Below are 227,913 nucleotides of genomic sequence, written 5' to 3' on the forward strand. Positions count from 1 at the left end.
ACGTGGTCCGTCAGCTCGCGCCGTTCACCGACATCCTGCCGCGCCAGCCCAAGATCGCCGAGCGCACCACCGGTGAGGTGATGGGCGAGTCCGCGGAGAAGATGGCCCGCATCAACGGGATCTCCCGCGCCGATCAAGACGCGTTCGCCGCCCGCTCGCACCAGCGGGCCGCGGCCGCCATCGCCTCGGGACGTTTCGATGACGAGGTCGTACCGGTCATCACGCCGTCGGGCACGCTGATCGACGTCGACGGACTCGTTCGCCCGAACACCAGCGTCGAGAAACTCGCCACCCTGAAACCGGTGTTCGAGAAGAACGGCACGGTCACCGCGGGCAACGCCAGCCCGCTCACCGACGGCGCGTCGGCGGTGCTGCTGATGAGTGAGGAGAAGGCGCGCGCTCTCGGGTTCACCCCGCAGGCCGCCTTCCGCTCCTGGAGCTTCGTCAGTGTCGACCCCGCCGACCAGGTACTCATCGGCCCGGCGATCTCGATGCCGCGCGCTCTCGACAAGGCGGGCATGACGCTGGCCGATATCGACCTCGTCGACATCCACGAAGCCTTCGCCGCGCAGACACTGTCGGTGCTGCGCATGCTGGAGAGCACCGAGTGGGCCAAGGCCCGTCTCGACCGCGACGAGCCGGTGGGCACCGTCGACATCGAAAGGTTGAACGTGCACGGCGGCTCGATCTCGCTGGGTCACCCGTTCGGCGCCACCGGCGCCCGCATGGTCACGACCATGGCCAACGAGCTGGCCCGGACCGGGAAGGAGACCGCGCTGCTGGGGATCTGCGCGGCGGGCGGCATCGGCGCGTCGGCGGTACTCGAACGCGTCTGAGGTCAGGCGGGCGCACCGGGGCGGGGACGGTGCGCCCGGATGTCCACCGGACGTCCATCGGGGTCCTCGGCCGTCATCGTCCACTGCGTGGGCAGGGTCTCGATCGGGCCGACCGGCAAGCCCGCGTCCGTGAGGCGATCGCGCACCGCACGCAAGTGGTCCAGCGTGCCCAGGCGCAGACCCCATCCCGCGCGGCCGAGTGGGTCGCGATCGGTGCGCGGCGCGGTGGTGGTCTCCACGAGCATGAGGTGGTCGGCGCCGCCTACGTCGACGATCGCGATCCGCGGCTCGGTCGCGGTAGCCGCTCGCTCGAAAGACAATGTCGCGCCGAGGAATTCGGTGTAGTACCGCGCGAGCTGATCGAGGTCGGCGGTGGTGAGCGTCAGATGATTGATTCCGAGGAGATCAGGCATGGTCGTGCCAGCCTAGCGGCGTAGCGCCGCGGAGTACCGGCTCAGAGCGGCGGCGGCGTCGAGCATGCACACGCCACGGGCGGTGATGGTGGCCTGCCAGTCGGTGAGGGCCTTCGCCAGTGCCTCGGTACTGCCCGCGGCGCGGATCTGCCCGATGACGGTGGCGATGTGGTCGAGGCGATAGTGACCTCGGCGCAGGATGTGGGCGAGTTCGGCGTCACGGAGATCGGTGGGGTCGTAGCGGCGGTAGCCGGTGGCCGGGTCCCGAACGGGAGACAGGATGTCGGCCGCTTCCCACGCCCGGAGGGTGGCCGGGGTGACTCGCAGGTGGTGAGCGAGCTCGCCGATGGTTCGTGCCGTCGCCGAACCCCCTGTGGCAGAGCTCGATTCGGTGATCAGGTGGTCGACGGCCCGGCGGACCGTGGCGAGAGTCTCACGGTCTCGCAGGAGCTGGCTGTGCCCGCGGTCGATGACCGTGAGAGCCCTGTCGAGGTCGTCCGCGTGCAGCGCCCGCATGATGTCGCCCGCCTGCGCGTGGCCGTAGGCGGGGATCAGGGTGAGGTAGGTGCGCAGCGCGACCGCGTGCAGGTCGGTGTAGATCCGGTAGCCGGCCGGGGTGCGTTCAGCCGGCGGAAGGCAACCATCCTGCTCGTAGTTGCGGACCGCCTGGGTCGAAATCGCGTGCTCGCGGGCCAGGTCGGACGGTCGTAGGGTTCTCACTGATTTGAGACTTTACGACATATCTCCTGAATCTACGCTGCTCGAGTCTCAACCGTTCTTTCAACGATACGGTTGATAGGTATGAGCCAGAAAATCAGCGACTTCGTCCGTCCGTCCTGTGAACTGCTTGCGCTCGGAGAACCGACGCACAAAGAACCCGGCTTCGCGTCGGTCCGCAACGAACTGTTCGCCGAGTTGGTGGCGAGTGGGTTCCGGTCGATCGCTCTCGAAACAGATCGGGTCGCCGCGCTCGCGGTGGATGATTACGTTCGCGGCGGCCACGGCGCCTTCGACGAGGTGATGCGGACAGGCTTCTCGCACGAGTTCGGCGAACTCGACGGCAACCGGCAACTGGTCGCCTGGCTGCGTGACTACAACGCGGGCAGGCCGGTCGAGGATCAGGTCCGCTTCCACGGATTCGACGCCGCGATGGAGACGATGAGTGCGCCGAGCCCTCGGTCCTACCTCGAATTCGCCCGCGACTACCTCGAACTCGACTTCGACATCAGTGGCCCTGCCGGCAGCGACGAGCGCTGGAGCCGCACCGAAGCGGTCCTGGACGCCGACGTCTCGCCCGGTGCCACCCCCGACGCCGAGCGATTGCGGGTGATGGCCGACGACATGCTCGCCCTGCTCTACACCCGCGCACCGGAACGGATCGCGGCCACCTCACTCGCCGAGTGGCGAAGGGCGGCAATTCATCTCACCGCCGGGCTCGGCCTGCTCCGGTATCACCGGCAGGCGGCCCAGCCGACGGAGGACGGCGTGCGATGGAACAGCCTGGCCGCCGCCCGTGACGCGCTGATGGCCCAGAACCTGCTCGACATCCGGTCCGTCGAAGCGCGCCGTGGTCCGACCCTGGTGTACTCGCACAACCTGCACCTGCGGCGCAACACCAGCGTCATGCAGATGGGGCCGATGGAGCTCGTCTGGTCCGGGGCGGGGGCGATCGTCGGATCGCTCCTGGGGGAGCACTACGGGGTGATACTCGGCAGTTTGGGACGCAGTGACGGCCTCGAACTCGCCGAACCCGAGCCGGGCACCTTCGAACACACGCTGCAGAACCGCATCGGCACCTGGGGTTTGATCCCGGCGGCAGAACTCGGACCCGGACACACCCGCACCGATGTCACCCAGGAGCAGGGGTACTTCCCGCTGGACGCGGACACCGTGAGCGTGACGGATACGATCCTGCACCTCAGCGTGGGCCGGGCGCCGACAGCGGTCAGCTAGCCGGGTCGCGCTGTGCCGAGCCGACCAATTCCTCCAGGTAGGAGGCGACACCGTCCTCGTCGTTGGCCGGGAGCACCCGGTCGGCGAGTGCGATGACCTCGGGTACCGCGTTCGCCGGAACCAGCGCGGTACCCGCCCAGGTCAGCATGGCGACATCGTTGAGCGCATCGCCCGCGGCCGCGACCTCCGACAGGTGGATGCCGTCGAGCGCGCACAATCGGGCCAGCGCGCTGGCCTTCGACACACCTTCCGCGGCCATCTCCATGTACGCGGCGCCGGAGTGGGTCAGCTCCACGCCGGTGATCCCGACCGCCACCGCCTTGCGGTACAGCTGGGAGCCCGGCAACTCGGGATGACGGGCGACGATCTTCACCATCGCCTCGACGCCCGTCGGCAAGGTGTCGGACAATTCCATCTCGTGCGGGTTCCGGTGGTGATCGGCGAATGTGCACAGGGCGGCATAGGCGGGCTCGGCGACGAACCGGGTGGCGCCGACATTGGCGAACACCACACCGGGAATCAGATCGCGGATCTGCGCCATCACCGCACCCGCCGCGCCGGTGTCGATCGAGACCGTGTCGATGATCTCCGGGGTGCCGTCGGCCAGGTCGAGCAGCACCGCGCCGTTGGCGCATACCGCCTTGCCGCGGAAACCGCACGACTGCGCCAGCTCGTGGACCGAGTGGCGAGCCCGGGCCGTCGCCCACACCACCTCGATGCCCGCGGCTTGCGCACCGGCCATCGCTTCGGCGGTACGCGGCGAGATCGTGCGATCGGAACGCAGCAAGGTGCCGTCGAGGTCGGTGGCGAACATCCGGATACCGGTCACCCGATCATGCTTTCACGCTCGGGGCCGTCCAACGGAGGGGGTTCACCCCGGTCAGGTGGCCTGGCTCACCGACGACATGTGGAAGTCGGGGATGCGCAGCGGGGGCATGGCGGTTCGGGTGAACCAGTCCTTCCATTCGCGGGGCAGGGTGATCTCGGTGGCACCCGCTTCCGAAACCCGCCGCAACAGATCGAGGGGGCTCTCGTTGAAACGGAAGTTGTTGACCGCGCCGGTGACCTTGCCGTCCTCGACGAGGTAGACGCCGTCGCGGGTGAGACCGGTGAGCAGCAGGGTGGCGGGGTCGACCTCGCGGATGTACCACAGGCAGGTGAGGAGCAGACCGCGTTCGGTGCGGGCGATCATGTCGTCCAGCGATGCCTCGCCGCCGCCGGTGAGCAGCAGGTTCTCGCCGGGAACCGTGGCGGGGGCGGCGAATTCGGCCGCCGTCGCGCGCGGATACACCAGCGATTCGATGACGCCATGGCCGATCCAGTCGACCCGCCGCGCGGACAGACCGTTGTCGAACACCGACAGCGACTCCGACGACGACGGAGTCGCCACGAACGGCCGGTATTCCAGACCGCTCGCGTTCGGGTCGGAGTACAGGGTCAACGGAATGTCGCTGAGCCGCTCACCGATTCGCGTGCCACCGGCGCGGGAGAACGCGGTGTGGCCTTCGTGCGCGCCACGGCCCTCCATGCTCCACGCCAGATAGATCATCAGATCGGCCACCGACGACGGCGGCAACAGGGTCTCGTAGCGGCCCGCGGGCAGCTCGACGCGGCGCGCGGACCAGTCCAGGCGCCGCGACAACTCGGCGAGCAGGCCCGGAGTGTCGACGTCGGTGAAATCGGCGGTGCCGACGCCCACCCACGCGCTCGCCAGATCCTTGCCCTCGCCGCGCTTGCCGTTGATCTCCACCGAACCCGTCGGCTGACTGAACCGGCGGCGAACACCGGTCGAGGTGCCGAGCCAGGTGGTGTGCACCTGGTGGTGCGCGAAACCGTAGAGCCGGTCGGTGCCGTCGAAACCGGTGGACAGGTCGCGCGCAAGCCCGGCGAACACGTCGATCTCGGTGGCGCCGGGTGCCTGATCCCACGCGGCGGTGTCGTCGTCGGTGGGTTCGAGCAGCGGCATCGCGTCGCGGGCCGGGGCGGCCGTGCGCGCGGCTTCCTCGCTGGCGCGCACCACGGCCTCGATCTCGGTGGGATCGACGCTGGTGGAGCTGATGGAACCGACCCGCGCGGTGTTCGGGCCGTCACGGAACACCGAGATCACCGCCCACTCCCGCGAAATCGACGAGCCGTTGGTGGTCATCGAGTTGCCCGCCCACCGCAGCGACGCTTCGTGCGCGTCGGTGACGATCACGATCGCCTCGTCGGCCTTCGACGCCGCCAGCGCACGCTCGACCACCGTGCCCGCCGGGAACAGACCCTCGTTCACTGACCGCCCTCCGTCCGGGTATTGAGAATGTTGACCCCGCGCACCAGCACCGACGGGCAGCCGTGGCTCACCGCCGCCACCTGACCGGGCTGTGCCTTACCGCAGTTGAAGGCGCCGCCGAGCTGCCAGGTACTCGGCCCGCCGACCGCTTCCATCGACCCCCAGAAATCGGTGGTCGTCGCCTGGTAGGCGACATCGCGCACTTGCCCGTCCAGCTCGCCGTTGCGAATCCGGAAGAACCGCTGACCGGTGAACTGGAAGTTGTAGCGCTGCATATCGATCGACCAGCTCTTGTCGCCCATGATGTAGATGCCGTCCTCGACACGGGAGATCAGCTCGGCGGTGGTCGTGTCACGCGAGGGATCCGGCTGCAACGACACGTTCGCCATCCGCTGGATCGGAACATGGTGGGGCGAATCGGCATACGAGCATCCGTTGGAGCGATCGAGCCCGAGACGCGGGGCGAACACGCGGTCGAGCTGATAGCCGACCAGGATGCCGTCACGCACCAGGTCCCACTGCTGGCCCGCCACGCCCTCGTCGTCGTAGCCGACGGTGCTCAACCCGTTGACCTGGGTACGGTCACCGGTGACGTGCATGATCGGTGTGCCGTACCGCAGCGTGCCGAGCTGATCGGGAGTCGCGAACGAGGTTCCCGCGTAGGCGGATTCGTAGCCGATCGCGCGGTCGTATTCGGTGGCGTGGCCGATGGATTCGTGGATCGTCAGCCACAGGTTCGTCGGGTCGATCACCAGGTCGGTGGGGCCCGCGACCACGCTGGGCGCCTTCACCTTCTCGGCCAGCCAGCCGGGGATCTGTGCGAGTTCGCCCGTCCAGTCCCATGTTCCGTCGGCGCCGGTGACGTACTCCCAGCCGCGGCCCGCGGGCGCGGCGAGAGTGCGCATCGTCTCGAACACCCCCGACGCGGAATCGACGGTGACGGCCTCCAACTGGGGGTGCAACCGCACCCGCTGCTGGGTGATCGACGAACCCGCGGTGTCGGCGTAGAACGTCTGCTCTTTGACCTGCAGGACCGAGGCGGTGACGTGGTCGACACCGTCGGCCGCGGACAGCCGTTCCGAATAGTCCTGCAGCAGCGCCACTTTGTCGGCCGTCGACACCGTGAACGGGTCGAGGTCGTAGGCCGAGACCCACGAGACGTCGTCATAGCGTGGTTCGCCGGCCAGTTCGACGCGCTCGCGATTCAGCGCGCGCAGCGCCTTCGCCACGGTCACCGCCCGGCGCGCGACCTCGGCGGCGATCTGGGGCGTGAGTGCGGCGTGGGAGGCGAAACCCCAGGTGCCGTCGACGATCACGCGCACTGCCAGTCCCACCTCGGTCGCGTCGGTGACCGCTTCGACGCGACCATCCCGTAACCGGATCGACTGGGTCACCAACCGTTGCACCCGCAGGTCGGCGTGCTCGGCGCCGGCCGCTCTGGCCGCCGACAGCGCGGCCTCGGCCAGGGTGGCGAGCCCGAGCGCGCGGAACTCCTCGTCCACATCTCTGGAAGTCGTGGTATCCCTCACCGCACCTACGCTAACCGGTGCCACCGACACATGTGCGCCGGAACCGCTTCCGGCGCACCGTCATGTCGGTAGCCGCCGTGACGCGCGGACTCCGGTCATCCCGCGAGCGGCGCCGAAAATGCCGTAGGGTGCCCGCCGTGCCGCCATCTGCCCTGCGCGATCGAAAAAGGGAACGAACCCGACGTGCGATCCTCGTGGCCGCCGTCGAATTGTTCGAGGCCAGAGGCTATGAGGAGACAACCGTCGCCGACATCGCGGCCGAGGCCGAGGTCGGCACCCGGACCTTCTTCAACTACTTCGCGAGCAAAGAAGAACTGCTCTTTCCCGAGCCCGACGAACGGGTGCGCGCGGCGGTCGCCGCCATCGCGACCCGCCGGCCCGGCGAGCGCCCGGTGGAGGTGTTGCTGCGGGCCTTGCGCGCGGCGGGCGACAACCCCGGCGAACACCTCGTCGACGACGTCGGTTCGCGGGTGGCCGCCCTGCGGGCGCGGGTCTCGCGGACCGTCCCCTCGGTGAGCGGTCGCGCCGCGCACGCGCAATTGGTCGCGCAGCGCGAGATCGCCCACCAGCTGCACATCGCGTTTCCGCACGAACTCGACGAGGTCGGCGCCGCGGCGCTGGTCGGCGCCGTGGTCGGCGCGGTATCGGGCGCGCTGACGGTGCTGTTCCAGCAGCCACAGCACGGCATCGACGACGGTGAACGCCTCCACCGCAAGATCCACGAGACCACCTCGCGGGTCCTGCAACCGTGGCTCGCCGCCTCCGCGGCTGCCGAACCGGCGCGCTGACCGAATCGCCGCCTAACCGAACTGCTGCCACCCCAACCGGATCACCATCACCACCACAACGACGAGCAACACGATCCGGACGAACCCCGCGCCCCTGGCCAGCGCCATCCGCGAACCGATCAGCGCGCCGAGAACATTCGCCACCGCCATGCCCGCGCCGAGACCCCACAGGATGTGGCCGGTCGAGCCGAGGAACAGCAGCGCACCCACGTTCGACCCGCAGTTGATCACCTTGGCCATCGCGGCCGCCCGCACGAACTCGGTGCCGAGCAGTGTCGCGAAGGTGATGATCAGGAAGGTGCCGGTGCCCGGTCCGAGCAGCCCGTCGTAGAGGCCGATCAGTCCGGACGCGAGGCCGACCACCAGGATCACCTTGCGCCGCGTCGGCGGATGGGTGGCCATCGTCAGGCCGACCGAGGGCCGCACGGTTACGAACACCGCCACCCCGACGAGCACCACCATCACCAGCGGGATGAACAGGTCGCGGTCGATCAGCGACACCGCCGCCGCGCCGCACGCGGCCGTGATCGCGGCGATCACCGCACCGGGCAGCAGCACCTTCCACTGCATCGGCACCTTGCGCGCGAAGGTCGCCACCGCGGTCGCCGTGCCTGCCAGGGCGGCGAGCTTGTTGGTGCCCAGCGCGGTCTGCGGTGCGATGCCGGGAACGACGAGGAACAGGGTCGGCAGAATGATCAGCCCACCGCCGCCGACCACGGCATCGACCCAGCCGGCCGCCGCGGCGGCCACCAGCAGGACCGTCCAGTCTCCGAGTTGCACGCGTCCAGGCAATCAAGATCACGGCCGGAAAGCCAGCCGGGGCTACGCTGGGCCCCGTGCGCCGGTTCAGCCTGTGGCTACGCGGACGACCCATCGTCGCCGACTCGATTCTCGCGGGATTGCTGCTGTTCCTCGATGCCCTCGGGGTGGGCGACGAACACAACAAGGTCGTCTACCTGATCTTCTCGGTGATCCTGCCGTTGCCGCTGATCCTGCGGCGGGTGTATCCGCGGGCGGTGGCGGCGGCGATGCTGGTGCTGTCGTTGCTGAACACCCTGATCGGCTACCTGATCGATGTGAAGGCCACCGACCATGTCGCCCTGATCGGGCTGGGGGTGATGCTCTACACGCTCGTCGCCTACGTCGGCCGGCGCGACGGGCTCATCTTCCTCGCGTTCCTCGCGCTCGACATGGCGCTGTCGGTCCTGTTGCTCGACGAGCCGCGCGGTGGTGATCTGGCGATGGCCGCGCTCATCTACGCGCTGTGCTGGACACTGGCCGAGTTCAACGGTGCCCGGCACGCGTACGACTCCGAGGTGGCGGCCCGGCTCGCGGTCGCCGACTACGACAAGGAGCGGCGCGCGCACGACGCGGTCGCCGCCGAACGCACCCGTATCGCCCGCGAACTCCACGATGTGGTCGCACACGCCGTCAGCGTCATCATCGTGCAGGCCGACGGCGCCAAGTACGCCCTGCGCCAGGACCCCGACACCGCCGAACGCGCGCTCGCCACCATCGCGGGTACCGGTCGCGACGCGCTGCGCGAACTGCGCCGCACCGTCGCCCTGCTGCGCACCGAGCACGCACCGGAACTGCTGCCCCAGCACGGGAGCGCGGGGATCGCGAAGCTGGCCCAGATGATGCGCGAGGCGGGTCTGGCCGTCGACCTCGAGCTGACCGGCGAACTCGACGACATCGCCCCCGAGGTGAGTCTCGGCGTGCACCGCATCGTGCAGGAGTCGCTCACCAACACCCTGCGCCACGCGGGAGCGGAGCCGAAGGCGGTGGTCCGGGTGCATCGGCGCGACGAGGACATCCTCGTCGAAGTCGTCGACAGCGGCGGTGTTCCCGCGCAGGTGAGTCCGGGCGCCGAGATTCCCGGCGCGGGGATGGGTCTGGTCGGTATGCGCGAACGGGTCGCGGTCCTGGGCGGCACTCTGTACGCGGGCAGACTCGACGACGGCCGCTGGCAGGTGCGCGCCGACCTTCCACTGCGGACCGAAACGGACTGAACCCCGCTCACCCGCGGCCGGCCGGGCGGGAAAACACGGGGAATGCCGCGAGGCGGTGACTATTAGGGTGGGGCAATGCCGATCAGCGTGCTCGTGGTGGACGATCAGGAACTCATGCGGATGGGCCTGAAAATGGTGCTCGGCGCGCACCCCGACATCGACGTGATCGGTGAAGCGGGCAACGGCGACGAAGCCGTGCGGCGCGCGAGCGAACTGCGCCCCGATGTGGTGCTGATGGATGTGCGGATGCCGGTCGTCGACGGGGTGACCGCCACCGCGCAGATCGTGGCCGCGGGGGAGGGCGTGCGGGTGCTCGTGATGACCACCTTCGACCTCGACGAACACGCGCTCGGCGCCCTGCGTGCGGGCGCCAGCGGATTCCTGCTCAAGGACACTCCGCCCGAGGATCTCGTCTCGGCCATCCGCAGCGTCGCCGCCGGTGACGCGGTGGTCTCGCCCAAGGTCACCAAGCGGCTGCTGGACCGGCTCGTGGCCGAGGACCCGACGAGCCTGCGCGACCCGAAGATCCTCGACGTCCTCACCGCGCGTGAACGCGAGGTGCTCGAACAGATCGCGGTCGGCCGCTCCAACGCCGAGATCGCCGCGGCGCTGTTCCTGTCGGAGGCGACGGTGAAGACGCATGTCGGCCGGGTGCTCACCAAACTCGGTCTGCGCGACCGGGTGCAGGCGGTGGTGCTGGCCTACGAGACCGGGCTCGTGCGGCCGGGTGGCTGAGTTCGCCCGCCCGCTCGGGAGAAAAATCGGGCGCTCGTGCGTTGAAGGGGTAGATCGTCCGAAAGGATCGCCATGACCGCTGTGCTGTTCGTCCTCTACCTCGTCGTCGAGATCGCCGCCCTCGTCGGTCTCGCCCAGTTGATCGGCATCGGCTGGGCGCTGGTCGTGCTCGTCGCGGTGTCGGGCGTGGGATTGGTGCTGCTCGGACGGCAGGGCAGGCGGGTGTTCGACCGATTCCGGCGGGCCTCCCGCGGTGAGGTGACCGCCGAGAGCGCGGTCGCCGACGGGGTGATCGTCGCCACCGGCTCGGTGCTGTTGTTCGTGCCCGGCCTGGTCACCGGGCTCGTCGGCCTGCTCGCGCTGTTCCCGCCGACCAGGGCGCTGCTGCGACCGGCGCTGGAGAAGCTCGGTACCCGGCGCTTCGGCCCGCTGCCCTCGTTCGCACCCTCGCCGTATCGCGGGATGGTCGTCGACGCGGACGGTGACGTGGTCGACGGAACCGTGGTCGGGCAGTGGTACGACGATGGTCACAGCGCGGGTCCGCGCGCACTCGGCCCGGCCTGATCCGGCAAGGCCTCGACCGACACGCCCGCGCGCGGCGGTGAAGGGTCTACAGTACCGACATGGCCACCGAGCAGATCACCGTCACGGTGAGCGAGGAACTGGCCGACGCGGTGCGCAGAGCGAGCGCCGCTGCCGGACAGTCGATGTCGGACTTCACCACCGCCGCATGGCGGCTGGAACTGATCGCCGTGGAGGCGGGCGGGCATTGTCCCGCCGGGTTCGGCGACGCCGAAGTGCGCGCCGCACTGTCGCTGCCGACCTGACGCTCGCGCCGCCGACCGGAGACTGTCCCTGCCGAGGTGCCGATCCGGCGATACGGCAGACTGGGGCACCGTGAGTACCCAGTTGCTGATCGGCGGTCGTTTCTACAGTTCGAGCTCCCCGGACGCGGCCGCGATGGCGGTCACCGACGGCACCGTGGTGTGGCTGGGCGCCGAGGCGCCCGGGCGCGCGATGCACCCCGACGCGGAGATCATCGACCTCGACGGTGCGTTCGTGGCGCCCGCGTTCGTCGACCCCCATGTCCACGTCACCGCGCTGGGACTCCAGCTGACCGGGCTCGACGTGCGTGGCGCCGGATCCCTGTCCGACCTGCTCGCGACGGTGCGGGCGCACGCCGCGAGCCGGCCGGACGGGGTGATCATCGGCGAGGGCTGGGACGACACCGGCTGGCCCGAGCAGCGTCCGCCGACGGTCGCCGAACTCGACGAGGCAGCCGGTTCGGGCAGGCTGGTCTATCTGGCCCGGGTCGACGCCCACTCGGCCGTCGCCTCCTCGGCGCTGCTCGACGCGGCCGGTGACCTCGGCGACGGGTATCAGCGTGGCGAACTGCTGCGCGCCGACGCCCACCACCGGGTGCGCACGGTCGCGCTCGCGGAACTCACTCGTACCCAGCGTGATTCGGCTCGTCGGGCGGCCCTGGACGCGGCGGCCGCCCACGGCATCGTCGCGGTCCACGAATGCGCGGGCCCGGAGATCTCCGGGCGCGACGACATCCGCGAACTGCTCGCTTTCGACCACGGCGTGGCCGTGCGGGCCTACTGGGGTCAGGCCGTGCGCACCGCGGAGCACGCGCGCGCCCTGCTCGACGAGCTCGGCGTGCACGCGCTCGGTGGCGACCTGTTCGTCGACGGCTCGCTCGGCTCGCACACGGCACTGCTGCGCGCGCCCTACGCCGACGCGGCGGGCTGCGGCAAGAGCTTCCTCGACGAGGACACGGTCACCGCGCATATTCGCGCGTGCACCGAGGCCGGGATCCAGGCCGGCTTCCACGCGATCGGCGACGCCGCCATGGACACCGTCGTCGCCGGATTCGCCCGTGTCGCCGCCGAACTCGGTGGTCCGGCGATCGCCTCGCGTGGGCACCGGGTGGAACACGCGGAGATGACCGACGCCGCCGCGATCGCACAACTCGCCGAGCTCGGCGTGATCGCGTCCGTGCAGCCCGGCTTCGACGCCGCGTGGGGCGGTCCCGACGGGATGTACGCGACCCGCCTCGGCGCCGAGCGTGCCGCTGGCCTCAACCCGTTCTCGGCGATGGCGGCGGCGGGCATCTCCCTCGCCATCGGTTCCGACGCACCCGTCACCGTCATGAACCCGTGGGAGCAGGTGCGCGCGGCCGTCCACCACCGCACCCCGGGCCACGGCTTGTCCCCGCGCGCCGCCTTCGCCGCCGCCACGCGCGGTGCCTGGCGCGCGGGCGGCGTGCGCGACGGGATGGCGGGCACGCTGGTTCCCGGCGCACCCGCCTCCTATGCCGTGTGGGACGCGGGCGACCTCGTCGTCGCGGCGGCCGCCGACACCGTGCAGCGCTGGTCCACCGACCCCCGCTCCCGCGTACCCGGCCTCCCTCGCCTCGATCCGGGCGTCGACCTGCCGACCTGCCTGCGCACCGTGCGCGACGGCATCACGATCTACGCTGCCTGACCCGCCGCCAGCAACGAATCACGGAGCGACACACCATGATCGACCCCGCGACGGGTAACCACCCCGACTCCGCAGCCGAGCCGGTATCAGCAGCGGGCGAGGTGGATCCCGGTGCGAGCCGATCCGCCGCGAGAACGCCGCACCCGACGGTGGTGCGGCTGCTCGCGGCCGTCGTGGGCGGGCTGCTGCTGTTCGGCAGCTTTCCGCCCCGCCCGTTCTGGTTCCTCGCACCCGTGGCCATCGCGTTGCTCACCCTCGCGGTGCGTGGGCCGGGCAGGCTGCGCGGCGGGTTCGGGTACGGGCTGCTCGGCGGGCTGGCCTTCTTCGTGCCGTTGCTGCCGTGGACCGGGATCTATGTGGGTCCGGTGCCGTGGCTGGCGCTGTCCACGGTCTGCGCGTTGTACTTCGGCCTGTGGGGTGCGCTCGCCCGATGGTTGAGCGCGCTGCCGGGCTGGCCGATCTGGCTCGCCGTGGCATGGACCGCGAGCGAATGGGTGCGATCGAGCTTCCCGTTCGGCGGATTCCCGTGGGGGCGTGTCGCTTTCGGTCAGGCCGATGGGTGGTATCTGCCGCTGGCGGCTTACGGTGGCGCGCCGCTGGTCGGCTTCGCGGTCGCGCTGACCGGCACCGCTCTCGCCGCACTCGTCCTGCGCATCGTCACCTGGGCCCGCACGCCCGCGCCGCGCCCGAACACTCGCGCCGTGCGCACCGGATTTGCCACCGCGGTGGTGGCCGTGGCTATCATGCCCCTGGCCGGAGTGATCCTGCGGCCGACACTGCCCGCCCCGGACGCAGGCACCAGGACGATCACGGTCGCCGCCATCCAGGGCAGTGTGCCGCGGCTCGGGCTCGACTTCAACGCCCAGCGCCGTGCCGTGCTGGACAACCACGTCCGGCGCACCGAGGAGTTGGCCGACGCCGTCACCCGCGGCCAGGCCGCGCGGCCCGACATCGTGATCTGGCCCGAGAACTCCTCCGATATCGACCCACTGCGCAATGCCGATGCCGCCGCCGAGATCACCGAAGCCTCGGTGCGGATCGGCGCCCCGATCCTGGTCGGCGCAGTCCTGGTGAACGGTGACCGCACGACCACCAACTCGGTGATCGTGTGGAACGGCACGGCGGGCCCGGGGGAGCGCCACGACAAGAAGATCATCCAGCCGTTCGGCGAATACCTGCCGATGCGCGGTTTCTTCCGTTTGTTCTCCTCCTATGCCGACCGTGCGGGCTATTTCGTGCCGGGTAACGGTGACGGAACGGTGACGGCCGCCGGTGTGCCGGTCGGCGTGGCGACCTGTTACGAGGTTGCCTTCGATCGGGCATTTCGGGATTCCCTCGCCGCAGGCGCCCAATTGCTGACGGTGCCCACCAACAACGCCACCTTCGGCGAGAGCGAGATGACCTACCAGCAACTGGCGATGTCGCGGGTGCGCGCGGTCGAACACGGGCGTGCGCTCGTGGTGTCAGCAACCACGGGTGTCAGCGGGATCATCACCGCTGACGGCGTGCTCAGACAGCACACCGAGCAAGTCGTCCCCGCCGCCCTGGTGGCCCAGCTACCGCTGCGCGACACAACAACAGTCGCTACCCGAATCGGTGCGTGGCCGGAACTCGCGTCCGTTATCCTGACCGCGATCGGTGTCGGATTGCTATTACTTCGACGCCGCCGCGCGAATCCGACGCATCTTGCGCGAAGTTCGGACAATTCTGAATAAGCGGTTTGTTTTAACCGGGGGGAAGCGGCACAAAGTTGCTGCTTCAGGGGCGTAATTCGTTGAGCTCGAAATAAATTCACATTGGTAGCCATCCGGCTGCCGTAGTACTCCGAATCATGGGCGTGGAAAAGCCACGCCCTGGGCCGTCGTGTGCCCGGGCGCTGCTCGGGGAGTTGTGACACAAGGCAGAAACGGAGTGCTTGATGAGTTCTTTGGCCACCGACCACGTCAGCTCGAGCATCACCGACGAGGACCCGGGCCAACCGTTCGCCCTCTCGCCCGGTCAGACAGCACTGTGGTACGCGCAACGGATTCGGCCCGATATTCCGCTCACCATCGCTCATTACGTCGAACTGCACGGTGATCTCGACGTCGGCCGGTTGCTGTACGCGGTCGAGCGCTACGGCGCGGAATCCCAGGTGGGACACGTCCGCCTACTCGAGATCGACGGCGTGCCCCACCAGCGAGTGGACCCCACGTGGCGGCCCGGCTGGGCTCGGATCGACCTCCGCGGCGAATCCGACCCCCGGGCCGCCGCACTGGCCTGGATGAACGCCCACGCCAGCACCCCGATCGACATGGAGCACGAGCCCCTCACCATCAATGTGGTGTTGCGGATCGGTGACCGGGACTGGTTCTGGTACGAGCGTGGCCACCACATCGTTATCGACGGTTACGGTGCGATGAACGCGCTCTCGCGCACCGCCGAGATCTACACCGCGGTCGGCGAGCAGCGCGAGCCGTCGGTTTCCCGCGCCGCCGCGCTCGTCGACCTCTACGCCGACGAATCCCGCTACCGTGAGTCGAGCCGGTTCCGTGCCGACCGCGAGTACTGGATGGAACAGCTCGCCGGCGTGGGCGAACCGATGACGCTGTCGTCGGTCACCGCCGCGGGCGATACCCACGACGCGGGACGCCACCGTGCCACCGCGGTGCTCGACGCCGACCTCGACACGCTGCTCACCGACGCGATCACCACACACGGTTCGGCCAACTCCGCGCTGATCGTCGCCGCGCTGGCCGCCTATGTCCGTTCGGTCACCGGCGACCCGGATGTCGTACTGAGCCTTCCGGTTTCGGCACGCACCACCGTCGCGCTGCGCCGCTCGGCGGGTGTGGTGTCGAACGTGGTGCCGCTGCGCCTGCGGTTCGACGAGCACACCACCGTCGCCGACGTCGTGCGCCAGACCGAACTCCAGATCACCGGCGCCCTGCGCCACCAGCGCTACCGCTCCGACGACATCCGGCGAGACTGCGGGTACTCCCGCGACGCACGCGGCTTCTTCGGGCCGATGGTCAACATCATGCTGTTCCACGACGAGCTGAAGTTCGACGACATCGCCGGTCAGCTCAATGTGCTCGCCACCGGACCCGTCGAAGACCTCTCGATCAACATCTACAACGGTGACGGCGGCCGTATCCAGCTCGACTTCGAGGCCAATCCGAAGCTCTACGGCGAGTCCGAGAACGCCGCCCACCACGCGCGCTACCTCGACTTCCTCGCGCGCTTCCTGGCCGCCGAGCCGGCCACCCCCACCTACACGCTCACCGCGATCACCACCGCCGAGAACGAGCGGGTGCTGCGCGAGTGGAACGCCACCGAGATGCCGATGCAGGCCGCGACGCTGGTCTCGCTGTTCGAGGACCAGGTGTCGCGCAGCCCGCACGCCATCGGTCTCGAATTCGGCGATCGCACACTCGGATACACCGAACTCGGTGACCGGGTGAACCAGCTGGCACGCGAACTCATCGCCCGCGGCGCGGGCCCGGAGACCACCGTCGGTGTGTGCCTGCATCGCAGTGTCGATCTGGTCGTCGGGATCTACGCGGTACTCGCGACCGGCGCGGCCTACCTGCCGCTGGATCCCGGGCATCCGGTCGATCGCATCGAAGCGGTGGTGGCACAGGCACATCCGGTGTGTGTACTCACCGCGGACCGCGACGGGGTCCGGCTGCCCGAGGGCACCGTCCGGGTCGATCTGGACACGCTCGACGTGAGCGGCAACGACGTCGCGCCGATCACCGACGCCGATCGCACCGCGCCGCTGCGCCCCGATCACCTCGCCTACGTCATCTTCACCTCCGGCTCCACGGGTAAACCCAAGGGCGTGGGTGTCACGCATGCCGCGATCGTGAACCGGTTGCGCTGGATGCAGGCCGAGTACCCGCTCGACCACACCGACGCGGTCCTGCAGAAGACCCCGGCCACCTTCGACGTGTCGGTCTGGGAGTTCTTCTGGCCGCTGCAGGTCGGTGCGCGCCTGGTCGTCGCCGCTCCCGAAGGGCATCGCGACCCGGCCTACCTCGCCCGGATCATTACCGAAAGGTCCATCACCACAGCCCATTTCGTGCCGTCGATGCTGTCGCTGTTCGTCACCGACCCGCGAGTGCGGGGTGGAGCGGGGCTGCGCCGGGTGTTCTGCAGTGGTGAGGCGCTGCCCGGCGCGACGGTCGCCGATTTCCACGCCGCGCTGCACGGCCCCGACGGCGGACCGGAGTTGCACAATCTCTACGGGCCCACCGAGGCCGCGGTCGACGTCACCTACTGGCCGTGCCCGGCCGAGGCCACCACGGTGCCGATCGGCTCGCCGGTGTGGAACACCCAGACCTATGTGCTCGACCCGCACCTGCGCCCGGTGCCGCCCGGTGTCGTCGGCGAGCTGTACCTGGCGGGCACGCAGCTGGCCCGTGGTTACCTGGGCCGTCCCGACCTGAGCGCCGACCGGTTCGTCGCCAACCCCTTCACCCCCGGGCAGCGGATGTATCGCACCGGTGACCTGGCGCGCTGGCAGATCGCCGACGGCGTTCTGGAATACCTGGGCCGCACCGACTTCCAGGTGAAGATTCGCGGACTGCGCATCGAACTCGGCGAGATCGAATCCGCGTTACTCGCGCAGGACGATATCGCCCGCGCGGTCTGCGTGGCCCGCACCAGCCGCCTCGGTGAGGACGAACTCGTCGCCTACGTGGTCGCCGCGCCCGGCGCGTCGGCACCCGATCCCACCGTCTTGCTCGCGGCACTGCGCCGCGGCCTGCCGTCCTACATGGTGCCCTCGGCACTGGTGGTGCTCGACGAACTGCCGTTGAGCGCCAACGGCAAGGTCGATCGCAAAGCACTGCCCGCGCCGGAGGTGGGTGTGCGGGTCACCACCGGCGCCGCCGCACCGCAGACCGAGCTGGAATGCGCGCTCGCGGAGATCTTCACCGAGGTTCTCGCCTTGGACGGCACCACGATCGGGATCGAGGACAGCTTCTTCGATCTCGGCGGCAACTCCCTGGTCGCGGCCCGCGCGGTCGCCCGGATCAACACCACCCTCGACGCGAACCTCACCATCCGGGAGATGTTCGAGTCGCCGACCATCGCCGCACTGGCCGGCTACATCAGCACCCACCGGCCCGAGACCTCGACACCGAAACTGGTTCCGGCACGCAGGCCGGAGCGGGTGCCGCTGTCGCTGGCCCAGCAGCGGCTGTGGATCCTCAACCGGTTCGCCGAACACGCCGCCGCTTACAACATGCCCTTGGCCCTGCGGCTCACCGGGCAGCTCGACCTCGAGGCGTTGCGTGCGGGTCTGCGCGACGTGCTCGACCGCCACGAGAGCCTGCGCACCAGTTTCCCCGAAGGCCCCGAGGGTCCGTACCAGCGCATCCACCCCGCGGCCGGGGTGGAACCCGAGCTCACGCCGATCGAGGTGGCCGCCGCCGAGATTCCCGCGCTGGCCGCGCAGGTGGCGGGGCGCGGTTTCGACCTGCGGACCGAGACACCGCTGCGGGTCGTGCTCTATCGGGTGGGCGCCGAGGATCACCTCCTGCTCGTGGTGCTGCACCACATCAGCGGTGACGGCTGGTCGGTCGCCCCGCTGGCCCGGGATCTGATGGTCGCGGTGTCGGCGCGCGCGGGCGGTGCCGCGCCCCAGTGGGCGACGCTGCCGGTGCAGTACGCCGATTTCGCGATGTGGCAGCGCGAACTGCTCGGTGAGGAAACCGACCCCGAGGCACCCATCGCGCGCCAGCTCGGGCACTGGCGCGGCGCGCTGGCCGGGCTGCCCGATCAGCTCGACCTGCCCCTCGACCGGCCGCGACCGCAACACCGTGGCACCGGCGGGGGCACCGTCGAATTCGTCATCGACGCCGAAACCCGGCGCGCGGCAGCCGAACTCGCCACCGGGCGCGGCGTGAGCATGTTCATGGTGCTGCACGCCGTCCTGGCCACTCTGCTGGCCCGGCTCTGCGCGAGCACCGACATCACCATCGGCACACCCATCGCGGGCCGCTCCGATCCGGCGCTGGACGAGCTGGTCGGCATGTTCGTCAACACCCTGGTGTTGCGCACCGAAGTGGACCTCGGTGCCGGGTTCGAGCACATGCTCGACCAGGTCCGCGAAACCGACCTCGATGCCTTCGCCAACCCCGACGTGCCGTTCGAACGGCTGGTGGAACTGGTCAATCCCGATCGCTCGACCACCCGGCATCCGCTGTTCCAGGTGATGCTGTCCTACGACCGCACCCCGGAACTGCGGGTCGAATTGCCCGGTGTCACCGCGGAACTGGTGCCGATCGAGATCGGCGTCGCCAAGTTCGACCTGCAGCTCGAGGTTCGCGACAATCACGACGACGGACCGCTGCACGCCGAATTCGGTTTCGCCACCGATGTTTTCGATCGCGCCACGGTGCAGGCCATCGCCCGGCGGTTCACCACGCTGCTGGCCGCCGCCGTCGCCACCCCCACCACGGCGATCGGCGACCTCGAGGTGCTCGACCGTCGCGAGATCGCCCGCCTGGTCCCCGTGGCCGGTGCGCCTGCCGAACCGGCGGGCACCCTGGCCCGGCTGCTCGGCGACACCGCGCAACACCTGCCCGACTCGGTGGCGGTGCGCTACCTCGGTTTCGACACCACCTACCGCGAACTCGACGAACGCTCGAACCGGTTGGCGCGCAGTCTCATCGCGCACGGCGCCGCACCCGAGACGGTGGTCGCCGTCGCGCTGCCGCGCAGCCTCGAGTCGATCATCGCCATCTGGGCGGTCGCCAAGACCGGCGCCGCGTACGTGCCCGTCGACCCCGCCTACCCGGCCGATCGCATCGCGCACATGATCGGTGACTCCGGTGCCACGCTCGGGCTCACCCTGCCCGAGCATCTCGCCGCGCTGCCCACCGCCACCGGCAAGCACCGGTCGGCACCGGAGTGGATGGTCTTCGGAACGGCCGATTTCGAGGCCGACTGCGCCGTCCGCTCGGCCACCCCGCTGTCCGACGCCGACCGCAGGCACCCGATGCGAGCCGGTCAGCCCGCCTACCTCATCTACACCTCGGGCTCGACCGGCACACCCAAGGCCGTCGTGGTCACCCACGCGGGCATCGCCTCGCTGGCCAGCGAGCAGACCCAGCTGTTCAAGGTGACCGACCACGCGCGGACCATGCACTTCTCCTCACCCAGCTTCGACGCCTCGGTGCTGGAACTGCTGCTCGGGTTCGCCGCGGGCGCCACGATCGTGGTGGCCCCCGCCGACCTGTACGGCGGCGCGGAGCTGGCCGGTTTCCTGCGCTCGGAACGCATCACCCACGCGTTCATCACCCCGGCCGCGCTGGCCACGGTGCCCGCGGGCGACTTCCCGGCTCTCAACACGGTGATCGTCGGCGGTGAGGCGTGCTCGGACGAACTCGTCGAAGCCTGGGCCACGAAGTACCGGATGCACAACATGTACGGCCCGTCCGAGGCCACCGTCGCGGTCACCGCGAGCGCGGCCATGGTTGCGGGCGAGCCTGTCCCGCTGGGCACCCCCGTGCGCGGCATGCGGCTGTTCGTGCTCGACGGCCGGATGAACCCGGTGCCGCCGGGAACACCGGGCGAGCTCTACGTCTCCGGGCCCGGCCTGGCCCGCGGGTACCTCGGCAAGTCGGCACTCACCGCGCAGCGGTTCGTCGCCAACCCACACGGCCGAGTCGGCGAAAGGATGTATCGCACCGGCGATCTCGTCGTCGCCGACATGACCGGCCTGCTGCGTTTCCTCGGCCGCGCCGACGATCAGATCAAGATCCGCGGGTTCCGGATCGAACTGCGCGAAATCGACCATGTGCTGCGTGAGCACCCGGGCGTTCGGTCCGCGCTGACCGTCGTCCACGTCGACGAGCAGGGGCAGCAGCGGCTCGCGTCCTACATCACCGCCGACGGTCCGATCGACCCGGCCGCCGTGCTCGGCACCGCCCGCGGCAGACTGCCCGGCTACATGGTGCCCGCCGCGCTGGCGGTGCTCGACGCGATGCCGGTGACCCCGGCGGGCAAGCTCGACCGAAAGGCGCTGCCCGCACCGGAATTCGTGGTCAGCGGTGGCTCGCGCGCGCCACGCACGCACCTCGAGATGCGGGTGGCCGCGGTGTTCACCGAGATCCTCGGTCGCCCGATCTCCGGCGCCGAGGACAGCTTCTTCGACATCGGCGGCAACTCGCTGCTGGCCACCCGGCTCGCCGCCGCACTGCACGCCGAATTCGAGGTCGACCTGCCGGTCCGGCAGATCTTCGAGGCACCGACCGTGGCGGGTATCGCCGGGCTGATCACGGAAGCGCCCCGGACGCAGCGGGTGGCGCTGGCGGTACACACCCCGCGCCCGGGACGCATACCACTGTCGTTGCCGCAGCAACGGCTGTGGTTCCTGAACCGATTGTCCCCCGAATCGAGCGCCTACAACATCGCATTCGTCTTGCGAATCGGCGGAGATCTGGACGTCGAGGCATTGCGGGGCGCGCTCAGCGACCTGGTGGAGCGCCACGAGGTACTGCGCACGGTCTTCCCCGAAGACCTCTCCGGTGCCCAGCAGGTGATCCTGCCGCTCGACCAGGCGACGCCGATGATCGACGCCGTCGACACCGCACCCGATCGGGCGAACGCGGCGCTGACCGCGCTGGCCCGCCAGGGCTTCGACCTCACCCGCCAGACGCCGCTGCGAGTGTCGTTGCTGCGCACCGCATCCGACGAGCACCTGCTCGGCGTCGTCGTCCATCACATCGCCGCCGACGGCTGGTCGCTCGGCCCGCTGACGCGTGATCTCGCACTGGCCTACGTGGCCCGCACCGGGGGCGCCGTCCCCGAGCGCGCTCCGCTGCCGGTGCAGTACGCCGACTTCAGCCTGTGGCAGCGGGCCGTGCTCGGCAGCGAGGACGACCCGGACAGCCTCACCGCCACCCAGCTCGCGTTCTGGCGTGACACCTTGTCCGAACTGCCCGACGAGCTGCCGCTGCCGTTCGACCGGCCACGCCCCGCCGAACCCACCGGGTCCGCGGGCACCGTGACCTGCGCGGTCTCGGCACCGCTGCAGCACGCACTCGACGAGCTGGCCGGCCACACCGGTGTCAGCCTGTTCATGGTCGTGCGCTCGGCCCTGTCGGTGCTGCTGCGCAGCGTCACCGGCGGCCGCGACATCCCCATCGGTACCCCGGTCGCCGGGCGCACCGACATCCAGCTCGACGACCTCGTCGGCATGTTCGTCAACACCCTGGTCCTGCGCTCCGATGTCGATCCCGGCCGCAGCTTCACCGAGCTGCTGCACGCCGATCGCGATGGCGAGCTCGCCGCCCTCGCGCACGCCGATGTGCCGTTCGAGCGCGTCGTCGACGCGCTGGGCCGGGAGAGCAGGGCGAGCAACCGCCACCCCCTGTTCCAGGTCGCGCTGAGCATGCAGGACAACCGCACACCCGCGCTGGAACTGCCCGGACTGCGACTGGCCGCGGAAGAGCTCGACATCGCCCTGGCCAAGTTCGACCTGGAACTACGGGTCGCGCCCGCCGAGGACAGCGGGCTGCGGTTCGACTTCGTCTACGCCACCGAACTGTTCGACGCCGCCACCATCCAGACCCTCGCCGACCGGTTCGTGCAGATCCTCACCCAGGTGACCGCCGACCCACTGCAGCTGGTGTGCGATCTGGACCCGCTCACCGTGCTCGAGCACCGTGAGCACGTCCCCGCGCAGGGACCCGCCGCGGTCACGCCGGTCATCCTGGCCGACATCCTCGACGGTGCCGCCACGAAGTATCCGCAGCGGCCCGCGCTGCGCTGGTTCGCCGAGGGCAGCGTCGCCGGGGAAGTGGGCGAGCTCGACTACGCCGAGGTCGCGAGCCGGGCGCACCGGCTGGGCCGGGCGCTGATCGCGCGCGGTATCGGCACCGGCGACCGGGTGGCCGTCGGGCTGACCCGCTCACTGGACTGCGCCCTCGCCATCTTCGGCGTCGCGGCCAGCGGTGCCGCGTTCGTGCCCGTCGACCCGCGCTACCCGGCCGACCGGGTGCGGCACATGCTCACCGACTCCGGTGCCAGCGCAGTGCTTACCGCGCGTGCCGACGCGGACTCGTTGCGCGCGGCCGCGGGCCCGATCGATACCCAGTGGTTGCTGATGGACGGCGACGAGCTGAACGCCGAACTGGCCGGCTACGACGGGGTCCGGATCAGCAACGCCGAGCGGGTCCGCCCGGTGCGCACCGCCGACCTGGCCTATCAGATCTACACGTCCGGTTCGACCGGCCTGCCCAAGGGCGTCACCGTCACCCACGGCGGTCTCACTAGTCTCGCGCTCGACCTGCGTGAACGGATGGGCCTTGACCGGTTCTCCCGCACGTTCTTCTTCTCCACACCCAGTTTCGACGTCTCGGTGCTCGACATGCTCCTCGCCGTCTACTCGGGCGCCGAGATGGTGATCGGCCCGATCGATATCTACGGCGGTGACGAACTCGGGACCCTGCTGGAACGCGAGCAGATCACCCACACCTTCCTGACGCCCGCGGTGCTGGGCTCGATCGACCCCACCCGCCACCCCCTGCCGATGCTGCGCGGTCTGATGGCCGGTGGCGAGGCGGTGCCGCCGGACCTGGTGGAGAACTGGGCGCCGGGCAGGCGGTTCGTCAACGCCTACGGGCCCACCGAGTTCACCGTCATCGCCGCGATGTCGGAGCTGCGGGTGGGTGTCCCGGTCGCCATCGGCACGCCGGTGCGCGGCTCACGGGCCCTCGTGCTCGACGAGCGGCTGCGGCCGGTCGTCAGCGGGGTGCCGGGTGAGCTCTACATCGGCGGCGCCGGCATCGCCCAGGGCTATCACGAGCGCTACGGCCTGACCGCGGGACGCTTCATCGCCGACCCGTTCGGCCCGGCAGGCAGCCGGATGTACCGCACGGGCGATGTGGTGCGCTGGACGGCGAACGGTGAGATCGACTACCTGGGTCGCAGCGACCATCAGGTGAAGGTGCGCGGTTTCCGGATCGAACTCGGCGAGATCAGCGCCGTCCTGGGCAGTCATCCCGAGGTCCGCTTCGCGCACACCGAGGTCCGCCGGATCGCGGGCGACGACCGGATCGTCGCCTGGATCCAGCTGAACGAGGGCGTCGACCCGGCCGAGGTGGCCGGGGTGAAACGGCACGCGATGGTCCGGCTGGCCGGGCACATGGTGCCCGCCTCGCTGAACCTGATCGACCGGGTGCCGCTCACTCCGGTCGGCAAGCTCGATCGCACGGCATTGCCGGAACCGGAGTTCACCGCCGCCGCGGGCCGGGCACCACAGACCCTCGCCGAGCGGACGGTCGCGCGAGTGTTCGAGGAGCTGGTCGGGGCGAGCGAGGTCCGCGCCACCGACAGCTTCTTCGACATCGGCGGCAACTCGCTGCTGGCCACCCAGCTGGTGGCCCGGCTGGCCGCGGCCAGCAATGTGCGCCTGGAAGTGCGCACCGTGTTCGCGGCGCCGACCGTCGCCGAACTCGCCGCGCTCATCGAATCCGGACCGTCCGGCGACGAACACCGGCCGGACCTGGTGCCCCAGCCACGCCCGGAGCGGATTCCGCTGTCGGCGGCGCAGCGCAGGCTGTGGTTCCTCAACCGCTTCAACGCGGGTGCCGACGGTGACAGTCAGTCCTCGGGCGCCTACAACGTCCCGGTCGTGCTGCGCCTGCACGGCACAGTCGACCTCGATGCGCTCATTGCCGCTTTGCACACGGTGCAACGTCGGCACGAGACGCTGCGCACGGTGTTCCCGGAGACCGCGGGCGAGCCCGAGCAGTTGGTGCTCGACCCGGCGATCGCCGCCGTTACGCTGTTCCACGCGACGGCCACCGCGAGCGAGGTCGACACCGCCGTGACCCGTTTCGTCACCCCGGGATTCGACCTGTCGGCCTCGGTGCCCATGCGGGCGGCGCTGATCAGCGTCGACCACACCGGGCAGTCGGCACCGGCCAAGGCCAAGTTCGCGGTCGCGCGCTCGACCGAGCATGTGCTGGTGCTGGTCGTGCACCACATCGCGATGGACGGCTGGTCGCTGGAACCGCTCGCCGCCGAAGTGGCCGCCGCCTACCGTGGCATCCAGATCGGTGAACCGTTCGGCGAACAGATCCCGCCGGTCCAGTACGCCGACTACACCCTGTGGCAGCAGGAACTCCTCGGCACCGAGGACGATCCGGACTCGCTGATCAGCAAGCAGCTCGACCACTGGCGCGGTGTGCTCGACGGCCTGCCGGAACTGCTCAGCGTGCCGGCCGACCGCTCGCGTCCGCCGGTGCCCTCCTACCAGGGCGGCACTGTCGACTGCACGGTCGACGCGGCGACCCACCGGGCGCTGCGTGGCATCGCCACGGCGAACAACGTCAGCATGTTCATGGTGCTGCACGCGGCACTGGCGGTCCTGCTGCACCGGGTCACCGGCACCGAGGACATCGCCGTCGGCACCGCCAGCGCGGGCCGTGGGCATCCGGCGCTCGACGCGATGATCGGCATGTTCGTCAACACCCTGGTGCTGCGCACCGAGGTGTCCGACGAGCGCGCGTTCGTCGACCTGCTGCGTACCGTCCGCGACGGGGACCTCGACGCGTTCGCGAACGCCGACCTGCCCTTCGAACGGCTCGTCGAGGTCGTCAATCCGGCGCGCTCCCAGGCACATCACCCGCTGTTCCAGGTGATGCTGTCGGTGCGCAACACCCCGGTGCGGATGCTGGAACTGCCCGGATTGCGGATCGAAGCCGTCGACGCCGATGCCGGTATCGCCAAGTTCGACCTGCAGTTCACCTTCACCGAGACCCAGACCGCCGATCGGGTGGGCGACGGCATCAGCCTCTCGGTGAACTTCGCGGCGGACCTGTTCGACGAGGTCACCGCACGCAGGCTCGGCGACCGCCTGGTCCGGCTGCTCACCGCCGTGGCCGCCGACCCGAACACCGCGGTGGGCGATCTGGCACTGCTCGACGCGGTCGAGTGGACCGCGCTGGCACCGGTGCACGGCGCCCGCGCCGAGCAGGCGGTGACGCTGCCCGCGGTCTTCGGTGCCGCCGTGGCTCGTTCGCGTGACGGTGTCGCGCTGTGCGCCGGGGACACGGTGGTCACCTACGACGCGCTCGACCGGTGGACCAACCGGCTCGCACGTGTCCTGATCGGACAGGGTGTGGGGCCGGAAACCCTGGTGGCCCTGGGTATTCCGCGTTCGGTGGAGTCGGTGGCGACCATGCTCGCCGTCGCGAAGGCGGGCGCCGCGTTCGTGCCGGTCGACCCGAACTACCCGCCGCAGCGGATCAGTCACATGCTCACCGATTCCGATGCGGCACTGGGTCTGACGCTGCTCGAGCACCGCGATCGACTGCCCGCCGACACCCGCTGGCTGGTCCTGGACGACCCGCAGACCAGGGCCACCGTGCTGGGGACCGACGACTCGCCGGTCACCGACGCCGATCGGATTCGCCCACTGCGCCTGCACAATCCGGCGTACGTGATCTACACGTCGGGCTCCACCGGGACCCCGAAGGGCGTCGTGGTCACCCACGGCGGTCTGTCGAACTTCGCCGCCGAGACCGCCGACCGGTTCGATGTGCGTCCCGGCAGCCGGGTGCTGCACTTCGCGACTCCGAGCTTCGACGCCGCCATGCTCGACATCCTGTTCGCGCTCGGTGGTGCGGCGACGCTGGTGATCTCCCCGGCCGGGGTGGTCGGCGGCGAGGACCTGCGGCAGGTGTTCATCCGGGAACGGATCACCCACGCGTTCATCACCACCGCCGCGCTGGGCACCGTCGACCCGACGGGGGTGAACTCGCTGGCCCACGTGCTCACCGGTGGTGAGGCGCTGCCGCCGGAACTGCTCGCCCGCTGGGCGCCGGGGCGCAACTTCTACAACGTGTACGGCCCCACCGAGACGACCATCGTCACGTTGATGCCGCAGCCGATGAGCCCGCGGGGCCCGATCACCATCGGTGGGCCGATCCGCGGCGTCGCGGCCACCGTGCTCGACCGGCGACTGCACCCGACCCCGATCGGTGTCACCGGCGAACTGCAGCTGGCGGGCTCGGCCCTGGCGCGCGGTTACCTCAACCGGCCGGGACTCACAGCCCAGCGGTTCGTGGCCGATCCCTACGGCGCACCGGGCGAACGGATGTACCGCACGGGCGACCTCGTGCGCTGGCGTGACAGCGCCAAGTCGGCGCTGGATGTGGAGTACGTCGGCCGCACCGACCATCAGGTGAAGGTCCGCGGATTCCGGATCGAACTCGGCGAGATCGACGTCGCGTTCGCCCGGCACGCCGATGTCGAGCTCGCGCTCACCATCGGTCACACCACGCAGGCCGGCGTCACCGCGCTGGTCTCGTATGTGAAGGCGCGCAACGGGAGCGCGCCGAGCGTGCCCGAACTGCTCGAGCACGTCGCGGGTCACGTGCCGAACTACATGGTCCCGCAGGCGATCATGCTGCTCGACGAGGTGCCGCTGAGTCCGGTCGGCAAGCTCGATCGGTCCCGGCTGCCCGAGCCGGTGTTCACCGCGTCCGGTGGTTACCGCGCGCCGGCGACCGTCGCCGAGATGGCGCTGTGCGCGGTGTTCACCGAGGTCCTCGGGGTCGAGCGGGTCGGCGTGGACGACGGGTTCTTCGAACTCGGCGGCAACTCCCTGCTGGCCACCAAAGTTGTCGCGGCACTGCGTGAGCAGGGCTACGACATGCCCGTCCAGATGATGTTCGGCGACGCCACTCCCGCGGGGATCGCGGCCAAGCTCGACGACGTCGACCCGGACGCGGTGATCGAGGCGGCCACCAGCCCGGTGCTGGCCATCCGCCCGTCCACCAGCCCGCACGACACCCCGCTGTTCTGCGTGCACCCGGCGATCGGTCTGGCCTGGTGCTACGCGGGACTGCTCGCTCATCTCGCCCCGCAGCGCCCGGTGTACGGCCTGCAGGCCCCGCACGTGTCCGGCGACGACAGCTTCACCTCGATTCCCGAAGCCGCCGGACACTACGTCGCCCATATCAAGTCGATCCAGCCGCACGGTCCCTATCACCTACTCGGCTGGTCGCTCGGCGGCCTGATCGCGCAGGAGATCGCCGTGCAGCTGCAGGACGCGGGCGAAGACGTCGCGCTGCTGGCGATGATGGACAGCTACCAGCTCGGCGATCGCTGGCTCGACACCTCGATGCCCAGCGTCGCCGACATCCTCGGCGAGTTCGGCGCCGACCTGGTCGACGGCGAACCGTTGCCCGCCGATCTCGACCTGAACGAAGCGGCGGATCTGCTGCGGGCCCAAGCCGGCCCGTTCGCCGCGCTCTCGGTGGAACACCTGCAACGCCTCTACACCGGGTACGCCGACGGCACCGTCATGGCCAACCGGTTCCGGCCGCGCACCTTCGACGGCGACCTCGTGTTCTTCACCGCCGCGGCGGACGAGATCAACGCCGCCGATCCGAGCCGCTGTGCCGACGCCTGGCAGCCGTTCGTCACCGGCAACATCCACAACCACGACCTGCCCTGCAGGCACGCGGCGATGACCACACCGGAATCGCTGGCGGCGATCGGCCCCGTGCTGCATCGCCACCTCGATGCCGTCCCGGAGATCACTGTGTGCGGCAGCGGCCAGAAGGAGATGCGACCGTGAGTCTCGCGGTAGAAGTGCGCGGCCTGGCCAAGAGTTACGGCAAGGTACGCGTACTCAAGGAGATCGACCTGGAGATCCCGGCGGGGACCGTGCTCGGCCTGCTGGGCCCCAACGGTGCGGGCAAGACCACCACCGTGCGGATCGTCACCACGCTGTTGCGACCCGACGCCGGTTCGGTGCGGGTCGCCGGGATCGACGTGCTGGCCGATCCGGCCACCGCGCGCACCAGGATCGGGTTGTCCGGCCAGTACGCGGCCGTCGACGCGAACCTGACCGGTTACGAGAACCTGCGCATGGTGGCTCGTCTGTACGGCATGGGACGCAAGCAGGCCGTTGGCCGCGTGGAGGAACTGCTCACCGCGTTCGGACTCGACCACGCGGCGGGTCGGCGGGCAGGCACCTATTCCGGTGGTATGGCCCGTCGCCTCGACCTGGCCGGTGCGCTGGTGGCGCGGCCGCCGGTGGTGGTGCTCGACGAGCCGACCACCGGCCTCGACCCGCGCGGGCGCCTGGACATGTGGCAGGTGATCGGTGATCTCGTCGACGACGGCACCACCGTCCTGCTCACCACCCAGTACCTCGAAGAGGCCGACCTGCTCGCCGACCGGATCACCGTCATCGACAAGGGCACGGTCATCGCCCGCGGTTCGGCCGACGAACTCAAGACCTCCATCGGCGGCGACCGGCTCACGGTCACCCTCGCCGCGGGACAGAGCCCGTGGCCCGCGGTGCAGGTCCTGCAGCAGGTGGGGGTCGGCGAGCCCATTCACGAGCCCGGCAGCGACGAGGTGTCGGTGGTGGTCGGCAACGGGTCACGCACGATGGTCGAAGCGCTGCGCCGCCTCGACGACGCCGGTGTCTGCGTGCTCGACGCGAACGTCGTGCGCCCCACTCTCGACGATGTGTTCCTTTCCCTCACCGGCACCCCAGCCGAGCCCATCCCCGAACCCGAAACCGACGACGTGCAAGAGGAGGTCCTGTCGTGAGTGCCCCCGACGTCACGGTGGACGAGTACGAAACCCGCGATCTGCCCATCCAGCCGGCCACCCCGCGGCCGTCCGCTGCCGAGGAGATGGAACCGAAAGCCCGGTTCGTGCGCGACAGCGCGATCGTGGCCTACCGCAACCTGCTGACCATCCTGCGGGTGCCGACGCTGCTGGTCACCGCCACCATCCAGCCGCTGATGTTCGTGTTCCTGTTCGCCTACATCTTCGGTGCCTCGCTCGGCGGCGACCAGTACCGGGAGTTCCTGCTGGCAGGCATCTTCACCCAGACCGTGGCGTTCAATGCCGCGTTCACCACTGTCGGCCTGGCCGGTGACCTGCAGAAGGGCATCATCGACCGGATGCGGACGCTGCCGATGTCGCGGCTGGCGGTCCTGATGGGGCGCACCCTGTCCGACCTGGTGGTCAATATCGTGAGCCTGGGTGTGATGTCGATCTGCGGGTACATCGTCGGCTGGCGTATCCACGGCAGCTTCGGCGACGCCGTGATCGCCTTCGCGATCATCTTGCTGTTCGCGTTCGCGATGTCGTGGGTCGGCGCCCTGACCGGTCTGGTCTCCCCGACGGTGGAGGTGGCGCAGAGTGCGGGTCTGATCTGGCTGTTCCCGCTGACGTTCATCTCCTCGGCGTTCATCTCCGCCGAAACCCTGCCCGGCCCCCTGCGCGCGATCGCCGAATGGAATCCGATCACCGCGGTGTCGGCGGCGGGTCGCAAGCTCTTCGAGAACGACTCGCCCCCGACCTTCGTCCCCGCGACAGGCTGGGCCGCGGAGAACTGCATCCTCTACGCGATCATCTGCTCGCTGGTCATCCTCGCCATCGCGATGCCCGCGGCACTACTGCAGTACCGCAAGGTCGCCAGCCACTGAGTACGGCCACACAACGCCGAAGGCCGCCTTCCCCGAGGGGAGGCGGCCTTCGGCGTTCACACCTTCTGTCGTTACCCGCGGCGACGGGTCTTCAGGAGGTCGAGGCGCTCCTTGAGCAGCTCCTCGAGCTCCTCCTTGCTGCGACGTTCCAGCAGCATGTCCCAGTGGGTGCGCGGCGGCTTGACCTTCTTGGTCTCCACGGAGGTGCCCTCCATGAGCTGACCCTCCTGGCCGTTGCGGCACAGCCAGGTGGGCGGGATCTCCGCGTCGTCGGCGAACGGGACGTCGAATTCCTCACCGTTGTCGGTGCGGTAGCGGGCGATCCGGCGCGGGGCCAGGTCGTGGTCGCGATCGGTCTCGTAGCTCACCGCTCCGAGCCGGCTGCCCCGGAGTACGCGATCTGCCATGTGTGCTCCTGTAATTTCGGCGGCTGGTGCCGCAACTCGTACTACCTCAACGCACGGGAAGTCTGAACTGTTCCATTGTAGTCGCCCGGCCGCATCAGCCGAGCGACCCCCGAATCGGCGTCGACGGTAGGTCGGTATCGGGAGGGTGCCCGCTCAGCGAGACCTGAACCGGCGAATTGTGTCGCGGGCCGATAGGGTTTCCGATCATGTCGCGCAGTCGCCTGCTGTCCTGCCTGTGGTGCGGGCGGGAGATCGTGGATTCGGAGTCGGGTCGGCGTCGCCGCTATTGCCGCCAGTCGTGTCGCCAACGTGCCTATGAGCACCGGAGCAGCCTCAAGGGGACCGGGATTCCCGAGGACGCGGTGGTGCTGACCGCGCAGGAGGCCGCCGATCTCGCCGATCGGTGGTTCGCCGCGCGGTGCGCGGCCGAGGACGTGGCGACGGCCGTGGGGGAGGGAGCCTCTCCGGCGGAGCTGGCAGAGCTGAGCGCGACGTTGCTACAGCTGGCGCGGGAAGCGGAACGACTCCGCTGAACATGCGAAACCCCGTGTGCCCCACCATAAGCCGATGGGGTACACGGAGTGGCGTCTGAGGGCGACTACCGCGCTAGCTCGACAGTGACTCCCGGGCGCGCAGGTACACGGCGGTGACACCCCCGGCGACGAACAGCGCGAGGGCCGCGGCGGCACCGGCTGTCGCGAGGTCGGGACTGGTGAGCGACTGTCCGCGCAGCGCCTGCCAGACCACCAGCGTGAGCAGTCCGAAGTAGCCGAGGACAGCCACCACGAGCAGCGCCGCACGGGTCGTTTCGGTGCGCAACCAGCGGTAACGAGGCGCGAGTGCCACCAGGGCGAAGGCGATCAGCAGCAGCACCTGGATGCCGTGCAGCCCGACGAAGTGCGGGATGCGCAGGTCGCCGCCGATGGTGCTCCAGTGGGTGATCGGCATGCCTGCGGCAGCGTCACGTGCTGTATCGCCGGGCCGCACCGTGTGCCCGGCCATCAACCCCACGACGGTGCCGTCGGCCTTGCGGACGAGCTGCGGCCCGGTGAACCCCATCAGATAACCGAGCGCCATCCCGGTCACCGCCAGCCACAGCCCGGCCTTCAACGCGATCCTGGTCGGCCGGTCAGCCAGTTTCTGCCAGGAGATGATCACCGCCAGGACGAGATTCGCGAGGAACAACCCGGGCACGCCGGACGCGAACACCTGCTGCCCGATCTCGTTGACCGGGTCGGTGGAGTCGTTGAAGTGGCTGAACGTCCCGCGTGCCGCCTGGACCGCGATGAATCCCACATCGGCGACCCCGGTGATCGCGAAGACAGTGCCCAGCCACCAGGTGGCACGCCGTCCGCGATGCGGCAGCCGCAGTATCCAGGCCAGGGTCACGCCGTAGAGGGCGAAGGCGAGGCCGAACTTGGCCGGTTTGAGCCACACCGACTCGCCGAGCAGCAGTCGGTCGTCGACCACCATCCCGACCATCGACACCACCACCAGTGCGGCCATGAGCGCGGAATTCACCAGCAGCGGGCCGTGCCAGGGGGCGCGGTCGGTGCCGTCGCGCGCGGTGGGGGACGTGATGCGGGACAGCGTGTGGGTGAGGTCGATCGTCGCCATGTACCGAAGGTAGAAATCCGGTGCGCCACACCACGTCCCGCTGCGGAACGGTTCGGCTCCGATACCCGGGTACGGGTCGGACTACTCGAGTTCTAGGGGTTGTCTCAGATTCCCATGCGCCAGATCGCGGCGTCGACCGCGCGGGGTGAGACGAGCGCGAGGGCCTGGAGCACGCGAGTGTAGGTCGGGTACAGCTCGACCGGGCGGGTCCGGATCGCGGTGGTGATCCAGTCGGCGGCTTCCTCGGCCGACAGTGCCGCCGCGTCGGCGTACTTGCCGGTGGGCGCGATCATCTCGGTGCGCACCAGCGGATAGCCGATGGTGGTGACGTGCACGCCACGGCGCCGGGTCTCCGCGCCGAGACTGCGTCCGAACGCGCCGAGCGCCGCCTTCGACGCGTGGTAGGCGGTGAACAGCGGCATCGACCCCGCGGCCACACCCCAGGTCGCGACATTGACGACGTGGCCGGTGCCCGCGTCGAGCATCGACGGCAGCAGCCCCATCGTGAGCCGGGTCGCTCCGAAGTAGTTCAGCGCCATGGTGCGTTCGTAGTCGTGGAACCGGTCGGTGGTGTCGGCGGCGCCGCGGCGGATCGAACGGCCCGCGTTGTTCACCAGCACGTCGACGGTCCCGAATTGCTCGAGCAGGGACTTCGCCAGCGCGTCGGTCTGCTCGGCGTCGGCGAGGTCGCAGGTGATCATCTCGGCATCTCCGCCCTCGGCGCGGACCGCGTCGCGCACCTCGGCGAGCGGCTCGGCATTTCTGGCGACCAGCACCACCCGCGCCCCTTCCCGGCCGAGCGCGTGTGCCGCGGCTTTGCCGACGCCCGACGAGGCGCCTGTCAGCACGACAGTCTTCCCGGCGATCTCGTGCTGCTCACCATGGACCAGCCGCGCGAGCATCCGGGGGAGCGCGGGCGGGTTGAGCAGGACCGATTGTGCGACTTCGGCGAACACGGAGACTCCTGTCGAGGCGTACAGCGGGGGCGAACAGGTAATTTACTGAATAGTAAATTACAAAGGGACCAATTGGGTGTCAACCGGCACGGCGGTCGATGGTTGGATGGACCGGTGAGCACAGCCGGTACCAAAGGTGTCCCGCGTCCCGAGCGCGAACAGCAGATCCTCGACGCCGCCGTCGCCGAAATCGGTCGTGTGGGTTACGCGGGGCTGTCCCTCGCCGACGTCGCGCAGCGCGCGGGCGTGTCCAAGCCGCTGGTCTACACCTACTTCCAGTCCAAGGACGGGCTCTACATCACCTGCGTGGACCGGGCGGCCACCGTCCTGTTCGACGCGATCGAATCAGCTATCGCCGGGGCCGGTGGGCTCAGCAAGGCGGAACGGACCCTCGACGCGATCTTCGTCGCGCTGGAACCGCGGCCGCACGACTGGACCGTGCTGTTCGACCGCTCCCACCCCGACGACGGCCCCGCCGCCGACGCCGTCCGCGCCGCCCGCCGCCGGATCGCCGCCCAGGCCGCGCGCGGTGTCGCCGATGCCATCGGCGCAGTCGAGCTCACCGACCCCACCGACCTGTCGGCGCTGACCGATGTCTGGATGGGCGCGGTGACCTCGCTGGTCCTGTGGTGGTTGCGCCACCCCGGCGAAACCGCCGCCCAGATGTCCGCCCGCAGCCACCGCCTGATCGGCGCACTCCTCACCGCCCCGCGGTGAGCGCGATCCGCACCCCGGCTGGGGTGCGGATGCGGTCGTCCGAGGTGTTCTACGAGGTGACTTCGGTGGTCGATCCGGCAGGCGGCAGCAATTCTGCGAGCAGTGGGGCCCACTCGTATCGACGTTCGGGGAAGCAGCGCTCGAGCAGGTCGCTCATGATCGACGGTGCGATGGAGGCGCCGGGGGAAGCACCGAGAAGGCCGGCGATGGTGCCGTCCGCGCCGGTGACCAGTTCGGTGCCGAATTCGAGGACGCCGCCGCGCTCGCGATCGGGTTTGACCAGTTGGGCGCGTTGCCCGGCGTGGACCAGGGTCCAATCGGCGGCGTCGGCGGTGGGGTAGAAGCGTTGCAGCTGGGCGAACTTGCGCCGGGGCGAGGCCAGCAGCTCGGTGACGAGGTAGCGGACCAGATCGAAATTCCGCAGACCGACCGCGATTAGCGGAACGATATTGTGCGGGCGCAGAGTGGTGAACAGATCGGTGAGCTTGCCGTGGCGCAACAGGCGAGTGCTGAAGGTGGCGTAGGGGCCGAACAGCAGCGCGCCGGCGCCGTCGACCTCGCGACGATCCAGATGCGGGACCGACATCGGCGGTGCGCCCAGCGCGGCCTGGCTGTAGACCTTGGCGTGATGCTCGGCGACGACCTCGGGGTTGTCGGTGCGCAGGAATTGCGCACCGAGCGGGAACACCCCGTATCCCCGCACCTCGGGCAGACCGGCGCGCTGCAGCAGCCGCAACGCGTAGCCGCCGGCGCCGACGAACACGAACCGGGCCCGAACCCGGAACTGCCGCCCACTGTCGAGATCGCGTCCGCGCACCGTCCACACACCGTCTTTGCCGCGCGTGAGCCCGGTGATCTCGCGATGCATCCGGACCGCGTTGCCCGCCGCGCTCATCGACGACAACAACGACCTGGTCAGCGCACCGAAGTCGACATCGGTGCCCGCGGAGTGCCGGGTGGCGGCCATCGCCTCGCCGTCGGCCCGGCCGCGCACGAGCAGCGGTGCCCAGTCGGCGATCACCGCACGGTCCTCGGTGTACTCCATCTCCGCGAACGCGGGCAGCTTCCGCAGCGTCGCGTACCGCTGGCGCAGGTAGGCGATGTCGCGCTCGCCGAAGACGGCCGTGACATGCGGTGTCGAGGTGAGGAACGTGTCGGGCGCGAGCTCACCACGGCGGGCGAGGGCCGACCAGAACCGGCGCGAGAGCGCGAACTGATCGGCGATCCCCGCCGCCTTGGCGCCGTCGCCCGCGTCGGGCATGTAGTTGAGCTCGCACAATCCGGAGTGTCCGGTGCCCGCGTTGTTCCAGGGATGGCTGCTCTCGGCCGCCGGTTCGCCGAGTCGTTCGAACAGCGCGATCGACCAGTCGGGCGCGAGGGTGCTCAGCAGGGCGCCGAGCGTGGCCGACATGATGCCGCCGCCGATGAGTACCGCGTCGAGAATGTCGTCGCCGCTGCCGGTGCCGGGCTGTGTGGGTGTGGTGTCGTTCATCGTCGAACCTCCCGTGAGCTGTGTACCGCCATCGTCGCGCCCGGAACAGCGATCCGTCCAACACGGAATCGCCGAAGATATGATCCGGATATGGATGATTCATCGGAGACGGGAGCGCAGGCACTGGCTCCGCTGCTGGCCGCCTTCGACGCGGCGGCCGAAGAAGGCCACTTCACGCGCGCGGCCCAGCGACTCGGTGTGCCGCAGTCCTCACTCAGCCGCCGTATCAGAACGATGGAGCAGCTCCTCGGCGTAGCGTTGTTCCAGCCGGTCGGGCGCGGGGTCGCCCTCACCCCGCAGGGGCGTGATCTCTACGCACGCACCAGGGGACTGGTGCGCGCTCTCGACGACGCGGTGCGGCAGGTGCGCGCCGACGCCGACCCCGACAGCGGGCTGGTGCGCTTCGGGTTCCCGCTCACGCTCGGCCCGGTCAGCATCCCGTCGTTGCTCGCGCAGTTCCATACCCGCGCGCCGCGGATCCGGCTGCACCTGGTGCAGGCGCACGGCGAGGCGCTGGCCGAGCAGGTGCGCGAGGGCAGGCTCGACCTCGCGGTGATGATTCCGCCCCCGTCCGACCTGCCGACCGTCGATCTCGGCCGTCAGCGCATCGACCTGCACGTGTCGCGCACGCATCCGCTGGCCCGGCGCGCCCGCATCGACCTCGCCGAACTTGCCGACGAGGCGTTCATCGCGAACCCGCCCAGCTACCAGCTGCGCACCCTGCTCGACAGCTGGTGTGCCGCAGCGGGTTTCACACCGCGAGTGGTATTCGAGATCACCGAGTTCGAAACCCTGCGCGCACTGGTCGCACTCGGGCAGGGCGTCGCGCTCCTGCCTGCCGCCGAGGTCGTGAACCCCGACCTGGCGGTGATACCCATCGATGGCGAACGCGACCGCGAGGTCGGCCTGGTCTCGGGAGACCATGACTCGACGCTCGCGGTCGCGCGGCTTCGGGAATTCCTGATCGCGCGCCGGGCGGCGATCAGTGGGTGAGCGGTATCAGTCCTGGGCGACGCCGGCATCGACGCCACGCGCGGCGAGCCACGGGTGCGGGTCGATCGGGGCGCCGTAGAGCGAGCCGTCCGGCACGTGCACCTCGTAGTGCAGGTGGGGGCCGGTGGAGTTGCCACGGTTACCGACGGTGGCGATGGTGTCACCGGCGTTGACGTGCTGACCGACCTGAACCAGGATGTCGTTCACGTGGCCGAACACACCGATGGTGCCGTCATCCTGCTGGACGCGGACCCACAGGCCGAAGCCCGAAGCCGGACCGGCCTCGATCACGGTACCGTCGGTGACGGCGAAGATCGGTGCGCCGATCGGGTCACCGAAGTCGATGCCGTTGTGCGCGGTGCCCCAGCGGGCGCCGTAGTAGGAGGTCAGCCTGCCGCTGACGGGGCGAACGGTCTGCGGGCGCGGCGGCGGCGGGGGAGCGATGAACGGCAGCGGCGGCAGTTCCAGGCCGACTGCTTCGCGGTGCTCCTCCCACGGGATCGGGGCGGACGCGGGGGTTTCGCCCTGCGGGCCCTGGGCCTCGGCGGGGGTGTACGCGGTGAAGCGGTACGGCGACTGGCCGGAGTTGATGGCCTCGGTGGCGTCCGCGGCGATCGTGGTAGTGGGAACAGGGCTCTCGGGCTCACTGAAAGTGGCGACGGAGGTACCCACGAGTGCGGACAAAGCCACCGCACCCGCGACCACGCCTCCCCAACGACCTGCGAAGGCGTCGGAGACTCGAGCAGATAACGGGTTGGTCACGAACATGGTTATGAACGTAGCTAAACCGTAACCTTCGCGGCGAATCATGTGGCTGCGATCACGAAGCGCTATAACCCCAGTTGATCTATAACGATACTCTAACGAATAGCCAACATCCTGTTACTCACCGGGTGAAATGTCCCTGGTCAAGATCGTTGCCGAAATTCCGCATCCCGGGGACACTGATTCAGTGGACGCTAACGGAGTTCGCGCGATCACGGCGTTATCCGACCCCACCCGGCGCGCGATCTTCGAATTGCTGCCGCAGGGTCCCCGCTCGGTGTCCGACCTCGCCGCCGCCACCGGAATCACCAGTTCAGCCGCGTCGCAGCACCTACGCGTCCTGCGTGAGGCCCACCTGGTCCGCATGCGCCGCGCCGGGAACAGGCACCTCTACTCGCTCGACCCCCGCGGCCTCAACGACGCGCGCGACTACCTCGACAAGTACTGGCCCAGCGCGCTGGCCGCCCATGCCGCCGCCCTGCGGGAGGCGGCCGACGCCGACCCGTCTCAGCCCACCCGGCGGTAACGCGACCTGCCGGATTCGGCCCACGCCTGCTTGTCCAGCTGCATATCGACCGCCGCGATCACCTCGGGCACGCCGATCCGCAGCAGTCCGGGGTCGGTGCTCAGGCCGTCCGGATCGCCGACGTGTCCGGCCCAGAGCACCGCATGCCTGCCCAGCAGATGCGCGGGCGGGCCGCCGCGACGCGGCGGCGTGGGGCCGAACAGCAGGACCGTGCGAGTGCCGAACGCTGTCGCCAGGTGTGCGACGCCCGTATCGCCGCTGATCACGAGGGCGGCCTCGGCCACCGTCGCCGCCAGGTCGGTGAGGTTCTGGCGACCGGCGAGGACCCGGTCGTCGGGCAGGCCGGCCTGGGCGGCCACCTGCCGGGCGATATCGTGCTCGAACGGGTCGCCGGTGAGCACCACATCGCGGCCCAACACCAGCAGGTGGCGCACCACCGCGGCGAACCGCTCGGGCGGCCACCGGCGGGCGGGCGCGCCCGCGCCGATGTGGACGACGACGCAATCGCGCCGGCTGATCGAGGCCACCGGCGGCACCAATCCGAGGTTGCGCCGATCCGCGTCGATGCCTTCGCCCTCGAGCAGACGGCACCACCGGTCGACGACATGCGCGTCGGGATCCCAGCGCGGACCCGCGAGCTTGGGCAGGGCGGGCGTGCGATGACCGATGATCCGCGCGGCCCCGGTATCGGCCAGTGCTCGTGCGCTGGCGCCGTCGGGGCCGTGCAGGTTCACCGCTAATTCGGGCGCGGGTCCATCCCAGATCAGGGCGGCCGGGTCAGCGGTGGCGACGAGTTCATCGACCGAGGAGATCAGGTCGACGATCTGCTCCAACCGATGCGGCGCCGCCAGGACGATCCGGCTCTGTGGTTCGGCCCGGCGCAGGGCACGCAGAGCCGGGACCGCGGAGAGAAGCTCACCGAGGCCCCGAGCTTGCAGCACGAGTACAACCGACACATTCTTCATCTACCCGAGACTGTCGCCGACCAAACTTTCGCGAGGGCAACGATGTGACGCCTCGCTTGTGCTCCCGCTCACGGCGCCGCGCGCGATCGCGACACGATTACAGCTCCAGCTAATTTCCGGAAAACCAGAGCGAGCGGGCATAACATCTCGTCATGACGACAAATACCGTGATTGGGAGCCCGTTCACGGCTCTTGCCAAGAAAACCTGGCAAACAGTTCTGGTCACCGGCCTCCTCGCGGTGGTCCTCGGCATCATCGTGCTGGTGTGGCCCGGTCCGTCGCTGCTCGTGGCGGGCATTCTGTTCGGTATCTACATGGTTGTCAGCGGCATCTTCCAGCTGATCGCCGCCTTCACCCACCTGCCGAGCACCAGCTTCCGGGTGCTGTCGTTCATCAGTGGTGTGCTGTCGCTGATCATCGGTGTGTTCTGCTTCCGCGACGACCTCACCTCGATTGTGTTGCTCGGCTTGTTCATCGGCATCAGCTGGCTGTTCCGTGGCGTCGCCGTCCTGTTCGCCGCCATCTCGGAGTCGGGCGTGCCCGGCCGGGGCTGGCAGATCTTCTACGGCATCATCAGCGCGCTGGCCGGTGTCGTCCTGATCGTGTGGCCGATCAGCTCCATCGCCACGCTGGTCTGGGTCGTCGGCATCTTCCTGATCGTCATCGGTGTCATGGAAGTCATCACCGCCTTCGGCATCCGCAAGGACGCGCATCTGCTGGACGAGCAGCTGGGCTGACCCCGCCCACGGAGTTAGTTCGTCTGAACCGGCCGGTGCCTTCGGGCACCGGCCGCTTTCGTCTGAGCTACGCTGCCGTCTGAACTACGCTTCGCACCCATGGAATTCGTTTATAACCTGGTGGTTGTCACCCACCTGCTCGGCATGGCCGCGGTGGTCGGTGGGTACGTCGCATCGCGTCCGGTGGTGTCCGAGCTGATGGTGTGGGGCGCGCGCGCCCAGCTGATCACCGGGGTGATCCTGGCCGGGCTGGCGTCGGGGATCGACTCCCTCGACAAGGATCCGGATACGACGAAGCTGGCTGTGAAGCTGGTTGTCGCGGTCGCGGTGGCCGCGTTCGCCGAAATGGGCCGCGGTGACGCGAAGCGGGGCAAGCAGATCGACTGGATGACCGACGCTGCCGGCGGCCTCGCGATCGTGAACGTGCTGGTCGCGGTGCTCTGGACCTGAGTCGACGGGAGAGGATCAGGAGGTGCGCGCGAGCAGATCGGCCGCGACGCGGTGTGGGATCTCGAGGTGCGGGCAGTGTCCCGCGTCGGGGTATTCGACGAGGTCGGCGCTGGGGGAGCGCTCCGTGATCGCCGTCGCCATGTGCGCGCCCGACACCGGATCGCGCATGCCCCACAGGAATGACACCGGCACCTCGGTGCCGAAGATCGCCCGTTCCAGGCGTTCCCGGTGGGCGGCGCGTTCGGGAATGTAGGCGAGCAGCCTGCGATGGACGTCGCCGTCCGGGTCGCCCGACCGCAGTGCTCGATAGTGCGTGGCGGCGAGATCGCGATCGAGCGGATGCTCGGCGGAGAAGACCTCGGCCCAGCTGCGAACGAACACCGACTCGGTGTACGCCCGAGCCAGGAGGCGCCCGAGTCCGGGGACGAGCGCCGCGCGCTGCACGAGCCGCGGTCGATAGTGCTCGGCGATCAGCCCGCCGTTGAGGAAGGTCGCGCCGGTCGGCTCGAACCCCGCTGCGGCGCCGCGGGCGAGGAGTTCGCTCAGCACGATCCCGCCGTAGTCGTAGGCGGCGATGTGGGCGCGGGTGATGCCACGCGCGGCGAGGACCCCGGCGACGAGGTCGGCCTGTTCGAAGATGCTGTAGCGGTGTCCGGGTGGCTTCTCGCTGGCGCCGTAGCCGAGGAAGTCGACACTGAGCACCGTGTGTTCGGCGGCCAGTGCCGGTTCGATCCCGGACCATTCGAGCGAGGAGCTCGGAAAGCCGTGCAGGAGAACGACAACCGGCCCCGACCCGGTGGTGCGCACGAATATCCGCCGCGTCACGCCGCGCACCGCGACATCGATCAGTTCGCCGCCCGATTGCCACCGGTCCCAGAGATCCGTCATCGCGCCTCCTGCGGCTGGTCTCATTATGAGACTAAAATTAGCGCGTCCGTGCGGGTTTCGCCAGCGGGCATCCGCTAGCGTTGCGGCGTGCAATTTCTCGGCATCCACCACATCGCGATCATCGCGACGGACTACGCCCGCTCCAAGAGTTTCTATACCGAGACCCTCGGCGGCACCGTCCTCGACGAGAACTACCGAGCCGATCGCGATTCGTGGAAGCTCGACATCGAGTTGCCCGGCGGGGTCCGCATCGAACTGTTCTCGTTTCCCGACCCGCCCGCACGCCCGAGCAGGCCGGAAGCGGCGGGGTTGCGGCACCTGGCCCTGGCGGTCGCGAGCGTGCCCGCTGCCCTCGACGAGCTGCGGGCGCGGGGCGTCCGGACCGAGGAACTGCGCACCGATGAGCACACCGGTCAGCAGATGGCCTTCTTCTTCGATCCGGACGACCTGCCGCTCGAGCTGTACGAGGCGTGATCAGGGCGTCGCGCGGGCCCGGCGCGCGAGTTCCACGGTCGCCGCGCGCAATTCGCTGATCTCGGACAGGGGTGTGGCGTAGCCGACGCGGGTGAGCGCCACGCCGCGTGGTGATTCCACCCGCAGGTCGAGGCCGTAGCGGTCGGCCTTCTCGCAGGTGGCGGCGATGGCGTCGGGGAACCCGCCCAGCTGCTGGGCCATCGCCAGCAGCGCTTCGGCATGGTCGGCGTTGAGGTGCGCGACACCGGGCGCGGCGTGCGCGACGATCGGGTCCGGCTGCGCGGCGAGGTATTCCGCGGCCGAGGCCGAATCCATCCGGCCGTAGCCGCCGACCCAGCGCACCCGCTCGATGCGCAGCACCCACAGCGTGAAGTCGCTGTAGTCGATGTAGTACTTGGCCGCCGGGATCGCCGCGAGGTGGGCCGCGCGGGCCGCTTCCGCCTCGGCGCCGGTCGGGCGTTCCACGAAACCGGCGAGGGTGATCCGGGTGCCCGCCAGCGGGTCGGCCGGGATGTCGGGGGTGACGATCGCGATGCTGGCGCGCGGGTCGGCGGCCAGGTTGCGGCCGTGTTCGGCCAGGCGCGACACGCTCAGCACCGGTGCGCCGTCGAGCAATCCGTAGGTGATGAACGACGCCCAGGGCGCGCCGTCGGCGGTGAGGCTGGCCAGCGTGCCGGTATTGGTGCCCGCCGCGATCGTTCTGGCTTCTTCGGCCGGCGAGGGGCGGGCCTCGTTGGCCAGGGGAGCGGTCGGCAGCGGAATGGCAGGTGCGTCGCCCGGGTCGCCGTGGTCGAGAGTCATGGCCACAGCGTATCCACCTGACGCGCGCGGCGGGGTGCGCTGGTCAACCAGCCGTGCAGCGCTTCGTAGACAGCGTCGTGATTGAGCAGGCTGAAATGGTTCGCCGCGGGGATGTGCAGGCTGTTGACCGCGTCGAAATCCAGGCGCCGGGTCCGTCCACGCCCCGACCCGCTGCCCGTGAGAACCATGCCGTCACCGATGATCACGCCGAGCGGATGCTTCGGGCTGTGGGTGATGGTGGTGGTGACGAAGTAGTGATCGACGCCGGGCAGCAGCGGCACTTCCTTCACCGCTCGCGCGCGCAGGGTGTTCACGTCGAGGTCGCGCCAGTCCTCATCGACCAGCGAGCCCTGCCGCAGGTCGCGGATGCCCGCGCTGCGCCTGCGCAGCAGTGTGCTCAGCGGCCGGGTCTCGGGTAGCAGATCGAGCGCGGCCGACGCGTAGTGCACGAGCTGTTCGAGCGGCGCACCGAGGTGTGGTGAGCCGAGGCACACCACCTGCCGCACCGATCGCACCCACTGCTGGCCCGACTCCTCGGCCTGATGGCAGGCGCTGCGCATGACCAGTCCGCCCATCGAGTGCCCGATCAGGCAGATCTCGTGCACCGGCATCGGCCAGCTGTCGACCAGGCGGGTCAGCAGGGCGCTGAGCTGGGCGGCGTTCTCGGAGATGTGCAGACCGGTATTGAAGCGGACGAAGAGGGGGGTGTAGCCGAGATCGTCTTCGAGGCGCTCGCCGTAGGTGGGGCGATTGCCGAGCCGCCAGGAGTGTTCGGTCTCCACGAGTCCGTGCAGGAGCACGACCAGCCGGGTCGTCGGCACCGGGACGTGGGCGGCGAACTCCTCGGGCGGGACCGGGACGCCGTCGACGCGAAAGGTCATGGGGGAGGAGAGGATCGGGGTCTCGTCCTCGAGCGCGTCACCGATCAGCCCCTGGATCGCGGCGAGAATGCCCGCACCCCACACGGTGCGCGAGGGAGCGGTGACACCGGGCAGCTGGACCGCGCCGGCGACCTCGCCGACGACGAAGCCCGTGCCGCTGACGGCGGCGTACACGCCATCGGTGATGGCGTCGTGCACGACCTTCACCGGCGCCGCCGCGGGACCGACGCCCAGCCGCACCGCCGCGAATACCCGGTCGGAGAGGGCTCGGTGGATGGCCGCGATCCCATCGACCGCCCCGGCGAACTCGTCACCGGCGAGCCGTGTGAGCGCCTGTACTTCGGCCTGGGCTTGGGGGAGCTGCTCCGTCACAGAGTTGAGAGTACAACTGTGCACTGAATGATGCTGGGATTGGGGCGGCTTCGAGACCTGCGACGATGCCCTGAGTGTCGGCGTTGGGAGGACTCACAAGTATCATTCTGATACTGCGATATGCGCATCTAAATATGCAAACCGGTCGGAGTGATCGGCGAAGAACCGGCTACGCCGGTCGGCTCGGGACGGCGGGAGCCCCGCCGTCCCAGCGATCACGGCCGGTGGATGATCGCGTACCAGAGCGCGCCCATCGTGCCGAGCACGAACAGGGGAGAGATGACCCAGGTCTCGACCCGGTTCCCGGTCCGCTCGATCAGCGGCACCCGGGTGCGCAGCGGAAACGGCCACAGCAACCGGCAGCCCCGATCGGTGAGGCAGTCGCCGAGCAGGTGGGCCAGACAGCCGAGACCCACGCAGATCGGCAGCCATGCCGGTCGGTCGACGATCCACTGGTCGACCGCGAACGTTCCGGCCGTCGCCAGCACGATCACCGTTCCGTAGGTCCGGACACTCTTTCCCGGCGGGCACAGGTGCAGCGATCGCACCGCGAGGGCGAGCAGGAAGAACACGAGGCCGAGGGTGAACGGTCTGCCGAGGTAGTGCTCGCCCGCCCAGGTGGCCGCGACCGCGGCGACGACGAACAGCAGTGAATGCGTGCCGTGACGATGTCCGCCCGACGCCCAGGAGATCAACCGGCACAGGTGATGTGACACCGGCCCGAGCACGTGGGAGATGGTGCCGCTGGGATGATCCGCGTCCGGCAGCAGCGCCGCACCCGCGGTGAGCAGCGTGCCCATGATGAGTTCGGCGATGCCGAATCGCGTTGTGTCGCTGTCGAACAGAGGGAAAGCGGCGACCGTGAGCGGTAGCGCGGCGGCCGTACCGGCCCAGGCCAGCGCCCCACTCGTCGCATGAGAATGTCCTAGCACCCCGCAACGTTAGAGTAAGTCACTACTTCGGCGCATATGCCGTGGACAGCGCCGGAATGCGGGGCGCGCCTGGATCGTTGGGGCAGGGGGAGTTACCCGACGAAAGGACCACGATGAATGCTTTCAACGACCAGGTGATCGCCGAGTTCCGTGCCAACGGCGGCCGCGTCGGTGGCATGTTCGAAGGCAACGACGCCATGGTGATCATCACCACCACCGGCGCGAAGTCCGGGCGCGCGATTACCAATCCGCTGGTGTTCCTGCCCGACGGCGACCGGATCGTGCTGATCGCCTCCAACGGTGGCGCCGACAAACACCCGGCCTGGTATCACAACCTCCTCGCCGACCCGGAACTCACCGTGGAGGTCGGGACCGAAACCTACCGGGGCAAGGCAGAACTCGTCGCCGATCCCGAGCGCACCGCCCTCTACGACCGGATGGTCGAGCGGCTGCCGGGTTTCGCCGAGTACCGCGACAAGACCGATCGGGAGATCCCGGTGTTCGCGGTGTACCGGACGAGTTAGTCGCGTGCTCGAGCGGAATGGTTGCCGGGGTGGGTGAGCTGCTGGTTCTATCGCCCGGTGACCGAAACCATCGACGTGCCACGCATCGTCCACGCCTCCCGCGACATCGCGGCGACCCCCGCCGCGATCTTCGACCTGATCGCCGATCCCGCGCAGCAGCCGCGCTGGGACGGCAACGACAACCTCGCGCAGGCCGTCGAAGGCCAGCGGGTCCGCGCGGTCGGTGACGTGTTCACCACGACGCTGACCAACGGCGCCGACCGCGACAACCACATCGTCGAATTCGAGGAGGGTCGCCGTATCGCGTGGAACCCGTCGGAGCGGGACAAGACCCCGCCGGGACACCTGTGGCGCTGGGAGCTCGAGCCGATCGACGACACCCACACCCGGGTGACCCACACCTACGACTGGACCGAACTGCACGACGAGTTGCGTCAGGTGCGAGCCAAGGCCACCACCGCCGACAAGCTGCAGGCATCGGTGGACCGGCTGGCCGCCCTCGCCGAGTCCTAGCCACCAGCGAAACACCCTGCGACTCATGCTGAGCCGCAGGGTGTTTCGCTGTCCGGATCAGGCGGTGACGTCGAACCGGTCGAGGTTGCTCACCTTGGTCCACGCGGCGACGAAGTCGTGCACGAACTTCTCCTTCGCGTCGTCGGTCGCGTAGGCCTCGGCTACGGCCCGCAGCTGCGAGTTGGAGCCGAACACCAGGTCGACACGGCTACCGGTCCACGTCACCGCGCCGGAGGAGCGGTCACGGCCTTCGTAGACGTTCTCGTCGGCGGCCGAGGGTGCCCACTCGGTACCCATGTCGAGGAGGTTGACGAAGAAGTCGTTCGTCAGCGCACCCGGGGTATCGGTGAACACGCCCAGCGGCGAGGACTGGTAGTTCGCGCCGAGCACGCGCAGACCGCCGATCAGCACGGTCATTTCCGGCGCGCTGAGCGTGAGCAGGTTCGCCTTGTCGATCAGCAGGAATTCCGCGGGAATCTGCGCGTCTTTGGACACGTAGTTGCGGAACCCGTCGGCCGGGGTCTCGAGCGCGTCGAACGACTCGACGTCGGTCTGGGCCTGGGTCGCGTCGGTACGGCCCGGCGTGAACGGCACCGTCACCGGGAAACCGGCGGCCTGGGCGGCCTGTTCCACACCGACCGCGCCGCCGAGGACGACCAGGTCGGCGAACGACACCTGCGTACCGCCTGCGGTGTTGAACGTGTCCTGGATGCCCTCGTAGACGCGCACCACCTGGGCGAGCTCGTCGGGCTGGTTGACCGCCCAGCCTGCCTGCGGCTGCAGCCGGATCCGGCCACCGTTGGCGCCGCCACGCTTGTCGCTGCCGCGGAACGACGAGGCCGCCGCCCACGCCGTCGTCACCAGCTGGGCGATGGACAGGCCGGAGGCCTGGATCTGGCCCTTGAGCGCGGCGATCTCGGAATCACCGATCACCGGGCCGTTCTGGGCGGGCACCGGGTCCTGCCACAGCAGTTCCTCGGACGGAACCAGCGGGCCGAGGTAGCGGGCGATCGGTCCCATATCGCGGTGGGTGAGCTTGTACCAGGCGCGGGCGAACGCGTCGGCGAACTCCGCGGGGTTCTCCAGCCAGCGGCGGGTGATCGGGCCGTAGATCGGGTCGAACCGCAGCGACAGGTCGGTGGTCAGCATGACCGGTGCGCGCTTCTTGCCGGTGATGAACGGGTCGGGCACAGTGTCGGCGCCCGCGCCGTCCTTCGGGATCCACTGATGCGCGCCCGCCGGACTCTTGGTCAGCTCCCATTCGTACCCGTAGAGGGTTTCGAGGAAGTTGTTGTCCCAGGTGATGGGGGTGCTGTTCCAGATGCCTTCCAGGCCGCTGGTGATCGCGTCCTCGCCGACTCCGGTGCCGAAGCTGCTCTTCCAGCCCAGCCCTTGCTGTTCCAGCGGTGCGGCTTCCGGTTCGACGCCGACCAGATCGGCGTCGCCCGCACCGTGGGTCTTGCCGAAGGTGTGGCCGCCGGCGATCAACGCGGCGGTCTCCTCGTCGTTCATCGCCATCCGCGCGAAGGTCTCGCGGATGTCCACGGCGGCCGCAAGGGGATCCGGATTGCCGTTGGGGCCTTCGGGATTGACGTAGATCAGGCCCATCTGGACCGCGGCGAGCGGACGCTCGAGGTTGCGATCACCGGTGTAGCGTTCGTCGCCGAGCCAGGTGCGCTCGGGGCCCCAGAACACGTCTTCCTCGGGCTCCCACGCGTCGACGCGGCCGCCACCGAAACCGAACGTCGGCAAGCCCATCGACTCGAGCGCGACGTTGCCGGTGTAGACGATGAGGTCGGCCCACGACAGCTTGCGGCCGTACTTCTTCTTCACCGGCCACAGCAGCCGGCGCGCCTTGTCCAGGCTGGCGTTGTCGGGCCAGCTGTTGAGCGGGGCGAAGCGCTGCAGGCCCGCGCCCGCGCCGCCGCGGCCGTCGCCGACCCGGTAGGTGCCCGCGGAGTGCCAGGCCATCCGGATGAAGAACGGGCCGTAGTGGCCGAAGTCGGCGGGCCACCAGGACTGCGAGGTCGTCATGACCTGCTCGATATCGGCCTTCACCGCGGCCAGGTCGAGGGTGGCGAATTCGGTCGCGTAGTCGAAGTCTTCGCCCATGGGGTTCACCGAGGGCGGATTCTTCTGCAGCAGTGTCAGATTGAGCTGGTTCGGCCACCACTCGGCGTTCGCTCCGCGCGCGTCGGTGGAGGCGAACGGACGATGCATGACGGGGCAACCACTGTCACCGGCTTCCGTGTTGGCTTCCGCGATAGGTGGGTGTTCCTCGGGCACGGTGAATCCTTTCAGGAGAGTGATGGTGATGTCGTGCAGTCGGGGCACCTGCCCCAGTAGATGACTTCTGCCTCGTCGACGACGAAACCGCGGTCGTCGAGGGGAGTCAGACAGGGTGCGTCGCCGACGGCGCACTCGACATCGACGATCACCCCACAGGATCGGCACACCAGGTGATGATGGTTGTCACCGACGCGGGTCTCATAGCGCGCGACGGTACCCATCGGCTGGATCCGCCGGAGCAGCCCGGCGCTGGTGAGTGCCCGCAGTACGTCGTAGACGGCCTGCTGGCTGACGGCCCCGAGGGTGGCTCTGACTCGGCTCAGAATGGTGTCCGTATCGGCATGCGGATGCTGGTGCACTGCGGTGAGCACCGCCAGGCGTGGCGCGGTGACGCGCAGTGAGGCTGCGCGCAGCATCTGTTCGAAGTCCGATGTGGTGGACACATTCCAGATCATGACTCATTCCAGATGATGTGGGGGCGGGTTTCCAGGATGAGTTGTGATGACATACCGGGCAATTCACGCAATACTGGCGAGGAAGACCGGATCGGGGAGTCCGGTCCATGAGCATGGGGTGGGAACGATGTCGAATCGTCAGTGGTATGCCGTGTCCGCGATCGCGGTGGTCCTTCTGGTAGCTGGATGCGAGTCGGGACAGTCCGTCGACGCCGCGCCGGCGAGCAGTTCGCCGACGGCGACCACGTCGGTGCGCGCGAGCACTCCCGCGGCGCCGGTGCTGAACCGTCGTGGCGAGAACGGAGCGGTGGTTCAGCAGGACGGGCTGGTCGGTGCGGGCAAGCTCGACATCGTCAACGGCAACAGCGACGACTTCGCGGTCGTGGTGACCAACGGCGATCCCAAGAAGCCACAGGCCACCATCTACGTGCAGGGCAATTCCAACGCCACCCTCACCGGGATCGACGGCACGTACTACGTCTATCTGAAGACCGGCAAGGATTGGGACGAGGCGACGCTGGCCTTCACCCGCGAGCGTGAGTTCCAGAAGTTCGACGACCCGTTCGACGGCGACTCCGATTGGGAGATCACGCTGCAGCCTTCGATCGGTGGCAACGCCAGCACCAGCGACGTACCCTCCTTCTGACCGCGGTGGAAGGGCACAGAACTGTGAACTGTGCCAAGGAATGCCCGGTCCGCCTGCGCGTCGACTAGCCTGCCGGGTGTCCGTTCCCCGAACGAAGGTGATTCATAGTGACTTCCGTAGTCGATGCCCCGCCCGTCGATGGCCCTGACACCGCGTCGAAGGTAGGGCACTACTACCGGGTAGAGGGCGTCTACGAGGTCGGTCGCGAGAAGATCCGCGAATACGCGCGCGCCGTCCAGGACTTCCATCCCGCCCACTGGGAGGACGAGGCCGCTGCCGCGCTCGGCTACCCGGGTCTGGTCGCGCCGCTGACGTTCGTCTCCATCCCGGCTATGGCGGCGAACAAATTGCTGTTCGAAACGGTGGTCGTCGGCTACGACATGTTCGTGCAGACCGAGCAGGTCTTCGAACAGCACAAGCCGATCGTGGCCGGTGACCGGCTCGTGGTCGATGTCGAGCTGACCTCGGTGCGCACGATCGCGGGCAAGGACCTGATCACCGTCACCAACACCTTCGTCGACGAGCTCGGTGAGACCGTGCACATCATGCACACCACGGTCGTCGGCATCACCGGGGACGACGGCGTGGATCCCGCGATCACCGCCGCGGTGGAGAACATCATGCTCCACGGCGTGAGCATCTACAGCGCCGACAAGAGCGCCGTGGTGGAGACCACCCTGCGTCCCGAGGGTGAGGTTGTGCTGTCGGTCGAGGGCGCCGCCCGTGTCCCCAGCACCACGATGTCGTTCGACGAACTCACCGTCGGAGACGAACTCCCGCTGCGCGACGCGCGCGTCTCGCGCGGTGATCTCGTCAACTACGCCGGCGTCTCCGGCGACGGCAACCCCATCCACTGGGACGAGAAGATCGCCGAGCTGGCGGGCCTGCCCGACATCATCGCCCACGGCATGCTCACCATGGGTCTCGGCGCGGGCTTCGTGTCCACGTGGTCCGGCGACCCCGGCGCCGTCACCCGCTACGGCGTTCGCCTGTCGACCTACACCATCGTCGGCCGGGAGGGCGGCCAGGTCGAGTACACCGGCCGCGTGAAGTCCCTCGACCCCGAGACCCGCAGCGCGGTGATCGCCATCGTCGCCAAGTCCGGCGGCCGCAAGATCTTCGGTCTCGCCACCGCGAACCTGCGCTTTCGCTGACCCCGGCGCGGTGGACCCGACTTCGTAGCCGGGTTCACCGCCGCGCGGCGGCGACCTCGGATCGTGGTGTGGCGTCCGGGGTTTCGGTCGCGACCGGGTGCACCCGCACCCACGTGCTGTTGACCGCCGACGTGCCGGAGAGCGGGTCGGTGCGGGCCGGGTCGTGCAGCAGGTTGACATTGGCGCCCGGCAGGCCCGCCGCGACGGACCAGCCGACCCCGGGTTCGCGATGGCCCCATCCGTGGGGGATCGCCACCACCCCGGCGCGAATATCGGCACTGATCTCCACCGGAACCACGATCGAACCGACGGGGGATTCGATCGTGGCCGGATCGCCGTCGGCGAGACCGCGGGCGGCGGCGTCGTCGGGATGGATGAGCACGGTGCAGCGGTCGCGGCCCTTCACCATCGACGGGATGTTGTGCAGCCAGGAGTTGTTGCTGCGCAGGTGACGCCGTCCGATGAGCTGGAGGTCGTAGCCGGGTTCGGCCGCCGTGGTCGCGTCGTCGAGGACTGTGCGCACCGCCGCCAGGAAATCCGTGGGCGCCAAGTGTGTCTTGCGGTCGCTGGTGCCGATCAGTTCGGGTAGCCGTGGCTGCAACGGACCGAGGTCGACACCGCCCGCCGCGTCCCGAATCTTTGTGAGCGTCAGCCCGTTTCGTCCACGACGCAGGACTCCGTAGGGGCCTGTCGCGACGGCGGCCGCGGTCAGTCGCAGGGGGCTGAACTGTTCGAACGCGGCGTTGAGCGCGCGTCCGGTGAACCGTCGTACCGGCAGCGGGACCATTTCGGTCACCAATCGCGCCAGGATCTGCCAGTCCTCCAAACCGTCGGACGGCGGTTCGAACACCTTGGCGTCGTAGCGGGCGTTGTTGCGAACGCTGAAGATCGGGAACAGCAGGCTCAGTTCCTCGCGTTCCAGCGCCGAGACCGGCGGCAGGATGAAGTCGGCGTGCCGCGTCGTCTCGGTGACGTACATATCGACGGCCACGTAGAAATCCAGGGAATCCAGGGCGGCGTCGAGCTTGTCGGCCTGGGGTGTCGAGAGCACCGGATTGCCCGCGTAGGTGATCATCGCTTTGATCTGGCCCGGTCCATCGGTGCGGATCTCCTCGGCGAGGACCGCGACCGGCAGTTCGCTGCGGAACGACTTGTGCGCACCGGAGCGGTCGGTCCACGCGCCGTGTCCCATGGGCAGGTACTTCGCGTAGCGGGCGGCGTCGACGACGGGGGTGGCGAACATCTGACCGCCCGCGCGATCGAGATTGCCGGTGACCGCGTTGATCGTGTTGACCAGCCAGTGGGTGAGGGTGCCCGTCACCTGCTGGCACACCCCGATTCGCGCGTACAACACCGCCGAGGGTGCCGCCGCGTGGTCACGGGCCAGCCGTCTGATGGTGTCCGCGTCGACGCCCGCCAGTGGCGCCATGCGTTCCACGGTGGTGTCGGCGACGAGTGCGGCCAGCTCGTCCCAGCCGGTGCACAGCGCGCGGACCGCCCGTTCGTCACACAGCTGCTCGGTGATCAGCACATGCAGCATCGCGAGCAGCAGGTACACATCGCCGCCGGGCCGGACCGCCACGTGTTCGTCTGCCAGCCGGGCGGTTTCGGTGCGGCGCGGGTCGATCACGACGACGGTGCCACCCCGGGCGCGGACCGCTTTGATGCGCGATTTGGCGCCCGGCATGGTGGTGATCGATCCGTTGGACACCGCGGGATTGGCGCCGAGCACCACCAGCCGGTCGGTGCGGTCGATATCGGTGATCGGCATGAGAACGTTCGAGCCGAACATCCGCCACGCGACGAACTCCTGCGGGAACTGATCGATCGAGGACGCGGAGAAGAAGTTGCGGGTCAGCAGGACGGCCCGCAGCAGCGCTCCGTACATCACCGAGGAGCTGTGCGCGGCCGGGTTGCCGATGTACATCCCGATGGCGCTGGGACCGTGCGCGGACCGTACCGCGCGCAAACGCCGGCCGATCTCGCGGAATGCCTCGTCCCAGCCGACCGGTTCGAAGCTGTCGCCGACCCGGCGCATCGGTGTCCGCAGCCGGTCGGGGTCGTGGTGCAGACCGCCCATGGCCGTCGCCTTCGGGCAGATGTAGCCCTTCGACAGCACGTCGTCCGGGTTGCCCTCGACGCGGGTGACCCGTGAATCCTCGACCGTGACCAGAATCCCGCAGTGCGCTTCACACAGTGTGCACTGCCGTGCGATTGTCGTGCTGTCCACAGCTTTTCCTACCCTCCGCCGACCCGCTCCTGCCACGGTAGCGCGACCGAACCGCTCGGCAGATCCGTCTGTGGTCGGATTTCCGTGCCGACCGGCGATCGGGCGTAATATCCTTCGCGATACGAAGAGCCTTCATTTCCGCTCAGGTCAGGAGCAGATTCGATGCGTTCCACCGTTCGTCTCGGCCTCGCGGTCGCCGCTGTCACCGTCGCCGGGATCGCCGGGCAGGCCACCGCCGCCGCCCAGCCCAGCTATTACGACCCCGTCATCACGCCGTGCAGTCACCTGTTCCGCACCCCGCTGGAGATGCCACGTCCTGGCACGCAGGTGTACTGGAGTCCGTTCGGGACTTCGAACATCGTCTGCTACGACGACGGCACCGGGATGGAGAACTACTACCAGCGCGACCCCTGGGGCCGCTGGCACGACATGAACGAGCCGACTCTCGGTCACTTCTTCTACGTGATCTTCGATTCCTCGGTCCCCGATCAGGCGACCTGGGGCTGAGCGGACCGGAGGACGCGGCCGGCGACATCGTGGTCGCCGACCGCTCGGGGTCACGCGGACACTGCCGCGCCCCCGGATCTTTCGGTCGCCTCCGGAGTGTGGCCGGGCGATTCGATCGGTGGTCCGGCCTGCGATCGGGTCCGCACGGCGAAGCCGATGAGTCCGGCGAGAACCGCGATCGCGGCGGTCACGTACCAAGCGCGCTGGAAGGCGTCGAGCGTGGCGGCGGGGGTGTCGGGCGTACCGAGCAGCGCGACGAGAAGTGCGACGCCGAGGGCGAGGCCGAGTTGGCGGGCCATGCTCAGGACGCCCGATCCGGTCGCGAAGCGTTGCGGGGGCAGGGTTCCCGCGCCGACGGCGAACGCGGTCGGCAGGGTGAGCCCGACACCGAGACCGGTCAGCAGCATGCCGCCGAGCAGGCCACCCACGTAGTCCGGTGACAGTTCGGCTGCGCGCGCCCACCACAGGAGTCCGCCGCCGAAGGCGAGCCCGCCTGCCGCGATCACCGGTCCCGCACCGATTCGGGCGATGAGTTTGCCCGCGGCGATGGCGACGAACGGCACGACCAGTGGGCCGGGCGCGATCGCGAGTCCGGTCTGCAAGGCCGACCATCCCCACACGTTCTGCGCCCAGAGCGTGACCGAGAGCAGCATGCCCGCGAACGCGATCTGGAACACCAGCGAATTCGCCCCCGCGAGCACGAAATTCGGGACCCGGAGCAGGGTGGGGTCGACGATCGGGCTGTGATGACGAGCCGAGCTCACGGCGAAGACGACCCCGAGCACGATCGCGATACCGAACGCGGCGAGGACCCCGGTGGAGGTCCAGCCCCAGTCGGGCCCCTGGACGACGGCCAGGATCAGCGACCCGACCGCCCCGATCAGCGCGCCCGCACCCAGCAGATCCGGCAGCGGGCCGCCCGCGGCGGGCGGGCACGGCAGCTTACGGACACCGATCGCGAGCGCCGCCAACCCGATCGGCACGTTCACGAGAAACACCCAGCGCCAATCGATTTCGACCAGCAAGCCGCCGAGCACCGGGCCCAGCGCGGCGCCGAGACCACCGAACGCGACCCACAGCCGCACCGCACCCGCGCGTTGCTGCGGCGGTGTCGCGGCGAGTACCAGTGCGAGGGAGGACGGGGTGAGCAGGGCGCATCCCAGCGCCTGCAGAACACGGAAAGCGATGAGCGACTCCACGTTCCAGGCCGCCGAGCACAGTGCCGACCCGATCACGAAGATCGCCAGGCCGGTGAGAAAGGTGGCGCGGTTGCCGCCGCGGTCGCCGAGCCGACCGGCCGGAACGAGCAGGGCGGCGAAGACGATGGCATAGAGGTTGAGCACCCAGGACAGTTCGGTCAGGCCGGTGCCGAAGTCGTCTGCCATGGCGGGCATGGCGACATTGACGATGAACAGGTCCAGGCTCGACAACAGCACGCCGATGGAGACGATGGCGAGCACCAACCGGGGATTGGTCTCCCGGAGCGGGGTAGTGGATTGCATGTTCCAGCTCTCGTTCAGCCGAGGATGCGGCGGGTTTGACGGGCGGTGGCGAGCAGCACGCCGTCGCCGTCCCAGATATCGGTGTCGTCGACCGACCAGCCGTCGCCGGAACTGACGTTCGCGGCGCGGACCAGCACGGGTGTGTCGCCGAGGTGGGTGAGATCGGCGTGCAGTTGCAGCGACAGGGTGACGGTGGGGACGGCGACCGGAGCGGTGAGCAGCGGGAACAGTCCCGGTGGGAGTGCGTCGGCGAGGACGGCCAGGCTCGGCGCGTCGAGGGGCAGCGCGGGGTCGAGTGCGATCCAGGCGCACATCATCGCCTCGTCCGCGCCGCTGAGGGGCAACGGGCCCGCGGCGGGACGGATGACGAAATGCGCGCCGACGGGCACGATCTCCGGGGGCAGCCGGAACAGCGCGCAGTCCGGTGCGGCCGCGACTACGGGTGCGGGTCTGGCGCTGTGGGCGGGGATCGTGGTCGCGCCCGGTGCGCCCAGGGTGACGGTGGCCGCGGCGACCGGCGCACCGTTTTGTTCGGCGACCACGTCCAGCATCGTCGTGCTGCGCCCGACGGTGTGTTCGGTGGCGTGCAGGGTGAACGCGCCGGTCGCCGGTCGGCCGAGGAACCGGACATCCGCGGCGCGCACGGGGTGCTCGCGCGAGCTCGCCCGCTGGGCGACATCGATCAGGAGCCCGGCGAGCGTGCCGCCGTGTGGGCCGGTCCAGCCGCGCCACGAGTCGTCGACCACGGCCTGCCACCGCCCGGAGTCCGTGGCGGTGAGGGCGAATCGCGCGCCGAACCGCCCAGTGAGTTTCATCATGCAACTCAACGTAGATGGGTGAGTTCTTTCATGCAACCGACTAGACTCGGGGCATGCGGCGCACCAGCTTCGAAGACATGAACTGTTCCCTGGCCCAGTGCCTGGAAGTGGTCGGTGAGTGGTGGACCTTGCTGATCGTGCGCGACGCCCTCTTCGGCGTCACCCGCTTCGACGAGTTCCGCGACCGCCTCGGCATCGCCCGCAACGTCCTCACCCAACGTCTCGAAGGCCTGGTCGAACACGAGATCATGACGAGAGAGCCCTACCAGGACAACCCCGTCCGCTACGACTACCGCCTGACAGTCAAGGGTCGCTCCCTGTGGCAGGTGATCACCGCGATGCGCCAGTGGGGCGACGAATGGGCTGCCCCCAACGGCCCCCCGGTGGAGGTCCTGCACCGCACCTGCGCCCACCTCGCCACCATCGAGCCCACCTGCTCGCACTGCGGCGAGCGAGTCCACGGCCGCGACCTGAAACTGATGGACGGACCCGGCGCAGGTGATCGTTCTCCGCTACCCGAGTCGCTACGTGGGTGAACTCGCCCCGGTGTCATCGTCGCGCGCGCCGGTCATGGGGCAGCGGTACGGCAATCGCGCGGTGCAGGCCGAATGTCGTTCACGGGACGTGGTTTCGGTCAGGTCAGCCGCGGAGTCCGCGCAGCGCGGTCTCCACAACGCGATCGGCGAATTCGGTGGTGAGGGAGCCGGTGCGCAGGAGCCAGCGGTCCATCAGTGGGCCCCAGATCATCGCGATGGCCACGTCGAGGTCGATATCGGGGGCGATCTGGCCCGCGGTTTGCGCGGCGGCGAGTCTGCGACGTTTCAGGTCGTCCACGGGGCCCTGTAGGCGTTCGACGTAGGTGGCGGCCAGGGTGGTGTCGTGCATGATGGCGCTGGTCAGGCCGCGCAGGGGGAGGTCGAAGCGGGGGTCGGCGAGTTCGGCGACGGTCGCGCGCAGGACCAGTTTCAGGTCGGCTTCCAGGTCGCCGGTGTCGGGCAGGCCCGGTGTCGCGTCGTCGCCGGTCTCGCTGAGCATCAGGAAGGCGTCGAGCAGCACCGCGCCCTTGGACGGCCACCACCGGTAGATCGTCTGCTTGCCGACGCCTGCCCTGGCGGCGATCGCCTCGATCGTCAGCTTGTCGTAGCCGATCTCGCCCGCCAGTTCGAAGGCGGCGGACAGGATGGCGCGCCGGGATCCTTCGTTGCGCCGGGTCGCGTCGGCCGACGGCCGGGGGTTCACCTGCTGACTCATGTCGCCATTCTAGCAAGCAAAGAGACGAGACGTTGCGTCTTGACAAGGTGGTGAACCGCTGGCATCCTCGAACCATCAGACGAGACGCAACGTCTTGTCTAGGTAAGGAGGAACGTTATGACCACCGCCGCATCCCGCGTCTGGTTCATCACCGGAGCGAGCCGCGGTCTCGGCCGCGCCTTCGCCGAAGCGGCGCTGGCGGCGGGGGACCGGGTCGCCGCCGCCGCGCGCACCGGATCCGCCCTCGACGAACTCGCCGCGGCCCATCCCGGCCGGGTGCTGCCGTTGACCGTCGATGTCACCGATCGTGCTGCGGTGCACGCGGCGGTCGATGCCGCCGTCGCCCACTTCGGCAGCCTCGACGTCGTGATCAACAACGCGGGCACCCTCTCGATGGGCATGATCGAGGAGTTCACCGAAGCCGAGGCTCGCGCGCAGATGGAGGTGAACTTCTTCGGCGCGCTCTGGGTGAGCCAGGCGGTGCTCCCGCAGTTGCGCGCGCAGCGCGGCGGGCACATCGTGCAGGTATCGAGCATCGGCGGGCTCGCCGGGTTCCCGCTGTCGGGAATGTATGCCGCGAGCAAGTTCGCGCTCGAGGGCATGAGCGAGGCCCTGGCGATGGAAGCCGCGGAATTCGGTGTACGCGTGAGTATTCTGCAGCCGGGCGGGTACTGGACCGACCTGTATTCGGCGATGGTGAACACGACCCCGATCGAGGACTACGCCCCGCTGCGCGCCCAGCTCGAGGCCCAGTGGGCCGAGGGCTCGGTCGACAGCGAGCCCGCCCTCGCCGCCGAGGCGCTGCTCACGCTCGTCGGCGCCGAGGAACCGCCGCTGCGCCTGCTGCTCGGAAACATGGTGTACGACTTGGCCTTCGACCTCGCGCGCGCCAAGATGGCCACCTGGTCGGCCTGGGAGCAGACCAGCCGAGCCGCGGAACGGGCAGTCCCCGCGCCGGGCTCGGCAGAGTCGGTCAGGTGGTGACGGGAGTTCGTGCGGCGCGGTCGATCAGGTACTCGACCAGGTGGGTCAGCACCGCCTTGGCCGAGGGCCGATCGCGCGCGTCGCACAGGATCACCGGCGTGTTCGGATCCAGGTCCAGCGCGTCACGCACCTCGTCGACCGTGTAGCGCGGCGCGCCGTCGAAGCAGTTCACCGCGATCAGGAACGGCAAGCCGCGCCGCTCGAAGAAGTCCACCGCCGCGAACGAATTGCTCAACCGCCGGGTGTCGGCCAGCACGATCGCGCCGAGGGCGCCACGGCACAGCTCGTCCCACAGGAACCAGAAGCGGTCCTGCCCGGGCGTGCCGAACAGGTACAGCACCAGATCCCGGTCGATGGTGATGCGCCCGAAGTCCAGCGCGACGGTGGTCGTGTGCTTCTGCTCCACCCCCGACAGATCGTCGACGCCGGTGCTGACCTCGGTGATCAGTTCTTCGGTCCGCAGCGGCGCGATCTCGCTGATCGCACCCACCATGGTGGTCTTGCCGACGCCGAAGCCGCCGGCGATGAGGATTTTGACCGAGGCGGCCATGTGCTGGTCGCCTGCGGACATCGGGTCAAAGTTTTCGGATGCCATCCAGAACCGCTCGCAATATGTTGAGGTCACCGGCACCGGCCTCGGCCGCTACCGGAGCCCGGAAGATGAGGTGGCCCTCGGCGATGAGATCACCGACGAGGATCTTGGTCACCGCCAGAGGCAGTTTCAGCACGGCCGAGACCTCGGCCACCGACTGCGGACGTTTGCACAAGCGTGCGATCGTCGCGTACTCGGGTTCTGGTTTGCGCAGGGTGGGGGCGGGATGTACCGCTACCACCACCGTGAGCATGTCCAGGTCGTGCGCCGCGCCCATGGTGCGGCCGCGGGTCACCGCGTACGGCCGGACCAGGGGCCCGGCCGCGTCGTCGAACCACGGATCGCCGAGTCGAGTCATTGTCGAAGCTTTCTATAGCTGTGCATGCCCGTGCCGCGGCTCCGTCGACAGATAACTGCCGACCCGCTGCACGGTGAGATTCATTTCGTAGGCGACCATGCCGAGATTGGCCGACTCGTTGGCTTGCAGTGCCAGGCAAGCGTTGTCACCGGCCGAGGTCACGAAGAGCACGGCCCGATCGAGCTCGATCACCGCCTGGCGCACGCCGCCACCGTCGAACCGGCTGCCCGCGCTGCGCGCGAGACCGTAGAGGGTCGAGGACATGGCGGCGAAGTGTTCGGCGTCTTCACGCTTCATCTGCGAGGAGCGTCCGAGCAGCAGTCCGTCGGTGGACAGCACGACCGCGTAGCGGACCCCTGCCAGCCGGTCGACGAGATCGTCGAGTAGCCAGTTGAGATCACCGGGGGAAGAGTTCACCTCAGCCTTCCTGTTCGTCCTGATTCGATGTGGTCTGTTGTTTGCGACCCTGGCGGGTGCCGTTCTCGATCGCGGACATGATGTCGCGCGCCTGTTCTGCGGAGCGGGGGCGCTCGGGTGCGCGCGGCGCCTCGGCGGCGGGCTCGGCGAGCTCGGGCGCCAGATTGGTCTGCCTGCTGCGGCGCGGCAGCGCGGGTCGTTCGTCCGAGCCGGTGTCGTAGCGCGGGGTCTGCGCGGCGGGCGCCTCGGGAGCCGGTGCCATCGGGCGCGGGGTCGGTGGGTCGGCGACCAGGGTCGCGACCGGCGCGGGCGCGGATTCGAGGGCGGCGATCGGTCCCGATTCCTGCGGTGCGGGCAGCCCACGGCGCAGCGGTCCGGTCATCGTGGGTGGCGTACCCGCGAGGTCGGCCTCGCCGGCCAGCAACTGCTGAGGGATCAGCACGATGGCGCGGATGCCGCCGTAATCGGATTCGCTCAGCCGCACCGACACACCGTGCGCGAGGGCCAGCCGGGCGACCACGAACAGGCCGAGGCGCGAGTCCGAGGACAGCGTGCCGACACCGAAGTCCGGCGGATCGGCCAGCATGGTGTTGTAGCGGACCAGGTCGTCGGCGCTCATGCCCATGCCCTGATCGGTGATCTCCACGACCACGCCCTTGCCGACCACATTGCCGCTCGCCTCGACCCGCGACTGCGGCGGGGAGAACGCGGTGGCGTTGTCGACGAGCTCGGCGAGCAGGTGCACGAGGTCGGCCACGACGGTGCCGACGACGCTGACCTCGGGCAGCTTGGTGACCCGCACGCGCGCGTAGTCGAGCGTTTCGCCGATGGCGCTGCGCACCACGTCCATCACCGGCACGGGCTGACGCCATTGCCGCCCCGGGCGGCCGCCGCCGAGGATGATCAGGTTCTCGGCGTTGCGACGTTCACGGGTAGCGAGGTGATCGAGCCGGAACAGCGTCTCGAGCAGGGCCGGATCCTCTTGGCGGCGTTCGGCTTCGTCGAGGATCTCGAGCTGGCGGTGCACCACGATCTGGCTGCGGTGGGCGATGTTGAGGAACACCGCGCGCACGCCCTCGCGGGTACGGGCCTCGTCGACCGCGGCACCGATCGCCGCGGCGGCGGCGTGTTCGAAGGCCTTGGCGACCTGACCGATCTCGTCGTGCCCGAAGTCCAGGGTGGGCGCGGTGTCGGCCGGGTCGACCTCGCCACCGTCGCGCAAGGTGCGCATGGTGGCGGGCAGCTGCTCGTCGGCGAGTTGCAGTGTCGCGGTGCGCAACCGGCGCAGCCGGCGGATGATCCGGTTCGCCAGGACCACCGCGATGAGGAAGACGAGCACACTGAGCGCGAGCACGCCGCCGCCCGCCAGCGCGGCGTTGGTCTCGGCCTTGCGCGAGGAGTCCTCGGCAAGCTTCTGCACGTGGTCGTTGTAGCTGGTGTAGGAGTCGAGCAGGCTCCGGTTGACCTCGGCCGCGGCGTTCTGCCATTCGGGAATCGGCATCGGCAGTGCGGCGGGGGTGGGAGCCTTGCTGGTCGAGGTGCTCGCCTGGGCGGCCGCCGACACCGCGAAACGCTGCACGAGAGCGGATTCCATCGCGCTCAGCTGCTGCCAGTGCCCGGTGGCCGTCAACGCGACGACGGCGCCGCGCTCGGGCTCGTCGAGTCCGGCAGCCAGGTTGGCGATTTCGCCGTGGTAGAGGCCGCTCTGGTTGGTGAACTCGTCGAGCGGGATGGTCGAGGCGCCGTCCGAGGCCACCATCGCGGCGGCGACCGCGTTGCTGCGCGACATCGCCTCGGCGGCACCGAGCAAGCGCAGTCCCTCCGACACACCGGTCGCGACGACCGCGTCGGGCGCCGCGCGCTCGGCGACCTTGGTGCCCTGGATGATCACGTTGAGCAGCGAGTTGTAGAACAGGTAGGCGTCCGCGATCGGCAGCATCCGGGCGTCGGCGCCCTTGCGCACGCCCTCCAGATGGGTGCCGAGAGTGGCGAAGCCGGCCTTGTCGCTGCCGATGTTGGAGTCATCGATCGCGCGCAGGTTCTCACCGGCGGCGATCAGGCCGCGAAAGGCGCTGTCCATGCGCGTGCGCGCGGCGGCGAGCCCGAGTGCGGCGGTCTCGTCGCCCGCGATGTGGGCCAGGGTGAGGTGGCGCTCGGATTGGACCGCCTCGATCAGCTCACGGGCCGGTACGGCGGCATCCTGCAGCTGCACGGCCCACGACTTGGCCTTGTTGCTCTGCTCGACCAGGTAGCCCGCCGTACCGACGCCGACCACCACCAGAGTCAAACTCGGGATGAGAGCAATCGCCAGAATCCGGGTGCGCACACCGAGTCTCGCTAAGAACATCGCCATAACGTAACGGAATCGTTGCACTGTTGTCGCGTGTGTCTCGCTGAGCGAGACGCGATTTGGTTTGCGCGGGAACACATTTGCTATATGGGGTGAAAACGAAAAAACGGCGAGCTCACCCCGCCGGCTGAGCCGCGATGGCCCAGTCGGCGGGGGCTCGCCGCGACCTGGCAGCGCCGGGAAAGATGCTGCCAGGTCAGGTTTTCGGCGGCGCCGCTACAGTGTGCGGTCGGCGCCCGTTCGTGGTGGCGGCCCGGCCGCCAGCGCCGCGTGCTCCGCCTCGGTCAGCAGCCTGGCGCGCAACACGAAGCGCATGCCCTGGCCTGCCTCGAGCGAATCCTCGGCAGCCTCACCGCGCGTCACATCGACGGTCAGATGGGTATCTTTCCAGCATTCGAATTGTGCCGCGCTGATCCAGAATTCGGTGTGCCAGCTGAGCCGGCCGAGCAGGATGTCGGCCTTCTCGATCGGGAACTGTTTGGCCGACAGGCACACCGGTGCGGCGTCGTCGTCGCAGCCGTCGCCCGCCTGGCGGAACAGCACCGGGCCGTTGTCCTCGATGAGGCGGCGGAGCAGGGTCTGGGCGCGCTCGGTGATCTCCACACGGTGGATTCGATTCTGCATCAGAACATCCCGAGTTTCGTCGTCGAATAACTGACCAGCAGGTTCTTGGTCTGCTGGTAGTGCCCGAGCATCATCGCGTGGTTCTCCCTGCCGAACCCCGACTTCTTGTAGCCGCCGAACGCGGCATGGGCGGGGTAGGCGTGGTAGCAGTTGGTCCAGACCCGGCCTGCCTTGATGCCACGGCCGAGTCGGTGGGCGGTGTTCATGTCGCGGGTCCACACGCCCGCACCGAGACCGTAGAGGGTGTCGTTGGCGATGCGGATCGCTTCGTCGACGGTATCGAAGCGGGTGACCGCGACGACCGGGCCGAAGATCTCCTCCTGGAAGATCCGCATCGTATTGTCACCGGAGAAGACCGTGGGTTCGATGTAGTACCCACCCGGTAGACCGTCGACCTTGCGTGCTTCCCCTCCAGTGAGCACGCGGGCGCCTTCGGCTCTGCCGATGTCGAAATAGGACAGAATCTTCTCGTACTGGTCGTTGCCGGCCTGTGCGCCGATCATCGTCTCGGTGTCGAGTGGATGACCGGACACGATGGCCTCGGTGCGGGCGATGGCGCGGGCGAGGAATTCGTCGTAGATCGACGAGTGGATCAGCGCCCGCGACGGGCACGTGCACACCTCACCCTGGTTCAGGGCGAACATGACGAACCCCTCGACGGCCTTGTCGAGGTAATCGTCGTCGGCGGCCAGCACATCGGGCAGGAAGATGTTGGGGCTCTTGCCGCCGAGTTCGAGAGTGACCGGAATGATGTTCTCGCTGGCGTACTGCATGATCAACCGGCCGGTGGTGGTCTCGCCGGTGAAGGCGATCTTGGCCACCCGCGGGCTCTGTGCCAGCGGTTTGCCCGCCTCGACACCGAAACCGTTGACCACGTTGAGCACTCCGTCGGGCAACAGATCCGCGATGAGTTCGACGACGAGCAGCAGTGACGCCGGTGTCTGTTCGGCCGGTTTGATGACCACGCAGTTGCCCGCCGCCAGCGCGGGCGCGAGTTTCCAGGCGGCCATCAGGATCGGGAAGTTCCACGGAATGATCTGCCCGACCACACCGAGCGGTTCGTGGAAGTGATAGGCGACCGTGTCGGCGTCGATCTGGGACAGCGATCCCTCTTGGGCGCGCAGCACACCCGCGAAATACCGGAAGTGATCGACGGCCAGCGGGAGGTCCGCCGCCAGGGTTTCGCGCACCGGTTTGCCGTTGTCCCAGGTCTCGGCCACGGCCAGCGGTTCGAGACTGTTCTCGATCCGGTCGGCGATCTTGAGCAGGATGTCGGCCCGCTCGGTGACCGAGGTCGCTGCCCAGCGCTCGGTGGCGCGGTGTGCCGCCTCGAGCGCCATGTCGATGTCGGCGGCGGTGGAACGGGCCACCGCGCAGAAGGTCTCACCGTCGACCGGTGAGGTGTTGTCGAAATAACGGCCTTCGACAGGGGGCGACCAGTCACCTCCGATGAAGTTGTCGTATCGGGCGGCATAGCTGACTATGCCGGTATCCGATCCGGGTTTGCCGTAGATCATTCGCCTCGCTCCTCGCGACCTCTGCGTGGTGCCCCACACTATGGTCGGCGAAGGTTGGTACGAGGTTGGTGACGGCGTCTGCGCAGGTCAGCCCTGGCGTGCGGTGAAAAGCCGGGCCGTCACGACGGCGCGGCGGACATCGTCGCGAGGCAGTAGCCGCAGGGCGTGCTCGTGCACGGCGACATCGCCGGGGCAGCGCTGCCCGAACGCGACCGCGTGCTCGGGCCGGTCGCTACCGAGCACGGCGTTGCGGATGCCGACATCGAGGTGGGCGCGCCACTGTTCGACGCCGGGCAGATCCGAACCGGGCAGTAGCGGTCCGCGATACAGCCACAGCGCCGAGGTGAGGTCGCCGCCCTCGATGGCGGCCAGCAGGTCCACCGCGTCGCAGGACACCTCGCCGGTGAGCATGTAACGCCGGTTGGTGATCTCGCCGCGGGTGGCGCGGCGCAGGTGCGACACATCGGCTTTGAGCGTGTTCAGCGACACCGACCGCTCTCCGTAGACCGCGGCGTGCAGCTGTTCGGGGGTGTACCCGTCGGGCTCGAGCGCCAGCAGTGCCAGGATCTCGAGTTGGCGCGGCGGCAACGGCACCGGTCTACCGTCGCGCAAAAGGCGTGCGGCGCCGAGACATTCGAGCCGAACACCCGGCGCCGGGGTGGGTGCCTCGGCGCGCAGCATCGTCTCCACGGCGGTGACCAGCGCGCGGACCGAGGTCATCACCATCGGATGCGAACGTTCCCAGGTCGAGGACAGATCGAGCACACCCACCGTGCGGCCGTCGGGGCCGTGAATGGGCGCGGAGTAGCAGACCCAGCCGTGCAGCGCGGCGACGAGATGCTCGGCGGAGAACACGGTGACGGCCCTGTCGTCGTGCAGGGCCAGCGATAACCCGTTGGTGCCCATATGGCTTTCGTCCCAGACCCCGCCCGGCGCGAAGTTCACCGCTTCTCCTTGACGGCGCAGCGTGCGATCGCCCGCGGTCCACAGGATGGTGCCCGATTCGTCACTGACGACTGCGAGGTAGCCCGATTCCTCGGCCATTCCGCGCAGCTGACCGGCGAGTTCGGTGACCGGCCTGCGCAGCGGGGATTCCGACCAGCGGTCGCTGATGTCGTTGAATCCGGGAGCGACCTCGGTGGCGGGGTCGACGGTGTGCAGGGAACGCTGCCACGACTTGGCGACATCGTTGCGTACGGCGCCGGTGTCGCGGGGCAGGGTCAGCGGGCGTGAGGGTGCGGCGAGGCGGTTCCACTGCTTCTCGAGTTCGACCCGGTAGTCCGAGAGCCGTTCGGGCCGGTGCGGTCCGGCGATCGGGTCGTTGTGGGCGCCTGGTGCCCTTCCCAGTTCCTCGCCCACGTTCACTCCCTGCTCGTCGGTGACGCACCGTTCCAGCGACGAGAACGGGTGTGGCGCTTACTGTCTATCAGCTGTGCCACCGCCGCGGGAACGTTTGTGCCGAGGACGACCGGTCACCGGTCGCCGGGCTGTCGCGTCGCCTTGACGTCGCTGACTACTTGTTCAGGAAGATCCCGGCGATATCGGCGTTCTTGATCGGGGTGTCGACATTGCGCTGAGTCGCGCACAGCAAATCGACCTGCACGATCATCGAGTCGACGACGGTGCCCGCCGGTTCGTTGTCGTTGCCGGTCTGCTGCTTGATCGCCTTGGTGATGGTGATCCGCTTGGTGTTCGCGTCCTGGTTGACGTAGTCGCGACAGCTCGTGTCACCGCCCTGGTTGAGCACTCGCTCGACCTCGGCGCATCCGGTGGCCAGTGCCGCCAGCACCGCGACGCCCACCGCGACGGCGCCGGTTCGGGTGTTGGCGTGCATGATTCCTCCTGGAATGGTTCGCTGCGCGCGGTTGCGCGTCGACGCCAGCTTATGCGGTGGTGCTCAGGCGCGGTGGATTCGCAGGGGAACCCGCAGCTCGGCGGCGGTGAGCGAGCCGTGGTGGCCGAGCATCATCGATTGCAGTGGTTCGGCACCCGACCGCACGACACCGCCGTCGCCGCTCGCGATCACGACGAGATCGCCGATGCGCGCGGCGGCGTCGCGGGTGACGACCGGGCCGAACCAACCTGCCTCGATCGCCTCGTCTCGGGTGCGCACCAGGAATCCGCTCCCGAGAACGCCGCGCCAGGTGCCGGCGACCGCGGCGGGGTCGTCGGTGTAGACGTGGCGGGCGCGTGGTTCACCGCCGAGTGCCGCGACATTGTCCGACAGGTGCGGGTGGGTGTCGAAGTCGACGCGCTCGCGCAGTTCGATCATGCCGTGATCGGCGGTGACGATCAGCGCTGAGCGAGCGGGCAGGCGCGCGGCGATCTCGGCGGCGATCCGGTCGACATTGGCGAGTTCGAACCGCCATGCCCGGCTGGCGGGCCCGCGGGCGTGGCCGGTGGTGTCGAGTTCCGAATGATAGGTGTAGACCAGGGTTTTCGGTGCCGAGGTAAGGGCGTTGAGAACTCCGTCGACGAGATCGCCGACCGAGTAGGCCGTGCGGAATTCGCCGCCGCGCCAGCCGGCCAAGGTGAGGCCGGAACCGTCCTGGTAGCTCGGTGCGACCTGCACGGCGGCGATGCCCGCCTCGGTGGCGCGCTCGAAGACGGTGCGATGCGGCTGGATCCGGTCCGGTGGGAGCGTGGCGCGTGCGTCGACCTTCGGTCCGTCGCCCATGAGTTGCCATCTGAGCGAATTGAACAGGCGTTCCTCGCCGGGCAGGCGCATGCAGTAGCCGACGATGCCGTGCTCGCCGGCGGGCAGGCCGGTGCCGAGGGTGGTCAGGCTCGTCGCGGTGGTGCTCGGGAACCCGGCGTCGATGCTCGTCTCGGGCAGGCTCGTCAGGAACGGAGCCGCTGCGGATTCGGCCGCCAGGGCTTGTGCGCCGAGCCCGTCGACGAGCAGTACGCAGACCCGGTCGACATCGAGATCGAGGCCGAGCCGGTCGGTCTCGCCGGGGACGCCGAGGCAGCTGAGTACCGACGGGAGGAGATCGGAGAGTGCGGCTGTGCCGTAACGCGGGGTCAGCAGAAGATCGTCGCTCACGCCTGTCCTGTTTCGAATCGGCTGATCAGCCCGTCGCGCAGGACGAACTGCCAGGTGGTACGCATCGAACCCCACCGGCTGTTGGTGTAGTCGGCGGTGAGGGCGAGGCCGTCGTCGGAGTCGACCGTGTCCACGACCAGATGTCCGTTGCTGCTGAAGATCTCGGCCTCGGTCCACTGGGCGAGATTGCGTTCGACACCGTCATCGGACATCGTCGCGTCCTCGGTGAGCACACCGTAGAACTGGTCGGTGTCCTGCGCGTTGAGCGCGTCGACAAACGCTTCGACCACGGGATCGAGTTTCGCGGTGCCGGACATCGGGCCTCCTGCTCGAAACGGGTACGCGAGGACAAAGACGGTCGTACCCACTCTAGGTGAGTGCACGCACCGGGACGCCGGAATATCGGCGGCGCGTCAGTCGGTGGCCGGGCCCGGCGCGATCAGCGCGGTGAAGGTGCGCATGATCGTGTCGACGAGTTCGGGCGCGTGCGTGCCCATCTGTTCACTGCGCTTTTCGAGATGTCCGTCGAGCCACAGCGATGCCAGCCCGTGTCCCAGTCCCCACCAGGCGACGGCGAGGGTTTCGGCGCGATCGGCGGGCAGCGCCCCGACGGCGACACAGTCGGCGACCGTCCGGACCAGCACGTCGAAGGCGGCGTCGCCGGCGGCGTGGGCGTCGGGGTGTTTTTCCGGCTGGGACAGTTCGGGCCGGAACATGAGCCGGAACTGGGCCGGGTGTTCGCGGGAGAACCGCACGTAGGCCTCGCCGAGTTCGGTGAGGGCCGCCAGCGGGTCGGTGGTTGTGGCCCTGGCGGCGGTCAGATAGGCCGCCAACTGCTGGAAGCCGTCGATCGAGAGGGCGGAGAGCAGCGCGGCGCGGTCGGCGAAATGGTGATAGGGCGCGCCGCTGCTGACTCCGGCCTCCCTGGCGACCCGGCGCAGACTCACCGCGGCCAGGCCCTCGCTCTCGATCAGGCGCAGGCAGGCATCCATCAGCGTGGCGCGCAGATCGCCGTGGTGGTAACTGGTGCGCTTCACCCTCCGAGCGTATGCGAGACCGCCGCCGGAATTGGCACTGGACAGGAAATCTATGCAGTGTTTAGATTAATTGAGCATCGCTTAGATGCGTGCTCCACCGAATCGACGGAATGGATGATCACCATGACCACCCGGGTACTCGTCACCGGCGCGACAGGTTTCGTCGCCGGCCACTGCATCGCCGAACTCCTCGACCACGGCTACGCCGTCCGCGCCACCGTGCGCGACCTCGCCGCGCACGCCACCCGCGCCCACCTGACCGAACTCGCCCGCCGCACCGGGGGTGAGCTGGAATTCGTCGCCGCCTCCCTCGACGACGACGCGGGCTGGGCCGCGGCGGTCACCGGCTGCGACACCGTGCTGCACGTCGCCTCGCCGTTCCCCGCGACACCGCCCGAGAACGAGCAGGACCTGATCGAGCCCGCGGTGCGGGGCACCCTGCGAGTGCTGCGCGCCGCAGCGGCCTCCGGTGTACGCCGCGTCGTGCTGACTTCCTCGGTCGCCGCCGTCGCCTACGGCCACGACACCGACGAGGTGCGCACCGAGGACGACTGGTCGGTGGTCGAGCGCATTCCCGCGTATCAGAAGAGCAAGACCCTCGCCGAGCGCGCGGCCTGGGACTTCGTCGAATCCCTGCCCGCCGCATCGGATCTGGAACTGGTGGTGGTCAATCCCGGCATGATCCTGGGCCCGCTGCTCGAGGCCAGGACCAGTACCTCCCACGAGCCGGTCCGCAGACTGCTGGCCCGCGACGTCCCCGGTTCGGTGAAAACCGGCTGGACCCCCGTCGACGTGCGCGACCTCGCCGTGGCGCACCGGCTGGCGATGGAAGTCCCCGAGGCCGCGGGCAATCGATACATCTGCGCGGCCGACCCGCTCTGGATGGGGGAGCTGGCCGGCCTGCTGGCCCGCGACTACGCCGCCGAGGGCTTCCGTGTCCCCACCCGTGTCCTGCCGAACTGGGTGATCCGCCTGGTCGCCGTCTTCGACAAAGGTGTGCGCCTGACCGTGCCGGTCCTGGGCCGCACCGAACACGTCAGCGCCGACAAGGCCCGCCGCGAACTGGGCTGGACCATGCGCCCGATCGAGGACACCGTGCGCGACACCGCCGACAGCCTGATCGCGTTCGGCATCGTCACCGCCCCCGGACGGCCCGCGAAGTCGTCGCGTGCTGCTGTCGGAACTCGTTGAGCGGGAAGGCAAGACGATGTTGATCACCGCACTCGTCCTCGCTCTGCTCGGCGTCGTCCGCCGGAAGCTGCGCGGCCGCGCGGACAACGAGACCACGGGGCGTCCAGCCCTCGGAACCAGGCTCGGGCGGGCAGGTGTCGCAGTGCGGCGCGGCGCGACCCGGTTGGTGCGAGAACCTGCCCCGGCGTTGTCGGCGGCGGTCGCCCTCCTCGGGCTAGTCGTCGTCGGTACGCACCTGGCTTGTTCGGGGCAGGTCTGAGCTCAACGCCATTCTTGGCGTTGCAGATCCAGGATCACCGGCCGCATCAATGTCGAGACCTCGGGGTCGACCGCTCGGCGGTCCGGTGGGAAGACGGTGGCCGCGGTGAGGGTGATCTCGTCCAGGGAACGCAGGGGACCGGGGCTGCGCAGGGACGGAGCCGGCGCCGCGCCGGCCGAGGCCAGTACGAAGCCCCAGTCGCCGAAGCTCGGGACGTCCACGTGATACGGGGTGGTGTGCAGGCCCGCGGAGCGCACGGTGGCGTCGATGGTCCAGAAGGAGCGCGGGGCGAAGAAGGGCGAGCCCGATTGGACGACCATGCGGGCGCCGGGGGCCAGCACGTTGGCGGTCATCGCGTAGAACTCCTGCGAGTACAGCTTGGCCACCGAGGTCTGGTCGGGGTCGGGCAGGTCGACGATCACCGCGTCGAAAAGCCCTGGGGCACTCCGTAACCAGGTGAAGGCATCGGCGTTGACCACGGTAACGCGCCGGTCGTCGAACGCGCGGCGGTTGAGATCGGTGAGCCGGTCGTCGGTGCGGGCCAGCTCGATCATCGCCGGATCGAGTTCGACCAGGGTCACCTCGGCGATGTCGCGATAGCGCAGGATCTCACGCAGCGCGAGGCCGTCGCCGCCGCCCAGCACCAGCACCGAACGGTGCGGGCCCGCCAGCACCGGATGCACCAGCGCCTCGTGATAGCGGTATTCGTCGACCGAGGAGAACTGGAGTCCGCCGTTGAGATAGAGGCGGGTGTCGGTGGTGGCGAACGGGGAGAACGATTCGGTGAGCACGATCTGCTGATACGGCGTGCGCGCCTGCCACACGATCGGGTGGGCGAACAGCGCCTGCTGCGCGGTCGCCTCGAAACGGTCCGCGTAGAGGTAACTTCCGGTCAGTCCGCAAGCCACCACGACGGTCGCGGCGATCAGGGTGTGGCGGGCGCCGCGCGTCATCGTGTCGCGAAAGAAGAAGAACGCCAACGCGAGTCCGGCGATCGCGTTCACGACCCCGACCACCAGGCTGCCGCGGATCTGCCCGAACACCGGCAGCAGCAGGAACGGAAACGCCAGGCCACCCAGCAGCGCACCCACGTAGTCGGCCGCGAACAGGTCGGCGACCGCGCTGCCGGCCTCCTGCTCGCGGATGTCCTGGAGCAACTCCATCAGCAACGGAATCTCCGCACCGACGAGCATCCCGATCACAGCCGACGCCAGCACCAGCGTGCCGGTATAGATATTGAGCCACGCGTAACTGGCGTACAGGGCAGCCACCGACAGGCCGCCGACGACGGCCAATGCCAGTTCCACGGCCACGAAAGCCGCGGCGGCACGCGACCGGAGCGGTTTCGCCAGCAGCGCGCCGACACCCATCGAACAGACCATCACGCTCAACGTGATCGACGCCTGCGCGGCGGTGTCACCGATCAGATAACTGCCCAGGGTGACCAGCGACAGCTCGTACACCAAACCGCATGCCGCGCAGACGAACACGGTCGCCAGCAGCGCCGCCCTGGCCAGGCGGTGCCGGGGCATCAGGTCAGGCCCGCGGCCACCACCAGCGCGACCGCGACATGCGCCGACGCCGTGACCCACACCGCCGGATGCGGTTCGGCGTCGGCGACGACGGCCCGGAAGTCACCGGGGGTGAGCGCGTCGAGCAGCACGAACGCCACCGTCATCGCGGCCAGCCCGATCACGCCGTAGATCGCGCTGGACAGCAGCGCCTCGGCGATCTTGCCTTCCGAGGTCCAGATGGCCACGGCCACGATGATCCCGACCCCGAACAGGTTCGAGGCGAGCAGGATCGCGGCATTGCGGTTGCGTTCGATCCAGATCTGGGCGCGCAGGTCGCCCGGGGTGAGCAGGTCGACGACGCCGAAACCGACGGCCATCAACACGATTCCCACCGCGGAATAGGCGAGCGCGGCGCCCGCGTCCGTCGCCAGGTCGGCGAGCATGAGTGTCCTCCTGTGCTGTGCGGGCGAGATGCCCCGAATGAACTACTTGCCGCCGTTGTCGCTGCCGCCGCCGCGGTAGTCGCCCGCCGCGGAGCCGCTGGTCCAGCCGTAACCGCTGGTGTGGGCGTGATGGCGGCGCGTGCCGTTGGCATAGCTGTCGACGAGGATCAGGGAGCCGCCGGGATGCGGTGACACCGCGACGAGATCGTGGTCGAAGCGCAGATAGTGGTTGTCGCCGGTATTGCGCCGGCCGCGTGGGTCGGTGGCTTTCGCGATCGTGGCGGCCACCGCGGCCGGTGCGGCGGTGGCGAGGAAGGCCAGGCCGTTGTTCGCCTGATCGAGTTGTTGCGCTCGCCGGTACTTCTCCGCGACGAATTCACGTGGATCCTCGTCGCGGGTGACCACCACGACGACGACCACCGCCACGACGACCGCGACCACCGCCACCAGGCTCGCGATGATCCACCTGGTGCGATTCATCGGGCCGACCCCCCGAACCCGGTGCGCCACCCAACTGTCCGTGTTGCGTTGATGACTGACCCTCCCCATCGAAAAATCCTGCCGGACTGTATCACCGGGTGGGCGGACCGCCCGCATCGATTCGGACAATACGGACCGACGGAGGGGGTCGGGTCCGCCAGCGGTGTCGCGGTGACAGCTCAGCGTGGGCGCTGCCAGCGCAGCGTGTAGCGCCACATCAGGCGGCGGTGGATCTCGGCACCGGGCAGGTGTTCGGCGGCGGCGGAACGGATTTCGGCGAGGGTTTCGCGTGGATCGGCCAGCGCGACATCGGGGCCGCCGCGCGACCGGCGCCGCCACCGATCCAGGCCCCAGATCGCGGGCAGGAGGGGGAGATAGTGGAAGTCGCTGACCGGGTGCATCTTCCAGAGGCCGACCACCGCGAGGGTGCCACCGGGGGCGACGAGATGGCGCAGGGCGGTGACGCCCTCCCGTACCGGGACATGGTGCAAGGTGGCGACGGCGGTGACCACGTCGAAGGTTTGGTCGAGGTCGCGGAAGTCGGCGTGTTCGAGGTGGACGTTGGGGGCGGCGGGTGCGTTGGCGATGACCCGGTCGTCGATGTCGACGCCGAGCACCGCGTCACAGCGGGTCGCTAATTTGCGGGCGAGTAACCCGTCACCGCAGCCGATGTCCAATGCCGTGCGGGCAGTGTCGGGCACCTGATCGAGTACCCAGGGGTGGTAGTGCGTGTTGTGGTTCCAGTAGGGGTCGGTCGGCATGACCGGTGAACGCGCCGGGCCGCGGATGGGTTCCGGAACTGGTGTGCGTCACAAGCTGTTTCGAGGACTACCGCCCGGAGGCGTGATCGGACAGCCATTCGCCGAACCGGGTGAGATCGTCCAGGACCACGTCGGCGCCCGCGGTCCACAATCCGTCGGCGTCGTAGGGTCCGGTCGTGACGCCGACGGCCACCACGCCCGCCGCCTTGGCGCCGCGCATATCGCCCGCGTGGTCGCCGACGAAGATGTGGGCCGACTCCTCGCGCAACACATCGGCCTTTCCGGTCGCCCACAGGTCACCGGCGAGGCGATCGACCTGCCAGCCGAGATGATCGACGTGCAGGCGCGCGTGCGGCTCGAATTTCCCGGTGACGACCAGCGTCCGACCGCCGCCCGCCCGCACGGCGGCCAGGGCGTCGTCGGCGCCGGGGAGGGCGCCGATGTGGCCGATGACGTCCGGGTACAGCTCGCGGTACCGGGTGACCAGGTGGGGGATCAGATCGTCGGGCGCGCCCGCGTCGCCGAGCAGCGTGGCCAGTGGCGGGCCGAGGTGCTCGGCGAAGTGTGAGCCGTCCATCGGGAGATCGAACTCGCGCGCGAGGGTGTCGATCGCCAGGGCGACCCCCGGACGTGAATCGATGAGAGTCATGTCCAGGTCGAAGCCGACGGTGAGAGTCACGCTGTCGAGCCTATCGCCGCGGGCCGCCGGCCCTGTCGATCACTGCCCGACCCGCCCCGAACTGCACTGATTCACGTGGAACCCCGGCTGCACTCGATGCCGAAAACGGTTGGGGGAGTGCGGTGCAGCCAAGCACGGTGTGCGTCATGGCATTTGAGTCCTACCGCCTGGTAACCGGAAAATCCGCAGGTCACACCCTCATCGAAAGATGTTGGGCCAGCGCGCCACCCGGTGAACGGCAGCAAGGGCAAGGGTGCAGAGACTGCCATTCCAAGGGCTCGAACCTCGGGGCGCGACCCTGAACCGGGATGCGCCCCGAGGCGTCAGCTACTGGCGGCCGCGGTGAACGGCGCGACGGTGGGCACCGACACCGGCCGCGAGGGATGAGTCCACACACCCTTGCGCTCCAGGATCGGCAGCACGCCCTCGCCGAACCAGTACGCCTCCTCCAGATGCGGATACCCGGACAGGATGAAGTGGTCTATCCCGATGGCGGCGTACTCGAGCAGTCGATCGGCCACCTCGGCGTGCGACCCGACCAGCGCCGTGCCCGCGCCCCCGCGCACCAGGCCGACGCCCGCCCACAGATTCGGGGCGATCTCGAGCCCGTCGGTGCGCCCGTTGTGCAGACGCGCCATCCGGCGCTGCCCCTCGGAGTCGCTCTTGGCCAGGTTCGCCTGCACCCGTTCGATCTCACCGGGGGAGATGCCGTCGAGGAGCCGGTCGGCCTCGGTCCACGCCTCGGCGGCGGTATCGCGGCTGATCACGTGGATGCGCAGGCCGAAGTCGACGCTGCGGCCCTCGGTCGCGGCCAGCCCGCGAATCCAGTCCAGCTTCTTCGCGACCGCGTCCACCGGTTCGCCCCAGGTGAGGTAGGTGTCGGCGTAGCGGGCGGCGATCGGCCCGGCAGGCCCTGACGAACCGCCGAAGAACACCGGCGGAATCGGATCGGGGCGGGTGCTGAGGATCGCGTCCTTGACCCGCAGATGTTCGCCGGTGAAGCTGAACGGCTCGGTCGACGACCACAGCTCGCGCACGATGTGCAAGAACTCGCCGGTGCGCGCGTAGCGCTCGGTCTTGTCCAGGAAGTCGCCGTAGGCCTCCTGCTCGCGCTGCTCGCCACCGGTGACGACATTGAGCAGCAGACGCCCGGCGGAATGCCGCTGGAACGTCGCCGCCATCTGGGCGGCCAGGGTGGGGCTGGTCAGGCCGGGACGCAGCGCGACCAGGAACTTCAGCGTCTCGCTGGTCTGCACGAGCATGGCGGTGGTCAGCCACGCGTCCTCGCACCAGGCGCCGGTCGGGGTCAGTACACCTTCGAAGCCGTTGTCCTCGGCCGCGGCGGTGAGCTGGTTGAGATAGCGCAGCGTCGCGGGGCGATCACCGGACATGAAGCTGCCGTGTCCGCCCGCCATCAGGCCGCGTGAGTCGCCGTAGGTGGGCAGGAACCAGTGAAACGACAGTCGGTGATCAGTCATCCCTCGATGCTGACCGGTGCGCCCGCCCTCGTCACGGATTCCGATCACCGTGCGCGCAACCCCCGACACGCCGCGGCGCAGCCACACCGAACTAGACGTAACTATGCGAAACACGTAACCTCTTGGAAAGCTCGGGCGACGGTGCTCGGGCCGGCGACCCTACGAAACGAGTTTCCTCAATGACGCGGCATGTCGACGTACTGATCATCGGCGCTGGCCTCTCCGGAATCGGTACGGCCTGTCACCTGACTCGCGAGCAGACCGGACGCACCTACGCGATCCTCGAGCGCCGCGAGAACATCGGTGGTACCTGGGACCTGTTCAAGTACCCCGGCATCCGCTCGGACTCGGACATGCTCACCTTCGGCTTCGGCTTCCGCCCCTGGATCGGCACCAAGGTGCTCGCCGACGGCGCCAGCATCCGGCAGTACGTCGAGGACACCGCCAAGGAATACGGCGTCACCGACCACATCAGTTTCGGCCGCAAGGTCGTCACCGCCGATTTCGATCGTGGCACCGCGCTGTGGACCGTGCAGGCCGTGATCGAGGCGACCGGCGAGACCGAGACCTGGACCGCGAACTTCGTCGTCGGCGCCAGCGGCTACTACAACTACGACAAGGGCTACCAGCCCGAGTTCCCCGGTCAGGACGACTTCAAGGGTCAGATCGTGCACCCCCAGCACTGGCCCGAGGATCTGGATTACGCGGGTAAGAAGGTCGTCGTCATCGGTTCCGGCGCCACCGCGATCACGCTGATCCCGTCGATGGCCGACACCGCCGCGCACGTCACCATGCTGCAGCGTTCGCCCACCTGGATCCAGGCACTGCCCTCGGACGACCCGGTCGCGATCGGATTCAAGAAGTCGCGCGTGCCCGACGCCATCGCTTACAAGATCGGTCGCGCCCGCAACATCGCTCTGCAGCGCGCCAGCTTCCAGCTCTCGCGCACCAACCCCGAGCTGGCCAAGAAGCTGATGCTGGCTCAGGTGCGCCTGCAGCTCGGCAAGAAGGTGGACCTGCGCCACTTCACCCCCAGCTACAACCCGTGGGATCAGCGCCTGTGCGTGGTGCCCAACGGCGACCTGTTCAAGGTGCTCAAGAGCGGCAAGGCCGACATCGTCACCGACCGCATCGCGAAGTTCACCGAGAATGGCATCCTGACCGAGTCGGGCCAGGAGCTCGAGGCCGACATCATCGTCACCGCCACCGGCCTGAACGTGCAGATGCTCGGCGGCATCACGCTCACCATCGACGGCGCCCCGGTGAAGTTCAACGAGACGGTCGCCTACAAGAGCGTCCTGTACTCCGACATCCCGAACTTCCTGATGATCATCGGCTACACCAACGCCTCCTGGACCCTGAAGGCCGACCTCGCCGCCGCGTACCTGTGCCGCGTGCTCAACATCATGCGCGACCGCGGCTACACCACCTTCGAGGTGCACGCCAACCCCGACGACATCGCCGACGAGTCGCTCATGGGTGGCGCCCTCACCTCGGGCTACATCCAGCGCGGCAACGACGCCATGCCCCGCCAGGGGGCGCGCGGTACCTGGAAACTGGTCAACAACTACTACCGGGACCGCACCCTGATGCACAAGGCCCCGATCGAGGACGGTGTGCTGCGGTTCAGCAAGACCGGCACCACCGTGCAGCCGGGCGAGGAGCGCATCGGCGCCTAGGTGCGCTACTGACGATGGCGCTCGTCCTTCTCGGCTTGGCGCCGTGCCCCCGCGGCGATACTGGAGGCCTCGAACTTCTTTCGACCGGAGGACTCGCGGGTGGCATCGGTGCGCGCTTTCCCCGCGGAGCGCACCTTGCCGTCACCGGTGCCGATCTCGCTGAACGATGGCGCGTCCTTGCGGGCGCGGGCTAGCCTCTCGGCTTTCAACTTGCGGGCATTGCGCTTCGAGGCCGTGGCCAACTGGCGGCTCACCCTGCTGAGCGCACTTTCGAAGACTTCCGCTTTGCCCGCGTTGTGGGTGTTCGCCGATTTTCCGGCGCCACGCGCGCCTTTGGCTTCCACCTTGGCCGCGCCGGCGCGGCGATACAACTTGACGAATTTGTTGCGTGCCCGCCGCACACGGGTGTGCAGCCGGATCAGCGCCTCTTCGTCGAGGTCGGCCATCTGCGATTTCTTTGTGCCGCGAATCAGGACGTACTCGTCTTCGGACAAGGAGTTCAGCAATTTCGACATGTCAACTCCGATCTACCCGAGGGTCACCGTAGGAAAAGAGTCTAGTCCTACCCGTTAACGGTCACTGTCGACGATTTTGTGCAACGAATTCGGGGGATGTCGCGGTCAGGAATCGGCCGCATCGGATTCTTGCGTGTCCACACCGTGGCCGTTGGGTCGCGAGGTGGCCCTTCTCGCTGTCTCGTTTCGGCCGATTTCCTTCACCCGGGCGAACTTTCAGCGGCTCCCGTACTATCGCGGTCGAAGACACCGCCCGGGGAGATGAAGGAGGACGGTGTGGGATCTCGCCTACCGGCGACCATCCGTGACGCGGGGACGTGGCTGCGGCGATTCGCCGCGACGACACCAGGTGCGATCGGGGTGGTCCTCGTCGTGACCACGGTGGCCTGTCTGGTTGCCGGATCGACGGCGGGCCGACAGCTCGATGCCAAGATCGTGCGCACCGAACAGGTGCTGGAGCGGACCGAGCCGCTGGCCTTCGCCGCGCAGAGTCTGTATGTGTCGCTCTCGGCCGCCGACGCGGGCGCCGCGACGGCGTTCCTGTCCGGCGGCATCGAATCACCGCAGGTACGAGACACCTACGAGCAGGCGCTCGCCGAGGCCGCCGCCGCGCTGGCCGAGGCGACCGCCGGCGCCACCGACGCGCAGACCAGGGCGATCGTCGCCCGCATCGCCGCCGACCTGCCGACTTACACGGGCTTGGTGGAGACCGCGCGCGCCAACAACCGTCAGGGCTTCCCGGTGGGGTCGGCATACCTGCGTCAGGCCTCGGACCTGATGCAGACATCACTTCTGCCCAATGCCGAACAACTCAGCAAGGCACGCTTCGCCGCGGTGCGCGAGGATCAGCAGCGCATCGGCGCGTTGCCGTGGACGAGCATCGTGCTCCTGTTGCTGGTCCTCGTGGTGTGCCTGGCCGGGTCGATCGTGTTGCTGCGCCGGACGAACCGCCTGGTCAATACCGGCATGGCGATGGCGGCGCTGGCCGCCCTGGTGGCGCTGCTGTGGACCGCGGGCGCCACCCTGACCGCCGCGCAATTGCTCGAGGACGGCAGTTCCGGCGCCGGAGCGCGCGTGGAGAACCTGGCAGGGGCCCGCATCCTGGCCCAGCAGGCTCGCACCGACGAAACCCTGGCCCTGATCACCCGTGGCGACATCACCGCCACGGAGAAGGCCTTCCAAACCCACAGCGGCGACCTGCGTGGGCGTCTCACCGCGGCCGGTGGCGGCGACTCCGATGCCGAACGCGCGCTGACGAATTGGAACGCGGGGCACAATGCCCAGCGCACCGCCTACGAGAAGGCCGACTATCCCGGCGCGGTGACCCAGGCGATCGGCACCGGCCCCGACAGCTCGGCCACCAGCTTCGCCCGCCTCGACCAGGAACTGCGCGACGACCTCGCCCAGGCCCGCGACGACCTGCGCGACGGTGTCGCCGCCGCCGGAACATCGTTGACCCTCAGCCCCTTCGGCACCCTGCTCCTGCTGCTGGCCGCGGCCGGCGCGGTGATCTCCGGACTCTGGCCACGACTCAAGGAGTTCTTGTGAGGCGTCCACTGCTGGTCGTGCTCGCCGCGGCCGTCACGCTGGTCGCGGGCTGTGCCGGCGCCCCCGAACCGTCGACCATCGCCGCCACCGCCGTCGCCCCGCCGTTGCCCGGCGCCGAAGCGATCACCTCGGCACCGACGGCCGAGGGCACCGGAACCTGCGATACCGAAGCGACATTGGCACCGACCACCCAGCCGCGACCGGGTGCGATGCCCGCGGGGTCGGCGATGGCCGCCATCATCGCCAACGGCAGGCTGCGGGTCGGCGTCGATCAGAACACCTACATGTTCGGGTTCCGCAACCCGTCGACCGGCAAGCTCGAGGGTTTCGACATCGACCTGGCCAGGGAGATCGCGCGCGATCTGTTCGGTGACCCGGACAAGATCGAACTGCGCTCGGTCACCGCGGCCGACCGGATCCCGCTGTTGCAGGAGAAGAAGGTCGACATGATCGTGCGCACCTTCTCGGCGACCTGCGAACGCCGCCGTGAGGTCGACTTCTCGAGCGTGTACTACCGTGCGGCGCAGCGCATCGCGGCCCCGCACGGCGCGGGCATCACCAACGGCGCCGGGCTCGCGGGCAAGCGGGTCTGCGTCGCGAAGGGCACCACCGCCGCCGCGCCGCTGTTCACGCTGCCGACCCCACCCACCGTGCTCGGCGTGACCAATTGGACCGACTGCCTGGTGGCGCTGCAGCAGGGCACCGTCGACGCGATCAGCGGGGACGAGCCGATCCTGGCGGGGCTGGTCGCCCAGGACCACAACCTCGAGGTCGTCGGCGACCCGATCGGCGCGGGCGCCTACGCGGTGGGGGTGCCGCGCGGCAGCGACGAGCTGGTGCGATTCGTCAACGGCGTGCTCGACCGCGCCCGTACCGACGGCACCTGGCAGCGGATCTACGCCCAGCACCTGTCGACTCTGGGCCCCTCGCAAGGCCCGCCGGTGCCCCGGTACGTCGGATGAGCTGGCCGATGCTCGGCGTGCTCGAGATCGATCGTGAACTGGCGGGGCGCACAGCGGAATTGGCGACGGTGACCACGACCCTGCTGGAACTGGACCGCCACCCCGGCCTGGCCCTGGTCCGCCGCTATCCGCCGACAGGGGAGACCGCGCGTCGGTGGGCGCCGGTGGAGAAGGCATTGGGCGAACTCTGGGAGGACCTGGGGCGGGTGCGCGCCATCCTCGGCGAGGCTCAGACGGTGCGTGCCGGTCGCGGCAGGGTCGACGACCGGTCGCGGGGGCGGCTCACCGAACTGCTGCGCGGTCGCCCGCACGAGGTGGCGAGGATCCCGATCCCCTTGGCGCAGCGCGGTCTGACCGGTCCCAGTGAGACCGTCGTGACAGTCGGCATCGCCGATTGCCTGGACCGGATGCGCGCCGCGTTCGCCTTCGTCGCCCCGTTCGCCGACGAGGTCGCGGCCGTCGATGAACAGGTGCTCGGTGCACTCGCCCCGCTGCAACAGCGCGTCGAGCAAGCTCGTGGCGCGCTGGACGCGGCCACCGAACCACTGTCGACGCTCTTGCGTCGCGCGGGCACCGATCCGCTCGGTTTCGGGCCGGGCGAGATCGACACCGCCCTCGCGTCGCTCACGGCGCTGATCGACACCGAATCCGCCCGCCACAGCGGCTATCTCGCCGTTGCCGCCGATCTGCCCGGCGCTGTCGCCGCCCTGCGCGCACAGCTGGCCGACCTCGGCGAACGGCAAGATCGCGCCGACGACACTGTCACCCAGGCTCAGCACAAGGTCGCGACCGGCGAGCTACCCGACGGCGGCGAACCGGCCACGAGACTGCGCACCGAACTCGACACTCTCGGCGGTACACCCGATCGGCCGACAGTGGAACATCTGCTCGCGCTGCGCGTGCGGGCAGGCGACGCTGTCGAAAAGGCCACACGGCGTGAGGAATTGGCGCGTGGTCTGCTCGATCGGCGCGCCGAACTGCGCGGCAGACTCACCGCTTACCGCGCCAAGGCCTCGCGGCTCGGGGTGAGCGAGGACCGGGATGTGCTCGCCGCCGACCGGATCGCGGCCGGTCTGCTCACCCGCACACCGTGCGATCTGGCCGCGGTCACCCGGGCCGTCGCGGACTATCGTTCGATCATCGGGGAGAAAGCGGGGCGGACAGCATGAGGTGTAGTGAACCGGGGTGCGACGGCACGATCGAGGACGGCTACTGCGCACTGTGCGGTACCGCGCCCGTCGCGAGCGCGCCACCGGTACCGCAGGCAGGCCACGCGGGCAACGGCCGATCGGGACGCACGACAGCGCAGCCGCGCAGTGCGAAACCGCAGCCGCCACCGATACCCGTGCCGGTTCCCGGCGCCTGTGGCGAACCCGAGTGCGACGGCACGATCGCCGACGGCTACTGCGACACCTGCGGTACCGCGCCGGCCACGGTGACGGGGCCGATGCACAGCCCGTCCGCGTCGACGGTCAGCGCGAGCGGGCGCACCTCGAGTCGCTCGGTCCGAACCCGGTCGGGCTCGGCGCGTTCGGCCGCGCGCGGCAGGCTCGGCGCCGGGCTCGTCGAAGTGCCGCCGGTCCCCCGCGTGGACCCGGCCACGGCAGTGCTCACCGACCCCCAGGTGCCCGAATCCGACCGCTTCTGCGGCAAGTGTGACAAGCCTGTCGGTCGCGGCCAGGCCGGTGTTCCCGGCCGTACCTCCGGGTTCTGCCCGCACTGTGGCACCCGCTACTCGTTCGTGCCCCGGCTCCGGGCAGGCGATCTCGTCGGCGGCCAGTACGAAGTGGCGGGGGCGCTGGCCCACGGTGGTCTCGGCTGGATCTATCTGGCCACCGACCGCGCCGTCAACAAACGCTGGGTGGTCCTCAAAGGCCTCATCGACACCGGCGACGCCGATGCCCTGGCCGCCGCCCTGGCCGAACGGCGTTTCCTCGCTGAGGTCGACCACCCCAACATCGTCAAGATCCACAACTTCACCGAACACGCCGACGCCGACGGCGAACCCGTCGGCTACATCGTCATGGCCTATGTCGGCGGTACCTCGCTCAAGCAGATTTTGCGCGCCCACCGCGCCGAAACCCAGCGCTACCTGCCGCCCGCGCAGGCGATCGCCTACGTGCTGGAAATGCTGCCCGCGCTCGGTTATCTGCACGCTCGCGGCTGGGCCTACTGCGATTTCAAGCCCGACAACGTGATGCAGACCGAGGAACGCCTCGAACTGATCGACCTCGGTGCGGTCATCGCGATGGACGACCGCACCAGCCCCATCTACGGCACCCTCGGCTACCAGGCGCCCGAGATCGCCGAAACCGGGCCGACCGTGGCCACCGAGATCTACACCGCGGGCCGCACACTGGCTGTGCTGATGATGCGAGTGCCCTCCGTCGACGGCAAGCTCGGCCCGATCCCCGGTCCCGAGAGCGAACCGCTACTGGCCGAGCACGATTCGCTGTACCGATTCCTGCGGCGGTCCACCGACCCCGACCCACTGGCGCGTTTCGCTTCGACGAGCGAAATGGCCGACCAGCTCACCGGTGTGCTGCGGGAGGTGCTGGCGACCGGCGACGGCATTCCACGTCCCGGCATGTCGAGCCAGTTCGGTCCCGCCCGTGCCGTCTTCGGCATCGACAGCGTCACACCCGAACCGGGCGCCCTCATCGCCGGCCTGCCCGCCCCGCTGGTCGACCCCGGCGACAGTGGTGCCGCCCTGCTGGCGACCACCGATGCCGCGACCCCGGCCGAACTCGAGCGGGCACTCACCGCCGGATTGCGCGCGGTGGTGACCGGATCGGGCGAGTCGGTCGAGATCCCGCTGCGACTGGTGCGCGCCGAGCTCGAAGCGGGTGACGCGGCTGCGGCGCTGACCCGCCTGGCCGCCTTGGACGCCGAGCTCGAATTCGACTGGCGGCCCGTCTGGTATCGAGCCCAGGCCGCCCTGCTCACCGGCGACTATGCCGATGCGGCCGCGGATTTCGAGTCGGTCTACGCGGCACTGCCCGGTGAACCCGCTCCCAAACTCGCGCTGGCGGCCGCACTGGAGCTCGGTGCCGCCGCCCGCGGCGAGCAGCCCGACACCGCAACCTTCGAGCTCGGCCGCGCGCTGGCGCTCTACGAAATGGTCTGGCGCACCGACCACACCTACCTGTCCGCCGCCTTCGGCGCCGCGCGACTGCGCCGCGCCGGCGGTGACCGCACGGGCGCGGTGGCGGTCCTCGATCAGGTCGACCGCACCTCCTCGATGTTCACCGAGGCTCGGGTCTCCGCCGTCGAAACGCTACTGACACACCGGGATCCGGCCGACCTCGACGAAGACCTGCTCCGCCGGACCGGCGAGCGGGTCGACCACTTGCGCCTCGACTCGCGCAAACGCACCGCGCAGGTGCGGATGTTCGTCCTCGAGGCGGCACTGAACTGGATCCGGTCGGGACAGCTGCCGAGTACACCAGGCAAGCTGTTGGACGTGGAATTCACCGAGCAGGGCGTGCGGACGGGATTGGAACGATGCTTGCGGACACTGGCGCGCGAGGCCGACGACATGTGGACCCGATTCGTCCTGGTGGACCAGGCGAACTCGGTGCGCCCCAGGACCACCCTGTGACGGCGCCGGGCTGTGCCGACTGCGCGGGCTCGGCGCGGGCGGGATACCGCTTCTGCGAAGGCTGCGGTCGCGAACTCGGCGTGCGCAAAGTCGCACTGCCCGTGCATGATCCGGTCGCGGTGCCGCAGTGCTCGACTTGCGGTGAACGCCGCTACGAGGGCGGCTACTGCGTCAGGTGCGGCAGCCCCAAGCCGGTCCCCGACCGTTTCGAGGAAGACCTCGGCGCGGTGTATGTCCTCACCGACCGCGGAATCAGCCACTCCCGCAACGAAGACGCGGTCGCGGCCGCGGTACGCGAGGGCGACGGCATCCGGGTGATCGTGGTCAGCGACGGCGTCTCCACTTCCCAGGATCCGCAAGCGGCCTCCGGCAATGCCGCCCGCACCGGTGTCGATGCCGCTCTGGCCGCCCTGGCCGAGGGCAGAGCCGACTCCGATGCCGCGATGGCGGGCCTGGCGGCGGCGACCGCCGCGGTGCGCGGCATGTCACGCACTCCCGAGTACGCGCCGTCGTGCACCTACGTGTCCGCGATCGTGCGCGAGACGAGCCTGGGCACCGACATCACCGTCGCCAATGTCGGTGACAGCAGGGCATTCTGGCTGGCGGCGGGCGATCCGACCGCGTCGCGCCGGCTCAGCGTCGACGATTCCTGGGCCCAGGCTCTCGTCGACGCGGGCGCCCTCGACGAGACCGCGGCGATGAACGACCCGCGCGCCCACACCCTGCTGCGCTGGCTCGGCGCCGACGGTGGCGAAGCGCCGTGGTCGGCGAACTGCCTGCAACGCATGCTCGCCACCGAACCCGGCACGCTGCTGCTGTGCAGCGACGGCCTGTGGAACTACCTGCCCGAGGCGGTCGCGCTCGCCGGCTTCACCGTCGAGACCTCGCCGCAGGCCGCCGCTCGCGCGCTCGCCGACTTCGCCCTCAACAGCGGGGGCAGTGACAACATCACGGTCGCCCTGGCTCCGGTGCCCGTTGCCGTATCGCCCGAACCAGGAGTGTCATGAGTTCCCCTGAGACAGCCGGTATCTCGATCGCCGTCGACCAGAACGAATTCCTCGCCGAAGGCGCGAGCGTGGTGGACGCGGTGCTGACGGTGACCACCGGCCCCGAACTCGCCGCCGTCGCGACACCGCCGCCGCGGCTTGAGATCCTGATCATCGACTGCTCCGGGTCGATGGGCAACAAGCGCAAATTCGAGAACGCGCGCAACGCCACCCGCACCGCGCTCGACGAGATCCCCGACGGCACCGCGTTCGCCATCATCGAGGGCACCGAGTCGGCGCGGATGATCTACCCGAGCGACAACACCCTGTCCGCCCCCGCCGACCGCGCACACCGCGCCTCGGCCCGGCGGGCCCTGGATCGGTTGCGGCCCGACGGCGGCACCGCGATGGGTTCGTGGCTGGCGCTGGCCCGCGAGGTCGCCGCCGCGCACCCCGGCGCGCAGGCGCACGCGATTCTGCTCACCGACGGCAAGAACGAACACGAGACCCCGCAGGAGCTCGCGACCGAACTCGACCGTGCCGAAGGGCTTTTCGTCTGCGACTGCCGTGGTGTCGGCGACGACTGGGTCGCCGAGGAGCTGCGCAAGATCGCGTCGAAACTGTCCGGTGACGCGAACATCGTCGCCGATCCGAAGGATCTGGCTCGTGATTTCGCCGCGATGATGCGATCCTCGGCCGCGCGCGTGATCCCGGAACTGACGCTGAAGGTGTGGACTCCGGCTGGTGCGCGGGTGCGGATGGTCAAACAGGTCTCGCCGGTGCTCGAGGATCTGACCGGGCGCCGGACCGACGTGGGCGCGCAGGTGGGGGACTACCCACTGTCGTCGTGGGCCGCCGAGGAACGCGAATATCACGTGCAGATCGAACTGGAACCGGCCGCGCCGGGCCGGGAGAAGCTGGCCGCGCGGCTGAGTGTGCTGGCCGGTGACGAGGTTCTGGGCCAGGGCCTGGTGCGCGCGGTCTGGACCACCGATTCGACCCTGTCGACCCGCATCAGTACCCGCGTGGCCCACTACACCGGCCAGGTCGAACTGGCCCAGGCCGTTCAGGAAGGTCTGGCGGCGCGCCGCAACGGCGATGTCACCACCGCGACCGCGAAGCTGCGGCGCGCGGTGGAACTGGCCGCCGCCTCCGGCCACGAGTCCACCGCCAAACTGCTGCGCGGTGTCGTCGAGGTCGAGCACGACGGCACCGTGAAGCTGCGCGGCCAGGTCGCCGCGGCCGACGAACTCGCCCTCGACATCCGCTCCACCAAGACCGCCCGGGTGCGGCCGGAGGGCGGCTGACATGCCGATGTGCGCGGACGGACACCAGTCGCGGTCGACGGACTACTGCGATGTGTGCGGATCGGCTCTGGGCGCGGCGCCCGCGCCCGACCCGGCGGCTCTGCGCCTGTGCCCGAACTGCCACGCGCCGACCAGCGGACGCTTCTGTGAAGGATGCGGCCACGACAGTGCCCTGCCGCCGCCGGCCGTGAGGTCGCCGCGTCCCGGTGACCTGCCGGACTCGGCCGACCGCGCCCGGGCCGACTTCGGCGATCCCTCGGCCGGGGGGCGGCTCGAATCGTCACGTGCGGGTGCGCATCCCGATCATCGGAGCGGGTTCGACCCCACCATGATCGCTACCGGCGCGCCGCCCGACAGCGGCCGATCCAGGGTGTGGGTCGCGCGGATCTTCGCCGACCGCGAGTTCTACGCGCGCGTCCAAGCCCGCAAGGGACCCGATGCCGAACGTGTCGAATTCCCGGATTTCTACCCCGAACGTCGAATCATCTTGCGCGGCAGCCAGTTCCTGATCGGAAAACGATCGGCCTCGCAAGGGATCGTGCCCGAGATCGACCTCGGCATCGCCCCGGCGGATATCGGCGTCTCCCGCGCCCATGCGATGATCCAGGTCGATCAGAGCGGCGCGCTCACCATCACCGACCTCGGTTCCACCAACGGAACCAGCTTGGACGGCGCCGAATCACCGATCACACCGCAGCAGGCGGTCGCACTGCGCGAAGGCAGCCGGATCCATGTCGGCGGCTGGACCACCATCGCGATCACCGCGGAACCGTAGACGCATCTGTTCACCAAACGTAGGGTCGGGACCATGACGAAGTTCGACGGGAAGACCTGCCTGATCACCGGTGCCGCCAGCGGCCTCGGCCGCGCCACGGCGTTCGCGGCCGCCGCGAAGGGGGCCTCGCTCGTCCTCACCGACATCACGGCCGACGCGCTCACCACCACCGCCGAGGAACTGCGCGCGGCCGGGGCGACGGTGCATCTCGCGCACGCGGCCGACGTCAGCGACCATTCCGCGGTCGTCGGTCTCGCCGCCCATACCTTCGAGGCCGTGAGCCATGTCGACATCGTCATGAACGTCGCGGGCATCGCCACCTGGGGCACCGTCGACAAGCTCACGCCCCAGCAGTGGCGCCGCACCGTCGACATCAACCTGATGGGCCCCATTCACATCATCGAGGAGTTCGTGCGCCCGATGATCACCGCCGGTCGCGGCGGTCACCTGGTGAACGTGTCCTCGGCGGCGGGCATCTTCGGTCTACCGTGGCACGCGCCCTACAGCGCCACCAAGTTCGGCCTGCGCGGTGTCTCGGAGGTGCTGCGGTTCGACCTGCGCCGCCACAAGATCGGCGTCAGCCTGGTCTGCCCCGGCGCGATGGCCACCCCGATGGTCGACAGCGTCGACATCGCGGGCGTCGACCGCGACAACGCGGCGCTGAACAAGGCGATCAGGCTGTTCATGCGCCACGCCGTCACCCCGGAGCAGGCGGCCACGTCGGTGATCAAGGGTGTCGAGCGCAACCGCTACTGGGTCTACACCTCCCGCGACATCCAGTTGGCCCATTGGGGTCAGCGGTACTTCCCTTACGGCTACACCTTGGCCATGCGCGGCCTGAACTCCGCGATGACCAACTACGTCGATAAGAACGCCCTGGTCCGCTAGACGAGGTCGCTGGGGTCGGTATTGGCCCCACACAGGATCACGCACACCCGTTCGCCGGGTTCGGGCCGATAGGCCGGGCCCGAACCGGTGTCGAGCAGCGCCGCCATCGCGGTGGCCGCGCCGTTCTCCACGACGATGCGATGGGAATCCCACAGCTGCTGCCTGGCCGCGCGGATCGCCTCGTCGGGCACCAACACCGACCGCACACTCGGATGCTGGGCGGCGGTCAGGGCCATCGCCGACACATTCGGGGCGCCGAGGGAATCCGCGGCGATCGAGTCGACGGTGACATCCACCGGGTGACCGGCTTCGAGCGCGGCATTCAGCGATCGACAGCCCTGTGGTTCGACGGCCACCGTGCGAATCCCGAAATGCTGTGCGGCGACCGCTGTTCCGGTGAACAACCCGCCACCACCGACAGCGACGAGCACCGTATCCAGGTCAGGGATTCGCGCGTGGATCTCGCGCATCAGCGTGCCGGCACCGGCCGCGACGAGCGGATGGTCGTAGGCGTGGGCGGCCAGCGCGCCGCTGGTCTCGGCGAACTCCCGGCACGCAGCCAGCGCCTGCTTGTACTCCGGACCGATCAGTCGAACCTCGGCGCCGTAGTCACGAAGTCGACCAATTTTGACCGGGGGAGCGGTCTCGGGCAGAAACACCGTCGCGGGCACCCCTGCCTCGCGCGCCGCCCACGCACACGCCAGCCCGGCATTGCCACCTGAGGCGATCGTCACACCCGCGTCCGGCAACGTTCCCGCGGCGGCATGCGCACGGACGAAGTTCTGCGCCCCACGCGCCTTGAAAGTGCCGGTGAACTGCAAGAACTCCAGCGCGAACCACAGCGGGTCGGGCCCTGGTCCGGCAGGTGCGACGGTGAGTGGGCGAACCAGCCCGTCGATCCGCGCCGCAGCGGCTTCGATGTCAGCAAAAGTCGGGGTCACGCCCACGACTATGCCATCGGATCGGCACCGCTGAACCGCCGATTGACCGGGCGGATTGTTACGACGGGTTTACGCCGGGGCGAGTCTGGGTACATAACAGATCGGTAACAAGCTCGAAGGCGGGTAGTCGTGTCGGTCTGGGGACGCGAAACCCCCCAGTGCACCGGCGCACGCCCGGCGTGTCAGCAAAGGATGTGCACACACATGAGCGCGAACCTGATGATCGTGGACGACGATGTCCAGATGCGCGGCGACCTGCGTCGCGCGATGGAAGACGAAGGGTATGCCGTAGCCGAGGCAGGCGTCCCTTCCGACGCCCTCGATCGGCTGCGGAACGACGGGCCACCCGATCTGATGATCGTCGACCTGATGCGCGGCGAAGCCGACGGCTTCGACTGCATCCGGGAGATCCGTCGTGACCACGACGTGCCGATCATCGTGATCAGCACCCGGTACGACACCCACGACGTGGTCGCGGCCCTGGAGGCGGGGGCCGACGACTTTGTGAGCAAGCCGTTCGAAATCAAGGAGATCACCGCCAGGATGCGCGCGCTCCGCCGCCGCGCCCGCATCACCGCCGATCGCGACACGACCCCCGAGGCCGTGCTCGACGCCGATCCGCACGCGCCACTGGTGCTGGCGGCCGACGCGGGCGCGGTGCGCCGCGGCGCCGAGGAGATCCACCTCACGGTCACCGAATTCCGGTTGCTGTGTGAACTGGCGGAGACCCCCGGTCGCGTGCTGAGTCGATCCGTACTGCTCGAAAGAGTGTGGGATCAGGGCTTTTTCGGTGACGAGCGCATCGTCGACGTCCACGTGCGGCGCCTGCGTACCAAGATCGAACGCGACCCGTCCGACCCGCGCATCGTGGTTACCGTGCGCGGTCTCGGGTATCGCCTCGACGTGCAGTCGTAGTAAACGATTCGTCATACAACCGCAAAGAGCTCGACACAAAGACCGCAAAGTCGGCTGGGCACGTTAGATATATGACAACGTCCACCATGTCCATCGAGCCGGCCGCCAGCGCGGCGGCCCCTGGTTCGGAACCGAGATTGCGTCATCCACGGCTGGGCGACGGTGCCCAGCTGTGGCGGATCGCCCGCGATTCGCAGGTACTCGACGTCAATTCCAGCTACGCGTACCTGCTGTGGTGTCGCGATTTCGCCGCAACCTCGTTGGTTGCCGAAAGTGACGGTCAGCCCGTCGGATTCGTCATCGGATATGTGCGTCCGGAAGCTCCGGACACGCTGTTCGTCTGGCAGATCGCCGTCGACGCGCAAGCTCGTGGCCGTGGCCTGGCCGCCGCCATGCTGCACGCGCTGCTCGATTCGGTTGCCGGCGCGGGCATCACCACCTTGGAAACCACGATCTCACCCGGAAACACCGCCTCGCATGCGCTGTTCTCCGCGGTGGCCCGGGAACGCGGTGCCGATTTGCGCACCGAGGACCTGTTCGAAGAAAACGATTTCCCCGATTCACACGAGGCAGAGCTGCTGTATGTGATTTCACCGGCTCAGCGCCAGGAGGAACGACGATGATCACGACCACCGACACCAGCATTTTCGAGGCCATGGAATCGAACGTGCGCGGATACTGCCGTGACTGGCCGGCCATCTTCAGCACCGCCGAAGGCGCCTGGTTGCGCGACGAGCAGGGCCGCGAATACCTCGACTTCTTCGCAGGCGCCGGCGCGTTGAACTACGGACACAACAACCCGATTCTGAAAAAGGCGCTGCTGGAATACATCGGCAGCAACGGCATCACCCACGGCCTGGACATGTCGACGGTGGCCAAGCGTGAACTGCTCGAGACCATCCGCGACAATCTGCTCTCGCCGCGTGGCCTCGACTACAAGGTCCAGTTCCCTGGCCCGACCGGCGCGAACGCCGTCGAAGCCGCGCTCAAGCTGGCCCGCAAGGTCACCGGCCGCAAGACCATCCTGAGCTTCACCAACGCCTTCCACGGCATGACCCTCGGTGCGCTGTCGGTGACCGGCAACGCCGCCAAGCGGGCCGGTGCCGGGGTGCCGCTCGAGCACTCCACCCCGATGCCCTACGACGGCTACTTCGACAACACCATCGAGGACTTCGGCTGGATGCAGCGCGTCCTCGACGACAGCTCCTCGGGCTTCGATCGCCCCGCCGCGGTGATCGTGGAGACCGTGCAGGGTGAGGGCGGCGTCAACCTGGCCCGCGCCGAATGGCTGCGTCACCTGGCCGGACTGTGCGCCGCGCGCGACATCCTGCTCATCGTCGACGACGTGCAGATGGGCTGCGGGCGCACCGGCCCGTTCTTCTCCTTCGAGATCGCCGGCATCACCCCCGACATCGTGACGCTGTCCAAGTCGATCGGTGGCTACGGTCTGCCGATGGCGCTGGTGCTGCTCAAGCCCGAGCACGACCAGTGGGCGCCCGGTGAGCACAACGGCACCTTCCGTGGCAACAACCCCGCCTTCGTCACCGCGACCGCCGCTCTGCGCGAGTACTGGTCCGATGACAAACTCGCCCAGCGCACCGCCGAGAACGGCGCCTACGTGGGCCGCACGCTCGACGCGGTCGCGCAGCGGCATGCCGGAGTGTCCACTCGTGGACGCGGCATGGTGCACGGCATCGTCTTCGACGACCCGTCGCAGGCGGGCAAGGTGTGCCGCACCGCGTTCGAACAGGGTCTGCTGGTGGAGACCTCGGGGTCGATGGACGAGGTCGTGAAACTGCTGCCGCCGTTGACGCTGGGCAGCGACGAACTCGATCAGGGCCTGTCGGTGCTGGTCTCCTCGATCGACACCGTTTGTGGCGGTGCCGCATGATCGTGCGCACCACCGAAGAGATCACCGGCACCGAACGCGATGTGGCAGGGCCGGGCTGGCGCAGCAAGCGCATCGTGCTCGGCGGCGACAAGGTCGGTTTCTCCTTCCACGAGACTACAATCGAGGCAGGCACCGTCCACCGGTTCCACTACCAGAATCACGTCGAAGCGGTGTGGCTGGTCGAGGGCGAGGGCAGCCTGCTCGATCTCGACAACCAGACAACGTACGAGCTGGGCCCGGGCTCGATGTACCTGCTCGACGGCCACGAACGTCACCAGGTCACCGCCCGCACCCAGCTGCGCATGTTGTGTGTTTTCAATCCGCCGGTCACCGGCCGCGAGGTACACGATGAGAACGGGGTGTATCCGCTGATTATCGAGGAGGATGGCGCCAGTGTCTGATCAGCTCGACCGCTACCCGACCCGGTTGTCCGAGCCGGCCCCGCATATCGAACGCACCGATCCCACGGTGTGGGGCCAGGTCACCTCGCCGGAGCTGATCGGGTTCGACGCGAACGGTTTCGCGACGATCCCCGACCTGCTCACCCCCGACGAGGTGGCCGCCTTCGGCGCCGAGGTCGGCCACCTCGCGGCCGACCCCGTGCTCTACGGCGACGAACGGGTGATCGTGGAACCCGTTGCGGGGCAAGTCCGTTCGGTGTTCCAGGTGCATCAGCTCAGCAAACCGATCGCGGAGCTGGTCGCCGAGTCGCGGATCGCCGGGCTCGCCGAGCAGATCCTCGGTTCGCCGGTGTACCTGCATCAGACCCGGGTGAACTACATGCCCGGTTTCGGTGGTAGCGGTTTCGGCTGGCATTCCGATTTCGAGACCTGGCACGCCGAGGACGGCATGCCCACCCCTCGTGCGGTGAGTCTGTCGATCGCGTTGACCGACAACTACCCGTTCAACGGCAGCCTGATGCTGATGCCCGGTTCACACCGCACCTTCGTGCCGTGCCTGGGCGAAACGCCGAGCGGTCACTATCGGGAGTCGTTGCGCGAGCAGCGAATCGGGGTCCCGACGACGGACGACGTCACATTCCTGGCCGCCCGCTACGGCATCACCCAGTTCACCGGGCGGGCCGGTTCGGCGCTGTTGTTCGACTCCAACATGATGCACGGTTCGTCGAACAACATCACTCCGTTCCCGCGCTCGAACATCTTCCTGGTGTTCAACAGCGTGGAAAACGCCCTGGTGGAGCCTTTCGCGGCTCCCCAGCGCCGCCCGCAACACATCGCCGCCCGCGATTTCACGCCCTTGCGTGAGGTTTCGGCCGAAGCCGGTGCGGTGCTGGCGGACCAGGCGCCCTAGACAGGTCGGCCACGAAGCCGCCGCCCGCGGATCACCGCGGGTGGCGGGTTTCTCGTCCTAAGGCTGTTCGGACAGGGCGGAGAGGGAGGCCGCGGCGCGTGGGTCGTCGTGGGCGGCGGCCTTCCACCATTGTTCGGCGGCGGCGCGTTCGCCTTGCTGGAGGAGCAGGGTGCCCAGGTCGTAGGCGGCGCCGCTGTGGCCTGCCTGTGCGGCTTGGGTCCAGAGGGCGCGGGCCGAGTCGTGTTCGCCGCGTTCGTGCATGGCGGTTCCCAGTTCGTGGAGGGCGCCGCCGACGCCCTGGCTGGTTCGTGGGGGCTGCGGCGGGTCGGCCGGTGCGATCGAGATTTTCGGTAGGGGAGCCGATGGTGTCGGTTCGGTGGAAGCGGCTGGGGGACTCGGTTCGACGGGGGGAGTCGAAGGGGCCGGGCTGAGCGGTGTCGTCGCCGGGTCGGTTGTGTCGAGGGGTGGTTCGGGGCGTGCCGGTTCGGCCGGGCCGGTGCTGAGTTCGACGACCAGTTCGTTGAAATCGGGTGTGCCGGGACCGGTGCTGCACCACAGGGTCGAGGCCCCGTCGGGGAGCAGGTCGACGACCATGCCGTAGTTGCCGGTCCAGGATTGGTGTGTGCCCGATTCGGCCACCCAGACGGGTGTGAGGGTGAACAGCGCGTCGGGTGCGTCCGCGGTCACCGAGATGTCGATGCCGTCGGCGAGGGCTTCGTACCAGATGTCGACGCCCGCCAGCGATTTCCCGTTCAGATTCACGTGCCCGTCGTGGACGGAGAGGCCGAGGCCGAGACCCGACACGTCCTCGGGTGCCATCACCGACAGCGCGCGCAGATGTACCGCCGTCGTTCCGGCGGGCAGCGCCTCGGTGTACATGGGATAGACCGCCGCACCGCACCATTCGATCGGATCGGCGCCGTCGTAGCGCTGATCGAGGGGGAGCGGGTCGCCGGGGCGTTGCGCGTCGGGATCGTTCATCGGTGGCACCCGCCCTTTCCGCTGTTACACCCCCTCGCGGCGCCAGACTGTCCGCGGTTGCGCGCTACACCGTACTCGTGTCTACGTGGAGTCGTGGTCGATTCACGACAAGACTGCCACTGAAAACGACAGTGCCCCTGCGACCCCGGTCGATGAGGTCCGCAACAGTGTGTCCGGATGTCGGGCAACGGGATTCGCCGGGGCCTGACCTGACTGATCAGGCGTGGTAGCGACGGCTCAGACGGCGACCGATTCGCCGATCTCTTCCTCGACCGCGGCAGGTGCGACCGGCTGGGGAGCGTGGCGTGCCTCGTACCGACCGGCCACCACGACCAGCGCCACACCCACGACCAGCCAGGCGAACAACCCGAACAGGCGGGAGCCGAACCCGGCGCCACCGTCGAAGTAGAGCAGACTGCGCAGGCCTTCGACGAAGTCGGCGCCGTTCCAGAACGAGTGCAGCGCACCGAAGAGCCCGTTCTGGAGTTCGGGCCCGTAGACGCCGCCGGAGGTGGTGAAGTTCAGCATCACGAACAGGGTGATCAGGGCGAGGGTGGTCCAGCGCTTCAAGAACGTGTGCAGGCCGATGCCGATCAGGATGATGCCCGAGGCGTAGACCCAGGCGATGGCGAACACGCTCGCGAGATCGGTGTCGATCACGCCGAACACCGGACCCGCCACCACAACGCCGATGAGGCTGACGATCAGCGCGGTCACCACACCGATCGCGGCGCGCACCCGCATCCGCAGCAGCGCGCCCGCCGCGCCGATCACCGCGACACTGCCGTACGCGCCCACGCTCAACGCGACCAGCAGGAAGAAGATGCCCTGCCCGGTCGGGTCACCGCCCGCCTTGGTCGTCACATCGGTGACCACCAGCGGCACGCCCTGATGATCCGACACCGACCGGAACGCCACCTCCGCGGCCATCGCGCCGGTATCGGAGCTCGCGGTGGCGACCAGCAGCTCCGGCCTGGTGCCGTCGGGCACATAGGCGCCGACGAGCTCGCGATTGCGCAGCGCGTCGATGGCCGCGTCGCGATCGGGCACGGTGACCATGTCGAGCCCGGCGCCGCCCTTGTCTTTCATCGTCTGTGCCAGCACCATCGTCTGCGGGGAGTCGCCGACCACGGCGAGCGCGAGATTGTTCGGCTCGGGCTGATGGAACGCGCCGAGGTAGGCCAAAGCCATGCCGAGACACATCAGCAGCGGCGTCAGCAGATGTCCGGCGACGTGCCGGAACTGGGTGCGAGTCATCGGGACAGATCTCCAAACAGTTGGTAAATGCAACTATGTATGGTTGTAGGATACAACCATGAACGCGCGGAGCACAAGAACCCAGGCTGTCGACACCATCCAGCGGGAACTCACCGCCTTCGCCCGCCGTGCCCGCGGCCGCGCCGCCGAACTACATCCCGAGCTGAGCCTGGTCGCCTACAGCATTCTCGACCTGATCCTCGAACGCGACGGTTGCCTGGCCACCGACCTGGCCGAGCAGTTCCTGCTCGACAAATCGACCGTCAGCAGGCAGGTCGGCGCACTCGAGAAGCTCGGCTACCTCGAACGCGCGGTCGATCCCGGCAATCGGCGCAATCACGTCCTGCGCGCCACCCCCGAGGGCCGAGCCGTCGCCGGCGAGGCAGAACGCCGGCGCCGGGAGGCCTTCCAGGCGCGTTTCGCCGACTGGACAGACGAGGATGTCGCGGCCATGGCCGGTTACCTGACCCGCTACAACCGCGGTGACTGACCAGCCCTGCATTCAGCGCGTTCGGTTCGTGGGCGGGCATCCGCCTGGCTATTGCGCACGTCACCGCCGCCGATGGGCGGTGCCCCAGTAGCGCGGGCGAGTCGGTATAGTCGCCGCGGATGAGTAGTGACACCACCCACCCCGAGCAAGAGCGTTCCCCACGCCCGATCAATCGAGCATGGTGGCTGGTGCCGGTGTTGCTCACCATTGTGTCGGTGGTCTGTGTCAGGACGCCGATCTGGCCCTTCGAACGCTATTCCGACGGGTTCATCGATCTCCAGGTCTACCGCCTCGGCATCGAGGCGATGCGCGACGGCGCCGATATGTACGGTCAGCTGCCCAAGACCACGATCGGCATCGGTCTGCCCTTCATCTACCCGCCGTTCGCGGCCATCGCGCTCGCGCCGTTCGCGCTGCTGCCGTGGGGCACGGCGAAGATCCTCTACGTCGTGGTGTCGATCGCCGCGGTCGCCTGGACGCTGTATCTGGTCGCCCGCCGCTACCACCCGGACCGCAAGCAGGTCGCCCTGCTCGTCACCGCCTGCGCGGTTCCGCTGGCGATGCTGCTGGAACCGGTTCGCTCGACCATCGACTTCGGTCAGGTCAATCTGTTGCTGATGGTGCTGGTCGCCACCGACTGCCTGCTGCCGAAGACCCGCTACCCGCGCGGCATGCTGATCGGCCTGGCCGCCGCCATCAAACTCACGCCCGCCGCCTTCGTTCTCTACTTCCTGGTCCGCAAGGACTACAAGGCCGCCGCGACCGCCGCGGGCACCGGTGCGATCGCCACCATCGCGTCCTTCGCGTTCCTGCCCACCGAATCCACCCGCTACTGGTTCGGCGGCCTCGGCAACGTCTCGGGCCTGAGCGGCTCGGCCTTCCACACCAATCAGTCGATCCAGGCGGTCATGGCCCGCCTGCACATCACCGGCCTGCCGTTCGACGCGCTGTGGCTCGTGCTGGGCGCCCTGCTGCTGGTCCTGGTCGTCGCCGCGATGCGCAAGGCCGCCGACGCCCCCGCGATCGCGCTGTCGCTCAACGCGGTCTTCACGCTGCTGCTGTCGCCGATCTCGTGGTCGCACCACTGGGTCTGGATCGCGCCCGCGTTGCTGGCGATGGTCTGCCACGCCCGCACCCTGCCGCTCAGCAGCGCTCGCGGCTGGTACGCCACGACCGTCGTCGTCGCCGCGGTCTTCGTGATCGCGCCGCACAGTTTCCTGCCCGACGGCGAACACCGTGAGACCTCATGGACGTGGGATCAGCACATCATCGGCGACACGTATGTGTGGCTGGCGGTCGGGCTGGTTGTCTTGTTCCTCGTCACCGGACGTCGGCCGGCGCAGCCGGTGCAGGAGCCCGCGGCGGTCGAGGAACACGCGCGCGTCGCTTGAACCGCCGGTGAACCCGGCGGCCTCATCCCGGGTGGTGCACGACGGCGACCGGTGGCCGGACGGCGATTCCGTCGGCGTCGGCGATGTCGGCCAGGTTCCGGAGGTTCGCGTCGAGCCCGCGTTGGAGGGCGTCGCGAAGCACGACCGCGTCGGCGTCTCGTAGCACCTGGCCGTGCAGGCCGGTGCGAAGAGTGGCGCGCGAGAGGTCGCGCGAGTGATCGAGTTCGACCGCGAAGGTGACCGCGATGCCGGTTACCCCGCCGCACGTCATCGTCCAACTGCGGGTCGGGCTGTATTCGGTGACGACCAGCCGCACGTCGTGGCGCATGTCGAACATCTGGACCTGTGCGGCGAGTTCGAGATCGGCACCGACTCGATCCGGTCCCGGGCCGCTCCAGGCGTGGAGTTCGGACATCCACGCGGCGATACTGTCCGGTTCCGACAGCAGGTCCCACAGCGCATCCGGGGGGACGGGCAGGGAGATCGCACCGCTGACGTGCACCTGGTCCACGCCGTCGCCGGGCGCGCCGTCAGGCGTGATCAGCTGACCGGTCTGCTTGCGATGACTCCGCTGGGCCATGATCCCCCACTTCATCGGGACCCGGCGTGCGGTGGTCGCACGTCGACCGGTCCCGAACGGCGTGCGACAGACGATAGCCGACCCACTCGAAATGTCCATTCGGACAGTGGATTTCGCCGACGAGACCATATCCGCACCGTGTTCTTCGTGGAAAGTCACCATCGCCCCACGTGCGATCCACGCGGGGCGATGGTGACCGACTCGGGTGCTTCAGACCGTGACGGCGGCTTCGCGCTGGAGTTCCAGGGCGATGTCGATGAGTTGGTCTTCCTGGCCGCCGACGAGTTTGCGTTTGCCCGCGCGGACGAGCATTTCGGCGGCGGAGACGCCGTAGCGTTCGGCTTGGCGTTCGGCGTGCTTGAGGAAGCTGGAGTAGACGCCCGCGTAGCCCATCATCAGTGACTGCCGGTCGAGCAGGCATTCTTGGGGCATGGCGGGGCGGACGACGTCTTCGGCGGCATCGGCGATGGCGAAGAAGTCGACACCGGTTGTGATGCCGAGTTTGTCGGAGACGCCGACGAAGGCTTCGACGGGGGTGTTGCCCGCGCCGGCGCCGAAGCGGCGCGTGGAGCCGTCGATCTGGGTGGCTCCGGCGCGCACCGCGTAGACGGAGTTGGCCACGGCGAGGCCGAGGTTTTCGTGGCCGTGGAACCCGACCTGGGCGTCGGTGCCGAGTTCGGCGACGACGGCGGCGACGCGGTCGGAGACTTGTTCGAGGACCAGCGCGCCGGCGGAGTCGACGATGTAGACGCACTGGCAGCCGGCGTCGGCCATGATCCGAGCCTGTTCGGCGAGGGCTTCGGGGGGTTGGGTGTGCGACATCATGAGGAAGCCGACGGTTTCCAGGCCGAGGTCGCGGGCGTAGCCGAAGTGCTGGATGGAGACGTCGGCTTCGGTGCAGTGGGTGGCGATGCGGCAGATCGAGGCGCCGTTGTCCTGGGAGATCTTGATGTCTTCTTTGACGCCGACGCCGGGCAGCATCAGGAACGCGATCTTGGCGTTCTTGGCTGTTTCGGCGGCGATGGTGATGAGTTGTTGTTCGGGGGTTTTGGAGAATCCGTAGTTGAACGAGGAACCACCCAGGCCGTCGCCGTGGGTGACTTCGATGACGGGGACGCCGGCGCCGTCGAGGGCGGCGACGATGTCGCGGACTTCGGTGGCGGTGAATTGGTGGCGTTTGTGGTGGGAGCCGTCACGCAGGGAGGTGTCGGTGATCCGGATGTCGAGTTCTGCTGAATAGACCATGGTTTCACAAGCTCCTTACACCCGGGCCGAGAGGATCTGACCGGCGATGACCTCGCCGACCTCGGTCGCGGCGGCGGTCATGATGTCGAGGTTGCCCGCGTACGGGGGCAGGAAATCGCCGGCGCCTTCGACCTCGACGAATACCGAAACCTTCGCCAGTCCACCGGATACGACCGACGGTTCGTCGAACTGGGGTTCGTTGAGCAGGCGGTAGCCGGGCACGTATTGCTGGATGTCGGCGACCATCTGGTGGATGGAGGCGGTGATCGCGTCGTGGTCGGCGTCGTCGGGGATGGCGCAGAAGATGGTGTCGCGCATGATCATCGGCGGTTCGGCGGGGTTCAAGATGATGATCGCCTTGCCGCGCTGGGCGCCGCCGATCGTTTCGACGCCACGGCTGGTGGTCTTGGTGAACTCGTCGATGTTGGCGCGGGTGCCGGGTCCGGCGGAGACCGACGACACGGAGGCGACGATCTCGGCGTAGGGCACCGGCACGACGCGAGAGACGGCCGCGACGATCGGGATCGTCGCCTGGCCACCGCAGGTGATCATGTTGACGTTCGGTGCTTCCAGCAGCGAGGCCAGGTTCACCGGTGGCACCACGGCCGGACCCACCGCGGCGGGGGTGAGGTCGACGGCGCGAATGCCGAGTTCGGCGTAGCGGGGCGCGGCGGCGCGGTGGACGTAGGCCGAGGTCGCCTCGAAGACCATGTCCGGCTTCTCGTCCTGGGCCAGCAACCAGTCCACGCCCTCGGCGGAGGTTTCCAGGCCGAGCCCGCGAGCGCGTTTGAGCCCCTCGCTGTCGGGGTCGATGCCGATCATCCAGCGGGGCTCGATGGACTCCGAGCGCAGCAGTTTGTAGAGCAGGTCGGTGCTGATGTTGCCGGATCCTACGATCGCGGCGGTGACGGAACCGTGGGACACGGTTGGCCTCCTCGAGGAATGGCGGCCCGGACAGGCCGCGGGTGGGATCGGCTCAGGTGAACGACAAGCGGACGGAGCCGAGTCCGGTGAAGTCGGCGCGGAAATCGTCGCCGGGTCGGGCGTCGATGGCGCGGGTACAGGAACCGGGCAGCACGATGTCGCCCGCTTTCAGCCGGACCCCGAAGGTCGCGACCTTGCGGGCCAGCCAGGCGACCGCGATCGCCGGATCCCCGAGGACCGCGTCGCTGCGGCCTTCGGCGACGATCTCACCGTTGCGGGTGAGCACGGCGTCGATCGCGGTGATATCGATATCGCCCGGGGCTACGCGTTCCTTGCCGAGGACGAACCCGGCCGACGAAGCATTGTCGGAGATGGTGTCGGCGAGTCCGATCTTCCAGTCGGTGATCCGCGAGTCGATCAGCTCGATCGACGGCGCGTAGGCGACGGTCGCGGCCAGCACGTCTGCTTCGGTGCAGTCCTCGCCGGGCAGATCGGCGCCGAGAACGAACCCGACCTCGACCTCCACCCGGGGCAGCAGGAACTTGGTGCTGTCGACGGGGACGTCCTCGAAGACCTCCATGTCGGCGAGCAGGTGACCGTAATCGGGCTCGTCGACGCCCATCATCTGCTGCATCGCCTTCGACGACAGCCCCACCTTGTGCCCGACGACCTTCCCGCCGTCGTCCAGCCTGCGCCGGATATTGAGCAGCTGGACCTCGTACGCGTCCACCACATCGATGCCCGGATACCGGTCGACGACGGGGGACACGGCCACCCGATCCAGCTCCGCCCGCGCCAGTTCGGCGGCGAGCTCGGTGCGCATGCCGGTTGTCAGCATCCTGGCTCCCTCTTCTCGTCTGGTGATGCCACCCCATGCTCGTGGTCCAGACGGCTCACCGGGCCGGGCTCTCCCGCTGGATGGACAGGAAATTCCCCGGCCCGGCGCGGGATCGCCGCGCACGCGGCCACCAGCACAACGGTCATGACCGCGATGGACACGAACACGAGATGTATTGCGGCGGAAAGTGATTGCGGGGTCGGCGCACCGTCGCCGGCCAGGCGCGCGTTGACGATCGCACCGAAGACCGCGACTCCCACCGCGCTGCCCAGCGATCGCGCGAACATGGTGGCGGAGGTGACGACCCCGCGTTCGGCCCAGCGCGCGCTCGTCTGCGCCGCGATGAGCGTGGGTGTGGCCACCAAGCCCATGCCCGCGCCCACCACGAAACACGACACGGCGACCTGCCACAGCGCCGAATCCTCGTCGAGCAGCAGGGTCGTCACCACGCCGAGCGCCGCGACGGTACTGCCGAGGACCGCGCACGTGCGAAACCCGAAGCGCAGATACACCTTTCCGGCTCTGGCCGCGGCCAACGGCCAGCCGAGGGTGAGCGCTCCGGTGACGAGGCCCGCGACCAAGGCGCTCGACCCGAGCACGCCCTGATTGAACATCGGCACATACGTCGTGAACCCGAACAGCAGCGCCCCGCCCAGCATTGCCGCGACACTGCCGGCGATCACCACCCGTCGGGTGAACACCCACAGCGGCAGAATCGGTTGCGTGGCACGCGCTTCGACGACGACGAACAGCGTGAGCGACAGTCCGGCACACCCGAAGACCGCGATACCGACCGGCGATCCCCACGTCCACGCGTGACCGCCCTCGAGCAGTCCGAGCACGAGTGACCCCGCACCGAGCGTCAACAGCACCGCCCCGGCGTAGTCGATGCTGCGCCGGCGCCGCGGTACGGACTCGTGGAAGTTGCGGATCAGCATCCAGGCGGCGAGCGCGGCCAGCGGCAGGTTGACGAGGAAGATCCACCGCCACCCGAGATAGTCGGCGCAGATGCCACCGAGCAGCGGGCCCGTCACCGATGCCACCGCCCACACCCCGGCCAGATAGCCCTGGACCGTGGCACGTTCGGCCAACGTGTACAGATCACCCGCGATGACCATGGTGGTGGGTTGGATGGCGCCGGCGCCGATGCCCTGGACGGCGCGGAACACGATCAGGGCGAGCATGCTGCTCGCCAGCCCGCACAGCAGCGAGCCCAGCGCGAACACCACGATGCCGAACAGCATCACCGGCTTGCGCCCGAAGGTGTCGGCGAGCGCGCCGTAGATCGGCACGGTGACGGCCTGGGCGAGCAGATAGCTCGTGAACAGCCACGGGAACAGCGTGAAGTCGCCGAGACTGTCAGTGATCGACAGCACCGCGGTCGCCAGGATCGTCGAATCGAGCGCGACGAGTCCGGTGGCGAGCATCAGCGACGCGAGCACCGGCCCACGGTCCGAGCCGAAGCCGACATCGGGCCGCGCGGTATCGGTTGCCACAGAACACCTCTCGCTCAGAAGCGGATACGGACCCGATCGGTGCGCGGGCGGGCCTGGCAGGCCAGGGTGTACCCGGCGTCGATGTCGTCCTGATCGAGGATCGCCGAGTCGGTCATGGTGACCTCGCCGTCGACGACGGTGCACGCGCACGATCCGCACTCGCCCTCGCGGCACGAGTAGGGGACATCGAGCCCGTCGGCGAGCATGACGTCGACGAGGGTGCGCGAGCGCGGCCAGCTCAGCGCGTGCACCGTCCCGTCGAGCTCCACCTCCACGCGTGCGGCATCCGTGTCGTCGACGGGGTCGAGCGGCTCGGGTTCGGCGAACGGATCACCGGACAGCGAGACGAACACCTCGGTGGTGACGCGTTCGCGCGGCCACCCGGCGCCCGAGAGCGCCTCGGTCACCGCCGACATGAACGGGCCGGGCCCGCACACGAACGCCGCGAAGGACGAATACGGCGCGGCGAAGTCGGCCAGCTGGGCCGCGGTCGGCAAGCCCTGCAGCGATTCGAGCCAGTGCGCCACAGTGATCCGGCCCGGGTACCGCGCGACGAGATCGCGCAGGGCGTCGGCGAAGATCACCGATTCCTGCTCGCGATTGGCGTAGAACAACACCACCTTGCCCGTGCCGCGGGCCAGGGCCGAACGCAGGATCGACATCACCGGTGTGATGCCGCTGCCCGCTGCCCACAACAGCAGATCGGTGTCGAGCGAGGCCGGGGTGAAGGCGCCCTGCGGCGGCAGCACATCGAGGGTGTCGCCGACAGCGATGTTGTCGCACAACCAGTTCGAGCCGTAGCCCCCGGGTGTGCGCTTGACCGTGACCTGCGGCGGATCGCCCGTGAACGGCGAACTCGCCAGTGAATAGCAGCGCGCCACCGGTTCGGGCCGCTCACTCGGGATCCGCAGCGTGAGGAACTGGCCCGGACGGAAGGCGAAGCGGTCGGCGACCGCTTCGGGCACCTCGAACACCAGCGTCCGCGCGTCCGCGGTCTCCTCGATCACCGCGGATACGCGCAGCGTCACCGCCCGCGACCTCCGCGGAACGTCGACAGTCGCCCTCGTCACTGGTGTTCTCCTCGATCTCGGAACCGGTCTTGCCGAGCAACCGTCGCAGGTGCGCCTAAGTGGCGGAGCCCGTGGCTCCCGGTGGCCGGGAGATCGCGGCGCACTGCCCGCTGACCGGGAAGACCAGGGCGGATGCGGTGGGCGGCGACCCTAGCGTCGGGCTCGTGGACACCAGATTCTCCGGGGGCACCCGATGAACCGCATGCAGCACACCGTCGCGCTGGTGACCGGCGCGGCCGGGGGAATGGGCCGCGCCCATTGCCGTCGGCTGGCCGAGGAAGGCGCCGACATCATCGCCCTCGACATCGAGGCCGCCGCGCCCGAGCTGGCCGAGACCGCACGCGAAGTCGAGGCAACGGGTCGCCAGTGCGTCACCGGCGTCGCCGACGTACGCGATCAGGCAGCCCTGGACGTGGCGGTCGCCGACGGCGTCGCAGCACTGGGCCGCCTCGACGTGATCGTGGCCAACGCCGGCATCTACACCGACCTCGGCCTGTCCTGGGAACTGTCGGATATGGCCTGGCAGCGCACCATCGACATCAACCTCACCGGCATGTGGCACACCGTGCGCGCGGCCGTTCCCGCCCTGTCCGACGGCGGCTCGGTCGTGATCGTGAGCTCCACCAACGGCATCGTCGGCGCGGCCGCCGCCGCGCACTACTCGGCGAGCAAGCACGCCGTGGTGGGCCTCGCCCGCACCTTGGCCAACGAGCTCGGCCCGCGCGGGATCCGGGTGAACACGGTGCATCCCGGCTCGGTCGCCACGCCGATGATCCTCAACGACGCGGTATACGCGAAACTACGCCCCGACCTGACGAATCCGACGCAGCAGGACGCGGCGGAGGCGCTGGCCCGGCGCACGATTCTGCCCGTTCCGTGGGTGGACCCGGTCGACATCAGCAATGCCGTGCTCTTCCTCGCATCCGACGAGTCCCGTTACGTGACGGGAATCCAGCTCGTGGTGGATGCCGGAATTACTCAGAAGGTGTGACATGGGACGGGTTTCGGGCAAGATCGCGCTGATCACCGGCGCGGCGCGCGGTATCGGCCGCGCACAGGCGATCCGGCTGGCCGAGGAAGGCGCCGACATCGTCGCCGTCGACATCTGCGGGCCGGTCGAGACCGTGGTGTCGCCGGGAGCGACCCACGACGACCTCGCCGAGACCGTGCGCGCGGTCGAGGCGACCGGCGCGCGGATCGTCGCCGCGGCCGTCGACGTCCGCGACGGCGCGGCGCTGCGGGCCGCGGTCGATGCCGCCGTCGAGCAGCTGGGCGGCCTCGACATCGTGTGCGCCACCGCCGGAATCAGTTCCAGCGGCGGCGCACTGGAACTGACCGAACAGCAGTGGCAGACGATGATCGACGTCAATCTGACCGGGGTGTGGCAGACGTGCAAGGCCGCCACCCCGCACCTGATCGCGCGCGGCGGCGGCGCGATGATCCTGACCAGCTCGATCGCCGGACTACGCGGCTTGGTGGGCGTGGCGCACTACACCGCCGCCAAACACGGGGTGGTGGGGCTGATGCGCTCGCTCGCGAAAGAGCTGGCCCCGCACCATGTCCGGGTGAACTCGGTGCATCCGACCAATGTCGACACCCCGATGATCCAGAACGACATGGTGCGCAAGGTGTTCCGGCCCGACCGGGAGAACCCCACCCGCGAGGAATTCGCGGAGGCGGCCGTGACGATGAACATGCTGCCCATCCCGTGGGTCGACCCGGTCGACATCGCCAATGCCGCCCTGTTCCTCGCCTCGGACGAGGGCCGCTACATCACCGCGGTGACGTTGCCCATCGACGCGGGCAGCACCCAGCGCTAGCAACGTTCGTACTGACGCGCGAAGTGCTCCCACTCCGGTGCGACCTCGCGCTCGGATACGGGGCAGCCGCCGACAAGGACAGCGACCCTGGGGCCGTCGCGCGTCACGATCGTGTAGTCGGCGACAGCACCAGGCCGAGCCAGGTAACGAAGGTGCCGGTCGGCGAGTTGCGTCGCTTGCGCGGTGCTCAATTTCTCTCCGACGGGCGGGAATACCGTGATGTCCAGGGTGCGGCCCGCTGCGTCGGGCGGGTCGAGCACCGACACCTCGGCGAGGAACGGAGTGGGTTGATCGGTCAGGAACCACTCCCACAATTCGAGTTCGCCGTCGGAGGGGAAACGGGGGCGGCGGTCCGAGTGGGTGAGACTGGGTTCCAGTCTCGAGTACTGCTCGGACATGCCCTCCCCGTGCACGGGCGACACCGTCCAGTCGTTGGATGCCAGTTCCGGGAAGTCCTGGATGATTCGGCGCATCGCCGCGGTGGCACGCTGGGGTTCGGCCTCGGAGCCCGCTCGGACACTGATGGATTCGGCGTGTCCGTCCGGGTCACCGGTGGTCTTGACGCCGTGGCTGGCCCAGTGTATCTCCGCACCGGTATCGGCCGATGACACTCGGGTCCAGGTGTTTGCCGCGTTCGCTTCCGCGTCCACGTCTTGCCCGAACCTCCAGCTCCCGGAATAGGAGTCCGTCATCCGGCGGATCTTGACCGAGGTCGAGTCGCCTTGATAGTGCGGCGGCAGCTGCTGAGCGCCCATGACACGCACGACCGACGCGGTCTCGGCGGGTGTGACGCCGTCCTCGAGCCGCACCTCGAGCCGGGATGTGTAGTAGGAGTTGGGGCCGTACGGGTGGTACTGGAACGCATGTGACGCGTCGGCCACTCCGGGAAGGGCCTCGATGGCCGTCTCGATCACCCGCGACCAGCGGTTACGCTCGGCCTGATCGGGCCCTTGCGGAAAGAGCGAACATCCGGTGAGCAGGACTGCCGCCAGCATCGACACGATGGTCGGCACGGTGAAGCGCATAGCAGTTCATCCTGCCAGCATGGGTCAGCCGCGAAAACTGCAATGCGCGGGCTGCCTCATGGCGGCCCGCGCATCGCGCTGGTTCAGTGTGCGGTGTCCTTGCGGGTGAGGAAAGCCAGTACGGCCGACTCGAATTCGTCCTTGCGTTCGATCATCGCCCAGTGCCCACAGTGGGGGAACACGTGCAGTTCGGCGCGCGGGATGGTGCGCATCGGGATGAGTGCCATATCGAGGGGGCTCACCCGGTCGTCGCGGCCCCAGGTGATCAGCGTGGGTGCAGCCACCTTGTGCAGCATGGCCCACGGTGGCGGTGCGTCGGAGGCCTCCATGGCCCGCACCATCATCGCGAACGCGGCCTTGCTGTACATCCGGCGAGCGCTGTCCAGCGTCGCGGGATCGGTGGCCTGCGTCCAGCGCTCCTCGATCAGTTCCTCGGTGACCATCGCCGGGTCGTAGACCATCGAATGCAGCCACTGGATCAACCGCTCGCGGGTGGGTTCCTCGGTGAACTCCTGCAGCAGCTTGATGCCCTCACCGGGGCCGGGGCTGAACAGGTTGCGGCCGATGCCGCCGATCGTCACCAGCTTGCCGACCCGCTCCGGATGGGCGATGGCGTAGTTGAGCGCTACGCCGCCACCCATCGAGTTGCCGATGATGTCGACGCTGTCCAGGCCGAGCGCGTCGACGAAACGGACCACCGCGTCGAGCGCGGTGACCATCGGGTGCCCGCCGAAATCGTCGCTCACCCCGAAACCGGGGAATTCCAGGACGAGGCAACGGAATCGTTGTGCGAAGACCGCGAGATTGCCGCGGAAGTTGCGCCACCCGGTCACGCCGGGCCCTGATCCGTGCAGCAGTAGCAGGGGCGGTCCCTCGCCGGCCTCGTGGTAGCGCAACACACCCGCGTCGGTGGTGATCTCGCGCAGCGTGCCCTCGTAGCTCAGGTCGGTCATGCGTGGGTACCGCCGTCGATGCGGATCTCGGTGCCGGTGATGAAGGCGCCGTCCTCGGAGACGAGCATCGCGATCACACCCGCCACCGCGGTGGGGTCACCCATGCCCGCGCCGCCGGATTCACGGTCGGTCGGCAGGACGGGCGACAGCTTGCCGAACAGGGCCCAGTCGGCGTCGGCGGGCACGTATCCCGGTGTGGCGTCGGTGATTCCGGACTTGATGCTGCCGGGCGCGACACAGACCGCGCGCAGGCCCTTGCCGCCGTACTCGAGGGCGATGGCGTGGGTGAAGGACTGGATGCCGCCCTTGCTCGCCGCGTAGGCCGCCATGTACGGGTGCGCGAAGGCCGCCGACGTCGAGCTGAAGTTCACCACGGTGGCGCGTGGGTTGGCCAGCAGCGCGGGCAGCGCCTCGCGCACCACCAGGAACGTGCCGGTGAGGTTCACCCGGATGATGAGGTCCCACAGGTCGAGGGAGGTCTGCTCGGTGTGCGAGGCCCGCAAGATACCCGCCGCGTTCACCAGCGAGTCCAGGCCGCCGAGGGTGTCGATCGAGGACCGGACGCCCGCGATCACCGACTGTTCGTCGCCGATGTCGAGGGTGAGGGTGGTGAGCCGGTCGGCGGTGCCGCGTTCGGCGGCTTGCGCGCTGGTCGCGGCGAGGCCGTCGGCCGACACGTCGGCGGCGACCACCGTGGCGCCCTCGTCGAGCAGCCGGAGCGCGGTGGCCGCGCCGATGCCCGAGGCGGCGCCGGTGACCAGCGTCCGGTGGTTGTCGAGTCTGTTCATGGGGTTCTCTCCTGGTCTTGGGTGTCAGCCGAGTCGGCCGGGAACCGGTTCGTGGCGGAGCTGATCGGTCGCCAGCGCGCCGACGCGGACGGCGTCCTCGATGGAGTCGCGCAGGGCGGGGCAGGTGGGGATCCAGCTGCTGTGCTCACCGAGGGCCGCGCGCCGAGCGAACTCGGGGCACGCGGACTCGGCGTCGTCGAGCCACTGGATACTGGTGTGGCTCGGACTGAACTTCTCTGCCAGCACCTTGTTTCCGCAGGAAGCGCATTCGACGGGTTGCATGGCCGCCCCCCTCATCGCTCGCCGGCGGCATGGCGAGCGCCGATGTAGCCGAACACCATGGCCGGGCCGATCGTCGCGCCCGCACCGGCGTAGTCGTTGCCCATCACCGCGGCGGAGGTGTTGCCCACGGCGTAGAGGCCGGGGATGGGGGACCCGTCGGCGCGCAGCACCTGGGCGTCGGCGTTGTAGACCAGGCCGCCCTTGGTACCGAGGTCGCCGATCCGCACCCGCAGCGCGTAGAACGGGCCCTTGTCCAGCACATCGAGTGCGGGCGTGGCCAGCGTCGGATCACCGTAGTAGTTGTCGTAGGCGCTGACACCGCGGCCGAAGTCCGCGTCGTGTCCGTCGCGGGCGAAACCGTTGAAACGTCCGACGGTGTCGCGCAACGCATCGGCGGGAACGCCGATCGCGGCGGCGAGTCCCTCGATATCGGGCGCGGACTGGATCAGGCCTGCCCCCGACCACGAGGCCGGGAATTTCTGGCCGGGCACGATGCCGCCGATCGGGTAGCGGCTCTTGGCTTTCGCGTCGAAGACCAGCCAGGCCGGATCGTGGCCGCCCTTCAGCTGGGCGTGCACGAACGTCACATACGGCGATGCCTCGTTGGTGAACCGCTTGCCCGTGCTGTCGACGATGATCGAGCGCGGGATCGAGCGCTCCGACACCAGCACCTGGTTGATGCCGTCCGGTCGCTGGAACGACGGCATCCACCACGCGTCGTCCATGAGATCGACTGCCGCGCCGACCTTTTCGCCCGCGATGATGCCGTCGCCGGTGTTGTCCGCCGACGCCGCGCTGAAGTTGTCGCGCCCGCCCTCGGGCAGGTGGTCCTTGCGCATGGCCTGGTTGTACTCGAACCCGCCGGTGGCCAGCAGCACACCGTCACGCGCCCTGATCCGGATCTCGCGGCCCTCGCGCTCGGCGAGCACGCCGAGCACCGCGCCCGTGTCGTCGGTGATCAGCGAGCGCAACGGAGTGTCGAGCCACAGCGGCACTCCCGCATCGCGCACGGCCAGGCGCAGCCGGGCGATCAGGGCCCGGCCGAGCGTGTCCATGTGTCTGCGCAACACGATCGCCTTGATCGCCCGCAGGCCGGTCAGCAGCGCGGTCCAGCGTGCCTTCCAGGTGCGCGTCACCATATTGAGCTGGACGAAGTCCTTGGAGGTGATGAACAGCCCCGGCGGTGTCGCGAGCGCGGCCGGACGCAGCAGGTCCTCATCGGCGCCGAGCTGTTTGAGATCGACCGGCAGCGGCTCGATGGAGCGGCCCGCGGGCCGTCCGCCCGGTGCTTCGGGGTGATAGTCGGAATAGCCGGCGCACCACTGGAAACGCAGGTGCGGGCTGGTCTCGAGGAAGGCCAGCATGCGCGGGCCCTCGTCGATGAACGCGTCGAGGTTGGCCGACGGCACCCGATCGCCGACCACGGCGTCGAGGTAGGCGCGCACGTCGGCGCGGGAGTCGCCGAGGCCCTCGCGCAGCAGCGCCGGGTTGTTGGGCACCCAGATGCCGCCGCCCGAGAGCGCGGTGCTGCCGCCGTAGACGGCGGCCTTCTCGATGACCAGGGTGTCCAGGCCGCGGTCGGCGGCGGCCAGCGCGGCGGTGAGCCCGCCCGCGCCGCTGCCGACGACGAGGAAGCCGACCTCGTGATCCCAGTGTTGTTCGGTCGCAGTCATCTTCGCCTCGCTCAGCCGACGACCATGTCGTCCTGGGACCAGAACGCGCGCATGCTCACGATGCGGGCGTCCTCGTCGAAGGTCATGACATCGATCGGATCGAGGGTGAAGGTCTGCTCACCGAACTTGGTGACCACCCGGAAGCTGAACGCGGCGCTGTGACCGGCGACGCGGACGGAGAACAGTTCGGTCGAACGCTCCAGCGGCTCGATGTTCTCGTAGAACTTCGTAATCGCCGCGTGCCCGACATGCGGTTCGGTGCCGACCGGGTCCTCGACCGTCGCGTCCTCGCGGTAGAGGGCGACGACGTCGGCGGCAGTACCGCTGCCGACGGCCTCCACATATTTGCGCACCGTTGCGCGAATGTCGTCCGCTGAAGCCATCGTGTCGCTCCTGAAATGTCGAAAGGGATGTGTCTGTGAACCGAACCACATCCGGTGGCTCGGATGCCCCGGTCTCTCCCGTCCAGCGGGAAAGACCGGGGGTGGATCATTCGCCGAGGATGTGGCGGACGGCGAGGTGGCTGAACAGCATGGACGCGCCGATCGGATTACCGCCGCCGGGGTAGACCTCGCCGCTCACGGCAGCCATGGTGTTGCCCGCGGCGTAGAGGCCGGGGATCGGCTCGCCGTCGCGGCCGAGGACCCGTGCCGCGCTGTCGGTGCGCAGCCCGCCCTTGGTGCCCAGATCGGAGATGCCGAACGCCGCCGCGTGGTACGGCCCCTTGTCGATGGTCACCAGCGGCGGTTCGCCGTTGGAGAAGGCCCGATCATAGGCCTCGTCGCCGCGCCCGAAATCGGGGTCGACACCGGTGGCGACGCTCGCGTTGAACCGCTCCACGGTGGCCTCCAGGTTCGCCGCGGGCACGCCGATCTTCGCGGCCAGCTCGGCGAGGGTGTCGGCGGTGTGCCACAGACCGGCCTCGACGTACTTCTCGGTCTCGACCATGGAGACATTGGTGGCCTTGATCGGCGGCACCTCGCCCTCCTTGTCGTCGTAGATCATCCAGAACGGCAGGGTGAGCCCGCGGTCGTTCATCTGGCGGATCACCTCGCGGCCGAGCCGGTCGTAGGGGGCCGATTCGTTGACGAACCGCTTGCCGTCCTGATCGACGAAGATGCCGCCGGTGAACCACAGGGCGAACGCCGAGCGGCCGTCCGGATGGGTCAGTCCGGGCGACCACCACGCCTGATCCATCAGATCGGTATCGGCGCCCGCCGCGATGCCCGCCTGATGCGCCCTGCCCTGATTTCCCCAGGGCCCCATGGTGTCTCGCGCCTCGCCGGGCACACCGTAGTGCTTGCGCAGCTCGGCGTTCTGCTCGAAACCGCCTGCCGCCAGGATCACGCCGCGTCGCGCGCGGATCGCGACGCGGGCGCCGTCGCGTTCGACGATCGCGCCGGTCACCACACCGTCCTCGACCACGAGTTCCACCAGCGGCGAATCCAGGTGCAGCTGTGCGTGCGGGTAGCTCGAGATCGCGCGCAGCATCCGCCCGATCAGCGCCTGACCGCCGATCAGCAGGTCCTGCGGGGGAGCGCCGAGCCGGTCGGTGTCCAGCGTTCCGCGCAACGATTCGCGCAGCGAGCCCATCTCCGCGGCAGGCAGCGGTGTCGGCATGATGTGGCGCTGGCCGTCGAGCCGGGCCTTGGGCGCCTTCCCGAAGTAGTCCGGCCACGGCAGCACCATGAACGCGAAATGGTCGTCGGCTTCGAGGTATTCGATGAGATCGCGACCTCGCCGCACGTAGGTCTGCTGTAGTTCGTCGGGGGTGCGGTCACCGACCACCGCGCGGTAATAGGTCACTGCGTCGTCGAGGGTGTCGTCGGTACCCGCGCGCTCCAGCACGGGGTTGCAGGGGAACCACACCCCGCCACCGCCCGAATACGCCGTCGTCCCGCCGAACTTGTCGGTCGCCTCGACCACCGCGACGCTGAGTCCCTCGCGGGCGGCGGTGTACGCGCCGGCCAGGCCACCACCCGACCCCGCGACCAGCACATCCACCTCGTCGTTCCAGTCCACCACTGTTTCCTCCTGGTACCACCTCGAATTGCGCTCGACGGTAGGCCGGGCGCCGGTGGTCGTGGGGCGGCTCTCCCGATCACCGGGAGAGCATCGATGCGCGAATGTGCCGGTCAGCGGGAAGGGGACCTGCTCGAACGCGGTGCGCGTCCTTAGCGTCGCCCGCAGAGAAACCGGTCTCCATCGAAAGGTAGGCACTGTGAACCCCGAGACCCCATCGGCACCAGCGAAAGGCCCGGCCGACGTCGACGTGGTCGTCGTCGGTGCGGGCATCGCCGGCCTCTACGCGCTGCACCGCTTCCGCGGCAGCGGCCTCACCGTGCGGGTGTTCGAAGCCGGCGAGGGCGTGGGCGGCGTCTGGTACTGGAACCGCTACCCGGGCGCACGCTGCGATGTCGAGAGCGTCGACTACTCGTACTCCTTCGACGACGCGCTACAGCAGGAGTGGAACTGGAGCGAGAAGTACGCCACCCAGCCCGAGATCCTGTCCTACCTCGAGCACGTCGCCGACCGCTACGACCTGCGCCGCGACATCGAGTTCGGCACGCGCGTCACCGATATCGTGCTCGACGAGGCGACCCTGCGCTGGCAGGTCGACACCGACACCGGCAGGGCGGTCTCGGCGCGGTTCGTCGTGCTGGCCACCGGCCCGCTGTCCAACGCCAACACCCCGGCCATCGACGGACTCGACACCTTCGCCGGACAGATTCTGCACACCTCGCACTGGCCGCACGACGGGGTCGATCTCACCGGCCGACGGGTCGGCGTGATCGGCACCGGTTCCTCCGGTATCCAGACGATCCCGTGCGTGGCCGAGCAGGCCGAGCGGTTGCACGTGTTCCAGCGCACAGCCAATTACAGTGTGCCCGCGGGTAATACGCCGCTGACCGAACAGGACCGGGCCGCGCAGAAGGCGAACTATCCCGAGCGCAGGCGGCTGTCGATGGCCAGCGGCGGCGGTTCACCGCACCAGGCGCATCCGGAATCCGCGGTCGCGGTGAGCGAGCGGGAACGGCGCGAGGCCTACGAGAAGCGCTGGGCGCTGGGCGGTGTGTTGTTCAGCAAGACCTTCCCCGACCAGCTGACCACCCTCGCCGCCAACGACACCGCGCGGGAATTCTGGGAGGAGAAGGTGCGGGCCGTGATCGAGGACCCGCGCGTCGCCGATCTGCTCGTCCCGCACGACCACCCCATCGGCACCAAGCGGATCTGCACCGACACGAACTACTACCAGACCTTCAACCGCGACAATGTCGAGCTGGTCGACCTGAAGGCCACGCCGATCACCCGGATCGACGCCGCGGGCGTGCACACCACCGACGCGCACTACCCGCTCGACACCCTGGTGCTCGCGACCGGATTCGACGCGATGACCGGCTCGGTGTCGCGGATGAACATCGTCGGCCGGGGTGGCGAGACACTCAACCACGCGTGGCGGGAAGGGCCGAAAACCTATCTGGGATTGGGGATAACGGGCTTTCCGAACCTGTTCAACCTCACCGGTCCCGGCAGTCCGTCGGTGCTGGCCAACATGGTGCTGCACTCGGAACTACACGTCGACTGGGTGGCCGAGGCGATCGGCTTCCTCGACGGCAGGGGAGCGGTGGCGCTGGAGGCACGCCGGGACGCGGTAGCGGAGTGGGTGCTCGAATGCGGGAACCGGGCCGCGGGAACGCTGATGACACAGGCGAATTCGTGGTATCTGGGTGCGAACATCGAAGGCAGGCCACGGGTGTTCATGCCCTTCGTCGGCGGCTTCGGCGTCTACGGCGAGATCATCGCCGAGGTCGCGGCCGCAGGGTACAAGGGTTTCGACATCATCGAGGCGTGAACGGCGACGACGGGGTGGTCCGGTGCGGACCACCCCGTCGTCGTGTCAGGCCGTGAAGCCGCCGAACCCGCCCTTGTAGAACAGCAGCGGCTCGGCGCCCTCGGTCGCCCGCAGGTCACCGATACGGGCGAGCACCACGGTGTGGTCGCCCGCGTCGTGCTCGAGCTCCACCGTCACCTCGATCTGGGCCAGCGCCCCGGCTAGCGCGGGCGCGCCGTTGCCCGCCCTGTCCCACTCGACGCCGGCGAACTTGTCGGCCCCGCTCACCGCGAACTGGCGGCACAGCGCGCTCTGCTCCTGCGCCAGGATGTTGATGCACAACGCCCCCGCCGCACGCAGCAGCGGCCAGCTGGTGGAACTCTTGGCCGGGCAGAACGACACATACGGCGGGTCCAGCGACACCGACACCACCGACTGACAGGTGAAGCCGAGCGGTCGCGTCCCGTCGTGGGCGGCGATCACCGCGACGCCCGTCGCGAAGTGCCCGAGCACTCTGCGCAGGTCCGCGGGGGCCGGGATACCTGCGTCGACGACGACGTTGTCCGCATTCATAGAGGTCCTTCCGAACGGAATTCGATACTTCTCAGAATCCGGGAAGATCGGGCGGCGCCTCAAGACGGCCTCCCGGTCAGCGGTTGCTGATGGGTGAATTCCGGGAAGACCGGTTGCTAGCATTCAGCCATGGCTACCCCCGACCCCGACTCCGGCGTGCCCAACCTGCCGCCGACCAGCTGGGCGGTGCTCGCCATGCTCTCGTACGAGGAGGAGATCTCCGGCTACGACCTGAAGAAATGGGCGGACTGGAGTCTGCGCTATGTCTACTGGACTCCGTCCTACAGCCAGATCTACGCCGAGCTGAAGAAGCTCGAACAGCACGGCTTCGCGAGTTCGCGGCTCGATCCCGACAACACCATGCGCGCCAGACGGCTGTACCAGATCACCGCGGCGGGCCGGGCCGCGGTGACCACGTGGTGGAACAAGGCGCCGGTCGATCCGTCGGTGCTCAAACACCACGTGCTGCTGCGCGTGATGTTCGGCCATCTCGGGTCCCCGGATCGGCTCAAGCAGATCCTGCACGACCACATCGCCGACGTCGACAAACTCGCCCAACGCGCCGCGATCGATGCCGAAGCCGCGAAATCCGAACCGGGCTGGGCCTATTCGCAGCTCGTGCTGCAATGGGCGCAGCGCCACTACGCGACCGAACGCGACCTCGCGCAGCAGTTGATCGATGACATCGACAACGCGGCCACCGTGTTGGCAGGCGCCGAACACGACGACCGCGCCGACTACCCCCATCCGACGCCGGGCCGCTGGCGCGAGATCGAGCAGCGGGTGCGCGCGGAGGAGCTCGAGGACCACGACCCGGCAACAGACTAGGCCGTGTTCTTCCACTGTGGGTGAACGCCGGTACTGTCGCACGGAAAAGGAGAGAAATCATGATCGCAGTCATCGCTGAAGTGACCGTCAAAGCCGGTGCGGGTGCGGAGTTCGAATCCGTCGTCGCCGATCTCGTCGAGCAGATCAAGGCCAATGAGCCGGGCAATCTGACCTACCAGCTGGTGCGTTCGAAGACCGACGCCGAGCACTACCGGTTCTTCGAACTGTATTCCGACGACGCTGCCGTCGAAGCCCACGGCCGGTCGGAGCACTTCCGCGCGGCAGGCAAGCTGATGGCTCCCTTGCTGGCGGCCGCGCCGAAGATCGAGTACTTCACCGCGGTCTGAACCTGATCCGCCTACTCGGAACGCGGGCCGGAAAGATCTCGGCAGGTGCGCTACCGGTGCCGATCACCGTGGATCCCGAGGGGGATCGAGCATCTCGCGCACCATAGCCCAGATCTCGGTGCGCGCGGCGACGGTGGCGGCGAGGGACGGGATGCTGAGGAACCCGTGGAACAGCCCGGTGTAGCGGCGATAGCGAATCGCGACACCGTCGGCTGCCAGGCGCTGGGCGTAGGCGTCCCCGGCCGAACACGGTGGGTCCAGTTCGGCGGTGATCACCACCGCGGGCGGTAGACCGGCCAGCGAGTCCGCCCTGGTCGGCACGAGACGCACGTCGTCGGTGCCGTGCGGTGCGTAGTTCGCCCAGTACCACCGCATGGCGCTGGTCGTGTTGTAGTGGCCCGTGCCGAATCGCCGGTAGGACTCGGTCTCGAAATCGTCGTCGATCACCGGATAGATCAGAATCTGGGCCGCGATCCTCGGCCCGCCCGCGTCCCTGGCCGCGATGGCCACGGTGGCGGCGAGATTGCCGCCCGCGCTGTCACCGGCCACCGCGATCCTCGACGGGTCGCCGCCGTAGTCGCCGGCGTTGGCGGCGGCCCAGCGCAGTGCCGCGAACATGTCGTCATGGGCCGCGGGGCCCGCGTGCTCGGGCGCGAGCCGGTAGTCGACCGAGACCACCAGCGCCCCGACACCCGCCGCCATCGAGCGGCAGAACTCGTCGTGACTGTCGAGGTCGCAGAACACGAAGCCGCCGCCGTGCGCGAACACGATCACCGGCAGCGGTTCGCCGTCGTGATGCGGCCGGAACACCCGCAGCGGCAGCGGGCCGCCGGGTCCGTCGATCGTGAGGTCACGCGCCAGTGCCATATCGGGAAGTCGTTGCAGCGGAGCGCGTCTGGCGCGGATCGCGGCACGCGCCTCGGTCGCGGCCATCGTGGCGACATCGGGGAATCCGGCGTCGAGCGTGGCGAGCACGGCCGCGACTTCCGGATCGGGAACCGCACCGGGCCCGGTGGTCGGGAACGTTCGCACAGTCACTGGTCCTCCTGAATTTCGGCGACGGAATCGGACGTCGTCGGCCTCACCGTAGGGTCGGTGCCGCGCGATCCGTACCGCGTTCTCCCACTGGGCGGAAACACCAGGTCGATGCCCTTCGGCGGCTGCCTACGGTCGGTGCATGGAAGCCACGAAGGTCTACGTGATCGACACCGTAGTGACCAAGCCGGGGCGGGCCAGGGAATTCGTCGACGCCTATCTGCGCGACTACGTCCCGGGCGCGCGCGAACGCGGCATGACGCTGGAGCGGATCGTGGTGAGTCCGCCCGTGTGGTTCCCGGACGAGTCGAACACGATCATCGCGAGCTGGGTACTCGACGGCGCACAGGGCTGGTGGGAGATGACCTGGCAGGGACGTTCGGATGAGTCGGTGCGGCAGTGGTGGGCCTCGGCGCAGGAGCTGATCGTCGAACGGACCCGCTCGACCGGCGCGCTCGCCACCGACATCGACAGGCTCGGCGATGTTTGAAGTGACTCGGCTGGTGCATCTCTCGCCCGGCACCGATGCCGTGGTGCGCGACCGGCTGATGACCGGGGTGCGCGAAATCGCCGCCCCGGCCGCACGCCGCGTGCTGGTCGAGCCCACATTGCCGGGCGTGCGCAACGGTGGTGATGTCCTGGTGCACTTGCGCTTCGACGAGTCCGCGGACTGGACAGGGACCACCACCGAGGTGGATTCCCTGCTGAGCGAAAGTCTGGTCGCCCACGTCGACGGCGCCGAATATCAAGGCGGCACAGCGGGTACCGCCGAGCCGGACGCCACCGGGTCGGTATACCGGGTACTGCTGCTGCGAGTAGAGCAGGACACCCCGTGCGCGACGGTCGAGCGCTTCGAGGCAGATCTGCTGCGGATGCCCCGCTACCTGCCGGGTATCCGGTCCTGGCAGTTGAGCCGGGTCACCCGTGGCACCGGACTCGCGGCGTGGACGCATGTCTGGGAGCAGGAGTTCGCCGACCTCGACGCTCTCGTAGGCCCCTATTTGATGCACCCGGTCCACTGGGCGCACGTCGACCGCTGGTTCGACCCCGAATGCCCGGACATGATCGTCCGCGACCGGATCTGCCACAGTTTTTGCGTGAACCGCCCGCTCTGACGGAAGTGATTGTCCGCGAACGGTTCTGACCTCGTCGTCGCGTGCGCAACCGGGGTCTCATCCGTCGCGCCGTACGCCGCCCGCGTTCGGGCGGCACACGGCGCGACGTGGGATCACGCCGTACGCGGCCCGCGGTGGTCGGCGTACGAACGGCTCACGCCCAGTGGACGAGGATGCTGCTGCAACGTCGGATGCACCCGGACCCGGCCGTCGTCGACATGGCGCCAGATATTGAGCGCGGTCGTGCGCACCGGCGCGCTGAGCCGGTGATCGAACAGCATCCGATCCACCGGTCCACACACCGACACCGCCGCCACGGCGGCCTCGCCGAGATCGCCGATGGGCGCCGCGATACAGCCGAAGCCGGGCAGCGACTCCTCGCGTTCGACGGCGATCCCGTGCGCGCGCACCTTGTCCAGTTCGGTGTCGAGCTGGGCCTTGGTGGTGATCGAGTAGCGGGTGCGTGCGCCGGCCTGGCCTGCGAGGGCGTCGGCGATGCGGCGCTCGTCGGAGTAGGCCAGGATCGCCTTGCCGACCGCGGTACAGGCAGCGGGCCGCCTGCCGCCGACGCGGGTGGGCACCACCGCCGACAGCTCGCCGCCGACCTTGTCGAGGTACACGACGTCGGGACCGTCCAGCACGGCCAGATGCACCACGAACCCGGTGACCCGGTGCAGTTCGTGCAGGAACGGCATCGCCGCGCGGTGCAGCCGGTCCTGGTGCACCGCCAGCGAGCCGAGCTCCATCAGCCGGATGCCGAGCTCGTAGTCGCGCCCCTCGCGACGTAGCCAGCGCAACTGCACCAGCCGATCGAGCATGCGATGCGCCGAGGACCGGGGTAGACCGGTGCGCCGGACGATCTGGGCGAGCGTGAGCCTGCCCGGGCCGTCGAAGGCGTCGAGCAGCAGGGACGCGCGATCGAGGATCGCGCTCGGGGTGGTGGCCTCGGCCTGGATGACCATGAGCTCTCCATTCGGATCTACGAGCTGATGCCCAGTCGCATATTTCGATTAGGCATATACCTATTCATACCATCCGTTGTGGTCGTTGTCACATGAATCGGCAGGCCAATATGAAAAAGACGGCCCCTGGCCCGAGCGAGAAGCTCGGGCCAGGGGCCGTCGTGGGACTACCTGCGGAATTACATCGCCGCGAGCGGCTCGCTTCCGGACCAGTCGTGGCCCCAGTAGCTGTCCGCGGTGATCTCCTCGGCGCTGTAGTACGTCTCGTCGACCCGCATGCCTTCGGTGCCGAACTCGATATCCCAGCCGCCGGGCGCGCGGACATAGAACGACACCATCTTGTCGTTGGTGTGCCTGCCCAGCGTCGAGGACACCGAGAAGCCGTCCTTGGTCACCCGATCGAGAGCCTGGCCGACAGCGTCGAGTGAGTCGACCTCCACCATGATGTGCACCAGGCCCGGCGCGCCACCGTGCGGAGCCGGGCACAGCGCCAGGCTGTGATGGCGTTCGTTGACACCGAGGAACCGCACCCGCATCGGGCCGTACTCCGGCGGCGCCGGGATCCGGAACGCGCCGCGCGGCAGGAACCCGAGCACGTCGGTGTAGAAGCCGAACGCGCCGTTGGGGTCCATGGTCGGCAGCACGACATGGCCCAGACCCTGTGCGCCGGTGACGAACTTCGCGCCGAACGGGGTGATAACCGGGCTGTGGTCGAGCACCGCGCCGTGGAAGATCTCGAGGGTGGCGCCGGTCGGGTCCTGGAAGGTGATGACCTCCTCGACCCGGCGCGCGTCGGCCTCTTCGACCGACAGCGGTTTCACCGCGATCCCGGCCGCCGTCACGGCTTCCTGCACGCGGACCAGGGCCGCGTGGTCGCGGACTTCCCAGCCGATGGTGACGATGGCGTCGCTGTCGCCCGGCACGATCGTGATCCGCGCCGCGCGCTCGTCCATCCGCAGGTACAGCGCGTCCTCGTCGGGCCCGCTGCCCTGGGCGAAGCCGAGCACCTCGAACGCGAACTTGCGCCACCGGTCCATGTCGGCGGTCTGGATCTTGACGTAGCCGAGGCCTTTGATGTCTGTCATTTCCGTTGCCCTTCGTGGTATTCGGGTCAGATCATCGAGCGCAGGTTGTCCGCGGGCTCGAGACCGAGGGAGCTGACGGCCGAGGCGTGGTACACCGTGCTCGGCACGTGGATGGCGTGGGCGAGGCCGACGTGGGCGTCGCGCCAGTAGCGCTGCAGCGGCTTGTCGATCCGCATGGCATTGCCGCCGGAGCGGGCGAAGATCTGGTCCACGGCGGTGACCGCGCGCCAGGCCGCGCGGACCTGGGTGCGCCGGACCGCGGCCCGCTCGGCGAAGCCGATCTCCTTGCCCGCGTCGACGGCGTCGAAGATCTTGTCGGCGTTGGCGAGGAGTTCCTGGCGCGCGGCGTTGATGTCGGCGGCGGCCTCGCCGATGGCGAACAGCACGTACGGATCGTCCTTGACCGCGGTGCCCTGCGCGCCGACCCGGTCGCGCTGGTAGTCCAGGTGCGCGGCCAGCGCGCCCTCGGCGATGCCGACCACCGCGGAGCTGATGCCCAGCGGGAACATCGTCGACCACGGCATCTTGTACAGGGTCTCGGTGACGCCGTACTCCTTCTGCGCGGTGCCGTCGATGACGTGGTCGCCGTTCATCACCCGGTAGTCGGGCACGAACGCGTCCTTGACGATGATGTCCTTGGACCCGGTGCCCTTGAGGCCCACCACATTCCACGAGTCCTCGACGATCTGATAATCCTGGCGCGGCAGGATCATGTGCAGCATCGTCGGCGGCATGGCCATCTTGCCCTCGGCATCGCCGAGCATGGCGCCCAGGAAGATCCAGTCACAGTGGTCGGTGCCGGAACTGAACTGCCAGCGGCCGTTGAAGATGTAGCCGCCGTCGACCGGACGGGCGATGCCGGTCGGCGCGTAGGGCGAGGCCATCCAGGTGTCGTGGTCGTCGGCCCACACCTCGTCCTGCACCTTCGGGTCGGCGAAGGCCAGCTGCCACGGGTGCACCCCGACGATGCCGGCGATCCAGCCGCTGGCCGGGTCGAGTGCGGCGGTGGCCATCACCGTCTCGGCGAACTCGCGCGGGTGCGCCTCGTAGCCGCTGTACTTCTTGGGCTGCAGCAGGCGGATCGGGCCCGCCGTCTTCAGCAGCTGGGCCGTGGCATCGGGCAGCTGCCCGAGACGCTCCGCCTCCGGTGCCTGCTCGCGCAGCTGGTCCGCGATGGCGGCGATATTGTCGAGAACTCTGGTCATCTCCGGTGATGCTTTCTGTTCGTGGTGGGGTGAGGGATCAGGACATGGTGTCGATGACGGCGCCGCGGGCGATATTGTCGGCCACCTCGGCCTCCCAGCTCGTCACCGCGCGATCGGTATCGATCTCGAACTCGAACCGCTTGGTCATGTCCTCGGTGACGTCGTCGACGTCGACGTAGAACTGCTTGTACCAACGGCGTAGCTGGTACACCGGGCCGTCCTCCTCCGAGAGCAGCGGATTGTCGATGGGCGCCTTGTTCTTCCAGATCTCGACGTCCTGCTCGAAGCCGTACTCCACGCCCTGCGCGAACTGCGCCGCCATCGCGTTGGCGTCCTCGTCGGACATGCCCTCGGGCTTCTTGACCATCGCGCCGTACTGCAGCACGAACGAGTTCTCGTCGACCGGGTAGTGGCAGTTGACGAGCACCGTCTCGATTGTCATCCCGTTCGATTCGCTCCACAGCCAATCGAGCATGTACGACGGACCGAAATACGAGGCGTCCGAACGCAATGCGGAATCCGGGTCGTCGTAGCTGGTGCCGACAGTGACGTCGTGGCGCGGGGTCGAGCGCATGTACTGGGTGGCGACGTGGCCCTCGAAGACGTTCTTGAAGTAGCGCGGGAACGAGTAGTGCACGTAGAAGAAATGCGCCATGTCGACGACGTTGTCGACGATCTCGCGACAGTGCGAGCCCTCGATCAGAATCGAATTCCAGGTCAGGTCGGTCCACTCCGGCGTGCCGTACCCCTCGATCTCGGGAATGGTCACGTCATCGGTGGGCTTGCTGCCCTGCGGGTCGTGCCAGACGTAGAGCTGGCCGTTGCGCTCCAGCGTCGGCCAGGTGCGGGTCTTGGCCAGCGGCGGCACCCGGCGCGCGTACGGAATGGCCGTGCACTTGCCGTTACCGCCCCAGCGCCAGTCGTGGAACGGGCAGGCGATCGAGTCGCCCTTGATGGTGCCGCGCGCGAGGTTGCCGCCCATGTGGCGGCAGTAGCCGTCGAGCACGTGCAGCGCGCCGTCGGATTCGGACTGGAACACCACGAGCATGGTGCCGAAGGCCTTCACCTCGTGCGGGTTGCCGTCGCGGAACGACGAGAGCAGGCCGAGGCAGTGCCAGCCGCGGGCGAACCGAGTCGGCGCCGCGGCGGCCTCGATCTGCCGGTAGTCGGCGGTGGTGTCCTGCGATCGGCCGTTCGGCGAGTTCTCCGGCATCGAAACCTCCATGTTCGGACGGAGTGGGGATGAGCTGCGCCGATGGTCGCGCCGCGCGAGGGTCGGCGGGTCGTGGTGTTCCCGGTCAGCGGACATGTTTTCGTCCCGGTCGGCCGCTGTCCCGATGACCGGGAGAGGAACCGATCACAGCGTGCGGACCGCCCTACCGTGACGGCATCGGTTTCGACGAGCAGGAGTGAATCATGGGTAACGTCGCGGTGGTACTGGACACCGATGCCATCCGGCTGTTCGCGCGAGCGGCGCGTTCGGACAACCCGGCCTACCGGCTCGCCGATCGGCCCGTGGTGCCGCCGACCTTCCTGCCCGCCGACGGATCCATCGCAGGGGAGCGGGTCGAGACCGATCATCGGTTCTTCGGTCCGCCGCCGCGCGCGGGTGACCAGCTGACCGCGATCCGCGCGGGTGCCCCCGGCCAACCCGCCGTCGGCGCCGCCGAGTCGCTCACCCGATACTTCGACCGCACGGGCGGTCTGGTCGCCGAGTCGTGGGCGGCGGCAGAATCCTTCGCGGGCGAGCAGGTGTCACCGCAGGCGGCGGCGCTGCTGGCGACCTACGCCACCGACTGGCTCGGGGCCGAGGCGATCCGCCGCTTCCGCACCAGGTCGGTGCGACCACTGCCGCCCGGCGATGTCATGTCGTGTTCGGGACGGGTGACCCAGAGCTACGTGCAGGACGGCGAATCCCGGGTCGATGTGAGCCTGTGCGGCGCCGACGCCGCGGGCACTGTGGTAGTACGTGCGTGGGCCACCTTCGCCGTGACCGGCGACGGGACACCGGACCCGCGATAGGGGAGCGGACCTCACCTCGGCCCTCGGGCGCGGACAACGGGTAGTCGACTACTCGTGAGGATGTCCGCGGTGGCGGCGACGATCGTGTGTACGCAACTGCCGACACACCTTGTCTACCCTTCGGGAAGGGGCCTGCGATGACCGTCCACGTGGATTCTCCGTCGACAACCGGTATCGAGAGCGACGCGCCGCGGACCGGGTACGACCCGGACTTTCTCGGGTCGAGGGTCGAGATTCCGGAACTGGATGCGGCCGTGCGCGGCGACGCGGTTCGCCTCGACGGCTCCGATGTCATCAGCTACACCCACTTCTCGTTGGCGCTGAGCCGGCCACGGCGGTTCGCGTTCTGGGTGGCCTGGAACATCGACGGCGCCGCGATGCGCAAACTTTCCCGCACCGGCATCGACTTCGTCAAAGACCCACGCCTGCCCGCCGAAGCGCAGGTGGGAAACGAACTCTACCAGCGGAATCGGCTCGATCGCGGGCACCTGGCACGGCGCGCGGATCTGCTGTGGGGCAGTGAAGCCGAAGCCGAGCAGGCCAATGTCGACTCGTTCTTCTACACCAACATCACCCCGCAGATGGACGACTTCAACCAGAGCAGCCGCGCCGGGGTGTGGGGTCAGCTCGAAGACGCGGTCTTCGCCGACGTCGAGGTCGACAACCTGAAGGTGAGCGTGCTCGGCGGGCCCGCCTTCCGCGCGGACGACCAGGTGCATCGTGGCGTGGCCCTGCCGCGGGAGTACTGGAAGGTGATCTGCTTCGTCGAGGGAAATCGACTGCGGTGCAAGGCGTTTCTGCTGACCCAGAACCTCGACGAGCTCGAAGCGCTCGCCCTCGACGAGTTCCGCGTGTTCCAGGTCGCCGTGGCCGAGATCGAACAGCGAGTGCACTGCCGGTTCCCGGCCGCACTCCACATCGCCGACACTTTCGTGACCCAGGAGTCGGTGGCCCAGCGCAGCCCGCTCGAGTCGACGGCCGACATCAGCTGGTAACCGCTAGCCGACACCGGCGCGGGTCACGACGTCGCCGCCCGACGTGCCGCCACGCGCGCCCATACCTGAGGATCGGTGCGTGGGCCGCCCTCGGTGGTCGCGCCGTACCGCCGGATCTGGGCGTCGATGTCGAGTGGCGCGGTCAGTGAGGTGCCGGGAGCGAGCGCGTCCTCCACCTGCTCATCGGGCACCAGCCAGCACACCTCGAACTCGATGCCGTCGGGGTCGCGGGCGTAGAGCGCCTTGGTCGACCCGTGATCGCCGGCACCGGTCAGTGCGCGCGCCGCCGTCAAGCGGTCTCGGACCGCGACGAGCTCGGACAACGTGTCCACTTCCCAGGCGACGTGATAGAGCCCGACCGAGCCCGCCGGGCCCGGCGCGGATGTCCTGGCCTGGAAGAGCCCGAGGTCGTGATCGTTGGCCGAGCCGGGGTAGCGCAGAAACGCGCCGCCGGGGAATCCTTCGGCGAGCCGCTCGAAACCGAGCACGTCCTCGTAGAACGCGATGCTGCGCGGCAGATCCGCGACGAACAGAACGATGTGGTTGATTCCCCGCATCTGGCGGCCTCCTCGATCGGCAGTTCTCGATCTCCGAGCGTCCCACGCCGACCTCCGGCGAGACCACCGGACGACCGGGGAGTGGGAGACTTCGTGCCCGGGCGGCTCGCGCTATTGCGCCGACTTCGTCGCGGTGACGTGCTGCGTGCTGTCGGAGCTGAGCAGCAGCCGGGCGATGAGGTCGGTGAGATGCTCCCGGGTGGTGTCGAATTCGCCGCGCATCCAGGCCGCGACCAACTCCAGTGCGCCGCTGACCACGCTGTAGGCGGTCATATCGGCGTCGAGCGGATCGGCGGGTTCGGCGAGGATCTCGCGACCCACCGCCGACATCGCGCGGGCGATCGCGTGCTGGGTGCTCAGTCGCGCTGCCTGCAGTGCCTCGGTGCTCTGCGCGTTCAGCAGCAGGGCCGATCGGCGGGGGTCGGCGAGCAGGAAGCCCAGCGCGGCGTCCGCCGCCGCGCGCACCTGGCTGTGGACGTCGGGGTCGGCGTCGTGGGTGGCGGTGACCACCGCGGCGATGCCGAGGCCGGTGTGCTCCTCGACCAGGGCGGTGAGCAGGGCGTCGCGATCGGCGAACTGCTCGTAGAAGTAGCGATCGTTGAGGCGGGCTCTCACACAGACGGCCCGTTTGGTGACCGCCGGAGCTCCGCCCTCGGCGAGCAGGTCGAGCGCGGCGTCGAACAGCGCGCCGCGACGGCGGGATCGGCGTTCGTCCGCGGCTACACCGCCGTAGACGCGTGATGTCGCCGCGTCGTCGGTGTCGTTGCGCATGGCCGCCTTTCCTCTTCTCCGGGCGCCAGAATAGTCCACCCGGAACTCTTGACCCTCCCGCAATTGTGGTGCACTCTGACACCAGACTAGTTTGTGGTGTCGTCCAGCACCAGAACTGTCGGCGGAACAAAGGAGTTCACCGATGACCTGTCCTGTGCCACATCAGGAAACCCGCTCGGCCGACGTCGCCCCGGCGTCCTCGCGCGAATCCCACAGCGCCGTCGCACGATTCGAACGTGTCGGCGGATCGGTTCTGTTCGGCTTGTTCGGGGTCGGCCTGTTCGACCAGCCGATGCTGCCGCCCGTGTCGGCCGCGCTCGAAGCCACCGGGCGGTCGCGATACCAGCCGTGGGGGCGCGCAGTGCGCACCGCGGCGGCCGACCAGCTGATCTATCACGGCGAAGACGCCGACCGCGACGCCGAGTCGCAGCGGCTGATGCTCCTGCATCGCGACGTCAAAGGCGTGGGCCCGGACGGTGAACGCTATTCGGCGCTCAACCCGCACGCCTGGAACTGGATCCTCTACTCGACCTTCTTCGTCCAGCGCGGCGCCTACCTCGCATTGACCGGCGACACCCCGTCACCGGCCGCCGACCAGGCCATCTGGGACCACTACCGCACCAAGACGCGCGGTCTGCACCTGCCGGGCAACTCGCAGCCGATCGTGAACTACGCCGACCTGGCCGTCCACTACGACCATATGATCACCGAACTGCGGGCGACCCCGGCACTGGAAGCGGCCACCACGACGGTTCGGCGTGCACCGCGCCCGGACTTCCTGCCCGCCGTCACCGCCCCGCTGTGGTGGGTGGGCGCGCCCGCGTTCGGCTATATCGCGATGGTTCTGGGCTGCGGCATCATGCACCCCGAGGTGCGAGCCAAGATGCCGATCACCTGGACCGCTCGCCACGACCGGCACTTCCGAGTCCTCACGACCGCCCTGCGCGTCGCCTACACCCGGCTCCCGGCCGCGGTCACCGACTCCCCGATGGCCCGTAATCGGCGCAAGTACGAACAACTGGTCGAGCGATATCGTGAGGTCGGCCTCACCTCGTTCGCACCGGAGACCGGCGAGGCCCGATCGCGGCGGCGCGTGCGAGCCTAGGCACGGTCGAGTGAAGCTCGGTCCGGCGCGGAGCCAGGCAGGTGCGGATCCATCCAGCGCAGCATCCGGTCGACCGAATCCGCGCAGTCGCCCTGCGCGCCGGACTCGGCCCATTCGATCAGCGCGGCGAAGGTGGCGGACTGGTACGCGGTGGCGATGGCCCGGCAGATGGGAGCGGGGGAGGCGGGCAGTCGACCGGCGAGGTAGCCCGACAACGTATCGATCCACGGGCGGTAGACCCGGGGAGCTGTCGCGGCCAGCTCGGGTTCGGAGGAGATCAGCCGCAGCCAGTCCGGCGCCAGCTCCTGGATCTGCGGATCGCGCGATACCGACTCGACGATCGCGGACCGCACGACCACCGCGGGCGGCTCCTCGGGTGCGGCGCCGGCGAGCGCGTCTCGGAGCCGCTCCGTCGCGGGCGCGACGCCGATCCAGGCGATCTCGGATCGGGACGAGAAGTGTCGCAGCAGGGTTCGCGTGCTGATTCCGGTGGCCTCGGCGAGGTCGCTCCAGCTGGTGGTGGCGAAACCGCGGTCGGTCCACAAGCGCAGCGCGCCGGCCGACACAGCCCTGGTGTCCAGCACCGAGGGGCGGCCGGGACGGCGGGGAGCTGGCTGGGTCACCGCGAAAGCCAAACAGTTTTGGCGAAGTGTGTCAATATTCAGTGAGACCTCACCGAAAACAGGAGAACAGTATGGATTTCGTCAACTCGTCCGCGATCGTCACCGGCGGTGCGTCGGGTCTCGGCTTGGCGACCGTGCAGGAACTGCACGCCAAGGGCGCCAAGGTCGTCATCGTCGACCTCTCCTCGTCCAACGGCGCTGCCATCGCCAAGGAGCTGGGTGAGGGCGCGGCGTTCGCGGCCGCGGACGTGACCGACGAATCGGCGGTGGCCGCAGCACTCGACGCCGCCGAATCGCTGGCGCCGCTGCGGATCGCGGTGAACTGCGCCGGCATCGGCAACGCGATCAAGACGGTCGGCAAGAAGGGCGCGTTCCCGCTCGCCGACTTCACCAAGGTGATCAACGTCAACCTCGTCGGCACGTTCAACGTGATCCGGCTGGCCGCCGAGCGCATGTCGGGCACCGACCCGGTCGGTGAGGAGCGCGGCGTCATCATCAACACCGCCTCCGTCGCCGCTTACGACGGCCAGATCGGCCAGGCCGCCTACGCCGCGTCCAAGGGTGGCATCGTCGGCCTGACCCTGCCGATCGCGCGTGACCTGGCGAGCTTCAAGATCCGCGTCGTCACGATCGCGCCCGGCCTGTTCCGCACGCCGCTGTTCGAAACGCTGCCCGAGGAGGCGCTGCAGTCCCTCGGCGCGCAGGTGCCGCACCCCTCGCGCCTGGGGCAGCCCACCGAGTTCGCCGCGTTGGCCCGCCACATCGTGGAGAACCCGATGCTCAACGGCGAGACCATTCGTCTCGACGGCGCCATCCGGATGGCGCCGCGCTGAGTTGATCTGTGCGACACCACCTCCGGCCGGGCCCGCTGCCCGGCCGGAGGTGTTTGTCGGCACCGGCGTACCACTTGTGATCGTCGTCAAAGTTCGGCACGGGTGACAGCAAAACTAGAACGTGTTCTAGTAGGCTTCTGCTATGGAACAACTCACCGGACTGGATGCCAGTTTCCTCTATCTGGAGACCGACACCCAGCATCTCCACGTCTGCGCACTGCTGATCCTCGACCCGGCCGACGGTCACTACTCCTTCGGCAACCTCCGCGACGAGCTCCGCAAGCGGTTGCCCCTCATCCCGCATATGCGCCGCCGAATCCACCCGGTGCCGTTCAACCTCGACCATCCGCTGTGGGTAGACGACGCCGACTTCGACATCGACAACCACATCCGGCGGGTGGAATTGCCGGAGACGGGTGGTCTGGCTGCGCTGATCGGCGCCATCGCCAGTCTCCCGATGGACCGGAATCGGCCGCTGTGGGAGATGTCGGTGGTGGAAGGTCTCGACGACGGCAAGGTAGCCGTCGTCTGTAAGTACCATCACTCGGCCGTCGACGGCATCACCGGCACGAACATGATGATGCACCTGTGCGATCTGGAGCCGGGGACCAGTCGCCCGGAACCCGAGCCGTGGCAACCGGAACCGGTGCCCGGCGATCTGGAACTGGCCGCGCGGGCCGCGGTCCGCCTGCCCGCCAGGGCAGGCATGCTCGGCATGGTCCCCAAGACCCTCGGGATGGTCGCGGGCTTCGCGCGGCGGCGCCGCAACAATCAAGCCGGGATGGAGCTTCCGTTCTCCGCGCCACGCACGCCGTTCAACCAGGCCGTCACCGCGGCGCGGTCGGTCTCGTTCACCAAGACCGACCTCGGCGCGATCAAGGAGATCAAGGCCGCGTTCGGGGTGACGGTCAACGATGTGGTGCTGGCCGTCGTCGGCGGCGTGCTGCGCCGCTACCTGGACGAACGAGGCGAGCTGCCCGACCGCTCCCTCATCGCCTCGGTGCCGGTCTCGGTGCACGAATCCACCCGGCACACCGAGGGGATCAACAAGGTCTCGACGCTGTTCTGCCGTCTGGGCACCGATGTCGCCGATCCGGTCGAGCGGCTGCGGGTGCTGGCCGTCGCGAACCGCGAAGCCAAGGCCGAACACGACATGATCGGCGCCGACTTCCTGCAGGACTGGTCGAAGTACGCCCCGCCCAACACCTTTCGGCTGGCCTCGCGCGTGTACTCGTCGCTGAAGCTGGCCGAACGGCACCCGGTGGTGCACAACCTGGTGGTCTCGAATGTGCCGGGCCCGCCGATGCCGCTGTACTTCCTCGGCGTCCGGGTGGACGGGATGTTTCCGTTCGGTCCGGTCTTCCACGGCGCCGGGCTCACCGTCACCGTGCTGTCGAACTGCGGCGATCTGGATTTCGGCTTCATCGCCTGCCGCGACCTGGTTCCCGATATCGAAGCGCTGGCCGAGGCGGTGCCCGCCGTGGTCGATGACCTGCTCGCCGCGGCGCGGGCCGAGGGCTGACCACCTGCCCGGGCCGATCGCCCTGTTCGCCACCGGCGTCGAACAGGGTCGTCACCTACAGCCGAGCCGCCACTGCCCGGCACGCGTCGGTCAACGCCGGCACGAACCGGTCCGGCGCGACGGCGCACGCCGCGTGACCCGCCGCGACCGGATGAATACTCGACCCCGGGACCGCAGCCGCGAGTTCGATCTGGCGGTACACCGGGATCGCCCGGTCTCTGGTCGTGATGACCACCGCGGTCGGCATCTGCAGCTCCGATAGCCAGTCGGTGGCATCGAACGTCCCGATCTCGGCCAGCACGGGTGCCAGCGCCCATCCACTGGTACTGCGGAATTCGCCCACCGCCCAGCGGCGCAGCTGTCCCGGCACCAGGGCGGGCGGCAGATCCGGCAGGGTCCGCGTCAACCGCCGGGCGCGGCGATAGGGATATTCTCCCAGGGCTTCGGCGACGGAAGCGAAACCGCGATGGAACGCCCGCTCGCGCCATTTCTCCTGGAAGCGATACGGAGTCGCGCACAACACCAGCCCCGCGACCCGGTCCGGGTGCCGGCGGGCCGTGAGCAGCGACACGATACCGCCGAGCGAATAGCCTACGCAGACAAAGCGGTCCACGTTCAGCGCATCGGCGACCGCGACCACGTCGTCGGCGCAGTCGTCGAGCCGGAACCGCGCCGACTGGATCCCGCGCCCGTGCCAGCGTTGATCGAACAGCACCACGCGATACCGGGCGCTCAGCGACTCCAGCGCGGGAAACCAGTTCAGTGCCGCCGTGCACGCGGTGCCGTGCAGCAGGATCAGCACGGGTGCGCCGGGTGGTCCGGGGAGGTCGACGACATAGGTCCGGCCACGTCCGGGAAGGTCGAGTATCCGCCCACCGGGAATCTCGTCCACGGCGGGCACGACGAACGGCCCTGTCCGCACCGATCGCGCAGCACCCACGGGGCCTCCTCGGGCATTTCTAGAACTCGTTACAGTTCATGATGGCATATCGGCGCGGCAGCGTCAGGCGAGGAAGCGCTGGAGTTCCTCGGTGACGAATCGAGGGTTCTCCTCGACGAGCCAATGTCCGGCGCGCGGCACGTCGACCGCCCGCACGATGTTGCTCAGGCGCGGGGAAACGGTGGCGCGGATCGCCTCGAGCTGCCCCTCGGCGGTCATGAGCAGAGTCGGGACAGGTGTCGGCGCGGTCGCCACAGTGTCGCGGACGTCCTGGTCGAGGGCGCGGTAGAGCTCGAAGCCGCCCGCGAGGGCCTCGGGCTTGCGGTAGGTGCGGGCGAACTCGTCGACCTCGGCGTCGGTGAACGGGGACCGATCCGACGTGCCGCCGAACGCCGTGCCGCCGAAGGAGACCTGCGGGTAGAACAGCGCCAAATACTCGCGAACGTCGTCGCCGACAACAGCTTCGGGGACTCGCCGCTGGGAGTGCAACGCGATGTGCCAGCTCAGGGTGCGGTAGGTCGCCGCGTCGATCGCGGGCCCGGGCAGCGGGAGATCGAGGTAGCCGAGGCGGTCGGTATCGGCGGGAAACTGGGCGGCGTACGCGAAGGCGACGGCGGCGCCGAAGTCGTGTCCGACCACGCGCGCATCCCGCACGCCGAGCCGCTCGGCGATGAGGGTGTGCACGTACCGCGCCAGCGTGGCCTTGTCGTAGGCGGTCGGTGAACCGGTGCTGTCACCGAGTCCGGGCAGGTCGACGGCGTAGACGGTGTGGTTCTCGGCGAGGGCGGGCATGATCGGCCACCAGCCGTACCAGGTCTGTGGCCAACCGTGGATCAGCACCACCGGTGTGCCGCTGCCGCCGGTCACATAGTGCATCCGGACACCGTCGATGTCGGCGAACTCGTGCCGGAATGTCTTGTCGAACACGGGGTCACCCGCCGTCGCGGCGGCGTGGGGTGCGATGCCGGAGGCGGCCGGGGAACAGGCTGCGGCACACATCGTGAGCAGGAAGGCGAGTACGAAGGCCGCTGCCGCACGGGCGGATCGACCGACGCTGTGCGGTCGGGAGGTGGAGATCATCTGTTCCTCGTCGGGGGTGAGATCAGCGGCCGGTGGCGCCGTCGATCAGTTCGCGGAGGATGTCGGCGTGGCCTGCGTGGCGGCCGGTTTCCTCGATCATGTGGGTGAGTGCCCAGCGCACACTGGGAGCGCGGCGGCCCGGTCGCGGTCTAGGCAGCGGCGCACCGAGATCGGTGCAGCTGTCGAGTATCTCGTTCGCTTGCTCGACCGCGGCCCGGTAGCGGGCGACGACGTCGGCCACGGTGGCAGACGCCGGGGCGTGGAATGTCGCCTGCCAGTCGGTCACGGTGTCCCCGAGGAACATCGAGCGTTCGACGAAGGTCAGGTGCTCGAGCAGGCCGAGCAGGTTGGTGCCCGAAGCCACCGCGGCCGTGCGCACGCGAGGTTCGGGCGCGCCGTCCACCTTCGCGACGATCGAAGTCCGCAGATAATCGAGGAATCCGCGCAGGACCTCGATCTCCTCGCCTCCCGTCCGCGGGGGCGGGGTGTCTCGGCGGCGGGCGTGACGCGTTGTGCTGGGCACGGTGGTCACCTTCCTTCGTCGCGAACGTCAGGCGCTGCGGTGGATGAGCAGGCGCGCCCAGTTTCGTTGAGGCCACCACGATCTGGCACGCGAAATTGCGGGTTCGGCAAAAAGGTCGGTCAGCGGACTCGCTTCGCGTCCCGGATCGTGGTCGCCAGGCGTTCCAGCAGGGGAGCGGTGGCGGCATGGGAGAAGCGGAAGATCGGCGACCAGGGCGCGACCTGGCCGGCTACCACCGCGGGTAGGCTGCGCCAGACCGGCCGGTCGGCGAGCGCGGCCGGCTGCAGGCCCGAGGATCGGTCGTCGAGCAGGATCAGGTCGGCCGGATACCGGTCTGCTGTCTCCCAGCTCAGCGATTGGAAGTAGCCGCCGGGGTCCACCTGGTCGGGGACGACGAATTCGACGCCGAGTTCGGTGAAATAGCTCAGATCGGCCGAGGCGCGCGGGTCGGAGGCGTAGAAGAGTTCCGGGGTCGCCGAGGCGGCGAGCACGCGCAGGCCGGGGCGCGCCGCCACGGCGTCTCGCACCGCCTGGGACGCGGCGGCGAAGCGCTGCTCCGCGGCCGCGACCGCCGGGGTGGCGGTCTCGGCGCCGAGCGCCGCGGCCAGGGCGCGATAGCGCGCGATGATGTCGGGGAGCCGCTGACCGGCGATCCGCACGGCGACCACATTCGGGTTCGCCGACTCGATCTTGGACAGATTGTCGTCGGGGACATACCAGAGTCGGCCCGGCACATAGGAATCGGTGACGAGCAGATCGGGCTCGAGCGTCGCGTACTTCTCGATGTCGAACTGCCCCCAGGCGTCACCGACGACGGCCACCGAGTCCGGGTCGAGGTCGCCGAGCATATCTCGGTCATGCGCTTCGCCGAAAATGCCCACGATGGGCTCGCGCACCCCGTAATCGACCAGCGCGCCCGCCGAACCCGTGAACGCGACCACCCGGCGCGGCGTCCCCTCCGTCCGCACGGTGCCGCCACGACCATCGGGAAACTGCCAGCTCCCGGTGTTGTCTCTTCCGTTGTCGGCGCCGGCCCCGCAGGCTGTAAGACTCGCACTCACCCCGACCGCCCCCGCTACCGCGAAGAATCGGCGCCGGGTGAGGGCGCGGTCCTGTCGGTCCTGGTTCGCGATCACGATTCTCCTCCGCACGTGGCTATCGGTTCGCGATCACTAGACCATATTCACTAAGGCAAGGCAAACCTAACTAGGTCGGATTCAGCCGTGCCAGCGGCGGTACACCTCGGCGGCGCCGGGGTGCAGCGGGACGGTCCCGGTGCCGATCAGGAATCGGCCGTCGAGGAACTGTGTGCCCGCGGCCTCGGCGGGGACGAGCGCGTCCGCGTGGTGGACCAGCAGGTCGACGATGGCGGCCGCTGTCTCGTCGGGCAGGGTCGCGGCGGCGAGGAGAAGGTTGGCGACGCCGATCGTGTGTACCGCCGGGCTGCCCGGATAGGCATCGGCGGGAATAGCGACCCGGTCGTAGATAGGGCCGTATCGTTCTCGCAGGGGAGCGGCGAGGGCGCCGAGGTCGATCAGCCGCAGGGGATCGGGCACGGCGAGTGCGGCGGTGGGCACGCCACCGGCCCACAGCAACGCGTCGATGGCGCCGTCGGTCAACCGTTGCGCGGCCTCGCGCAGCGGTCGATGCTCGACCACGACGTCGACGCTCGGATCCAGCCCGGCCGTTGTCAGCAGTCGCTGACCGGTGACCGCGGCGCCCGAGCCCGCGGCGCCGAGATTGACCCGGCGTCCACGCAGGTCGGCGACCTCGTTGATCGGATCGCCGGTACGGACCGCCAGCTGGAGATAGTTCTCGTAGACGCGACCGAGCGCCAGCACACGGCCGCCGAAATCGCTCGCCGAATCCGCCAGCGCCAGTGCGGTGTCGACGTCGCCGTCGGCGACCATCCGCAGATTCTGTTGCGACCCAGCGGTTTCCACCGGTTCGATGCGGAGAGTGTCGGTGTCGTCAGCGGCCGCGGCGGCCAGCAGTCGCGCGAACGCGTAGTAGAAGCCCCCGTCCTCGCCCGAGGCCAGCCGCACCGTTGACCGGTCGTTCGTGCCGCACCCGGCCACGCCCGCCGACACGAGTGCGGCCAAGGCCAGCATCCGGCGACGTGACATCGGCGATCCACCACTCATCGCGTCACCGCGGGTATCCGAACCGTCACGGCGAGCCCGTGCGGGCGCACCGCCTCGACCGTCAAGCTCGCGCCCCACGCCGTGGCCAGTGCCTGCGCGATCGACAGGCCCAGCCCCGTTCCGCCCGCGGCCGCGGCGGAACCGCGGAAGAATCGCGCCGTGAGTTTGTCGAGTTCGTCCGGCGCGACGCCCGGCCCGTCGTCGGCGACCTGGACCCTCACCCAGCCCGGGTCGTCGCTCACCCCGACGACCGTGTGCGCGCCGGATCCCGCGTACCGGCACGAATTGCTCAGTGCCACATCGAGAATCTGGGCCAGCGCCGCCGAGCTGATCGCCGCCGCGCTGTGGCTGCCGGAATCCTCACCGCCGTCCGGCGGCGCAGCGCTGACCGATCCGCCGGGTCGGCGTGCCGTGCTCAACCGCATCCCCGCGTCGTCGAACGCCGACCCCCATGCGTCGATTCGGTCGGCCACGACCTGTGCCGGATCGCACCGCTCGTCGGTGGATGCCGCGGTGCCGAAGGACGCGGGTGCTTGCGCCACGGCCAGCTCCAGCAGATCGTCGAGAAGCGCGGTCAGCCGTTCCACTTCCGCGGTCGCACCGCGGAAAGTCGCCGACGCCTGGCCGGGGACCGCGTACTCCAGCGAGTCGAGACGAATCATCAACGCGGCGAGTGGGTTTCGCATGGCATGTGCGGTATCGGCGACGAGCTGGTGTTGCGCGTCGGCGGAATCGGCGACGGCGGTGGCCATGGCGTCGACGGATTCGGCGAGGTCACGGACCTCCGGTGGGCCACCGTAATTTCTGGTGATCGGGGCGCGGCCGCGTGGTTTCGGCAGTGTCGCGGTGAGTTCGGCGACCGCGTCCGACATCGCGGCCAGCGGGCGCAGCACCCATCGGCTCAGGACCAGTGCCAACAGCACGAAGACCACCATCGCGCCGAGCGCGCCCACCGCGATCACCGCCCACACCCGGGCGATCGTCGTGCGCGCCGCGGCGGTCGACGCCTCGATCACGACGGCACCGTTGACCTGCACGCCGGTGCCGACGGGCCGGGCGATGAGCATGACCGGAGCGCTCCACGGCGTCAGCCGATCCACCTGCTGCGGTCGCTGGTTGCGGCGAGCCGCGGCCACCGCGGCCCGGATCCGCGGATCGCTCACCTCGACCCCGGCGTTGACGATCGGTGCCCCGCGAGCGTTCACGACCAGCACGTTCTCCCCGTACAGCTCGTGATAGCGGCCGACCTCGTCGGCGAGTGCCTGCACCCCGCCGGCCGACCCCGCCGCGTCGGCGAGGGTCGCGAAGCGGTCGGCGTCACCGGACCGGCCGAGCACCAGCTCCTGGGTTCGGCTGGTGGCGGCGGTCAGCGACAGCGGAATCGCGAAGGCCAGCACCGCGAGCGCCGCGAAGACGGTGAGCGCGATCAGCAGTCTGCGGCGCATGCCGGTCCTCGGGCACTCACTCGCCCCACCGATACCCGTAGCCACGAATGGTGGTGATCAGCCCGGGTCGGTTCAGTTTGGCGCGCAGCCCGGTCATGTGGACATCGAGCGAGCGCGAGACCGCGACGAACGCATCGCCCCAGATGCGGTCCATCAGCAGCTGCCTGCTCACCGCGGCGCCCGGCCGTTCCACCAGGACCTCGACGAGCTCGAATTCCTTCTGGGTGAGCGCGATCGGAGCACCGGCCACCTCGACGACCCGCGCACGCAGATCCACTCGGACATCACCGGTGACGACTTCGGTCCTGGCCCGCGTGGCGACGGCCGCGGCCCGGCGCAGGACGGTCTCGAGCCGCGCCATCAGCTCGGCGATCCGCGGGGGCTTGACCACATAGTCGTCCGCTCCGCCACGCAAGCCGCGCACGATGGAGCGTTCGTCGCTGCGGGCGGTCAGGATCAACACGGGGATCGTGCTGACCTCACGCAGCTGACGCAGGACCTGCAACCCGTCGGCATCGGGCAGCCCGAGGTCGAGGAGCACGGCGTCGAAGTCGCGGTGGGCGATGAGCAGGTCGGCGCCACGGCGCATGCGCTCGGCCCGGTAGCCACGCGCGGTGAGCGCCTCTACCAGGGCGTCGCCCACTCCGTCGTCGTCCTCGACCACCGCAAGCCGCACGCGCCGATCCTCCCATAGCGGCAGGACCGGCGCGTGTTCCGGACGGTCAGCCACGCACGGCGGCCATCGCCCGTTCCGGCTCGACCGCATCGGCATCGACGACGTCGTCGGCGTCGATGGTCGACTCGGCCGACGTCTCCCGCATGAAGTAGTAGGTGATCAGCGAGATCGCGATACATCCGGCGACGTAGAAGAAGTAGAGCGACTCGAGGCCGGCCTTCTTCAACGCCAGCGCGATCATCTCGGCGGTACCACCGAAGATCGCGACGGTCAGCGCGTACGGCAGCCCGACGCCGAGCGCGCGGATCTTGGTGGGGAACAGCTCGGCCTTCACGATCGAGTTGATCGAGGTGTAGCCGGTGACGATCACCAGCGCGGTCATCATCAGGCCGAAGGCCGCGAGTGCGTTGGAGGTGTGCGCGAGCGCCGTCATGATCGGCACCGTCAGCACGGTGCCGGCGATTCCGAAGAAGATGAGCAGTTTGCGGCGGCCGATCCGGTCGGACAGACCGCCCGCGATCGGCTGGAGCACCACGAAGACCAGTAGCGCGACGAAGTTGATCCAGGCCACGGTGTCCTTGGAGATGCCCGAGGTATTGATCATGAACTTCTGCATATAGGTCGTGTAGGTGTAGAACGCCACCGTGCCGCCCAGTGTCAGGCCGACTACCAGCAGGCACTCGCGGGGGTACTGCAGCAGGACCCGCAGCGAACCGCGCGAGCTGCTCGCGGCCGCCTCGCCGGACTCGGACGTCTTCTCCATGGCCTTGAACGAGTCGGACTCGTCCATGCCACGTCGCAGCAGCATCACCACGATCGCGCCACCGGAACCGATCAGGAACGGGATGCGCCAGCCCCAGCTGTACATCTGCTCGGACGAGAGCATCTGCTGCAGGATGATCTGCACGCCCAGCGCGACCAGCTGACCCGCGACCAGTGTCACGTACTGGAAGCTCGAGTAGAACCCGCGCCGGCCCGGGGAGGCGACCTCGGACAGATACGTTGCGCTGGTGGCGTATTCGCCGCCGACCGACAGTCCTTGCAGCAGTCGCGCCATGAGCAGCAAGACCGGCGCCGCGATGCCGATGGTCTGGAATCCGGGTGTCACCGCGATCATCAGCGAACCCGCGGCCATCACCGTCACCGACAGGGTGAGGGCGGCGCGTCGGCCGAACCGGTCGGCGTAGCGCCCGAGCGCCCAGCCGCCGATCGGGCGCATGATGAACCCGACCGCGAACACCGCCGCCGTCGACAGCAGTTGCGCCGTGGGGTCGCCGTCGGGGAAGAACGCCTTCGCGAAGTACACGCTGAACGCGGCGTAGACGTACCAGTCGTACCACTCGACGAGGTTGCCGATCGAGCCGCGCAGCACGTTGGCCACGACTCGCCGTTCACCACCGGCCTGTGTCGTTGTCACCTTGGACCCTCCTCTATCGGCGCGGCATTGCGCCGTCGGAGACCACTGTGTCGGCGCTCACATGCCGAAAGGAAGCGGCACGGGCGGTTCCTAACCTTCCCTTAGGACGATCCTCGCGACCGCTCTCGCCGGAGCCGGTGCGCAGGCCCGGGTGCTGGGCGAGGCGGCGCACACGATGGAGGACGAGATGAACGCGCTGTGGCAGGCGTGGCGTCAGGCGGCGGGAACCGGGGCGTCGGGGGTGTCGGGACGAACGGCCACAGGGCCGAGGATGCTGGCGGATTCTGTTGCAGCGGAACGGGTCCGCGGTCTATTGGGGTCATCCGGCACCGCGTTTCCGTGGTGCCAGAACTGAATTCGTTACATCTTGGCGTCGCCGGTGAGCTCGGTGACGATCTTGGCGATCCGGGTGGCGCGGGTGCCGGCACGCTTGGCCTCGGTGACGGACTGCACGCGTTCGCGCTGCTTGCTGTAGGACAGCGCGGCGAATGCCGCTGTCGAGCCGGGACGTTGCTCCAATGCCTGTGCGAGATCGTCGGGAACCTCGACGGTGCGGTCCTCGCGATCGAGTTCGACGGTGACCTCCGCGGTGTCTCCGGCGCTGACACCCGCGGCTTCGCGGTTCGACGCGTTGAGGGGCACCATGAACTCACCGCCGTACACGGCCACCGTGCTTCGGAACGTGTGGGGCCCGATGGTCACGACGACCCTCGGCCGTTTCCCGTCGCCGAGCGCTTCGACGACGTCGGCGGGTACCCGGAATCCGGTAGCGGTCTTTCCGCCGAGTTCGATCTGGGTGGTGAAGTGATGTGACGTCACTGCTGCCTCCGGCTCGACTGTGGACGGCATGTCGGTCGCAGGATGGCCCTGCTGTCCTCATCAGCTCTTCATCGTAGGGGTCGGCACCGGCGGTACTGCGCGGCGCAACGTCGGACGAACTCCGGCGGCATCGCTCAGGAGGCGGTCGGGGTCGCTGTCCGGTCTTGCTCGGCGAAGCAGTCGGCGAGGAAAGCGAAGCCGGCCCGGGCGAATTGCGGTGCCGCGGTGAAATGGCCACCGAATCGGATCCGATGTTCGCTGACCTCGACGCCGAGTTCGCGCCACCGCTGGGTGAGCAGCTCGGTCTGGCGGTAGGGGACCACCCGGTCGCGGGGGCCGTGCCCGACGAGCACCGGCGCTGTCGGCGGTAGGTACCCGAGGCTGACCTCACGCATTCGCTCGATCCACACCGGATCCTCGAACGGGTCGGTGCTCAGATAGACGGTCCGCGACTTCGGGATGACGAACCCGACCGCGGCGAGCGCCAGCGGATGCAGTCGACGAATCACCGGCAGCGTCAACTTGCCCGCGGCGTTGAGATTTCGGCGCAGATCCAGGTTGTCGAAACTGGCTTCCAGCCCCAACGCCGAGTACATCAGCAAGAACAAGCCCGCGGTGCGATCGAGGCTCGCACCCATTTCGGCGAGGTCGGCCGGTGGCGCGCCGATGGCGACACCGGCCAACGGCAGATCTGGAGCGTAGAGCGACTGGATCTGCGCGGCCCAGGCGGCGGTGTTCCCGCCCTCGGAGTAGCCGTAGATCCCGTACTGGCTGATCTGCGCGGATCGGGTGGTGAGCAGATACCGCGCGGCACGCATGACGTCGAGCAACGCGCGGCTGTTGGCCGGACCGATCACATAGGGATGGGTTCCCTCGGTTCCCAGCCCGGGGTAGTCCGTGACCGCCACCGCCCAGCCGCGGGCCAACGCGGCGGCGATGAACACCCCTTCGTATTCCAGCCCGCGCTCGAGCAGCCGCGACACCGCTGCCGAACGCGCCATTCCCTGGGTGCCCGGAGCGAACCCGACCAGTGGCAGCGGTCCCGAGATATCGCGGGGAATCAGAATTGCTCCCGAGACCGTGATCGGCTTTCCGGCAAGGTCGGTGGAACGGTACAACACGCGATACGCGTCGGCCCGCACCGTGATTCCCGGGGCGATCCGTGCGGTCATCGATCTGATTCGCAGGATTTCCCCGGCGGCCGCGCTGCCGACGGTCGATTCCGGGAGGGGCTGATAGAACTGTGTGCGCCGGCACGACATCATCGGATCAACCCCGCGACGTGGGCGCGGCGACACGGTCGAACGTCAGTACGCCGTCGAGGAGTTCGCCTTTGCCGAGTAGGGCGCGATCGCGGTAGTAGTTGTTGACCACCTTCCAGGGGGAGCGCCGCCCCTGTCGCGGCATGACACCGTCGCCGCGCTTGATGTAGCCGGAGGTCAAATCACCACCCATCACGGACTCTTCGGCGATGTCGTCGGCACCCGCCCGCACCGAGAATCGGGAGTATCCGCCGTCGCGCATGGCGTTGAGGACCCGGCAGAAATAGGTGGCGGCGAGGTCGGCCTTGAGCGTCCATGACGCGTTGGTGTAGCCGAGGATGATCATGGCATTGGGGACTCCGGAGATCAGGACACCCTTGTAGAGCACCGAACCGCGCGGGTCCACCGGGACACCGTCGACCACGAGTTCGGCGCCGCCGACGATCTGTACGTTCAGACCCGTGGCGGTGACGATGATGTCGGCCTCGAGCTCCTGGCCCGACTCGGTCAGCACGCCCTTCTCGGTGAACTTCGCGATGCGGTCGGTGACGATGTCGGCCTTGCCGCTTTTCAGCGCCTTGAACAGGTCACCGTTGGGCACCACGCACAGACGCTGATCCCACGGGTTGTAACCGGGCGTGAAGTGCCGCATGTCGATCTTGTCGCCCACTTGCAGTCTGACCTGGTTCAAGAACACCTTCTTGGCCAGCTCGGGATTGGTGCGCGAGAGCTGGAAACTGGCGCGCTGCAAGGCGATATTACGGGCACGGCCGATCCGATAAGCGATCTTCTCCGGCACACGCGCTTTGCGCATCGTGATCGCGACGGGATCATTCGAGGGCAGCGTCTGGATGTAGGTGGGCGAGCGCTGCAGCATGGTGATGTGCTCGACGGCGTCGGCCATCGCGGGGATCAGCGTGATCGCGGTGGCGCCCGAACCGATCACCACGACCTTCTTGCCCTGGTAATCGAGGTCCTCGGGCCAATGCTGCGGGTGCACGACCTGGCCGGTGAAGTCCCCGGCGCCGGGGAACGTCGGCTGATATCCCCTGTCGTAGTCGTAGTAGCCGGTGGCGCCGACGAGGAAATTCGCCGACCAGGTCTCGATCTCGCCGGTGCGCTCGTCGAGGACTTCGCCCGTCCACAGTCCGGTGGTGCTGTCGAAGGAGGCGCGAATTCCCCTGCGGCCGAAGTGGATGTGATCGAGGACGCCGTATTCGCGGGCGGTGTCCTCGATGTAGTTCCGGATGCTCGGCCCGTCGGCCAGGATCTTGGTGCCGATCCACGGGCGGAACCCGAAACCGAAGGTCAGCATGTCCGAGTCGGACCGGATGCCCGGATACTTGAACAGATCCCAGGTGCCGCCGACGTTGTCGCGACGTTCGATGATCGCGAAGCTACGGCCGGTCTGCTCGCGAACGAGCTGACAGGCAGTGCCGATGCCGGAGAGGCCGGCGCCGATGATCAGTACGTCGACGTGTCGTGTCGTCATGACAGAGTTCCATCCTGGTGAGTGATCAGGTAGTCGCGGTCGTCGGGTTCGGTGAGCAGGGTGTCCATCGTCTTGCGGTCGAAAGGCCACAGGTCGATGGTGTTTTCCTCGGTGAAGTACCAGGAGTTGCAACCGGTGTTCCACACGGTCGGGCCCATGGCGTCGGCGACCGAGTCGTTGAACCGGACGGTGGCCTCCTCGGTCACCTCCACGGTGTCGAACTCGTTGTCGCGGAAGCGTTTCAGCCACCGCGTGATGTAGCGGGCAGTCAGTTCCGCGGAGTACTGCAGCGAGATCGACCCGGTGGGCGAGTTCGGGCCGAGCACGGTGAACAAGTTCGGGAAACCGGGGATCGCGGTCATCCGGTAGGCGCGTGGCCCCTTCGCCCAGGCCTCGTCGATGCTCAGGCCGTCGCGGCCGCGCAGATTCATCGGGCGCATGTAGTTGTGGGGGTGGAAGCCGGTCGCGAAGACGATCACGTCGAGGTCGTGGTGGGTGCCGTCGGCGGTGCGGATCCCGGTCGCGGTGATCTCGCTGATCGCGTCGCTCACCAACGCCGCGTTGTGGGCGCCGATCGCGCGGTGATAGGTGCCGGAGAGGACCTGCCGTTTGCAGAACGGCTCGTAATCGGGAGTCAGCGCCGCTCGTAGCCGCCGATCGCGCACCTGGGTGGTCAGCGACCACCGGGCGAGCTGCTGCGCGGCGCGGCGCCGCCACGTCGGTTTCAACGCGATATCGGCGAGGATGCCCGAGCTCCACAACAGCGTGGAGTAGAGGCGCTGGTGCGCGGCGGGCGCGGCGGCGAGCAGCCTGGCCAGCAGCCGCGGCTGGGGCAGACCCATCGGAGCCCAGAGCACCCACTGGGGGGTGCGGGCGAACTGGGTCAACTTCGCGGCTCGCGGTTGCAGCGCGGAGACCACCTGAACGCCGGTGGACCCGCTGCCGATCACCGCGATGCGCTTGCCGACGGTCTCGATCGCGTCGTCCCAGCGGGCGGTATGGACCACCGCACCGGTGAACCGGTCGATTCCCGCGATATCGGGGGTGAAGGGGTGGTGCAGCACGCCGGTGGCGGCGATGACGAAGTCCGCCTTGATCTCTCGGCCGCCCGCGAGGGTGACGGTCCACCCGTCGGCGCCGTGAACGGCCTCGGTGACCTCGCTGTTCAGCGCGAGATGATCGGTCAGACCGAACTGCTCGACCACATCGCGGTGGTAGCGCTGGATCTCGCCACCGGTGGCCCAGATCTGTGACCAGTCGGGCTTGGGTGCGAAGCCGAACTGATAGATCTGCGACGGAACATCGCAGGTCAGTCCGGGGTAGCGGTTCCAATGCCAGACCCCGCCGACATCGGAGCCCTTCTCCACGATCACGAAGTTCTCGAAGCCGGCCTGCTTGAAGATCACGCCGGCGGTGATCCCGGCGACGCCGGCGCCGATGATGACGATCTTCGGGTCACGCATGACGAACTCCTTTGTTCTGTCTCCACACGCATGGACTGACATGTCATTCTAACTACGGAATGAAGTGTCACTCAACTTTGACGGAGGCTATCATCACAGGCGTGGTCGGACCAGAGGCACTCGGAGACAGACGCGCTCAGCGAGCGGAACGCATGCGCGAGGAAACACGCCGCGACATCATCGACGCCGCCTTCGACTGCTTCGCGACGAGCGGCTACCACGACACCTCGATCGCCGACATCGCCGCGCGACTGGGGATCGGCCACGGCACCTTCTACCGGTATTTCCAGAACAAGCGCGACATCATCGACCACGTCGTGGACGACCTGTTCGGTCGCGTGCTGGAAGCCTTGGCGACCGACAACGCCCCCGCCGCCGCGGAAACCCTCGACGACTACCGCGCCCAGGTCGGCCGCATCGCCGACGGACTGACCGACATCCTGTACTCCGACCCGCGCATTCCCCGGTTCCTGTTCACCGGGACGGTCGGTGTCGACGCCGAGTTGAACAAACGAATGTTCAGCGTGCTCGACTCGGCCAACGCGCTCACGGCCGGCTATCTCGAACACGGGATCGAACGCGGGTACCTGCGCGCCGATCTCGATGTCGACCACACGGCGCAGGCTGTGATGGGCATGCTCCTGGCCGGGGTCATCGCCTGCGCCAGGGACGCCGGGGAACGGGCCATCACGGACGGCAGTGGGCCGCCCGAACAGCAACGAGAGCTCAGTATCGCGATACAGCGGCTGATGTTCGACGGAATCGCCCTCTGACTCGCCGCGCGCGCGGGAGCTGATGGAATCTCAGCGGGGTATCTCGGGCTTGCCCCGCGAATCGGTCGAGTCGGTACCGGATTGCGCGTCGGTGCGCAGGATCCATCGATTCTTGCCCAGCGCTTTGGCCTGGTAGAGGCAGTCATCGGCCTCGGCGAGCAGTTCGGGAACGCGTCTGCCGGTCAAGGGCGTCACGACCGCGCCGATGCTGACCGAGACCGATATCGGTCCGTCGGGCAGGGCGAACGGATCGACCACCGCGGCGTGGAGCAGATCGATGGTCTTGCGCGCTCGATCGACCGCGGACGGGGGGAGCACGACGATGAACTCATCACCGCCGAGGCGAGCCAGCAGCTCCTGATCGGTGCTCAAGCATCGCCGCAGGCGTTCGGCGAGCTCGACGAGGATCTGATCGCCCACGGCATGTCCGTAGGTGTCGTTGACCGCTTTGAACCCGTCGACGTCGAGTGCGCACACCGCCGCGCACTGGCCGGGGTGGGCGTCGCCGACGAGTGAGTGCAGCTCGGTGTGCAGGCCACGCCGGTTGGTCAGGCCGGTGAGCGGGTCGTGGTGGGCCTGCCAGTGCAGCCGTTGCGCGGCGGTGTGCTGCTCGGTGAGGTCCTGGCCGAAGCCGAGCAGATAAGCCCGTTCGCCGTCGGCCGAGACGCACTGGGTAATCGTCCAGCCGACCCACCTCGTGGTCCCGTCCGGGCGAGGCTGTTCGCTTTCGAACCGCACGGCGCCCGAGTCGTTGCCGGCGAGTTCGTCGAAAATGCGCCGGCGCTCGACGTCGGCGGTGTCGCCGGCCAGGTCGAAGCCGTCGAGTCCCCGCAGCTGGTCGAGCGGGTACCCCACCAGGCGTTCGAAAGCCGGATTGGCGTCGATGATGCGGCCTCGGGCGTCGCCGATGGACATCGCCACCGACGCGTGGCGAAACGCGATCTCGAAGCCGTCGGCGGCATGCGGGGTCACCGACTCGGAGGTGAGACTGCGCCCGACGCCGAGGCCGAATCGCGAGGCCAGGCTCATCAGAACCTCGGGTGTCGTTCCGGCGTGCCGGCAGACCTCACGCAGGGTCGGCAGCGAGGCGTCGATGACAGCGGGGGAGCGGAAACCGAGATCGGCGACGGCGATCCCGAGGTTCTCGCCGATGGTGGGATCCCAAGCGGGGTTGGCCAGCGCGATCAGCACCCGGTCCAGGAGATCTTCGAGGACGTCGACGAGGTCGTCTTCGCCGCGTACCGGAGTGGTCACCGCAGCCAGGTGCGCGGCCCATTGTCGGGCGAATCGTCGAGCGGGCACCGTCGATGACACCTCCGTAGACTCCGATATCTCCTTCGAGCAGTAAAGCAAGGATCACCTCACCACATGCGAACATCGGATCAGCCGGGCGTCATCGTGTGAAGCGGACATCCGTTCGGGTGGCCGGCCCGCGTCACCGGCCGGTGGTGGTCGGTGGAGCAGGGCTGGTGGGCGCGGTCGTCGCGCCGGTGTTCGTCGCGGCCGGGCTGCCCGGCACCGCCTCGCTCCCGTAGAAGGTCGGCAGCATGCCCTTGACCAGCACCAGTGCCGACCCTTCGCCCGACGGCACCGTCGCGAGGTTCGTGGCGACCACGATCGTGAGGTCGGACTCCGGGTCATGGCCCATGAAGGTCATGTACCCCGGAATCTGACCGTCGTGCCCGAACAGATGCAACCCGAATCGGACGATGCCGAGACCGTATCCGGCGACATCGGGGGCGGCCGGATCGATCGGCTGGATGCTGTCCATCCGCACTCGCTGCATCTGCTCGTCCAGCAGGTCGCCCTCGACGAGTGCCCGCACGTACGTGGCCACATCACCGACCGTCGAGATCGCGGCACCCGCGGTCCACGTCCACGACGGGCTCTCGTCGGTCGCGTTGTTGGGTTGCAGCGTGCCCGCGAGCGCGGCGGCCTGCTGCTCGGGCGGCAGGGCGAAGGTGTCGATGGTGGAGACATTGGTGCCGAAGGCGTACCCCTGCGGGTGCGGATCGGGGATCGAGTGGTCCGCCGCCGCGGGCAGCGAGGTGTGCTTCAGGCCGAGTGGTCCGAAGATCCGCTGCTGGAAATTCTCGGCGGCCGACATCTTCGTGATCTTCTCGATGACCAGGCCGAGCAGGATGATGTTGGTATTGCTGTAATCGAATTTCTCTCCCGGTGCGAAATTGACCGGGTGGGAGAAGGCGATAGCGAGCAACTCCTCGGGCGTCCACACCTTGTTCGGGTCACTGTCGAGCATGGCATTGAACTGTGGGTCGAACGTGTAACTGTAGAGCCCGCTTCGCATTTCGGAGAGCTGGGCGATGGTGATCTCATCGCCGTTCGGCACATCGGGCCAATATTTGGCAATCGGGTCCTCGAGTGCGAGTTTTCCCTCCTGTACCAACTGCAGAATGACCGTCGACGTCATGGTTTTGGTGTTGCTGGCGATGCGGAAGTAGTCGTCCACCGACATGGGGTCGTCGGCCCCGATGACCCGGGTGCCGAATGTCTCGGTCCAATCCCCCTGCTTCGGCGATTTGACGACCACGACAGCACCGGGAATGACGTTGTCCTTCATGAGCTGGGTGATCACCGGCCTGAGGGTGGTGGCGTAGGCGGGCTCGGCCTGTGAGCCGGCCGATGTGCTGGTGGCATCGCTGCCGGAATCCGACGATGTCGCGCAGCCGGTGGCAATGAACAAACTCGCGGTCGCGACAAACACTGCGAAACTCGTCCGGTGTCCCATGATTCTCCGATCAGCGTGTGCTCAGGAGGGGTGATGTCGCGCTGTGTAACGCAACTCTGCTCCCTGCGCGCCGAGGAATCAATCAGCAACCCGGTAACAGTGGAATGGCGAACCGGGAGCTCGCCATTTCCAGCGATCGAGTGTGGGTTCAGCTCCGGAAGTCCTCGAAATCGAAGCCCGGCGCGACGACGCAGCTCACCAGTACTTCCTCGCCACCGCACGGCCGGGCCGCCTGCCAATTGCCCGCCGGGACGAGTTGCTGCACGCGGTGCCCCGATTCGATGGCTGGGCCGAGGATCACGGATTCGGTTGTGGTGGGAGTGTCTCCGTCGCCGCCCAGCACGAGTTCCAGTGGTCCGCCTCGGTGCCACATCCACACTTCGTCGGAGCGCACCGCATGCCAGATCGACTGTTCGTGTTCGGGGAGCAGGAACAGGATTCCGGTCGCCGCGGCGCGTGGGCCCGGATAGTCGGTGGGCGCGAAAGTATGCGCACTGCGCCAAGTTTCGCGAAACCAGCCGCCTTCGGGATGCGGCAGGAGGTCGAGGGTCTCCGCGGTCGGTGGCCGGTGCAGCAGTTCGGTATGGCGGCCTGCCGGGCCGCGCCGGGCCCACCGCACCTTCCCGATGGGCAGGTGTCCCGCGGTCGGCGATGCCTCGCGCGGGGTGACGACGAGGATCTGTGCGGTCGGCGGCAGCGCATCGGCAACCAGGAGCGCCGAATCGTCGTCTGCGGCCCAGGCGGTCCGGTCGTCGTCGACGGGCAGCTGATCACCTCCCGACCGCCAGGCATCGAGCGTGGTAACCAGCATCGGTTCGGTGTCGGTAGCGTCAGGCACGAGGGGTTCCATGGCATCGAGTGTTCACCAAGATCGTGGAATGACGTTGTGCGCGCGGTGCCGGCGTCGCTCGAGTCGGCGGTCGCGGATCAGAGCCGAGGTACCCGCAACCCCCGGAATCATCGGCGCCGACCGGTGCGCCCGAAGGTCGCCGACGGGACCTTGCCGTCGCGACTGTGGTCCCCTAGTCTGCGAGCTGTACGAATATTCGAAAGGCTGAGTTCGAGTATTTGTTTCGAGGCGGGTTCTCTCCGACGAGCGAGCGCGTCGATGGCAGGAATCAGGGAGTCGCCCGTGTTCGCAAGAATGGGTCGCATCGCCGCGACCGCCGCGCTGTGTCTGACCGTAGCGCTCATGGTCACCACCGGAACCGCCGCCGCGGAGTTCGGTTCGCTACCGCCCGCGAATCCGCACCTGGGCCCGCCGGGAACCGCGACGATGCACGGGGATGCCGAGTCTTCCGACGCCACGCCTTTCGCGGGTCCCGGAACCGGAAGCATCGACAGCGACTTCCGCGAACTCGCCGCCGCGTGTCCGACCATTCTGCAAGGCGCGGACGGGATTCCGCAGGCGCTGTGTACCAAGATCATCGACCGGGCCCCGAAGGTGTTCCTGCTCGACCCCGGTAGCGGGCAGCCCCTCGCCTCCCTCGACTTGGCCAAGGGCAGCCTCCTCGGTGGTGTGTACGCCTATCTCGACAGCGACGACCGCATGGTCACCGTCGACGGCAGCGGTCAGCTGCTACGGATCGGCCACCGCAAGGACGGCGACGACTGGAAGCTGTTCATCGAGACGAGAACCGATATAGCGCAAGCCGTCACGGGCCATTGCGGTGGTAGCGGCTGCGACGCCGTGAGTTCGGTGATGCCCGACTTCGACGGCCGGGTGTGGTTCGCCACCGACAACGCGGCGGCGGGTTACTCCGATCCGGCGACCGGCGCGGCCCGCTCGATCGTGCTCGGCCCGGGGGAGAAGGTCGCCAACAGCATTTCCACCGCACCCGAGGGCGTCTCGATCGCCACCACCCATGCGCTGTACCTGGTGGATGTCGACGACACCGGCGGTCCCCGCATCGTGTGGCGCCAGGCCTATGACCGCGGTCCGGCCCGCAAGCCCGGTCAGCTCTCCTGGGGGACCGGCGCCACTCCCACCTTCTTCGGCCCCGGTAGCGGCACCGAGTACGTGGCGATCACCGACAATGCCGTGCCGAAGGAAAATCTGCTCGTGTTCGACACTGCCGGCGGCAATCCGGTGTGCTCGGTGCCGACGGTCAAGGGCACCGAGAACTCGCCGATCGGTTCCGGCAACAGCCTTTTCGTCGCCAGCACCTACGGGTACCCGTATCCCGCGGTGCCGGAGGGGGCGGGCGACAGTGACCCGGCGCATGCTTCGTTCACCGGGGGCATGGTCCGCGTAGACGTCAGCGGTTCCGGCTGTCAGGTGAAGTGGACCAATGATGTTCTGTCCGCGGCGGTTCCACGTCTGTCGGTGGCCGACGGCAAGATCTACACCGTCGCGCGCCACAGCATCATTTCGACCGGCAGCGCCGGGCTGACCGATACCTTCCGCTACACCGTGATCGACGCCGCTACCGGACGCGTCGACACGGAGAAGGTCATCGGGGCCACCGCCGTGCACAACACCCTGCAGATGGTCGGCACCATCGCCCCTGACCGCACCCTCTATCAGGGCACGATGAGCGGGCTGTTCCGGATCGCACCCCGCTGAGCGGCCGGGACTATCGCTCGGACGAACCGCTCGCCGATCCACTTCCCAGGATGCACAACGGATTCGCCACCATCGCCGCCTGCGCCGAACCGGACGACGAACCGGTGATCCCGGAGTCGACCGGCGGCGTGTTCGGTGCGGGTAGTGCCGGGTTGCCCGAACCGCCCGTCAACATCGACGCGCCGTCGAGATTCGCGGGAGCCGAGACATCGAGCAGATCCAGCACGGTCGGCGTGATGTCGGCGAGGGTGTAGCCGTTGTTCTCTGTTCCCGCCGCGAACCCCGCTCCCCGCGCGAGCACGAAACTGGCTGTCTCGTGGGCGCTCTGACCGCCGTGCCCCCCGTCCGGCTTGTGTCCGTGGTCGGTGGTGACCAGAATCGTCCACCGCTCGTTCGAATGCGACGCCGCCCGCGCGTCCACCGCAGCGGTGATCTGCCCGACCAGGTTGTCCACGCGGCCGATGGCATCGCGATAAGCCTGCGGCCAGATTCCGCGCAGCGTGTGCCCGACGATGTCCACCTGATCGAGGTGCGTGAACAGCAGATCGGTTCCCTGCTCGGTGATGGCCGAGACAACCTGCGCGGTGGCTTCGGAATCGGCGGTGGTCTCACAGACGCCCGCGCCGGTGGGATCGATCTGCGTGACGGCCACCCGGTCGGCCTGCGGGCTGCCGGTGCGCGCGATCATGCCGATCTTGTCCCAGGTCCCGATGGAGGCCGTCGACAGCGCCGGCCGCTCCCGCTCCACCTGCGTGAACACCGTCGGATATTGTGCGAAAGCTCCTGCGTTGCAGGTGGATCCGTTGTCCTGAATTCCGTGCTTGGTATCCCATACGCCGGTCAGCGCCGTTGCCCACGAAACGCACGACATGGTGGTGTGCGGGGCGATGGAGGTGCGTGCCAGGGTGCCCTGCGCGGCCAGGCGGTCGAGGTTGGGGGCATCGGCCGCCGACACCTCACTCCACAGGGTGCCGTCGATGCCGATGACCACGACCTTGTTCACGACCGGAGCCGCGGGGGCCGGCGCTGCCGTGGCGAAGGGGACAGCGGCCAGGGCCGCGGCTACGAGGATGCGGTGAGTGCGAGACATGCGCGGCACCGTAGTTGCCGAGCGCCGACGACAACCAGCGAATTGGACAATTGACCGGTACAGTCCCGCCCACTGGGACCGACGTCAGAACGCGTGCGGGCCGATCCGTTCCACCGCGACGAACACCGCCAATGCCAGCAGCACCACGGTCATCACGACGTTCGACCATTCGCCGCGGCGCCCGTGCGTGACGGCCGCGCCGGCCATGATCACCGCGAGGCCGATGGCGGCCGCGGGCACCAGCCAGGTGGCGATGTCGAACACGCCGGGCAGGATCAGGCCGACTGCGCCGGCGACTTCGGCCGCGCCGATGAACTTGATCAGGCCTTCCGGAAAGGGCTCGGCCCAGCCCATTTTCGGGTCAGCGACGAGCTGTTCTTTGGATTTGGCGAGTTTCATCGAACCGGCCAGGAGAAACATCGCGGCCAGTAGGCCGGAAACGATCCAGACGACGATATTCATGCCGCGACTCCGGTTGTGCGAGGGCAGCGGGGCGCCGACCCAGGCCTCGACCTGATCGAGTATCAGGTTCGCGCACTCATCGTACTGCGGCACGGGGCGGCAATCGGTGAACTTGCGGCCATTACCGTGTGACGCCCGGTTGATTGCCATGGATTATCGCTGCGGGTCGACGCGGGAAACGACCGTAGGGTCGTCGAACATGAGCATTCGTCTCGGATACCAGATGCCCTACTTCGGCTACGCGGGCTCTCCGCGCGAACTGTTCCCGAAGGTCATCGCGCAGGCGCAGGAGGCGGAGGCAGCCGGATTCGATGCCGTGCTCTTCATGGACCACTTCTATCAGGTCTACGGGCAGCCCGAGGATTGGATGCTGGAGGCCTACACCGCCCTGGCCGGGCTTGCCACCGTCACCGAGCGAATCCAGCTGGCCACCCTGATGACCTGCAACACCTACCGCAATCCGGCGCTGCTGGCCAAGATCGTCACGACGCTGGACGTGATCAGCGGCGGCCGCGCGGCCCTCGGCATCGGCGCGGGCTGGTTCGAGCTCGAGCACCGCGGCTACGGCTTCGAATACGGCAGCTTCACCGAGCGGTTCCAGCGGCTGGACGAGGCGCTGCAGATCATCTCGCCGATGCTGCGCGGGCAGCGGCCCACCTTCCGGGGCAAGTGGTACCGCGCCGAGAACGCGATCAACGAGCCGCAGGTACGCGACGACCTGCCGATCCTGCTCGGTGGCGGCGGTGAGAAGAAGACCTTCGGCCTGGCCGCGCGATACGCCGACCACCTGAACATCCTCTGCCACACCAGCGACCTGCCCCAGAAATTGGCCACCCTGCGGCAGCGCTGCGAGGAGGCCGGGCGTGACCCACAGACCCTGGAGACCAGCTTCCGCGCCGTCGTCGTCATCGACGAGAACGGCGACCGAGCCCGCGAACTGGCGCAGGAGTTCATGCAGCGCGATCTCGTGGTGGTGATCTCGGCGGACAGCGTGTTCGCCGGAGCCCCCGACGATGTGGCCGAGCAGATCCAGCGCCGCATCCTGGATCACGGGGTCGACGGCATCATCGTGAACATGGTCGCCAACGGTCACGAGCCGGGCATCCTCGAGCTGGCAGGCAAGGCTCTGAGTCCGCTGGTGCACAACTGAGTCGCGACTGTCCGCGATTGTGGCCTGCTGACTTCGGCGACAGTGAATCACCGCACCGATTTTCGCCGGAATCAAGGACTACGGCTGGTGGTGGATGGGGTCTATCCAATGGACGGCGTCGGGCTTCTCGATCGGCTCGATGTCGAGATTGACGACGACGGCTTCGCTGTCGCTGCGCACCAGCACACATTCCAAGGGTTCGTGAGTGCTGGCGTTGATTTCCTGGTGCGGGACATAGGGTGGCACGAAGATGAAGTCGCCGGGCCCGGCCTCTGCGACGAATTCCAGCCGCTCGCCCCATCGCATCCGGGCGCGGCCGCGGATCACATAGATGACACTTTCGAGTGCGCCGTGATGGTGTGCGCCGGTCTTGGCGTCCGGATGGATCGTGACGGTCCCGGCCCAGATCTTCTGCGCGCCGACACGGGCAAAATCGATCGCGGCCGCCCGCTCCATTCCGGGTGTCTGCGCGGTATTCGAATCGAGCTGATCGGCCTTGATCACCCGGACACCGTTGTGCCGCCAGTCCTCGGCAGTCATGGGTGCGCTCCTCCACGTCGATCGGTCGAGCTGAATCGCCGAATGCGGGCAGGTCGGTGGACCGTCGCGCTCGGTTGAGACAACGCAATCATGATTCGTCTGCCCGGTAGACGTTTTCGCTCGGTGGGATCGAAAGATGACCGCCCGACTACCGCACCAGCGGCTCATCGACGAGGCCGGAGCAGTAGCTGGACTCGTCGTCGGTCACCGCGGCGCGCATGGCACTCTGTGCACGATCGCCACGCGTGCATCGCCGCGCGGTGCGGGGCTCATTACAGTGTGGTGGGCTCGCCGAACACCGCTCCGCTGTCGTCGACTTCGGGTGTTTTGGTCAGCACGTAGGTGTATTGCCTGATGGTGGCCGGGCCGATGCAGTTGTCGACTTTGATGTGGAAGTCGCGGGTCACGATCTGCACGGTCTTGCCGGGGATGAGTGGCTTGCCGTCCCCGATGTCGACATTGGTGATGTCGCCGGGTTGCAGGTCCAATTCCAGGAAGAGACCCGGGTCTATCGCGATGGAGGGGAGGATGCCGTTGAACTCCTGCACCTGTCCCGATTCGAACTCTTGTACTTGCCCGGACTCCTGCGTCTTGGACTGCACCGATTCGCCGGAACTCGACTGCTCGGTAGTCTGCGACTGCGCTTGCTCCGTCGCCTGCCGCTGTACCTGCTCCGTCGCGTAGTTCTGCTGCGGCCCCTCGAGCCCGAATTCTGTGGTGGGATCGATGCCGGGAAGCACAGCACCGATCCTGGCCGGACAGCCCACGGAGTATCCGGTCTTGAGCACGCCCTCGGCCTGCCCGTCGAGCCGTCCGTACGCGACCGTGGAGACCAACGCTTCACGGCTGGTGGGGGTGCTGTTCAACGGCGCGATTCGATTGATGACTTCATCGTGGGTGCCGACCGTGAAACTGCCCATACCCGACTCGAAAGTCTTCTCGTGCGGCGGCAGATTGACGACATCGGCGTGCGCGGTCGGCTGCGACAGAATGGCCAGCGCTGAGACGGCGTAACTCACTCTCCGGATGATTCGCAACATGACCCCGGACACTAGTGAATCAGCCGCCGTTTCCCTGTCGTCACGCGGGCGCGTGTCCCGACCGATGCGGCTTCTTGTTCGCTCGTTCATCCGGCGCCACACCGGTTCGCCACTGTATTCACGCTCGAGTAGGGCGACGAAACAGCCCGAACCCGGCGACACAAGAAGATTTCGATATGGGTCGGATCTTTTCCACCGTGCACCGGCAGGTGCAGGATAGGAATTTGCCAAGCGATGCCATCGGAGTTCTGACTGCTTGCCGCTGGTCCGGACTATTCCCTCTGCGCTGGTGTCCGACAGGCGTTGTCCCGTTGTCGATCGATGCGATGGAGGCGTTGTGAGCGTATTGTCCAGCGATCTGAAAACCTTGAGCTACGAAGCGTATGTCTACCTGTACTCCCTCGTCACGATGGACGTCACTCGCGAGCAGCAAACCAACTCCCCGGCGGACTCGACTCCGGGGTTCGGGCCACCGAACCAGTTCCACCACATCCACGAGTTCCCTGATGTCCATTTTCGGGCGGTGGTTCGCCCGAATTTCGACACGCTCTACTCCTCGGCCTGGCTCGATCTGACCCGTGGTCCTGTGCAGATCCATGTTCCAGACAGTGGCGACCGCTATTACATGCTCCCGATGTTGGACGCGTGGACGGATGTTTTCGCCAATCCAGGCAAACGCACCACCGGCACCGGTGAACTGGACTTCGTCGTCGTCGGCCCGGGCTACACCGGTGATCTTCCCGCTGACCTGCCCGTGATCCACGCGCCGACTCAACATGTGTGGGTGATCGGCCGCACCCAGACCAACGGGCCCGCCGACTACGTGGCGGTCAACAAATTCCAGGCCGGACTCGAGATCACCGAGTTGGCCGCCCCGGGACCGTTCGAGGCCGATCCGAGCTCGGCGAGCGAGACCGAACCGCTTCGCCAGGTCAACGCGATGTCGGCGACGGAGTTCTTCGTCCGTGCCGCGGCGGCGTTGAAGGTCGACCCGCCACACGGAACCGACTTCTCCCAGCTCGCGCGCATCGCCCGGCTGGGTATCGTTCCCGGTCGGGACTTCGACGCCACCCGATTCTCCACCGACGAGCTCGCCGACATCGAAGCCGGTGTGAAGGCCGCGCGAGCGGCGGTGATGGCGGCACCGAAAGAGCTGGCGCCCCCGGTCAACGGGTGGATCAGCGTGCTCGCCAACATCGGGGTGTACGGCAACGACTATTTCCGGCGCTCGGCCATCACGTTGGCGGGCTTGGGCGCCAACCCGCCCGAAGACGCGATCTACCCGTTGCTGGCCGCCGACGCCGACGGCAAGCCGCTCGACGGCGATACCGACTACGTGATCCACTTCGACGCGGGCGAGCTGCCGCCGGTGGCGGCTTTCTGGTCGGTCACCATGTACGACGACGAGGGGTTCCAGACGCCGAACGAACTCGACCGCTTCGCCATCGGCGACCGCGACGCACTGGTGAAGAATTCCGACGGCTCGCTCGACATCTACATCTCCCACACCAACCCGGGACCAGAGCGTGAATCGAACTGGTTGCCCGCGCCCAGCGGGCCGCTCGGTATCACCATGCGGCTGTACGCCCCTCGCACGGAAGCGCTCAACGGCACCTGGACGCCTCCGCCGGTCCGCAGGGCCTGAACACGAGGACGAGTGGACCTTCACACAGGCTGATCAGCTGGTTCCATAGAGCTCGATCTGCCACATCTTGACGATCACCCGCTCGATGCCCTGAGTGAGGTGGCGTCGGTAGGTCGAGAACGGCAGCCCGAGCAGTTCGGCGGCCCGCTCCTGGGTGGGTGCCGGACGCAGGTAGGTGCGGTCGAGGACGCGGTAGAGCTTCTCACCGCGCGAGTCCTCGCGCACCGACTCGACGATCGTGGTCAATCGCGCGCGCGGCCGGTGGCTGGTTTGGTTCGCCACAGCTCGATTCCGATGTCGACGAGGTCGACTCGGTCCAGGTACTCGATGTCGGTGAGCGGATGCCAGGCGGCGAGGTCGGTCGAGCCGTTGGTTTCGTTGCGGAGTTCGCCGCCCCGGATGTGGCCTTCGTACACGATTCGTAAGCCGTGGAAGTCGGCGAATTCACCATGCGGACGCGGGTATCGGCGGTTGATCGAGTCGATCCCGAGGAGTTCGACGAGTTCGACGGTGTACCCGGTCTCCTCGGTGACCTCGCGGACAGCCGTCGCGATCGGATCCTCGCCGTGTTCCATTCCGCCACCCGGAAGCGTCCACTGCCTGTCACCGTCGGGTGACACCCATCTGGCGAGCAAGATCTCGATCGCTCCGCAGGACTCCCGAACGCATACCACGTAGGCAGCCACTCGGAGCTCTTTCCTCACTGGGCGAGCCTACTGGCGGCCAGCGGCACACATGTCATGAATCTGTGTGTCATGGGCAAACTCTCAGGCACATCACGGGCGTGATACCGGCGGTAACGTGCGCTCCTGGAGACCGCCCAGGAACGCGCTGACGCCCGCTGCCATGCCGACCGCGAATCCGAGCCCGAGGAGTATCCCGAGCCATGCCAGGTAGGCCAGGAGTTCGGCCGATGTGAACAGCCAGATCACGAACAGCTCCGCGATGACGGCGGCCAGAAATATTTCCCAGCACAGAGGTGACCGCGACCGCAGACCGAGGCCGACGATCAGCGCCACGTAGGGGGTCAGCGCGAGCGCGGGGAGGTAGACGACAAGGCCGACAGCGAGGCCGCCGCCGGCTTCGAGATCGTCGCGCGGGTCAGACGACGCCCCGGACAACAGCCCGAGCATCACCAGACTCCACATCGCGGCGAGGCCGAGACTCGCCAGTCTTCGAAGTCGATGTGCACGGTCACTCGCAGTCACGTACCGACGCTAACCGCCGGCCGACGGCGGGCGCGCACGCTACACCGGATCTCCTGCCGAGCTCCACAGGAACTCCACCGAGCCGTCGGGTGCGGTGCTCAGTGCCACCGCCGGCTCGGGAGTGAGGCGGGCCGCGGCGTCGAGGATCATGCGGTGCCGCGAAGCCGTCCCAAAAACTCCTCACTCCGAAGGAGACCGCCGCACGTTGGAGAATGGTGTCTGCCAAGCTTCGGGGTCGGCAACAGGAAACCGGCGACCGGTCACCAGGGTGGGTACGAGTCGGATGAAGGAGTTCTTCGCCCCGGGCTGCCACGGAGAGAGGGGCAGATCCACGGTGTCCACCAGGTCACCGATCTCACGGATCCCTTCGGCTCGCCCCTTGATCACCACGCTCCAGGCTTCGTGAGACTCAGGGAGGTAACCGTCGACTTCCAAGGCGACGCGTGCATCGGACAATGCGGCGGACACCTTCGTACCCCGCGCGGATCGAAACACAATGGTTCCGTGATCGACCGCGTAGTTGAGGGGGAAAATATCCGGATGGTCATCCACCCACACGGCGAGGCGGCCTATTTCCTCGGTACGGAGTAGCGCCCAGCTTTCATTGACAGCAAGCTCCTTGACACTCGGGTCATCGCTTCCCATCTCGTTGCCTTCCTGTCGTATTCCTCCAAATCTAAACGCCTGGTACCGGCGGAACCATCATCTGTCCTGATCCTTTTCGGCAGCAGAAACCTCGCTGCTTGCAAAACCCGAGAGGTCAGTTCAGAACTGGCCTCTGGTCAGCAGTTCGGCGGGGCAGGTTCATTCGCGCCACGGAATTCGAATCTGATCGCGCCGGGCGGAGCGGCGGGTAGTGCGATGGCCGCACCGTGGTCAGGTGTCCAGGTGCGGGGGACCAGGACGTAATGATCGCCGATACGGGTCAGCGGGACCAGGCCGTCATATCGGAACCGGTATGCAGCGGGAACCGCCGGATCGGGGTGACAGTCGACAGTGCGGACCTCGGTACGCGAGAGGTGCAGATCCTTTTCGCTGTAGATGACCACTCCGGGCTGGTCGGCCAACTGCGCGGCCCACTGGCGTGCCCGGGTCTGCCCGACGGCCACCGAGTAGTCGGTGGCGATCCAGAACAGGCTCAGCCCGATGATGACGAACAGCACCGACCATTCCGCGGCCGCCGCCGCGAAGGCTCGTGATTGTGCGGCCGCGTCGTCGACTAGCGGGCGCGGCCTGCGGGCGCGGCGTCGCACCACCATCAGCCACATGATGAGCGTTCCGGCGATGATCGACATGGGCGCCACACACAGCCCGCGATTGAACGGTGTCACCACGTAGATGCGGCTGAGGCCGTTGACGAGCACGGCCGCGGCCACCAACACGATGGTTGCCTTCACCCACCGGCCTGGTTCGCGGCTGCGGACCGAGTCCGGCAAGGCCAGATACCCCCATAGCAAGGTCATTCCGACGACCGCGACCACGGTCAACGGGACGAACAAGGCATCGACGGTGCGCATCAGGTATTCGCGGATGCTGGGGTCGAGGGTGGTGGAGTCGACCCCGAAGTAGTGGAAGAACCAGTAGACGTGCGCCCACCCGAAATAGAACAGCACCGCTACCAGCAATGTCGCCGGCGCGACGAACTGCCCGATGGTGCGTGCGACAGCCCCGAAACCGTCGAACGGCGAACCGGTCACCGCACGGGTCGAGCCGGACTCATTCGGTGGGTGTGACACCAGGGCTACCCTCGGTCGGCGGCACTGGCAGCGGTGCCGTCGACGGACCGGAAACGGTGGGCTCTGTTGTGCCGGGCTCTGTTGTGGTTGTGCCTGGATCTGTCGGGACGGGATCTGTCGTGGTTGTGCCCGGCTCTGTCGGGCCTGGTTCGGAAGGTGTCGTGGCGGGATAGAAGTGCCCGGGGTCTTCATCGCACGGCATCTGGATCGGATCCAGGGTGCCGGTGTAGAGGAAGATCTGCGCGCCCGGCTCCACGAGGACCGACGGAGTGGCACTCCCTGGGTCGTCAGGATCTGGCTTCCCGCCGGCGTATCCGGAGAGTTGGCAACGACTTCTTGTCGAATCGGTACCCTCACGTACCACCACGGTCGCACAGCCAGGACACACGGCCGCGATATCGGCCTTCACCTTGCGTTCCATCGTGACAATCGACGCGCCGGTGTTGAGGGTGATCGCCGGAATCTTGAACGGTGCCCCCCGCACCTGATCGGCATCGGTTTTTCCGGGCAGCCCCGGCGGTCCCTGAGGCCCTGCTGCGGCAGTGGTCGAGGGCGCCTCGGCGTCAGCGGTCGAAGGTACCGCTGCGTCAGCGGTCGAGCCGCCACCAGGCGGGGTGGCGTTGTCGTTCCCCTCGGGTATCGAGGTCGCGCAGCCTCCTGCTATCAGGACCGCGGCCACACAGGCCACTATGCACCGGTCGCGGATGACTCTGCTCATGCTCCGATTCTCTGAGGTCGGCTGGGCCGGAGCATGCGTAGTGCACTACCCGAGTTTTCGAGCTTCGTCATCGCCATCCTGACCTTCGGGCTTGTCATCCCATGCTCGGCACGACCACTCAGGATGGAGCGGTGCCCACCTTGGTCGGCTGCGTCCGGGGCCCGTCAGGCAGATCGCGAAGCCAGTTACTGGACGACCGTGTCGGACTGTTCCACCGACTGGTAGTCGCGCACGACAAGCGCGGACTGAAGCAACCAAATGAGTTTTGGATCGTGGGCGCTGAGCCCCACGAGGTCGTAGATACGTCGAAGCCTGTAGTCGACGGTGTTCATATGAATATGGGTTTCGCGTGAGGTGAGTCGGCGATTGAGGCCGTTGTTGAGATGTGCGCGCAGCGTGCTGATCAGGTCCGGAAACTCGGCAACCGGGTCGAGAAACGATGCGAGACGATCCCGTCCAGGCCCTGGCCGAGTCAGCTGGTACTCGACAGCGAGGTCTCCGATCTCGTACATGCCCGGCGGGCGATGGAGTCGTGTCGCCACATCCAAGAGTTCGTGCGCCTCCTCGGCGGCCGAGGGAATCCGGTCTCGGTTGGCGTCGATCCCCACCACGGTGAGCGAGGTCAGTCCGACCGTGCTGCGGACCTTCGCGGCGGGAAATGATTCCGGCACCAGAATTGTCGCGCCGAACCGGGACTCCAAACCCGGCACAGGCTGCCCGAAGCTTGTCGACAGCATCGCCCGGAAGTCGCGCGGTGATACCGCGTCGCGCGCGGACCGATCCGCCGACACCGCGAGCACGGTGTACCGCTCATCGGGTGGAGCCCCGTGCTCACGAGTAGCTCTCGTCGTATGCCGGCCCCTGAGCAGCGTGCGCGCCACATACCCACCGCGATCGCCGCTGGGCGGAGCGACCTCCAGATAGATCGTCGATATCGTGGCGGTCACCGAGCTCAACGCATCCATCAGTCGGCGAACTTCGTCGAAGGGCGCGCAGCGGGCTTCGAGATCGTCCATGTGCAGCCGGAACCCTGCGTGAACATGTTGCTGCACAGTGTCGATCGGTACGCCGATGCTCGCCCACCGCGCGACAACCGGACGAAGACGCGGCATCCCGAGGCCGTGGTGTGTGCGCGCTGTGTCGGACACCAGTACCAGACAGTCGGCGACGATGGCGCTGATCTCCTCGCGCAGAACGTTTCCGCGTCGGCTACGGCGGGGGATGGTTTCGAGGATCTTGTGCGCGATCCGGTCGGTCGCCGGCGAGAGTTGCGCGGGCGAGCCGAGTTCGATGTGGCTGGTCATCGGGGGCTCACAGTGTTCCGCCGCCACCGATCAACCACGGGTTGAACGCGCAGTTCAGGGCCGTGTGATTGATGGGATCGAAGGCCTCGAGGGCGATCGAGGCCGCGCGAGATGAGCGCATGTGGGTCAGGTGATCGGACATGTCCTGTTCACACCCTTCCCGCACCGTGATGTTGCGAACGGTCGCGCATTTTCCGGGGCGCAGGAACGTCCAGTCATAGCGGCCCTGGGTCCGTGCTCGACGGCAACTCCTACGATGTGCGCGGCGGACCGGCGCATGTGCTGCTTCATTGCAACCACTTCCTACAGTTCCTATCTGATCGACCGCGCACCACGAATGCGGGTGACTAGAACCAGAATCGAGCGATGATATTGATGCGAGTCGCTTCGTTGTGGCGGCAAGCAAAGTCTGTACCTATCGGTATGTGCCGTCACTGCACTGAGGTCCAGAGTAGATAGAGGTGAATTTGTCCTCGGCGCCAAACTCTGATCAGCTACCGGCGCGCCGTTGCCCGGTCGACCGCCCCGGGACCGATCAACCCATGTCAGCCGCTCTACCTTCGAGTACCTGCGGCTCCACCGCTCGCAGCAACCCGCATTCGTCTTTTGAGCCAAAGTATTAGGGAATTTCGCGTGATTGCTAATCGCCGTAGCGGACCACGTTGTTCGTTGCCGCGGTTGCCGCCGACGGCCTGCGAACAGCCCAGGCTCTGGGCGTAGCTGCACTCAGAGCGTGTAGACGAGTGTCAGTACTTCCTGCTGTGCCTCCGTCGCCTGGCCCGCGATACCGGAAAGTTCTTCGGTACCCGATCCAGGCACGATTGTCCCGTACGTAGTCTGACTATCTCCGTGTGCCACACCACCGTGCTGGATAACGAAGGTTCCCCGTCGCCCGTCGAGTACGCCCTCGATCCGCTCTGAGGCAACAAACCCGGCACCGGAATCTCCCTGGGCTGTCAGGACTTCGACCACTCCCGAACCTTCGATCACCCCGGCATAGTGTTTACGAATCTGCACCCGTGTCAGCTTCGGACCCGCTTCCGGCTGGTCGTAGACCGTCTCGTTGAAGTCGATGATCTGAAAGTGCGCTTCGGCGGTACGGGCCTGCTGTTCGGTCATGTCGCCGAGCCTATTTGATCGGTTATCCGGCAGAAGCATCGACAACATCGTGGTCGACCAGCTGGCCACTTCGGTGACTATGACGAATCCTGGCTCGTGTTGGTGGCGGCGAGGCTGCCGAGCAGTTTCACGCGTTCTTCGCTGGGGGAGCCGGGTTCGGTGGTGAATCCGAACATGGTCCAGCCCGGAGTGTCGGGCAGTTCCATTGCTTCGTAGGCGAATTCGAGGTCGCCGACGTCGGGGTGATGAATTCGCTTGATGCCGGTGCGGTGGAAGCGGACGTTGTGGGCCGACCAGCGCCGGCGGAAGGCGTCACTGCGACTCTTTCGTCACCGCCGCATCGATGCCGCGAAACGTCAACCAAAGCTGGCATCGGCCTGCGCTAGGTGAATTGCCCAGTCACGAACGCCCCGAACTCTTGCAGGCACGTTCGACGCTATGACAGATGGGCGAGACCGGAAACTGGAGCTGTCGGCGGCGGCGGCCCGGCCACCGGTAAGGATCCCTGGTCGACGGCAAGCTGGGAGTCGACTAGTTCGGGCGCGAGAGGGCTGGGAGTGGTGTACAGCTCTCTGCCGTAGACATGCACCGTTGACCCCGGCAGTTTCGGGGCGTTGACTTGAAGTCACACAGCGGCCGTCGTCGGCTGTCACGACCCATGATTTCGGATGTGTTGCCCGGTCGTCGGCGACTGAAGGCTCGAGGAAGAAGTGTCATGAGTATCAGCAAGAAGATCGCTCATTCCGCCGAGGCCACCAAGGGCAGGATGAAGAAGGTGTTCGGTCGAGTCAGCCGTAACCGGACCCTCGAGATCGAAGGCCGCGCCGGTCAAGCCAAAGGAAACCTGAAACAGTCCGGCGCCAAGGTCAAAGACGCCTTCAAGCGCTAGCTCCCGGGTGCGACCAACCGTCGCGGACCATTCCAACCGGTTCCACCACCAGCGGAGCGACCGCCATGCCTGAAATACCGCGTTCTCGGCCTACGACAATTCGGCACACCAGGATGTAGGCGTCCGATGTCATCAGTTCGCCTTCCGTCTCGACTACACGCCGGTTCCATTGCCGGCCGGACCAGAAACAGCTCGGTCCGGTACATCCTGCCGCTACCGGACGCGGTCGGCCGTACTCGGCATATTTGTGCGGGACTCGCGTGGACCCTGGTGTTCGCCTATCTGCTCGCCGAGCGCGTTACCGCTACCGCATCGAAAACGGCCTATAGTTTCCGCCACGACACCATCAGCGATCTCGGCGTCACCACCTGCACCCCGAACGCGTGTTCACCCCTGCATCTGGTCATGAACGCGACGTTCGTCGCGCTCGGATCGCTGACCGTCGTCGGAGCGGCCGGACTGCTCGACTACATCCCCCACGGACCTCGCCAATGGTCGATCGTGGTCCTCGCCGTCGTTATCGGTGCGAGCACCGCGGCAACCGGGGTGTTTCCCTCCGATGACGGCATTGTCGTGCACGCACTGGCGGTGATGCCGGCCTTCGTATCCCGCCACATCGTGCTGATCTTGCTGACCATCTGGCTGTGGAGAAACTGGCGTATGGCCGCGATCTGGTCGGGGCTCTGCGCGACAGCCGGGTTGACCGGGACGGTGTTGCTGATGATCGGACTTCAGGTCGGCGTGACCGAACGGCTCGTGTTCTACCCACTCCCGGCGTGGATGGCTGTTACCGGGACTGCCATCGTGCTCACGACCGCTCGCACCGCGATGCCGTGGCGACGCACCTTGCGGTGGATCGGTCGTCCTCGATATGAGACTGTTGGCGAAAGCCGATAAAGGCGGCCCCGGGTCGGCCGGTCCGGATCACTCGGATGCGTGACCCGACTTCGTGTCCGGATCGACCTCGTCCGCACGCTCCCATTCCTTGTCCAGGTCGGCTCGCGAATCCGCGGCATCACCGCGATGCACATGTGCCTGCTGGGCAAGCTGCTCGGCCTGCGCGGACTTGGCCTCGGCTTCGGCCTTCGCGGCGCGGCTGCGGGCGGCGATCTCGTCGGCCCGCGCCTCTCGCTGACCGACCTCGAACTCCTGTTCCGTCGCGCGGGCGCGGATGTCCTCGGCCTCGGCCCGCTGGCGTGCACGCTGTTTACGCATCAACATCAAGGCGCCGGCCACGAGCGCGACAACGACGACGACCGCGACGACGATGATCACAATCACACTGGTGGTACTCATCGTTCTACTCCTCGCACCCCCCTCGATTCTAACGCCACCGACAGTCCCGAATTCGAGCCGGTGAAGCGTCCTCTCGGGCCCGATGATCAGAGATTCAGACGTCGATGTGGGAGCCCATGATGACGGTGCGGTCGCGGGGCAGGCCGAAGTAGTCGGCGGCGTCGGCGGTGATGTGGGAGGTGGCGATGAACAGTCGTTTGCGCCACGTCGCCATGGTCGGCTGGTCACCGCGGCGGAGTTCGATCTTGGAGACGAAGTAGGAGGCACGGTCGAGGTCGAGCCTTCCCTCTGTCGCCGTGGCATCGAGATGCCGCAACGCCGCGGGGATATCGGGACGTTCGGCGTAGCCGTAGCGGGCGGTGACGTGGATGATGCCGTCGTCGCCGTGGCCTAGATGGTCGACGGTGAGCCGTTCCGCGAACGGCACACGGGGCACCGGGTCGGTGGCGATGCTCACGATCGCGACGTGCTGGTGCCGGACGTGGTTGTTCTCGACATTGGCGCGCATGGCCAGCGGAGTCGTTTTCTTGCCCCGATTGAGGAAGATCGCCGTGCCGGGGACCTCGAAGGTTTTCGGTCGCCCTTCGCCGAGTTCGTCGACGAATTCCTGCAGTGGGCCTTCACGCTGTTCGCGCGCTGCGGTGACGATGTCGCGACCGCGTTCCCAGGTGGTCATGACCGTGAACGCGATGACGCCGATCAGCAACGGTAGCCACGCACCGTGCACGATTTTGGTGAGGTTCGCCCCGAGGAACAGCAGATCGATACCGAGCAGCGGCACCGCACCGAGCGCGAGCAGCCAGAACGGGGTACGCCACCGGGCGCGGGCGACGTAGAAGAACAGCAGCGTGGTGATGGTGATGGTGCCCGTGACCGCCATCCCGAACGCGTAGGCGAGGGCGTGGGAGCTGCGGAACGCGAAGACCAAGGTCAGCACCGAGACCATGAGCAGCCAGTTGATCCACGGGACATAGATCTGACCGATAGTGGATTCGGAGGTGTGCACGATCCGCAGTCGCGGCAGGTAGCCGAGCTGAGCGGCTTGGGAGGCGACGGAGAACGCGCCGGTGATCACGGCCTGAGCAGCGATCACCGTCGCGGCAGTGGCAAGCAGCACCATCGGGAGCCGACCCCAGCCGGGGACGAGCAGGAAGAACGGGCTGGTGATATTGGCCGGGTCGGACAGGATCAGCGCGCCCTGGCCCATGTAGCTGAGCATGCATGCCGGGAACACCAGAAGCAGCCAGCCTCGGGCGATCGGACGTCGCCCGAAGTGACCCATGTCGGCGTAGAGGGCTTCGGCGCCGGTCACCGCGAGGACCACGGCGGCAAGCGCGAAGAACGCGATGTGGAAGTGGCCGAACAGGAATCCCAGCGCGTAGGTCGGTGAGATCGCCTTCAGGATTTCCGGGTTGTCGCTGATGCCCGCGATCCCGGCCACCCCGATCGCGGTGAACCACGCGATCATCACCGGCCCGAATACGCGCCCGACGACCGCGGTTCCCTTGCGCTGCACCAGGAACAGGACCACGATGATCACCGCGGTGATCGGGATGATGAACTCCTCGAGCGACGGCTCGACGATCTTCAATCCCTCGACAGCCGAGAGAACCGAGATCGCCGGGGTGATCATCGAGTCGCCGAAGAACAACGAAGCACCGAAGATCCCCAGTGCCGCAAGGAAAGCCGCCGTCCGTTTGCCGCCCGGCGCACTCCAGCGCCGCAGCAGCGTGATGAGCGCCATGATGCCGCCCTCGCCGTCGTTGTCGGCGCGCATCGCGAGCGTCACATAGGTGATCGTCACGATCACCGTGACCGACCAGAAGATCAGCGAGACGATCCCGAACACGTTGTCCTGGCTCACCGGCACCGGATGCGGGTCGGCCGGATCGAACACCGTCTGCAGGGTGTAGATCGGGCTGGTGCCGATATCGCCGAACACCACACCCAGGGCCGCAACGATCGCGGCAAGTCGCACGACCTCGCGACCTGTCCCCTGTCCGACCGGGGCCGAGGCGGCGTGGGTGGGTGTTTCGGTCACAGGTTGTCCTTCCGTGGCGAGCACCCGATGGGCGGTGCTGCCGTGACGATATCGCCCGTGACCGTGGTCGGATCGTGCGGACTTTGATCGAGGAATCGGTTGACCTTGACGTAGCGGCAATGTTTATGGTCGCTTGACATGACCATTTCGATGATTGACAGTGCCTCGGGCATGACCCGCGTCCTGACGGCGGACCAGCAGGATCGCGCCGACCTCATCCGTGAGATCTGGGCTCCGATGGCGGGGATGTACCACTTCATCCCCGGCGGCGTGGACATGGCCACCGTGCACCAGCAGAACTTCGGCTTCCGTCCGGACTCCGGCGCGATCGAGCAGGTCCGCGAAGGACTGGAGACCCTTGTCGCGGCCGATGCGTGGACCCGCATCGAGAAGGCTCTCGAGGACGGCGCCACAGCGTTGGCGTCTGCCGATCCAGGCGTGACGATCCCGGACTTGAATGTGCTGCTCGTCCTGGGTGATCCGACCAGCACGCACTTCGTCGACGAGGTGCAGGGGATCTCGGGGTTCGGCGGTATCAGCGGATACATCGCGATCACTGTCTGGCCGTCCGCTTGTGTCCTCGACCGCCTGGAGGCGATCGCGGTGCACGAACTGCATCATAACGTGCGCTACTCGCCCGGCGGGGTCGTGTGGAACCCACAGACGGTGACGGTCGGCGAGCACGTGGTTGCCGAAGGACTCGCCGACGTCTTCGCGTCCGAGCTGTACGGCGACGTCGGCTACACCCACTTCGTGCGCGACGAAACCCGCTCCGACGACGAGGTTCTGGCCAAGGTGGCCGGCGGGCTGGGCGTCACCGGTATGGCGGACTTCGCCGCCTGGGTCCTCGGCGACTCCAGCGCACAACTGTTCGGTACCGAGCCTGTCGGCCTGCCGACCGGGGCCGGCTATGCGGCCGGCGTCCGGCTCGTCCGCGCTTACCTCGACGCCACGGGCACCACGGCTGCCCAAAGCATCCACACTCCGGCCGCCGACATCCTGCGCATCGCGCTGCCACGGCTGGGCCTGACGGCGGACGCGGCACACTGAGCAGAACGTCGAACGGCAGGAGCCCGGCAATGGAATGGACGGTGCACGAGCTCGCAGACCGCGCAGGCATCAGCGGCCGCACACTGCGTCACTATCACCGCATCGGGCTGCTCGAACCCGATCGCGTCGGGTCCAACGGCTACCGCTACTACGGTCCCGACGCGGTCGCGCGCCTGCAACGCATCCTCCTGCTCCGCGACACGGGGATGGCACTGGCCGACATCGCCGCTGTCCTCGACGCACCTGGGACACCGGCCGCCGAGATCGAAGCGCTCCTAGCGCACCTGACGCAACTCACTGAGGACCGCCAGGCACTGGACCGGCGCATCAGCGCGGTCGAGCACACCCTGCAGATGCGTCGACAGGGTCGCGAACCTCGCATGGACGTCATGCTCGAAGGCTTCAACGATCGCTACGAAACCGAGGTCGTGCGACGGTGGGGGCGCGAAGCCTTCGACGCATCGAACCGATGGTGGCATGCCAAATCCATTGAACAGCAACGTGACTGGCAAACCGGCGCGCAGGCCCTGCTCGACAGCTGGGCCGAGATCCACGAAGCGGGCCACACGCCCGGCTCAACCGTTGCCCAACAGCACGCCGCTGTCCATCTGGCGTGGTTCGCCGACATCCCCGGGACGCCCACCCACGCCGGCGATGCCGAACTATCCGCCGCGATGGTGCGAGGCATGGCCGATCTCTACGAGACCGACCCCGACTTCCATCAGACCTTCGGCAGCCCAGAGGCCGCGGAGTTCGCCGCGAACGCCCTGCGCATCCATGTGCAGCACCCGGCTTGACAGTGCGATCGGCCGCCCGGGCGGGTGGGCGTGGCGCGGCGTGGTGATGGGCCGACTGTCGACATCAGGCACGCTCTTATCGAAGACGGCTGCCATCTAAGAAGAATTCATAGCTGAAGGCTATAAAAAAGCGACTCTGTGGCGCGCCTGTCACAGATGCGGGGCGCTTCGGTGTATGCATCCAGAAATGGGATATTTGGGATGAAATACCAGCTCATCGTGCCCGAGGATACCTGAGATCTCCTGCGCTGAACCCTGTGTGTACGGTCTACCCCATTCAGCAGCAGGGTGTCACACATCACAGGGAGGTTTAGTTTTGAGGAGGCGTGTATGCAAATGGTCGGCGGTTCTGTCAGGAGCGGTCGTCGCGGTGAGTGCCGGGCTGGTATCGGCGCCGGTGGCATCGTCGGTGCCGACCGCTGAGGTAGCCGTCGGTGACTTCTACAGCACGCCGATGCCGCTGCCCGACGTGGCGGCGGGGGCGATCATCCGGACGGAGCCCGCGCATCTGGCCCTGTCTGCGCCGGGGCAGCCGGAAATGATCCCCGCATCGGCGACTCGAATCATGTATCGCAGCAGCGACACCCATGACGAGCCGACCGCGGTGGTCGGGACGTACATGGAGCCCGCAGCGCCATGGACCGGACCGGGCGAGCGACCCCTGGTCGCTTTCGCGGGTGGTTCGAAAGGGCAGGGCGATCAGTGTGCTCCGTCGAAATTGCTCGCGAAGCTCGTCGACGTCGAGCCGCCGATGGACGTGATGGTCGAGTTCGACGTGCTGGCGTTGTATGCGCTGCTGGCCCGCGGAATGGCGGTCGTGATGACCGATTACCAAGGCCTCGGCACGCCCGCCGTGCACGATTTCCTCAACCGGAAGTCGCAGGGATATGCCGTGCTCGACGCCGCGCGGGCGGCGTTGGCGCTGCCGGGCAACGGCCTCGGCGCCGGTGCTCCGGTCATGCTGTACGGGTATTCCCAGGGCGGTTCGGCCACGGGTGCTGCCGCGGAACTGCAGCCGTCGTACGCTCCCGAGCTGAACGTGCGCGGCGCGTACGTAGGGGCCCCGGTGGTCGATGTCATGGCCTTCGTCGCGCACAGCGACGGCAAGGCGCATCTGGCACCCGCCTATGCCTGGCTGTTGAACGGTATCGCCGCCGATTACCCCGATGCCCGGGTGGAACTGGACGCCGAACTCAACGACACCGGCAAGGCGATCCTGGCGGAAGCCCAGGGCAAATGCGCTGTGCTCAGCGGGATCGCGCAGAAGTTCCCGAGCACCGCGCAGTGGACAACCAGTGGTGAACCGCTGCGCGCGGTCATCGAGCGGTTGCCGGTGGTGTCGCAAGCCGTCGCCGAGCAGCAGCTCGGGAACCAGACTCCGGCTGTGCCGATGCTCGTAGCGTCGAGCCGCAACGACGACGTGCCGCCGTTCGGCACCGTCCGATCGACCGTGGCGCAGTGGTGCGCCGGTGGTGCGGCCGTCGAACTCGATGCCGACCTCCAAATGCCTGCGATCGCGGGCACCGCGCCTGACCACGTGGTGTCGTTTTTCCCGGCGTTGGACGCGTCGCAGCGGTGGATGACCGACAGGCTCGCGGGTCAGCCCGCACCGACGAACTGCGCGAGGCTGCCTTGACCCCAACGTTTCGATGAGGATGTCGATGCGGGTGCCGCGGCCGCGGCACCTGCTCGATCGCTACTTGGTGCCGACGGCGGATCCGAAGCGATATCTCTGGGCATTCGGATTGGTGGCGCCGGTTTGCGCGTTGCTGCCCTCACAGCTGGTGATGCGTACCGGACTGGCGGTTTTCTGGTGGATCGAGCCGATTATCGTGCTGTTCGTGATTCCGGTGCTGGATCGCCTTGTCGGTGAAGACGGCCACAATCCCAGCGACGAGGATTACGAAGAACTCGGTGCCAACCGCTATTACCGGTGGTGTACCTACCTGTTCCTCCCGGTGCAGGTCGCTGCCCTGGTGATCGCGTGCTACCTGTGGGTCGATCCGCAACTTCGAGTCGTCGACAAGCTGGGGTTGGCCGTGACCGTCGGCTTCTTGGCGGGGATCGGGATCAACGCCGCGCACGAACTCGGTCACCGAGTCGAGCGGCTCGAGCGGTGGCTGGCGAAGGCGGCGCTGGCGCAATCCGGGTACGGGCATTTCTACGTCGAGCACAATCGAGGCCATCATGCTCGGGTCGCCACGCCGCAGGACCCGGCCAGCGCGCGATTCGGCGAGTCGTTGTGGAAATTCTTGCCCCGCAGCGTGATCGGGGGATTTCGGTCAGCGCTCGAACTGGAGCGGGACCGGCTGCGACGCCAGCAACGCTCGTGGTGGTGCCCGCGCAACAACATTCTGCAGTCGTGGGCGATGACGGTGGTGTTGTTCGGCGGGCTCGTCGCGACGTTCGGGCCCGGTGTCCTGCCCTATCTCGCCGTTCAGGCGGTGATCGGCGTCTGGCTGCTCGAGACGGTGAACTATGTCGAGCACTACGGCCTGCTGCGACGTCGATTGCCCAACGGTCGCTGGGCGCGCTGCTCGCCGGCCGACAGCTGGAACTCCGACCGCCTCGTCACCAACATCTTCCTGTTTCACCTGCAGCGGCACAGCGATCATCACACCAATCCCGGGCGCCGGTACCAGACCCTGCGCACCGCGTCCGAGGCACCGCAGCTGCCCGCAGGCTATGCCACCATGATCGTCGTCGCGTCGGTGCCGGTGCTGTGGCGGCGCACTATGGATCATCGAGTCCTGGCGCATTACGACGGCGACCTCACCCGCGTCAACACGATGCCCCGCCGAGTTCAGCGTGCGGGTCGCAGGTCGAAGCGATTGCGAGGAAAGCTGGGCAGTCGTCTCGCGGGACGATAGAGGTGCGAGGAAGAGCGATGTCGACCGAGGATGAGCGTCGTTTCGAGCGTGGCGAAGCGCTGGCCGATGCAGCCGCGGGGCCGTGGCCGAAAAGCAGCCAAGCGGGAATCATGACTTCGGCACACTCGACTCGACACCCAACCTGACTATCGAGCGAACCTTCCAGGCGGGCAACAGAATCGTCGTGATCGCGTGGTTCGAAGGGGCAGTCCGCGGAACCAGTACGATCATCCACGGTCACGAGGTTGCCCTCCTGGAAGTCGTCGACGATCTCACCGTTCATCGGGCTCCAGCTGCACGACAAGCTCTTACCGCTGGGCTGCCGGAATCAGGCTGGGAGCGGTTTTGAACGAGATCGCCTCCATGATCGGCTTGCGTTTGGTGTTCTGAAACGCCGCGACGCGCCACTGCCCGGATGGCTCGCGGACCAGCGTGTAGGTCTGCACCTTGGTCAGCTTCTTGGGGCGGTCGCCTTTGTAGGATTCGCCGCGCCCGGTGACCACGGCCGTGTCCGGCCCGAGGAATCGGACGTCGAGGATTTCGTCGGCCAATTGGGTGCCCTTGAGGTACTTGGCGAACAGCGTGCGGTGGCTTTCGATGATGTCGCTGCGCCCGCGGTAGTAGGTGCCGACAAAGGTGATGTATGTGGCGTCCTCGGTGAATGCTGCCCCGTAGGCATCGGCATCGTGACGACGCCAGGCATCGACGAGTCCGGCGATCACCTCGGTAACCGCCTGCTGATCAGCTTGGGTGTTGGTAGCCACGATTTCCTCCGTGTGGGTAGTATGTGAGATACCTGCATGTAGTCAGTATCTGCATGCGTGCAACTATCAGAGTAGGAGACATCGAGCACCATGGCAACTACCGCGCAGCAGAATTCCGAAGAGGAGGTCTTTCGCGCCTACCTCGATGCCGTCGGGTTGCACGGCATGGCCGGCGCGGCAGCGGCAGGACTGCAAGCTTCGGAGTGGTACGCGCTCAGTCAGCTCGCATTGGCCGGCACATTGACCTCGGGACAGTTGTCAGAGCGGACCGGCCTGACCACCGGCGCGACCACCCGCCTCATCGACCGGCTGGAACGGGCCGGATACGCCCGTCGAATAGGCGACCCGTCCGACCGCCGCAAGGTAGTCGTTGAACCGGTGACCGAGGCCCTCGCGGGAATCGGCGAGCTGGTAGCGCCGGCCCGCCGCAGAATCGCCCAGGTCCTCGACCGCTACACACCGGAACAGCGTGCGCTGCTCTTCGACTACTTCGCCCATGCCGCACCCGCCTTCCGCGCGGCAACCGAAGAGATCCGGGCAGGCAGGCCATGAGGAGCGGGAGATCCAGCTCGTCACGCAGGTAGACGGGCGGATACTCGTGAACCGACCCCCACGGTGGGACAGGAGGCTCTTCCGTGTCCACACTGACGACGACCAGCGTTCCGGGAAATGTTCTGGCGCAATCGAACTGTGTAGCCGCGGTGAGCTTGTGGGGCACCGCATTCGGTGGCGCGGTGGTGAACCTCCAGGTCGGGACGGGGTCGTGGCTGTTTGCCCTCTGTAAAGGCGGGTAGGCGTATCTCATGAAATCAGTCGTTGGTCGCGATGTGCAGTGCAGGTCATGATCGGTGAGATCGACAGGGTCGTCGTGGTGGTTCCGGCCCGGAACGAGGAACGGCTGCTGCCTCGATGTCTTACGGCTCTGGAACGTGCCGTGAGCCGGATAGACATTCCGGTTCGTGTCCAGCTCGTGCTCGACGCCTGCACCGATGGCTCGGCACGGATTGCGTCGGCGGCCGAGGTGCTGACAGTAAGCGAGCGCAATGTCGGCGCCGCACGGCGGCGAGGATTCGAGCACGCGGGCGCGGGGTGTGACGGCCGAACCTGGTTTGCGACCACCGACGCCGACTCCGAAGTCGAAGACTCCTGGTTGTCTTCCCAGCTCGAGTACGCGCGGCGAGGTTTCGAGTTGGTGGCGGGCGTAGTGGCGGTGCGGCAGTGGGGCGCGCACTCCGCGCAGGCCCGACGGGTCTACGAGCGCGAATACCGCAACCACGGGCCGGACGGTCACGGTCATCTCCACGGCGCTGCGCTCGGCTTCCGGGCCGACGCGTACTGGGGAATCGGCGGCTTCCGCGCGCTTCGCACCGGCGAGGACGTGGACCTGGCCGGGCGCCTGCTCGCCGCGGGGGCCAGGATCGCCTGGGCAGAAGACGTGCGCGTCACCACCTCTGCCCGGCGGAGGGGCCGCGCGCCGCACGGTTTCGCCGAGCATCTGCGCGGGCTCGGCCGTGACGAGCCGCAGGAGGTCTCATGACGTCGGTGGACAGCCGCGCCGTCGGTCCACCCGCAGCAACCGAGCTACGGACCTCAGCTGCCATGAAGTCGCTGGCGAGCTCGGCGAGGCTGGATCTCCCGTTGCCGGGCTCGGGACGCACACTCGCGCGGTGGCGCACCCTGGCCGAAATAGCGTACGAGGACACAGTTCTCGGCCGCCTGGCGGAGGCGCACACAGACGCCGTCGCGATCATGGCCGAGCTCGGTCGTGGTGATCCGGTGCACCGTTCTACCGTCGCCGGCGCCGCTGGTCCGCGATCTGAGACTGAATGTCTTGCGGCAGCGCCCGGCGAGATCTGGGGAGTGTGGGCCGCGGAACCGCCTTCTCCGGTGTTGCGAGCACACAGGGTCTCCGAAGGTTGGGTGCTGGACGGCCGCAAACTGTGGTGCTCAGGTGCGAGCATATGTACGCATGCACTGGTCACGGCGGTCGCGGATGAGCAGACAGCACTGTTCGCGGTGCCGCTCGACCGTGCCGTCGCCCAGCCGGTGCCCGGGACCTGGCATGCGGTCGGTATGGGCGAATCCGACTCCGGTGCTGTCGATTTCGACAACGCCGCAGCGAGGATGGTCGGTGCCCCCGGTGCGTATCTGAGTCGCCCCGGATTCTGGCACGGTGCCATCGGCGTGGCCGCTTGCTGGTACGGCAGCGCGTGCGCGGTCGCCGAAGCGCTGCATCGCTACGCGGCCGCCGGGCGCGCCGACGACCATGCGCTCGCCCACCTGGGCGCGGTGACCGCAGCGCTGTCCACCGCCCGCGCCAGCCTTTCCACCGCCGCCCACGCGATCGACGACGATCCGCGAGACACCGCCGGGTACGGGCGAATCCGTGCCCGCACCGTCCGTGCGGTTGTCGAAACCGCGGCCACCGAGACCTTGGACCGTGTCGGGCGCGCGCTCGGGGCCGGACCTCTGTGCGGTGACAGACCCCATGCCCGCAGGGTCGCGGACCTGACCGTGTACCTGCGCCAGAGCCATGCCGAGCGCGATCTGGCCGATCTCGGCCGCGACCAGGCGGAAAAGGAGTTCACGTGGTTGCTCAGCCGCTGATCGATACCGAGGCTCCCGGCGCATGCGAGGGTGTCTGGGCGCAGTGGCGGGCGAGTCGACCCGAACTTCGGATCCAGGATTGGCGCCATCTCGTGGTCGTCGCGCCGCATCCCGATGACGAGGTGCTCGGAGCGGGCGGGCTCATCGCGCTGTTGCGGTCCGCCGACATCCCGGTCACGCTGATCGCGGTCACCGACGGTGAAGCATCGCATCCGGGCTCACCCACCTACGCTCCTGCTGAGCTGGCCGCGCTGCGTATCGAGGAATCGCAGAACGCGGCCTACGAACTCGCTACCGGAGCGCCGATGCGCCTCGGCATGCCTGACGGCGGCATAGCTGAGCAGGAGACCGAGCTCGCCGATCTGCTCGGCTATGTCTTGTCCCGCCTCGGTGGACCAGGAGTGCGATGCGCGGCAACCTGGCGCCACGACGGTCACCCCGACCACGAAGCCGTCGGCCGCGCCGCCGCCACGGCCTGTGGGAACACCGCGACCGAGCTGCTCGAGTACCCGGTATGGATGTGGCATTGGGGCGCTCCGCAGCATCCGCGAGTGGCTTCGGAGAGTGCTTACGCACTGCCACTGCCGCCGTCGGCGGTTGCGGCCAAGGCGCGGGCGATGGCCCAGCATCGCACCCAGATCCGCCCGCTGTCGGATCATCGGGCCGACCGTCCTGTCCTGCCCACGCATATCCTCCAGCGGTTCACCGCACCGGACGAGGTCTTCTTCCAGTGAACGAAACACCCATGCCACCAGGCTATTTCGATCAGATGTATGCCCGCGACGTCGACCCGTGGCGCTTCACCACCCGCTGGTACGAGCGGCGCAAACGCGCGTTGACGATGGCGATGTTGCCCAGGGCGCGTTATCGAAGAGGGTTCGAGCCCGGCTGTTCCATCGGTGTGCTCACCGAAGAGCTCGCCGGACGTTGCAATCATGTGGTGAGTACCGATATCGCCGAGCGCGCGCTCGACGCTGCGCGGTCGCGACTGTCGCGCCCCAACTGCACGCCGGTGGAGTTCAGGCTGTGGGGTCTGGGACAGCCCTGGGAGGCAGAGGATTTCGATCTGATCGTCTTCAGTGAAGTCTGCTACTACCTCGACACCGCGAGCCTGCGCGACGTCTTCGAGCAAGCCGTGGCTCACCTCGAGCCGGGGGGCACCCTGCTGTGCGCGCACTGGCGCCACGTCGTGGCGGATTACCCGCTGACCGGCGACGAGGTTCACGCGATCGCCCGACAAACCGCAGGCCTGTCAGCCTCGGCTCATTACGACGACGAGGACCTGCTCATCGACGTGTTCGCGGCGTCGACCGGGATTCCACCCTCGGTGGCCGAGGTCGAGGGTCTCGTCTGATCCAGCCGAATTACCGATGCCGGTCGCGCGAATCGCGCGCGGGCATGGCCGGTGACGCAATCTCATGCGTCGACTGGGGTGGCCGGTGTCATGTCGTAGGCGGTCTGGACGGTTTCGTTGCGGTGGGTCATGTCGGTGCCCTACCCGAACGTGCGAAGAGCAAACGGTGCCGCCGGCTCAGTGTCCGCGCTGATCGGTGAGCTTCAGCCCTTCCTTCGCTTTCACGCGACGATGTTCGAGCAGGAGCCAGGCGACACCGGCACCTGCCAGCACGACCGCCGCGATGCCGGCGATCACCGCCCAGCCGCCGAATCCGTAGCCGGTGGCGGTCAGAAACAGGCCCAGCGCGATGATTCCCATGGCGCACAGGACGATTCCGGGAAAGTTGTATCCGTCCTCGAGGCCTTCGCCCGCGTGACTGCGCGTCGTTCGCGAGTGATCGGGAAATTCACCGCTGGCCTGGTCGGGTTGACGCTGCACGGCACCACGCTGTCGATCCGAATATGCCATTGGATAGCTCCCTCCGAGTGGGTATTGCTCGGCTATACCCACTGCGTCGTGCCTCAATCGGCCCGACCTCGAGGCCGAAGTTCCTGGGCCTTGCTCTTCACACCTTGGACCAGCAGATGCCATGCGCCCGGATCGCCCGCGAGTACGGCGCGACCCATGTCCTTGATCTGCTCGGTGGTGGCGTGGGGCGGGATGGGCGGCACCTCGGGATCGCAGCGGATGTCGAGCAGTATCGGGCGGTCCGCGGCCAGCGCGCGATCCCAGGCGGGCCCGATGTCGTCGGAGTTGTCGACGGTGATCGCCTCGATGCCCGTGCACCGAGCGATATCGGCGTAGGAGACATCCGGAAGTGTCTGCGACTCTTCGAATTTCGGTGCGCCGCCCATGCCGCGCAACTCCCAGGTGACCTGATTGAGGTCATTGTTGTGGAAGACGCAGACGATCAGTCGCCGATCGGCCCACAGGTGCTGGTAGCGGTGGATCGTGATCAGCTCGTTGAGGCCGTTCATCTGCATCGCGCCGTCGCCGACCAGTGCGATCACCGGGCGGTCGGGGTGCGCGAACTTCGCGCCGATGGCATAGGGCACCGCGGCGCCCATGCTGGCCAGCGTGCCCGACAACGAGCCGCGCATGATGGCGCGCATGCGTAGGCAGCGGGCGTACCAGTTGGTGGACGAGCCCGAATCCGCGGTGATGACCGCGTTGTCCGGAACGCGCTGCGACAGTTCCCACACCACCCGCATCGGGTTGGCCGGGTCCGCGCCGAGCATGCTTTGGTGCTCCAGTGTCTGCCACCAGTGCCGCACGTTCTGTTCGACAGTGTCGCGCCAGGATCGGTCGTCTCGGTGTTCGAGCAGCGGGATCAGTGCACGCAGTGTGGCTTTCGCGTCGCCGACCAGGTTCACCTCGGTGGGGTAGCGCATGCCGATCGACGCGCCGTCCCGGTCGATCTGCACGGCCCGGGCTTGGTCCAGTTCGGGCAGGAACTGGCTGTACGGGAAGTTCGAGCCGACAATCAGCAGGGTGTCGCAGTCGCGCATCAGCTCATAGCTCGCGCGGGTGCCTAGCAGGCCGATCGAGCCGGTGACGAAGGGTAGGTCATCGGAGAGCACGTCTTTGCCCAGCAGTGCCTTGGCGATGCCCGCCCCGGTCAATTCGGCGACCTCGAGCACCTCCTCGGCCGCACCGCGCGCGCCTTGGCCGATGAGCACAGCGACCTTGGTTCCGGCGTTGATCACCTCCGCCGCCCGCTCGATCTCCGCGCGCGCCGCGACCGAGGTGCTCCATGAAATGCTCGGCGGGCTCGACGGCACCTCTTTGAAGGCATGCGTCGGTGGCTCGTAGCGCTCCTCCTGCAGATCGGCCGGAATGATCACCGCGGTCGGCGCGCGGCACGTCAGGGCGGTGCGGATCGCACGATCGAGCGCGTTGGGCAGCTGGTTGGCGACATTGACCTCGACAAGGTAGTCCGAAGCCACGTCCTTGAACAGCGACTGCAGGTCTACCTCCTGCTGGTAGCTGCCGCCCATCGCGCTGCGTGCGGTCTGACCGACGATGGCGACCACCGGCACATGATCGAGCTTGGCGTCGTAGAGGCCGTTGAGCAGGTGAATCGCGCCCGGTCCCGAGGTGGCCATGCACACGCCGACGTTGCCGCTGAACTTCGCGTATCCGGTGGCTTGGAAGGCCGACATCTCTTCGTGCCTGCTCTGCACGAACCGCGGCGAGTTCTCGGCTCGCCCGAATGCGGCGACGAGGCCGTTGATGCCGTCACCGGGGTAGGCGAAGACCTGCCCGACACCCCATTCCCGCAGCCGCGCGAGGACGTAATCCGCTACCTGCATCGACATGGTTCTCCCTTCCGGGCCGAGCTGGTCGGTGTGCCGGGTATCGGTCCTTCTTCTGCGCCGGGACAATCATTTCTGTGGTCGTACCGCGCACACCTGTTCCTAAACAGCCCGGGCGCGGAATCAGAAGCCGACGAGCCCCGACGCCAGATCCACAGTGTTGATGATCTGTGTGACCTGCTGACGTGCGTTGGGGCACTGGTCGCGTGTGACCACGTCGATCGCGTCGCGATCTCGGGCGAGGGCGATATTGATCGCACCGTTTCGCAGCGCCCAGGTGTGTACGACGCCGTTGAATTTCACGCGAGCGATGGCGCTGCCCTGTTGGCGCCAGCCGGCGAGATCGGCCCACATCGTGTCGCACAGCTGCGCACCAGCGGCTGGGCCGATGGCCGGTGCGTCGGCAGAGGCCGGGCCTCCGCCAGGGCCTCGCGATTCGGTAGTCGTCGCGCAGGCGATAACACCCGCCGAGACGAGAGCACCCAACAATGCGAGGCGGCCTAGGAGGTGGACGTGACGGCGCGTTCGTCTCATGAACAGGGGGTTCTCCTTCGAACGGGAACATGACGGTTTCACTGTTCGAATGCCCACACCTTCGGAGACGAATCGATTACCGCACTGCGAAACACCTTGCTGTGACGGCGATTACAGGCATGCGCTGGAGAGTTGCGGGGTGCTGGGCACTGTGTGGAGACAGGGGCGGCCCGAAGCCGTGAAGGCTTCGGGCCGTGCACTGCGGTTGTGCCAGTCCGGTGGCGGCTAACGCGATGCGCCGCGACGCCCGGTGACCAACCCGACGAGGAACAAGAGGATGACCGCGCCGGCGATGCAGGTGAAGAAGCTGAACCACAGTCCGCCGCCGTTGACATCGACACCGAACAGTTTGAGCACGAATCCACCGAGCAGGCCGCCGACGACGCCGACGACGATGTTGAGCAGGATCCCTTGCTGGGCATCGGTCTTCATGATCTTGCTGGCGATCCATCCGGCGAGTCCGCCGATGATGATCCATCCGATTATTCCGAGACCGAGCATGGTCTACTCCCATCATCCGAATGCGCTGGCGAGCTCCCGGTTCAGTCGCTCGGCAGCGGCATACCCCGCCGCTGCGTATGCAATCAGGCATCGCCGAAAACGACGCTACGTCATGATGAACGTGGCTACCGCCCCTCCGTCGCCGAGGCGGGGTCGATACTGCGCCGCTTCACCAGCAGCACGGTCGCCAGCACCGGGTAGAGCAGGATCGGCAGCAGGGTGCCGAGATACAAGGCCTGATCGATCAGGATCGACGTGCCGGTGAGCAGGGTGAAGTCGAACAAACCGTGCAGCACCGAGTTGACGGTGTTGCCACGCGTCACCCTCCGGGTCAGGTAGAAGAAGTAGCCAGCCAGGCTGACCATGATCGCCTGCGGCAGCGCGCTCGCGCCGTGGGTGATGCCGTTGGTCAGATGCACCGCGCCGAACACGATGCTCGACCACAACGCGACCTTGCCCTCGGTGAGGCCGTGATCACGCAGCACCACGACACCGATCCCGCGGAACATGCCCTCCTCGCCCCAGCCGACGAACTGGGTCGCGATCAGCAGCACCAGCGTGTACAGCAGACCCTTGTCAGCCAGCGCGCTGTAGTTGATACCGAAGACGATCGCGACGAGGAACACGATCGGCACGACCCGCACCCACGGCCGGGTCGGGCGGTCGTCGCGCAGGACCGGCCGCATCCAGCCGAGGTAGGCGATCACACCGTAGGTGAACGCCAAGGCGACACCGAGCGGGATGATCATGCCGTAGAACACCGCACGCGTGGACAGGAAATCGTCCTCGCCGGTCAGCGCGGTCATCAGCAGACCACCGAGCTGGATGATCGCCAGATACGCGATCACGACCAGCGCGAACACCGGATAGGACAGGCGTCGGCGGCCGGTCGGGGTAGACGATAGCGCAGTTTCAGGACGGCTCATACGGGCAAAATATCCGCTGGGAAAGCTGGACGCTTGATATATGGGGCCGTGTCGCTCCACGCTGTGGCAGCGACCAACGGAACGCTCGGTCGCTGATCGATCCGATCAGCGACCGAGCGTTGCCTTCCTCTGAAGGGTCGTCGCAGGTTGTGAGCGCTACGGAAACCGACCCTTCACCCAGGAATTCGACGGCCGGACCTATTTGGATGACCCCGCCTGCCCGGTTGGTCGGGCGTCGATCTGAGGAACAGTGCAAGGTGGCTGCGAGCGGGGAGAGGGCGCAGGCGAACCAGGAGTTCAGACCGCGAGCGGTACTTGGTCGTCGGTGGTTTGCGCACGCAGATCGCCCAGCAGTCTGGTGAGCTTGCGAGACACGCTCATCTGGGAGACACCGAGGCGTTCGGCGATCTCACCTTGGGTGAGTGTGTCGTAGAACCGCCAGATCAGCAGCTGGCGATCTTCCGGCGGCAGCTGTGCCAGCAAGGGCGCGACGGTGATCGTGTCTTCAGCCAGTTGGTAACGAGGGTCTTCATCGCCGAAGGTGTCGGCGATGGTCATGCTGGGATCGCCGTCGGTATCACGTGCGGGTGTGTCGAGGCTGCGCGTCTGGAACGCGTTGGCCGCCACCAGAGTACGGGCGATATCGGTAACCGGAACATCGAGTTCGGTCGCGAGTTCTTGCGCGGTGGGGGAGCGGTGGAGTCGACGGGTCAACTCGTCGGTCGCCACCCTGACTTTGCCCTGTAGCTCCTTTTCGCGACGCGGCACATGCAGCGGCCAGATGTGGTCGCGAAAGTGTCTGCGCACTTCACCCATGATGGTGGGGACCGCGAAACCCAGGAACGGTGATCCGGTGGTCACGTCGTAGCGGTCGACTGCCATGACCACGCCGACGCGCGCGGTCTGGAGCAGATCGTCGAACACTTCACCGCGGCCGGCGTATTTGCGGGCGATGTGCTCGGCGAGCGGGAGGCAGACTTCGATGATCTCCTCGCGCAGAGCATCGTGCTCGGGGCTGCGCGGGTCGGTCAGCGCCAGGTGCGCGAACAATGGTTCGGCGTGTTCGTAGGTGGGGCGGGCGGCGGTGGTGGTGGGCATGCGGATCAGCTCCTGGCGTTCGTAATGCTCAACGGGGGGAGGTGATTTGAAGGCCGTTGAGGCCTAGCATTTTGGAGGACATCGTCATCGCCGCACTCAGGCTGAGGGCGCCGAAGAAGGCGATGGTCAGCGACCCTGCCAGGGCGGTCAGACCCAACAGAAAGAACACGCTGGTCGCCAACACGATGGTGGTGCTGGTCAGATCCATGCTCGGCGTACTCGGTACCCGATTACGTGAGGTGGTCATGAGCGGAGGGTTGACCGTGGCGGAGGCGAATAAACCGGAACCGGTCGATGATGTTGATACAGCGACAGTTTCGGACTTCAGGGTTGAAATACCCGTTCTATGGGAAGGCGTCGGTTCACGTCCTGTTACGGTGCCGGTAGGGACGACGATGTGCTGGGGGAGTGACCTACCGACGAGGCCTCACCGGTTGCTGATCGGCTCTGCTCGTTCGAGAACTCCACGCCAGGCGCACAGCGGGCTGATGTCGGCCGCGGGACCTGCTGTTCGGAGGTTCCCTATGCTGGGTCTATGACGCGATCGACAGTTTCCCCGGTGCCGCGCCGTACGCAGGAGCAGCGGAGCCAGGAAATGCGGACCCGGCTGCAGGACGCCACGATCGATTGCTTAGTCGAGTACGGCTACGCCGGTGCCACCACGCCGCGGATCGCTGAGCGTGCCGGGGTGACACGTGGTGCGCAGGTTCACCACTTCGGCTCCAAGGCCGAATTGATGACGGCGGCCATCAGTCGTCTCGCGCAGCGGCGTATCGAGGCTGCCATGCAGGAGCTGGGGCGGGTGCAGGTCTCGTCCGACTCCGTCGCGGGCGTGCTGGATTTTCTGTGGGAGCTGCATCAGGGCCCGCTGTTCATCGCTTCGGTGGAGCTGTGGGTCGCCAGCCGTACTGACCCGGCATTGGCGACGGAATTGAAGAAGGTCGAGCCGTACGTCAACAACGCGGTGCTGCTGGGTTTGAGCCGTTTCACCCCGGATGAAGTGGATCGCAAGGACGCCGAGGCCTTCCTGTACACGGCGATGGACGCGCTGCGCGGCATTCTTCTGTCCGCGTTCGTCGACGACGATCCCGAGCGCGCGCACCGACGGTGGCGGCGCGCTTGCCGCGATCTGCACCATGCTGGCGAGGCGGCCTTGTCCGGACGGCCAGTGACCGACTGACGCTGACGTCCACCGTGTTGGCAGGTGAGGGCTGTCGTATTTACATACACAACTGAATGTATCTTTGAAGTGTGTATCGACCAGGGCGTTCACCAATTGACCCCCAATAATCTGGCGTGAAGGTTGTTTACATGCGTTCAGCGCTGTATGTTTCGTGAAGTTCGATCGAAACGGATCGGAACATGCCGCAGGCAAGGTAGGTGTGCGGCCTGATGTGAGGAGTTCGATGACGAACAAGGTCTACGTCGTCGGTGTCGGCATGACGAAGTTCGAGAAGCCGGGCCGCCGCAAGAACGAGGACGGCAGCGACTGGGACTACCCGGACATGGCCCGTGAATCGGGGACCAAAGCTCTCGCCGACGCCGGGATCGACTACCGCGAGGTACAGCAGGCCTACGTGGGCTACGTCTACGGCGAGTCCACTTCGGGGCAGCGCGCGGTCTACGAGTTGGGTATGACCGGCATCCCGGTGGTGAACGTCAACAACAACTGTTCCACCGGGTCGACCGCGCTCTACCTTGCGGCGCAGGCGATCCGGGGCGGCCTCGCGGAGTGCACCCTGGCGCTGGGCTTCGAGCGCATGAAGCCGGGCTCACTGGAGTCGACCTGGGATGATCGCGAACAGCCGATGGGCAAGCACATCCTCGCGATGGCGGAAATCTCCGAGGTGCTGTTCCCGGTGGCTCCGTGGATGTTCGGCGCAGCCGGTCGTGAGCACATGGTGAAGTACGGCACCACCGCCGAGCACTTCGCCAAGATCGGTTACAAGAACCACAAGCACTCGGTGAACAACCCGTTCTCGCAGTTCCAGGACGCGTATTCGCTCGATGACATTCTGGGCTCGCGGATGATCTACGACCCGTTGACCAAGCTGCAGTGCTCGCCGACCTCGGACGGTTCCGGCGCGGTGATTCTGGCGAGCGAGGCGTTCGTGGACGATCACGGGCTCGCGGGTCAGGCGGTCGAGATCGTCGGGCAGTCCATGACCACCGACTTCGCCTCCACCTTCGATGGGACCGCCAAGAACCTCATCGGCTACGACATGAATGTCGCGGCCGCACGCCAGGTGTACGACCAGGCCGGGCTGGCGCCGGAGGACTTCCAGGTCATCGAGCTGCACGACTGCTTCTCCGCCAACGAGCTGCTCACCTACGAGGCGCTCGGCCTGTGTGCCGAAGGCGAGGCCGGGAACCTGCTCGACAACGGCCAGACCACCTATGGCGGCAAGTGGGTCGTGAACCCGTCTGGCGGGCTGATCTCCAAGGGGCACCCGCTCGGCGCTACTGGTCTGGCGCAGTGCAGTGAGCTCACCTGGCAGCTGCGCGGCACCGCGGACAAGCGTCAGGTCGACAACGTCACCGCCGCGCTACAGCACAACATCGGCCTCGGCGGCGCCGCCGTCGTCACGGCCTATCAGCGCGCCGAGCGCTGAACGACTTTCCGGCCATCGGACGGAATCACGTGAAATATCAACCCACGCAATCACACTCGACGAGGAGTCACCGTCATGGGACACATCGAAGCCAGCACCGCCCTTACCGCCGGCCCCGAAGCCCTGTGGGCCGTGGTCGCCGACCCGCAGACCTGGGACCGGTGGTTCACCATCCATGAGCGCTGGATCGACGAGCCGCCCGCCGTCCTCGCGCCCGGCGCCAAACTGGTCGCCAAGATCCTCATGCTCGGCATGGCCAACAAGATCGAATGGGTCGTCGAAAGTGTCGAGGCCCCGAGCACGCTGGTGCTGGGCGGCACCGGCATGGCCGGTGTCAAGGTGCAGTTCGCCTTCGAAATCACCCCCGACGGCACCGGCAGCACGCTGGCGGTGTCCGGTGAATTCGAGGGTGCGCTCATCAAGGGTGCGCTGGGCAAGGCCGTGGAGAAGGATGGTCGCGCCCAGATCGACAAGAGCCTCGCTCAGCTCGACGCCCTGGCCACGGCGGTCTGAGATGTCGGGTTCCGCAATCGAATTCGACCCGGCTGGGCTGAACGTCTGGTGCGATGAGGAGCGGTTCGAGGTCACCCGCGAGCGGCTCGCGGAGTACGCGGTCGCGACGAACGATCCCATCGAGGCGCACCGCAGTGGCGTCCTTGCCAATCCGGTGTTCGCGATCGTGCCGGTGTTCGAGGCCATGATGATGCCGATCATCGACGTGGTACCGATGAGCATCTTCGGCCGGGTTGTCCACGGCGAGCAGGACTTCCATTTCCACCGGCCGATCCGGCCCGGTGACGAGCTCGTCTCGCGGGCCAAGGTGATCGGTTACGAGGGCAAGGACAACGGCTCGACCATCACCGTGCTCATCGAATGCCGGGCCGAGGACGGGGAGTTGGTCAACGAGCAGTATCTGACCGCCTTCTTCCGCAATGTGAACGCCGGCCCCCGGGTCGGCGACGCTGCTCCGGCGCACCGCTTCGACAAAACCTTGGCCGAAGTTCCACCGCTGGCCACGGTGTCCGCGCACGTCGACGCCGACCAGACCTTCCGGTACTCACCGGCGTCCGGTGATCCGGTGCCACTGCACCTGGACGAGCAGGTGGCCAAGGACGCTGGGCTGCCGGGCATTATCGCCCACGGGCTGTGCACCATGGCCATGTCGTCCTGGGGCGTTCTCAACGAGGTCGCCGACTCGGATGTGCACCGGCTGCGGCGATTCGCGGTCCGCTTTTCCAAGATGGTGTTCCCCAACGACGACCTGGAGACCCGCATCTGGCGGGCAGGCAACGCCGACGGAGCCACGACGTACGCATTCGAAACGGGACGTGGCGGCGAACTTGTCCTCACCGACGGCTTGGCCGTCGTGCGTGACTGAATCCCAACATTTCATATCCAGCAAGGAGTAGACCATGGGTGTACTGGAGGGACGGGTCGCCGTCGTCACCGGCGCAGGACGCGGCATCGGCCGCGAACACGCACTGCTGTTCGCCAGGGAGGGCGCGGCCGTCGTCGTGAACGACCTCGGCGGCAGCAATTCCGGCGACGGTACCTACGCCGGTCCCGCGCAAGAGGTCGTCGACGAGATCGTCGCCGCGGGTGGGCGAGCGGTCGCGAACACCGGCAACGTGGCGGACTGGCAGGGCGCGAAGGGCCTAGTGGATCAGGCGATTTCGGCGTTCGGCCGACTCGACGTCGTAGTCAACAATGCCGGCATCCTGCGCGACGCCTTCATCGCCGGAATGGACGAGGGACAGTGGGATTCGGTCATCGCTGTCCACCTCAAAGGACACGCCGCGGTCTTGCATCACGCCGCCGCCTATTGGAAAGACCGGTCGAAGGCGGGCGAACAGCCCAACGCGGCGGTGATCAACACCGCCTCCGCGTCCGGTGTCACGGTGCCGAACGCGGGCCAGGCGAACTACGGTGCGGCCAAGGCGGCTATCGCGGCGCTGACCTTGGTCGCGGCCGAAGAACTGGGGCGTTACGGCGTCCGTGTGAACGCCATCGCGCCGATCGCCCGCACTCGCCTGACGCTGGCCACTCCGGGTATGGGCGCGATGATGGCCGCCGAGGCCGAGGACGCTGCGGCCGAGGGCAGTTTCGATGCCTTCAGTCCCGCCAATATCTCGCCGCTGGTCGCCTACCTGGCGACGGAGAAGTGCCCGATCACCGGCACCGTGTTCGCGGTGCAGGGTGGGGCGATCTCGGAGCTGGCCGGCTGGCACGACGTGAAGACCATCGAAACGGAAGGGCCGTGGCTGATCGACGACATCGCGGCCCGGCTGCCCTGAAACCCTGAGGAGAACAACGATGTTCGAATGGTCCGAGACCGATGAGATGATCCGCGAGGCACTGCGGGCCTTCATCGACAAGGAGATCCGCCCGAACCTCGACGCGCTCGACAGCGGCGAGATGTCGCCGTACCCGATTGTCCAGAAGTTGTTCAGCGACTTCGGCATCGACGCCATGGGCGGGGAGATGGTCGAGAAGATGCTGGCACGGCAGCGTGCCAAGGAGGCGGCCTTCGCCGCCGGAGAACCGCTGCCGGCGAAGAAGGACAAGAAGTCCTCGGGCGGCAGTCGCTTCGCGGGCCAGGAATCCATGATGGCCGTGCTGGTCAGCGAGCTTTCGGGCGTGTGCATGGGCATATTGACCGCGCTGGGCGTGTCCATCGGTCTCGGCGCGACGACCATCATGTCGCGCGGCACCCTCGCCCAGAAGGAGCGCTGGCTGGCCGACATCGTCACGGCGAAGAAGATCGCGGCCTGGACAATCACCGAACCCGACTCGGGGTCGGACGCATTCGGCGGGATGAAGACCTACGTCCGACGCGATGGCGAGGACTACATCCTCAACGGGCAGAAGACTTTCATCACCAACGGCCCCTTCGCCGACACGCTCGTCGTCTACGCCAAGCTCGACGAGGGTGACGGCGTCGACAAGCGCGACCGCAAGGTGCTCACCTTCATTCTCGACAAGGGGATGGAGGGTCTCACCCAGGGCAAGCCGTTCAGCAAGATGGGCCTGCACGCCTCACCCACCGGTGAACTGTTCTTCGACAATGTGCGGTTGACCAAGGACCGCCTGCTGGGCGAGACCGAGGAGCACAAGGGTGGGGACGGACGCGAAAGCGCCCGTTCGAGTTTCACCGCCGAGCGCATCGGTGTGGCGTTCATGGCTCTGGGCATCATCAACGAATGCCACCGGCTCTGTGTGGATTACGCCAAGAGCCGCACGCTGTGGGGTCAGGAGATCGGACGCTTCCAGCTGATCCAGCTCAAGCTGGCCAAGATGGAAATCGCGCGAATCAACGTGCAGAACATGGTGTTCAGCGCGCTCGAGCGGGGTCGGGCTGGCAAGCAGCCGAGTCTGTCGGAGGCATCGGCGATGAAACTGTATTCCTCCGAGGCCGCCACCGAGGTGGCGATGGAGGCGGTGCAGCTGTTCGGCGGTAACGGCTACATGACCGAATACCGGGTCGAACAGCTGGCCCGCGACGCCAAGTCGCTGATGATCTACGCCGGTTCCAACGAGATCCAGGTGACGCACGTGGCCAAAGGGTTGTTGGCCTGAGCGATCCGAAGTAGGCCGCGTCCGCTCGCCATCCGAACACGATCCACGGCGATGGCGAGCGACGCGGAGCGGGCAATCACCGGTTGATCCGGTAACCGAGTCAGAAGGCAGGGCAATGACGCCAGGCAGCAGTCACAGCACGGTGACCGAATCGGTCGAAACATACGGCGGCGTACGAACACGACAGCTCAGTGTCGCGGGTGACGGGCCCGCGATCGTGCTGTTGCACGGAATTTATGACCGTGCCGACACATGGAGGGGAGTGCTCGAACATCTCGCAGCGTCGCGACGTCGAGCGGTGGCGGTGGATCTCCCGCCGGTGCACGTGCGACGGATCGGCGAACCGGTGCTGCCGCGTCTGGACGCGTATGTCGGCGCACTGGTGCGTGCGCACGCGGGCACCGAAGGCGTGGTGCTGTGTGGAAACTCGATGGGTGCCGGTCTCACGCTGCGTGCCGCGCTGAACCCGGAACTGGCTGTACTGATGGCTGTCGCGTGTGACGCCCCCGGTTTCGGATACCGCCCGCTCACCACGTTCACGGTCGGCCGGTTCGGGCCTCCGGAGTCGCTGCTGTCCGCAATCCGTGTACCCGCCGCCGTGTTTCGCACTCGCTCGGCGGTGGCAGTCGCTGATCGTGTGCTCTATATGCGCGACCGGCCGAGCTCTGCTGAGAACGTCGCGCACTTTCTCGAACTCTTCGCGCGGACGCGGCCGATCGGCCAGTTGATCGCGGGCGGACGCGCCTTGCTGCGTGAGTTCGACGCCGGCTACCCGGACGGTGAATTGCCGCCCACCCTGATCGTGCACGGCAGCAAAGACAAATTGATACCGCCGGCTGCCGCGCATCGCGCCCAGCGCCGGTTTCCGTCGGCGCGGGTGCGGATCCTGCCCGGAGTCGGTCACTGTCCACAAGTGGACGTGCCCAGCGCTGTCGCGCGCATGATCCTCGGCGAGCACGGCACCCGCCGAATCGCATGAATCCAACCGCCGCGCATCGAAACCGGCGATCGAGAAGCAGCCGTGCACCGACGAGTACAGCGAATCAACAGGGAGACGAAATGAACACCGTGGCAGAGATTTCCGGAAAGGTCGTGGTGATCACCGGCGGTGCACGGGGGATCGGGTTCGCGACCGCGCGGCTGCTGCGCGAGCGCGGTGCGCTGGTGGCCATCGGCGACATCGACGAGAAGCAGGTCCAGAAGGCTGGAGCCGAACTCGGGCTCGAGGTATTCGGCCGACTCGATGTCGCCGACCCGGCGTCTTTCGCGGCCTTCCTCGATAGCGTCGAACGACAGCTGGGACCGCTCGACGTGCTGGTGAACAACGCAGGCGTGATGCCGGCGGGCCCGTTCGTGGATGAGACCGATGAGGTCACCCGCCGCATTCTCGACATCAATGTCTACGGCGTGGTGCTCGGCAGCAAACTGGCTGTACAGCGCATGCTGGGCCGCGACGCCGGGCACGTCATCAATATCGCCTCGCTCGCCGGGGAGACCCCGACGCCGGGATTGGCCACCTACTGCGCGAGCAAGGCCGCGGTGCTGTCGCTGACCGATTCACTGCGCGTCGAACACCGTGACGCCGGGCTGCATTTTTCCGCGGTACTGCCAACTTTCACCAACACCGAACTCATCGCGGGCACGCGAAGTCCCACATTGCTGCCCAACGCGGAACCGGAAGACATCGCCGCCGCCGTCGCCGGGCTCATCCGCGACCCGCGCCCGCGGGTCGCGGTCACCCGCCTCGCCGGCCTGTTGGTCGGCGCGCAAAAGTTTCTGCCCGGGGCGGTGAACGAATTCGTCGCACGCCGGATGGGTATGTCGCACGCCATGCTCGACGGTGTCGACGTCGAAGCGCGCCGCGCCTATGAATCACGTGCCCGTGGTTTGGACAGCTGAGTCCACCGCGTCGGCCATGAATGGAGAACTTCCTGTGAACGAGCAGCCGAAGAGTCTGTGCGGTGCCTTTCAAGCGACCGCGGCGCATCAGCCCGACCGCATCGCCTTGCGCGGGCCCAACGGTGTGCCGTCGATTTCCTGGCGGCAGTACGCGCGCCAGGTTCGCGAGCTCGCGACCGGGCTGGCCGGCTTGGGCGTCGCCACCGGCGACACCGTCGCCATCATGCTGACCAATGTCCCGGAATTTCATGTGGCCGACACCGCGGTCCTGCACACCGGGGCCACCCCGTTCTCGATCTACAACACGTTCACCGCCGAGCAGATCGCCCATCTGCTGACCAACGCCGGCAGTCGGGTGGTAATTACCGAGTCGCAGTTCCTCGACACAATTCGGGCCGCCGATGTCGCCGGGCACATCGAACACATCGTCTGCGTCGACGGCCCGGCCGAAGGGACCCGCACCCTCGACGACGTGGCGGCCATGGCCGCCCCCGGCTTCGATTTCGATGCCACCTGGCGAGCCGTGGCACCGGACTCGTTGCTCACCATCGTCTACACCTCCGGCACCACCGGTCCTCCCAAAGGTGTGGAACTCACCCATGCGAACATGCTGGCCGAGTTCAGCGCGGTGAAGAGTCTTTTCGACATTTCTCCAGCGGACACGGTGATTTCGTATCTGCCGGATGCCCATCTGGCGAACCGCGCGTTCTGCCACTACAACAACCTTCTGGAGGGCGTCCAGATCACTACGGTCGCCGACCCCAAACAACTGGTCAGTACCCTGCCACAAGTGCGGCCGACACTGTTTCTGGCGGTGCCCGCCGTCTGGTACAAGATCAAGGGCGGCGTGGAATCGCTGGTCGCCCAGCAACATCCGGTCACACGCGCCTTGGTGTCATGGGCTCTGGGCGTGGGCCAGAAGACTGCCAAGCAGAACTCCGACGGCCGGTCCAGCACTGCTGGTCTGCGTGTTCAGCACCAGGTCGCCGAGCGGCTGGTGCTGAGCACGCTGCGGCGGCGGATGGGCATGGACCGGATACGCGGCGGTCTCACCGGAGCGTCACCCATCGCGCCCGAGGCGATGACGTTCATCATCGGGCTCGGTATTCCGGTGTGCGAAGCCTGGGGGATGACCGAGACCTCCGCCGTAGCCACCATCAACCGGCCCGATGCCATCCGTCTCGGTACGGTCGGTCATCCGCTGCCGGGCACCGAAGTCGCCGTCGCCGAGGACGGGGAACTGCTGGTGCGTGGCCCGCTGGTGATGCGTGGCTACCGAGACGATCCGGAGCAGACCGCCGCCGCGATCGATGCCGACGGCTGGATGCACACCGGCGACATCGGATCCATCGATGCCGACGGCTACGTCCGAGTCCTGGACCGTAAGAAGGAACTCATCATCAACGCGGCGGGCAAGAACATGTCGCCCTCGAATATCGAAGGGGAGGTGCGTGTTTCCTGTCCGCTCATCGCGGCGGTGATCGCCGTAGGTGACAACCGCAAGTATGTGACGGCGCTACTCACCCTGGACCCGGACGCGTGCGCAGCCTATGCGCAGCGCCACGCACTTGCCGATCCGACGCCCGCGGCGCTGGCGACCCACCCCGACGTCGTCGCGGCCATCGAGGTAGCCATCACGGCCGCGAACGGGCGCCTGTCGCGCGTGGAGCAGATCAAGAAACACACTGTGCTGCCGGTGATCTGGGAACCCGGTGGTGACGAACTCACACCGAAGATGTCGCTCAAGCGCAAGGTCATCACGCAGAAGTACGCAGCTGAAATCGAGGCTATGTACCGCTGACCGCGTCGATGCGTGCGGTCAACCCTGCTCGCCGCCGAATCTCATACGAAGGAGCTCGACCGTGATCGAAGTCCACAATCCCGCTGACGGGCGGTTGGTCGGCACGGTTGCCGACACCGAACCGTCGCACGTCGCTGCGGCGGTCGCGCGGGTGCGGTCCGAACAGCCGGCATGGGCCGCACTCGCGCCGTCCGAGCGCGTCGAATGGATGCGTCGACTGCAGGATTGGATCTTCGCCAACGCGGCCGATATCGCCGACGTCATGCAGGCCGAGACCGCCAAACCGCGCGTCGACGCAGAGATCGAACCGATGTTCGTGGCCGAGGTGATCGGCTACTACGCCGACAATGCCGAACGGTTCTTGGCACCGGAACATCCACGCCCGCATTCGCCCGTGAACGTATCGAAGAAACTCGCCGTCACCTATCACCCGTATCCCGTGGTCGGGGTCATCACGCCGTGGAACTACCCGCTGGCGCTGCCCGGGATAGATGCGGTGCCTGCCCTGCTCGCCGGGGCCTCGGTGGTGATCAAGCCTTCGGAAGCGACGCCGTTGAGCGCGCGGGAGCTCGCGCGCGGATGGACAGAGATCGGTGCGCCACCGGTGCTGGAAGTGATCACCGGGCGGGGCGCGACCGGTGCGGCGGTGGTCGAGGCCGTCGACTTCGTGCAGTTCACCGGATCCACCCGCACCGGCAAAGTGGTCGCACATGCCTGTGTCGATCGCATGATTCCCTACAGCCTGGAATTGGGTGGCAAGGACCCGGCCCTGGTGCTCGCCGATGCCGATATCGACCGGGCCGCACGGGGAATCGCGTTCGGCGGCATGCTCAACGCCGGACAGATGTGCACCTCGATCGAACGGGTGTATGTCGAGAGTGCGGTCTACGACGAGTTCGTGCACCGACTCGTCGAAGTAGTCGGTGAGCTGCGGACAGGAGTCGACGATCGCGAGTTCCGGTACGACATCGGACCGTTGATCGATGCTGCCCAGGTCGAGATCGTGCGTCGACACACCGTCGAAGCGGTGGCCGCCGGCGCCCGCGTCGTCACAGGCGGCGCACCGACCGGCCAGGGAAACTTCTTCGAACCCACCGTGCTCGTCGACATCGACCACAGCATGAGTTGCATCGCGGAGGAGACCTTCGGGCCCACGCTGCCGATTGTTCGCGTAGCCGATGAGGACGAAGCCGTGCGGCTGGCGAACGACAGCCCCTACGCGCTGTCGGCGACGGTGTGGACCGGTGATCGTGCCCGTGGCGAACGGGTGGCCGGCCGCCTGGAGGCGGGATCGGTCAACATCAACGACGCGCACGTGAATCTGTTCAATCTCGCTGTGCCGATGGGTGGTTGGAAGCAGTCCGGTGTCGGTGCCCGTTTCGGGGGCGCGTACGGGATCCGCAAGTACTGCCGCGCTCGCGCGATCACTGTCGACCGGCTGCCGGTGGCGCAGTCACCGTCGGAACTGCTGTGGTTTCCCTATTCGCGCCGTAAAGCCGGTCTCGCCTTGGGGGTAATGCGCGCGTTGCGGGCGCGTGGGTTGAGCGCCCGAATCGGAAGGTCCTGAACGCCGAATCATCGCGTTCCGCGCGCTGGTTCGGTACAACAAGCACGAAAGGAACGTCGGCTGTGCCGCTGTATTCGTTCGAGGGTAAGAGCCCGGTCGTCGCCGAGGATGCGTTCATCGCGCCGACTGCGACGCTCGTCGGTGACGTGACGGTGGAGCCCGGCGCGTCTGTTTGGTACGGCGCGGTGTTGCGTGGCGACTTCGGGCCGTCCGGTGTCATGCCAGTGACGGGCGGCGGGTAAAGATTGCCGGGCTTCGTTCAGACCCGCTCATGCTCCCGTCGACCGGCGTGACGTGGTGCTGTGGAGCACCCGAACCGTCCTGAACATTGGCACCGGCGCGCACGATCACCGGCCGATCACCAAGAGCGAGGCGGTGGAGACTGTCGTCGCCCTGTGCTGGAACGGACTGACGATGTCGGATCACGGCATCGGACCCGCACCGTGAATCGGCACCCGACAGCGCGCCGGTGGGTTGAGTTGTTGGGCCCGGACTCCGACCGCGAGAAGCAGCTGGTATGACAACGTTGCCGAGTTTCGTTCTGGTCCATGGGTTGTAGGGATGCGTATTCAACCTGAACACCGACGGGAGCCTTTAGATGACCGAGTTGCCTGACACCATGCGCGCCGTAGTCCTGGACGCACCCGGACCGCCGGAATCGCTACAGCTGCGTGACCTGCCGATCCCCGTCCCCGAACCGGGCCATGTCCTCATCCGGGTGAAAGCGTTCGGGCTCAACCGATCCGAGCTGCACACCCGTCTAGGTCTGGCCGAAGGAGTCACCTTCCCCCGAGTGCTGGGCATCGAGGCGGTCGGTATCGTCGCGGCTTGTCCCGGTGGCGAATACGTAGTCGGTCAGCAGGTCGCGGCGATGATGGGTGGTATGGGTCGCACCTACGACGGAGGTTACGCCGAATACACCAATGTCCCTGTTGCCCAAGTGATCCCGTTCATCAGTGGACTCGACTGGGCTACCCTCGGCGGCATCCCGGAAATGCTGCAAACCGCCAACGGATCCCTCACGATCGGTCTCGATGCACAGCCGGGTCAATCGATCCTGATCCGTGGCGGCACCTCCTCGGTCGGCATGACCACCGCGATCCTGGCCAAACAACGCGGCATGACCGTGCTCTCCACCACCCGTAGCCCCGCGAAAGCCACCGCCCTGAAAAAGATCGGCGTCGATCACGTCGTCATCGACACCGGCGACATCGCCGCGGACGTCCGCGCCGTCATCGAGGGCGGTGTCGACACCGCCCTCGAACTCATCGGTACACCCACCCTGCCGGACACATTGCGCGCCACCCGAATCCACGGCGTCGTCTGCTTTACCGGGATGCTGTCCAACCAATGGACCGTCGAGAACTTCTACCCGATCGACTACCTACCCCGTGGGGTCCGCCTGGCCGCCTACGGCGGCGACGCCACCGACCTGCCCGCCGCCGTCCTGCAACAATTCCTCGATGCCGTCGCAGCGGAGTCAGCGACCGTCCCCATCCACCGCGTCTTCACACTCGACCAGATCCGAGAAGCACACGCCTACATGGAATCCGGCGAAGCGACCGGCAAACTCGTCGTCGTCACCTGAGCACCGCCTCGCGAAGCCGGCGAAAGGACCGACGACGCCACCGGCGGCGGACGATCAAGGTACTCGCGATGCCGTCGCCTGAGCATCGGTCCTGTGACGTGGGTGCCGCAGCCGGGGTCTATCAGGGCTTGCCGGGGTGTTCGTTGCCAACGATGCGGCGGTGAAGGCCTCGCGCCACCGGGGCGCACCGATCTGATCGTGACGAATTCCACAGCACTGCTACCGAATTCAAACCCCGATACTTCACACTGGAGCCGGCTTGCGAACGTGCCTGCACTGGGACGCTGTGTAGTCGAGCCGCGACCGTGGGACCTCTTCGGCGAAGTCTGCTCGGCAATCGGCAACGGCAGCCGGCGATCGGCCGGTCGAGGTCGGGTGTGGTTGGATGATGGCGTGTTCAGCGGTCCGGCGGTCAATTCGGCGGTCGATCGCATCTTCACCATGGCGACGGTGGAGGAGTCCCAGTCATTGGTGGGTTGGTGGAGGCGGTTTCCCGGTTCCTGGGGCGGCCGTTGCAGGTGATCGAGAATTCGGCACTGCCGACCGGGGTGTTCGGGCAGTGGGTTCATTACCGCGATCACGATGAGGTCAGCGTTGCCTCCTGGGTGCAGACTCGAGACCGGACTCTTGCTCACGAACTGGGTCATATCGTGCTGGGGCATCAGGGACGGCCGGTGCTCGAGCTGGCGCAGTCGGTGCTGCCGACAGGGGTACACGAGTTGGCCGCGCTGATGTTGCGTCGAGAGTGCGGCAACGCAGGCGCGGCCGGCGAGGAATTGGCCGCCGAGCAGTTCGCGAGCGTGTTGTTGAACCGCTTGCAGCGCATCGGTCGCAAAGAGCCGCGGTTGCGGTCTCGCTGGGGCGAGGCCCTGGGGTGAACGCCATCGTTTTGGCGCCGCTGATGTGGATCGCCGTGGTGAGCCGGGCGTGGCGGTGGTGGTGGTCGCGCAGCTGGGTGCTGGGCAGCATGGTGGTGGCGTTGGGTGTCGTCGCCGTGCACCTGAGTTTGAACATCCCGGCGGTGGAGACGGTGGTGCAGGCTGTCGTGCCGATTGCCAATTTCTCGACCGGATTGCGCATGGTGCTGTTCAACCTGATGGCGGCCTCCTCGGGTGTGCTGGCCTTGGCTGTCACGACCGATCCGGAGAGAGTGGCGCGCGGGGCTCGGGTACTTGGCCTGATCGCGGTGGTCGGTTCGGTGGTGGCGATGGCGATCTTCGCCTGCGCGCCGACGGTGCCACAGGCGGCAGGTGGGTTCGAGTTCGACATCTCCTATAGCCACCTGCCCGGATACGCCGAGGCAGGCATCGCCGGTGCGCTGTTCCCGGCGTTGCTGTGCCCGGCACTGATGGTGATGACCGCTCGTGCCGCGGATGTGCGCAGCTTGACCGGCTGGAGTTTGACTCTGCTGTCGGTGGGGCTGGCCGCCGCGACGGTGTGGGCGTGGATTCGGCTGAGCTACTTCGTGGCGGCGCGCTATCTGGGTACGCCTCAGCTGCCCGTGGTCTTCGAAGTCACCCGGGCGGTGTCCGCAGTGGGTGTGCTGGTGATCTTCGTGGGCATGATGTTGTCGCCGGTCGTGTCGTGGGTGCGCGCGAAGCGGATCCTGTGGGCGATCGGTCCGCTGCATCGAGAGTTGACGGCGCGCTGGCCCGGAGTTCGCCGGGCGTCGCGGCGGGGCAGCAGCACCGATGAGCGAGCCGATGACCGGGTCACCGAATTGCTCGACGCCTTGAGCATGGAAGCCGAGAGCACCACGCAACCTGACGCTTGCGTGGCGGATATGACGGAAGTGGCTGCGGCAGTGGCGGGATGGCTGTTGCGGGGGCGAGCATCGTCGGCGTTCAGCAGTGCCGGTATCCGGTCGGCGGTCCTCGAGGCCGAGCTCGACCGCACGTGGGCATTGACTTTGGCACGGAAGTATCGGGATGAACAGCGAGAGGTTTCGGCGTGACGGAAACGATGGTGCCGCAAGCGCGCGCGGCTCGGGTGATCACTGAGCTCGGGGCTCCCTGGGTGATCAATATCGTGACCGGGACGATCGCCGGGTTCGCTGTGGGTGCGCCAGAGTGGGGGCTTTTCGTCGCCGCGATCACAGGCGGCATTCCGATGGTCATCATCTTGGCAGGTGTGCGACGCGGTATCGCCAGCGATCACCATGTGACCGATATCGACGGTCGGCGCTGGGTGATTCCGGCGATTTTGGGCATCGTGGGCGTGGGCCTGATCGTCGAGATCGTGCAGGGCGCCCCGCGCGCTCTGATCGCGTGGACGGTGGCCGGGCTGGTTGTCCTGTTCGGCATCGGCATCGTGACCGTGATCGGCAAATGGAAGGTGAGTGTCCATACCGCGGTGAGTGCGGGAACAACGGTCCTGCTGGCGCTGATCGCCTCACCATGGTTTCTTGCCGCGCTGCCACTGACCGTCGTCAATGGCTGGTCGCGTGTGTGGCTGGGCGATCACACCCGCGGCCAGGTCGTCGTCGGCTCGATCGTGGGAGCGACGCTCGCGGCCGGCGCCTATCTGCTCGCATCCTGAATCAGTTGTCCGCGTCGCCTTCGTCGCTGCTGCGGCGCAGCTCCCGGAACCCGACTTCGAACACCTTGGCGGGGTTGTAGGTGCGGGCGGCGACCTGTTCGGCACCCGAATCACGGATCGTGCTGATCCACGCGATGTGGCGTCGGATCTCCGCATAGGAGTCCGGCGACCCGAAATAGTCGATCGGGACGCGGAATACGGTAGCGATGTCGGTCACGGTCGGCAACGTGGGTGAACGGCGTTTGCCTGACAACAGCTGCGACATGTAGCCGGTGGTCATCCCGCCCCCGTTGGCTCTGATCATGTCGACCACTTCGGTCTGACTGTAGGGACCACGACCGCGCGGATACACCGTCTCGAAGAGAAACCGCAGGCGATCAGCAAACGTCGGACCGCCTTCGGATTCTGTTGGCGTGTCCTCATTTTCGAGGTTCGACATGGCCCCGGCCTCCTTCTCCGTCGTCGGTCGGCGCACCCGTCCGGCACAACTTCTAGCTACCTTATCCACCATCACAAAACTTGCTTCTGCAACTTGCACTAGCAAGCTGGCCGTCTTAGGCTCACGATAGCCGTCCTGAGCGGTCGGTTGGGTACGGGCCCGGCCAGTTCGGCGAGCCCCGGTTCGCTCGCGGAGGGGGCAAGCGAACCGCCCGAGGCTCGCAGAGACCGCAGGATGCACAATGGCGTGCGTCCTGCGGTAGCTGCCCCGACGGCCCTGGTTGATCGCTACCGAGAATTCTGACAATCGCGTGACCGGGCGCCGCTACTGCGATTGTCCGGTCCAGTGCTGCAACGTGCCGAGGTCGAGCCGCTTGTACGTCGGGAGCGGTTGGCCAGATGGCCGATTCCACTGGGTTCGGAGGACCCGAATGCCATGTCCGAATCCAGCCGGACATCGACCGGTCATGTCCGTTGAATAGCTTGCATGAGCGAAACCGAAAACCTCACAACCAAAACAGCTCTGGTAACCGGTGCGAGCCGGGGCATCGGCCGTGCCATCGCTGAGCGGCTGGCCCGAGACGGTGTACTGGTAGCAGTACATTTCGGTCAGAACGACGCCGCGGCCAAGGATGTAGTCGCCGGGATCGAGGCCGACGGTGGCCGAGCTTTCGCAGTTCGTGGCGACCTCGGCTCCACCGACTTCGCCACCTTCCTGGAGGACATGGACGCGGGCTTCGCCGCCCTCGGCGTCCCAGTCGGCCTGGACATCCTGGTCAACAACGCGGGCATGACCGTCATGAAGGGCGTCGACACCATGACTCCCGCCGAATTCGACACCCTCTTCGCTACCAATGTCCGAGCCCCGTTCTTCCTGGTGCAAGGCATTCTCGACCGGCTTCGTGACGGCGGTCGTGTCGTGAATCTGTCCTCGGCCGTCACGCGGATGGCGATCCCCGACATCCTGGCCTACACCATGACCAAAGGCGCTATCGACAGCTTCACCCGCGTCCTGGCCCAAGCTCTCGGCCCGCGCGGCATCACCGTCAACGCTGTCGCCCCCGGCTACGTACTCACGGATATGAACGCCTGGCTCATCGACAATCCCGATGGTCAGCGCGAAGCCGCGTCCAACGTCGCCCTCGGTCGCGTCGGGCGTCCCGCTGACATTGCCGACATCGTCTCTTACCTCGTCAGCGACGACGCCCGATGGATCACCGGCCAAACCCTCGACGCCAGCGGCGGTACCGCCCTCTGAGCGGGTGAGGGCGGCTGTGCCGCTCTCAGTTCGAAAACGCTGCGGCGAGCTCGCTGCACAGTGCATCGAGGGCAGATGCGGGGATTCGAGGCGCGTCGGGAGAATCGGCGCTGTGCCAGGGCACATCTCGTGCGGTACCAGCGGGTCGGGTGAAGATGTGCTGGTGAAGGTGGATACCGGCGGCGCTCAGGCCGGCCACGAAGGTGAAGATGTGGGCGGGTTCGAGTGCCTGGCGCAGCGCGCCGATCGATGAGCGGACAGCGCGAGCGAATGCGAGGGTTTCGGCGTCGTCGAGCAGGTCGAGAGTCGCTACGTGACGTCGAGGCTCGACGAACAGATACCCCGGCCGGACCCATGGTCCTTGGGAGGGGCGGTGTGTCACCACCACGAGGTCGTCGATATAGATCACGGGGCTCACCAGTGGTCCGGTCCCGTTGTGCTTGTCACAGATCATGCACCCCCGCATACGGGTGACGATACCGTCGCTGCACCGAGTGCTTCAGCGCACGAGCAACTCTCACCTGGTCAGGCAGCCGTATCGCCACTGTGACGATACGGCTGCCTGTTCCTTTGCCGCTGTCTGTCAATCCTGCGGCTGTTCTTCCAGGGGTGTCGATGCGAAGGTTCGGGGGAGCATCGCGACAGCAACCGATCCGATGATCGCGGGAACCATGAAGGCGAAGAACCCCACTCGTGGCGAGGTGAACATGGCCGTGGCCAGCGACAGGTAGCTGGGTCCTGCGATGGCGCCCAGCCTGCCGATTCCCAACCCGTAGCCGAGCGCGGCGCCGCGCAGGTGTTGCGGGTAGAAGGCCGACATGCACGCGATGATCATGTTCTGGCAGCCCAAAGCTCCCACTCCCGCCAGCGCGGAGGCCACAAGCAGCAGCGGTCGCGGCTGGTTGGTGCTCAGGACCAACAGTGCCAGTGCCGCGAGAAGGAACGTCAGCGAGGTGACGACCTTCAGGTGGCCGCGGTCGGCATAGACCGCCAGCGCAACCCCGCCCACCGCAGCGCCGAAGGTGAAGGCAATAGAGAATTCGAGGGAGGAACTGAGGTTGTAGCCGTTGCGCATCATCACCGTCGGGAGCCAGGCGGTCGTGCTGTAGACGAGAGCCATGCTGGCGAAGGTCGCTGTCCACAGCAGGATCGTGCCGGTACGGCGACCGGGAGCAAGCAGGTGACCGACCTGTTCACGACCGGATTTCGGGACGGCACGCAATCTCGGCGTGGCAGGCAGCGTGCGCCAGATCAACGGTGCCAGCAGAATCGGGAGAGCGCCGATGAGGAAGATCACCTGGAAGTCGTGCTGGGGCAACAGGAATCGTCCGAGGAGTGCCGAGGCGGTACCACCGACACCGATGGAGCCCATGGCGACGGCCAGGTGCAGTGTTCGTCGACGTGTGGGGGCGTTGTCGCCGACCAGGGCTCCGACGAGTGGTGCGAGGGCGCCGACACCGATGCCGGTGGCGAATCGTGCCGCGCCGAGTAGCGCCATGGTCGGTGCGAAGGCGGCGGCCAGCATGGACACGGAGATCCACGCGACCGCGATGGTCAGGGGGCCGCGGCGACCCCATCGGTCGGCGCACCAGCCGGCCAGGATGGACCCGAAGGGCATGCCGACCGCGGTGATGCTGCCGAGGGTGCCCAGCGTTGCCGGGCCGGCATGCCAGGTCGGGTCGTGCAGCAGGCTGGGCCCGATGGTGCCGAGGGCGAACAGGTCGTATCCGTCGATGAACAGGATCAGACATGCGAGCACCAGCACGCCCGCACTACGCTGGGTGGGCAGCTTGGTGGTAGTGGCCATGGTGGTTCCTAACTAATTGGTGTGGCCGATTGCCCGGCGCAGGGCTTGTGCTGCGGTTCCGGGTGCTCCGGCGACCCAGGCGACGTGCTGATCCGGTCGAACCAGACTCAACTCGATGGGATGGGACAGCAGTTCCAGTGGGACTGAGGCTGCGGTGGCCGCGGCGGCGAATTCGGTGACGCGAGGATCGGTGAGGTCTCCGACGAGAGTGAAGCCGTGCCCGAGACGGTCGTAGAGCGACTCGCCCGGCGAGAGCCAGCGATGGGTGAGGCGGCCGCCGGTGCCTGCGGCGACGACCGGTGACCCGTCGTAGGTGTAGTCGAGAACCAGTCCGAGGCTGTGGAATTCCCCGTCCTTCGTGCGCTGGATCTGCTCGGCGATGTCGGGCCGGATCGTGTCGAACTGATCATCGACGAGGCGCTGGTCGGCCAGTTGCGACGGCAATGTCGCCATGTTGGTGGCGGCCTCGTCGATGGTGCGTGCGGCGATCGGTCGGCGTTCGCTCTCGTAGCTGGCCAACAGCGACCGTGGCGCCCAGCCGGCGACCACCGCCGCGAGTTTCCAGCCGAGGTTGATCGCGTCGCCGACCCCGGTGTTGAATCCGTGTCCGCCCCAGGGCGGGTTGAGGTGGGCCGCGTCACCGGCGAGGAACACCCGATCGGTGCAATACCGGTCGGCCAGCAGCATTTTCGCTTTCCACGGATCGGTCGCGACGATCTCGGCATCGATGGCCTCACCCACCAGCGCGTGCACGAGGGCGCGTGGATCCGCTTCACCGGCCTTCTGGTCGACGCCTTGCGCGATGCACCACCAGGTGTCCCGCAAATCGAGTCGCCCCATCACTCCGGGCCGGTCCGGTCGCACGATCCAGTAGTGCACCGCGGGGCCGTGCGGGACGCGGTCGGCGAGATCCGGTGCGCGGAAGACGATGTTGAAATTCGGTCGTTCATCGGCGGATCCGTCGTATCGAGCGCCGATGGCCTCGCGGACGGTGCTGTGGGCACCGTCGGCGCCGACGAGGAAGTCGCAGGTGATCCTGGTGAGGCTTCCGTCGCCATCGATGATCTGAGCATCGATGCCATCCGGGCGTTCGACGAAGGAATGCAGTGATCGACCGGTCCGCAACTCGGCGTATTCCGAGGTGGCGACCGCAGCCCGCAGCACTTGTTCGACGGCGGGCTGGGGTATCTGCTGGCCCGGTTCGGCCGCGCGATCAGAGCCACCGAGTTCGAGGCCGAAGCATTTGTCGAACCGGGTGATCTCCTTGCCCAGCAACGCTGTGGCGAAGACGGCTTGATCCGACCAGTCGACGGGCAGCCCGGCGCGGTCGCGGATGGTGTCGGCCAGTCCCCAGCGGCGGAACAGTTCCATCGTGCGAGCCGATGTCGTCTTGGCTCGCGGCCGCAGCCACGACACCTCGCTGCGCGGTTCGACGATCACCGAGCGCACCCCGTGATGCGCGAGTTCCAGACTGGTGGCGAGCCCGACGGGTCCGCCACCGCAGATGAGTACGGGAACGTAGTTCGTCATTTCGCCGGACTGGGTGCGGGCTGGTTGATGGTGGTGAAGTACTGGACTGCCGCCATGACCGCGACCGGTGCGGTGATCAACAGCTGACCGGCCACGGTGCCCAGCGCGCCGACCGCGAGGACGCCGCCGATGCAGCCCACGGCCGCCGCGGGAATGAACGGACCGAACAACCCGATGATGGTGGCCGAGGCGATGGTGGCGCCGGCGATCCCGCCGAGCACGCAACCCACTGCGGCCCCGCCGATTCCACCGACGACCGTGCCGACGCTGGCACCGAGGGTGATCGTGCTGGTGAGCCGCGACCATGCGGCTTGTTCGCGCTCGTACTGGGTGCGCCACGGGGCTTGGTCCTCGTACGGGAGGGCGACCGGCTTGTACACGGCGTGAGCCCGATCGAACTGAGGGGTCAGTGTTGCGGTTCGATCGTGCACCTGCGCGGCGATCGGGAAGACGAAATCATCGACGCGGAAAGACAGTTCGGTGCCTGCCACGACTGTGCCGTTGGCGGCGCGGAGGGTGAAGACGCCGTTGTCGACCGCCATGGAACCGGCATCGGTGCTGATCGTGGTGGAGTGCTCGTCGGTGCGGGCGGTGAATCCGACACCGTTGTCCTCGGGCGCGGCGTGCGCCGATGGGGCGATCACTGTCAGCAACGCGGTGGCCGCGAGTGTGGAGGCGGCGATGGTCTTCCTCATGGGGTTCCTTCGGGGTGGGATGATCGCGGTGCATCATTGCGCCGCAAGGGATCGGAAGTTGACAGCTGGCCGCGACGCTCAGGCGCCGGTCGAATGCGCGCCGGTCATGAGTGCGGCCAGGTCATCGGGTTCGAGAAACGATGCCGGTGGCGGTGGGCCCCAGGCGTACAGGCCCTGCAATCCTTCGAGGACCTGGGGCGACCACAGGTCGTCCTCGGGGATGGTGTCCATGTCGGAGTAGTACTCGGAGAAGTTTCCGGCCGGATCACGCAGGTACCAGAAGAAGTTCGCGCCGGCGAAATGGCGTCCGAGTCCCCAGGTGTGCCGTTCCGGATGGTCTTCGAGCATGCGGTGCGCGCCACGGCCGACCTCGTCGACATCGTCGACTTGCCAGCTGGTGTGGTGCATGAAGTTGACCGGCGCGGCCATCACCAGCACGTTGTGGTGTTCGACCGAGCAGCGCAGGAACGCCGCCTTGTCGCCCATGTAGTCACTGATCTTGAACCCGAGGCCTTCGGTGAAGAAGCCGCGGGTGGTGTGCAGATCCGTACTGCCGATGACGATATGTCCGAGCTTGCGCGGTCGAACCCGGCCGCCGCGTTCGAGGAAAGGTGCTCTGCCCCAGCGGTCGATGCGATCCGGGCCGTTGTACGCCGTTCTGGCTACCGCAGGCTCGATGCGGATGCGGGGGCGCACGGAAACGATGACCGGGGTTCCGGTGACAGGTTCGATGGCGCGCACCGATTCGGCGGTTGCCTGATTCGGCACTCCGTGCGCGGTCAAGCGCTGTGCGGTGGCGGCGATGTCGTCAGGATCGTCCGCGGCGACGGTCAGTTCGAGTAGCCGTCTGGTGGGCGCGTGGGAGATACGGAGTTGTTCACCGCCGTTGCGGGTGGCGAATCGGCCGTGGCCGAGGTGTTCCAAACCGAATTCGGTGTAGTAGGAGATGGTTTCGGCGACATTGGGAACGCCGATGCTCGCTGCGGCGAGACCGTGCAGTGCCATGGGTGCTCCTACTCCGACGCGCTGTTCTGGAAGAGCTGGTGCAGTTCGCCGATGCCTTCGATGCGGCTGTCGAGCCGTTGACCCGGCTGGATGAAGCGCTGCGGATCGCGGCCGACGCCGACTCCGGCCGGGGTGCCGGTGAAGATGACATCGCCGGGGAACAGCGTCACCGTGCGCGACAGGGTCGCGACGAGATCGGAGACGCTGAAGATCAGGTCGCGGGTACGGCCCTTCTGCAGTTCCTCGCCGTCGAGACAGCACTGCAGTTCGAGGTCGTCGGGGTTGTCGAACTCGTCGGGGGTCACCAGCCACGGGCCCTGCGGGGAGAACCCGGGGAACGACTTTGCGAGCCCGAATTGCGGTGCGGGGCCGCGCAACTGGGAAACGCGCTCGGAGATGTCCTGTCCGGCGGTGAGGCCCGCGATGTGCTCCCACGCTGCCGCCGGGTCGATGTGGTGGGCCGACCGGCCGATGACGATGACGAGTTCGATCTCCCAGTCGATATTTCCGCCGGCGGGCAGCGTGACGGTGGAGTCGGGGCCGGTGAAGCTCGAGGAATACTTGGTGAACACCGGAGGCAGATCGGTCGGTGCCTCGAACCCGGACTCGGCCGCGTGTGCCCGGTAGTTGAGGCCGACGGCGAAGACCTGACGTGGGCAGGGGGAGGGGGCGCCGAGGTGTTCGCGCTGGACTCCGACCTCGTCGGACGAGAGTTCGACGCGGCCACGCGCCCAGTCGGTGAACGCGTCCCACTGCTCGTAGACGGCCGGAAGGGCGGGGCCGAAGCGGCCCTGGGACGCGGTCGCGATGTCGACGGCCTGCTCGTAGCCTTCGGTGCCGACGATGAGCGCCGCCCGGTTTCGATAATTGGCGATACGCATACGGGGTGTGTCTCCTCTGTGTTGGGTTCGGTCAGCCGACGTGCGCGGTGACACGCAGGCTCGTGCGGTAGTGCGACACCATCTGTGCGATCTCGTCGAGATCGGTGACGGTGGCGAAGATGTAGTGGTCGGGGCGGGCCAGCACAGCCCTGATGTGGTGATCGGAGAACCATCGGGCCCACCCGCCGTCGAAGTCGCGCAGATCAGCGGTGGCGCCGGCACCGATACTGAAAGCTCGTGTCTCGCTGTCGGCGAGCTGACGCGTCGACTCGGCTCCGAGCAGATCGTGAGCGGAAGCGTCACCGTGAATCAGCAGGACCGCGCCGGAACCGGTGGCGTCGTCGAGAAGCTGTGGCAGGCAATCGTGTTCGATCGCCAGTTGAGGAAGCAACGTCCCACGCAGTCCCGCGGGATCCAGCGTTTGCGCGATGACTCCGGGACCGAGGATCGGCTGCGCGGTTACCGGCAGCACGACGGCGGGATTCGCGAGGCCGGCGATCATCCGCGCGTCACGCTCCTCGGCATGGCTCTCATCGAGCACGCAGATCACCTTGCCCAGCTCCACCGACATCGAGATCGCGTGTTGCAGATGGGTTTTGCGTTCGTCTGTGTAGGTGTCGAGCAACGACAGCTCGGAGACACCGCGCAGTACCCGGTCGAGTTTCCAGCTCAGATTGGCCGCGTCGCGGATTCCCGAACACATGCCCTGGCCCGCGAACGGCGGCATCAGGTGGGCGGCGTCGCCGGCGATGAGGACTTGTCCCCGCGACCACCGCTGCGCCCACCTGGCGCTGAAGGTGTAGACGCAGTGGCGTTCGAGTTCGGTGTTCGCCGGTGTGCGGCCCCACGGTCGCAGCAGTCGCCACACGGATTCGGTGGTATCGAGTTGTTCGGTGGGTTCGCCGGGCAACCGCATGAATTCCCACCGTCGTCGGCCGGGCCCACCGGACACGATGGTCGTCGGCCGGGCCGGATCGCACAACTGCCAGTTCTGCGGTGACCAATCCCGATCGTCGAGTGGCACCGTATCGACGATGAGCCAGTCGAAGTAGAACCCGAGATCGACGACCTCGGTATCGAGATGTCCGCGGACCGTGCTGTTGGCGCCGTCGCAGCCGAGGACGAATCGAGTGGTGATCGACGTCCCGTCGTCGAGGGCGACAGTCGCACCGACGTCGTGTTGAACGATTTCGAGGACTTCGGCGCCGCGCCGAATCGTGACCTCGTCCATCGTCTCGACCGCGGTGGCGAGGACGTGTTCCAGCTGTGGCTGGGAGAAGAAGTTCGCGACCGGCCATCCGTTGGGACCGAGTCCGGACCAGTCGATGCTCACGAGTACGTCATCGGCGCGGTTACGCCACTCATAGCAATCGGGCACCGGTTCCGAGATCGCTCGCACGGCGTCGGTGAGCCCCATGGACTGGAACACTCGGCCGATCTCGTCGTCGAAATGGACTGCCCGGGGCAGCGGATACGGCTGTGTCCATCGCTCGATGACCAGCACGTTGTGGCCGTAGCGGCCGAGCATTCGGGCTGCTGCCAAGCCCACCGGCCCAGCGCCCACAATCACGACGTCGTGGGTGGGCTCTTGATTCGGCCCCATTGCCTGCACCTACTCCCTGACTGAGGTCTGGATCACAGTCACAGTAGGGAGGTGTCCTACATCGCAAAAGCAATGTCCTGTATATCGAGACAGATATCAGGCTGAGCAGGGAGTTTACTCGGGCGAGGTCAGGCGTCGCGGAGTTCGAGCTGGTGAGAGATCGCCGCGGCCGCGTCGCGGACGGCGGCCTCGACGTTCTTCAATTCCGCGCGGGGGACCCTGGTGGCGAGGGCGGCGATGCTGATCGCCGCGCACACCGAACCGGACGCGTCGCGGATAGGGGCGGCCACGCCGAGGATGTGGTCGTCGAGTTCTCCTTGGGAGATCGCCACGCCGCGCCTGCGGATGTGCACCAGGCGCGCGCGCAGGGCGTCGGGATCGGTCAGGGTCTTGGCGGTGAATCGCTCGAGCGGAGCTTGGTTGAGGACGGAGTTGACCTCGGCGGGATCGGCCCAGGCCAACAGGACCTCCGCGGCAGCGCCGGCGTTGATCGGCAGAACGTGACCGCGTTCGTAGGAAAGCCGCACCGTGTGTTGCGGCTCGACCAGATCGAGGCAGACAACCGAACGTCCGGAGCGCCGCGTCAGCAGCACTGTCTCGTTGACCGTGGCCGCCAGCGCGCGCATCGGCGGCATCGCGACATCGGTGAGCCCGAGACCGGCGCGGGCCAGGCGCGAGAGTTCGAAGATTCGGGGACCGAGGCGGAAGCCGTTGGTCGCTTCCTCGATGAATCCGGTATTGACCAGGCTCTGGATGTAGCGGTAGCCGGTCGATCGGGCCACGCCCAGTTGCTCGCCGATCTCGGCGCCGGTCCACACCGGCTTGTCGGCGGTGAACAGCAACAAGATGTCCAGCGCGCGGTCGGCAGTGGAATTGCGCTCGCGATATGCGCCCGGGGCGCGGGTTCGTCCAGTCATGAACACACAGTAGAACGCCGATCGAGTCCTGTAAATCAGGACAGTGCTTACGAAAAGCAGGACAACGCTCCTACTGTGGCGAGCATGACATCACCGTCGATGAGGCTCACACGATGACGCCGATCAAGCCGCACTGCGACGTCGAAGTCGTGGTCTGCGGAGCCGGTCCGGTGGGCTTGACCGCCGCTGCGTTGCTTGCGGCTCGAGGTATCGAAGTCGTGGTCCTGGAGCAGAACGCCTCGACCAGTGACGAGCCGAAGGCGATCAGCATCGACGACGAAGCCCTGCGGGTATTCCAGCAGGCGGGCATCGTCGATCAGATCATGCCGGTTCTCGTGCCCGGCACCGGAACCCGCTACTACGACCGCGCGGGCACGCCGCTGTTCCACGCCAAAGGTCCCCAACCCTTCCGGTTGGGGTTTCCCTTCAAGAACCCCTTCGCGCAGCCGGACCTCGAGCGCGTGCTCGCCGATGCCGTGACGCGGGCGCCGAATGTCACGGTGCGCTTCGGGAACCGAGTCAGCGGTTTCGACCAGCATCCCGACCATGTGAGCGTGCACGTCGAGACCGCGACGGGTGCCTCGACCGTCACGGCCCGGTATGTCCTGGGCTGCGATGGCGGACGCTCGGCAACTCGGCTGCTGCAGGACATCGACATGACCGGTCGTAGTCACGACCAGGTGTGGCTGGTCGCCGACACCGTCGAGGATCCGCACACCGAGCGCTTCGCGATGCATCACGGTGACCCGGACCGACCGCACGTGATCGTGCCCGGTCTGCACGGTCGCTGCCGCTACGAGTTCCGCCTCTTCGACGGTGAGGGTGACCCCCAGCAACCGCCCGACTTCGAGCTGATCCGCAAGCTCGTCTCGCGCTATCGGGTCCTCGAACCGCACCAGGTCGAACGGGCGGTCAACTACCGGTTCAACGCCGTGGTCGCCGACGAATGGATGATCGGGCGCAGCTTCTTACTCGGCGACGCCGCCCATATGATGCCGCCGTTCGCCGGGCAGGGCCTGAACTCGGGCATCCGTGACGCAGCCAATCTGTGCTGGAAGATCGCTGATGTCCTCGCCGGGATTCTCGACGCCGACGTTCTCGCCAGCTATCAGCGCGAGCGGTTTCCGCATGCGTTGGCCACGGTTCGGATGTCGGAACGACTGGGCCGTGTCGTCATGACCACCTCGCCGAGCATGGCGGCGCGTCGCGATCGCCGGGTCGCCGCAGCGTTGGCCACCGAGGACGGGCGCGCCTATCTGGAACAGATGCGATACCGCCCGCCCCAGCACTACACCGACGGGCTCGTCGTTCCCGGTGACCTGCCCGCCCACGTCGGTGTTCCTCTCGGTCAACCACTCGTTTTCGATACCGCCACCCACTCGGTGTGCCGATTGGACCGAGCACTCGGTACCGGGTGGTCGCTGATCGGCATCGATGTCGGCGACGAGCACTGGCAGGGCGTGGAAACGATCCTCACTGCCTTCGACGCGACAGCCGCTCAGCTCATGCTGGCAGACCACATGCCCGGGAGCGGACGCCGCGCCCTCATCGATGTCGATCATGCGCTGAACAGTGAGTTCATCGCCTACACAGGCCGATTCGTGCTGTTGCGACCAGATCACTTCGTCGCCGCCGCATGGACGCCCGACCATACCGAAGACGTCATCGACCGGGTCCTGTCCTGGACACCCGGCGCAGTCGTCCACAACACGCCTCGACAAGGAGCAGTCAGCCATGGATAAACCGCAACGGATCGTTCTGCAGGAGCGAGATGCCGCCGGGACGCTGACCCGAACAGCGGTGTCGCACATCGGCTTCGCCGTCCCCGACGTCGCCGCCGCGGCACAGTTCTACGGCAGAGTCCTCGGTCTGGTCGTCCACGACGAGCTGCCAGACGGCGGCCTTCGTCTCGGCTGGGGCACCGGCCACCATGTGCTCGATCTGATAGAAGGCGCGAAAGGTCTGCGCCACTATGGATTCGAGGTCCGCGACGACGGCGGGGTGGATGGCATCGCCGAACGGCTCGCCGCCGCCGGACACACCGTCGGTCTGCTCGACGCATCGTATGTCGATTCCGCGGTCGGTGACTGTCGAGCCATCACGACCACCGATCCGCACGGCACCGAGGTCCACTTCCACGGCGCGGTGCAGCGACAGGGTGAGAACGCCGCGGACACCGGCCGACGGCCGATCAAGTATCAGCACATCACCCTCGGCACCGACAGCGTGGAGGCCATGGTCGCGTTCTTCGTCGATACCGTCGGGTTCCGCATCTCCGATCAGCTCGAGGACGGGCGCTTCGCCTGGCTGCGCTCCGACCGCGATCACCACACCCTCGCGGTGGTCGATATCGGGCGCGGCGGCGACATCGACCACTACTCCTACGACCTCGCCGAGTGGGAGGACTTCAAAGCCTGGTGCGACCGGCTCACCGACGAGAACGTCGAGGTGACCTGGGGGCCCGGCCGACACGGCCCCGGAAACAACCTGTTCGTCTTCTTCGACGACCCGGCGGGAAACCACATCGAGCTGTCGGCGGAGATGGAGAAATTCCACGACGACCGCGTGACCTACGTACCGCGCCGGTGGCGCCCGATCCCCAACACTGTGAACCTGTGGGGCGGCCAGCTCGCCTCCTGGCGCAAGACCAGCGAAGGGAACTGACCGATGGCCTACACCACCTACGTCCACGACGGCATCGTGCGCGTCGGCGAAATCGAAGGAACCGCCGTCGTGCCGTTGGCCGGGTTCACCGAACTCGGTGCTACCACCACCGTCGACGACCTGCGCGGCGCGGCGCGCGTCACCGAAGCGAAAGTCCCGCTCCGCGAGGTACGGCTGCTGCCCGTGGTCCCCAGGCCCGCCAAGGTGTTCTGCGTCGGGCTGAACTACCACGCGCACGTCACCGAGACCCACCGCGAACTACCGACCTATCCGGTCCTGTTTCCCAAATACGCCGACAGCCTGCTCGGTGCCTACGACGACATCGTCTTGCCCCCGGAAGCGACGCAGGTGGACTACGAAGGAGAGCTCGCCGTCGTCATCGGCCGGTCAGGACGCCGGATCCCGGAGAGCCGGGCCCTCGACCATGTCCTCGGCTATACAGTGGCCAACGACATCACTATGCGCGATTACCAGTACAAAACCCATCAGTGGGTTCAGGGAAAGGCCTGGGACGCGAGCACGCCGCTCGGCCCCTACCTCGTCACACCCGAGGAAGTCGATATCTCCACCGCGGGGATCCGGACAATCCTCAACGGCGAGACGGTGCAGGAATCGGATCTGTCGAAATTGATCTTCTCGATCCCCCGGCTGATCGCCACGATCTCCACCTTCACCAGGCTCGATCCCGGTGACGTGATCCTCACCGGCACACCGGGCGGTGTCGGCTATCGACGCGACCCCCAGGTATTCCTGCGCGACGGCGACCGGATCAGCGTGGAGATCGACGGCGTCGGCGCCGTGCACAACGTAGTCCGCGATGCCGCGGCCGATTCGAACCAGGAGCAACACCGATGACCACTGCACGGCCCGCGCAACCCTCGATCGCCCGCACTCACACCCTGCGCATGCAAGGCGACTGGGGTGCGGCCAATCTGCACCGGGTCTGCGGGTGGGTAGGCCAGGAACTCACCGCCCGCAGCGGACCGGGAACGCGGTTCGCCATCTGGAACGGACGCGGTTTCGTCGACGGTGTCCATGCGGTGGTACGGGGAGAAGTCGATGTCGCGATGGTGACGCCGGCAGCCTTCGTGACCGCGGCGCTGGACGGACGTGGGGTATACGAGGGCGAGGCGCATCCGCAGTTGCGGGCGCTGGGCACGGTGCCCCAGCGCGACCGGCTGGTCTTCGGCGTACACCGCTCACTCGGGATCACCACCTTCGAACAGTTGCGTGCCGCCGCACCGCAGTTGACCGTGGCGACCGCACCCGATGACGGCGTCAATCACGTGGGCATCGCCGCACACGCGCTACTGGAACGATCCAAGGTCGACATCGTCGGCTGGGGCGGCAGCTTCCTCTACGCCGAACAGCCCTTTCCCGCTTTCGATCATGTGCTGGCAGGTCGGGCGAACGCGATCGTGCAGGAGGCCGTCATGGTCGGGCCGTGGCAAGAGTTCGGCGGCGACTATCACTTCCTCGAGGTGGAACCGGCAGTGCTCGCTTCGCTGGACAACGACCTGGGCTGGCCGTCGGCGACGGTCGAGGACGGCTGGTTTCCCGGCGCACCGTCGTTTCGCACTCTCGACTTCTCGGATTTCCTGATGGTCACCTCGACCGAGCTGCCCGACGACATCGCCTACGCGATCGCCTGGATCCTGGGTGAGACCCGCGAGGTGATCGAGAGGCAGTACGCCCACCTGGCACCCGAACGCAGCCCCATCACCTACCCCCTCGACCCGGTGGTCATGGGGCGCACACCCATTCCCCTGCACCGCGGCGCGGCGCGCTACTACGACGCGCTGCCGACGAGCTGACCGCACCGTTCCCCACCCCGGAAACCGAGGAGTCCGCATGCATGTCATCGAAGACATCATGATCATGGGCGCAGCACAACCCCTGCGTAGCGTTCGCCGCGACGAACAGCTTCTGCTCGCGCCGCCGCACCCGGCCAAGGTCGCGCTCAAGTTGTGGAGCGAGCATCCTGCGCTGACTGTGGTGCACTTCCCGCAGGAGTACCGAGCACAACCGTTCGCGCCGCCGCGCGCGGTCTACGAAAGCGATCACCTGCGCGTGGAGTGGCAGACGATGGACAACCGTCAGCCCTTCTATCACCGCAACTGCGATGTCGACGAGATCTCCTATCAGGTCGGTGGCGAACGAACCCTGATGACCGAACAGGGCGTCATCGAACACCGTCCGGGCGAATTCTCGCGGATTCCGCGCGGCGTCGCCCACGACAATTATGGGCGCGGCGAAAGTCATCTGCTGTTCTACGTCCCGGCCCCGGTTCGGGAACTCACCGCCGGAATCCGGCAGTCGCAACCACTGTTTCCGCCGTTTCCCGGTTGGTCGCCGAGTCCGTGGAACGAGGCGATCACGCAGTGTATGGGCGCGCGCGGCCACGATGTCACCGTGTTTCCGATCGACGAGCAACTCCTGCTCGATCGGGTGCACGAGGAAACCGATCGCATGCAGGTCCTTCGAGGATCCGGATCCGGGGTGGACTGGCTCTACGGCAACGATCGGTTCAGGCTCGGGGTCGTTGCCTTCGGCACCGAGGGCGAGGCGCGTCGGTACCGGCGCAACCTCGACGCAGACGAGATCCACTACCAGATCAGCGGTACCCGCACTCTCATCTCGCAACGCGGAACGGTCGAACTGGGGCCTGGCGATTTCGTCAGAATTCCGCTCGGAATCGCGTACACGACGGTCAGCACCGGGGCGGGGGAGTACATCTCGCTGCTGTCGAGCACCGAACTGCCCCAGGTCGCGCAGACCGATCGAACCGCACAACCCCTCACCACCGGACAACCGGCCACCGCGAAGGACCACCGATGACCACCATGCTCGCCGCCCGTGCTCTCGCCGGTGATCGCGGACTCGCGCTCGAACGCATCCCCGTCCCCGAACCCGGGCCCTGGGACGTCGTCGTCGCTGTCGCCGCCGCCGGGCTCGCACCCGGCATGATGCACCTGCTGGCGCGGGGAGCATTCAAGCACCTGCCGACCACCCTCGGCCACGAAGCCGCGGGCACGATCGCCGCGGTCGGATCCTCTGTCAGCACTGTCGCGGTAGGTGACCGAGTGCGGATACACCCGAATCTCAACTGCCGAAACTGTGTGTACTGCCGGACCGATCGCGACATGATGTGCGCCCAGCAGGCCATGATCGGCCATGCCGCCTTCGCCGACGTGCCGATGCCGCTCTACGACGAATACCACGACGGCGGCCTCGCGGAGTTCGTGCGGGTCCCGCACTGGCTGATCGATCCGCTGCCCGACAACGTGAGCTTCGATGTGGGCGCCAAGGTCCACGATCTGGCCAACGCGATGCGGGCCTTGAAATGCGCTGATCTACCGGTGGGCGCCACCGTCGTCGTCACCGCGGCGACCGGAACCATGGGCACCGCCACGATCAAACTCGCCGAGCACCTGGGTATTTCGCGACTGATCCTCGTCGGTCGCAGCGCGGAACGGGTCAGCGAGGTGCGCGGGCTCGCCGGCGACGTGCCGACCGAGACTGTCGCACTGGAAGAACTCGACGCGGACTGGGCCGAGACCGGCCAACTGACCCGTCGGCTCCGCGAACTCGCACCCCGCGGAGCCGACGCGGTGATCGACTACATTCCCTCCGGGCCCGCGACCGGACAAGCCATGCTCGCACTGGCCACCGGCGCCGCCCTCGTGCACATGGGCGCCAACCCCGCCCCACTGCCGTTGAGCCCGGCCGCGATGATGATCAATTGCTGGAAGTTCGTCGGCACCCGTGCCTGCACCCGCAACGACGCACAGCAGGTGCTGTCGCTCCTGGCCGCCGGGCGTCTGGCCGCCGAAGAGTTGATCACCGACCGATTCGCCCTGTCGGACACACTCACCGCGATCGAGGCGATGCAACGCCGCAATCACTCGATGTGGATGAGCGTCGTCAAGCCATGACCAGCCACCAAGGATCTGCTGTGAACATCACCCACTACGGGCACGCCTGCGTCCTGATCGAGATCGCGGGCACCACCGCCGACCGCCGCGTGCTCATCGACCCCGGCACCTACTCGAACGGATTCGAAGAACTGCGCGACCTGGACCTGGTCCTGATCACCCACGCGCACCCCGACCATTTCGACATCGCAAGGACCACAGCCCTGCTGGACCGAAACCCCCAGGCGCGCATCGTTGTCGGCGCGGACGCGGCCGAGGCGCTCGATGGCTACGCCGCTGTCCGTGTGATCGCCGAACCCGGAGACGCGTTGACGGTCGGGGGAGTCGAACTTCAGGTAACCGGTGGCGAGCACGCCTGTATCCACCCTGAGCTACCGACCTCACGCAACAACGGCTATCTCGTCGAAGGCGCGGTCTTCCATCCCGGCGACGCGTTCGATCTGCCGCCTGCCCCGGTGGACACCTTGTTCGTGCCTGCCGGAGGCCCGTGGATGAAACTGCAAGAAGGTATCGACTTTCTCAGGGCCGTCGCGCCTCGCGTCGCCGTACCCATCCATCAGGCGGGACTGGCTCTCGCCCACCAGAACATGCACCACCACCTGCTGGCAACGCTGGCCCCCGTCGACACCGAGGTCGTCGTCCTCGTGCCCGCCGCCGCCCGCGCCCTGTAGAACCGTCAGGAGATTTCGTGACCGACCCTCGAACACACGTCGTGCAGGCGAGCCGTGTTCTCGCCGTTGCCGGTCTCGGCGACATGGTCTGGGGACACGCGTCGGTGCGTGACCCCGGCGGTCGGGGCGTGTGGATGAAAGCCTCCGGGTGGGGATTCGAGGAGATCGACACCGACAAAGTCGTGTTGGTCTCGCCCGAAGGCGAGGTGCTCGACGGCACCGGTCGACGCCACCTCGAATACCCCATCCACACCGCCATCATGGCGGCACGCCCCGACGTCGGCAGTGTCGTCCACACCCACGCGCCGACGCTGTCGGCATTCGCCTCACTCAACTGTGAGCTGCGTCCGATTTCCCACGACGGTGTCCTGTTCGCCAATTCGCGGCTGCCACGCTTCACCGAGACCGGCGCGCTCATCGACTCGACTCGACTGGGTCACGCGTTGGCGTGCACGCTCGGTGACGCCGATGCGGTCCTCATCCCCAACCACGGCGCGGTCACCGTCGGCCCCGACGTAGCCACCGCCGTCATGTACGCCGTCCTGCTCGAACGCGCCTGCCGAACCCAACTCATGTCGCTGTCGGCGGGTGGTCCCAAGACCTGGTCCAGTGAGTCCGAAACGGACTTCAAACGCGGCCAGGTCTGGGATCGGACCCAAGTGCTGGCCGGATGGAACTACCTGCTGCGCCGTGCCGAAAATGCCTCGGACCAGACTTCGACCTGACCCAGATTCCTGTATCCCGACGCGGGCGGTTCCCGTAAACTCCCTCGCGTACGTGCAGGTCAACCGGCCGACGATGGAGTCTCATGACGTCCACAGCACTGAAGAAGCCACCACCCACACCGGTTCTGCGAGCCATCGAGCGAGTGCGCGACGCGCTCTCGGCGCTGCATCGCCGACTGGTTCCCGGCCATATCGCGCTACTGGAACTACAGATCGCCGGATTCCTGTCGCAGGCGATCAGCGCCGCGGCCGAGCTGGGTATCGCCGACGAACTGGCCCGTGGGCGGCGCGGGGCCGCCGAGCTGGCCGCGGCGGTGGGCGCCGACGAGGACGGCGTGCGCAGGCTGATGCGTCTGCTGGTGAGTTTCGGGGTGTTCGCCCAGCATCGCGACGGTTCCTATGGCCTCACCAGGATGGGTGAGTCGCTGTGCTCCGACGGCGAGGTGACGCTGCGCGATACGTCCTTGTTCTTCGGTTCGCCGTATCACCGCAACCACTGGACCCACCTGACCGACGCGGTACGCACCGGCGAAGCCGTCGGCCCCGCTCTCGACGGTGCGAGCTTCTTCGAGTACGCCGCGACGCACCGCGAGATCGGCGACCTGTTCGACCGCGCGATGACCAGCATCTCCACGCTGTCCATCGAACCACTGCTGGCGGCTTACGATTTCGGCCAGTTCGGCACCTTGGTGGATGTCGGTGGCGGGCGCGGCAGCCTGCTGGTGGAGATCCTCGATCGCTACCCGGACGCGGAGGGCATCGTGTTCGACCTGCCCGACGTGGTCGCGAACCTGGACAGCGAACTCGCGGCGCACGGGCTGGCGGGGCGCTGCGCGGCGCGGGAGGGGTCGTTCTTCGACGAGGTTCCGGCAGGTGGTGACGTCTACCTGCTCAAACACATCCTGCACGACTGGTCCGACGCCAAGGCCGAGCAGATCCTGCGCACGATCCACGCCGCGATGGATCCGTCCGCCCGGCTGCTGGTGATCGAACTGGTGCTGCCCGATCATCAGCGTCCGCACCCGGGCAAGTTCATCGACCTGGAGATGCTGGTCAACACCGACGGCGGCCACGAACGCACCGAGGCACAGTTCCGCGAGCTGCTCGCGCGCGGCGGTTTCACGCTGCTGCGGACGGTTCCCACGGCCGCGCCGGACTGTGTGCTCGATGCCCGCCCGCGCTGATCGCGCCGGACTCGCTTTCTGGCTCGACAAGCCGCGGCGACAAGGTGTGAGTGCTCCGCTAGATTGCGGGTAGCTGCTCGCCCTGTACGACTTCGATGTCGAGTTCGATTTTGACGGTGGTGCCGACGGCGGCCACGCCCGTGCGCACGATCGCGTTGTAGTCGATCGCGAAATCGTTGCGGTGCAAGAGTGTTTCGGCGTGGAACGCGGCGCGTACGCCATCCCACGGATCGGGCCCGAACCCGCCGAAGGCCACCTCGAGGTCGACCGAGCGGCGCTGCCCGTGCATGGTCAGCTCACCCGGCATCACCCAGGTGTCACCCCCGGTACGGCGCAACCCGTGACCGGTGAAAGTGATCAGCGGATACCTGTCGACGTCCAAGAACTCCGGCGAGCGCAGGTGATTGTCACGCATCGAGATTCCGGTATCGATACCCGCTGCCTTGATCTCCGCATGCCCAGTGGATCGCTCGAACGACTCAGCGATATCGAGTCGCCCACTCACCTCGGCGAATCGGGCTTTGATACTCGCGATTCCCAGATGACGCGCGGTGGCGATCACCGTCGAATGTGCCGGATCGATCGTCCACGGCCCCGGTGGGGGCAACGCCACTGCCCCCACCGCCGGCACCAGCACCACCTCGCCGAGTACGCCCGTCCCCGTGGAAGAGATCTGCGCGATCCGTGCCACCGGCTCGAACCCGACAGCGGTGAGCACCGCGGTGTGGACACCCGCGGGCAGCGGTCCGGTGCTCACCGCTCCGGTTTCGTCGGCTACCGCACGGGCGATCTGGCTGCCCGTCATATCCGTCACCGTCAACACCGCGTCCGGCACCGGCCACCCCTCCGCGGTGCGAACCCGACCGGTCAACCCGCTCATCAACGATCCCCGAGCTCGTAGCCGAGCCGCACGTCGTAGGCGGCTTCGCCACCGGTCACGGTGACCTGCCCGGTCACCGGCGGATAACCACGGGCAACAACGGTGTATTGCCCTTCGGCGAGATCGGTCACGACATAGCGGCCGTTCTCGTCGGTGCGCGCCGATGCGGTTACCTCACCCGCGGCGTCGAGCACCGTGACCAGCACGTCCGGCACCGCCCGATCGCCGTCGGCCCGCGCCGATCCGGCGAGCACCGCCATCGCGGTCAACTCGATGTCGTGACGCATTACGCCACTGTCGGGCACCGTCAATGTGGTTGCGCTGGGACGCATGTGCTCAGCCGCCGCGACCAAGGTGTAGACACCCGACACCACGCCGTGGCACAGGTACGTGCCGTCACCGCCCGTGACAGCGGCCCCGACCACCTCACCGCGCATATCGGTCAAGGTGACGGTCGCGCCCGACAACGGCGAGCCGTGGGCAGCGGTACGGACGACACCCGACAGCTCACCGGAACCGACCAGGGTCAGATCCATCCGCTGGGTGCGCTGACCGACCGAGACATTGACCGCGGCAGGCTGGTGCCCCATCGCCGACACGATCAACACATGACCACCCGGCTCCGGCGCACTGATCGCATAGCCACCATCAGCGGCACTGCACGCCCGCGCGACCTGACGGCCGGTCTGATCGATCAACGTCAACACCGCACCCGGCAATGGCTGACCGTTCTCGCGGCGGACGTGTCCGTCCACCGCTCCACCGCCGATGTCCGAGCCGGACAAGTCGCCGGTGGACGGAGCGGATTGCGACGACGTGTCGACCTGGTAGGCCCGATGACCGTTCTGATCTACCGGCGCATGCCGTCCGGCCGAAGCAGTCGGCACCAGCTCTGATTCGGACAACACTCGCTCAGCGCCTTCCCAGAACGGGTCTTCTTCCCACCTCGACTCCGCGAGTACGGCCAATTCGGCATCCAGCGCTGCCATTCGGTCGGCTTCGGTCGGATTGTCCTGCGAGGCAGACTCTTTCGCGGTCGGGTCGAGGGCCGGATCGATATCGATTGTGCTGCGCAGCGGACGGTTGGGAAGCCACGCGGTCGCCAGGAGGGCGACGACCGCCGCCCCCGTGGCGATGAGGAAGATCCGGCCGGTCGCGTCACCGTAGGCGGCGCGCACGATCGTCGCTATCGGTGCGGGTAGGCCGTGCAGGTTCAGATTGCTGCCGCCGGAGGAACTGGTTGTCACACCGATCTTCGCGAAACCTTCTGTCGACAGCTCGCCCACCCGGGTAGCCAGGACCGATCCCAGCACCGAGACACCGATCGCGCCACCGAACGTGCGGAAGAACGCGACGCTGCTCGATGCGGCGCCGATATTGTGCACGCTCACGGTGTTCTGCACGGCCAGCACCAGGTTCTGCATCATCATGCCGACACCGAGCCCGACAACGGCGATGTAGGTGCCGACCAGCCACAGGTTGGTGGCGTGATCGATCGTCGAGAGCAGCCCGAACCCGACCACCAGCAGCGCACCGCCGGTGACGACGAACGCCTTCCACTTCCCGAACCGGGTGATCAGCTGTCCCGAACCGGTCGAGGCGACGAGCATGCCCGCGACCATCGGGATGGTCAGCACGCCGGCCACCGTCGGTGAGTATCCGCGCGCGGTCTGGAAGTACTGGCCGAGGAAGGTGGTCGCTCCGAACATGCCGATTCCGACCGCGATCGAGGCGATGATCGCCAGACCGGTGGTGCGCTCGGTGACGATCGAGAGCGGGATGATCGGTGACTTGGCTCGGGATTCGACCAGCAGGGTCGCGAGCAGCAGCACTACGCCCACGCCGACGTACAGGGCCGATTCGCGGGAGAACCACGCGTAGTAGTCCGCCTTCCCCGCGAACGACACCCAGATGAGCAGCACCGACACACCGGCCGTCATCAGGGCGGCACCGAGCCAGTCGATCGACACCCCGGCCTTGCGTTCGGTCGGCAGCCGCAGGGTCCGCTGCAGCAGCACCAGGGCGATCACGGCCAAGGGCACACAGACGAAGAAGCACCAGCGCCAGCCGAGCGGACTGTCGACGATGACACCGCCGAGGATGGGTCCGCCCGACATCGACACCGCCATCACAGCACCCATGTAGCCGGAATAGCGTCCGCGTTCACGCGGCGAGACGATGGAACCGATGATCGCGACGACGAGCGCGGTCAAGCCGCCCATGCCGATGCCCTGGATGACTCGTGCTGCCAGCAGCATGGGCACAGTGCCCGCGACACCCGCGATCACCGAACCGATGACGAAGATGACGATGGCCGACTGGACCAACAGCTTCTTGTTGAACAGATCGGCGAATTTGCCCCAGATCGGGGTGGACGCGGCGTTGGCCAGCAGTGCTGTGGTGATGACCCAGGCGTATGCGGTCTGCGACCCCTCCAGGTCGCCGATGATCGTGGGTAGCGCGGTCGCCACGATCGTGGTGCTGAGCAGTGCTGTGAACAGCGCCGCCAGCAGCCCGGTCATGGCTTCCAGGATTTGACGATGGGTCATCGCGACCGGGGCCCGCCGCGTCCCCGCCTCGACTGGATCAGACATCCGCTTCCTGACTTTCTGTCGAAACCGGCCGGCGCGCGCCCACCGCGGTGTGGGGCGCGACCGTGGCCAGTGAATTCCTGAGCTTGCGAACAACCGAGGTGGCCTGTTCGGCTTCTTCCTCGCTCCAATGGGTGAGAGCTGTCTGCAATCCCTGTGCCCGCGATAGTCGGACGCGCCCCAGCAGATCGCGTCCTTCGTCGGTGATCTGGATGAGGGTGGCCCGGCCGTCGTCGGGATCGGCGTGGCGGGCAATGTTGCCTGCGCGCACCAGCTCGGCAACATGCCTGCTCAGTGTCGACGGGCTGATACACAAGTCCACCGCGAGATCCACCTGCCGGCACGGACCCCTGGCCTCGAGCGAGCCCAGTACGCCGATACCGCCTGGAAGCAGGTCGCCTTCGTCGGGATGGGAGAGGGCAGCGCGGATGGTCCGGCCCATGAAATAGAGCTCTCTGATCAGGCTCTGAGCCGTATCGGGTGACACTGCCATGACTACTCCCAGACGAGAATATTTACTTGCAGAATGCAACTATACATTAGATTACTTGTGCTAATCAACTAGCTTGCTCTGCGGGCTCTTCTGTGAGAAGTCGGCCGGTGTCGGACGTGAAGGAGACTTCCTCGGATATTCGACGACCGAGGGGTGATTGCGGTGAGCGCTGGTTTGCCGGGAACTTCGAGAGGTCGCGTAGTTCACCCCGTATCCGGCCGCTCGACGCCGTGAAGCGTTGGGGCAGAACATGATCAGTCAACAAGTGTGGGGCGGGGAATCCGGATATCAACTGTGGCAACAGAACACGCAGATGATTGATGTCGATGTAGCATAACTGGTGAGCGGGGGGCTCGGATCTGAACCCGCAGTGGCTCCCTTGCTTGTCGCGAAACTGTTCTGCTGCCGTGAAATACACCAATTCGACAGGAGATCGCCATGCCAGAAGCTCGCCCGGACCGCCTGCGTCTACTCGCCCCCGATCAGGAAGCCGCCGCGTTCGCCGTCGTTGCCGATCTGCTCACCGGGAACGCGGCCGGCGTCCCCGACTACTTGGTCGATGACATCGCCGCCGTCCGCGGGCGGTGCCGGTTCGCTCAGGTCCAGATTCCCGGCTACGACGGCGATCTGCTCGACGCGATGGCCGCCTGGCCGACCAGCGGTGGCCCCCATGCGCTTGTCGTGCTTCCCGCCGGTTTGGACCCGGCGGGCTGGAAAATGTACTCCGGAGCGCTGATCAGGCTGCTCATGCGCGGCTACGCCGTCGTTGCCTATACCGAGCGCGGCTTGCCCGGTTCCGGTGGTGAGCTGACAGTGGCCGGTCCCGAAGACGTCGCGGACGGGTCGCTGGTGATCAGCTGGGCGCTCGATCACCCGGAAATCGAGGTAGACCCGGAGCGTATCGGCATGGCCGGTATCTCCTACGGCTCAGGCATCGGCCAGCTCGTCGCCCAGTCCGATCCGCGCGTGAAAGCGGTTGTCGCCCTGAGTACATGGGCTGACCTCGGTGAAGCGTTGTACGACAACGGGACCCGCCACATCCTCGCCGCTGAAGCGCTGGCTGCGATCAGTGAGAAGCCCAGCGCCGAACTGGTGAAGGTGCTCGAGGACTTCCGGACGAACACCGACATCGAAGGTGTGCTGAAGTACGCGCGACGACGGTCACCCGCCCACATGCCGGATCCGCGCCGCCCCGTGCCGACCTTCTTCACCAGCTACTGGCACGAGACCATTTTTCCCCAGAACCAGCTGCTGAGCTACTTCGCCGAGTTCCCCGGCCCCAAGCGCCTGGATCTGGCAATCGGAGATCATGGGGCAGTGGAGATCCCGGGCTTGCTGCTCGGTGTGTACACCCGCACCACCGAGGCTGCATACGACTGGCTCGACCACTATCTCAACGGTGTCGACAACGGCATCGATGACGACGGTGCCGTGCACACCGAGACTATGCACAGCTTCACCGTCTCCTCCTTCGTCGGTGTGGAAGGCTGGTCGTCCAACCCGATCCGCACCTACTATCTCGCCGCGCCCGCGAGTGGATCCGGCGACGGCGCGCTGGTTCTCGACCCGCCATCGGAGTTCAGTCGGAACATCCGTTCCGGGGACCCGAATGTCCGCGCCGTGAATCAACTGGTCATGGACGGCTTCCGTGAGCGGCTGCTCATGCCCGTGCGGCACAAGCTCGCCGAGGTCGACCGTTCCGCCGCAGCGGTGTGGACGAGCGCTCCGCTCCCGTCGCCGCACCACATCGCGGGCATCCCGCGAATTCGTGTGACGGTGACGCCCACCACCAAGGCCGCCACCGTCGTCGCCTATCTCTTCGACCTGGACGTGGTCACCGGCAACCTGAAGATCATCACCCATGCCGCGACCACGGTGAGCAACGCCGTACCAGAACACCCCACCGCAGTCGAACTGCGCTTGCAGGCCACCGACTATCGAGTCCCCGCCGGCCACCGGCTTGCCGTCATCCTCGCCACCGAGGACCCCTTGTACGCCGGCGAAACCGAACCTGGCACCGTGGTGACGCTGTCCGCCTTCCACGGCGCCGCGGGTATCGATATCCCTGTGGCTGACTGATACCACCGGCGACTGATTGCCCTGGACAGCCCGGTCTCCGGCAATCAGTCGCCCGAAGCATGTGTGGCCATGAGTTGTCGTCGATGGGGAACTCGGGTACTTGCCGCAACACCGCAACCGCAAGGCGTGCTCGGCATCGACTCGAACGACGGCATGAAGCGCCGTTGCTAGTGAATCGGCCTGCGCGGTCGGCGGAGGGTTTCACATCACGCTGATGAGGAAGCGCGTCAGAACCTCGACCAGATCCTCGAGTTCGGCGGACGTTCCACCGATGCTCCACTGATGAACCAGCGCCATGAGCGCTCCGATGAAACCCGTTGCTGCGGCGCGGAAACCGCCTGCGGGAACGAAGTCCGGGTCTCGCGCCTGCTTCAGTTCTGCCGTGAAGAACTGTACCCAGATCTCACGCTGGTCGACCCGGTGTTTCTCGACATCGGCACTCACGCCGACGATCTCGACGAAAGATACACGTGCACGATGGGGGTTCATCCCGATCGATTCGGCGTAGGCACGCACAGCGATACGCGCCCGCGTGGGCGCGTCCACATCGCCGGCCTCGCTCAGCGCCTCGACCACCGCCCGACGCGCATCAGCCTGAATCAGGTCGTATACCGCCAGCAGTAGTTGCTCGCGGTTGCCGAAATGCTCATAGAATTGCGCGCGGGCCAACCCGGCGGCTTTGCACACCATCGTGATGGATGTGCCTTGATAGCCCTGCTCGCCGAACACGGCGAGACCAGCTGTGATGAACTGCTCTCGCCGTTCAGCCCGGCGATCCTCGACCGGGCGACCGTCGTAGACACGTGGGGACCCGCTCGCAATCACGCCGTCAACTCTAGTGGCCCGAGCGCGGTCGGTTGATAATGGGCCGTTCGGCCACGGTCACCCGAACGCAGTGGCCCGGGTGACCGCAGATCAGGTCGGCACGCTCGCTGACCAGCGGAAAACGCTGTCAGCGGCAGCCGATGGACAGTTCGGAGCAAGCCGATGATTCGGCGGTCCACTCCGAGTTCGCTCGACTATTTCGCTCCGATCGGTTTGCCGAAGAACGACGCGATCGTCTCGCCGAAGATGGACGCGAACAAGGTCATTCCGTCCGGATTCAGGGCTAGCCAGCCCGCATCGGTGATGTTGCACCCGGGCTGTGCGGGAACCCCGTCGAGTCGATCCTTCAACCACAGCAGCGCCGGCGCGGCCCCGGAGATCTCCGTTGTGATGTGCTCGGCGAAGTGCTCGCGCGTGTATTGCACTGTCGCCGTGGGGCTTTCGCAGTAGGTGTGTACCAACGTGTTCACCGGACCGACCGGGATGAGTTCGTCCGGGTTGGCGTTCCAGATATACATCGGCATGTCGGGAACAGACTTACCCATGCGGGTCTTGTCCATGGTCGCCATCACGACGGGGTCGCGCAGCGGGTCACCGCCGGGAGTCCGCAGCATGCCCGAGATGTTCAGGAAGGGCACCAGCGCGGTGTTGTACTGCACGCACAGCCCGCCCTTGATCGTCGCCAGACCTTTGCCCAGCGGGTCGAGGTCGCGGTTCAACATCTCCGCGAAATCCGGATACTCACGCGAAAGGCCGAGGACCGCAGCGTAGATGATCCCGGACCACGCCCCGTTGTTGCCGTTGCTGAGCACCGCACCGAGATCGGCGGGAACACCGCCCTCGGCGACACCCACGATATTGAGCTCAGGTGCGTAGCTTTGTTTCAGCTCGGCCGCGTGGCCAGTGGCGATCGCGCCGCCGGAGTATCCGTACATGCCGATGCGCGCGTCCGGCGTGACTCGTAGCGGCTCGAAACTCCGGGCGGCCCGAATGCCGTCGAGGGTGATCCGGCCGGCCAGTGGCCCAGCCGCATACGCGCTGTCGGGCCCCTGATGGTCGGGGATCACGACGGCCCAGCCCTGCTGCACTGCCGCTTGCGCGATCACGAACTCTGCCGGAGCGACGATCTGACCGGCCAGGATGGCAGGCGACCATTGCTGCACGGCATAGGACGGCGCGCAGTACCCGGCCAGCGAATCCTCGGCGATCTGCATTGACACCAGCTTCGACGGTGTCGAATTCCGCGGCTTGAGTACCGTCGCGACGGCCGGGATGGCCTGGTCGCGGCTGTTGTTGGACCGGTAGGACACCTGCCATGCATCGACGTTGAGCGGTATGACACCGGCGTTTGCGACGTTCACCTGACGCGCGGCGATGATCTCCCCGGGCGCTTTCGCCGCGACGATGTCGGCGGCCGGCCGGTAGAAGGCGGGATCGAGCTCCGGCGGAGCCGGAATCGGAGCGGCGGGTTGAACTGCGGCCGGCTCGGCCGTGCTGGAGGCGGCGCCGGCGATCATCGCGATTGCCATCGCCCCCGCCGCCAGCCCGATCAGACGGCGGCTAGCCGCTCCTGGACGAAAGTTCATCTTCCCCAACCTCTCGAGTGTGCGCCAGTGCACTGACCCAGACGCTGCGTGCTCCAAGTCGCAGCGAAACATTAGACGTCGTTGTCTATGTATGTCCAATCTCGATCGCCGCTCGTGGCCTGGCTGCTTGCCGTGCCTTTTAGCAGGATCGTTTGAGGTCGGCATGCGTGCACTCAACGCGCTCGGGGGCGAAGCCTGTGGGATCGAGCGTCTGGGACAGATGTTCTTCGTTGTCGACTCAGCTGTGACTTGCCTCATCTCTCGCCGGATGGGTAGTGTGCCCCACATCTTAGATATTCGCGTCCAACAATGATGCTGGGAGTGCTCGATATGGCCGCAGTGAACTGGCGCGCGCCGGTGAGAGACCGTCACGGCCGAACCAAGTCGCGGGCCCGTTCGCTCGCGTTCGCCGTGATGATGGTCGCGGGGACCGCTACGGTCGTCGTCGCTCCAGCGTCGGCGGTGCCGTTCGACGGAGTCGTGCAGCCCGCGCCGCCGTTCGTGAGTTCACCGGCGATACCGGAGTTCGATTCCTTCTACCGTCCGCCCGCGGACGTCGTCGCAGCCAAGCAGCCCGGCGAGATCATCGCCGCGCGGCAGGTCAACGTCGCGACCTATAACGTGCTGCCGCTCAATGTCGATGCCTGGCAGCTGTCGTATCGGTCGAACAACAGTCGCGACGAACCGATCGGTGCTGTCGCGACCGTGCTGAAGCCGCGCGGAGAAGTGCCACGCGGGTCGCGCAACTTGCTCTCGTACCACATGGCCGAGGACTCGACGGGTAAGTACTGCGCCTCGTCGTATTCGATCCAGCAGTGGGCGCTGCCCGGCTTCGTGACCGGTCAACTGGTCGCGCCGATCGGCTTCCTCGAGGTCCAGGTGGCGTTGCAACAGGGCTGGGCCGTGGTGGTGCCCGATCATCAGGGGCCGAACGCGGCCTTCGCGCACGGCCCATTGGCCGGGCGGATCGCGCTCGACGGCATTCGCGCGGCCGAGAACTTCACGCCGATGGGTCTGGACGGGGCGGCGACCAAGGTCGGGATGATGGGCTACTCCGGTGGTTCGGTCCCCACGATGTGGGCGGCCGAGATGCGCAAAACCTATGCGCCGGAACTGAATATCGTCGGCGCGGTCTCCGGCGGAACAGATGCCGACCTGGGGGAGTTGGTGAATCTGGCGAACAACAACGCGGCCTCCGGTCTGGTGTACGCGGGCATCATCGGCCTGGCGCATGAAGAGCCGGAGTTCGCCGCCTTCCTGCGCGAAACGAACAATCCGCTGGGGCAGGCACTGCTGACCGGAAAAGACCAGCTGTGCGTCGGTTTCCAGGCCGCACTGTTCCCGTTCATGAACATCAAAGGACTGTTCGATACGCCCGGAGATCCCCTCGCGACACCGGCTGCCCAGGCGGTGATCGAGCGCACCCGGATGGGTAAGAGTGTGCCGGACATGCCGGTGTTCCTGTACCAGGCGAACATGGATTGGCTGGTGCCCGTCGGGCCGGTCAACAAGCTCTACGGCACCTACTGTCAGGATCCGAACGCGCGAGTGACCTACACCCGTGATCACTTCAGCGAGCATCTGAGCCTGGAGGGTATCGGCCTGCCGAGCGCCATGATGTGGATGCGTGATCGCTTCGCTGGGGTGCCGGTCGAGAGCGGTTGTCAACTCGATGAAGTCGGCTCCATGGCGTTGGATTCGCGCACATGGGGGGAGTGGGTCTCGATCATCGGCGGTGAACTGGCGGCCTTCTTCGGTCAGTCCATCGGCACCCGCTGACGCTCTCGGCCGGGTCGACTCGTGGATCGCGACCAGGCGACTTTGTGCGCCGGGCTTCGTGATCGTTCAATGTTAGACGTGATAGTCCAAGATAATTGAGGAGGTCGCACCGTGCAGTTCACGGCGCCCGCTACCGAGACCGTTCCCAGCGACGCAGGCCTTGCCTCGGTGGTGTACGAGTTTGCCCGCACCGAACCTGGATACGTGCCGTTCCAGGTTCCCGATGGTCGCGGCGCGTGGTCCGACATCGGCATCGGCGAGTTCGCCGCCCAGGTGACCGCGGTGGCGAAAGGTCTGATCGCCTCAGGGATCGAAATGGGTGATCGGGTGGCGATCATGTCGGCCACCCGCTACGAGTGGGTGCTGCTGGACTACGCGATCTGGGCAGCCGGTGCCTGCACCGTCGCCATCTACGAGACTTCGGCGGCCGAACAGGCCCAGTGGATTCTCGAAGATTCCGGCGCCGCGCTGCTGATCGTCGAAACCGCCGAACACGACATGATCGTGCGCGAAGTCGCCGAGGCGGCACCTGGATTGAAGGAGGTGCTGAGGATCGATGACGCAGCGATCGCGACGCTGACCGAGCGCGGCGCGGGACTCGACAACGATGTCGTCGCCGATCTGGTGGCGACCACCACCGCGAGTACGCCGGCGACGTTGATCTACACCTCGGGAACCACGGGCAGGCCCAAGGGCGTCATGCTCACCCACGGCAACCTGCGCGCCGAATCGGCGGCCACACGCTCGGCACTGGCGGACACGATGTCGGACGGCGACAGAACACTGATGTTCCTGCCGCTGGCACACGTGTTCGCCCGGGTGATCTCGATCGGTGCGGTAGAAGCCAAGGCCACGGTCGCTCACACCTCGAATTGGTCCACGCTGGTCGACCAATTCGCCGCATTCAAGCCGACTTTCCTGCTGTCGGTGCCGCGCGTATTCGAGAAGGTGTTCAATTCCGCCGAGCAGAAGGCGCATGACACGGGTCGGGGCGTGGTGTTCGACTACGCCGCCGCCACCGCCATCGAGTGGAGCAAGGCGATCGACACGGGTGGCCCGGGGCTGTCGTTGCGCGCACGCCACTTCTGCTTCGAGCGCCTGGTGTACGCGAAACTGCGGGCCGCGCTGGGTGGAGAATGCCGTAGCGCGGTCTCCGGGGGCGGCCCGCTCGGGGCACGACTCGGCCACTTCTATCGCGGGATCGGCCTTCCCGTGTACGAGGGCTACGGTCTGACCGAGACCACAGCGGCGATCACGCTGAACACCGCCACGCACTCACAGGTGGGGTCGGTGGGCAGGCCACTCCCCGGCCACTCTGTACGTGTCGCCGAAGACAGCGAATTGCTGGTACACGGGCCGGTCGTGTTCGACGGTTACTGGAACAATCCAGAAGCGACCGCCGAAGCATTCGACGACGGCTGGTTGCGCACCGGCGATCTCGGCACGGTCGACGTCGCGGGCTATGTCACCATCACGGGCCGCAAGAAGGAGATCCTGGTGACCGCGGCCGGCAAGAATGTCTCCCCGGCGCCACTCGAGGATTCGCTGCGGGCACATCCGCTCATCAGCCAGGCGATGGTCGTCGGCGACGGGCAGCCGTTCATCGCCGCACTGATCACTCTGGACCGTGAAGCGTTGCCGGGATGGCTGGCCAGAAAGGGTCTGGCGACAGATACCCCGATCGAGGTACTGGTGCACGCGCCTGCGGTCGTAGACGAGATCGATAGCGCAATCGGTGCGGCCAATGCCAAGGTGTCCAAGGCCGAGGGAATCAAGAAGATTCGGATCTTGCCCGACGAATGGACGCAGGAAGCGGGGCACCTCACGCCGAAGCTGTCGCTGAAACGGAATGTTGTCATGGCACGGCACGCCAAGGACATCGCCACGCTGTATAGCTGAGATAAGCCCCGCGTATGTTCACACCGGATAGGATCAGATGGGCGCCGAAGGCCTGATCTTCTGGACTCGTCCCCTCGATGCGCTGGGCCTACACGTGGCACGACCTCGAGCACCCTCGGCGGATCAAATGTCCGGCAGTGTCAACTCGGTGCAGAGGGGCCTTCGTCTCCTGCCTTCATCGGGCGAATGATCTCGTGGCCTGCGGGTCCGGCCTAGCAAACGGTCTGGGCTCGTGCTGTTTTTTTCAGTGGTGTGCGCTGCCGATTATCAGCCCGCCGAGCAGGGCGCGGGCCAGCTCTGCCGCTCGAGTGCGACCGAGGGTGACATCGTCGGATTCGGCGATGGTGAGCGACATTTCGGTGAGGGCGCCGTATAGGGCGCTGGCGAGCAGTTCGGGCGGGTGCGGGTGGATATGGCCGGCATCGAGCAGGCGTTGGGCGCCTTCGATGACGAGCCCGATGAGGTGGCGCTGGTCGACTTCACGCCAGCGTCGCCAGCCCAGCGCGATGGGGCCCTGCAGCAGCACGATGTGGCGGTACGCGGGTTCGGTGCAGATGTCGAGGAAGGTTTCCATCGCGCGATCGACGCGTTCCACCGGATCGGTCGAGGAGTCCAATGCGGCTCGGATACGTTGTGCCGCTTGTTGTTCCAGGTCGTCGACGACCGCCTCGAACAGCCCCTTCTTGCCATCGAAGTGGTGATAGAGCGCGCCGCGGGTGAGGCCGGCGGCCCGCACCAGCTCCTCTGCCGACAGATCGGCGTACTCCCGTTCGGCGAACAAGCGAGCCCCGGTCTCGAGCAGCGTCTGTCGAGTGTTCTCGACGTGCTTGTCACGCAAAGACTCCATGCGCTATGTTTAGCACATACAGCGTGTATGTCAGATTCGCTCTGAATCGAGGATGTGGCCGGTATGGACAAGTCGGTGGACGTCGTGATCGTCGGCGCCGGAGCTGCGGGCCTGGTCGCCGCCCGTGACCTGGTACGCAGCGGCTCCGAGGTGCTGGTGCTCGAGGCACGGGACCGGGTGGGTGGCCGTCTGCTCAACGCCGAGCTGCCCGGTGGCTCGCCGATCGAGGTCGGTGGGCAGTGGGTCGGTCCGACCCAGCATCACGTGATGGCGCTGATCGGGGAGCTGGGCCTGCGGACCTACCCCACCCACACCGTCGGGCGTCACATCGCCGAGCTGGGTCGATCCCGTTCCGAGTACACCGGCCGCATCCCACGGGTGAACCCGCTGGCGCTTCTCGACATCGCCCAGACGCAGCTGCGGCTGGACCGCTTGGCGCGCAAGGTCGCCCGGGCCGCGCCGTGGCAGTACGAGCTGGCAGAGTCCCTGGACGCGCAGACCTTCGACACCTGGCTGCGTAACCACGCCCATACCGCCGACGGGCGAGCCTTCTTCCGATTGATCACCGAGGCCGTGTTCTCCGCGGGGCCGGAGGACATGTCGGCGCTGTGGGCGAACTTCTACATCGGCGCCGCCGGCGGACTCGACGCGCTGATCAACGTCGCCCAGGGCGCCCAGCAGGACCGGATCGTGGGCGGTACCCAGACCATCGCGCTGGGCATGGCCCAGGAACTCGGGGACCGGATCGTCCTCAACAGTCCGGTGACCGAAATCGATTGGGACGACACCGGAGTGCGAGCCCGCGCCGACGGTGCGACGGTGCGTGCGCGCCGTGCCGTGATCGCGGTGCCGCCGCCACTGGCCGCCCGGATCCGGTTCGCCCCGGGCCTGCCCGGTGATCGGGACCAGCTCGTGCAGCGGATGCCGATGGGCCGGGTGATCAAGGTCAATGTCGCCTACGACGAACCGTTCTGGCGGGCCGAGGGCTGGTCCGGGCAGGCCAACAGCGACCGGCGAGCCCTGGGCACCGTCTTCGACAACACCCCCTTCGGCGGTGGCCCCGGCGTGCTGGTCGGATTTCTCGAGGGCCGCCACGCCGACACCAGCGCCCGGCTGGCCTCGGCCGACCGTCGCGCGCTGGTGCTCGAGGATCTGGCCGGGTACTTCGGCCCGCGGGCGCGTAAACCCATCGACTACATCGAAAAAGACTGGGCCGAAGAGGAATACAGCCGCGGCTGCTACGGCGCGTTCACCACGCCCGGCACGCTGACCCGGTTCGGACCCGCGCTGCGCCGCCCGATCGGCCCGCTGCACTGGGCAGGCACCGAAACCGCCACGCGCTGGCCCGGTTACATCGACGGTGCCACCGAGTCGGGCCACCGCGTCGCCGAAGAGATCCGCAGCGCCTGACCGCCGCTGCGGCGAACAAATGACAGCCATCGCCGATTGTTGCTCGCGCACACAGGCCATCACGGCACAGGTGCACTGCGATTGATTCAGTTGTGGACAGGGCGGTCTCGTCCGCCCGGAAAGGCAGACATGATGCACGAGGACTCCACGCGTACTGAGGGCCCCTCCGGTTCGGCTCAGGCCACAACGGTGGCTGTGGTCGGGGCAGGGTTGGCGGGACTGACAGCGGCGCGCGCTCTGCACCGCGCAGGTGTCGATGTGCTCGTGCTCGAGGCCGCCGACCGGTTGGGCGGGCGGGCGATGAGCGAAACCACCGCGCTGGGGTCACGCGTGGATCTGGGCGGGCAATGGATCGGCCACCACCATCACCGCATCGCCGCGCTGGCCCGCGAGCTCGGTGCCACCCAGTTCCGCATGCACACCACGCCGCTGCCGACCATCCTCGACGGTGCTCGCCGTGTACCGCTGGGGGCGCCGTCGATGCTGGCGACCGTAGGCCTTCTTCTCGGCCTGGAAGCGTTGTCGCACATCGATCCGCCCCAGCGGTGGGACACCACGACCGTC

Annotated in this window: 219 protein-coding genes and 3 pseudogenes (2 of these 222 running past the window's edge); 102 read left to right on the forward strand and 120 right to left on the reverse strand. The window is 67.6% G+C overall.

What is annotated here, in order from left to right; translation table 11 throughout:
• Window positions 1-836, forward strand: the 3' portion of a protein-coding gene (locus ACFTS5_RS05125) for an acetyl-CoA C-acyltransferase (protein ID WP_378627533.1). Its footprint begins 454 nt before the window's first position; the window shows 836 of its 1,290 coding nt (coding positions 455-1,290); the start codon falls outside the window, past its left edge; the stop codon is at window positions 834-836.
• A gap of 2 nt (window positions 837-838) precedes the next feature.
• Here the strand turns inward: ACFTS5_RS05125 and ACFTS5_RS05130 are convergent, their stop codons facing one another.
• Window positions 839-1,249, reverse strand: a complete 411-nt coding sequence (locus ACFTS5_RS05130; protein ID WP_378627535.1) for a VOC family protein — start codon at window positions 1,247-1,249, stop codon at window positions 839-841.
• A gap of 12 nt (window positions 1,250-1,261) precedes the next feature.
• On the reverse strand, window positions 1,262-1,969 hold the full coding sequence (locus ACFTS5_RS05135; RefSeq protein WP_378627536.1) for a TioE family transcriptional regulator: 708 nt from the start codon (window positions 1,967-1,969) through the stop codon (window positions 1,262-1,264).
• Between the two features lie 81 nt (window positions 1,970-2,050).
• On the opposite strand from ACFTS5_RS05135, the gene ACFTS5_RS05140 reads away from it, so the two are divergent.
• The gene (locus ACFTS5_RS05140; protein WP_378627539.1) at window positions 2,051-3,202 is read left to right on the forward strand and encodes an erythromycin esterase family protein; all 1,152 of its coding nucleotides are present in this window, start codon (window positions 2,051-2,053) and stop codon (window positions 3,200-3,202) included.
• On the opposite strand, the gene ACFTS5_RS05145 is transcribed toward ACFTS5_RS05140, so the two are convergent.
• The 3 genes from ACFTS5_RS05145 to ACFTS5_RS05155 are packed head-to-tail and all read right to left on the reverse strand — an operon-like array spanning window position 3,195 to window position 7,003.
• The gene (locus ACFTS5_RS05145) at window positions 3,195-4,031 is read right to left on the reverse strand and encodes an HAD family hydrolase (protein WP_378627541.1); all 837 of its coding nucleotides are present in this window, start codon (window positions 4,029-4,031) and stop codon (window positions 3,195-3,197) included. The two genes, ACFTS5_RS05140 and ACFTS5_RS05145, sit on opposite strands and share 8 nt — an antisense overlap.
• Before the next feature lie 51 nt (window positions 4,032-4,082).
• Window positions 4,083-5,462, reverse strand: a complete 1,380-nt coding sequence (locus tag ACFTS5_RS05150; protein WP_378628343.1) for a metallopeptidase TldD-related protein — start codon at window positions 5,460-5,462, stop codon at window positions 4,083-4,085.
• Window positions 5,463-5,470: 8 nt separating this feature from the next.
• Entirely contained in the window at window positions 5,471-7,003 is a 1,533-nt protein-coding gene (locus ACFTS5_RS05155) for a TldD/PmbA family protein (RefSeq protein ID WP_378627543.1), read from the reverse strand.
• A gap of 194 nt (window positions 7,004-7,197) precedes the next feature.
• Here ACFTS5_RS05155 and ACFTS5_RS05160 point away from each other — a divergent pair, with 194 nt between their 5' ends.
• On the forward strand, window positions 7,198-7,791 hold the full coding sequence (locus tag ACFTS5_RS05160) for a helix-turn-helix domain-containing protein (protein ID WP_378627545.1): 594 nt from the start codon (window positions 7,198-7,200) through the stop codon (window positions 7,789-7,791).
• A gap of 12 nt (window positions 7,792-7,803) precedes the next feature.
• Here ACFTS5_RS05160 and ACFTS5_RS05165 read toward each other — a convergent pair whose 3' ends face one another.
• Window positions 7,804-8,571, reverse strand: coding sequence for a sulfite exporter TauE/SafE family protein (locus ACFTS5_RS05165; RefSeq protein ID WP_378627548.1), 768 nt, complete (start codon window positions 8,569-8,571; stop codon window positions 7,804-7,806).
• 56 nt (window positions 8,572-8,627) lie between these two features.
• On the opposite strand from ACFTS5_RS05165, the gene ACFTS5_RS05170 reads away from it, so the two are divergent.
• The 9 genes from ACFTS5_RS05170 to ACFTS5_RS05210 all read left to right on the forward strand — a co-directional run bounded on the left by ACFTS5_RS05170 (window position 8,628) and on the right by ACFTS5_RS05210 (window position 30,487).
• On the forward strand, window positions 8,628-9,803 hold the full coding sequence (locus tag ACFTS5_RS05170) for a sensor histidine kinase (protein ID WP_378627549.1): 1,176 nt from the start codon (window positions 8,628-8,630) through the stop codon (window positions 9,801-9,803).
• Between the two features lie 75 nt (window positions 9,804-9,878).
• Complete coding sequence (locus ACFTS5_RS05175) at window positions 9,879-10,538, forward strand: response regulator (protein ID WP_378627551.1); 660 nt, start codon at window positions 9,879-9,881, stop codon at window positions 10,536-10,538.
• 72 nt (window positions 10,539-10,610) lie between these two features.
• On the forward strand, window positions 10,611-11,102 hold the full coding sequence (locus ACFTS5_RS05180) for an FxsA family protein (protein WP_378627553.1): 492 nt from the start codon (window positions 10,611-10,613) through the stop codon (window positions 11,100-11,102).
• Window positions 11,103-11,161: 59 nt separating this feature from the next.
• Window positions 11,162-11,365 (forward strand): hypothetical protein, encoded by a 204-nt coding sequence (locus tag ACFTS5_RS05185; protein WP_056809780.1) that lies wholly within the window; start codon window positions 11,162-11,164, stop codon window positions 11,363-11,365.
• A gap of 70 nt (window positions 11,366-11,435) precedes the next feature.
• Entirely contained in the window at window positions 11,436-13,028 is a 1,593-nt protein-coding gene (locus ACFTS5_RS05190) for an amidohydrolase (RefSeq protein ID WP_378627555.1), read from the forward strand.
• Between the two features lie 35 nt (window positions 13,029-13,063).
• Entirely contained in the window at window positions 13,064-14,743 is a 1,680-nt protein-coding gene (gene lnt / locus ACFTS5_RS05195) for an apolipoprotein N-acyltransferase (RefSeq protein WP_378627558.1), read from the forward strand.
• 203 nt (window positions 14,744-14,946) lie between these two features.
• Window positions 14,947-28,614: an amino acid adenylation domain-containing protein gene (locus ACFTS5_RS05200; protein ID WP_378627560.1), complete on the forward strand. Its 13,668-nt coding sequence runs from the start codon at window positions 14,947-14,949 to the stop codon at window positions 28,612-28,614.
• Window positions 28,611-29,600 (forward strand): ATP-binding cassette domain-containing protein, encoded by a 990-nt coding sequence (locus ACFTS5_RS05205; protein ID WP_378627563.1) that lies wholly within the window; start codon window positions 28,611-28,613, stop codon window positions 29,598-29,600. The genes ACFTS5_RS05200 and ACFTS5_RS05205 overlap by 4 nt, the downstream gene beginning before the upstream one ends.
• An 86-nt stretch (window positions 29,601-29,686) precedes the next feature.
• Window positions 29,687-30,487 (forward strand): ABC transporter permease, encoded by an 801-nt coding sequence (locus tag ACFTS5_RS05210; protein ID WP_358110415.1) that lies wholly within the window; start codon window positions 29,687-29,689, stop codon window positions 30,485-30,487.
• A 71-nt stretch (window positions 30,488-30,558) separates the two neighbouring features.
• Here ACFTS5_RS05210 and ACFTS5_RS05215 read toward each other — a convergent pair whose 3' ends face one another.
• Window positions 30,559-30,894, reverse strand: coding sequence for an RNA polymerase-binding protein RbpA (locus ACFTS5_RS05215; RefSeq protein ID WP_067453486.1), 336 nt, complete (start codon window positions 30,892-30,894; stop codon window positions 30,559-30,561).
• Between the two features lie 206 nt (window positions 30,895-31,100).
• Here ACFTS5_RS05215 and ACFTS5_RS05220 point away from each other — a divergent pair, with 206 nt between their 5' ends.
• Window positions 31,101-31,427 carry a hypothetical protein gene (locus ACFTS5_RS05220; RefSeq protein ID WP_378627566.1) on the forward strand — a complete coding sequence of 109 codons (327 nt, stop codon included), beginning with the start codon at window positions 31,101-31,103 and terminating at the stop codon, window positions 31,425-31,427.
• Between the two features lie 73 nt (window positions 31,428-31,500).
• Here ACFTS5_RS05220 and ACFTS5_RS05225 read toward each other — a convergent pair whose 3' ends face one another.
• Window positions 31,501-32,511, reverse strand: a complete 1,011-nt coding sequence (locus ACFTS5_RS05225; protein WP_378627568.1) for a hypothetical protein — start codon at window positions 32,509-32,511, stop codon at window positions 31,501-31,503.
• A gap of 104 nt (window positions 32,512-32,615) precedes the next feature.
• On the reverse strand, window positions 32,616-33,467 hold the full coding sequence (locus ACFTS5_RS05230; protein ID WP_378627569.1) for an SDR family oxidoreductase: 852 nt from the start codon (window positions 33,465-33,467) through the stop codon (window positions 32,616-32,618).
• Window positions 33,468-33,581: 114 nt separating this feature from the next.
• On the opposite strand from ACFTS5_RS05230, the gene ACFTS5_RS05235 reads away from it, so the two are divergent.
• A complete protein-coding gene (locus ACFTS5_RS05235) occupies window positions 33,582-34,184 on the forward strand; it encodes a TetR/AcrR family transcriptional regulator (RefSeq protein WP_378627570.1) in 603 nt (200 codons plus the stop codon).
• Window positions 34,185-34,233: 49 nt separating this feature from the next.
• On the opposite strand, the gene mqo is transcribed toward ACFTS5_RS05235, so the two are convergent.
• On the reverse strand, window positions 34,234-35,676 hold the full coding sequence (mqo, locus tag ACFTS5_RS05240; protein WP_378627572.1) for a malate dehydrogenase (quinone): 1,443 nt from the start codon (window positions 35,674-35,676) through the stop codon (window positions 34,234-34,236).
• A 90-nt stretch (window positions 35,677-35,766) separates the two neighbouring features.
• Between mqo and ACFTS5_RS05245 the strand changes: the two genes are divergently transcribed.
• On the forward strand, window positions 35,767-36,669 hold the full coding sequence (locus ACFTS5_RS05245; RefSeq protein WP_378627573.1) for a LysR family transcriptional regulator: 903 nt from the start codon (window positions 35,767-35,769) through the stop codon (window positions 36,667-36,669).
• A gap of 6 nt (window positions 36,670-36,675) precedes the next feature.
• Here the strand turns inward: ACFTS5_RS05245 and ACFTS5_RS05250 are convergent, their stop codons facing one another.
• Window positions 36,676-37,437 (reverse strand): M23 family metallopeptidase, encoded by a 762-nt coding sequence (locus tag ACFTS5_RS05250; protein ID WP_378627575.1) that lies wholly within the window; start codon window positions 37,435-37,437, stop codon window positions 36,676-36,678.
• Between the two features lie 184 nt (window positions 37,438-37,621).
• On the opposite strand from ACFTS5_RS05250, the gene ACFTS5_RS05255 reads away from it, so the two are divergent.
• Window positions 37,622-37,960, forward strand: coding sequence for an ArsR/SmtB family transcription factor (locus ACFTS5_RS05255; RefSeq protein ID WP_378627577.1), 339 nt, complete (start codon window positions 37,622-37,624; stop codon window positions 37,958-37,960).
• Here ACFTS5_RS05255 and ACFTS5_RS05260 read toward each other — a convergent pair.
• Entirely contained in the window at window positions 37,942-38,916 is a 975-nt protein-coding gene (locus ACFTS5_RS05260) for a glycosyltransferase family 9 protein (RefSeq protein WP_378628347.1), read from the reverse strand. The two genes, ACFTS5_RS05255 and ACFTS5_RS05260, sit on opposite strands and share 19 nt — an antisense overlap.
• 161 nt (window positions 38,917-39,077) lie before the next feature.
• Between ACFTS5_RS05260 and ACFTS5_RS05265 the strand changes: the two genes are divergently transcribed.
• On the forward strand, window positions 39,078-39,662 hold the full coding sequence (locus ACFTS5_RS05265; RefSeq protein ID WP_378627579.1) for an HdeD family acid-resistance protein: 585 nt from the start codon (window positions 39,078-39,080) through the stop codon (window positions 39,660-39,662).
• A gap of 99 nt (window positions 39,663-39,761) precedes the next feature.
• Window positions 39,762-40,112, forward strand: a complete 351-nt coding sequence (locus tag ACFTS5_RS05270) for a hypothetical protein (RefSeq protein ID WP_378627580.1) — start codon at window positions 39,762-39,764, stop codon at window positions 40,110-40,112.
• Between the two features lie 15 nt (window positions 40,113-40,127).
• Here ACFTS5_RS05270 and ACFTS5_RS05275 read toward each other — a convergent pair whose 3' ends face one another.
• Window positions 40,128-41,000: an alpha/beta fold hydrolase gene (locus tag ACFTS5_RS05275; protein WP_378627582.1), complete on the reverse strand. Its 873-nt coding sequence runs from the start codon at window positions 40,998-41,000 to the stop codon at window positions 40,128-40,130.
• A gap of 87 nt (window positions 41,001-41,087) precedes the next feature.
• Here ACFTS5_RS05275 and ACFTS5_RS05280 point away from each other — a divergent pair, with 87 nt between their 5' ends.
• Window positions 41,088-41,474 (forward strand): VOC family protein, encoded by a 387-nt coding sequence (locus tag ACFTS5_RS05280; protein WP_378627583.1) that lies wholly within the window; start codon window positions 41,088-41,090, stop codon window positions 41,472-41,474.
• Here ACFTS5_RS05280 and ACFTS5_RS05285 read toward each other — a convergent pair whose 3' ends face one another.
• From ACFTS5_RS05285 to ACFTS5_RS05295, 3 genes are all read right to left on the reverse strand, one after another.
• The gene (locus tag ACFTS5_RS05285; RefSeq protein WP_378627585.1) at window positions 41,475-42,275 is read right to left on the reverse strand and encodes a HugZ family protein; all 801 of its coding nucleotides are present in this window, start codon (window positions 42,273-42,275) and stop codon (window positions 41,475-41,477) included. It abuts the gene before it with no gap.
• A complete protein-coding gene (locus tag ACFTS5_RS05290; protein ID WP_378627586.1) occupies window positions 42,272-43,528 on the reverse strand; it encodes a lipase family alpha/beta hydrolase in 1,257 nt (418 codons plus the stop codon). Before ACFTS5_RS05290 ends, ACFTS5_RS05285 begins: the two co-directional genes overlap by 4 nt.
• 215 nt (window positions 43,529-43,743) lie before the next feature.
• Window positions 43,744-44,460: a metal-dependent hydrolase gene (locus ACFTS5_RS05295; RefSeq protein WP_378627588.1), complete on the reverse strand. Its 717-nt coding sequence runs from the start codon at window positions 44,458-44,460 to the stop codon at window positions 43,744-43,746.
• Between the two features lie 113 nt (window positions 44,461-44,573).
• Here ACFTS5_RS05295 and ACFTS5_RS05300 point away from each other — a divergent pair, with 113 nt between their 5' ends.
• Entirely contained in the window at window positions 44,574-44,984 is a 411-nt protein-coding gene (locus ACFTS5_RS05300) for a nitroreductase family deazaflavin-dependent oxidoreductase (protein ID WP_378627590.1), read from the forward strand.
• Window positions 44,985-45,041: 57 nt separating this feature from the next.
• Window positions 45,042-45,497 (forward strand): SRPBCC family protein, encoded by a 456-nt coding sequence (locus tag ACFTS5_RS05305; protein ID WP_378627592.1) that lies wholly within the window; start codon window positions 45,042-45,044, stop codon window positions 45,495-45,497.
• Window positions 45,498-45,554: 57 nt separating this feature from the next.
• Here ACFTS5_RS05305 and katG read toward each other — a convergent pair whose 3' ends face one another.
• Complete coding sequence (gene katG, locus ACFTS5_RS05310) at window positions 45,555-47,783, reverse strand: catalase/peroxidase HPI (protein WP_378627593.1); 2,229 nt, start codon at window positions 47,781-47,783, stop codon at window positions 45,555-45,557.
• An 11-nt stretch (window positions 47,784-47,794) separates the two neighbouring features.
• The gene (locus ACFTS5_RS05315) at window positions 47,795-48,229 is read right to left on the reverse strand and encodes a Fur family transcriptional regulator (protein WP_056809750.1); all 435 of its coding nucleotides are present in this window, start codon (window positions 48,227-48,229) and stop codon (window positions 47,795-47,797) included.
• Between the two features lie 139 nt (window positions 48,230-48,368).
• Between ACFTS5_RS05315 and ACFTS5_RS05320 the strand changes: the two genes are divergently transcribed.
• Both ACFTS5_RS05320 and ACFTS5_RS05325 read left to right on the forward strand, forming a co-directional pair.
• A complete protein-coding gene (locus tag ACFTS5_RS05320; protein WP_378627595.1) occupies window positions 48,369-48,887 on the forward strand; it encodes a hypothetical protein in 519 nt (172 codons plus the stop codon).
• Between the two features lie 107 nt (window positions 48,888-48,994).
• Window positions 48,995-50,041 (forward strand): fused (3R)-hydroxyacyl-ACP dehydratase subunits HadA/HadB, encoded by a 1,047-nt coding sequence (locus ACFTS5_RS05325; RefSeq protein ID WP_378627597.1) that lies wholly within the window; start codon window positions 48,995-48,997, stop codon window positions 50,039-50,041.
• Window positions 50,042-50,075: 34 nt separating this feature from the next.
• On the opposite strand, the gene ACFTS5_RS05330 is transcribed toward ACFTS5_RS05325, so the two are convergent.
• Window positions 50,076-52,271, reverse strand: coding sequence for a molybdopterin oxidoreductase family protein (locus tag ACFTS5_RS05330; protein ID WP_378627598.1), 2,196 nt, complete (start codon window positions 52,269-52,271; stop codon window positions 50,076-50,078).
• A 162-nt stretch (window positions 52,272-52,433) separates the two neighbouring features.
• Here ACFTS5_RS05330 and ACFTS5_RS05335 point away from each other — a divergent pair, with 162 nt between their 5' ends.
• Window positions 52,434-52,778, forward strand: a complete 345-nt coding sequence (locus tag ACFTS5_RS05335; protein WP_378627599.1) for a hypothetical protein — start codon at window positions 52,434-52,436, stop codon at window positions 52,776-52,778.
• Window positions 52,779-52,828: 50 nt separating this feature from the next.
• Here ACFTS5_RS05335 and ACFTS5_RS05340 read toward each other — a convergent pair whose 3' ends face one another.
• Window positions 52,829-54,280, reverse strand: coding sequence for an MFS transporter (locus ACFTS5_RS05340; protein WP_378627601.1), 1,452 nt, complete (start codon window positions 54,278-54,280; stop codon window positions 52,829-52,831).
• A 14-nt stretch (window positions 54,281-54,294) separates the two neighbouring features.
• The gene (locus tag ACFTS5_RS05345; protein WP_378627602.1) at window positions 54,295-55,098 is read right to left on the reverse strand and encodes a thioesterase family protein; all 804 of its coding nucleotides are present in this window, start codon (window positions 55,096-55,098) and stop codon (window positions 54,295-54,297) included.
• 53 nt (window positions 55,099-55,151) lie between these two features.
• Here ACFTS5_RS05345 and ACFTS5_RS05350 point away from each other — a divergent pair, with 53 nt between their 5' ends.
• Window positions 55,152-55,634 carry a winged helix-turn-helix transcriptional regulator gene (locus ACFTS5_RS05350; RefSeq protein WP_378627604.1) on the forward strand — a complete coding sequence of 161 codons (483 nt, stop codon included), beginning with the start codon at window positions 55,152-55,154 and terminating at the stop codon, window positions 55,632-55,634.
• A 103-nt stretch (window positions 55,635-55,737) separates the two neighbouring features.
• On the opposite strand, the gene ACFTS5_RS05355 is transcribed toward ACFTS5_RS05350, so the two are convergent.
• Complete coding sequence (locus ACFTS5_RS05355) at window positions 55,738-56,349, reverse strand: TetR/AcrR family transcriptional regulator (protein ID WP_378627605.1); 612 nt, start codon at window positions 56,347-56,349, stop codon at window positions 55,738-55,740.
• Window positions 56,350-56,466: 117 nt separating this feature from the next.
• Between ACFTS5_RS05355 and ACFTS5_RS05360 the strand changes: the two genes are divergently transcribed.
• On the forward strand, window positions 56,467-57,333 hold the full coding sequence (locus ACFTS5_RS05360; RefSeq protein WP_378627607.1) for an SDR family NAD(P)-dependent oxidoreductase: 867 nt from the start codon (window positions 56,467-56,469) through the stop codon (window positions 57,331-57,333).
• Here ACFTS5_RS05360 and ACFTS5_RS05365 read toward each other — a convergent pair.
• From ACFTS5_RS05365 to ACFTS5_RS05415, 11 genes are all read right to left on the reverse strand, one after another.
• A complete protein-coding gene (locus tag ACFTS5_RS05365; RefSeq protein ID WP_101467406.1) occupies window positions 57,323-57,928 on the reverse strand; it encodes an ATP/GTP-binding protein in 606 nt (201 codons plus the stop codon). The two genes, ACFTS5_RS05360 and ACFTS5_RS05365, sit on opposite strands and share 11 nt — an antisense overlap.
• The gene (locus tag ACFTS5_RS05370; RefSeq protein WP_378627610.1) at window positions 57,909-58,283 is read right to left on the reverse strand and encodes a DUF742 domain-containing protein; all 375 of its coding nucleotides are present in this window, start codon (window positions 58,281-58,283) and stop codon (window positions 57,909-57,911) included. Before ACFTS5_RS05370 ends, ACFTS5_RS05365 begins: the two co-directional genes overlap by 20 nt.
• 12 nt (window positions 58,284-58,295) lie before the next feature.
• Window positions 58,296-58,700, reverse strand: a complete 405-nt coding sequence (locus tag ACFTS5_RS05375) for a roadblock/LC7 domain-containing protein (RefSeq protein WP_067453425.1) — start codon at window positions 58,698-58,700, stop codon at window positions 58,296-58,298.
• A 1-nt stretch (window position 58,701) separates the two neighbouring features.
• Window positions 58,702-61,047: a nitrate- and nitrite sensing domain-containing protein gene (locus ACFTS5_RS05380; RefSeq protein ID WP_378627612.1), complete on the reverse strand. Its 2,346-nt coding sequence runs from the start codon at window positions 61,045-61,047 to the stop codon at window positions 58,702-58,704.
• A 219-nt stretch (window positions 61,048-61,266) separates the two neighbouring features.
• On the reverse strand, window positions 61,267-61,674 hold the full coding sequence (locus tag ACFTS5_RS05385; protein WP_378627614.1) for a DUF779 domain-containing protein: 408 nt from the start codon (window positions 61,672-61,674) through the stop codon (window positions 61,267-61,269).
• Window positions 61,674-63,191: an aldehyde dehydrogenase family protein gene (locus ACFTS5_RS05390; RefSeq protein WP_378627615.1), complete on the reverse strand. Its 1,518-nt coding sequence runs from the start codon at window positions 63,189-63,191 to the stop codon at window positions 61,674-61,676. The genes ACFTS5_RS05385 and ACFTS5_RS05390 overlap by 1 nt, the downstream gene beginning before the upstream one ends.
• Before the next feature lie 87 nt (window positions 63,192-63,278).
• Window positions 63,279-64,550 (reverse strand): transcriptional regulator, encoded by a 1,272-nt coding sequence (locus ACFTS5_RS05395; RefSeq protein ID WP_378627617.1) that lies wholly within the window; start codon window positions 64,548-64,550, stop codon window positions 63,279-63,281.
• 154 nt (window positions 64,551-64,704) lie between these two features.
• Entirely contained in the window at window positions 64,705-65,025 is a 321-nt protein-coding gene (locus ACFTS5_RS05400; protein WP_378627619.1) for a hypothetical protein, read from the reverse strand.
• 63 nt (window positions 65,026-65,088) lie between these two features.
• Window positions 65,089-66,237: an alkaline phosphatase family protein gene (locus ACFTS5_RS05405; protein WP_378627620.1), complete on the reverse strand. Its 1,149-nt coding sequence runs from the start codon at window positions 66,235-66,237 to the stop codon at window positions 65,089-65,091.
• Entirely contained in the window at window positions 66,234-66,554 is a 321-nt protein-coding gene (locus ACFTS5_RS05410; protein WP_301900910.1) for a nuclear transport factor 2 family protein, read from the reverse strand. The genes ACFTS5_RS05405 and ACFTS5_RS05410 overlap by 4 nt, the downstream gene beginning before the upstream one ends.
• Before the next feature lie 96 nt (window positions 66,555-66,650).
• A complete protein-coding gene (locus ACFTS5_RS05415; RefSeq protein ID WP_378627623.1) occupies window positions 66,651-67,274 on the reverse strand; it encodes a TetR/AcrR family transcriptional regulator in 624 nt (207 codons plus the stop codon).
• A 123-nt stretch (window positions 67,275-67,397) separates the two neighbouring features.
• Here ACFTS5_RS05415 and ACFTS5_RS05420 point away from each other — a divergent pair, with 123 nt between their 5' ends.
• Both ACFTS5_RS05420 and ACFTS5_RS05425 read left to right on the forward strand, forming a co-directional pair.
• Window positions 67,398-68,465: an SDR family oxidoreductase gene (locus ACFTS5_RS05420; RefSeq protein ID WP_378627624.1), complete on the forward strand. Its 1,068-nt coding sequence runs from the start codon at window positions 67,398-67,400 to the stop codon at window positions 68,463-68,465.
• A gap of 16 nt (window positions 68,466-68,481) precedes the next feature.
• The gene (locus tag ACFTS5_RS05425; protein WP_378627626.1) at window positions 68,482-68,724 is read left to right on the forward strand and encodes a hypothetical protein; all 243 of its coding nucleotides are present in this window, start codon (window positions 68,482-68,484) and stop codon (window positions 68,722-68,724) included.
• Window positions 68,725-68,726: 2 nt separating this feature from the next.
• Here the strand turns inward: ACFTS5_RS05425 and ACFTS5_RS05430 are convergent, their stop codons facing one another.
• The 6 genes from ACFTS5_RS05430 to ACFTS5_RS05455 form a co-directional block, all read right to left on the reverse strand.
• Window positions 68,727-70,256 (reverse strand): polyamine aminopropyltransferase, encoded by a 1,530-nt coding sequence (locus ACFTS5_RS05430; protein ID WP_378627627.1) that lies wholly within the window; start codon window positions 70,254-70,256, stop codon window positions 68,727-68,729.
• On the reverse strand, window positions 70,256-70,681 hold the full coding sequence (locus tag ACFTS5_RS05435) for a DUF350 domain-containing protein (RefSeq protein WP_378627629.1): 426 nt from the start codon (window positions 70,679-70,681) through the stop codon (window positions 70,256-70,258). Before ACFTS5_RS05435 ends, ACFTS5_RS05430 begins: the two co-directional genes overlap by 1 nt.
• 42 nt (window positions 70,682-70,723) lie before the next feature.
• Window positions 70,724-71,161 (reverse strand): DUF4247 domain-containing protein, encoded by a 438-nt coding sequence (locus tag ACFTS5_RS05440; RefSeq protein ID WP_378627631.1) that lies wholly within the window; start codon window positions 71,159-71,161, stop codon window positions 70,724-70,726.
• Between the two features lie 179 nt (window positions 71,162-71,340).
• Window positions 71,341-71,922 (reverse strand): class I SAM-dependent methyltransferase, encoded by a 582-nt coding sequence (locus ACFTS5_RS05445; RefSeq protein WP_378627633.1) that lies wholly within the window; start codon window positions 71,920-71,922, stop codon window positions 71,341-71,343.
• A 67-nt stretch (window positions 71,923-71,989) separates the two neighbouring features.
• On the reverse strand, window positions 71,990-72,601 hold the full coding sequence (locus tag ACFTS5_RS05450) for an HAD family hydrolase (protein ID WP_378627635.1): 612 nt from the start codon (window positions 72,599-72,601) through the stop codon (window positions 71,990-71,992).
• 323 nt (window positions 72,602-72,924) lie between these two features.
• Window positions 72,925-74,079, reverse strand: a complete 1,155-nt coding sequence (locus ACFTS5_RS05455) for an LLM class flavin-dependent oxidoreductase (protein WP_378627638.1) — start codon at window positions 74,077-74,079, stop codon at window positions 72,925-72,927.
• A gap of 179 nt (window positions 74,080-74,258) precedes the next feature.
• Here ACFTS5_RS05455 and ACFTS5_RS05460 point away from each other — a divergent pair, with 179 nt between their 5' ends.
• Window positions 74,259-75,758: a flavin-containing monooxygenase gene (locus ACFTS5_RS05460; protein WP_378627641.1), complete on the forward strand. Its 1,500-nt coding sequence runs from the start codon at window positions 74,259-74,261 to the stop codon at window positions 75,756-75,758.
• Between the two features lie 5 nt (window positions 75,759-75,763).
• Here the strand turns inward: ACFTS5_RS05460 and ACFTS5_RS05465 are convergent, their stop codons facing one another.
• The gene (locus ACFTS5_RS05465; protein WP_378627644.1) at window positions 75,764-76,273 is read right to left on the reverse strand and encodes a hypothetical protein; all 510 of its coding nucleotides are present in this window, start codon (window positions 76,271-76,273) and stop codon (window positions 75,764-75,766) included.
• 276 nt (window positions 76,274-76,549) lie between these two features.
• Between ACFTS5_RS05465 and ACFTS5_RS05470 the strand changes: the two genes are divergently transcribed.
• From ACFTS5_RS05470 to ACFTS5_RS05505, 8 genes are read left to right on the forward strand one after another with little or no spacing between them, the layout of a single operon-like run.
• Window positions 76,550-77,821 carry a hypothetical protein gene (locus tag ACFTS5_RS05470; RefSeq protein ID WP_378627647.1) on the forward strand — a complete coding sequence of 424 codons (1,272 nt, stop codon included), beginning with the start codon at window positions 76,550-76,552 and terminating at the stop codon, window positions 77,819-77,821.
• A complete protein-coding gene (locus ACFTS5_RS05475) occupies window positions 77,818-78,783 on the forward strand; it encodes a glutamate ABC transporter substrate-binding protein (protein ID WP_378627650.1) in 966 nt (321 codons plus the stop codon). The genes ACFTS5_RS05470 and ACFTS5_RS05475 overlap by 4 nt, the downstream gene beginning before the upstream one ends.
• Window positions 78,780-79,952, forward strand: a complete 1,173-nt coding sequence (locus tag ACFTS5_RS05480) for a hypothetical protein (RefSeq protein ID WP_378627653.1) — start codon at window positions 78,780-78,782, stop codon at window positions 79,950-79,952. Before ACFTS5_RS05475 ends, ACFTS5_RS05480 begins: the two co-directional genes overlap by 4 nt.
• Window positions 79,949-82,384, forward strand: coding sequence for a tetratricopeptide repeat protein (locus ACFTS5_RS05485; protein WP_378627656.1), 2,436 nt, complete (start codon window positions 79,949-79,951; stop codon window positions 82,382-82,384). Before ACFTS5_RS05480 ends, ACFTS5_RS05485 begins: the two co-directional genes overlap by 4 nt.
• On the forward strand, window positions 82,381-83,391 hold the full coding sequence (locus ACFTS5_RS05490) for a PP2C family protein-serine/threonine phosphatase (RefSeq protein ID WP_378627658.1): 1,011 nt from the start codon (window positions 82,381-82,383) through the stop codon (window positions 83,389-83,391). Before ACFTS5_RS05485 ends, ACFTS5_RS05490 begins: the two co-directional genes overlap by 4 nt.
• Window positions 83,388-84,677, forward strand: a complete 1,290-nt coding sequence (locus tag ACFTS5_RS05495; protein WP_378627661.1) for a VWA domain-containing protein — start codon at window positions 83,388-83,390, stop codon at window positions 84,675-84,677. Before ACFTS5_RS05490 ends, ACFTS5_RS05495 begins: the two co-directional genes overlap by 4 nt.
• Window position 84,678: 1 nt before the next feature.
• Window positions 84,679-85,452 carry an FHA domain-containing protein gene (locus ACFTS5_RS05500; protein ID WP_378627664.1) on the forward strand — a complete coding sequence of 258 codons (774 nt, stop codon included), beginning with the start codon at window positions 84,679-84,681 and terminating at the stop codon, window positions 85,450-85,452.
• A 33-nt stretch (window positions 85,453-85,485) separates the two neighbouring features.
• Window positions 85,486-86,340 carry an SDR family oxidoreductase gene (locus ACFTS5_RS05505; RefSeq protein WP_378627665.1) on the forward strand — a complete coding sequence of 285 codons (855 nt, stop codon included), beginning with the start codon at window positions 85,486-85,488 and terminating at the stop codon, window positions 86,338-86,340.
• Here ACFTS5_RS05505 and ACFTS5_RS05510 read toward each other — a convergent pair.
• The gene (locus ACFTS5_RS05510) at window positions 86,337-87,281 is read right to left on the reverse strand and encodes a threonine/serine dehydratase (protein ID WP_378627667.1); all 945 of its coding nucleotides are present in this window, start codon (window positions 87,279-87,281) and stop codon (window positions 86,337-86,339) included. The genes ACFTS5_RS05505 and ACFTS5_RS05510 overlap by 4 nt on opposite strands.
• Window positions 87,282-87,485: 204 nt before the next feature.
• On the opposite strand from ACFTS5_RS05510, the gene ACFTS5_RS05515 reads away from it, so the two are divergent.
• The 5 genes from ACFTS5_RS05515 to thpD all read left to right on the forward strand — a co-directional run bounded on the left by ACFTS5_RS05515 (window position 87,486) and on the right by thpD (window position 91,398).
• Window positions 87,486-88,196 carry a response regulator transcription factor gene (locus tag ACFTS5_RS05515; RefSeq protein ID WP_357369059.1) on the forward strand — a complete coding sequence of 237 codons (711 nt, stop codon included), beginning with the start codon at window positions 87,486-87,488 and terminating at the stop codon, window positions 88,194-88,196.
• Window positions 88,197-88,267: 71 nt separating this feature from the next.
• Entirely contained in the window at window positions 88,268-88,819 is a 552-nt protein-coding gene (gene ectA / locus ACFTS5_RS05520; protein ID WP_378627670.1) for a diaminobutyrate acetyltransferase, read from the forward strand.
• Window positions 88,816-90,087: a diaminobutyrate--2-oxoglutarate transaminase gene (ectB, locus tag ACFTS5_RS05525; RefSeq protein WP_378627672.1), complete on the forward strand. Its 1,272-nt coding sequence runs from the start codon at window positions 88,816-88,818 to the stop codon at window positions 90,085-90,087. Before ectA ends, ectB begins: the two co-directional genes overlap by 4 nt.
• The gene (locus ACFTS5_RS05530; RefSeq protein WP_378627675.1) at window positions 90,084-90,488 is read left to right on the forward strand and encodes an ectoine synthase; all 405 of its coding nucleotides are present in this window, start codon (window positions 90,084-90,086) and stop codon (window positions 90,486-90,488) included. Before ectB ends, ACFTS5_RS05530 begins: the two co-directional genes overlap by 4 nt.
• The gene (thpD, locus tag ACFTS5_RS05535) at window positions 90,472-91,398 is read left to right on the forward strand and encodes an ectoine hydroxylase (protein WP_378627678.1); all 927 of its coding nucleotides are present in this window, start codon (window positions 90,472-90,474) and stop codon (window positions 91,396-91,398) included. The genes ACFTS5_RS05530 and thpD overlap by 17 nt, the downstream gene beginning before the upstream one ends.
• Window positions 91,399-91,455: 57 nt before the next feature.
• Here the strand turns inward: thpD and ACFTS5_RS05540 are convergent, their stop codons facing one another.
• Complete coding sequence (locus ACFTS5_RS05540) at window positions 91,456-92,379, reverse strand: hypothetical protein (RefSeq protein ID WP_378627679.1); 924 nt, start codon at window positions 92,377-92,379, stop codon at window positions 91,456-91,458.
• Between the two features lie 237 nt (window positions 92,380-92,616).
• Window positions 92,617-93,636 (reverse strand): hypothetical protein, encoded by a 1,020-nt coding sequence (locus tag ACFTS5_RS05545; RefSeq protein WP_378627682.1) that lies wholly within the window; start codon window positions 93,634-93,636, stop codon window positions 92,617-92,619.
• 58 nt (window positions 93,637-93,694) lie between these two features.
• Here ACFTS5_RS05545 and ACFTS5_RS05550 point away from each other — a divergent pair, with 58 nt between their 5' ends.
• The gene (locus ACFTS5_RS05550) at window positions 93,695-94,126 is read left to right on the forward strand and encodes a MarR family winged helix-turn-helix transcriptional regulator (RefSeq protein WP_378627684.1); all 432 of its coding nucleotides are present in this window, start codon (window positions 93,695-93,697) and stop codon (window positions 94,124-94,126) included.
• A 119-nt stretch (window positions 94,127-94,245) separates the two neighbouring features.
• Complete coding sequence (locus ACFTS5_RS05555; RefSeq protein WP_378627686.1) at window positions 94,246-95,517, forward strand: glycosyltransferase 87 family protein; 1,272 nt, start codon at window positions 94,246-94,248, stop codon at window positions 95,515-95,517.
• 22 nt (window positions 95,518-95,539) lie between these two features.
• Here ACFTS5_RS05555 and ACFTS5_RS05560 read toward each other — a convergent pair whose 3' ends face one another.
• The 6 genes from ACFTS5_RS05560 to ACFTS5_RS05585 form a co-directional block, all read right to left on the reverse strand.
• Entirely contained in the window at window positions 95,540-96,097 is a 558-nt protein-coding gene (locus ACFTS5_RS05560) for an SRPBCC family protein (protein ID WP_378627689.1), read from the reverse strand.
• A gap of 210 nt (window positions 96,098-96,307) precedes the next feature.
• The gene (dmpG, locus tag ACFTS5_RS05565; RefSeq protein ID WP_378627691.1) at window positions 96,308-97,342 is read right to left on the reverse strand and encodes a 4-hydroxy-2-oxovalerate aldolase; all 1,035 of its coding nucleotides are present in this window, start codon (window positions 97,340-97,342) and stop codon (window positions 96,308-96,310) included.
• 15 nt (window positions 97,343-97,357) lie between these two features.
• Window positions 97,358-98,266, reverse strand: a complete 909-nt coding sequence (locus tag ACFTS5_RS05570; protein ID WP_378627693.1) for an acetaldehyde dehydrogenase (acetylating) — start codon at window positions 98,264-98,266, stop codon at window positions 97,358-97,360.
• Between the two features lie 52 nt (window positions 98,267-98,318).
• Complete coding sequence (locus ACFTS5_RS05575) at window positions 98,319-99,104, reverse strand: 2-keto-4-pentenoate hydratase (protein ID WP_378627695.1); 786 nt, start codon at window positions 99,102-99,104, stop codon at window positions 98,319-98,321.
• On the reverse strand, window positions 99,098-100,600 hold the full coding sequence (locus ACFTS5_RS05580; protein ID WP_378627696.1) for an MDR family MFS transporter: 1,503 nt from the start codon (window positions 100,598-100,600) through the stop codon (window positions 99,098-99,100). Before ACFTS5_RS05580 ends, ACFTS5_RS05575 begins: the two co-directional genes overlap by 7 nt.
• A gap of 14 nt (window positions 100,601-100,614) precedes the next feature.
• Entirely contained in the window at window positions 100,615-101,670 is a 1,056-nt protein-coding gene (locus ACFTS5_RS05585) for a 2Fe-2S iron-sulfur cluster-binding protein (protein ID WP_378627698.1), read from the reverse strand.
• A gap of 193 nt (window positions 101,671-101,863) precedes the next feature.
• Here ACFTS5_RS05585 and ACFTS5_RS05590 point away from each other — a divergent pair, with 193 nt between their 5' ends.
• Both ACFTS5_RS05590 and ACFTS5_RS05595 read left to right on the forward strand, forming a co-directional pair.
• Window positions 101,864-102,661 carry a mycofactocin-coupled SDR family oxidoreductase gene (locus tag ACFTS5_RS05590; protein WP_378627699.1) on the forward strand — a complete coding sequence of 266 codons (798 nt, stop codon included), beginning with the start codon at window positions 101,864-101,866 and terminating at the stop codon, window positions 102,659-102,661.
• Window position 102,662: 1 nt separating this feature from the next.
• Window positions 102,663-103,490 (forward strand): mycofactocin-coupled SDR family oxidoreductase, encoded by an 828-nt coding sequence (locus tag ACFTS5_RS05595; protein ID WP_378627701.1) that lies wholly within the window; start codon window positions 102,663-102,665, stop codon window positions 103,488-103,490.
• Here ACFTS5_RS05595 and ACFTS5_RS05600 read toward each other — a convergent pair.
• The 7 genes from ACFTS5_RS05600 to ACFTS5_RS05630 all read right to left on the reverse strand — a co-directional run bounded on the left by ACFTS5_RS05600 (window position 103,487) and on the right by ACFTS5_RS05630 (window position 110,236).
• The gene (locus ACFTS5_RS05600) at window positions 103,487-104,515 is read right to left on the reverse strand and encodes a hypothetical protein (protein ID WP_378627702.1); all 1,029 of its coding nucleotides are present in this window, start codon (window positions 104,513-104,515) and stop codon (window positions 103,487-103,489) included. The two genes, ACFTS5_RS05595 and ACFTS5_RS05600, sit on opposite strands and share 4 nt — an antisense overlap.
• Before the next feature lie 83 nt (window positions 104,516-104,598).
• Window positions 104,599-105,468, reverse strand: coding sequence for an alpha/beta fold hydrolase (locus tag ACFTS5_RS05605; RefSeq protein WP_378627704.1), 870 nt, complete (start codon window positions 105,466-105,468; stop codon window positions 104,599-104,601).
• Window positions 105,465-106,256 (reverse strand): SDR family NAD(P)-dependent oxidoreductase, encoded by a 792-nt coding sequence (locus ACFTS5_RS05610; protein WP_378627705.1) that lies wholly within the window; start codon window positions 106,254-106,256, stop codon window positions 105,465-105,467. The genes ACFTS5_RS05605 and ACFTS5_RS05610 overlap by 4 nt, the downstream gene beginning before the upstream one ends.
• A gap of 24 nt (window positions 106,257-106,280) precedes the next feature.
• On the reverse strand, window positions 106,281-106,538 hold the full coding sequence (locus ACFTS5_RS05615) for a hypothetical protein (RefSeq protein ID WP_378627708.1): 258 nt from the start codon (window positions 106,536-106,538) through the stop codon (window positions 106,281-106,283).
• An 11-nt stretch (window positions 106,539-106,549) separates the two neighbouring features.
• A complete protein-coding gene (locus ACFTS5_RS05620; protein WP_378627709.1) occupies window positions 106,550-108,211 on the reverse strand; it encodes an FAD-binding protein in 1,662 nt (553 codons plus the stop codon).
• Window positions 108,212-108,222: 11 nt separating this feature from the next.
• Window positions 108,223-108,594, reverse strand: coding sequence for a nuclear transport factor 2 family protein (locus ACFTS5_RS05625; protein ID WP_378627711.1), 372 nt, complete (start codon window positions 108,592-108,594; stop codon window positions 108,223-108,225).
• A gap of 106 nt (window positions 108,595-108,700) precedes the next feature.
• The gene (locus ACFTS5_RS05630) at window positions 108,701-110,236 is read right to left on the reverse strand and encodes an FAD-binding protein (RefSeq protein ID WP_378627713.1); all 1,536 of its coding nucleotides are present in this window, start codon (window positions 110,234-110,236) and stop codon (window positions 108,701-108,703) included.
• Window positions 110,237-110,432: 196 nt separating this feature from the next.
• Here ACFTS5_RS05630 and ACFTS5_RS05635 point away from each other — a divergent pair, with 196 nt between their 5' ends.
• Window positions 110,433-112,064, forward strand: a complete 1,632-nt coding sequence (locus ACFTS5_RS05635; protein ID WP_378627715.1) for a flavin-containing monooxygenase — start codon at window positions 110,433-110,435, stop codon at window positions 112,062-112,064.
• A 45-nt stretch (window positions 112,065-112,109) separates the two neighbouring features.
• On the opposite strand, the gene ACFTS5_RS05640 is transcribed toward ACFTS5_RS05635, so the two are convergent.
• Window positions 112,110-112,616 (reverse strand): flavin reductase family protein, encoded by a 507-nt coding sequence (locus ACFTS5_RS05640; protein ID WP_378627718.1) that lies wholly within the window; start codon window positions 112,614-112,616, stop codon window positions 112,110-112,112.
• Between the two features lie 129 nt (window positions 112,617-112,745).
• Between ACFTS5_RS05640 and ACFTS5_RS05645 the strand changes: the two genes are divergently transcribed.
• Together ACFTS5_RS05645 and ACFTS5_RS05650 are read left to right on the forward strand one after the other, a co-directional pair.
• Window positions 112,746-113,444 carry a PadR family transcriptional regulator gene (locus tag ACFTS5_RS05645; protein WP_378627720.1) on the forward strand — a complete coding sequence of 233 codons (699 nt, stop codon included), beginning with the start codon at window positions 112,746-112,748 and terminating at the stop codon, window positions 113,442-113,444.
• Between the two features lie 59 nt (window positions 113,445-113,503).
• Window positions 113,504-113,791, forward strand: a complete 288-nt coding sequence (locus tag ACFTS5_RS05650) for a putative quinol monooxygenase (RefSeq protein WP_378627723.1) — start codon at window positions 113,504-113,506, stop codon at window positions 113,789-113,791.
• A 63-nt stretch (window positions 113,792-113,854) separates the two neighbouring features.
• Here ACFTS5_RS05650 and ACFTS5_RS05655 read toward each other — a convergent pair whose 3' ends face one another.
• Complete coding sequence (locus ACFTS5_RS05655; protein ID WP_378627725.1) at window positions 113,855-114,829, reverse strand: alpha/beta hydrolase; 975 nt, start codon at window positions 114,827-114,829, stop codon at window positions 113,855-113,857.
• A 139-nt stretch (window positions 114,830-114,968) separates the two neighbouring features.
• Here ACFTS5_RS05655 and ACFTS5_RS05660 point away from each other — a divergent pair, with 139 nt between their 5' ends.
• Both ACFTS5_RS05660 and ACFTS5_RS05665 read left to right on the forward strand, forming a co-directional pair.
• Window positions 114,969-115,316, forward strand: coding sequence for a hypothetical protein (locus tag ACFTS5_RS05660; RefSeq protein WP_378627727.1), 348 nt, complete (start codon window positions 114,969-114,971; stop codon window positions 115,314-115,316).
• Entirely contained in the window at window positions 115,309-115,941 is a 633-nt protein-coding gene (locus tag ACFTS5_RS05665) for a Dabb family protein (RefSeq protein ID WP_378627730.1), read from the forward strand. Before ACFTS5_RS05660 ends, ACFTS5_RS05665 begins: the two co-directional genes overlap by 8 nt.
• A gap of 113 nt (window positions 115,942-116,054) precedes the next feature.
• Here ACFTS5_RS05665 and ACFTS5_RS05670 read toward each other — a convergent pair whose 3' ends face one another.
• From ACFTS5_RS05670 to ACFTS5_RS05685, 4 genes are all read right to left on the reverse strand, one after another.
• Window positions 116,055-116,903 (reverse strand): IclR family transcriptional regulator, encoded by an 849-nt coding sequence (locus ACFTS5_RS05670; RefSeq protein WP_378627732.1) that lies wholly within the window; start codon window positions 116,901-116,903, stop codon window positions 116,055-116,057.
• 179 nt (window positions 116,904-117,082) lie between these two features.
• Window positions 117,083-117,988: a biphenyl-2,3-diol 1,2-dioxygenase gene (gene bphC / locus ACFTS5_RS05675; RefSeq protein ID WP_378627733.1), complete on the reverse strand. Its 906-nt coding sequence runs from the start codon at window positions 117,986-117,988 to the stop codon at window positions 117,083-117,085.
• Window positions 117,989-118,014: 26 nt separating this feature from the next.
• Complete coding sequence (locus ACFTS5_RS05680) at window positions 118,015-119,193, reverse strand: acyl-CoA dehydrogenase family protein (protein ID WP_056809617.1); 1,179 nt, start codon at window positions 119,191-119,193, stop codon at window positions 118,015-118,017.
• Between the two features lie 37 nt (window positions 119,194-119,230).
• Window positions 119,231-120,406 carry a Rieske 2Fe-2S domain-containing protein gene (locus tag ACFTS5_RS05685; RefSeq protein WP_378627736.1) on the reverse strand — a complete coding sequence of 392 codons (1,176 nt, stop codon included), beginning with the start codon at window positions 120,404-120,406 and terminating at the stop codon, window positions 119,231-119,233.
• Between the two features lie 203 nt (window positions 120,407-120,609).
• Here ACFTS5_RS05685 and ACFTS5_RS05690 point away from each other — a divergent pair, with 203 nt between their 5' ends.
• Complete coding sequence (locus ACFTS5_RS05690; protein WP_378627738.1) at window positions 120,610-121,215, forward strand: hypothetical protein; 606 nt, start codon at window positions 120,610-120,612, stop codon at window positions 121,213-121,215.
• 137 nt (window positions 121,216-121,352) lie between these two features.
• The gene (locus tag ACFTS5_RS05695) at window positions 121,353-122,210 is read left to right on the forward strand and encodes a DNA/RNA non-specific endonuclease (RefSeq protein WP_378627739.1); all 858 of its coding nucleotides are present in this window, start codon (window positions 121,353-121,355) and stop codon (window positions 122,208-122,210) included.
• A gap of 23 nt (window positions 122,211-122,233) precedes the next feature.
• Here the strand turns inward: ACFTS5_RS05695 and ACFTS5_RS05700 are convergent, their stop codons facing one another.
• Window positions 122,234-122,767 (reverse strand): VOC family protein, encoded by a 534-nt coding sequence (locus ACFTS5_RS05700; protein WP_378627741.1) that lies wholly within the window; start codon window positions 122,765-122,767, stop codon window positions 122,234-122,236.
• A 111-nt stretch (window positions 122,768-122,878) separates the two neighbouring features.
• The gene (locus ACFTS5_RS05705) at window positions 122,879-123,538 is read right to left on the reverse strand and encodes a TetR/AcrR family transcriptional regulator (RefSeq protein WP_378627742.1); all 660 of its coding nucleotides are present in this window, start codon (window positions 123,536-123,538) and stop codon (window positions 122,879-122,881) included.
• A gap of 142 nt (window positions 123,539-123,680) precedes the next feature.
• On the opposite strand from ACFTS5_RS05705, the gene ACFTS5_RS05710 reads away from it, so the two are divergent.
• Window positions 123,681-124,643: an oxygenase MpaB family protein gene (locus ACFTS5_RS05710; protein ID WP_378627744.1), complete on the forward strand. Its 963-nt coding sequence runs from the start codon at window positions 123,681-123,683 to the stop codon at window positions 124,641-124,643.
• On the opposite strand, the gene ACFTS5_RS05715 is transcribed toward ACFTS5_RS05710, so the two are convergent.
• Window positions 124,640-125,266 (reverse strand): TetR/AcrR family transcriptional regulator, encoded by a 627-nt coding sequence (locus tag ACFTS5_RS05715; protein ID WP_378627746.1) that lies wholly within the window; start codon window positions 125,264-125,266, stop codon window positions 124,640-124,642. The two genes, ACFTS5_RS05710 and ACFTS5_RS05715, sit on opposite strands and share 4 nt — an antisense overlap.
• Window positions 125,267-125,337: 71 nt before the next feature.
• Between ACFTS5_RS05715 and ACFTS5_RS05720 the strand changes: the two genes are divergently transcribed.
• Window positions 125,338-126,099: a 3-hydroxyacyl-CoA dehydrogenase gene (locus ACFTS5_RS05720; RefSeq protein ID WP_378627748.1), complete on the forward strand. Its 762-nt coding sequence runs from the start codon at window positions 125,338-125,340 to the stop codon at window positions 126,097-126,099.
• Window positions 126,100-126,241: 142 nt separating this feature from the next.
• Complete coding sequence (locus ACFTS5_RS05725; RefSeq protein ID WP_378627749.1) at window positions 126,242-127,621, forward strand: wax ester/triacylglycerol synthase family O-acyltransferase; 1,380 nt, start codon at window positions 126,242-126,244, stop codon at window positions 127,619-127,621.
• Between the two features lie 55 nt (window positions 127,622-127,676).
• Here the strand turns inward: ACFTS5_RS05725 and ACFTS5_RS05730 are convergent, their stop codons facing one another.
• The 12 genes from ACFTS5_RS05730 to ACFTS5_RS05785 all read right to left on the reverse strand — a co-directional run bounded on the left by ACFTS5_RS05730 (window position 127,677) and on the right by ACFTS5_RS05785 (window position 140,882).
• Window positions 127,677-128,561: an alpha/beta fold hydrolase gene (locus tag ACFTS5_RS05730; RefSeq protein WP_378627752.1), complete on the reverse strand. Its 885-nt coding sequence runs from the start codon at window positions 128,559-128,561 to the stop codon at window positions 127,677-127,679.
• Window positions 128,562-128,624: 63 nt separating this feature from the next.
• Window positions 128,625-129,641, reverse strand: a complete 1,017-nt coding sequence (locus tag ACFTS5_RS05735) for an alpha/beta fold hydrolase (RefSeq protein ID WP_378627754.1) — start codon at window positions 129,639-129,641, stop codon at window positions 128,625-128,627.
• Window positions 129,642-129,663: 22 nt separating this feature from the next.
• Complete coding sequence (locus tag ACFTS5_RS05740; protein WP_378627756.1) at window positions 129,664-130,164, reverse strand: DinB family protein; 501 nt, start codon at window positions 130,162-130,164, stop codon at window positions 129,664-129,666.
• 119 nt (window positions 130,165-130,283) lie between these two features.
• The gene (locus tag ACFTS5_RS05745) at window positions 130,284-131,300 is read right to left on the reverse strand and encodes an ABC transporter substrate-binding protein (RefSeq protein WP_378627758.1); all 1,017 of its coding nucleotides are present in this window, start codon (window positions 131,298-131,300) and stop codon (window positions 130,284-130,286) included.
• Window positions 131,301-131,381: 81 nt separating this feature from the next.
• On the reverse strand, window positions 131,382-132,308 hold the full coding sequence (locus tag ACFTS5_RS05750) for a TAXI family TRAP transporter solute-binding subunit (RefSeq protein WP_378627759.1): 927 nt from the start codon (window positions 132,306-132,308) through the stop codon (window positions 131,382-131,384).
• Entirely contained in the window at window positions 132,305-133,753 is a 1,449-nt protein-coding gene (locus ACFTS5_RS05755) for a sensor histidine kinase (RefSeq protein WP_378627761.1), read from the reverse strand. The genes ACFTS5_RS05750 and ACFTS5_RS05755 overlap by 4 nt, the downstream gene beginning before the upstream one ends.
• 16 nt (window positions 133,754-133,769) lie before the next feature.
• Complete coding sequence (locus ACFTS5_RS05760) at window positions 133,770-134,429, reverse strand: response regulator transcription factor (RefSeq protein ID WP_378627762.1); 660 nt, start codon at window positions 134,427-134,429, stop codon at window positions 133,770-133,772.
• Window positions 134,430-134,475: 46 nt separating this feature from the next.
• Complete coding sequence (locus ACFTS5_RS05765) at window positions 134,476-135,846, reverse strand: MFS transporter (RefSeq protein ID WP_378627764.1); 1,371 nt, start codon at window positions 135,844-135,846, stop codon at window positions 134,476-134,478.
• A 360-nt stretch (window positions 135,847-136,206) separates the two neighbouring features.
• Window positions 136,207-136,665: a DUF1905 domain-containing protein gene (locus ACFTS5_RS05770; protein WP_378627766.1), complete on the reverse strand. Its 459-nt coding sequence runs from the start codon at window positions 136,663-136,665 to the stop codon at window positions 136,207-136,209.
• 134 nt (window positions 136,666-136,799) lie between these two features.
• Window positions 136,800-137,837 carry a lipase family protein gene (locus ACFTS5_RS05775; protein WP_378627768.1) on the reverse strand — a complete coding sequence of 346 codons (1,038 nt, stop codon included), beginning with the start codon at window positions 137,835-137,837 and terminating at the stop codon, window positions 136,800-136,802.
• A 97-nt stretch (window positions 137,838-137,934) separates the two neighbouring features.
• The gene (locus ACFTS5_RS05780) at window positions 137,935-139,419 is read right to left on the reverse strand and encodes a flavin-containing monooxygenase (RefSeq protein ID WP_378627771.1); all 1,485 of its coding nucleotides are present in this window, start codon (window positions 139,417-139,419) and stop codon (window positions 137,935-137,937) included.
• A complete protein-coding gene (locus ACFTS5_RS05785; RefSeq protein WP_378627773.1) occupies window positions 139,416-140,882 on the reverse strand; it encodes a flavin-containing monooxygenase in 1,467 nt (488 codons plus the stop codon). Before ACFTS5_RS05785 ends, ACFTS5_RS05780 begins: the two co-directional genes overlap by 4 nt.
• A gap of 152 nt (window positions 140,883-141,034) precedes the next feature.
• Between ACFTS5_RS05785 and ACFTS5_RS05790 the strand changes: the two genes are divergently transcribed.
• Window positions 141,035-141,655, forward strand: coding sequence for a TetR/AcrR family transcriptional regulator (locus ACFTS5_RS05790; protein WP_378627775.1), 621 nt, complete (start codon window positions 141,035-141,037; stop codon window positions 141,653-141,655).
• A 30-nt stretch (window positions 141,656-141,685) separates the two neighbouring features.
• Here ACFTS5_RS05790 and ACFTS5_RS05795 read toward each other — a convergent pair whose 3' ends face one another.
• From ACFTS5_RS05795 to ACFTS5_RS05805, 3 genes are all read right to left on the reverse strand, one after another.
• Window positions 141,686-142,957: a diguanylate cyclase domain-containing protein gene (locus ACFTS5_RS05795; protein ID WP_378627777.1), complete on the reverse strand. Its 1,272-nt coding sequence runs from the start codon at window positions 142,955-142,957 to the stop codon at window positions 141,686-141,688.
• Window positions 142,958-143,090: 133 nt separating this feature from the next.
• Complete coding sequence (locus ACFTS5_RS05800) at window positions 143,091-144,380, reverse strand: serine hydrolase domain-containing protein (protein WP_378627780.1); 1,290 nt, start codon at window positions 144,378-144,380, stop codon at window positions 143,091-143,093.
• Between the two features lie 172 nt (window positions 144,381-144,552).
• Entirely contained in the window at window positions 144,553-144,981 is a 429-nt protein-coding gene (locus ACFTS5_RS05805; protein ID WP_378628349.1) for a cupin domain-containing protein, read from the reverse strand.
• A 531-nt stretch (window positions 144,982-145,512) separates the two neighbouring features.
• Between ACFTS5_RS05805 and ACFTS5_RS05810 the strand changes: the two genes are divergently transcribed.
• Window positions 145,513-146,970: a hypothetical protein gene (locus tag ACFTS5_RS05810; RefSeq protein ID WP_378627781.1), complete on the forward strand. Its 1,458-nt coding sequence runs from the start codon at window positions 145,513-145,515 to the stop codon at window positions 146,968-146,970.
• Window positions 146,971-146,980: 10 nt separating this feature from the next.
• On the opposite strand, the gene ACFTS5_RS05815 is transcribed toward ACFTS5_RS05810, so the two are convergent.
• Window positions 146,981-148,060 carry an alkaline phosphatase family protein gene (locus ACFTS5_RS05815; RefSeq protein ID WP_378627784.1) on the reverse strand — a complete coding sequence of 360 codons (1,080 nt, stop codon included), beginning with the start codon at window positions 148,058-148,060 and terminating at the stop codon, window positions 146,981-146,983.
• A gap of 84 nt (window positions 148,061-148,144) precedes the next feature.
• Entirely contained in the window at window positions 148,145-148,672 is a 528-nt protein-coding gene (locus ACFTS5_RS05820; RefSeq protein ID WP_378627785.1) for a DoxX family protein, read from the reverse strand.
• A gap of 49 nt (window positions 148,673-148,721) precedes the next feature.
• On the opposite strand from ACFTS5_RS05820, the gene ACFTS5_RS05825 reads away from it, so the two are divergent.
• Entirely contained in the window at window positions 148,722-149,672 is a 951-nt protein-coding gene (locus tag ACFTS5_RS05825) for a TIGR03560 family F420-dependent LLM class oxidoreductase (protein ID WP_378627788.1), read from the forward strand.
• Window positions 149,673-149,750: 78 nt separating this feature from the next.
• Here ACFTS5_RS05825 and ACFTS5_RS05830 read toward each other — a convergent pair whose 3' ends face one another.
• Both ACFTS5_RS05830 and ACFTS5_RS05835 read right to left on the reverse strand, forming a co-directional pair.
• Complete coding sequence (locus tag ACFTS5_RS05830) at window positions 149,751-150,212, reverse strand: cupin domain-containing protein (RefSeq protein WP_378627791.1); 462 nt, start codon at window positions 150,210-150,212, stop codon at window positions 149,751-149,753.
• Between the two features lie 272 nt (window positions 150,213-150,484).
• Window positions 150,485-151,231 (reverse strand): MspA family porin, encoded by a 747-nt coding sequence (locus ACFTS5_RS05835; protein ID WP_378627792.1) that lies wholly within the window; start codon window positions 151,229-151,231, stop codon window positions 150,485-150,487.
• A 358-nt stretch (window positions 151,232-151,589) separates the two neighbouring features.
• Here ACFTS5_RS05835 and ACFTS5_RS05840 point away from each other — a divergent pair, with 358 nt between their 5' ends.
• Window positions 151,590-152,897, forward strand: coding sequence for a DUF1254 domain-containing protein (locus ACFTS5_RS05840; protein ID WP_378627794.1), 1,308 nt, complete (start codon window positions 151,590-151,592; stop codon window positions 152,895-152,897).
• Window positions 152,898-152,930: 33 nt separating this feature from the next.
• Here ACFTS5_RS05840 and ACFTS5_RS05845 read toward each other — a convergent pair whose 3' ends face one another.
• The 9 genes and pseudogenes from ACFTS5_RS05845 to ACFTS5_RS05885 form a co-directional block, all read right to left on the reverse strand.
• Window positions 152,931-153,179 (reverse strand): hypothetical protein, encoded by a 249-nt coding sequence (locus ACFTS5_RS05845; protein ID WP_378628366.1) that lies wholly within the window; start codon window positions 153,177-153,179, stop codon window positions 152,931-152,933.
• The gene (locus tag ACFTS5_RS05850; RefSeq protein ID WP_378627795.1) at window positions 153,140-153,583 is read right to left on the reverse strand and encodes an NUDIX hydrolase; all 444 of its coding nucleotides are present in this window, start codon (window positions 153,581-153,583) and stop codon (window positions 153,140-153,142) included. The genes ACFTS5_RS05845 and ACFTS5_RS05850 overlap by 40 nt, the downstream gene beginning before the upstream one ends.
• Window positions 153,584-153,673: 90 nt before the next feature.
• Window positions 153,674-154,105: a hypothetical protein gene (locus ACFTS5_RS05855; protein ID WP_378627797.1), complete on the reverse strand. Its 432-nt coding sequence runs from the start codon at window positions 154,103-154,105 to the stop codon at window positions 153,674-153,676.
• 180 nt (window positions 154,106-154,285) lie between these two features.
• Window positions 154,286-154,750 (reverse strand): pyridoxamine 5'-phosphate oxidase family protein, encoded by a 465-nt coding sequence (locus ACFTS5_RS05860; RefSeq protein ID WP_378627798.1) that lies wholly within the window; start codon window positions 154,748-154,750, stop codon window positions 154,286-154,288.
• A 137-nt stretch (window positions 154,751-154,887) separates the two neighbouring features.
• Entirely contained in the window at window positions 154,888-155,841 is a 954-nt protein-coding gene (locus ACFTS5_RS05865) for a hypothetical protein (protein WP_378627799.1), read from the reverse strand.
• Window positions 155,842-156,744: 903 nt separating this feature from the next.
• Complete coding sequence (locus tag ACFTS5_RS05870; RefSeq protein ID WP_378627801.1) at window positions 156,745-157,863, reverse strand: PucR family transcriptional regulator; 1,119 nt, start codon at window positions 157,861-157,863, stop codon at window positions 156,745-156,747.
• 7 nt (window positions 157,864-157,870) lie between these two features.
• Window positions 157,871-158,005, reverse strand: a complete 135-nt coding sequence (locus ACFTS5_RS05875; protein ID WP_378627803.1) for a hypothetical protein — start codon at window positions 158,003-158,005, stop codon at window positions 157,871-157,873.
• Between the two features lie 584 nt (window positions 158,006-158,589).
• Window positions 158,590-158,982 (reverse strand): DUF3224 domain-containing protein, encoded by a 393-nt coding sequence (locus ACFTS5_RS05880; protein ID WP_378627804.1) that lies wholly within the window; start codon window positions 158,980-158,982, stop codon window positions 158,590-158,592.
• 77 nt (window positions 158,983-159,059) lie between these two features.
• Window positions 159,060-159,293 (reverse strand): annotated as a pseudogene (locus tag ACFTS5_RS05885) (transcriptional regulator); the annotation flags it as partial.
• Window positions 159,294-159,697: 404 nt separating this feature from the next.
• On the opposite strand from ACFTS5_RS05885, the gene ACFTS5_RS05890 reads away from it, so the two are divergent.
• Window positions 159,698-159,871, forward strand: a complete 174-nt coding sequence (locus tag ACFTS5_RS05890) for a CsbD family protein (protein ID WP_378627806.1) — start codon at window positions 159,698-159,700, stop codon at window positions 159,869-159,871.
• A 126-nt stretch (window positions 159,872-159,997) separates the two neighbouring features.
• Window positions 159,998-160,768, forward strand: a complete 771-nt coding sequence (locus tag ACFTS5_RS05895) for a DUF998 domain-containing protein (RefSeq protein ID WP_378627808.1) — start codon at window positions 159,998-160,000, stop codon at window positions 160,766-160,768.
• A 27-nt stretch (window positions 160,769-160,795) separates the two neighbouring features.
• Here the strand turns inward: ACFTS5_RS05895 and ACFTS5_RS05900 are convergent, their stop codons facing one another.
• The 3 genes from ACFTS5_RS05900 to ACFTS5_RS05910 all read right to left on the reverse strand — a co-directional run bounded on the left by ACFTS5_RS05900 (window position 160,796) and on the right by ACFTS5_RS05910 (window position 163,381).
• Entirely contained in the window at window positions 160,796-161,167 is a 372-nt protein-coding gene (locus ACFTS5_RS05900; protein ID WP_378627809.1) for a hypothetical protein, read from the reverse strand.
• Window positions 161,168-161,261: 94 nt separating this feature from the next.
• Entirely contained in the window at window positions 161,262-163,145 is a 1,884-nt protein-coding gene (locus tag ACFTS5_RS05905; protein WP_378628350.1) for a potassium transporter Kup, read from the reverse strand.
• Between the two features lie 59 nt (window positions 163,146-163,204).
• A complete protein-coding gene (locus tag ACFTS5_RS05910) occupies window positions 163,205-163,381 on the reverse strand; it encodes a hypothetical protein (RefSeq protein ID WP_378627810.1) in 177 nt (58 codons plus the stop codon).
• Here ACFTS5_RS05910 and ACFTS5_RS05915 point away from each other — a divergent pair.
• From ACFTS5_RS05915 to ACFTS5_RS05930, 4 genes are all read left to right on the forward strand, one after another.
• Window positions 163,380-164,258, forward strand: coding sequence for a DUF2268 domain-containing protein (locus ACFTS5_RS05915; RefSeq protein ID WP_378627811.1), 879 nt, complete (start codon window positions 163,380-163,382; stop codon window positions 164,256-164,258). The genes ACFTS5_RS05910 and ACFTS5_RS05915 overlap by 2 nt on opposite strands.
• A gap of 29 nt (window positions 164,259-164,287) precedes the next feature.
• Entirely contained in the window at window positions 164,288-165,055 is a 768-nt protein-coding gene (locus tag ACFTS5_RS05920) for a MerR family transcriptional regulator (protein WP_378627812.1), read from the forward strand.
• A gap of 370 nt (window positions 165,056-165,425) precedes the next feature.
• Complete coding sequence (locus tag ACFTS5_RS05925) at window positions 165,426-166,691, forward strand: lipase family protein (RefSeq protein ID WP_378627813.1); 1,266 nt, start codon at window positions 165,426-165,428, stop codon at window positions 166,689-166,691.
• Between the two features lie 25 nt (window positions 166,692-166,716).
• On the forward strand, window positions 166,717-167,925 hold the full coding sequence (locus ACFTS5_RS05930) for an alkane 1-monooxygenase (RefSeq protein WP_378627815.1): 1,209 nt from the start codon (window positions 166,717-166,719) through the stop codon (window positions 167,923-167,925).
• A gap of 308 nt (window positions 167,926-168,233) precedes the next feature.
• Here ACFTS5_RS05930 and ACFTS5_RS05935 read toward each other — a convergent pair whose 3' ends face one another.
• Window positions 168,234-168,689, reverse strand: coding sequence for an SgcJ/EcaC family oxidoreductase (locus ACFTS5_RS05935; RefSeq protein WP_378627817.1), 456 nt, complete (start codon window positions 168,687-168,689; stop codon window positions 168,234-168,236).
• Between the two features lie 90 nt (window positions 168,690-168,779).
• Between ACFTS5_RS05935 and ACFTS5_RS05940 the strand changes: the two genes are divergently transcribed.
• The 5 genes from ACFTS5_RS05940 to ACFTS5_RS05960 all read left to right on the forward strand — a co-directional run bounded on the left by ACFTS5_RS05940 (window position 168,780) and on the right by ACFTS5_RS05960 (window position 172,650).
• Entirely contained in the window at window positions 168,780-169,241 is a 462-nt protein-coding gene (locus tag ACFTS5_RS05940) for a MarR family winged helix-turn-helix transcriptional regulator (RefSeq protein ID WP_378627819.1), read from the forward strand.
• A 289-nt stretch (window positions 169,242-169,530) separates the two neighbouring features.
• Complete coding sequence (locus ACFTS5_RS05945) at window positions 169,531-170,226, forward strand: glycosyltransferase (RefSeq protein ID WP_378627821.1); 696 nt, start codon at window positions 169,531-169,533, stop codon at window positions 170,224-170,226.
• Window positions 170,227-170,288: 62 nt separating this feature from the next.
• Window positions 170,289-171,296, forward strand: coding sequence for an acyl-CoA dehydrogenase (locus ACFTS5_RS05950; protein WP_378628352.1), 1,008 nt, complete (start codon window positions 170,289-170,291; stop codon window positions 171,294-171,296).
• On the forward strand, window positions 171,278-172,030 hold the full coding sequence (locus ACFTS5_RS05955; RefSeq protein ID WP_378627823.1) for a PIG-L deacetylase family protein: 753 nt from the start codon (window positions 171,278-171,280) through the stop codon (window positions 172,028-172,030). Before ACFTS5_RS05950 ends, ACFTS5_RS05955 begins: the two co-directional genes overlap by 19 nt.
• Window positions 172,031-172,041: 11 nt before the next feature.
• Window positions 172,042-172,650 carry a class I SAM-dependent DNA methyltransferase gene (locus ACFTS5_RS05960; protein ID WP_378627825.1) on the forward strand — a complete coding sequence of 203 codons (609 nt, stop codon included), beginning with the start codon at window positions 172,042-172,044 and terminating at the stop codon, window positions 172,648-172,650.
• Window positions 172,651-172,827: 177 nt separating this feature from the next.
• Here ACFTS5_RS05960 and ACFTS5_RS05965 read toward each other — a convergent pair whose 3' ends face one another.
• The 7 genes from ACFTS5_RS05965 to ACFTS5_RS05995 all read right to left on the reverse strand — a co-directional run bounded on the left by ACFTS5_RS05965 (window position 172,828) and on the right by ACFTS5_RS05995 (window position 178,313).
• Window positions 172,828-173,160, reverse strand: a complete 333-nt coding sequence (locus ACFTS5_RS05965) for a hypothetical protein (RefSeq protein ID WP_378627828.1) — start codon at window positions 173,158-173,160, stop codon at window positions 172,828-172,830.
• 53 nt (window positions 173,161-173,213) lie between these two features.
• Window positions 173,214-175,010 (reverse strand): thiamine pyrophosphate-requiring protein, encoded by a 1,797-nt coding sequence (locus ACFTS5_RS05970; protein WP_378627830.1) that lies wholly within the window; start codon window positions 175,008-175,010, stop codon window positions 173,214-173,216.
• 120 nt (window positions 175,011-175,130) lie between these two features.
• On the reverse strand, window positions 175,131-175,541 hold the full coding sequence (locus ACFTS5_RS05975) for a hypothetical protein (RefSeq protein WP_378627832.1): 411 nt from the start codon (window positions 175,539-175,541) through the stop codon (window positions 175,131-175,133).
• Between the two features lie 225 nt (window positions 175,542-175,766).
• Window positions 175,767-176,042, reverse strand: coding sequence for a GlsB/YeaQ/YmgE family stress response membrane protein (locus ACFTS5_RS05980; RefSeq protein WP_378627834.1), 276 nt, complete (start codon window positions 176,040-176,042; stop codon window positions 175,767-175,769).
• A gap of 125 nt (window positions 176,043-176,167) precedes the next feature.
• Window positions 176,168-176,968, reverse strand: a complete 801-nt coding sequence (locus ACFTS5_RS05985; RefSeq protein ID WP_378627837.1) for a CPBP family intramembrane glutamic endopeptidase — start codon at window positions 176,966-176,968, stop codon at window positions 176,168-176,170.
• A 297-nt stretch (window positions 176,969-177,265) separates the two neighbouring features.
• The gene (locus tag ACFTS5_RS05990; RefSeq protein WP_378627839.1) at window positions 177,266-178,066 is read right to left on the reverse strand and encodes a SigB/SigF/SigG family RNA polymerase sigma factor; all 801 of its coding nucleotides are present in this window, start codon (window positions 178,064-178,066) and stop codon (window positions 177,266-177,268) included.
• 28 nt (window positions 178,067-178,094) lie between these two features.
• Window positions 178,095-178,313 (reverse strand): hypothetical protein, encoded by a 219-nt coding sequence (locus ACFTS5_RS05995; protein ID WP_378627841.1) that lies wholly within the window; start codon window positions 178,311-178,313, stop codon window positions 178,095-178,097.
• Window positions 178,314-178,601: 288 nt separating this feature from the next.
• Here ACFTS5_RS05995 and ACFTS5_RS06000 point away from each other — a divergent pair, with 288 nt between their 5' ends.
• The 16 genes and pseudogenes from ACFTS5_RS06000 to ACFTS5_RS06075 all read left to right on the forward strand — a co-directional run bounded on the left by ACFTS5_RS06000 (window position 178,602) and on the right by ACFTS5_RS06075 (window position 193,647).
• A complete protein-coding gene (locus ACFTS5_RS06000; RefSeq protein WP_378627843.1) occupies window positions 178,602-179,246 on the forward strand; it encodes a TetR/AcrR family transcriptional regulator in 645 nt (214 codons plus the stop codon).
• A gap of 226 nt (window positions 179,247-179,472) precedes the next feature.
• Complete coding sequence (locus ACFTS5_RS06005; RefSeq protein ID WP_378627845.1) at window positions 179,473-180,678, forward strand: lipid-transfer protein; 1,206 nt, start codon at window positions 179,473-179,475, stop codon at window positions 180,676-180,678.
• Window positions 180,679-180,753: 75 nt separating this feature from the next.
• Window positions 180,754-181,191 carry an SRPBCC family protein gene (locus tag ACFTS5_RS06010; protein ID WP_378627847.1) on the forward strand — a complete coding sequence of 146 codons (438 nt, stop codon included), beginning with the start codon at window positions 180,754-180,756 and terminating at the stop codon, window positions 181,189-181,191.
• Window position 181,192: 1 nt separating this feature from the next.
• Complete coding sequence (locus ACFTS5_RS06015) at window positions 181,193-182,056, forward strand: MaoC/PaaZ C-terminal domain-containing protein (protein WP_378627849.1); 864 nt, start codon at window positions 181,193-181,195, stop codon at window positions 182,054-182,056.
• A 34-nt stretch (window positions 182,057-182,090) separates the two neighbouring features.
• Entirely contained in the window at window positions 182,091-182,972 is an 882-nt protein-coding gene (locus ACFTS5_RS06020) for an SDR family oxidoreductase (protein WP_378627850.1), read from the forward strand.
• Window positions 182,973-182,991: 19 nt separating this feature from the next.
• On the forward strand, window positions 182,992-184,254 hold the full coding sequence (locus tag ACFTS5_RS06025) for an acyl-CoA dehydrogenase family protein (protein ID WP_378627852.1): 1,263 nt from the start codon (window positions 182,992-182,994) through the stop codon (window positions 184,252-184,254).
• 115 nt (window positions 184,255-184,369) lie between these two features.
• The gene (locus ACFTS5_RS06030) at window positions 184,370-185,233 is read left to right on the forward strand and encodes an alpha/beta fold hydrolase (RefSeq protein WP_378627853.1); all 864 of its coding nucleotides are present in this window, start codon (window positions 184,370-184,372) and stop codon (window positions 185,231-185,233) included.
• A gap of 80 nt (window positions 185,234-185,313) precedes the next feature.
• Window positions 185,314-186,153: an SDR family oxidoreductase gene (locus ACFTS5_RS06035; RefSeq protein WP_378627854.1), complete on the forward strand. Its 840-nt coding sequence runs from the start codon at window positions 185,314-185,316 to the stop codon at window positions 186,151-186,153.
• Window positions 186,154-186,169: 16 nt separating this feature from the next.
• Complete coding sequence (locus tag ACFTS5_RS06040; RefSeq protein ID WP_378627855.1) at window positions 186,170-187,954, forward strand: AMP-dependent synthetase/ligase; 1,785 nt, start codon at window positions 186,170-186,172, stop codon at window positions 187,952-187,954.
• A gap of 61 nt (window positions 187,955-188,015) precedes the next feature.
• On the forward strand, window positions 188,016-189,521 hold the full coding sequence (locus tag ACFTS5_RS06045) for an aldehyde dehydrogenase family protein (RefSeq protein ID WP_378627856.1): 1,506 nt from the start codon (window positions 188,016-188,018) through the stop codon (window positions 189,519-189,521).
• Between the two features lie 62 nt (window positions 189,522-189,583).
• Window positions 189,584-189,730, forward strand: a pseudogene (locus ACFTS5_RS06050) (gamma carbonic anhydrase family protein); the annotation flags it as partial.
• Between the two features lie 85 nt (window positions 189,731-189,815).
• Complete coding sequence (locus ACFTS5_RS06055; RefSeq protein WP_378627857.1) at window positions 189,816-189,968, forward strand: hypothetical protein; 153 nt, start codon at window positions 189,816-189,818, stop codon at window positions 189,966-189,968.
• 151 nt (window positions 189,969-190,119) lie between these two features.
• Entirely contained in the window at window positions 190,120-191,109 is a 990-nt protein-coding gene (locus ACFTS5_RS06060; protein WP_378627858.1) for a zinc-binding alcohol dehydrogenase family protein, read from the forward strand.
• A 479-nt stretch (window positions 191,110-191,588) separates the two neighbouring features.
• Window positions 191,589-191,987 carry a hypothetical protein gene (locus ACFTS5_RS06065; RefSeq protein WP_378627859.1) on the forward strand — a complete coding sequence of 133 codons (399 nt, stop codon included), beginning with the start codon at window positions 191,589-191,591 and terminating at the stop codon, window positions 191,985-191,987.
• Entirely contained in the window at window positions 191,984-193,063 is a 1,080-nt protein-coding gene (locus ACFTS5_RS06070) for a hypothetical protein (RefSeq protein WP_378627861.1), read from the forward strand. Before ACFTS5_RS06065 ends, ACFTS5_RS06070 begins: the two co-directional genes overlap by 4 nt.
• Window positions 193,064-193,071: 8 nt before the next feature.
• On the forward strand, window positions 193,072-193,647 hold the full coding sequence (locus ACFTS5_RS06075; protein WP_378627862.1) for a phosphatase PAP2 family protein: 576 nt from the start codon (window positions 193,072-193,074) through the stop codon (window positions 193,645-193,647).
• A gap of 1 nt (window position 193,648) precedes the next feature.
• Here the strand turns inward: ACFTS5_RS06075 and ACFTS5_RS06080 are convergent, their stop codons facing one another.
• Entirely contained in the window at window positions 193,649-194,191 is a 543-nt protein-coding gene (locus tag ACFTS5_RS06080; protein ID WP_378627864.1) for a helix-turn-helix domain-containing protein, read from the reverse strand.
• Window positions 194,192-194,572: 381 nt separating this feature from the next.
• Here ACFTS5_RS06080 and ACFTS5_RS06085 point away from each other — a divergent pair, with 381 nt between their 5' ends.
• Window positions 194,573-195,343 (forward strand): SDR family oxidoreductase, encoded by a 771-nt coding sequence (locus ACFTS5_RS06085; protein ID WP_378627866.1) that lies wholly within the window; start codon window positions 194,573-194,575, stop codon window positions 195,341-195,343.
• A 25-nt stretch (window positions 195,344-195,368) separates the two neighbouring features.
• Here ACFTS5_RS06085 and ACFTS5_RS06090 read toward each other — a convergent pair whose 3' ends face one another.
• From ACFTS5_RS06090 to ACFTS5_RS06125, 8 genes are all read right to left on the reverse strand, one after another.
• Window positions 195,369-195,797, reverse strand: coding sequence for an HIT family protein (locus tag ACFTS5_RS06090; RefSeq protein WP_378627867.1), 429 nt, complete (start codon window positions 195,795-195,797; stop codon window positions 195,369-195,371).
• A 129-nt stretch (window positions 195,798-195,926) separates the two neighbouring features.
• Window positions 195,927-197,150, reverse strand: coding sequence for an MFS transporter (locus ACFTS5_RS06095; RefSeq protein ID WP_378627869.1), 1,224 nt, complete (start codon window positions 197,148-197,150; stop codon window positions 195,927-195,929).
• 12 nt (window positions 197,151-197,162) lie between these two features.
• Complete coding sequence (locus tag ACFTS5_RS06100; RefSeq protein WP_378627870.1) at window positions 197,163-198,680, reverse strand: FAD-dependent monooxygenase; 1,518 nt, start codon at window positions 198,678-198,680, stop codon at window positions 197,163-197,165.
• Complete coding sequence (locus tag ACFTS5_RS06105) at window positions 198,677-199,375, reverse strand: hypothetical protein (RefSeq protein ID WP_378627872.1); 699 nt, start codon at window positions 199,373-199,375, stop codon at window positions 198,677-198,679. The genes ACFTS5_RS06100 and ACFTS5_RS06105 overlap by 4 nt, the downstream gene beginning before the upstream one ends.
• Window positions 199,376-199,453: 78 nt before the next feature.
• Entirely contained in the window at window positions 199,454-200,380 is a 927-nt protein-coding gene (locus ACFTS5_RS06110) for a VOC family protein (RefSeq protein WP_378627874.1), read from the reverse strand.
• Between the two features lie 8 nt (window positions 200,381-200,388).
• On the reverse strand, window positions 200,389-201,261 hold the full coding sequence (locus ACFTS5_RS06115) for a fumarylacetoacetate hydrolase family protein (protein ID WP_378627876.1): 873 nt from the start codon (window positions 201,259-201,261) through the stop codon (window positions 200,389-200,391).
• 31 nt (window positions 201,262-201,292) lie between these two features.
• Window positions 201,293-202,864, reverse strand: a complete 1,572-nt coding sequence (locus tag ACFTS5_RS06120) for a bifunctional 3-(3-hydroxy-phenyl)propionate/3-hydroxycinnamic acid hydroxylase (protein ID WP_378627878.1) — start codon at window positions 202,862-202,864, stop codon at window positions 201,293-201,295.
• 128 nt (window positions 202,865-202,992) lie between these two features.
• The gene (locus tag ACFTS5_RS06125; RefSeq protein WP_378627880.1) at window positions 202,993-203,781 is read right to left on the reverse strand and encodes an IclR family transcriptional regulator; all 789 of its coding nucleotides are present in this window, start codon (window positions 203,779-203,781) and stop codon (window positions 202,993-202,995) included.
• A 113-nt stretch (window positions 203,782-203,894) separates the two neighbouring features.
• On the opposite strand from ACFTS5_RS06125, the gene ACFTS5_RS06130 reads away from it, so the two are divergent.
• From ACFTS5_RS06130 to ACFTS5_RS06170, 9 genes are all read left to right on the forward strand, one after another.
• Window positions 203,895-205,523 carry an FAD-dependent monooxygenase gene (locus tag ACFTS5_RS06130; protein ID WP_378627883.1) on the forward strand — a complete coding sequence of 543 codons (1,629 nt, stop codon included), beginning with the start codon at window positions 203,895-203,897 and terminating at the stop codon, window positions 205,521-205,523.
• A complete protein-coding gene (locus ACFTS5_RS06135) occupies window positions 205,516-206,445 on the forward strand; it encodes a VOC family protein (RefSeq protein ID WP_378627885.1) in 930 nt (309 codons plus the stop codon). Before ACFTS5_RS06130 ends, ACFTS5_RS06135 begins: the two co-directional genes overlap by 8 nt.
• Window positions 206,446-206,448: 3 nt before the next feature.
• Window positions 206,449-207,300 (forward strand): fumarylacetoacetate hydrolase family protein, encoded by an 852-nt coding sequence (locus ACFTS5_RS06140; RefSeq protein ID WP_378627887.1) that lies wholly within the window; start codon window positions 206,449-206,451, stop codon window positions 207,298-207,300.
• Window positions 207,297-208,259, forward strand: a complete 963-nt coding sequence (locus ACFTS5_RS06145) for a TAXI family TRAP transporter solute-binding subunit (protein WP_378627890.1) — start codon at window positions 207,297-207,299, stop codon at window positions 208,257-208,259. The genes ACFTS5_RS06140 and ACFTS5_RS06145 overlap by 4 nt, the downstream gene beginning before the upstream one ends.
• Window positions 208,260-208,296: 37 nt before the next feature.
• Entirely contained in the window at window positions 208,297-209,283 is a 987-nt protein-coding gene (locus tag ACFTS5_RS06150; RefSeq protein ID WP_378627892.1) for a hypothetical protein, read from the forward strand.
• A complete protein-coding gene (locus ACFTS5_RS06155; protein ID WP_378627894.1) occupies window positions 209,280-210,380 on the forward strand; it encodes an alcohol dehydrogenase catalytic domain-containing protein in 1,101 nt (366 codons plus the stop codon). The genes ACFTS5_RS06150 and ACFTS5_RS06155 overlap by 4 nt, the downstream gene beginning before the upstream one ends.
• 20 nt (window positions 210,381-210,400) lie before the next feature.
• Entirely contained in the window at window positions 210,401-211,051 is a 651-nt protein-coding gene (locus ACFTS5_RS06160) for an MBL fold metallo-hydrolase (protein ID WP_378627896.1), read from the forward strand.
• A 17-nt stretch (window positions 211,052-211,068) separates the two neighbouring features.
• Entirely contained in the window at window positions 211,069-211,776 is a 708-nt protein-coding gene (locus tag ACFTS5_RS06165) for a class II aldolase/adducin family protein (protein ID WP_378627897.1), read from the forward strand.
• An 83-nt stretch (window positions 211,777-211,859) separates the two neighbouring features.
• The gene (locus ACFTS5_RS06170; protein WP_378627900.1) at window positions 211,860-212,960 is read left to right on the forward strand and encodes a methyltransferase; all 1,101 of its coding nucleotides are present in this window, start codon (window positions 211,860-211,862) and stop codon (window positions 212,958-212,960) included.
• A gap of 58 nt (window positions 212,961-213,018) precedes the next feature.
• Here the strand turns inward: ACFTS5_RS06170 and ACFTS5_RS06175 are convergent, their stop codons facing one another.
• The 4 genes and pseudogenes from ACFTS5_RS06175 to ACFTS5_RS06190 form a co-directional block, all read right to left on the reverse strand.
• Window positions 213,019-213,840, reverse strand: coding sequence for a YceI family protein (locus ACFTS5_RS06175; protein ID WP_378627901.1), 822 nt, complete (start codon window positions 213,838-213,840; stop codon window positions 213,019-213,021).
• A complete protein-coding gene (locus ACFTS5_RS06180) occupies window positions 213,840-214,829 on the reverse strand; it encodes a collagen binding domain-containing protein (protein ID WP_378628353.1) in 990 nt (329 codons plus the stop codon). Before ACFTS5_RS06180 ends, ACFTS5_RS06175 begins: the two co-directional genes overlap by 1 nt.
• 48 nt (window positions 214,830-214,877) lie before the next feature.
• Window positions 214,878-216,389: pseudogene (locus ACFTS5_RS06185) on the reverse strand (MDR family MFS transporter); the annotation flags it as partial.
• A 37-nt stretch (window positions 216,390-216,426) separates the two neighbouring features.
• The gene (locus ACFTS5_RS06190) at window positions 216,427-216,924 is read right to left on the reverse strand and encodes a MarR family winged helix-turn-helix transcriptional regulator (RefSeq protein WP_378627904.1); all 498 of its coding nucleotides are present in this window, start codon (window positions 216,922-216,924) and stop codon (window positions 216,427-216,429) included.
• A gap of 438 nt (window positions 216,925-217,362) precedes the next feature.
• On the opposite strand from ACFTS5_RS06190, the gene ACFTS5_RS06195 reads away from it, so the two are divergent.
• Complete coding sequence (locus ACFTS5_RS06195) at window positions 217,363-219,003, forward strand: CocE/NonD family hydrolase (protein WP_378627907.1); 1,641 nt, start codon at window positions 217,363-217,365, stop codon at window positions 219,001-219,003.
• A 201-nt stretch (window positions 219,004-219,204) separates the two neighbouring features.
• Here the strand turns inward: ACFTS5_RS06195 and ACFTS5_RS06200 are convergent, their stop codons facing one another.
• Window positions 219,205-219,828, reverse strand: a complete 624-nt coding sequence (locus tag ACFTS5_RS06200) for a TetR/AcrR family transcriptional regulator (RefSeq protein ID WP_378627908.1) — start codon at window positions 219,826-219,828, stop codon at window positions 219,205-219,207.
• Between the two features lie 194 nt (window positions 219,829-220,022).
• On the reverse strand, window positions 220,023-221,357 hold the full coding sequence (locus ACFTS5_RS06205) for a lipase family protein (protein WP_378628356.1): 1,335 nt from the start codon (window positions 221,355-221,357) through the stop codon (window positions 220,023-220,025).
• Between the two features lie 387 nt (window positions 221,358-221,744).
• Between ACFTS5_RS06205 and ACFTS5_RS06210 the strand changes: the two genes are divergently transcribed.
• Both ACFTS5_RS06210 and ACFTS5_RS06215 read left to right on the forward strand, forming a co-directional pair.
• Complete coding sequence (locus ACFTS5_RS06210; RefSeq protein ID WP_378627910.1) at window positions 221,745-223,193, forward strand: lipase family protein; 1,449 nt, start codon at window positions 221,745-221,747, stop codon at window positions 223,191-223,193.
• Window positions 223,194-223,304: 111 nt separating this feature from the next.
• A complete protein-coding gene (locus ACFTS5_RS06215; protein WP_378627912.1) occupies window positions 223,305-225,092 on the forward strand; it encodes an AMP-dependent synthetase/ligase in 1,788 nt (595 codons plus the stop codon).
• 244 nt (window positions 225,093-225,336) lie between these two features.
• Here the strand turns inward: ACFTS5_RS06215 and ACFTS5_RS06220 are convergent, their stop codons facing one another.
• Window positions 225,337-225,939, reverse strand: coding sequence for a TetR/AcrR family transcriptional regulator (locus ACFTS5_RS06220; protein WP_378627913.1), 603 nt, complete (start codon window positions 225,937-225,939; stop codon window positions 225,337-225,339).
• A gap of 63 nt (window positions 225,940-226,002) precedes the next feature.
• On the opposite strand from ACFTS5_RS06220, the gene ACFTS5_RS06225 reads away from it, so the two are divergent.
• A complete protein-coding gene (locus tag ACFTS5_RS06225; protein ID WP_378627915.1) occupies window positions 226,003-227,349 on the forward strand; it encodes a flavin monoamine oxidase family protein in 1,347 nt (448 codons plus the stop codon).
• Window positions 227,350-227,481: 132 nt separating this feature from the next.
• Window positions 227,482-227,913, forward strand: partial view of a flavin monoamine oxidase family protein gene (locus ACFTS5_RS06230; RefSeq protein ID WP_378628357.1) — the beginning only. Its footprint extends 927 nt past the window's final position; 432 of the gene's 1,359 nt are visible here — the first part of the coding sequence; the start codon lies at window positions 227,482-227,484; its stop codon lies off the right edge, out of view.

The sequence above is a fragment of the Nocardia sp. NPDC056952 genome (assembly GCF_042674185.1).
In the GTDB taxonomy this organism is placed as follows: domain Bacteria; phylum Actinomycetota; class Actinomycetes; order Mycobacteriales; family Mycobacteriaceae; genus Nocardia.

Excerpts from the sequence above, each read along its gene's own strand:
- ACFTS5_RS05130 (WP_378627535.1), bottom strand. The coding sequence starts at position 1,249 with ATGCCTGATCTCCTCGGAATCAATCATCTGACGCTCACCACCGCCGAC.
- ACFTS5_RS05140 (WP_378627539.1), top strand. The coding sequence starts at position 2,051 with ATGAGCCAGAAAATCAGCGACTTCGTCCGTCCGTCCTGTGAACTGCTT.
- ACFTS5_RS05175 (WP_378627551.1), top strand. The coding sequence starts at position 9,879 with ATGCCGATCAGCGTGCTCGTGGTGGACGATCAGGAACTCATGCGGATG.
- ACFTS5_RS05180 (WP_378627553.1), top strand. The coding sequence starts at position 10,611 with ATGACCGCTGTGCTGTTCGTCCTCTACCTCGTCGTCGAGATCGCCGCC.
- ACFTS5_RS05185 (WP_056809780.1), top strand. The coding sequence starts at position 11,162 with ATGGCCACCGAGCAGATCACCGTCACGGTGAGCGAGGAACTGGCCGAC.
- lnt (WP_378627558.1), top strand. The coding sequence starts at position 13,064 with ATGATCGACCCCGCGACGGGTAACCACCCCGACTCCGCAGCCGAGCCG.
- ACFTS5_RS05200 (WP_378627560.1), top strand. The coding sequence starts at position 14,947 with ATGAGTTCTTTGGCCACCGACCACGTCAGCTCGAGCATCACCGACGAG.
- ACFTS5_RS05210 (WP_358110415.1), top strand. The coding sequence starts at position 29,687 with ATGGAACCGAAAGCCCGGTTCGTGCGCGACAGCGCGATCGTGGCCTAC.
- ACFTS5_RS05215 (WP_067453486.1), bottom strand. The coding sequence starts at position 30,894 with ATGGCAGATCGCGTACTCCGGGGCAGCCGGCTCGGAGCGGTGAGCTAC.
- ACFTS5_RS05220 (WP_378627566.1), top strand. The coding sequence starts at position 31,101 with ATGTCGCGCAGTCGCCTGCTGTCCTGCCTGTGGTGCGGGCGGGAGATC.
- ACFTS5_RS05225 (WP_378627568.1), bottom strand. The coding sequence starts at position 32,511 with ATGGCGACGATCGACCTCACCCACACGCTGTCCCGCATCACGTCCCCC.
- mqo (WP_378627572.1), bottom strand. The coding sequence starts at position 35,676 with ATGAACGACACCACACCCACACAGCCCGGCACCGGCAGCGGCGACGAC.
- ACFTS5_RS05245 (WP_378627573.1), top strand. The coding sequence starts at position 35,767 with ATGGATGATTCATCGGAGACGGGAGCGCAGGCACTGGCTCCGCTGCTG.
- ACFTS5_RS05250 (WP_378627575.1), bottom strand. The coding sequence starts at position 37,437 with ATGTTCGTGACCAACCCGTTATCTGCTCGAGTCTCCGACGCCTTCGCA.
- ACFTS5_RS05265 (WP_378627579.1), top strand. The coding sequence starts at position 39,078 with ATGACGACAAATACCGTGATTGGGAGCCCGTTCACGGCTCTTGCCAAG.
- ACFTS5_RS05270 (WP_378627580.1), top strand. The coding sequence starts at position 39,762 with ATGGAATTCGTTTATAACCTGGTGGTTGTCACCCACCTGCTCGGCATG.
- ACFTS5_RS05275 (WP_378627582.1), bottom strand. The coding sequence starts at position 41,000 with ATGACGGATCTCTGGGACCGGTGGCAATCGGGCGGCGAACTGATCGAT.
- ACFTS5_RS05285 (WP_378627585.1), bottom strand. The coding sequence starts at position 42,275 with ATGACTCTCGACCACGGCGACCCGGGCGACGCACCTGCCATTCCGCTG.
- ACFTS5_RS05300 (WP_378627590.1), top strand. The coding sequence starts at position 44,574 with ATGAATGCTTTCAACGACCAGGTGATCGCCGAGTTCCGTGCCAACGGC.
- ACFTS5_RS05320 (WP_378627595.1), top strand. The coding sequence starts at position 48,369 with ATGTCGAATCGTCAGTGGTATGCCGTGTCCGCGATCGCGGTGGTCCTT.
- ACFTS5_RS05335 (WP_378627599.1), top strand. The coding sequence starts at position 52,434 with ATGCGTTCCACCGTTCGTCTCGGCCTCGCGGTCGCCGCTGTCACCGTC.
- ACFTS5_RS05340 (WP_378627601.1), bottom strand. The coding sequence starts at position 54,280 with ATGCAATCCACTACCCCGCTCCGGGAGACCAATCCCCGGTTGGTGCTC.
- ACFTS5_RS05345 (WP_378627602.1), bottom strand. The coding sequence starts at position 55,098 with ATGATGAAACTCACTGGGCGGTTCGGCGCGCGATTCGCCCTCACCGCC.
- ACFTS5_RS05350 (WP_378627604.1), top strand. The coding sequence starts at position 55,152 with ATGCGGCGCACCAGCTTCGAAGACATGAACTGTTCCCTGGCCCAGTGC.
- ACFTS5_RS05355 (WP_378627605.1), bottom strand. The coding sequence starts at position 56,349 with ATGAGTCAGCAGGTGAACCCCCGGCCGTCGGCCGACGCGACCCGGCGC.
- ACFTS5_RS05360 (WP_378627607.1), top strand. The coding sequence starts at position 56,467 with ATGACCACCGCCGCATCCCGCGTCTGGTTCATCACCGGAGCGAGCCGC.
- ACFTS5_RS05365 (WP_101467406.1), bottom strand. The coding sequence starts at position 57,928 with ATGGCATCCGAAAACTTTGACCCGATGTCCGCAGGCGACCAGCACATG.
- ACFTS5_RS05370 (WP_378627610.1), bottom strand. The coding sequence starts at position 58,283 with ATGACTCGACTCGGCGATCCGTGGTTCGACGACGCGGCCGGGCCCCTG.
- ACFTS5_RS05380 (WP_378627612.1), bottom strand. The coding sequence starts at position 61,047 with ATGTTCTTAGCGAGACTCGGTGTGCGCACCCGGATTCTGGCGATTGCT.
- ACFTS5_RS05385 (WP_378627614.1), bottom strand. The coding sequence starts at position 61,674 with ATGCAGAATCGAATCCACCGTGTGGAGATCACCGAGCGCGCCCAGACC.
- ACFTS5_RS05390 (WP_378627615.1), bottom strand. The coding sequence starts at position 63,191 with ATGATCTACGGCAAACCCGGATCGGATACCGGCATAGTCAGCTATGCC.
- ACFTS5_RS05400 (WP_378627619.1), bottom strand. The coding sequence starts at position 65,025 with ATGCACGCCAACACCCGAACCGGCGCCGTCGCGGTGGGCGTCGCGGTG.
- ACFTS5_RS05410 (WP_301900910.1), bottom strand. The coding sequence starts at position 66,554 with ATGTCCGGCACCGCGAAACTCGATCCCGTGGTCGAAGCGTTTGTCGAC.
- ACFTS5_RS05420 (WP_378627624.1), top strand. The coding sequence starts at position 67,398 with ATGACCACCCGGGTACTCGTCACCGGCGCGACAGGTTTCGTCGCCGGC.
- ACFTS5_RS05425 (WP_378627626.1), top strand. The coding sequence starts at position 68,482 with ATGTTGATCACCGCACTCGTCCTCGCTCTGCTCGGCGTCGTCCGCCGG.
- ACFTS5_RS05430 (WP_378627627.1), bottom strand. The coding sequence starts at position 70,256 with ATGCCCCGGCACCGCCTGGCCAGGGCGGCGCTGCTGGCGACCGTGTTC.
- ACFTS5_RS05435 (WP_378627629.1), bottom strand. The coding sequence starts at position 70,681 with ATGCTCGCCGACCTGGCGACGGACGCGGGCGCCGCGCTCGCCTATTCC.
- ACFTS5_RS05440 (WP_378627631.1), bottom strand. The coding sequence starts at position 71,161 with ATGAATCGCACCAGGTGGATCATCGCGAGCCTGGTGGCGGTGGTCGCG.
- ACFTS5_RS05445 (WP_378627633.1), bottom strand. The coding sequence starts at position 71,922 with ATGCCGACCGACCCCTACTGGAACCACAACACGCACTACCACCCCTGG.
- ACFTS5_RS05455 (WP_378627638.1), bottom strand. The coding sequence starts at position 74,079 with ATGACTGATCACCGACTGTCGTTTCACTGGTTCCTGCCCACCTACGGC.
- ACFTS5_RS05460 (WP_378627641.1), top strand. The coding sequence starts at position 74,259 with ATGACGCGGCATGTCGACGTACTGATCATCGGCGCTGGCCTCTCCGGA.
- ACFTS5_RS05465 (WP_378627644.1), bottom strand. The coding sequence starts at position 76,273 with ATGTCGAAATTGCTGAACTCCTTGTCCGAAGACGAGTACGTCCTGATT.
- ACFTS5_RS05480 (WP_378627653.1), top strand. The coding sequence starts at position 78,780 with ATGAGCTGGCCGATGCTCGGCGTGCTCGAGATCGATCGTGAACTGGCG.
- ACFTS5_RS05485 (WP_378627656.1), top strand. The coding sequence starts at position 79,949 with ATGAGGTGTAGTGAACCGGGGTGCGACGGCACGATCGAGGACGGCTAC.
- ACFTS5_RS05495 (WP_378627661.1), top strand. The coding sequence starts at position 83,388 with ATGAGTTCCCCTGAGACAGCCGGTATCTCGATCGCCGTCGACCAGAAC.
- ACFTS5_RS05500 (WP_378627664.1), top strand. The coding sequence starts at position 84,679 with ATGCCGATGTGCGCGGACGGACACCAGTCGCGGTCGACGGACTACTGC.
- ACFTS5_RS05505 (WP_378627665.1), top strand. The coding sequence starts at position 85,486 with ATGACGAAGTTCGACGGGAAGACCTGCCTGATCACCGGTGCCGCCAGC.
- ACFTS5_RS05515 (WP_357369059.1), top strand. The coding sequence starts at position 87,486 with ATGAGCGCGAACCTGATGATCGTGGACGACGATGTCCAGATGCGCGGC.
- ectA (WP_378627670.1), top strand. The coding sequence starts at position 88,268 with ATGACAACGTCCACCATGTCCATCGAGCCGGCCGCCAGCGCGGCGGCC.
- ectB (WP_378627672.1), top strand. The coding sequence starts at position 88,816 with ATGATCACGACCACCGACACCAGCATTTTCGAGGCCATGGAATCGAAC.
- ACFTS5_RS05530 (WP_378627675.1), top strand. The coding sequence starts at position 90,084 with ATGATCGTGCGCACCACCGAAGAGATCACCGGCACCGAACGCGATGTG.
- thpD (WP_378627678.1), top strand. The coding sequence starts at position 90,472 with ATGGCGCCAGTGTCTGATCAGCTCGACCGCTACCCGACCCGGTTGTCC.
- ACFTS5_RS05540 (WP_378627679.1), bottom strand. The coding sequence starts at position 92,379 with ATGAACGATCCCGACGCGCAACGCCCCGGCGACCCGCTCCCCCTCGAT.
- ACFTS5_RS05545 (WP_378627682.1), bottom strand. The coding sequence starts at position 93,636 with ATGACTCGCACCCAGTTCCGGCACGTCGCCGGACATCTGCTGACGCCG.
- ACFTS5_RS05550 (WP_378627684.1), top strand. The coding sequence starts at position 93,695 with ATGAACGCGCGGAGCACAAGAACCCAGGCTGTCGACACCATCCAGCGG.
- ACFTS5_RS05555 (WP_378627686.1), top strand. The coding sequence starts at position 94,246 with ATGAGTAGTGACACCACCCACCCCGAGCAAGAGCGTTCCCCACGCCCG.
- ACFTS5_RS05560 (WP_378627689.1), bottom strand. The coding sequence starts at position 96,097 with ATGGCCCAGCGGAGTCATCGCAAGCAGACCGGTCAGCTGATCACGCCT.
- dmpG (WP_378627691.1), bottom strand. The coding sequence starts at position 97,342 with ATGGTCTATTCAGCAGAACTCGACATCCGGATCACCGACACCTCCCTG.
- ACFTS5_RS05575 (WP_378627695.1), bottom strand. The coding sequence starts at position 99,104 with ATGCTGACAACCGGCATGCGCACCGAGCTCGCCGCCGAACTGGCGCGG.
- ACFTS5_RS05590 (WP_378627699.1), top strand. The coding sequence starts at position 101,864 with ATGAACCGCATGCAGCACACCGTCGCGCTGGTGACCGGCGCGGCCGGG.
- ACFTS5_RS05595 (WP_378627701.1), top strand. The coding sequence starts at position 102,663 with ATGGGACGGGTTTCGGGCAAGATCGCGCTGATCACCGGCGCGGCGCGC.
- ACFTS5_RS05600 (WP_378627702.1), bottom strand. The coding sequence starts at position 104,515 with ATGCGCTTCACCGTGCCGACCATCGTGTCGATGCTGGCGGCAGTCCTG.
- ACFTS5_RS05605 (WP_378627704.1), bottom strand. The coding sequence starts at position 105,468 with ATGACCGACCTGAGCTACGAGGGCACGCTGCGCGAGATCACCACCGAC.
- ACFTS5_RS05610 (WP_378627705.1), bottom strand. The coding sequence starts at position 106,256 with ATGAACAGACTCGACAACCACCGGACGCTGGTCACCGGCGCCGCCTCG.
- ACFTS5_RS05615 (WP_378627708.1), bottom strand. The coding sequence starts at position 106,538 with ATGCAACCCGTCGAATGCGCTTCCTGCGGAAACAAGGTGCTGGCAGAG.
- ACFTS5_RS05620 (WP_378627709.1), bottom strand. The coding sequence starts at position 108,211 with ATGACTGCGACCGAACAACACTGGGATCACGAGGTCGGCTTCCTCGTC.
- ACFTS5_RS05625 (WP_378627711.1), bottom strand. The coding sequence starts at position 108,594 with ATGGCTTCAGCGGACGACATTCGCGCAACGGTGCGCAAATATGTGGAG.
- ACFTS5_RS05640 (WP_378627718.1), bottom strand. The coding sequence starts at position 112,616 with ATGAATGCGGACAACGTCGTCGTCGACGCAGGTATCCCGGCCCCCGCG.
- ACFTS5_RS05645 (WP_378627720.1), top strand. The coding sequence starts at position 112,746 with ATGGCTACCCCCGACCCCGACTCCGGCGTGCCCAACCTGCCGCCGACC.
- ACFTS5_RS05650 (WP_378627723.1), top strand. The coding sequence starts at position 113,504 with ATGATCGCAGTCATCGCTGAAGTGACCGTCAAAGCCGGTGCGGGTGCG.
- ACFTS5_RS05660 (WP_378627727.1), top strand. The coding sequence starts at position 114,969 with ATGGAAGCCACGAAGGTCTACGTGATCGACACCGTAGTGACCAAGCCG.
- ACFTS5_RS05665 (WP_378627730.1), top strand. The coding sequence starts at position 115,309 with ATGTTTGAAGTGACTCGGCTGGTGCATCTCTCGCCCGGCACCGATGCC.
- ACFTS5_RS05670 (WP_378627732.1), bottom strand. The coding sequence starts at position 116,903 with ATGGTCATCCAGGCCGAGGCCACCACCCCGAGCGCGATCCTCGATCGC.
- bphC (WP_378627733.1), bottom strand. The coding sequence starts at position 117,988 with ATGACAGACATCAAAGGCCTCGGCTACGTCAAGATCCAGACCGCCGAC.
- ACFTS5_RS05680 (WP_056809617.1), bottom strand. The coding sequence starts at position 119,193 with ATGACCAGAGTTCTCGACAATATCGCCGCCATCGCGGACCAGCTGCGC.
- ACFTS5_RS05685 (WP_378627736.1), bottom strand. The coding sequence starts at position 120,406 with ATGCCGGAGAACTCGCCGAACGGCCGATCGCAGGACACCACCGCCGAC.
- ACFTS5_RS05690 (WP_378627738.1), top strand. The coding sequence starts at position 120,610 with ATGGGTAACGTCGCGGTGGTACTGGACACCGATGCCATCCGGCTGTTC.
- ACFTS5_RS05695 (WP_378627739.1), top strand. The coding sequence starts at position 121,353 with ATGACCGTCCACGTGGATTCTCCGTCGACAACCGGTATCGAGAGCGAC.
- ACFTS5_RS05700 (WP_378627741.1), bottom strand. The coding sequence starts at position 122,767 with ATGCGGGGAATCAACCACATCGTTCTGTTCGTCGCGGATCTGCCGCGC.
- ACFTS5_RS05705 (WP_378627742.1), bottom strand. The coding sequence starts at position 123,538 with ATGCGCAACGACACCGACGACGCGGCGACATCACGCGTCTACGGCGGT.
- ACFTS5_RS05710 (WP_378627744.1), top strand. The coding sequence starts at position 123,681 with ATGACCTGTCCTGTGCCACATCAGGAAACCCGCTCGGCCGACGTCGCC.
- ACFTS5_RS05720 (WP_378627748.1), top strand. The coding sequence starts at position 125,338 with ATGGATTTCGTCAACTCGTCCGCGATCGTCACCGGCGGTGCGTCGGGT.
- ACFTS5_RS05725 (WP_378627749.1), top strand. The coding sequence starts at position 126,242 with ATGGAACAACTCACCGGACTGGATGCCAGTTTCCTCTATCTGGAGACC.
- ACFTS5_RS05735 (WP_378627754.1), bottom strand. The coding sequence starts at position 129,641 with ATGATCTCCACCTCCCGACCGCACAGCGTCGGTCGATCCGCCCGTGCG.
- ACFTS5_RS05750 (WP_378627759.1), bottom strand. The coding sequence starts at position 132,308 with ATGAGTGGTGGATCGCCGATGTCACGTCGCCGGATGCTGGCCTTGGCC.
- ACFTS5_RS05755 (WP_378627761.1), bottom strand. The coding sequence starts at position 133,753 with ATGCGCCGCAGACTGCTGATCGCGCTCACCGTCTTCGCGGCGCTCGCG.
- ACFTS5_RS05775 (WP_378627768.1), bottom strand. The coding sequence starts at position 137,837 with ATGACCGCACGGATCGCCCCGGGAATCACGGTGCGGGCCGACGCGTAT.
- ACFTS5_RS05780 (WP_378627771.1), bottom strand. The coding sequence starts at position 139,419 with ATGACGACACGACACGTCGACGTACTGATCATCGGCGCCGGCCTCTCC.
- ACFTS5_RS05785 (WP_378627773.1), bottom strand. The coding sequence starts at position 140,882 with ATGCGTGACCCGAAGATCGTCATCATCGGCGCCGGCGTCGCCGGGATC.
- ACFTS5_RS05790 (WP_378627775.1), top strand. The coding sequence starts at position 141,035 with ATGCGCGAGGAAACACGCCGCGACATCATCGACGCCGCCTTCGACTGC.
- ACFTS5_RS05810 (WP_378627781.1), top strand. The coding sequence starts at position 145,513 with ATGGCAGGAATCAGGGAGTCGCCCGTGTTCGCAAGAATGGGTCGCATC.
- ACFTS5_RS05815 (WP_378627784.1), bottom strand. The coding sequence starts at position 148,060 with ATGTCTCGCACTCACCGCATCCTCGTAGCCGCGGCCCTGGCCGCTGTC.
- ACFTS5_RS05820 (WP_378627785.1), bottom strand. The coding sequence starts at position 148,672 with ATGGCAATCAACCGGGCGTCACACGGTAATGGCCGCAAGTTCACCGAT.
- ACFTS5_RS05825 (WP_378627788.1), top strand. The coding sequence starts at position 148,722 with ATGAGCATTCGTCTCGGATACCAGATGCCCTACTTCGGCTACGCGGGC.
- ACFTS5_RS05830 (WP_378627791.1), bottom strand. The coding sequence starts at position 150,212 with ATGACTGCCGAGGACTGGCGGCACAACGGTGTCCGGGTGATCAAGGCC.
- ACFTS5_RS05860 (WP_378627798.1), bottom strand. The coding sequence starts at position 154,750 with ATGGGAAGCGATGACCCGAGTGTCAAGGAGCTTGCTGTCAATGAAAGC.
- ACFTS5_RS05870 (WP_378627801.1), bottom strand. The coding sequence starts at position 157,863 with ATGACCAGCCACATCGAACTCGGCTCGCCCGCGCAACTCTCGCCGGCG.
- ACFTS5_RS05875 (WP_378627803.1), bottom strand. The coding sequence starts at position 158,005 with ATGTCCGATCACCTGACCCACATGCGCTCATCTCGCGCGGCCTCGATC.
- ACFTS5_RS05880 (WP_378627804.1), bottom strand. The coding sequence starts at position 158,982 with ATGACCGAACAGCAGGCCCGTACCGCCGAAGCGCACTTTCAGATCATC.
- ACFTS5_RS05890 (WP_378627806.1), top strand. The coding sequence starts at position 159,698 with ATGAGTATCAGCAAGAAGATCGCTCATTCCGCCGAGGCCACCAAGGGC.
- ACFTS5_RS05895 (WP_378627808.1), top strand. The coding sequence starts at position 159,998 with ATGTCATCAGTTCGCCTTCCGTCTCGACTACACGCCGGTTCCATTGCC.
- ACFTS5_RS05900 (WP_378627809.1), bottom strand. The coding sequence starts at position 161,167 with ATGAGTACCACCAGTGTGATTGTGATCATCGTCGTCGCGGTCGTCGTC.
- ACFTS5_RS05915 (WP_378627811.1), top strand. The coding sequence starts at position 163,380 with ATGACCCGCGTCCTGACGGCGGACCAGCAGGATCGCGCCGACCTCATC.
- ACFTS5_RS05910 (WP_378627810.1), bottom strand. The coding sequence starts at position 163,381 with ATGCCCGAGGCACTGTCAATCATCGAAATGGTCATGTCAAGCGACCAT.
- ACFTS5_RS05920 (WP_378627812.1), top strand. The coding sequence starts at position 164,288 with ATGGAATGGACGGTGCACGAGCTCGCAGACCGCGCAGGCATCAGCGGC.
- ACFTS5_RS05930 (WP_378627815.1), top strand. The coding sequence starts at position 166,717 with ATGCGGGTGCCGCGGCCGCGGCACCTGCTCGATCGCTACTTGGTGCCG.
- ACFTS5_RS05940 (WP_378627819.1), top strand. The coding sequence starts at position 168,780 with ATGGCAACTACCGCGCAGCAGAATTCCGAAGAGGAGGTCTTTCGCGCC.
- ACFTS5_RS05945 (WP_378627821.1), top strand. The coding sequence starts at position 169,531 with ATGATCGGTGAGATCGACAGGGTCGTCGTGGTGGTTCCGGCCCGGAAC.
- ACFTS5_RS05950 (WP_378628352.1), top strand. The coding sequence starts at position 170,289 with ATGAAGTCGCTGGCGAGCTCGGCGAGGCTGGATCTCCCGTTGCCGGGC.
- ACFTS5_RS05960 (WP_378627825.1), top strand. The coding sequence starts at position 172,042 with ATGCCACCAGGCTATTTCGATCAGATGTATGCCCGCGACGTCGACCCG.
- ACFTS5_RS05965 (WP_378627828.1), bottom strand. The coding sequence starts at position 173,160 with ATGGCATATTCGGATCGACAGCGTGGTGCCGTGCAGCGTCAACCCGAC.
- ACFTS5_RS05970 (WP_378627830.1), bottom strand. The coding sequence starts at position 175,010 with ATGTCGATGCAGGTAGCGGATTACGTCCTCGCGCGGCTGCGGGAATGG.
- ACFTS5_RS05975 (WP_378627832.1), bottom strand. The coding sequence starts at position 175,541 with ATGAGACGAACGCGCCGTCACGTCCACCTCCTAGGCCGCCTCGCATTG.
- ACFTS5_RS05980 (WP_378627834.1), bottom strand. The coding sequence starts at position 176,042 with ATGCTCGGTCTCGGAATAATCGGATGGATCATCATCGGCGGACTCGCC.
- ACFTS5_RS05985 (WP_378627837.1), bottom strand. The coding sequence starts at position 176,968 with ATGAGCCGTCCTGAAACTGCGCTATCGTCTACCCCGACCGGCCGCCGA.
- ACFTS5_RS05990 (WP_378627839.1), bottom strand. The coding sequence starts at position 178,066 with ATGCCCACCACCACCGCCGCCCGCCCCACCTACGAACACGCCGAACCA.
- ACFTS5_RS05995 (WP_378627841.1), bottom strand. The coding sequence starts at position 178,313 with ATGACCACCTCACGTAATCGGGTACCGAGTACGCCGAGCATGGATCTG.
- ACFTS5_RS06000 (WP_378627843.1), top strand. The coding sequence starts at position 178,602 with ATGACGCGATCGACAGTTTCCCCGGTGCCGCGCCGTACGCAGGAGCAG.
- ACFTS5_RS06005 (WP_378627845.1), top strand. The coding sequence starts at position 179,473 with ATGACGAACAAGGTCTACGTCGTCGGTGTCGGCATGACGAAGTTCGAG.
- ACFTS5_RS06010 (WP_378627847.1), top strand. The coding sequence starts at position 180,754 with ATGGGACACATCGAAGCCAGCACCGCCCTTACCGCCGGCCCCGAAGCC.
- ACFTS5_RS06015 (WP_378627849.1), top strand. The coding sequence starts at position 181,193 with ATGTCGGGTTCCGCAATCGAATTCGACCCGGCTGGGCTGAACGTCTGG.
- ACFTS5_RS06020 (WP_378627850.1), top strand. The coding sequence starts at position 182,091 with ATGGGTGTACTGGAGGGACGGGTCGCCGTCGTCACCGGCGCAGGACGC.
- ACFTS5_RS06025 (WP_378627852.1), top strand. The coding sequence starts at position 182,992 with ATGTTCGAATGGTCCGAGACCGATGAGATGATCCGCGAGGCACTGCGG.
- ACFTS5_RS06030 (WP_378627853.1), top strand. The coding sequence starts at position 184,370 with ATGACGCCAGGCAGCAGTCACAGCACGGTGACCGAATCGGTCGAAACA.
- ACFTS5_RS06035 (WP_378627854.1), top strand. The coding sequence starts at position 185,314 with ATGAACACCGTGGCAGAGATTTCCGGAAAGGTCGTGGTGATCACCGGC.
- ACFTS5_RS06040 (WP_378627855.1), top strand. The coding sequence starts at position 186,170 with ATGAATGGAGAACTTCCTGTGAACGAGCAGCCGAAGAGTCTGTGCGGT.
- ACFTS5_RS06060 (WP_378627858.1), top strand. The coding sequence starts at position 190,120 with ATGACCGAGTTGCCTGACACCATGCGCGCCGTAGTCCTGGACGCACCC.
- ACFTS5_RS06075 (WP_378627862.1), top strand. The coding sequence starts at position 193,072 with ATGGTGCCGCAAGCGCGCGCGGCTCGGGTGATCACTGAGCTCGGGGCT.
- ACFTS5_RS06085 (WP_378627866.1), top strand. The coding sequence starts at position 194,573 with ATGAGCGAAACCGAAAACCTCACAACCAAAACAGCTCTGGTAACCGGT.
- ACFTS5_RS06090 (WP_378627867.1), bottom strand. The coding sequence starts at position 195,797 with ATGATCTGTGACAAGCACAACGGGACCGGACCACTGGTGAGCCCCGTG.
- ACFTS5_RS06095 (WP_378627869.1), bottom strand. The coding sequence starts at position 197,150 with ATGGCCACTACCACCAAGCTGCCCACCCAGCGTAGTGCGGGCGTGCTG.
- ACFTS5_RS06100 (WP_378627870.1), bottom strand. The coding sequence starts at position 198,680 with ATGACGAACTACGTTCCCGTACTCATCTGCGGTGGCGGACCCGTCGGG.
- ACFTS5_RS06105 (WP_378627872.1), bottom strand. The coding sequence starts at position 199,375 with ATGAGGAAGACCATCGCCGCCTCCACACTCGCGGCCACCGCGTTGCTG.
- ACFTS5_RS06110 (WP_378627874.1), bottom strand. The coding sequence starts at position 200,380 with ATGGCACTGCACGGTCTCGCCGCAGCGAGCATCGGCGTTCCCAATGTC.
- ACFTS5_RS06115 (WP_378627876.1), bottom strand. The coding sequence starts at position 201,261 with ATGCGTATCGCCAATTATCGAAACCGGGCGGCGCTCATCGTCGGCACC.
- ACFTS5_RS06120 (WP_378627878.1), bottom strand. The coding sequence starts at position 202,864 with ATGGGGCCGAATCAAGAGCCCACCCACGACGTCGTGATTGTGGGCGCT.
- ACFTS5_RS06125 (WP_378627880.1), bottom strand. The coding sequence starts at position 203,781 with ATGACTGGACGAACCCGCGCCCCGGGCGCATATCGCGAGCGCAATTCC.
- ACFTS5_RS06130 (WP_378627883.1), top strand. The coding sequence starts at position 203,895 with ATGACGCCGATCAAGCCGCACTGCGACGTCGAAGTCGTGGTCTGCGGA.
- ACFTS5_RS06135 (WP_378627885.1), top strand. The coding sequence starts at position 205,516 with ATGGATAAACCGCAACGGATCGTTCTGCAGGAGCGAGATGCCGCCGGG.
- ACFTS5_RS06140 (WP_378627887.1), top strand. The coding sequence starts at position 206,449 with ATGGCCTACACCACCTACGTCCACGACGGCATCGTGCGCGTCGGCGAA.
- ACFTS5_RS06145 (WP_378627890.1), top strand. The coding sequence starts at position 207,297 with ATGACCACTGCACGGCCCGCGCAACCCTCGATCGCCCGCACTCACACC.
- ACFTS5_RS06150 (WP_378627892.1), top strand. The coding sequence starts at position 208,297 with ATGCATGTCATCGAAGACATCATGATCATGGGCGCAGCACAACCCCTG.
- ACFTS5_RS06155 (WP_378627894.1), top strand. The coding sequence starts at position 209,280 with ATGACCACCATGCTCGCCGCCCGTGCTCTCGCCGGTGATCGCGGACTC.
- ACFTS5_RS06170 (WP_378627900.1), top strand. The coding sequence starts at position 211,860 with ATGACGTCCACAGCACTGAAGAAGCCACCACCCACACCGGTTCTGCGA.
- ACFTS5_RS06175 (WP_378627901.1), bottom strand. The coding sequence starts at position 213,840 with ATGAGCGGGTTGACCGGTCGGGTTCGCACCGCGGAGGGGTGGCCGGTG.
- ACFTS5_RS06180 (WP_378628353.1), bottom strand. The coding sequence starts at position 214,829 with ATGGCAGCGCTGGATGCCGAATTGGCCGTACTCGCGGAGTCGAGGTGG.
- ACFTS5_RS06190 (WP_378627904.1), bottom strand. The coding sequence starts at position 216,924 with ATGGCAGTGTCACCCGATACGGCTCAGAGCCTGATCAGAGAGCTCTAT.
- ACFTS5_RS06195 (WP_378627907.1), top strand. The coding sequence starts at position 217,363 with ATGCCAGAAGCTCGCCCGGACCGCCTGCGTCTACTCGCCCCCGATCAG.
- ACFTS5_RS06205 (WP_378628356.1), bottom strand. The coding sequence starts at position 221,357 with ATGGCAATCGCGATGATCGCCGGCGCCGCCTCCAGCACGGCCGAGCCG.
- ACFTS5_RS06210 (WP_378627910.1), top strand. The coding sequence starts at position 221,745 with ATGGCCGCAGTGAACTGGCGCGCGCCGGTGAGAGACCGTCACGGCCGA.
- ACFTS5_RS06220 (WP_378627913.1), bottom strand. The coding sequence starts at position 225,939 with ATGGAGTCTTTGCGTGACAAGCACGTCGAGAACACTCGACAGACGCTG.
- ACFTS5_RS06225 (WP_378627915.1), top strand. The coding sequence starts at position 226,003 with ATGGACAAGTCGGTGGACGTCGTGATCGTCGGCGCCGGAGCTGCGGGC.